A 228,618-nucleotide genomic window follows, 5' to 3' on the forward strand; every position below is an offset into this window, starting at 1 on the left:
TGCTCTTCGGTACGGGTGGCGCGCAGGGTCTGGAAGACCGGCTCGACATTGAGCACCTGCGCATAGTCGTAGCGCACGTTCTCCATGATCACCACGCGATTGCGCTGGTCACCGTCCTGCGCCTGGGCCGCAACGGGACCGGCGGCGAACAGGCTGGCAAACAACAGAAACGGAGCGGATTTCATCAATGAATTCGATCAAGGCCCGGGATGGGGGGCAACAATAGTGTAGGCAGGCGAACTGCCCCGGGCCTGAACATTACCCATCCGCAGGCGTTCTGCCCAGCCCGGCTGTGCCCCGCCCGGCCCGGACCGCTAGAATTGGGCGATTCGTTCCTCCCCCGGAAGACCATGACCCTGCGCCTGCACAACAACCTGACGCGGCAGCTGGAGCCGTTCGCTCCGCTCGATCCCTCCGCCCCGACCATGTATGTGTGCGGCCCCACCGTCTACAACTACGTCCACATCGGGAATGCCCGTGGCCCGGTCGTCTTCGGGGTACTGGCCGACCTGCTGCGCCGCCGCCATGGTGCACTGCGCTACGCCCGCAACATCACCGACGTGGATGACAAGATCAACGCCGCGGCCAAGGAACAGGGCGTACCGATCTCGGCCATCACCGACCGTTTCGCCGCGGCTTACCGCGAGGACATGGCTGCGCTGGGCGTGGTCCCGCCGGACATCGAGCCGGAGGCCACCGCACATATCCCGCACATCATCGCGATGATCCAGGACCTGATCGACAGCGGCCACGCCTACGCGGCCGAGGGCCATGTGCTGTTTTCGGTGGGCAGCTTCAAGGACTACGGCAAGCTCTCGCGGCGTGACCCGGAGGAAATGCTGGCCGGCGCCCGCGTCGAGGTGGCCCCGTACAAGCGTGATGCCGGTGATTTCGTGCTGTGGAAGCCCTCCAGCGACGACCTGCCGGGCTGGGACTCGCCCTGGGGCCGTGGTCGCCCGGGCTGGCACATCGAGTGCTCGGCCATGGCCGCGGCCCACCTGGGCCCGACCATCGACATCCATGCCGGTGGCGTGGACCTGCAGTTCCCGCACCACGAGAACGAGATCGCGCAGAGCGAATGCGCCCATGGCGGGCAGACCTTCGCCCGCTTCTGGCTGCACAACGGCATGCTCAACTTCGGCGGCGCCAAGATGAGCAAGTCGCTGGGCAACATCGAGCGCGTGCACGACCTGGTCCGCCAGCACCCGCCGGAGGCCCTGCGCTATGCGCTGCTGTCGGCGCACTACCGGCAGCCGCTGGACTGGTCGGACAACCTGATCGAGCAGTCGGTCCGCACCCTGGACCGGCTGTACGGCACCCTGCGTGACCTGGCCGATGTCGAGGCGACCGCGCAGATCCCGCCCGCGGTCGAGGCGGCGCTGGACGATGACCTCAACACGCCGCTGGCACTGGCCGAAGTGGCGCGACTGGCGGCCGAGGCCCGCAAGGCCGAAAGCGCCCTGGACAAGGCCCGCCTGAAGCGCGAGCTGCTCGGTGCCGGCCTGGCGCTGGGCCTGCTGCAGCAGGCGCCGGCGGCGTGGTTCAGCCGCGGCGCCGAAGCCGGCGACGATGCCCGCATCCAGGCCTTGATCGACGAGCGCATCGCCGCCAAGAAGACCCGTGACTTTGCCCGTGCCGATGCCATCCGCGACCAGCTGGCGGCGGAGAACATCGTGCTGGAAGACACCCCGCAGGGCGTGCGGTGGAAGCGCGGCTGAGGCCTCTGTTTTCCCTCACCCCAACCCCTCTCCCGCGTGCGGGAGAGGGGTTCAGCCCAGCGCACGCTGAGGCGAAACTGAGCGACTGCAACGCTTGAAGCCCCTCTCCCGCACGCGGGAGAGGGGTTGGGGTGAGGGCAGAACCGCCCGCCCCACCGGCCCGCCCGTCAACTGGAGCGGGCAAGAACAGGAACCCCCATGACCGACACGATTTTCCCGCTCGAACCCACCCCCGCCGACGCCCAGGCCGCCATTGCCGACGAGTTCTCCTTCTTCGGCGACTGGTCCGAGCGCTACCAATACCTGATCGACCTCGGCCGCAAGTTGCCGACCTTCCCGGAAGAATGGAAGACCGAGGAGCACCGCCTGCTCGGCTGCCAGTCGATGGTCTGGATCGTGCCGGAAGGCAACGCCGACAAGCTGGTCTTCCATGCCATCAGTGATTCGGCCATCGTCTCGGGCCTGATCTACCTGGCCCTGCGCGTCTACTCCGGTCGCTCGGCCGCCGACATCCTGGCCACCGAGCCGGACTACGTGGCCGCCATCGGCCTGGCCAAGCACCTCTCGCCGACCCGCAGCAACGGCCTGGCCGCGATGCTGGCCTTCATCCGCGAAACCGCCCAAGCGCAGTCGCGGTGAGCGCCCCCGTCGGCGACACCAGCGCCCTGGCCCTGCTGCGCCAGCCGGGCTTCGCGTCACTGCTGCTGTACCGCATCGCCGCGATGCTGTCCTACCAGATCGTCGCGGTCACGGTCGGCTGGCACATCTACGAGATCACCCGCAATCCATTCTCGCTGGGCCTGATCGGCCTGGCCGAGGTGTTGCCGTTCTTCTGCGTGGCGCCGTTCGCCGGCTACCTGGTCGACCACCTGCCCCGCCGCAGGCTAGGCATGGCGGCCAGCCTCGGCCTGATCGCCACCGCAGTGGTGCTGGCAGCGGTGGCGATGGGCTGGCTGCCGTTCAAGGGCGTCTGGCCGATCTACCTGGCCATCGCGCTGACCGGCATGGTCCGCGCCTTCCTGTCACCGATCTACAACGCGCTGTTCGCGCGGGTGTTGGCACGCGAGCAGTTCGCGCGCGGGGCCGGCTTCGGCAGCGTGGTGTTCCAGACCGGCATGGTGGTCGGCCCGGCACTGGGCGGCGTGCTGGTCGGCTGGGGCGGCAAGGGCCTGTCCTATGGCGTGGCCGCGGTGATGGCGACGCTGGCCCTGTTCGCGTTGGCCTCGCTCAAGGTCAGCGAACCGCCTCCGCCGCAGACGCGCGCACCGATCTTCGCCAGCATCGCCGAAGGCGCGCGCTTCGTGCTGGGCAACCAGATCATGCTCGGCGCGATGGCGCTGGACATGTTCTCGGTACTGCTCGGCGGCGTGGTGGCGATGCTGCCGGCCTTCATCCAGGAGATCCTGCACTACGGCCCCGAGGGCCTGGGCATCCTGCGCGCGGCACCGGCGCTGGGCTCGATCTGCGTGGGCCTGTGGCTGGCCCGCCGGCCGTTGCAACGCAATGCCGGGCGCGTGCTGCTGTTCGCGGTGGCCGGTTTCGGCCTGTGCGTGATCGCCTTCGGGCTGTCCCAGCACTTCTGGCTGTCGGCGGCGATTCTGTTGTTCTATGGCGCCTGCGACGGCGTATCGGTGGTGGTCCGTTCGACCATCCTGCAGTTGGCCACCCCCGATGAAATGCGCGGCCGGGTGTCCTCGATCAATGGCATCTTCATCAGCTCATCCAATGAACTGGGCGCGTTCTACGCCGGCACCATGGCCCGTTGGCTGGGGCTGGTCCCGGCGGTGGTCATCGGCGGCTGCGCGGTGCTTGGCGTGGCCGGGGTCACCGCCTGGAAGGCGCCGCAGCTGCGCCGGTTGAACCTGCGCGACCTGCAGTAAAGGCCGGCCCTCATCCGCCCTGCGGGCACCTTCTCCCGCAGGCGGGAGAAGGGAGGGTGTTCGAGATTGCATGAAACGCCTGGGTCCATCCGACTGCGGGCTGTCGCCGGCGCTCCCTTCTCCCGTGGACGGGAGAAGGTGCCCGCAGGGCGGATGAGGGCGCCGCTTGCCCGCTACGACTTCATTCCCCACTCCGCATACAGCCCCTGCTCGTCCGCCGGCTTCCATTGGCGCAGGCCGGAGGCCGGTGCCGCCGGTCCTTCGGCCAGGCGTGCGTACACCGCGCCGGTCGACAGGCCGAACGGCTCTGCGTCCTCATTCGAATAGGCGAACCAGGCCTGCTGGATCCCGCACAGGTACATCGCAGCCAGGCACATCGGGCACGGATGGCCGCTGGCATACACGCTGCAGCCATCCAACCGCGGGCTCCCGAGCACAGCACTGGCCAGGCGGATGGCGCGCATCTCCGCGTGATCGGTCGGGTCGTGGCTGGCATGGATACCATTGGCCGCTTCGGCCAGCACCTTGCCGTCCTTCACCAGGACCGCACCGAATGGACGCCCACCGGCGGCGATGTTCGTGCGCGCCAGTTCCACCGCGCGGCGCATGAAAACGTCCTGCTCAGACATCTGCTCCCACCTCCAGAAAGACAGAACCCCGCCAAGGCGGGGTTCTGCAGGGTGCATCACGCCGGGACGATCAGTCGCCCTGCTGCTTCTGCAGGTGCTCCCAACGCTCCTGCGCATCAATCGTGCGCTCGGCGGTGAGACGGGCTTCCAGGCGGTCCAGGCCGATCTCTTCGCCGGTGTCCACGCAGTAGCCGTAATCTCCGGCTTCCAGGCGCTTGAGCGTGCTGTCGATCTTGCCGATCAGCTTGCGGTAGCGGTCGCGGGTACGCAGTTCCAGCGAGTTCTCGGTCTCACGGGTGGCGCGCTCGGCTTCATCGCCGATGTCACGCACTTCGTCGCGCAGGTTCTCGATGGTCTGCTTCGACTCCTCGACCAGGTCGGCGCGCCACTGCAGCAAGCGCTGACGGAAGTACTCCTGCTGCAGCGTGCTCATGTACTCCTCGTCGGCGCTGGGCTTGTAGCCGGCCGGCAGGATCGGACGACCGGACGCTTCGTCGGTCTTGTATTCGACAACCTTGTACTTGCTGCGCGGTGCCGGGGCCGCCGAACGGGCGGTTACGGCAACCGCCACCTTGCCGACCGGACGGACGGCTGCAGGCGCTGCGGACTTGACGACGGTGGTTTTGACGGGGGATTTCGAAACAGGCACGGGATTCTTGATTTGCGGGGCCTTGGGCGCGGGCGTCGGCTTGGCGGCCGGCTTGGGGGCCGGTGCTGCAACCTTCTTGGCGACTTCGGCCGGGACAGGCTTGGCCGTCACCGGCTTGGCGGCCGGCTTCGGTACGGACTTGACCACGGGCGGGGTGGCCGGCGTCTTTGCGGGCTTGGCAGCGGGCTTGTCCGCCACCTTCTTTTTTGCCGCGGGCTTGGCCACCGGCTTGGCGGGCACCTTCTTCGCAGGTGCTGCCGGCTTGGCAGCCGTTTTCTTGGCAACGGCGGGCTTGGGCGCCGCCTTCTTGGCCGGAGCCACCGGTTTGGCCACCGCCTTCTTGGCAACAGCCGCCTTCTTGGCGGGCGCTGCAGCCTTCTTGGCGGCCGGCTTGGCAGCCTTGGCGACCGGCTTCTTTTCAACCGGCTTGGACGCCGCCTTCTTGACTACAGGTTTGGCGGTTTTCTTGGCGACCTTGACGGCCTTCTTTGCAGGTTTTTTAGCAGCCACGAAACGCTCTTCCTTGTTTCCCCCGGGGCCCGGGAAAGCGGGCCTTTATAGCCTACCCGACCAGCAGCAGCAACCGCGCCGGGCCCCGTTGCCTGAACGGATGCCCGACCCGTGCAATACAGGTCCGGTGGCGTCACCGGACCGTTTCGCGCAGTTCGGAACGTAACCAGGAGCCATCCGCCCCTGGCTGGCTCGGCAAAACCCGCAGGCATTGCCGCAGCCGTCCGCGCATCGTGCGACAAATCCAATGGCAATGCCAACTGGCATATCATTCGGGGGTGATCGGCCGCCTACTCATCGCCGTACTGCGCTTGTACAAGCGCTTCATCAGCCCCCTGCTCGGGCCGCGCTGCCGTTTTGTCCCCAGTTGCTCTGAATACGGGATGGAAGCCATCCGCGTACACGGGCCATTGCGTGGCTGCTGGCTGACGCTGCTGCGGCTGGGCCGCTGCCAGCCCTTCCATCCCGGCGGTTTCGACCCGGTACCGGGGCGGCCCGATTCCCCCTCTTGCCGCTGTACAGGAAAACACTGACATGTCCTCCACGCTCATCACCAACGCCCGCATGGTCAACGAAGGCCGCACCTTCGATGGCGACCTGCGCATCGAGAACGGCCGCATCGCGCAGATCGGTACCGGACTGTCCCCGCGCGATGGCGAACAGGTGGTGGACGCCGCCGGACGCTGGCTGCTGCCGGGCATGATCGACGACCAGGTGCATTTCCGCGAACCGGGCCTGACCCACAAGGGTGACATCGCCACCGAATCGGCCGCGGCCGTGGCCGGCGGGCTGACCAGCTTCATGGACATGCCCAACACCAACCCGCCGACGCTGGATTCGACCATCCTCGAAGCCAAGTACGAACTGGCCAAGGGCCGCGCCTGGGCCAACTACGGCTTCTACCACGGCGCCAGCAACGACAACCTCGAGGCCATCCGCGTACTCGACCCGAAGAAGGCGCCGGGCGTGAAAGTGTTCATGGGCGCCTCCACCGGCAACATGCTGGTCGACAACCCGGAAACCCTGGACGCGATCTTCCGCGAGTGCCCGACCCCGATCATCACGCATTGCGAAGACACGCCGATGATCGACGCCAACCTGAAGGCGTTCCAGGACAAGTACGGCGACGCACTGACCCCGGAGATGCACCCGGATATCCGTTCGCGCGAGGCCTGCATCAAGTCGACCCGGCTGGCGATGTCGCTGGCACGCAAGCACGGCACCCGCCTGCACGTGCTGCACATCTCCACCGCCGATGAGCTGGCGTTGTTCGAGAAGGGCCCGTTGATCCGCGCCGATGGCAGCCGCAAGCAGATCACCGCCGAAACCTGCGTTCACTTCCTGCACTTCGCCCGCCCGGATTACGCCACCAAGGGCAACCTGATCAAGTGCAACCCGGCGATCAAGGACGTGGCCGACCGCGAGGCGATCACCGCCGCGCTGGCCGACGACGTGCTCGACGTGCTCGCCACCGACCACGCCCCGCACACCTGGGAAGAAAAACAGAAGCCCTACGCGCAAGCGCCGTCCGGCCTGCCGCTGGTGCAGTACGCGCTGGTCGCGGCGCTGGAGCGCGTGCACGAAGGCAAGCTGACCCGCGATCAGGTGGTGCAGAAGTTCGCCCATGCGCCGGCGCAGCTGTTCGACGTGGAGCAGCGCGGTTTCCTGCGCGAGGGCTACTTCGCCGACCTGGTGCTGGTGGAGGACGTGCCGTTCACCGTCAAGCGCGAGGACGTGCTGTCCAAGTGCGGCTGGTCGCCGTTTGAAGGCACCACCTTCCGCTCGCGCATCGCCTCCACCTGGGTCAATGGCCAACTGGTGTGGGACGGCAGCAAGCTGGTCGGCGCGCCGGCCGGCCAGCGCATGACCTACGACCGCTGATGCGTTCGTCCTTCCTGTTCGGGGCGCTGCTGCTGGCCGCGCCCCTGTTCCCCGCCCCGTCCGTGCAGGCACAGGACGGCATCGGCGAGCTGGTCGACAACCGCGTGGTGTTCCCGGCCAGTGCTTCGCAGGGCGCGATGGTGATTGGCAAGGTGCCTGCGGGCAGCAGCGTGCGCTATGCCGGCCGTGACCTACGGGTCAGCAGCTACGGCAGCGTGGTGTTCGGCATCGGTCGCGACGAAAAGGGACCGCTGCAGGTGCAGGTGCGGCGCCCGGATGGCAGCAGCGAAACCGCCAGCATCGTGGTGACCCCACGCGACTGGCCGACCGAACGGGTCAACGGCGTGCCGCCGAAAACAGTGAACCCGCCGCCGGCCATCGCCGAGCGCATTGCCCGCGAGCAGGCACTGGTGACCGAATCACGCCGGCGCGACGACAACCGCACCGACTTCACCCAGACCTTCGCGTGGCCGGTGCAGGGCCGCATCAGTGGCCGCTTCGGCAACGCCCGGGTCTACAACGGGCAACCGGGCAGCGGCCATTCCGGCATGGACATCGCGGTGCCGACCGGCACGCCGGTGAAGGCCCCGGCGGCCGGCATCGTCACCTTCGCCAACCCGGACCTGTACCTGACCGGTGGCACGCTGGTGCTCGACCATGGCTTCGGCATCAGCTCCAACTTCCTGCACCTCTCGCGCATCGACGTGAAGGTCGGCGACCGCATCGAGCAGGGCCAGACCATCGCCGCGGTCGGCGCCACCGGGCGCGCGACCGGGCCGCACCTGCATTGGGGCATGAACTGGTTCGACACGCGGATCGACCCGCTGCTGGTGCTGGAGCGCGCAAGGTAGGCGCCCCTTCAGGCGCGAAGCCGGCAACGTCGGCAACCGGGCTTTGCGACTGGCGGAACATCTTCCAGCTTCGCGGCCAAGGCCGCTCCTACGGTTTGCAGGAGCGCCTTCAGGTGCGAAGCGGACGGTCTTACCCGCGTGCGGCCCACCAGCTGCGCCACAGCAACGCCGCCGGGCTGGGCTGGTACTGCCCGCCCTTCAGCACGGCCTGCAGGCGGGCGCGGGCCAGCGACGCGTACAGACGACGCGGGCGCGGGCCGGCCACCCGCGACGGCCATGCGGCCAGCAACTGCCGCTGCCACTGCGCCTCGTCGCCGGCGGCGAGCGGCACCACCGCTGCACCCAGCTCCTGCACCCGGTGCGCCAGGGTCTGGGTCAGCACGGCCTCTCCGGCCACCTTCGCCGGTGCCTGCTTGAACATCGCCGCCTCCACCGCGGCTACCGCAGCGGCATAGCCCGCCAATCCGGCGCGCGCCTGGGCCCCATCGGCAACGCGCTCGCGCGCGTCGACCAGGCCTGGCAGGGCATCGGCCAGCTGCGCCCATGGCGCACGCACCGGCTCCAGTACGCGACCCAACGGATGCCGCGAGCGCTGGCTGTCCCAACTGCGCAGCTCCTCACCCCACCATGCCAGCTTGGCGTCCGATGGCGTGGGGTCACCACTGACGTTGAGCATGTCATCGAACTCCTGCAGCAGCGCGAACCACGCCACCGCGCGTTCGCGCATGCCCTCCTCGACGAAGCGCTCGACGAAGACCCATTCCGGCCACCGCTCACGCCACTTGTCCAGGAAGCTGTCCAGCGCACTGCTCACGTCATTACCTCGATGTTCGTTGGTTCAGGCCGAAGCCCGTCGGGTCAGCGGCCATGCGTCCGCCTGCCAGAGCTGCTGCGGCAGCTCGCAATACTGGTCGGCCTGCCAGGTGGCCGGATCGTCATGGTCCAGCCGGTAGCCCCACAACGCGGCCACCGACGGCATGCCCGCCGCGCGCGCGGCGACGATGTCGCGTTCGTCGTCGCCGACGTACACGCAGGCCGCCGCTGCCACCTGGATCTGCTGGGCAGCCACCTGCAGCGGCAACGGGTGCGGCTTGCGTTCGGCCAGCGTGTCGCCGCCGATGAGCACCGCGCAGCGCTGCTCCCAACCCAGTTGCGGCAGGATCTGCCGGGCCAGGTACTCCGGCTTGTTGGTGACGATGCCCCACACGCAACCGGCTTGCTCCAGCGTGTGCAGCAGCGATTCGACGCCGTCGAACACCTGCGCGTGCCGGCCGATCAGTGATTCGTACAGGTCAAGGAATTCCGGCACCAGCGCATGCCGCTCGCTCTCGGCCATGTGCGGGAAAGCCACCGCCAGCATCGCCCGCGACCCCTTGGAAACCACCGGCCGCAGCTGTTCCAGCGCGACACCGTCCATGTTGCGCGCCTGGCGCATGGCATTGACGGTGGCGACGAAGTCCGGGGCGCTGTCCAGCAAGGTGCCGTCCAGGTCGAACAGCACCGCCGCCGGGAACCGGAGCGCGGTCATGCCTGGTCCGGCTTGACCGCATAGGCCAGGTAGTTGATGTCGGTGCGGCTGCTCAGGCGCGCGCGGTTGCGCCACGGCTCGTAGGCCATGCCGCTGACGTCCTGCAGCTGCAGGTCGGCCTGGCGCAACCAGGCGCCCAGCTCGGCCGGCTTGATGAATTCCTGGTAGTGGTGCGTGCCCTTGGGCAGCAGACGCGCGATGTACTCCGCGCCCACCACCGCCACCGCGAACGCGGCCGGGGTGCGATTGATCGTGGACAGGAACAGCTTGCCGCCCGGACGCAGCAGGCGCTGGCAGGCGGCGATGATCGCCCCCGGGTCCGGCACGTGCTCCAGCATCTCCATGCAGGTCACCACGTCGAAGCCGCCCGGCTGCTCGGCGGCCAGGTCCTCGGCGGCCTGCACGCGGTAGTCCACCTGCACGCCCGACTCCAGGCCATGCAGGCGCGCCACCTTGACCAGCTCCGGCGCCAGGTCGATCGCGGTCACCTGTGCCCCTTCCTTGGCCAGGGCCTCGCTGAGCAGGCCGCCACCGCAGCCGATGTCCAGCACCTTGGCGCCGTGCAGCGTCGCGCGGTCGGCCACGTACTGCAGGCGCACCGGGTTCAGGGCGTGCAACGGCTTCTGCGGGCCGTCGGCGTCCCACCAGCGGTTGGCCAGCGCGGCGAACTTGTCCAGTTCGGCCTGATCGAAATTGGTGGATGCGGTAGATGCACTCATTGCGGTGTCCTCATGGGGCCGCCTGCGCGGCCCGGTGGCGCCATCAGGCGCGGATGTTACGGATGCGGTCGCGCCACTGGCGGGCGTTGGCGGTGATCGCCTGCACGTCCATGCCGACCAGTTCGCGCTGGACCAGCCTGGGCTTGCCGGCGATCCACACGTCGCTGACCTGATGGCGGCCAACGGCATAGACCAGCTGCGACAGCACGTGGTGCAGCGGCTGGGTTTCCAACGCCGACAGGTCCACGCAGACCAGGTCGGCCTGCTTGCCGACTTCGATCGAGCCGATCTGCTCGCCGAAGCCCAGCGCGCGTGCGCCGCCCAGGGTGGCCGCACGCAGCGTGGTCGCCGCGTCCAGCGCGGTGGCGTCGTTGGCCACGGCCTTGGCCAGGATGGCCGCGGTGCGGTTCTCGCTGAACATGTCCAGGTCGTTGTTGCTGGCGCAGCCGTCGGTACCGATGGCCAGGTTGACCCCGGCCCGCACCAGCGCGCAGGCTGGGCAGAAACCGGAGGCCAGCTTCAGGTTCGATTCCGGGCAATGCACCACGCTCACGCCGCGCTCGGCACACAGGTGGATCTCGGCGTCGGTGAGCTGGGTCATGTGCACCGCGATCAGGCGCTCGTTGACCAGCCCCAGCCGGTCCAGGCGCGCCAGCGGGCGCTGGCCGTGCAGCTGGATCGAATCGGTGATCTCCTGCGCGGTCTCGTGTGTGTGCAGGTGCACGCGCACGTCCAGCTGGTCGGACAGCATCCGCACCCGCTCGAAGTTGGCGTCACTGACCGTGTACGGCGCGTGCGGCGCGAAGGCGGTGCCGATCAGCGGGTCGTCGCGCCACTGGTCGTGCAGCTCGGTGGCACGGGCGAAGTACTCGTCGTCGGTCCTGGCCCAGGCACTGGGGAAGTCGATGATCACCGAGCCCACCAGCGCGCGGAAGCCATGCTTCTTGTAGACCGCGGCCTGCACGTCGGCGAAGAAGTAGTTCTCGTTGGCGCAGGTGGTGCCGCCACGCAGCATCTCGGCGATCGCCAGGGTGGTGCCGTCGGCGACGAATTCCGGGCCGATCACCGCCGCTTCCACCGGCCAGATGTGCTCGCGCAGCCAGGTCATCAGTGGCAGGTCGTCGGCCACGCCTCGCAGCAGCGTCATCGGGTTGTGGGTGTGCGCGTTGACCAGGCCCGGGATCAGCGCCGCGTCCGGACGCGAAACCACCTGCTTCGCGGCAAAACGGGCCCGTGCCTGCGCACGCGGCAGGATCGCCACGATCCGGCCGTCGCTCACCGCGACCGCGTGGTCTTCCAGCACCACCGCGTGCGGCTCGACCGGGACCACATGGCCGGCTTCGATCAGGAGGTCACATTGCTGGGGTTGGGCGTCACTCACGGGGGTCACCATCTGTTGCCATGACAAACCGGCGCAGCGGCCGGATGCGAACAGGCGCCGCATCCCCGCCACCGGCAGCGCGAGGCTGTGCGGCAACGGGTGGCGGCGCCTGCATCGTGTTGCTTACTTGACGCGGGCCGAATATTCGCCGGAGCGGGTATCGACGCGGATCACTTCATCCTGGCTGACGAACAGCGGCACGCGGACCACGGCGCCGGTTTCCAGGGTGGCCGGCTTGCCGCCGCCGCCGGAGGTGTCACCGCGCACGCCCGGGTCGGTCTCGGTGATCCTCAGCTCGACGAAGTTCGGCGGCTGCACGGCGATCGGCTCACCGTTCCACAGGGTGACCACGCAGGACTCCTCGCCCTTGAGCCACTTCTCGGCGCCGCCCATGCCGGCCTTGGTCGCCTGCACCTGCTCGAAGGTTTCCGGGTCCATGAAGTGCCAGAACTCGCCGTCGCTGTACATGTAGTTCATGTCGGTGTCCACGACGTCGGCCGCATCCAGCGAGTCGGTCGACTTCATGGTGATTTCCTGCGTGCGGCCGTCCTTGATCAGGCGGTACTTCACGCGGGTGAATGCCTGGCCCTTGCCCGGCTTGACGTACTCGGTGTCGATGATGACCGCCGGTTGGTTGTTGACCAGGATCTTCATCCCGTTCTTGACGTCATTCATGCCGTAAGCGGCCATGCAAAAACTCCTGAGGTAGCAAAACCGGCGCGTTCATTGGCCGGCCGGATTAGAATGGAAGGCCCGCCAGCAGGCGGGGTATCTGTTTTTCTGACCGCCAATGATAACCGCAGCCCCCGCCCGCACTCCAGAAAAAGCCGTCCTGCCCCTGCCCGCCGACCGGTGGCAGGCCCACTGGCGGCAGGCCATCCGCGACCCGGCGGAGCTGCTGGCCCTGCTCGGCCTGGGGGCCGAGGACCTGGGCGTTTCAGCGCAGGCGCTGGCGCAGTTCCCGTTGCGGGTGCCGCGCGGTTTCGTGGCCCGGATGCGCCCGGCCGACCCGGCCGACCCACTGCTGCGGCAGGTGCTGCCCATCGATGCCGAAATGCAGGTGGTGCCCGGGTTCAGTTTCGACGCGGTGGGCGACGGCGATGCCCGCAAGGCCACCGGGGTGATCCAGAAGTACCGTGGCCGTGCCCTGCTGGTGGCCACCGGCAGTTGCGCGATCCACTGCCGTTACTGCTTCCGCCGCCATTTCGACTACGCCGGCGAGAACGCGGCGAAGGGCGGCTGGCAGGAGGCCATCGACGCCATCGCCGCCGATGCCGGCATCGACGAGGTCATCCTCAGCGGCGGCGACCCGCTGTCACTGGCCACCTCCAAGCTGGCCGAGCTGACCGACGCATTGGCCGCGATCCCGCACCTCAAGCGCCTGCGCATCCACAGCCGCCTGCCGGTGGTGTTGCCCGAGCGCGTGGACGACAGCCTGGTGCAATGGCTGGCGGCCCTGCCCTGGCCGGTGGCCTTCGTCATCCATGCCAACCATGCCAACGAATTCGATGCCAGCGTGGACACCGCGCTGGCGCGCCTGCGCGGCACCGGCGCCCAGTTGCTGAACCAGGCCGTGCTGCTACGCGGGATCAACGACGACCTGGACAGCCTGGCGGCGCTGAGCGAGCGCAGTTTCGCCGCCGGCGTGCTGCCCTATTACCTGCACCAGCTCGACCGCGTGCAGGGCGTGGCCCACTTCGAGGTCAGCGACGAACAGGCCCTGGCCCTGCATGCCGGGCTGATGGCGCGGCTGTCCGGGTACCTGGTACCCAAGCTGGTGCGCGAGATCGCCGGCGACACCAGCAAGCGACCGCTCTGAGCCAGCCGCCTCCGGTCAGTCGGCGGCCAGCGCCTGCGGCCCCGGGCGCAGCATCCGCACCAGCTCGCCGGCTTCCACCGGCCGGCCCAACCAGTACCCCTGGACCAGGTCGCAGCCACGCTGGCTGAGCAGTTCGAACTGCGCCTCCTGCTCCACGCCCTCGGCCACCACGGTGATGCCCAGTGCATGCGCCATGGCGATGATCGCCGTGGTCAGCGCCAGGTCGTCCGGATCGCGTTCCATCTCGGCGACGAAGCTGCGGTCGATCTTGACCCCGTCCACCGGCACCTGGCGCAGGTGGCTCAGGCCCGAGAAGCCGGTGCCGAAGTCGTCCAGCCAGACCTTGACCCCGGCCCGGTGCAGCTTCTCCAGCAGCGACACGGCCAGCATCTCGTCGCCGATCACCGCGGTTTCGGTCAGTTCCAGGTGCAGGCGCGAGGCAGACAGACCCGAGGCATGCAGGCTGTTCTCCACCTCCGACACCAGGTCGCCGTTGCGCAGCTGCCGCGGCGAGACGTTGACCGAGATGAACAGCTCCTCGCCCAGGTGGTTGCGCGGCCACTGCGTGGCCTGCTCGCAGGCCAGGCGCAGCACCTTGGGGCCGAGCGCCTGGATCAGGCCGCTCTGTTCGGCCACATCGATGAACACCGACGGCGCGATCGCGCCCAGCGTCGGGTGGTCCCAACGCAGCAGCACCTCCACGCCCGCCAGTACCCGGTCGCGGGTACGGAAGATCGGCTGGTACACCAGCCGCAGCTCATCGCGGCCCCAGGCGCCGCGCAGTTCCTGCTCCAGGTGCAGGCGTCGCTCGACCGCATGGTCCATCGCCCGGTTGTAGTAGCGGAAGCAGTTCTTGCCGGCCAGCTTGGCCTGGTACATGGCGATGTCGCCGTTCTTCAACAGCGCCGTGGCATCCACCGCATCCTCGGGGAACAGGGTGATGCCGATCGAGCTGCCCAGGAAGATCTCGCGGCGCTGCACCTGCAGCGGACGCCCCAGCTCCAGCACCAGCCGCTCGGCCAGCCGGGTGGCGGTCTCGGCCACGATGCGCTCGCCGCTGTCGATCAGGATGACGAACTCATCGCCACCGAACCGGGCCAAAAGCGCGTCCTCGCCGCCCTCCTGGTCCACCGCCGCGGCGATGCGCTGGGCGAACTGCAGCAGGGCGTCGTCGCCGGCCTCGTGGCCGAGCGTGTCGTTGACCCGCTTGAACTCGTCGATGTCGATGAACAGCAACGCCAGCCCATGGTTGGCCGACTTGGCCTTGGCCAGCCGGTGGTCCAGCGCCTCGCGGAACGCCAGGCGGTTGGTCAGCCCGGTCAACGCGTCGGTATAGGCCATCTGCCGGACTTCGCGATCATGCCGGGCGATGCTCTGGCTCATCCGGTCGAAGGTGCGCAGCAGCTCACCCACCTCGTCACGGCGCGCGGTGGCCTGCACGTTGATCCGGTAGTCACCGCGCTCGATCCGCTGCGCGGCATCGCCCAGCCAGCGGATCGGCTGCACCAGCGTGCGCTGCACGTAGATCATCATCACCACGGCGAAACCGACCAGCAGCGCCATCAGCGCATAGATCCAGCCCATCTGCCGGCTACGCGCGTCCTCCATGCGCGCGGCCAGCGCCTGCATCGCCACCGCCTCCTGCACGCGCACCGGCGCCAGTTCCATGCCGACCCGCACCCCACCCAGCCGCTGGTCGCCGATATGGATCGGCAAATCCACCTCCAGGATCGACGGCGAGCTCTGCACCAGCATCCGATCGGCCCGCACCGCCGCCTCCGCCAACGGGTCGGACATGGCCTGGCCGTAGCCGGCCACGTCGAACGAACCGTCGTGGATCAGCCGCCCCTCGTGGTCGTGCACCAGCACATAGCTGACCGACTTCTGGCCGGCGGTGTTGCGCACCAGCGTGCCGATCGCCGACAGGTCGGAGTAGTACAACGGGTTGACCAGGGCCTCGGCCAGCGCATTGGCCAGCGCGGTGCCGCGCTCGCGCACGCTCTGGTCGAACACCTGGCTGACCACCTCGCCACTGCTGCGCAGCACTTCCTTCTGTACCGCCGCCTGCCGGGTCAGCATCAGCACCACCAGCAGCAGCACGACCAGCAATGCACCGCCGGCAGCCAGCATGAAGCGTGCGCGCAGGCCAAAACGGGGAGTGTTCATTCGACTTCCATCCTGACCCGTGCCAGGCCGTTGCGCAGCCGGTCGAGGGCGCGCTGACTGTCCGCGTCCACCGGATGGAACCCGGTGGTGCCGAAAAACTTGACCAGCGCCGGACCGGCCAACGGGTCGCCACTGGCCTCGAGCAGGACCGCCCGCAGGCGTTCGCGGACCGCCGGTTCCAGGTCGCCCCGCACCATCTCCACCGCGCGCGGGATCGGCTCGCTGCGGTAGATCACCCGCAGGTCCTGGCGGAAGGCCACCGGCATGGCATGGTCGTCGGCCCAGTCAATGCTGCTGAACGCACCGGCATCGACCACCCGCTTGTGTACATAGGTGGAGATGTTCAGCTCCGACCGGGCGAACACGTAGCCCACCGCGTCGGCGGCGGGCGCGTCCTGCGGAGTGAGCAGGATTTCCGGCGGCACGCCGTGCTGCAGCAGCTCCATCGCCGGCACCAGGTAGGCGCTGGTTGAAAGCGTGCTCTGCAGTGCCAGGGTCCGGCCCTTGAGGTCGTCCAGCGTCTGGATGGGGCTGTCGCGGCGCACGAAGAAGACACAGTGGTAGGCGCTCACGCCGTTGCGCTCGGTCAACAGCAGTGGCTGCGCCTGGGCGCGCTGCTGCAGCGCCATGGCCGTCCCCGAGGTCTCGGTGACCCAGTCCACCCGTCCGCGACGCAGGTAGCTGCTCATCTGCTGCGCGTCCCGGGCCATCAGGATGCGTCCTTCGACGATCCCGACCTCGCGCATCCGTGGCACGACGTAGTCCAGCAACGGCTTGAGCTGGTCGTAGTGGGCCTTCGGATCATCGCTGATCCGCCCCAGTACCAGCACCGAACGCTCCACCGCGCTTCCTTCCAGCGGCTGCAGGACAGCAGCCACCAGCACGGCTCCCCAAAGCCATCGAAACACACGCAAAACGGCAACTCCCCTGTTGATCCGTCAAGCGTACCGGAAATATTGCAACGTGATGTACTTCTCAGTTACGCCCTTCGGACGCCAAGCGCGCCATCCGCTGCGCGTCGGCCAGGATCCCCCGCAGCAGGCGTACCTCCTGCTCGGACAGGTCAGCCTTCATGAACAGGCGGCGCAGCTTGCGCAGGGCCGATTCCGGCGCACGGCCCTTGTGGAAATCGATCGCATCCAGGGTTTCGCCGAACTGCCCGAACAACCCTTCGAGCTGGGCATGGCTGGCCGGCGCCTCGCCGTAGCCGGGCTCCCGTTCCGGCTGCGCCTGGCCTTCCAGCACGGCCATGCGCACCTCGTAGGCCAGCACCTGCACCGCGGCGGCCAGGTTCAGCGAGCTGAACTCCGGGTTGGAGGGGATGTGCACGGCCAGGTGGCACAGCTGCAGTTCCTCGTTGGTCAGGCCGGTCCGCTCACGGCCGAACACAAAAGCCACCTCCCCGCCCTCCTCGCTGGCCTTGGCCACGGCGCGCTGCCCGGCCACTTCCGGCAGCAGCTCCTCCAACTGGACCCGGCGCGAGCGCGCCGTGCAGCCCAGCACCAACCGGCAGTCGGCCACTGCCTCGGCCAGGGTCGCGAACACCGGGGCGTCACCGAGCAGGTCCTCGGCACCGGCCGAGCGGCGCAACGCCACCTCGTCCAATGGCTTTTCCGGGGCCACCAGCACCAGCCGGGCCAGCCCCATCGTCTTCATCGCGCGGGCGGCAGCACCGATGTTCCCAGGGTGCTGGGTACCAACAAGGACGAAACGGATACGGGTGGAAGCAGGCATGGTTTATAAAAAATCAGGAACGGGACAGCTGCGAATGGTAAACTGCGCGGCCGGCCAGTGCGCCGGACCTGCTCTTTTCCCCCGCCAATCCGATCTCTGCCTTCACGGGAGCCTTACGCCATGCAGAAACCCGCCGTCACCGTCATGGTCAAGGCCGCCCGCCTCGCCGGCAACGTCCTGCTCCGCAACATCAACAAGCTCGAAGCGCTCAACGTGGTGCAGAAGGGTCGGATGGATTACGCCAGCGAAGTCGATGGCGATGCGGAAAAGGTGATCATCAAGGAACTCAAGCGCGCCTACCCCAGCTACGGCATCCTCGGTGAAGAGGGCGGCGTGCAGGGCAGCGGCCGCCAGATGTGGGTGATCGACCCGCTCGACGGCACCAGCAACTACCTGCACGGCTTCCCGCATTACTGCGTGTCCATCGCGCTGGTGGAGAACGGCGAGCCGACCGACGCGGTCATCTTCGACCCGCTGCGCAACGAGCTGTTCACCGCCTCCAAGGGGGCCGGCGCCGTGCTCAACGACCGCCGCATCCGCGTCAGCGACCGCAAGGACCTGGCCGGCGCGATGGTCCACACCGGCTTTGCCCCGCGCGAACGCGCCCGTGCCAGCGCCCAGCTCAAGACCGTCGACGCCCTGCTGGTGCAGGCCGAAGACGTGCGTCGCGTGGGTTCGGCGGCACTGGACCTGGCCTACGTGGCCTGCGGCCGCGCTGATGCCTACTTCGAGGCCGGCGTGAAAGCCTGGGACATCGCCGCCGGCGTGCTGCTGGTCCGCGAAGCCGGCGGCAAGGTCTGCAACTACCGCGGCGCCACCCTGGCCCGCATGGACGACAAGGGCCCGGAAACCCAGCAGGTGGTCGCCGGCAACATCAAGGTCTGCGAAGCCCTGCAGCAGGTGATCGTCAACACCGGCTATGCCGCCGAGTTCGATCCGAAGTTCTGATCGTTCTGGAGCTGCACACCGCAAACGGCACCCACAAGGGTGCCGTTTCTGTTTGCACGGCCGGTAGGGCGCGCCAGGGCACTGCCGGGAACGTCGCGCCGCGCAGGGCCCCGCGCTCCCCCTTCCTGCCACGCAGCGTCGGGGTACCGGAACACGCGAGGTTCTGGCTACGATACCGACGTGCCGCCGTGAAACAGGCACCGTTCAAGATCAGGGAGGAGCCATGAAACGATCGTTCATCTGCATCATTGCCAGCCTGGCGGCGCTGAACAGCGCATGTGGGCAGGAACCGGTGGACCCGCCGGCGCCCTTTCCCCCGCAGGCCATCCCCATGTGCAAGGAACAGATCGATTCGGCCCGGCGGACCGGCCTGCTCGATCTCCGGCACACCACCGCCCGTGGTGGCACCGTGCTGACCGTGGATACCTGGAACCAGCTCCCGCCCGAGTTCCAGCAACTGCTTGCACACTGCACCGCCTATATCCTGACCGGCAGCACCGACGCGCCCTCCGGCAAGCTCCTGTTCGTCGATGAGGACACTGACGAGGTGCTCGCGGTGCTGGATGCGAACGGCCTGCGCAATGTGAGGCGCTCGCCCGCCGGGCCATGACCGGTGGCAATGCCGGGCCCGGCATCGGCGCAACAAGACAGAACGCCCGGCGTTGGCCGGGCGTTCTGCTTCACGACGGTTGTTCAAGCACTCAGGCGACCGTGGATGCCTTCAGCGCGGCGATGCGCTCTTCCAGCGGCGGGTGGCTCATGAACAGCTTCCTGGCGGTGGCGCCGGCGATGCCGAAGGCCGCGATCTGCGTCGGCAGCGTGCTCTGGCCATGGTTGAGCTTCAGGCGCTCCAGCGCGGCAATCATCTTCTGGCGGCCAGCCAGCGAGGCACCACCATGGTCGGCACGGAACTCGCGGTGGCGCGAGAACCACATCGCGATGACCGTCGCGCCCAGGCCAAACACCATCTCCAGCACGAACACGATGATGTAGTAGGCAAAACCACGCCCACCGCCCTCGCGGTTGCCCGACAGCGCGCTGTCGATCACGCCGCCGACCACGCGGGCCAGCACGATCACGAAGGTGTTCAGCACGCCCTGCAGCAGGGCCATGGTGATCATGTCGCCGTTGGCCACGTGCGCGATCTCGTGGCCCAGCACGGCTTCGGCCTCGTCCTCGCTCATGTTGTGCAGCAGGCCGGTGGACACCGCCACCAGCGCGTTGTTGCGGTTGGCGCCGGTGGCGAAGGCGTTGATCTCCGGGGCGTCGTACACCGCCACTTCCGGCATGCCGATGCCCGCGGCCTTGGCCTGGCGGGCCACGGTGTCCAGCAGCCAGCGCTCGGTGGCGTTGCGCGGCTCGGTGATGACCACCGCGCCGGTACCGCGCTTGGCCATGAACTTGGACAGCAGCAGCGAAATGATGGAACCACCAAAGCCGAAGATCGCGGCCATGACCAGCAGGCCGCTCATCTGCGCCGAGTTCACGCCCAGCAGCGACATCACGATGCTGGCCAGGATCAGCACCGCGAAGTTGGTCATCAGGAACAGCCCGATTCGGGTAAACATGGGAAACAATCCGTGAGGATGAAAAAGTGAGTTAAATCTGCGGGGGCCAACGCTTGAATTCAAGCGTGAATCTGACCGACGATTCAGCTTCGATGTCCTCCATTCCCTACCGCGGGCGCTTCGCCCCTTCCCCGACCGGCCCGCTCCATCTCGGCTCGCTGCTGGCTGCGTTCGGCAGTTGGCTGCTGGCCCGCCATGCGGGGGGTGAATGGCGGGTACGCATCGAGGACGTGGACCCGCCACGCGAGGTTGCCGGCGCCGCCGATGCCCAGCTGGCCACATTGGCCGCATTCGGCCTGCACGCCGATGGCCCCATCCAGTACCAGAGCCGTCGCCACCGGCTGTATCAGGCCGCCCTCGAGCGCCTGCTGGCCGAGGGCAAGGCCTTTGCCTGCCATTGCAGCCGTAGCGACCTGGCCGGCCAGCAGGGCATTCACCGGCATTGCGCGGCCCACCAGCTACGCCCCCACCCGGCCGTCCGGCTGCGGGTAGCCGACGGCAGCCGGGTGATGTTCCAGGATGGCCTGCAGGGGCCATTCACCCAGCAGGTGGACCGGGAGGTCGGTGACTTCGTCCTGCTGCGCGCGGACGGTTGCTGGGCCTACCAGCTGGCGGTGGTGGTGGACGATGCCGAGCAGGGCATCACCGACGTGGTGCGCGGCCTCGACCTGATCGATTCCACCCCGCGCCAGATCCTGCTGCAACGGGCGCTGGGTGTGGCGACCCCGCGCTACCTGCACCTGCCGCTGCTGCTCGATGCCAGTGGCCACAAGCTGTCCAAGTCGCTGGCCGCAAGGCCGGTCGATGCCGCCGACCCACTGCCCACCCTGCGCTGGCTGTGGTCTGCACTGGGCCAGGCCGATGCTGCACTGGATGCTGCAGGCAGCGTCGGCGAGCTGCTGCAGCATGCCGCCGCCGGGTTCGACCCCGCGCTCCTGCAGAAAGCCTCGTTCATCGTCCCGGAATCGCCCCCGGGCTGACCGCAGTTTCATTAGAATCATCGGCTCCCCGCGCTTTCGCCCTGGAGCACTTGCCCATGACATCCCGCGTCGCACTGGTCACCGGTGGTACCGGCGGCATTGGTACCGCCATCTGCCAGCGCCTGGCCGACCAGGGCCATCGAGTCGCCACCAATTTCCGCAACGCCGAGAAGGCGCAACAGTGGCAACGGCAGATGCGCGAGCGGGGCTACGACATCGCCCTGTTCGAGGGCGACGTGGCCGACCCCACCAGTGGCCGGACGCTGGTCGAATCGGTGGAAGCCAGCCTCGGCCCGGTCGAGATCCTGGTCAACAACGCCGGCATCACCCGCGATACCACCTTCCACCGCATGAGTGCCGAGCAGTGGCACGAGGTGATCAACACCAACCTCAACTCGGTGTTCAACATCACCCGCCCGGTGATCGAGGGCATGCGCAAGCGTGGTTGGGGCCGGGTCATCCAGATCAGTTCGATCAATGGCCTGAAGGGCCAGTACGGGCAGGCCAACTACGCCGCGGCCAAGGCCGGCATGCACGGCTTCACCATTTCCCTGGCGCGCGAGAACGCCGGCTTCGGCATCACCGTCAACACCATCTCGCCCGGCTACGTGGCCACCGACATGGTGATGGCCGTGCCGGAGGAGGTGCGCGCCAAGATCGTGGCCGACATCCCTACCGGACGCCTCGGCAAGCCGGAGGAAATCGCCTATGCGGTGGCCTTCCTGGTCGCCGAGGAAGCGGCCTGGATCACCGGTTCCAACCTGGACGTCAACGGCGGCCACCACATGGGCTGGTAAGCGCGACCACCATGTTGCAGGACATGGCGGTTCATGTTGCGCAACAAGAAATCATCCTTCCGCGCCTTGCAACCTGTACTTTTGGCGGTTGCAAGCCCTGTTGCACTGCGCCATGCTGCGCACCTAACCGTGACGAGTGACTGCTTAATGGCTGCGACCCGCATCATCAAGAAGTATCCGAATCGCCGGCTCTACGACACCGAGATCTCCAGCTACATCACCATCGAGGACGTCCGCCAGCTGATCCTCGACGGCGAGGAGTTCGAAGTCCGCGACGCCAAGAGCGGTGAGGACCTGACCCGGTCGGTGCTGTTGCAGATCATTGCCGACAAGGAGCAGGACGGCGAGCCGATGCTGTCCACCCAGCTGCTGAGCCAGCTCATCCGTTTCTACGGCGACTCGCTGCAGGGCTTCATGGGCAACTACCTGGAGCGCAGCATGCAGGTGTTCCTGGACCAGCAGCAGCAGTTCCGCCAGCAGATGGGCAATCTGCTGGGGCAGACGCCGTGGGCGATGATGAACCAGCTCACCGAGCGCAATCTGGAGCTGTGGCAGGAGTTCCAGCGCAACATGGGTGCCGGTTTCGGCCGCCCCTCGGGCACCGGCACCAACAAGCCGGCCGACCCGCCGCCGAGCACCGGCGGCAAGACCCGCACCGGCCGCTGAGCCGTTGCCGGATGTTCAAAAGGCCGACGCAAGCGTCGGCCTTTTTCATGTGCGGCAGACCGCAGGCTGTCATGCCATCCAGGCAGGCGCGGCGCAATCACCACCACTGATGCCGGGATCACATCCCGGCCACCCCATTCCGCTGCCTGCACCTGTCCCGCTTACGGGCGGCTCCTGCAGGCCGAGCAGATGCGCTCGACCGTGTAGCCCTTGGCACGCAGCTTCTCGACCACGCCGTCACTACCGAGCAGGTGCAACGCGCCGACCACCACCAGCGTGGTGCCCTGCCCGTCCTGCAGGCGCTGCTGCAGCGGCGCCAGCCAGGCGTCATTGCGATCGACGTTGATGCGCTGGTACAGGCCCGGGTAGGTGCGCTTCATTTCCGACGCCATGTCCCGCCACAGGGTGACGTCGTCACCACGGCGCCACGCATCGTGCAGGCGACGGCTTTGCTGGTCGCCCTTCTCCACCTGCTCCAGCGCCTCGCGCAGCAGCTGGCGCTGCTCATCGGCATTCATGCCGTCGAGCATGCTGATCTGCGAGCTCGCGCTTTCCAGGCCCGCGGCCGGCTTGCCGGCCTTGGCCGCAAGGTTCATCAAGTGGCGGTCCAGCCCGGCCTGCGGGTCCAGGCCCTGTCGCGCCATCTGGGTCAGGCTGATGGTCAGGCCGATGAACCACGGCTTGAGGCCGACCAGGCGCTCGACCGGCATGCTGTTGCCCGCGCCCCACGCCTGCAGGCGGCGCCAGGTCTCGGCGTCGAGCTCCTCCTTGAGCTGGCCACCATCACGACGGATCGCGGCCTGCATCATCTGCGTGGCCAGCGCCGGTGACGCCATCTCCTCCGGAGCCAGTTCGAACAACAGGCGGCTGGAGGCAGCGAAGGCCTGGTCCACGTCCGGCGACAAGGGGTAGTCATCCGGCTTCAACAGATGGAACGAACCCAACAGGTACAGTTCGGCGCCCTTGCCGCCACTGACCTTCCACAACAACGGCGTCGGCGGCACATAGGCCGGCGCGGCGGCAGGCGTGGCGGCCGGCCGGGCCGCGTAAGCGACACCGCAGAACAGGCTGAAACCCAGCAGCGCGGAGGCCGCGCGCGTCATCCAGTGGCTCATGGTGCGGCCTCCGTCGCCGGCTTGGCGTACGCCTTCTCGCCCGCCTCGACCAGCAGGTCCAGCCGGTTCTCCGGTGGTGGCAGCGGACAGGTGGCGAATGGGGTGAATGCACACGGCGGGTTGTAGGCGCGGTTGAAGTCAACCACCACCTCGCCCTTGGCGTCGGGGGCCCCGGCATCGATGAAGCGGCCGGCCGAGTAACTGCCGCGGCCGTTGGTGCGGTCGGCGAAGATCAGCTGCAACGGACGCCCCGGTTCACCCAGCGCTTCCAGCCGCCAGGTGCGGCCATCGCGCTCGAACTCGACCGCGCCGGCGTTGGGCAGGTCGGTGGTCAGGCCGGTGATGTCGACGATGGGCAACGTCTTGTTGGCGTCATGCGGCACGAAGCGGGCGGTGACACGCCAGGACGGATCCGCCGGCCAGTAGGCCAGCTGGCCGAAATGCCGGCGCGCCGGTGCATCGGCATGCTTCAGCCGCAGCGCGTAGCGCGGCCCGCGATGGATCAGGGTCAGCAAGCCCTTGTCGTCGTCGAAGGTGATCGCGGTGGGCTGCTCGGCATCGTCGCTGAGCAGCGGGATGCGACCGGTGATCGGCGCGCCATTGGCCTTCAGCGAGACGCCCGGCTCGGGGGTGAACGAGAAGGTCTGGCCTTCGCGCTGGACCAGCCCCATGCGTGGCGGCCCCATCGCCATGCGGATGCCGCTGGTGCTGCCGCTGCCGATGTAATGCGCCTTGAGTTCAAGCCAGTGCAGGCCGACCAGGCTGGTCCAGCCATCCGGGGCGAGCAGATCGGTGAGGCGGCTTTCGCGCCACAGCTCGTTGTCATGGGCGAAGTTCGCATCCACCGCCACCGGCGGTTTGGCCGCCTCCTGCTTGCCGCAGGCGGCCAGCACCATCGCGGCCAGCAGCACGGCACAGCCCCGTAAAGTCTTCATCAACGCCCCCGCAGGAACCAGCGATCAATTTCAGCCAGAGAAAAGCGCGCCCAGGTCGGGCGGCCGTGGTTGCATTGCCCCGAGCGCTCGGTGATCTCCATGTCACGCAGCAGGGCATTCATTTCCGGAATCGTGAGCCGCCGGTTGGCGCGCACCGCGCCGTGGCAGGCCATGGTGGACAGCAGCTCGTCGCGCGCGGTGGCGATGCGCCGGCTCTGCCCATGCTCGCGCAGGTCGCCCAGCACATCGCGCAGCAAGGCTTCCGGCTCGGCGTTGGCCAACAGTGCCGGAATGCTGCGCACGTGCAGCGAACCGGGACCGGAACGGGTGATCTCGAAGCCCAGCGCCGCCAGCGTCGCCGCTTCCTGCTCGGCGGTGTCGGCCTCGCGCTCGCCGACCGCCAGGGTGATCGGCACCAGCAGCGGCTGGGCGTGCAGGCCGATGCCATCGTGTGCGTTCTTCAAGCGTTCGTAGCCGATCCGTTCGTGCGCGGCATGCATGTCCACGACGATCAGGCCTTCGGCGTTCTCGGCCAGGATGTAGATGCCATGCAACTGGGCGATGGCATAACCCAACGGTGGCACGCCACTGTCGCTGGAGGTGGGCGGCAACGCGGGACCGGCGTCGACCGGCGCCTGCACCTGCCCAGCCGGCGGCGCCGAGTACAAGGCGGCGTAGGCGGCCGGCGCTTCGGCCACCGGCAGGCCCAGCGGCGACTGCCGCGCCTGCCAGTTGCCACTGCTGCCGACGCTGCCACCGGGGCGCGACAACACGTAGCCGCCGCCGTAACCGCCACCGGTACTGAGCGGTGCCGCTCCGGCCGGCGCTTCCTGCGCGGCGGTTTGTCCCATCGCCGACGGCTCCAGTCCGGCACGGGTTTCAGCCAACGCGTCCTTCAGCGTGCGATAGACGAAGTCGTGGATCAGGCGTGCATCGCGGAAGCGGACTTCATGCTTGGCCGGGTGCACGTTGACGTCCACCCGGGTCGGGTCCAGCTCCAGGAACAACACGTAGGCCGGATGGCGGCCATGGAACAGCACGTCGCCGTACCCCATCTTCACCGCGTGGCTGATGCTGCGGTCGCGCACGGAGCGGCCGTTGACGTACAGGTACTGCTGGTCGGTGCTGGCCCGCGAATACTGCGGCTGCGCGATCCAGCCGTGCAGGCGCAGGCCGGCGGCGCTGTGGTCCACCCGCAGCGCCTGGCGCGCGAAATCCTCGCCCAGCGTTTCGCCCAGGCGTGCATCGGAGTACAGGTCACCGGGCTTGTATCGGCGCGAGGGCTTGCCGTTGTGCGAGACGCGCAACTCGACATCGGGACGGGCCAGCGCCAAGGAGCGCAGCCATTCCTCGATATGCCCCAGCTCGGTGCGCTCGGCCCGCAGGAACTTGCGCCGTGCCGGCACGTTGTAGAACAACTCGCGCACTTCCACCGTGGTGCCCGGCGCATGCGCGCGCGGGGCCACCTCGCCCAGCTTGCCACCTTCGATCTGCAGGGCAGCGCCGTGCTCGTCATCGGGGCGGCGCGAGGCCAGCGTGAAGCGGCTGACCGAGGCGATGGACGGCAAGGCTTCGCCGCGGAACCCCAGCGTGGCCACCGATTCCAGGTCGTCCAGGCTGGCGATCTTGCTGGTGGCATGCCGCGACACGGCCAGCGGCAGCTGTTCGGCGGCGATGCCACCGCCGTTGTCGCGGATGCGGATCAGCCGCACGCCGCCTTCCTCCAGGTCAATGTCCACACGGGTGGCACCGGCGTCCAGCGCGTTCTCCACCAGCTCCTTGACCACCGATGCAGGCCGCTCCACCACCTCGCCCGCGGCGATCTGGTTGATCAGGATCTCGGGCAGCGGACGAATGCTGTTCATGCGGCACCTCCCATCGGTACCGGCAATGACCTACGCAGCGACAGGGGGAAGACGGAGGGAATCAGGAGGACATCATGCATGGGCACGATGATAGCCGAGCCCGGCCGCGTCGCCGTGTCCGGCGACGCCAGCGGCGCGACTTACTTGCTGCCGCCGGCCACGGTACCGGCAGCGGCTTCCATCTCGGCCTGGGCACGGGCCGCGAACAGCGTACCCGGCGGCGGCTGCCGGCTGAAGTAGGTGTGCACGCCGTCGAGCACGGCGCCGGCGATGCGGCGCTGGTAGGCCGGGTCGACCAGCCGGCGCTCTTCGTCCGGGTTGGAGATGAACGCCGTCTCCACCAGCATGGCCGGCATGTCCGAGGTGCGCAGCACCGCGAAGTTGGCCCGTTCCAGGTTCGGCTTGTGGTTGTTGCCGATGCGCTTGAGGCCACCGAGCACGTGGCCGGCGGCATCCTCGGAGGCCTTCATGTTGCCGCTCTGGGCCAGGTCCAGCAGGACGTTGGCCAGGGTCCCTTCGGTGCGGCTCAGGCTGACGCCGCCGATCAGGTCGGCCGCGTTTTCCTTGTCCGCCAGCCAGCGGGCACGCTGCGAGGACGCGCCCTTGGTCGAGAGCACGTACACCGACGAGCCGGTCGCCGAACGGTTCTCGGCGGCATCGGCGTGGATCGAGATGAAGATGTCGGCCTTGGCCGCGCGCGCGCGCTGGGCACGCATCGGCAGCGGGATGAACACGTCGGTGTCGCGGGTCAGGAACGCGCGCAGGCCCGGGGTGTTGTTGACCTGGCGGGCCAGCTCACGCGCCACGGCCAGCGTCACGTCCTTCTCGCGCTTGCCGGTCGGGCCGATCGCGCCCGGGTCCTGGCCGCCGTGGCCCGGATCGATGGCCACCACCAGATTGCGCATCCCCGGCTGCATGCGGATGCGCGCGGCATCGCTGGGCATGGTCGGGCGCGGCGCTTCGGGGACGACGGCAGGCGTCGGTGCCGGCGTGACCGGCGTCGTCGCCTGGGCCACGTTCGGGCCCGTCGCCTGCGGTGCACGCGTCACTGGTGCCTGGGCATTGAGGATGGCTGCCGGTGAGGCCGTCGCCGTGGTCACCGGGGTCGGGGCGCTGGCAACCGGTGCAGGTGCCGGCGGTGGCGTCGCGGCTTGGCGGCTGACCGCTGCGGTCAACGCGGCGGTGGCACGGGCCGCCTCGGCACGCGCTTCGGCACTGGAAGGCGCGGCAGCGGTGGGCGAAGGCGGAGTCGTCGGCGTCGGTGCGGCGGTTGCCGGTGCGCTCGCCGCCGCCGTCACCGGTGCCTCACCCGGCCACTCGATCGACAACTTCGATTCGGCGCCCTGCCCCTGCATCAGCGGCTTGAACGCTGCCACCGATTCGGCCAGGTCGAACACCACGCGGAACGTGCCCGGGGTTGGGCTGCCCGTGCGTACGGCGGTCACCACGCCGGCAGCGGCCGGCAGCCGCAGCCCGCGCACCGCGGAGGAATCAGGGAAATCAATGACCAGCCGGTTCGGGCCAGCCAGGCTCAGGGTCTTGTAGCTGCCACCGCCAGCCAACTGGATCTCGGCGCGGGTGCCGGTGGCACCCGTGTGCAGGCTGACCCCGCGGATTTCACCCGCCCACGCGGAGAAGCTCGCGGCCAGACACAGTCCAGCGGCGACGACAGACGATGTGAACAGGCGGTTTCCCGTAGTCATGGGCGGATTCAATCACCGGAATTCCCCAATTGCAACATGTTTTCCCTTAATAATCCGCAACCTGCCCGACTTTCCTATGGTCAGGGGGTAAAAAGGGGCTGCAAGTCGGGGCTTTCACGCAGTCGCAGAAGCCAGTCAGACCCGACATTACTGCGGGCCTGGAGCACCGCCCGACGGCCATTGCCGTCGATGGCCAGCCCGATCACCAGGTCCACCGGCGGCAACCCACCGGCGCCCCGCTCGGGCCACTCGACCAACCACAGATCGGCCGCCCCTTCGTCCAGACCGAGGAAATCGAGTTCGCCGGCACTGCCGATCCGGTACAGGTCCAGGTGCCAGGCTTCGCCGTTGACCAGCGGGTAGCGTTCGATCAGCGTGTAGGTGGGGCTGCGGATCGCACCCTGCACGCCCAGCGCGCGCAGCAGGGCCCGCGCCAGCGTGGACTTGCCCGCGCCCAGGTCACCCTGCAGATGGACCACCGCCTGCAACGGACGGGTGCGGGCCAGCTCACGGCCGAGCAGGTCGGTGCTGTCGGCTTCGGGAAGAAACAGTTCGTTCATGCCCGCCATTATGGATTGGCCAACGTCCGAAGATGCGGCAGCAGGTCGCGTGGCAACAGCCCCCGCTCACCCTCGGCCACCGCTGCATCGCCGGCCAGCCCATGCAGCAGTGCACCACTGCTGGCGGCATCGAACAGCGCCAGGCCCTGCGCGCACAATGCGGCGATCGCACCGGTCAGCAGGTCGCCCATGCCGCCGACGGCCATGCCGGGGTTTCCGGCGGCAATCACCCGCGGCACCTGCCCGGGTGCCGCCACCACGGTGCCCGCGCCTTTCAGTACGACCACCGCGCCGTAGCGTTCGACCAGGGCCTGTGCGGCGGCAAACCGGTCCCGTTGGATACCGGCCATGTCGCAGCCCAGCAGGTGCGCGGCCTCGCCAGGGTGCGGGGTGAGGATGGCGTGCGGCACGACGCGCGGCGCGGCCGCCAGCAGGTTGAGCGCGTCGGCATCGATCACCAGCGGCTTGCCTGCATCCACTGCGATCGACCACAACGCCTGTGCCCAATCATCCTGGCCCAGCCCCGGCCCCAGGGCGACCACGCTGGCGCGCGCCAGCAGCGGCGCAAGCGCGGGTGCCGACGTCACGGCATGGACCATCGCCTCGGGGCAGCGCGCCAGCAACGGCCCCACGTGCGCCGCCTGCGTGGCCACGCTGACCAGCCCTGCGCCACTGCGCAGTGCAGCCTCGGCACTGAGCATCACCGCGCCCCCGCTGCCAAGGTTGCCGCCCACGCACAGCACGTGCCCGGACTCGCCCTTGTGGGTATTGATGCGCCGGCGCGGCAACTGCGAAGCCAGCACGCCACGCGCCCACCGCAGGGCAGCAGGCGGCACGCCTTCGAATGCCGCCGCCGGCACGTCCAGATCGGCCAGCAGCCGCTGCCCGGCGCATTCCAGCGCCGCGCCGGTATGCAGGCCACGGTGCGGCACGATGAACTGGAGCACGCGCGCCGCGCGCACCGCCGCGCCCGGCACGTCGCCGGACACGGCGTCCACGCCACTGGGGACATCCAGCGCGAACACCGGCACGGGCACTTCGTTGATGGCCTGGATCAAGGCCGCGTCCGCGGCCTGCGGCGCGCGCGACAGGCCGATGCCGAACAATGCGTCGACGATCAGATCCGCCTGCTGCAGGCAATCGATCGACAGCTCCACCTGCCCGCCCACGGCCAGGTAATCGGTGCAGGCCCGCTGCGCCAGGGCCGTACGCGGCGCGGCATCCTCCAGGTGCAGCACGCGGACATCGCGCCCCGACTGGCGGGCAAAGCGCGCCAACACGTAGCCGTCGCCGCCGTTGTTGCCCGGCCCGCACACCACCACGATGCGCCGCGCCTGTGGCCAATGCTGCAGCACGCAGTGCCAACCGGCCTGCCCGGCGCGCTGCATCAGCACGTAGCCATCGCCGCCCAGGGCGGCGGTCGCCTGCGCGTCGATGCGACGGGCGGCGGCGGTATCGAACATCTGCACGGGCTCTGACATGCCACCGATTCTATACTTGCGCCATGTCCGAAGCCGTTTCCGCCGCTACCCCGGCGCAGCTGTCGCTGCGCATCCGCCAACTGGCACGAGAAGCAGGCTTCCAGCGCTGCGGCGTCAGTGGCGTGGAGCTGCGTGACGATGAGGCGCACCTGGCCGACTGGCTGGGCAAGGGCCTGTACGGGACGATGGACTGGATGGCCCGCCACGGCACCCTGCGTGCGCGCCCACAGGAACTGCTGCCCGGCACGGTGCGGGTGATCTCGGTCGGGCTGGACTACGGCCACAAGGACGATGCGCAGGCCTGGGCCACCCTTGATGACGCCGACCGCGCCTACGTGGCGCGCTACGCCCTGGGCCGCGATTACCACAAGCTGATGCGCAACCGCCTGCAGAAGCTTGCCGAACGGGTCGCCGCCGAGATCGGCCCCTTCGGTTACCGCGTGTTCGTCGATTCCGCGCCGGTGCTGGAACGTGCCCTGGCGCGCAACGCCGGGCTGGGCTGGATCGGCAAGCACACCTGCCTGATCGACCGCAACGGCGGCTCGTGGTTCTTCATCGGCGAGATCTACGTCGACCTGCCATTGCCGGTGGATGTGCCGGCCACCGCGCACTGCGGCACCTGCACGCGCTGCATCGACGTCTGCCCGACCGCGGCGATCATTGCCCCGCACCGCTTGGATGCGCGGCGCTGCATTTCCTACCTGACCATCGAGCACGACGGCGCCATTCCACTGGAAATGCGCCCGTTGATGGGCAACCGCATCTACGGCTGCGACGACTGCCAACTGGTCTGCCCCTGGAACAAATTCGCCCGGCGCACCGACGAACCGGACTTCCGCGCGCGCAACAACCTCGACACGGCCACGCTGCCGGAACTGTTCGCCTGGGAAGAGGATGAATTCCTGCGCCGTACCGAGGGCAGCCCGATCCGCCGCAGCGGCCACGAGCGCTGGCTGCGCAACATCGCCGTGGCATTGGGCAATGCCGCGCCCTCGCCCAGTGCGCGTCAGGCATTGGAAACGCGCAGCAACCACGCCTCCGAACTGGTCCGCGAGCACGTGCAGTGGGCGCTGCAGCGCCACCATGACGCCGACCCACCGGCGGCGTGAGCCCGCCGGCATTCCATGCGACCATGGCCGCCCGCTCCACCGCCGCAACCGCTGAACCATGAACCGCAGTGCCGACGTCCTGACCCCCGCCCAGCTCAACACGCTGGCGCGTGACCTGCTGGAGAGCAGCTTCCCGCTGGTCTGGGTGGAAGGCGAACTGGGCAATGTCAGCCGCCCGTCCTCCGGGCACCTGTACTTCACCCTGAAGGACGCCCGCGCGCAGGTCCGCGCGGCGATGTTCAAGCCCAAGAGCCAGTGGCTCAAGTTCGTGCCACGCGAAGGCATGCGCGTGCTGGTGCGCGGCCGGCTCACCCTGTACGAGGCACGCGGCGACTACCAGTTGATCCTCGACCAAATGGAGGAAGCCGGCGAAGGCGCGCTCCGCCGTGCCTACGAGGAGCTGAAGGCACGCCTGGAAGCCGAGGGCCTGTTCGATGCCGGGCGCAAGCGCCCGCTGCCGGCGCACGTGCGCCGCCTGGCGGTGATCACCTCGCCTTCCGGTGCCGCCGTGCGCGACGTACTGAGCGTGCTTGGCCGGCGTTTCCCGCTGCTGGAAGTGGACCTGCTGCCCTCGCTGGTGCAAGGCGAAACCGCCGCCGCGCAGATCACCTCGCTGTTGCGCCAGGCCGATGCCAGCGGCCGCTACGACGTGATCCTGCTGACCCGCGGCGGCGGTTCACTGGAAGACCTGTGGGCCTTCAACGACGAACGGTTGGCCCGCGCCATCGCCGCCAGCACCACCCCGGTGGTCTCTGCGGTGGGCCACGAGACCGACTTCAGCCTGTCCGATTTCGCCGCCGACCTGCGCGCACCCACGCCGTCGGTCGCCGCCGAGCTGCTGGTACCCGACCAGCGCGACCTGGCATTGCGCCTGCGCCGGCTCGCGCAGCGGCTGAGCCAGTTGCAGGTGCACACCCTGAGCCAGGCCATGCAGCGCGCCGATCGCGCCGCGTTGCGCCTGCAGGCCCAGGGCCCGCAGGCACGGCTGGCGTTGCTGCGGCATCGGCAGGAGGCTGCCTTTGCGCGGCTGCAGGCGCATTGGCGACAGAAGCAGGAGCGTCGCCGGGCACAGTTGGCGCATGCGGCCGCCGTGCTGCGCGGCGCCCAGCCGCAGCGTCGGCTGGCGGCATTGAAGGAACGGCTGGCAGCCCTGGCGCCACGCGCACAGACCGCCATCAACCGCCAGTTGCAAGCCGATGCATTGCGCCTGCGTGGCATCGCCCGTTCACTGGAGGCGGTGAGCCCATTGGCGACCGTCGCCCGTGGTTACTCGATCCTGACCCGCGCCGACGACGGCGCCCTGGTGCGTTCCAGCGCGCAGGCACAACCCGGTGATCGCCTGCAGGCCCGCCTGGCCGAAGGCACCCTGCAGGTCCGCGTGGAAACCTCCGAGCCGTAGGAGCGCCTTCAGGCGCGAAGCCGGGAATCCTTCCGCCAACGCCGGCTACTGCAATCCCGGAGGCCATCGGCTTCGCGGCCAAGGCCGCTCCTATCGCTGCGGGGCTGCGTCCCAGGCCTGCAGCACGATATTGGTCAACGCCACCGGGTCACGGTCGAAATGGTGCCCACCCGGCCGCTCCACCGTCTGGATGAAAGGCTTGCCGCGCAGGTCGCGGCACAGGCTGTCCTTCTCATCGGTGCCGTAGATGCACTGCAGCGGCATCGCGTGCAGTTGCTCCAGTGCGGGCAACACGGGCGTCTCGCGCGAACGCCCCCACCCCAACCAGCCACCTACCCGGACCTCGAACGCGGCCCCATGGGACAGGCCCAGCAACGACATGAAACGCACCGACTGCTGCTGATCGGCCGGTAGCTGCGGGTAAGCGAACGGCAATACATCGGCACCGAACGAGTAACCGATCAACGCGACGTCGTCTGCCCCCCAACGCTGCCGGTAGGTCTGCAGGGCCTGGCCCAGATCGGCACCCAGTTGCTGCTGGCTGCGCTCGGCCCAGAAGTACTTCAGGCTGTTCCAACCCAGCACGGAAATGCCTTGCTGGTTGAGCTCGCGGGCAATGCCCTTGTCCAGGTCACGCCAGCCCCCATCGCCGGAGAGCACCACTGCCAGGCGACGGCTGCCGGCGACCGGCATCTCGATCAGGGGAAGCCGCTGCGTGCCGTCCGGGCGCGCCATCATCTCCAGTGCGCGGGAAACCAACGCCTCGGCCGGCACCGGCTCGACCGCGACGGCATCCCCACCACCGGTGCAAGGCAGGGGTTCCGGAGCGCCCGTTGTCACCAGCACCCCGGCGAACTCGCCCGCCGCGGCACCGGCGGCGGTTGCGCGGGCCAACGCGGCCTCCCTGCCCTGCGCGACCAACAACGGCAGGAAGAACTGCCGCGCCCGTGCCTGTTTGAGCAGCTTCTGGGTCAACAACGCCGCATCGTCGGCCATGTTCCTGCAGGTCGATGACCCGCTACCCAGGCGCTGCCGGTACGCCGTCGAATCCACCACCGCCACCCATGCACCCCCCTGCGCCAGCGAGGTGAGCAATGGCCGTTCCCGGGCGGACGATTGCGCGCCCTCGGCGAAATAGATCACCACACCGCGTGGCTCGCCCTGCGGTGCCACCACTTGCACGTCACCGTACCGACCGGCGTTGACCGATGCACGGTGGTTGCTCCGGCTGCATGCACTGGCCATCACCACGCACAGCAGCGCCGTCACGACGCGTACGACAAGGCCCTGCATCGGCCACCGCCATCAACCAAAGGGAAAAACACCCCGCAGGCGCCGGTGGCCCGGTCGCGGGGTGGACCGCCTACCTTGCCGCTTCGGTGCAGAACTGCTGCCGGTACTGCATTGCCTTGGGCATCAGCGCCTGCAGGTTCTGGATGCGGGTGCCGGGGTTGGGATGCGTCGACGAGAACTCCGGCGGCGATTGGCCACCGCTGTTGGCGCTCATGCGCTCCCACAGCGGCACCGCTTCCTCGGGATTGAAGCAGGCTGCGGCGGCCAGCATCAGGCCCACTTCGTCGGCCTGGGTTTCATGCGAGCGCGCATACGGCAGCAGATAGCCGTAGCCCATGGCCGACATCATCATCTGCTGTTGCTGCGCGTCCAGGCCGCCCGCCGCGCCGGCCATCTGCCCGATCTGGGTCAGCTTCTGCTGGGCCATGCGCTGCGCACCATGGCGCAGCAGCGCATGGGCGATTTCGTGACCCATCACGACCGCCACCGCGTCGGCATTCTGCGCCACCGGGATCAGCCCGGTGTACACCGCCATCTTGCCGCCGGGCAGGCAGAACGCATTGGCCTCGTCGGACTGGATGACGTTGACCTCCCAGTCGAAATCACGGGCGAAATGCTGCGGCTCCAGGCCATGCTCGCGGGCCAGCGCGGTCTCGACCACGTCCACCTTGGCGATCAGGCGGCGCGCGATTTCCCGCACCTGCTGGGAGATCTGCGAATCGGGGGCCACCGGCCGCTCCTGGGACAGGATCTCCTGGTAGGCCTGCAGGCCCATGGCCTTCTCTTCCTCGGCGTTGAGCGAGCTGTCGATCAGCACCTTCTCGCCGGTGTAGGGATCAACCGAACGGTTGCCGAAGTAATAACAGCCGCCATAGATGGCGAAACCCAGCAGGATCACCCAGCGCAGGTTGCCGAACAGCCCACCGCCACGACGGCCCTGGCCGCCCGCGCTCTGATTGCCGAAGGGATCTTGTCGCATGGTGGGGTTCCGTCTGGTCCGGGGTGGCCGGAGCCGATGTTAGCGCGCCGGCGTGCATGGGCAAGGTCAAATCCCGCGCACCAGGCGGAAGCCGATCCGCGCCGAGGTCACGTCGGAGTCCTGCGACTGCCGCCACGCCGCCCGGGTCTGCTCCGGCGCGTTGGCCCAGTTGCCGCCGCGGATCACCCGCTGCCGGCAGCCGGGGTTGTACCAGGCCGCGCCGTCGGCCGGGGCCCGCCGATAGCTGGCATGCCAGCAGTCGGCCACCCACTCGCTGAGGTTGCCGGCCATGTCGTGCAGCCCCCAGGCGTTGGCGTTGTACATGCCAACCGGCGCCGTGCCCCAGAAGCCGTCGCCGTACCCGATGAAGGCATTGTTCCAGTGCCGCCCACTGGGCGAGACGTCCAGGCTGCCGGTGAAGTTGCCAGTGTTCGGCGGCGGGATTGCCGCCTTCCCCCACGGATAGCGCCCCTGGTTGCCGGCACGCAGGGCGTACTCGAATTCCGACTCGCTGGGCAGGCGGTAGTAGCGGCCGGTCTGCTCGCTCAGCCATGCCGCGTAGGCCTCGGCATCGCGCACGCTGACATGCATGACCGGGCTGTTCGGCGCGGCCCTGACGCCGTTGTAATCCGATTGCCAATCCACGCCACTGCGGCGGATGAAGTTGCCGCTGCGCTCGTCGTAGACCACCGAATGGCCACGCCGGGTCGCACGCGGGCGCGCATGGGTGGCCTCGACGAAGCGACGGAAATCGGCCACGGTCACTTCGGTGATCGACATGGCGAAGCCCCGCTCGAAGCGCACCTCATGCTGCGGCCGCTCGGCATCACGGCCACCGATCTCCTCCTGGGTCGCGCCCATCAGGAAGGTGCCATGCGGGACCACCACCATCTGCGGCCCGCGCCCGCCATCCTGCAGGGCATCGCTGAACACCTGCCGCGGGCGGAAGCTGCCGTAGTGGGTGACCAGCTCGATGCGCGCGCGCAACAGTTCCACGGTGGCATCGCCGGGCAAGGCGATGCGTTCGGCCTGGGCCAGCTTGTCGCGGGCGTCCTTCAGGCCTTTGGAGGAGGTGAGGTCACGCAGGCCGGCATTGCGCAGGGCATCCAGCTGGGCGGTGCGGATGGCTTCGATGCGGGCCCGCGCATCGATCAGGGTCGGGCCCTCCCCGCGCACGGTGCCAGCCTTGCCCAGCCAGCGCTGGGCGGCGGCGAAATCCGAATCCAGCGCCGCCGCCCGCTCGGCACGGCGGATCAGCCCGCTCTCCACGGCCGCCAGCCCCTGCCGGGCGCGGCTGTTGTCCGGATCGGCGGCCAGCACTTCACGGAACGCCGCCTGCGCGCCCCCACCGTCCTCACCGAACTGCCCCTGGCGCAGCGCCTGTTCCCCGGCCCGGTTCAACGCCAGCAGGCGTCGGGCGGTGGCGATACGTTCCTGCAAGGCCTGCTCGGCCTTGCCTTCCGGTGCCAGGGCCACCGCCACGCTGACCAGCATCGCCGCCTCGGCCAGGGCCAGGCGCTGTCCCTCGGTCTGCGCCATGCGTGCGTTGGCCAGTGCCCGCAGGCGCTGCCGGGCCTTGTCCAGCCCACGCTGCGCGGCACGGTCACCCGGCTTCTGGGCCAGGATGGCCAGGTACAGGGGAATCGCATCGCCGGCCTCACGGAACAGCCGGTCCTCCGCCAGAGCCTTGTCGGCGTCCTTGCGGGCCTGGGCCAATTGTTCCGGCGCCAGCACGACATCGGGCGCCTGCCAGCGCGGCAACACAGTGTCCTCCACCTGCGGCACCGGGTCCGGCGTGGCGGCCTCGGCATCCCGCTGGCGGGCCGCCGCACGGGCCTCCAGGCGTTCGACCACGCGCCCGGCCAGCGACTTGCCCTGCCCGTCGGCGGGCGTCGCCGGTGCAGCCGGGGGTGGATCGCCACAGCCGCTCACTGCCAGCGGCAGCAGCAACACCAGGGTCCAGATGTGGCCAAAACTACGCAAAGCGCCTCCAATAGCCTGCCTGCCCCGTCGGGGCCGGCCCGACGTTAGGCTATTCTCGCCTCCCTGAGCAAACCCTGCAGTTAGACGGAACCCACGTGGCTTATTGGATCAAACACCCATCGGAACTGGACGAGCGCTACCAGCGCCGCCCGACCCGGATTGGACTGGACACCGAGTTCATCCGCGAGCGCACCTATTGGCCGCAACTGGCCCTGGTACAGATGGCGGTCGGTGACGAAGTACTGCTGATCGACCCGCTGGTCCCCGGCATGTGCGAAGCACTCAAACCGTGGCTGACCGATACCTCGATCACCAAGATCATGCACAGCGCCAGCGAAGACCTGGTGGCCTTCAAGTGTGCCTGCGACGCCCTGCCGCGCCCGTTGTTCGACACCCAGATCGGTGCCGCGCTGACGGGCATTGGTGGCGGCATGGGCTACCAGAAGCTGGTGGCCGAGATCACCGGTACCACCCTGCCCAAGGGCGAGACGCGCTCGGACTGGCTCAAGCGCCCGCTCAGCGACGCCCAGCTGGAGTACGCCGCCGACGACGTGGAATACCTGTTCGCCCTGCACGACACCATCAGCGAGCGCCTGCAGGCCAAGGGCCGCATGCAGTGGCTGCTGGATGATGGGGAACGCCTGCTGGCCAGCGTCGAGCGCGACGAAGGCGAGCACTGGCCGCACCTGTCGATGCGCTCCTCGCAGTTCCTAGAGGCCGATGCGCAACGGCGCTTGCTGCGCTTGCTGCGCTGGCGCGACCAGCAGGCACGCCACAGCGACAAGCCGCGCAGCTGGATCCTGGACAACGAGCTGGCCAACCTGCTCGCGCGCACGCCGCCGGCCGACTACGACGCCATGCTCAAGCTGTTCGGCCGCTTTCCCAAGGCACCGCGCAAGCTCGCACAGCCGCTGTGGCAGGCACTGAGCACCCCGCTGGCCGACGAGGCCGAGGCACCGCTCGCCCTGCCCGCCACCGACGGCAACAAGTCCGCGCTGAAGAAGCTGCAGGATGCAGTGAGCAAGCGCACCGCCGAGCTGGAGCTGCCCGAAGGCTTCCTCGCCTCGCGCAAGCATCTGGAAGCCCTGCTGGAGAGCGGCCACTGGCCCAGCGCATTGGCCGGCTGGCGACAGCAGGAACTGGAAGCCCCGCTGCGCGCCCTGTTGCCCGGCAACTGAGCGCGCCGCACGCCACCTGCGATAAGCCCGCCGCAAGGCGGGCTTTTTCTTGCATGCTGCGTGCACGCCGCGCGATGCGCAGGAAGTGATCGGAGAACATGGGCGCCATGTACCCGTGACGCTCCAGGCACGACGCTTGCGGGCGCTCCGTGGGCGCGCAACGCATGCTGGCAACGCCAGCGCTCGCTCACGTTGGAACGTGGTGCAGAAACGGGGCAGATTCCAGGAACAAAAAAAGGGCTCGCATTGCTGCGAGCCCTTGAAATTCTTGGTGGCCGAGGACGGAATCGAACCGCCGACACGGGGATTTTCAATCCCCTGCTCTACCAACTGAGCTACTCGGCCACTTTGTTCTCGTTGGCGTTGCCGCCGGCGAGGACGCGAATATTACGCATGTGTTTCGGATTCGGCAAGCGCTTTTCACAAAAATTTTCACATCCGCTGAAATCGCCGCGAAATGACCGATCCGGCAAGGTCCGCACGCTTCCTGCAGCCGTCCCAAGACACCCGCATCGCCTCCATGCACGGCCCAAACGAAAAGAGCCGCATCTTCCGATGCGGCCCTTCGTCGAATCATTGGTGGAGCGGAGGAGGATCGAACTCCCGACCTTCGCATTGCGAACGCGACGCTCTCCCAGCTGAGCTACCGCCCCACGCGGTGCAACGATTCTAGCGCGCTGAAAGCGGATTCGCCAAGGGGATAGCGTGGCTTGTCAAGTGGACGGGCACCTCCACCGTGCTGGCGGTCAGTGGGTCGGCAGCAACGGACGCAGCAGCGGTTCGAGCTGCTGCTGGCGCCAGCCGGCCAGTGCGCTCGGCCAGGTGCCGCTTTCCAGCAGGGATTCCAGATGCTTGCGCGAGGCAAGCAGGCCATCGGGCAGGCCGAGCTCCGCGGTGAGTTGCTCAGGCGGCGCTTGCCGCCCCTTCGGCTCCAATACGGACGATCCGCATCCAGCCTCCGATCCTGGCCGTGTCCTACCTTGCCGGTAAGCCAACTTACGAAAGCCGGTTCAATGCGTGTCCAGCTGACCAAGCGCCAGGTCGAGACCTATCAGCCCCGGGAGCGCCCCTATGAGATCCGGGACGCCCAGGTGCGGGGCCTGATCCTGCGCGTGCAGCCATCAGGCCACAAAGCGTGGATCGTCTCGTGGGCGCATGGGAAGCGGCGCACCATCGGGCCGACGACTGCGATCCCGCTTGATCTGGCCCGTGCCCAAGCTACCCACGCCATCGCTGAGTACCTGCAATCGGGTCTGCCACGAATCGGACAGAGCAAATCTCACGCCCCTACCCTGCAAGACTTCATCGATCAGCGATATCGGGCTTGGGCGACACTGGAACTCAAACGAGGCCACATGTACGCCAACCGGCTGGAGCAGGTCTTCGCCGAACATCTGGGCGCCCCGCTGATCGGCTTCGACGCGGCTTGGGCCGACCAGTGGCTGCAACAGCGCTTGACGACCCCCACCGGCAAGACCCGGTCTCCGCCCACTCGTTCGACTGCGGCACGCGATCTGGCGTGCTTGCGGGCGGCACTGTCCAAAGCTGTCAGCTGGAGCCTGATCTCCCGCAACCCGCTATTGGGGATGCGCATCAAAGGCGGGAGCAGGCGCGGATCCTGCGGGAGGCGGGTGGTCCGGAGGCCAAGTCGAAGCTGAGAAGAGCCAAGGAGCGCCGGGATGCCAAGAAGGCGGCAAAAGCAGCGAAGGCTTCCGGAGGGGAAACACCGCAACGGCACGCCGAGATATGGGATGCCCCGGCCCTTCGGTTCAAGGTCCCACGTTCTAGAACCCTCGCTACGGACACCCAGAACCACTCAGATAACGGCTGCTGCTTGCGCCTGGGACGCTCGCAGCGCGCTTCTGATGAACTCCTGACAGCATGTGACAAGCACATGCACGCGGAGTATCCCGGCATTTACCGGATCTGCGTGATTGTTCGCCCAAGTATGAAGTTATCCTGCCGGAACACGCGATGCATGCACTTTGCTGCTGCTGACACCATCAAGGCTCCGGCATGTGGCCGCAGTCGCGGTTCACCGATGATCCGCCTTGCACGCAGATCCGACCACCGATGGCGGCGTAACCCTTTCGCTGTATCGGCAACTATTGGGCGCAACGCAGACTTAAGTCGCGAAAGCATCATGCGTGGGCTGCCCGGGCGCTTCCGAGATGTGGCAATCGATGCATACAATCCATGACACGGAACGAATCCGCGACGTAGCCAGCCTTAGAATCAAACCCGGCAGCCGGCAACAAGTCCGCTTTTGCCCATGCAACCCCCAATCCAATCGCATGCTGGGCTGCTGAAACACGCAACATGTGGGCGGCGGCTTGGCCGATGCCTGCGGTGGCATGGATCTGGAGCCAGGTATGAAGTGCTGACATGGGTTTGGGTTTGTACCTGCGGTGAAATCCCCCGCTCCCACAATCCACCGGCACAAGCCCAAAGCCCCTCAACCTGAAATCCAGACAACACGGCGCTCCCGTATCAAGCAGCCCGCACCGCAAATGTCGTCAGCAACGTACCGCATCACACCATGCACCCCACGAAAATTATGGTTACACTCCATTCATGTCCAAGGATGCGGCGTCAAATGGTGGTAGGGACCTCCGTAATCGAAGTTTGGCCGCAGCCATCTCTGTGGCGCTGCATGTTGCCGCTGCTGCATGGATATGGTGCCTTGACGATCAAGCAGGCTGGGGGAAATCAGAGACGCAAGGGCACTCCGGAGGCGATGGTATGTCGGCGAGCTTCATTGCGGCGAATGAGTTTCGTCAGCGCATCGAAACCAAGCTACCCCATGCCAGTTCTGAAGTAGTCGGGACATCCGAAGAAGCACTGGAAAGTGCACCAAGCGTATCTGCCGACCCTATTTTTGATTTACCCGATTGGGCGGAGCCCGTGGATCCCACCGCTTATCCAGCGTCAGATGCAACGGTTGCGGAAGAAAGCGAAACGGCTCCGACCAAACCTATGGAATTAGGCTTGAATCAAGGAGGAGATAATGTTGGCGGCAATAGTGACGACGGGCTACAGGCTGCATACTTGGCCGATCTACGTGCAGCGATTCTCCTGCATTGGAATCACCATGATGCAGAGCTTCCATACCACCCAACCATCAGTCAATCTACGGGCGGCGCGGTAAAAGGTGCGACCACTGGGGCTTGTTCACTTCCCCCCAAGATCGACGCGCACTGGAAACAACCGCATTGATGGTACAACCCCTTCCGTACTTGGGGTTCGAATCCGTATACGCGGACACAATTACCATCGATTTTTGACGCTTCCAGCCACCTGATGTCCCGCTGCGACCTTGAGTGTCGATCTGAATCACTCCGTAAAGCAACCCGGAGTCCAGTCGCGAGAAGTCGCAGCGCCCAAGAAACCAAACTACTGTTTCAAATTGAAATCGAGGATGAACCATGATGGATGGAGTGAAGGGTATACATTCAGCAGCCGACCGTTCATTACTATCACTGACAACGTCTACACTCCTGTATCTAGCCAGCGCAACAATAGCTTTCGGACAAGTCACACCCGAACAGGAGTACAAGCGATATCTGGCCGCCGCACAAACAATCACCCCCCTATCTTCATTTGGCGAACGAATCAGCCTGCGCAACGGGGCACTTTCATTCCGTCAAGTTGATCTCGAACTACCCGGCACCGGGCCGACAATTCGTATTACACGTACCTTTAGCGTCGGCGGTAGCACCTACAACTATGTAGATTCGTCCGGCAACCGAATGGGTGAATGGGAATTATCGCTGCCGCGCCTCAAAACGCTCACAAGTGCCAAAACTTTTTCCGTCGCTGCCAGCAGCCCTCGAGGCTGGCAGGTCGGCAGCGCGAGCAATTCCCGCTGCACTCAGATTGGCAGCCCAGGCCCGGTCATCCCACTCAAAGCCATGCCCATCGAATCGGAAACCTGGTGGGCCGGTTATCAATTTGTTGATGATCAGGGGGAAGAAGAGAACGTCCTTCTCACTGGAAGCAGCACCGAGCCGTCGGCCCCAAAACACGTAGCCCGGACAAAGAGCAACTGGCTAATCAGTTGCCTTCCAGCGACATCCAACGGTGAGCCCGGGGAAGCATTTCAAGCAATTTCACCAGATGGAACACGCTACTGGCTTGATTACCTTGTCTATAAAGACGCACCCGGCATTGGCCCCTCGGGGCCGGGAGGAATGAGCAGACAATATGGAAGCATGCTCGTAACCCGCGTCGAAGATCGCCATGGGAACTGGCTCACTTACAATTACACATCGGGCATCCTCACTTCGATCACCGCCAGCGACGGACGTGTTGTAACACTGAGCAACAACGGAAAAAACATAACCTCTGTAAGAGCAAACCCGGACACGGCTAACCGACTGTGGAACTACAACTACACCAATGCTTCGCTAACCTCAATCTCTCTACCCGATGGCAGCAACTGGCAATTCTCTCTGAATGATTTACCGGACTCTCGCATAGGAGGCACCACCGAAATTGCAGGAAATTGCAGCATAGGGCACACCCTATTAACAGGGCTATCTGGCGATGCGAAATCCGGAAGCATCACTTCGCCCTCTGGAGCAACCGCGACATTTACAGTGAGAGCTCTGCACATCGGCAGGTCCAATATTCCAAAGTTCTGCTGGAGCTATGACCTCGGAAGTGCTGAATATTACGCCGACATCCCCAAAGATAGCTGGGCATATGCCATCGTCGCCAAATCCGTGTCGGGCCCTGGCCTGCCACCAAGCACATGGAGTTACCAGTATTCAAACGGAAATTCCAGCTGGGATACAGAATGCACCAACGGCTGCATTTCCACCGTATGGACAGACCAGACTGATCCCGATGGCCTACGCACTCGGACAACATATAGCAATCGCTATGGTGTGGACGAGAACCTACTTTTGCGCGAAGAAATTTTCGCCCCTAGGACGGGGGCATTAACTCGGACCACCGAGTACACATACGCAATCGCCCCAGTAGTTGAAACGAACAGCCCATACCCGTGGCGCTCCATCGGCTTGGACTCGACGCCCAGAAGCAACAGATACGTCAGCGAGCGATGGACACCTCAACTGTCGTCAACCATGTATCAGGATGGCACCGTCTTCAAAAGGGTCGTCAACCAATATGATGCGCGCGCGCGCGCTTTGTCGGTCACCAATACCAGCACTGTGACACCTTAAAGGGAAACGGCATGGACAAACAGAATCTCCTTTGCCGGGTACTCCCCCTGGCGTTCGCTTCCCTCATAGTTTCGCCACTGGCTGCAAGCGCACAGGTATTTGCCCGCACTGAGGCCGTCACGTACCACGACGACACTACAAAATGGGTTTTAGGCCAGATTTCCAGCACAACCACCAACGGCATCACGACCGAGCAGACCTCCTTTGATCCCATCACCGCCCAACCAACTCAGTCTTGGTCATTCGGCAAGCTCAAGCAGACCCTGACCTACAATGCTGACGGCACAGTGGCTACGGTCAAGGACGGCAACAACAACATCACCACGCTGTCCAACTGGAAGCGCGGCATCCCGCAATCGATCACCTATGCCGATGGCAAGACTCGGTCCGCCGTGGTCAATGACAATGGCTGGATCACCCGGGTCACCGACGAGAACGGCTACGCCACCAACTACACGTATGACGCCATGGGGCGCATGGCGAGCATCGCCTATCCCACTGGAGACACGGTTGCGTGGAACTCCACCACTCAGGCTTTCGTCCAGGTAAACACGGCCGAATACGGGATTCCGGCGGGACACTGGCGCCAGACGGTGACAACCGGCAATGGCGTCAAGATCAGCTATTTCGATGCCCTGTGGCGGCCGTTGTTAGTTCGCGAGTATGACTCGGGCAACGTGACTGCCACGCAGCGCTTTACGGGCTACGAGTACGACCATGAGGGACGGGTCGTGTTCACCTCGTATCCTTCGGCAGCGAGCAACCCGGATAAGGGGATCTGGACAACGTACGATGTTCTAGGGCGCACAAAGTCGGTGTCGCAGGATTCGGAGTTGGGGTTGCTGGCGACAACCACGGGTTACCTGAGCGACGCGACAGGTCCCTACACTTTGGTCACGCAACCGGGCGGACAGCAGACGCGGACCTGGTACCAGATGTTTGACCAGCCCAGCTACGATGCGCCGGTGAAGATCACGCACCCAGAGGGGGCGGTGACCACGATTGCTCGGGATGTATTTGGCAAGCCCACGAGTATCGTGCGCGGAAATAGTGGCGGTACGGTGCAGGCCACGCGCACCTATACGTACAACGCCAATCAAGAATTGTGCCGGGTGGTTGAGCCGGAAACCGGCGCCACCTTGATGGGCTATGACGCCGGAGGCAATCTCACATGGTCAGGTAGCGGATTCGGCGCTACGTCCGCCTGCCACGCCACCGGCCAGACTGCGGCCATTCTGGCGCGAACCGCAGCTCGCACTTATGACGTGCGCAACCGAATCAAGACGCTAATGTTTCCGGATGGTCGGGGAAACCAAACCTGGACCTACACCGCCGATGGTCTGCCCAACACGGTGTCTGCCGACAATGATGGTGCCAACCTAGTTACCACACAGTACACCTACAACCGTCGGCGGATGCTGACGGAGGAGCGCATGTTGTGGAACCAGATCAGTTGGCCCATTAACTACACCTATAACGGCAATGGCCATCTGAGTGTCGAGAAGTATCCCAATGGGCAGAGTGTCGCGTTTGCACCCAATGCACTCGGACAGCCCACCCAGGCGGGCACGTTTGCCACCGGGGTGAGCTACCACCCCAATGGGGCCATCAAACAGTTCACCTATGGCAATGGCATCGTCCACACGATGACGCAGAACGCCCGGCAACTACCGATTCGCAGCATTGACTGTGTAGTGGTTGGCTGCACGGCGGCCGCCGACAAACGGCTGGATCTGGCCTACGGGTTTGACAAGAACGCCAATGTCAGTCAGATCACCGACAACATTGCAGGTCGTCAGAATCGCAGCATGGTGTACGACGGGCTGGACCGAGTGACGTCGACGACCTCGGCGATGTTCGGCACAGCCACCTATGCCTATGACGTTCTGGACAACCTGATACGGGTCAACGTTGCTGGAGGTAGTGCAGCCCGCAATCACTTTTACTGCTACGACACCAAGTGGCAGCTGACCAACGTCAAGACCGGCAGTTGTAGCGGCGCCAGCGTGATTGGCCTGGGCTATGACGTACAGGGCAATCTCAACAACAAGAACGGCAAGGTCTTTGACTTCGACTTCGGCAACCGCCTGCGCGGCGTCAATGGCATCGCCAGCTATGTCTACGATGCAGCGGGGCGTCGGGTTCGAGACTACACCACGGCTAGCAAGTACAGTCTTTATGCCCAAGACGGGCGATTGATGTACAGCACCGACGGCCGGCTGGGTGTCAGCACCCAGTATGTCTATCTGGGTGGCAGTCTGGTCGCATTCCGTGAGGCGGTAGGTACGGTCATCACACCGAAGTACCAGCACACCGATGTGCTGGGCAGCCCGATCACGGTGACCGGCGCGGACAAGGCGGTGCTGGAGCGAAACGAGTACGAGCCCTATGGGCAGGTGGTAAACGCAACGGCGAAGGATGGGCCTGGCTTCACAGGTCACGTACTGGATGCAGCGACCGGCATGAACTACATGCAGCAGCGCTACTACGATCCGCAGATCGGACGATTCCTGTCGGTGGATCCGGTAACGGCTTACAGCAATCCGATTGGGGCATTTAATCGGTACTGGTATGCCAACAATAATCCGTATCGATTTACGGATCCGGATGGACGGGCGGTAGTTTACAAAAATGGGAGAGGAGTCGATGACGAAATGTCTAAGCTACACATTGCATCGGTCGTCATGTCACATCTAGCTCATGCAGAACTACGTCAACTGGAAAACTCTTCACTAGAATACAAAGCAGTGTTAGCTACTGACATTGAGCCATCATACGACCCAAATACAAGGACGCTTTATCTGAACCCACGGAGAGGAATTGAGATACCGTCTACGGGCGAAATCCAATCCCCCGCCGTTAACAGCGCTCACGAAATAGGACATGCCGCTCAACACGATCGCGTAGGAGATAAGGCTTTCAGAAAATCCAAGCTCGACATTCAAAAAAATGGCGTTGATCGCGAGGAGAATCGCGCCAGCAAATTCGAGCGCGATGTTGGCAAGGAACTCGGCGAGCCCACTAGGCAGTATTATCGGGACTATGGCAAAGGAGTATATTGCAGTGGCAATGAAAGCTCGAGCTGCTAAATTCAATCACACCAACAACTCCAGAATAATAAAAAGCCTTTTGCTACTATTGGCAATGAGTACAGGCGCTTGCTCATCGAGAGATAACAATATATCGAATTCCATAATGATTCTGAACTCGCTATCATGTCCGCCACCAACATTTGACCCACCAAGAGTCGAAATTGATGATGTACTGAAACAGCCTGCCAAGTATGACGAAACTTATATAACCGTTTCAGGAAAATATAATTTCGGATTTGAAATTAGCGCAATTTATCCAGCCACAATAGCAACACCAAAACCAGAAGACGGCCTATGGCTTCACGGGGTTTCGCCCTCACCAAAATCGAGTACCGCCAGCCACGACGTTATTGTCACTGGCAAGTACAGAACATTATTGCAGGGGCACCTTGCAAAATGGCCAGGAGGCATTTGTGTCTCCAGCGTTAAGGAAAATAGAAGGTGAGACATCTGCGCTCTTGCAGACCGCCAGGAATTCTCTGCCCATCGGCTCCCGGCGTACCACCGGCTTCCCTTTGTCCGCCAAGTGGCCAACCTACTAATCCGCAAGGGTTCCCAGTCACTCCCCGGACGCACTGGTAGTGGGACGCTCTGAGGTTCAAACGATCAACGAAGCCAGCCGCTGTCAATGAAGCGGGTCCTCGTCCTCATTCGCATTGATCCCGCATTGAAGAAGCCAGCGTAAGTGTCGGCGGCTCGATCGCCCTCCCCGACCGCCTTACGTAAAACGCCCGCTGATGAGCGGGCGTTTGTCTAATCATTGATCGGCGAGGTGATTCCGGCGATTACCAGCCAGCTTGCGAACGCGACGCTCTCCCAGCTGAGCTACAACCCCGTGCGGCGCCCTAGGTTCTACGCGCTGCTTGCGCGCTCCCCAAGGGGCGCATCCATGATCCCAGTCGCCCAGTCCAACCCATGGCGCCAAGCCCACCACGCTTGCCTGACGACGCACGTGTCTCTGCCTCGGGGCGTCGCCCGCACCATCGCTCAATGAACAACCGGGCCGTGCAACTCCACCACCAAGGCACGGCCATCGCGGTTCGATGAAAATCCGGGCGGCGGCCCGATGGAGGGATCGGGCCGCCGCCCATCGGAGTGACGGGCTACCCAGCAACATCACTCCGGCTGCAGCCTGCCAGCCCGGGAGTGAAGCACATGTCGGCGGCAGCTTACGGCGACAAGTCAGTCGCGCGTCGCGCGCCGGTAGTCCAGTGGCGGGGTGTCCCGCTCCAGCAACGGCAGGTACTGGAACCCGCTACCACGTCGCATATCGAATTCCTCGCGGGCCTTGCGCACGGTCTCCGGTGACTGCAGCAGTTGCACGGCCGCCAGCGCCATCACCTTGGCCGCATTCAACGCGCCCTTGTCACCAATGGACATGCCCGACGCGGCCACTGCCTGCCAGCTATGCGCCGGCGTGCCGGGCACCCAGGTCGCGGTGCTCAACCCGGCCGTGGGAACATTCCAGCTCACGTCACCGACGTCGGTGGAGGCACTACCGGCCAGGTCGGCGCGGTAGGGCTGCAACTGCTCCGCGGTTTCCAGTGAAGGTTTCTTCTCCAGCGTCTGCTGCAGTTGCTGGGCGAACCGCTGTTCGGCCGCGTCGTAATGGACGCCACCCACCTGCTGCAGCGCGGCCTGCATCACCTGCCCCAGCGTGTCGTTGGGCAGCAGCGAGAACACGCCGCCGGTCTGCTCGAAACTCACCGTAGTGCCGGTACCCATCGCCGCGCCCTCGGCGGCCTTGCGCAGGCGCGCGATCACATCGCGTACTACCGCCGGATCGGTGTGGCGCACGTAGTAATAGGCTTCGGCCGCGTCCGGCACCACGTTGGGGGCCGCGCCACCGTTGCTGATCACGTAGTGAATGCGCGTGCGGTCCGGCACGTGCTCGCGCATCAGGTTGGCCATGTAGTTGAACGCTTCCACGCCGTCCAGCGCGGAGCGACCGCGCTCCGGCGCGATGGCGGCATGCGCGGCAATGCCACTGAAACGGAACTTGCCGCTGATGTTGGCCAAGGTGGTGCCCTGCGCGGCGGAGTTGTCGGCCGACGGGTGCCAATGCAGCACCACATCGACGTCATCGAACAGGCCGGCCTTGGTCATGTAGACCTTGCCCGACCCGCCCTCCTCCGCCGGCGTGCCATACAGCCGCACTTCGCCGTCGCGCCCGGTGGCATCCAGCCACTGCGCGATGGCGCGTGCCGCGCCCACCGACGCCGCACCGAACAGGTTGTGCCCGCAGGCCTGGCCCGCGTCCTGGCCGGCAATGGCGCTGCGCACTGGCTCGGCGGCCTGGGCCATGCCGGGTAAGGCATCCATTTCAGCCAACAGTGCAATCACCGGACCCTTGCCGCGCGTACCGTAGGACGCCACGAACGCGGTGGGCATGCCGGCGACACCCGCCTTGACCTGGAAACCGGCCTCGCGCAGCTCCTGTTGCAACAATGCCGACGAGGCGGTCTCCAGATACCCCAGCTCCGGCTGCTGCCACAATGCATGCCCCACGTCGGCCTGGCGCTTGGCGTAGGCATCGAGCGTGGCTAGGACATCCGGCGTAACCGCCCAGGCCGCAGGTGCGGGCAGCAGGCTGCACAACAGGGCGACACGCAACAGGGAACGCTTCATCGGCAGGCACCGCCGCATCAGTAGAAAGTCACGTTGTCGATCTCGAACCAGACCTTGCTGCCCGGAGCACCACCGGCGGAGAACACCAGTTGCTGCAGGTCGTCCCCTTTCCACTGCGCGATGGGTGCAGTGGCCCGATAAGGTGGCTGGCCCTGCAGGGCACTGAATGGCACCTCGACCGTGCGCCATTGCGATTGGGCCTGCAACGGCGCGATGAAGCGACGGTTGCCCAGCGCCCGCACCTCCAGGCGAAGTTCCGGTGACGAGCCGCGCAACTCGAAGCGCACGCCGTGATAGGCACGCGCGTCCACCGGCGCCACCGAGCCGCGACTCAGCGGCAGGATCACCGCGGCGAACGCCGTGTCCTTGCTGGACAGCTTGGCCTGCGTGGCCAGCGCATTGCCGCCGGTCTCGCGCGCCACCACTTCGGTGACCTGCACGGTACGGTCGTTGCCGCCATCGGCCTCGTCCACGCGCAGGGTATCCAACGCGGTACGGCCGTCGGCGCGCTCGAAGTCATCGACCAGTGCCGCCACCGGCTGCGCCGGCAATGCCAACGCCCGGTTGCCGGCCGGCAAAACGCTCCCCTTACCGTGCACCTGGCGCCCGGCGACGTAGACCTGCTCGGTATTGCGGATGTCGCTGATGCGTTGCCACGGCTGGCCCTTGACCAGCAACAGGTCTGCGCGTTTGCCGACCTCGAGGGTGCCACGATCGGCCACGCCCAGTGCCCGGGCGCTCCGGGCGGTGCCGGCCAGCAGCGCCTCGGCCGGCGTCAGGCCGGCATCCACCAGCAACTCCAGTTCACGCAGCGTGGAGACACCATGCGGCGTGCCGGTCATGCCGGCATCGGTCCCCACCACCACCGGGATGCCGGCGTCATGCAAAGTCTTGACGTTGTGCAGGGCATTGGCGAAGTTCTGCTCACGCTGGCGCAGCACGTCCGGCTTGGCACCGGTACGGCCGCTGCCATCCACCCGCTCCGGCAGGTACACCGCCAGCGACGGCGCATAGGCGGTGCCATGCGTGCGCATCAGTTCGATCAGTTCCTGGTCGACCGGGCCGTCCTGCACGCTATGCGCGATCACGTCCACGCCGGCGCGTGCGGCGCTCTTACCGCGCTTGACCATCACCGTATGGGTGAACACCTTCAGGCCATTCTTGTGCGCCTCGTCGACCAGCGCAGCGAGGGTTTCCTCGTCCATGCTGCTGTTGTCGGCGGCATTGGAGTAGCGCCAGCCGTCGGTGAAGGCCTTGATGAAATCGGGCTTGTAAGCGGCCACCGCGCGGACACCGGCGCGCGCGGACTCGGGTGAATTGACCCAGCGCGTGGTGTTCTCGTCGCCCCAGTCGGCACCGTGTCCCAGCGGCGTGCTCATGCGCGCGGCGAACTTCACGTCCGGCGCGGCGATCGAGGACAGCCACTGCCGGCGCGGTGCATACGCCTCCGGCGGTTCGTGGAAATCACTGACCGTGGTCACGCCCGCGGCCATGTACAGGTTGGCCACCTGCGGCAGCTCCGACGGCACCGCGTTCGGCGTCCAGTGCGTGTGCAGGTCGAACAGCCCCGGCAACAACGCCTGACCACGCGCATTGACCGTGCGTGCCCCCTTGGGCGCCTGCAGCGCGTCGCCGATGGCGGCAATCCGCCCGTCCTCGACCAGCACGCTGGCCGGATACGCGGCCCGGCCGGTGCCGTCGAACACCATCGCGTCGCGGATCAGCAACGCCTGCGTCTCACTGGCCATGGCCACCACGGTCGCCTGGCCACTGCCCAGCAGCAACGCGGTCGCCAGCGCCAGCAGGCGGGCGCGTCGTTTCTCGTTATGCATGCTCAACCCCATTTCATTGCATTGACCGCGCCATGTGCGGCGCGGCGTCCGGCGAACGCAGGCGGACCTCGTTGCCCTGTTGTTCCACCACCAATCCCAGGCTCAGCGCCACGCTGCGCGCGAAGCCCAGTGGGTCACTGGCCGAGTACAGGCCGACGATGCGGCGGCTGCCCACCAGCGGGTCGTCGATGACGATGCGGGTGTCGCTGTAGCGCAGGAACTGCGCCGCCGCCACCGACAGCGTGTCGCCGTTGAACGACAACATGCCCTCGCGCCAGGCCAGCTGCTGCTGCAGGTCGTCACTGGGCACCGGTTCGATGCGGATGCCATGGCTGCGGTTGGCCAGCGCGCGGTAGTTGGCCACCAGCCGCGTCGGCGCGACCACGCCCTGCACGTCGGTGACATCGACAATGCCTTCGCGCACCAGCACCTCCACCCCGCCGCTGCGGCGTTCGGTAAGGCTGACCGCGAAGCTGGTCCCCACCGCGGTCACGTCGGTCTCCTCGGCACGCACCACGAACGGACGCCCGGGGTTCTTGGCCACGTCGAACAACGCCTCGCCCTGCAGCAGGCGGATGTCGCGGCGGGTATCGCTGTAGCTCACCCGCACCTGTGAATCCGAATCCAGTGTGATCGCCGAGCCGTCCTGCAGCGGCACCCGCAGGATTTCGCCCTTGCGCGTGGAGTAGTACTCGGCACCGTCGTCCTGGCGTTGCACGCCGATGGCCAGCACGCTGACCACCGCGACCAACCCCACCGCCCAGCGCAGCATCCGCCGCGCCGGCCTGGCCGGCACGTTCGCGGTGAAGGCGCGGTCCATCGCACCGGCCGACAATGCCCGCGCACGGTCGGTGCGCGCCAGCACCGCCTGTGCCCGCGCATAGGCGCCGAAATGGCGCGCGTCGGCCTCCAGCCAGGCATCAAGGCTGGCCGTCTCCTCTGCCGTCAGCGGCGCGCGGTCTTCCCGCGCCACCCATGCTGCGGCGATGTCATCAATCCCGTTAACGTCTGCGCGCATGCCATGTTTCTCCTGCGGCGGGCTGGTCCGTGCCCGTCTCCGTCCTGTCGCCGTCGCGCTTCATTGCATCCATCAATAGCCGAATGCCTTTGCAGATGTGTTTCTCCACCGTGTTCTCGCTGATCTGCATCCGCTGCGCGATCTCGCGCTGCGAATAGCCTTCCACCCGGCGCAGTACGAACGCCTCGCGGCATTTGGCCGGCAGGCTGTCGATCAACGCGCCGATCCGCGCCAGCTCCTGCCGCGAGGAGGCGGTGCGCTCGGGGCTGGCTTCCTCGGGCAATACCGCCACCCGGTCGATCTCGGCCACCGCTTCGATCGACACCACCTGCGCACGCCGCAGCTGCTGCAACACCACCGATTGCGCCACCGTGTAGACGTACGCGCGCGGCTGGCGCACGTGCGTCACATCGGCCATCGCCGCCAGGATCGCGTATGTCTCCTGGATCACGTCGTCCACGTCCTGGCGCACCGACAACCGTCGCTGCAGCCAGTCACGCAGGCCGGGCTCGTGCGGCAACACGTGCTCGGCCAACCACAAGGCACGCTGTCTTGCCTGCGCTGCGCTCATTGCTTCTCCAGCGGGACGCCCGGCCACTGCCGGACGCCCGCACCTGCCACGACGGCCTTCATCAGAACGCCTTGCTGACGTTGACGTACCAGTAGCGCGGATACGCCTGGTACACCGCCGAGGAATAGCCGTAGGTGTCATCGGACACCGGCGGGCGCTTGTTGGCCAGGTTGTTGGCACCGACCTTCACCGCCAATCCGTTGAGCCAGCCTTCGCGCTCGAACTCGTACTTGACGAAGGCATTGGCCAACGTCTGCGACTTCACCGTCCACGGGGTGCCGTCGGCCAGGGTCAGGCCATTCTCCACGTAGGAGCTGGAGTAACGCGCGGTGGCACCCACCGACAGCTGCTGGTAACGCCAGGTCAGCGTGCCGGCCCACTTCCATTCCGGGTTGCCGCCGTTGCCGATCAGGTCGCCACCGCCGGTGATGCGGATCGACGGGTCGACCAGGCCGGTGGCCTTGGCGTCTTCCAGCGCCTGCAGCGCCGGCGAACGCTGGCGGTAGAACTCGATCAGGTGGGTGCCGGTGACCGACAGGTCGAAACGACCGATGCGGGTTTCCGGTGAGTTCCAGCTGAAGTTGTAGTCCACGCCACGCAGGGTCTGCGGTTCCAGGTTGACGTATTGGTCGGTGACGTACAGCACCTTGCCCGCGGCAGCCAGGCCGGTACCGGCGAAGCGCGCGATGTCGTCGGCGGTCGGGTCGGCACGCACCACGGCGGCGTTGCTGCCGCCCTGCTGGCGCAGGATGTAGTCCAGGATCAGTGCGTTGCCTTCGCCGAACAGGCCGATGATGCCTTCCTGCTCGTACTTGTAGTAGTCCACCGCGAAGGTGAAGCGGCCGTAGTCCTCCGGGATGAAGCGCGGCTGGAACACGATGCCCGCACTGGTGTTGGTGGAGGTTTCCGGCTTGAGGTCCGGGTTGCCCGAGCGGCGTGCGGTGGTGGAATAGGTGTAGCCGCCGCAGCCGTTGATCGATGCCTGCGCGCCGGTGCGCACGTCGGCCTCGCACTGGATGTAGTCGGTGCGGTTGTTCGAACGGCTCACCACCGTGGCATTGATCTGCTCCAGGTTCGGGGCGCGGAAGCCCTTGGCCCAGGAGCCGCGCAGGGTCAGCCCGTCGAACATCTGCCAGCCCAGCGCCAGCTTGGGCTTGGCGACGTTGCCGAAGTCGTTGTAACGCTCGGCGCGGCCGGCAACCTGCAGGTCCAGCGAACGCACCAGCGGCACGTTCATCTCCGGCGACACCAGCGGCACCGACAGCTCGGCGAACAGGCCGGCCACGGTACGCGAGCCGTAGGTGTCCGGGGTCGGGCTGACACCGTACATGTCGCTCGGGTAGGCAACGCCGGTGATCATGTCGGTGAAGGTCACCGAGCCATCGACGCGCGCGTCGCGGTCATCGCGCTGGGTTTCGTGACGGATCTCGAAACCGGCAGCCATGCCGACATCCCCGGCCCAGGTCTTGAACAGGTCCGGGCGCGAGACCTTGAAGTCCCACAGGAACAGCTCGGTCTGGCTCTGCCGCTTGGCCTTGTAGAAGAACTGGTCCAGCTTGTCCCAGTCGTTGCAGCCACCACAGAACGGGTTGTAGGCCGAGGCGGTCGGGTTGGCCAGCGCCTGCTGGAACAGCGACATGCTCACCGCGTCCTGGGTGTCCTTGACCTTGGCCTTGGAGTACAGCGCCGCGCTTTCCCAGTCAAAGCCGTAATGGAAGCCACGCAGGCCGGCCAGCGCGCGCACCTGGGTGTTGTTGACCTCGATGCGGGTCGGCCGCTCGAAGCGGTAGCTGGTGATCGTCACCGGCACGCCATCCGGGCCGATGTTCAACCCCTGCAGGCGGTTCGGGTTGAGCGAGCCATCGGGCAGGTACATCGCCCCGAACGGGTTCCAGTAGTTGCTGGCGGCCACGGTCATCGGCAAGGCGGTGATGGTGTTCACGCCGCTCTGCAGGCTGTAGGCACGCGAGTCGTACAGGCCGGCTTCGCTGAAGAACGAAATGCCGTTCTCGAAATCATGCTTGCCGGTGACGAACAGATTCAGCCGGCGCACGTCCGGGGTGATCGACAGCGGGTACTGCGACTGCTGGTTGTCGCGCAGGTTGGCATCGGCGCCGGAGGTCGCCTTGCTGCCGGACTGCACGCAAAGCCCGTCGCCGATGGTCGCCGCACAGCCGCTGTTGGCGGTCGGCTGCACGTGGAAGGCACCGGCCGCCGTGGTCAACCAGGTGCCATTGCGCGAGATGCGCGGGCCGCTGGCGGTGAAGTTGCCCCACGGACTGTTGGTATTGCGGTTGTCCACCCCGGCCAGGCCTTCGAACGGCGTGCCAGCGAAGTCATCGGCCCGGTTGCCGTTCCTGGTCCAGCCCTGGTCCAGTGAGTTCAGGCCGGTGGTGTTGTAGTAGTTGAAGGCGATGGTGATGTTGGAGCGCAGGTCCTCGGAGTTCTTGCCCCACATGCCGTTGACGCCGACATCACTCAGGTTCGTGCCTTCGCCGAAGCCCTTCTGCACGCTGATGGTGCCGCCGTCCATGTCGTCGCGCAGCACGTTGTTGACCACACCGGCCACCGCGTCGGTGCCGTAGATGGCGGCCGCGCCGTCCAGCAGCACTTCCACCCGGCGCAGGTTGGACACCGGCACCGCGTTGGCGTTGTAGGTCAGCACCGGTACCAGGTTGCCGTCGGCCTGGCTCATCGGGTGCACCACGGTGCGGCGGCCGTTGATCAGCAGCAGCGTGTTGCCCACGCCCAGGCCGCGCAGGTTGACCGAGGCGATGTCACCACGCGCGTAGTTGGAACTGTTGCCGCCATTGGTACCGCTGAAGGAGACATCACCCATCTGCGGGATCGAGCGGTACAGGTCGTCACCGGAGACCGCGCCGGTGGCCTCGATCTGTTCGGTCTGCAGCGTGGCCACCGGCAGGATGGCGGCCGACTTGCTGCCCTTGATCTGGCTGCCGACCACGGTGATCTGGTCCAGCGTGTTCACGTTCGCATTGGATTGCGCCGGCTCGGCTTCGGCGGCGACCGGCTCGACCTGGCTCGACTGCGCCATCGACATCGCGCCCAAGCCCCCCAGCGACGCCAGCATCGGCGTGGCCGCGCGCAGGGTGATCGTGCGGCCATCATCGGAGGCCACGGTCAATCCCGTACCGTCGAGCAGGCGGTTCAAGGCCTGCCGGGTATCCATCTGCCCCTTCAGTTCCCCCACCGCGATGCGCCCCTGTTTGCCTGAATGGGCCGGGGCGATGATCTGGATGCCGGCCTGGCGGGCGAATTCGGGCAGTACGTCCTCGATGTTGCCGGCATCGATATCGAATTGCGGTGGCGCGGCGAACGCCGGGGAAGCGGCACACAGCACCGCCAGAGTCAGACCGCCGCGAATTGCGCTGGCCAGCGGCAACAACTTGAATGAACGCATGGATGAACCCCCAGAAAGTGACGCGGAAGACGGCAGCCGTCAGGCCCCTGCATGTGTTGATGCACCAGGAGCCGGGTTCCGCCATCCCCCGCCGCGATTGTCGCCCGTGTTTGCCACCCCATGCCCTGCGCACGCTGCCATACGCCGTAGTATCCTTCGGGACATCTTTAGGACTGGAGGACCGCGCGGCATGCGTTTTCGCCCTACATACGCCCTGATCACCGTGGCCGCGCTGGCGCTTGCCGCCTGCAGCGGCGGCCCGGTCAAGCGCGTTTCCGAACCTGCCGCCAGCATCCAGCAGCTTACCGTCGGCAACGACGGCAACTGGGACGTCGAGCTGCGCCTGCGCAACTACAGCTCCATGCCGATGCGCTTTGACGCGGTGTCGCTGGCGATGAAGGTCGGCGATGAAGCCGCCGGCACGCTCAGCACGCAACCGGGCGTATCGATCGGCCCGGAGTCGGCCGATGTGGTCAAGGTCCGCCTGCAACCGTCTTCGGCGGCACGCATCGTCGTGGCCGATTCGCTGGCCGGCGGCCGCTCCCTGTTCTATGAACTGGAAGGCACCATCAGCGCCACCCCGGAAGAAAAGAAACAGCGCAGCTTCGACATCAAATCGCGCAACAGCCTCAACCAGGCACCGGGTCTGCCCGGCGTCCTGCGTTGACCCCCACCCGCTTCCTGCATCGTTCGAGACCGTTCTGATGAGCAACTACAAAGCCCCTGTTACCGATCTTCGCTTCGCCCTGCACGACGTGCTCAAGGCCGAATCCCTGTTCGCCGCGATGGGCCTGGAAGACGCCAGCGCCGACGTCATCGACGCCGTGCTGGAGGAAGCCGGCCGCTTCAGCGCCAGCGTGCTGGCCCCGCTCAACGCGGTCGGCGACCAGACCGGCTGCAAGCTGGACAAGGCCACCGGCGAGGTCACCACCGCCCCCGGCTTCAAGGAGGCCTACGCACAGTTCGTCGAGGGTGGCTGGACCGGCCTGACCGCGGCAGCGGAGTTCGGCGGCCAGGGCATGCCGGAGACCCTGGGCATGGCATTGAGCGAAATGGTGTCCTCGGCCAACCTGGCGTGGAGCCTGTTCCCGATGCTGTCGCACGGCGCGGTCGAAGCCCTCAAGCATTACGGCGAGGACTGGCAGAAGGAAGCCTTCCTCAAGCCGCTGGTGGCCGGCCACTGGACCGGCACCATGTGCCTGACCGAACCGCACGCCGGCACCGACCTGGGCCTGCTCAAGACCCGCGCCGAGCCCAATGCCGACGGCAGCTACTCGATCACCGGCACCAAGATCTTCATCACCGCCGGCGAGCACGACCTGAGCGAGAACATCGTTCACCTGGTGCTGGCCAAGCTGCCCGACGCCCCTCCGGGCCCGAAGGGTATCTCGCTGTTCGTCACCCCCAAGTACAAGGTCGACCGCGACGGCAACAAGGGCGAGCGCAACGCCCTGCGCTGCGGCGCGCTGGAGCACAAGATGGGCATCCACGGCTCGTCCACCTGCGTGATGAACTTCGACGGCGCCCAGGGCTACCTGGTCGGCCAGCCGCACAAGGGCCTGCAGGCGATGTTCGTGATGATGAACTCCGCCCGCCTCGGCGTCGGCGTGCAGGGCCTGGCGCAGTCCGAGCGCGCCTACCAGGGCGCGCTGGCCTATGCCCGTGAGCGCCTGCAGTCGCGTGCGCCCAAGGGCCCGCTGCTGGCCGACAAGCCGGCCGACCCCATCATCGCCCAGCCCGACGTGCGCCGCATGCTGCTCACCACCAAGGCGCTGACCGAAGGTGGCCGCCTGCTCGCCGCCCACGCCTACACCCAGCTCGACGCCGCCCAGAACGGCAGCGACGACAAGGCACGTGCCGACGCCGACACGCTGGTCAGCTTCCTCACCCCGATCGTCAAGGCCTGCCTGACCGAGTGGAGCATCGAAGCCACCTACAACGGCCAGCAGGTGTTCGGTGGCCACGGCTACATCGCCGAGCACGGCATGGAGCAGTACGCCCGCGACGCCCGCATCACCACGCTGTATGAAGGCACCACCGGCATCCAGGCGCTGGACCTGATCGGCCGCAAGACCGCCGTTTCGCAGGGCGCCGGCCTGAAGCTGTTCCTGGCCGAGGTCGAGCAGTTCATCGCCGACAACGCCAACAACCCGGCCGTGGCCGAGTTCCTGCCGGTACTGGGCGCCAAGGCCAAGGAATGGGGCAAGCTGACCGCCAGCGTGCTGCAGCGCGCCGCCACCAACCCGGAAGAACTGGGCGCGGCCAGCTGGGACTACCTGTTCTACAGCGGCTACGTCGCCCTGGCCTACTGGTGGGCCCGTGCCGTCGCCGCCGCCCAGGTTTCGGGCCACACCGACAGCTTCAAGCAGGCCAAGCTGGAAACCGCGCGTTTCTATTACGCCCGCGTCCTGCCGCGCACCCTGACCCATGCCGCCAGCATGGAAGCCGGCGCCGACCCGTTGATGGCGATGGATTCGGCACGCTTCGGCGACTAAACCCAACGCCCCGACAAACCAAAGCCACTCTCCCGCAAGCGGGAGGGGTTGGGGAGAGGGCCACTTCTATCGCAGCAAGCCCAAAGCCCCTCTCCCGTACGCGGGAGAGGGGTTGGGGTAAGGGCCGCTACTATCGCAGCAAGCCCAAAGCCCCGACAAACCAAAGCCCCTCTCCCGCATGCGGGAGAGGGGTTGGGGTGAGGGCCGCTTCTATCGCAGTTTGAAGAAGCACACGCCCCGGAACCGCCCCGTCTTTACACAAACTGTCACGCTTCGTGTATAAGCTGTTTTCCCGATGGAGACAGACACTACACCGCGTAGTCTGATCGATACCGGAGCCGACCTTTCCGCTCCGACAGCCGGGTTTTCACTTCCCCCCTCCTTCCACCGCCTCGGTACCGTGCGATTGCTGTCGCTCGATGCACACGGACGCGTGCTGGACTGGATCACCTGGCAGGACGCCGCCTGCCTCTACGCCCGCGACGCGGTGGCCTGGACGCTCGGCGACCCCTGCCTGCACGTGCACGGGGCGACCAACCGCGACAGTGGCCAGCGCAGCGGCCTGGACCTGCACCCGATCATCGCCTCGCGCGGCCATGCCCGCTCGCGCGCCATCGACCCGACGCCGAACCTGACCAACCCGGCGCTGTTCGCGCGCGATGCGCACCTGTGCCTGTACTGCGGCCAGCAGTTCAGCCGCCCGCAACTCACCCGCGACCACGTGCTGCCAGTCTCCAAGGGGGGGCTGGACACCTGGGAGAACGTCGTCACCGCCTGCTTCCACTGCAATTCGCGCAAGAGCAACCGCACCCCGCAGCAGGCGAACATGCCGTTGCTGGCCGTGCCCTACCGGCCCAGCTGGATCGAACACCTGATCCTGTCCAACCGCAACATCCTGGCCGACCAGATGGCCTTCCTGAAGGCGCAGCTGCCCAAGAAGGCCCTGCAGCGCAGCGCCTGAACCACTCCGGACACCGCATTCGGTATCGACAGTCTGAACAGGTACTTCAGATTGCTGGCAAACCTCGTCATTTCACGCTCACAATTGTTGCGGTTTGCTTGCCCCACCCCCTTTTGGCGGCGAAAATACCGTTTCGATTGAAACGCCACGAAAATGATCGACTCTGCCTCCTATCCGCGCCTGTCGCGCATCCAGACTCCCGATGACCTGCGCAGGTTCGACGAAAGCGAACTGGTCGCGGTCGCCGAAGAACTGCGTGCCTACCTGATCGAGTCGGTAGGCAAGAGCGGGGGGCATTTCGCGGCCGGCCTGGGCGTGATCGAACTGACCGTCGCCCTGCATTACCTGTTCAACACGCCGGTGGACCAGCTGGTGTGGGACGTGGGCCACCAGACCTACCCGCACAAGATCCTCACCGGCCGCCGCGACACCATCCACACGGTCAAGCAGAAGGACGGCGTGGCGCCGTTCCCCAAGCGCGAGGAAAGCGAGTACGACACCTTCGGCGTCGGCCACTCCTCCACCTCCATCTCCGCCGCGCTGGGCATGGCCATCGCGCGCCAGCGCCAGGGCGACACCCGCAAGGCCGTGGCCGTGATCGGCGATGGCGCGATGACCGCCGGCATGGCCTTCGAGGCGCTGGCGCACGCCGGCGGCATGGATGACGAGCCGAACGTGCTGGTCATCCTCAACGACAACAACATGTCCATCTCCGAAGCGGTGGGGGGGCTGACCAAGATGCTCGGCCGCGCCACCGCCAGCCGCACGCTCAACGCACTGCGCGAAGGGGGCAAGAAGATCCTCGGCGACAAGCGCAACAGCCCGCCGGCGCGCTTCGTCAAGCGCTGGGAGGAACAGTGGAAGGGCATGTTCGTGCCGTCCACCGCCTTCGAGCAGATGGGCTTCCACTACACCGGCCCGATCGACGGCCACGACCTGCCGTTGCTGCTGTCCACCCTGGCCCGCCTGAAGGACGCCAAGGGACCGCAGCTGCTGCACATCATGACCACCAAGGGCAAGGGCTACGAGCCGGCCGAGGACGACCAGATCGGCTACCACGCCGTCGGCCCGTTCGACCCCAGCAAGGGCCTGCCCGCCAAGGGCGCGCCGAAGAAGCCGACCTACACCGACATCTTCAGCGACTGGCTGTGTGATGCCGCCGCCGCCGAACCGCTGTTGATGGGCATCACCCCGGCGATGCGCGAAGGCTCTGGCTTGGTGCGCTTCAGCAAGGAGTACCCGGAGCGCTACTTCGACGTGGCCATCGCCGAGCAGCACGCGGTCACGCTGGCCGCCGGCATGGCGACCCAGGGCGCCAAGCCGGTCGTTGCCATCTACTCCACCTTCCTGCAGCGCGCCTACGACCAGCTGGTCCATGACGTCGCCATCCAGGACCTGGACGTGCTGTTCGCCATCGACCGTGCCGGCGTGGTCGGCCCCGACGGTGCCACGCATGCCGGCAACCTCGACCTGAGCTTCATGCGCTGCGTGCCGAACATGCTGATCATGGCCCCGGGCGACGAAGCCGAATGCCGGCAGATGCTCAGCACCGGCCTGCAGTACAAGGGCCCGGCTGCGGTGCGCTACCCGCGCGGCACCGGCCCCGGCGCCGCCATCGGCAACGACCTGTCGACGCTGGAGATCGGCAAGGCGCAGTTGCGCCACGCCGGCAGCCGCATCGCCCTGCTCGCCTTCGGCGCTACCGTGCCGGCCGCCGAACAGGTCGGCCGCGAGCTGGGCCTGTCCGTGGTCAACATGCGCTTCATCAAGCCGCTGGACAAGGCGATGCTGCTGGAACTGGCCCGCACCCACGACGGCTTCGTCACCATCGAGGACAACGTGGTCGCCGGCGGCGCCGGCTCGGGTGTCTCCGAGCTGCTCAATGCCGAAGCAGTGACGATGCCGATGCTGCACCTGGGCCTGCCCGACGGCTACCAGCACCACGCCAGCCGCGAAGACCTGCTGGCCGAAGCCGGCATTGATGCCAGCGGCATCCGTGCCGCCCTGCTCAAGCGCTGGCCCAAGCTGAATGACACTGCCGCGCCACTCAGCGCGGCGAGCTGAAAAAAATGCCCCGCATCGCGGGGCTTTTCTTTTGAGCGGCTTGCGCACGGGCAAACGCCCTTCACCCGGAATCAGGTCAGCCGCGCCCTGCATTCCCACACCGGGATTTCATCCACGCCAACGAACCGGTTGCAGTGCAGAAAAAAACCAGCCGCTCCATGCAGGCCCGGATGAATTCCCAGCACCCGGCACCGCGGCGCGCCGCCGTCCCGCTCAGTCCTTGCCCGCCGGATTGTCCCGCCGGAACAGTTCCCACTCTTCGACCTGGGTGCCGTCCGGCAAATGGCAGATCCCGTACTCGCCGCCTTCGCTGTTCTTCCTGATCTCGACCTTGCCCCCCTTGTCGACGCAATGCACCGAGGCCGGATTGGCCATGCCCACGCGTGGCACCTCCGCCGTACCGCGTGTGCCCTCGCCTGCCGCGCAGGCCGACAGCGCCCCGGCGATGACCAGGATGGCAATGCAATGGATCCCTCGTTTCATGTCAGCTCCCCAGAAGGCTGCAGGCCGGACTGCCCGCTCGGCGCAGGCTAGCAAAGCTGGTGTGCACAACGAAAAAAGGCCCGCACCACGTGCGAGCCCTTGATCTTGATTGCAGTAATTGGTCCGGACGGCCGGATTCGAACCGACGACCCTCTGCCCCCCAGGCATCGGCGCTGATCCGCCTAAGCTACTCATATATATAAGGAACTGGCCCTCTGCACACAGGCACGAAAGCCCGATTTCCTACCTATACGAATCAATAGGTTATAGGTCGATAGGGTGCATGCCCTCATCGTCAAGTCCGCGGGTCCGCGCGGCCATCGCTCCCCGGTACCCCTCACTCAGGTGGCCTGCTTGTAGCTTTTCAGTCACCAAATTGCCTGAGCGGCACTAATCCGAGTCCCCCCAGCTGGGCCGGTGCTACGATCCGGTCGAAAGGGGGGTCTGGACCGATCGGAGGTGATCATGAGTTCGCTGATCGCATCGATGACATTGGGAGACTGGGCGCTTGCAGCGGCGGGGGCTTGGCTGGGGGTATGCGTCGTCATCATGCTCCTGGCCAGAACCCCGCGCCTGGCCTTCGTGGCGCTCCTGAAGGCCCTCCCCTACAGCCTGTTGCCCAAGAGCTAGGCAGAGCTCGTACCGCACACCCTCCCACTTGGCCACGAGCGGGGTGACCATGACCGCCGCCACGGCGACCGACAAGGCCGCGACCACGCCCAGCAAGGGCCTGGATACCGAGCCGCGCTAGCGGCTCTGGTAGTCAGCCATCCGCACTTCATGCTCGGCCGTCTCGCGCTTGTCCTTGCGGCGGTTGAAGTACCACTGCATGGCCAGGCCGGCGATCACGCCAATGATGCCAAGCCAAGAAGCAATGTCGTTGGCCGACACGCCGCCGAGGAATGCGCCCGCGCCGCTGGTGTAGGTGATCCCCTTGGCAACGCCGGCCATGGTGATTTCGGTCTGCTCGTTCATGCCCTGTCCCGGTTGGTTTGGGACATGCTGAGCGGGCAGGGAGGGGGTTCAACGGGGCATAATGAAGTCCCTGCGCTTGCGCCATCCTGCGGATGGGCCTCCGACAGTGTGCTCCGTGCGGGTTTCCCATAACCCAAGGACTGACATTATGGAAGAACTTGTACTCGAGCTACCCCAGGAGCTATCAGGGCCAAATGAAGCCCTTGAGGATGATCTAAAGAAGTACCTCGAAAATACCGACGGTATTCTTAGAAAAGTTCTAGATCTTGACGTCTCGATGATCAACGACCGAGCTGTCGCCGACGATTACGAAATTGATGATATCGATATCGACGGGGATGAAATTCAAATCGACTATCGCATCAACTACTCGATTTACAATGGATGCAAGGATTGGAACGTCGTCGACGACGACGACCGATCAGTGAATGGCGTATGGCGAGCCAACACCCTACGATTCGTACCGGTGAAACATCCGGAGCGCCTCGCTCCAAACGAAGAGTTGTAGTTGACAGCAAGAAGAAGCCCCGCATTGCGGGGTTTTTCGTTTCAGGCTGCTGCCGGCAACTGCATCGGCGCTTCGGGCGGATCGACATCGAACCAGTCCGCCACGAACTGGCCGAACTCCGGTGAACAGCGGGCTGCGTGATTGACCATCGCACGCCTGCACGCCAGTTCCCGCACCTCCGGCTCGGCCTCTTCCAGCTCAATCGCACATTCCAGGCACATGTCGTACCGGAAGCCGGCCGCCCGCGTGTCGCGCATGCTCCGGCTGATCTGCAGCATGTCCTCAATGCCCTTCCCGCAGCAGTCGCAGGTCAGGGGTAGAATCTTCCTTGCCATGGTCGTTCCTCGCTTGAACGTCTGTGGAAGGCCGGCGGGGTGTTGCTGCACCCCGTTCGGCCGCTACTGATCAGTCTTCTTCGCTGTCGTCATCCAGTGGCAGCTTGATCTGCGGGTTGAGCTCTTCGAGCCGGGCCAGATGACGCGGTTTCACCGACTTCCAGTTAGACAGGTCTTTCCCGCAACGGGACACGTGTTCTTGGTCGCTCTGGTAGTCCAACCGCGCAGCCTCCCAATTCTCGAACTTGGCGAGCGCCTGTGTCTGGATGAATTCGGCCATTCGGTTGAAGGCATCGATAAAGGACTCCTTCATCGCGGCTGCCCTTTCACCCGTGAATCCCATTACGAGGAACAGGAACCCGTCCTTTGTCATCTGGACAACTGGCTCCGGCTTCCCGTTAGCCAACTCATTGATTTTCAAGCACTGCTGAAAATTGAGCGCCCTGAATCGCTCCGAGCAACCGAGGTTCCTGATTGCTTGCAGCACGTTGCGATGCCGCTTTCCGAACTGGAGCGCAACGATCTGACTGTCAGTGATCGCCTGTCCACCTGCCAGCATCACCAAGTCGCTCATGCCGCCTTCTCCTGCTCCTGCTTCATGCGGGACTCCAGCTCGGCGTTGAGCTGCCCATTGATGGATCGGTGGTCACGCTTCGCCCGCTCCTTCAGCCACGCGTACACGGATTCCGAGATTCGGAACTGACTCCTGACCTGTTCATCTGCCATAACGCCACCTCTGTTCATTGAAATGCCTCCACGATAGAGGCATGCCTCTACTTTAGAGGCAGACTTTTGGCATTGTCAACTCCACAATGGAGGCAATTCAGTACTAGGCACGTGCATGCGCCCCAAAAGCCAAATCGACTTCGTGAAGACCGCTTTGCGGCTGCCGCCGGAACTGCATGCACAGTTGCATGCATCGGCCAAAGAGGAAGGCAGGACGTACAACGCGGAGATATTGGCCAGGCTCGAAAGGTCATTCGAGCCCGTCTTCCGTTACGACGAGCCGCTCCGCTGGCGCATGGCGCTGGCCGGGCACCGGGAAGTGTCCATGTCGACCGCGGAAATCCTCGTGCGTTCCAAGGAACGCCTGCTGGACCTGATGGAACACCAGGTGGAAATCGACCCATTGACCGAACGAAGGGGCAAGCCGGAGACGGTCAAAGCGAGGCTGGAAAAGGTCAATGGGCTGCTGCGCACGTACCACGAGCAGCTGGAGCTGACCACTGAATTGCTCGGCGAGATCGCAATGGCGGAGATAGATGGAAAGCCACTGGACGAAAAAGAGATCATGCGACGTGTAATCGACCGTCAAATCAACGTTGCCGTGGCTGACTGACCCCAAGCCCAAGAAGCCCACCAAGTAACCAGGAGCAGCAAGGATGCAGCCGAACATCCCCGTACCAACCGACAACCTATACAAGTTCCAGGCTCTTTTTGGCCTCGTCATCATTATTTCAGCGATTGCTGGCCTGTACCTGACGTACGCCACGACGAACGCTGAGCTGGTCACGATTGCCGATCGCTTCTACGAGCTTGAGAAGGAGCAATTAGCTGCTCAGCAGGAGACAGTTGCAGTCGGGGCAGTTGCCGTCTCGGACTCTCGGTCAGCGAACGCTGCGAAGGGGGTGAAAGCGGTTCTCGAGAAGCGGATCGAAGTTGCTGTCTCAAACCGCCGAACCTACGTCGCGGTGCTGTTCTTGGGGATGTTTCTAGGCGGGGTCTTGGCATACTTTGGGTTCACAAAGTGGGCCAAAATTCAGCCTATGCACGACAGGCTCCTTGAGCTGCAGGTCCAAAAGGCCGAAAAGGAGCTCAACCAGCCTTGAGGCAGGCCGCCGCAATAGCCTCCCCACAGGCCCCCCTCCAAAGCCCTGCTATCCTCCCGGCGCCATTTCGAAGGAGAAGTGAGAGTGATTTCAAGGAAGTTGGCTGTCTTGATGCTTCTTGCGCTATCTCTTGCGGTAACTGCACCAGCCGTGGCGAAAGGTGGTGCCACTGCAGGGCAGTTGGCTGAGGGATGTAGCGTGCTTCCTGCGATGCAGGATGGGCAGGACGAGCCCCCGAACCTGTCAGAGGGAGAGACCATGATCAGGATGGCGCGCGCAGGTCTCTGTAGCGGCTATACCCAAGGATTAATAACTGGTTATGTCCTCGCAGGATCAACAGCTGGTGGAGAGAGCTCCACGAACTTCTGCATGCCAGATCGCGTGACACCTAGTCAGCTTTCGCGAATTATTGTCAAGCACAGTCAAGATCATCCCGAGACCGAGCACGAGGACGCGACCCAATTCGTGGTGACCTTGCTTATGGGCACCTTCCCTTGCAGGTGATAGGTTCTCCCACAGCCCCCCCCCGAAAAGCCTTGTTATCCTCCGCTCAACAGCGAGGAAACGGGGCTTTTTTGTGGGTGGCAGGATGCAATCCAACCGGGAAGGTGTGTGATCGCAATTCAGTCCTTCGCGTCGTCGATATGCAGACGCTGCTGAGGTAACCACACCTCCAACACGCTGGCCGTGAGGGCCAATCTGCCCTCAACTGGGGCTTGCCTTGGCGAATTCCAGGGCTAGAATTTCGCCCGCCACGACGCTCCCAAGATCCGGCCGTGGCCCGCCGCCCACCGGTGAAAGGGACTTCAACCGGGGCGGCAACTCTCCAGCCTGGCCAGGTCGCGCCAAAGGGCCCACCGAAACGGCCCATCCCAATATCTGCCCAATTCCGCTTGGTCGCGGCTATGCTGACCGACCAAAAGCGATCAAACGACAGTTCAGTTCTATAGGGGTGAAATGGAAAATCGGTACGGAAAGCTCGCGTCGTGGGTCTACAACCTGGACAAGCCAGTCGGTCGGTCATTCGGTGATGTGGAGTACTACCAGCAGATTCTGAGCGAGTGCGAAGGACCCATCTTGGAACCTGCGGTTGGCAATGGCCGGGTTCTCGTGCCACTGCTCAAAGAAGGGCTTCCCATCGAAGGGTTCGATGCTTCCGAGGAAATGCTTGGCTACTGCCGAGACGCTTGTCGAGAGCACAACGTACTTGGGACCTTGATGCGATTCAGCTTTGGGGACTTCTCATACGACAAGAAGTTCGCTGCAATAATCATTCCGGCGGGATCGCTGCAACTGATCACGGACGCAGCATCGGCAACGGCCGCTCTGAAGCGGTTCTACGAACATTTGTTGCCGAACGGCAAGCTAATTCTCGATCTCGACTCAATCGACGGCTTTCTGGGCGCTTCTGGTGCAATTCGCAGCTGGACGACAGAGCAAGGTGAACTGTTGACGCTGACAGATCATCGAGTAGAAACCGACTACGTGGCTCAAACGACTCTTTCCCATCTTCGCTATGAGCGCTGGAAAGGCGGCAACTTAGTGGAGACAGAGCTCGATCTATTCAAGCTGCGCTGGTGGGGGGTCGAGGAATTCGGCCTCGCATTGCAGGCTACTGGCTTCAGCGACGTTGTTGCGTCGGGCAACTACCAACGCGGTCGCGCACCCCGAAAGGGTGACCAAGTTATCAGCTTTGAAGCACGGCGCCCCTAGAAGCGCGACGCCGTAATCCTAGGCTCCAGCGGCCCTGCTCATGCCGGAGTACCCTCGAGATTGCCGCCCAACGAATTGACATAACCGCAGGCGCCTATTCGTCTAACTAAATGCGCCCAAGCCGTTCCGCTTGACGCAGATTTCATTCGCGACAGCAAAGAATCCTGCCCGATCTCCGATCACATCGGAGGGGACCTCACTTCAATTTTCGTGGAGTTGGCACCATGGGATCTGTTGCAATGTTTTTGGAAGGACCAGGTCAAGAACGTCGCCCGGTGAAGGTTCTGTCGAGCGAGCATGTACGCCTCCGATCTGGCGCCACCGACGGCATCCGCATCGTGCATCCACTGGCTTCAGAGATCGAGATGAAGACGCTGATTGACGCGAATGGAGAGATCGCAAGCCAAGTGGATTTCGACGGGTTCCGGTTCAAGTACAAGGACTCGGATATACCCTGGACCTTGGTGGTGGGTTGATCAAAAAAAGCCCGGCACTTCGCCGGGCTTTCCCTTTGAAGGCCCCCACCCACCTAGCCTTGCCTATCTCCGTCACATCAATCAATCCAAAAGCGACTATGCTGCTTGTAAATCAGCAAAGAAGCCAACAAGAAGGCCACATAGAACAAGCCTTCAGGCCGGTCGAATCCTCACTGATCGTAGATGACACCTTTCGCGCAAGGATCACCTTCAGCATAGCCACCGTGCGAGATGGCTGCATGAGGATCAAGAAGATGAGCGCCAGAAGAGATAAAGATTATGTGGACGTGGTGAGTGAGCTCTCTTACTGGCAGGAGCGCTTCAACCACGGATCGTTCATTTCTGACTCCTTCGAAAAGAAGTGCGTCCCGGTGATCAAGCTCGCCTGTGAAATCTATTTGCGAGACCCACATGGAACAGAAGCCTCATGGGCAGCCGCCCTGCACCACCGCATTCCACCATTGACATCCAGGTTGAACGCGGAAATCACCAAGCACGTGGCACAGCTCTGCTGGAATCGGCTGAACGAATCAGATCAAACGGAGCCCTATTCATCCCCAAGGCTTCAATAGCACCCTCCCCTAACACGGCGAGGCGCAACCTTCATCTGCGGTGACCTCACCGCGATGGAGTAGAAAATGACCAACGTAAACGACACAACCAACACCCAAGGCCAGCAGGAGCGCGATACCAAGCGCGCACCTGGTGCGCCTCAACAGAACGACAACGACCGCAAGGACGCGGAAACCAAGGAAGGTAAGCCTCAGGATGGCGGCAAATCCCAGCAGAAATAAGCCATCCTGCTGGTGACTGAAGGAGAGCTGCGTCTGAACGCGCAGCTGCTCCGAAGGAATGGACAGCAGTGAGTAACGTAACGAAAGCGAAGGCGCTGATGGCGAAGATTACCTATCAGCTTCGCCCACCAGAAACGACAACGATGGCGCCATGCAAGAACTGCGGCAGAAGCAGTCCAGGCGGCCAGTCCTGCGCCGACTGCCTTTGCACAGAGCTTGAGACTTTGATCAAGAACAAGGGAGCAGTAATTCGATGGTCCAAGTCAGCAAAAGCGGCAGCAGAGGACGAAGCGCTTATCCTCACCTACGCGCGGCGAAGCTGAAGCACCGAAGAATTCCAGCCACCTCGTTCGCGGAGGCACGCCGACAGCCGCAATCACAAAGAAAATGGGCTTCGAGCGTCAGGAGGCCATATGGCTTACAGCGCGCAATACCTCACTCAGGAAGAATGGATGAACTTGCACACGGCCTACCTTTCCCACCAGGCAGATTCATTCTTCTGGGATATCTATCAAGCCCTTATGGATGAGGCGACACGGCGAACTGGGCAAGGGATACATGTCGCCAATGAACTAGCTGGGGCGGCGGTGCAGTTCGGCGCCACCCGAGTAGCTCTTTTCGTAAAGTAGAGAGGCCCCGCTTCTGCGGGGCCTTCCATTTAAGGACACATTAGACTGGTCGAACTAGCGCCCTCATCAAGGGTAACAACGAGAAGAGAGATAAGGCACGCATAGCTCGTATTTGCATCATGCACTTTACGCCCTGAAGGCCCAGCAACTACCGACAGCATCAGCGAATCACACAAATCCTCGCGAAAGCGCCTATGGTAGGGCCACGAGCCCAACCCCCGCTCCAGGCCAGACTGATGAACTATGACGACGCGAGAGCCGATCTCGATGATCTTGCTCTTGAGATGACCACGCTCAATCACTCATGGAACTACACAACGCGCCTCGATAAGCTGAGGGCTTTGGCAATTCTAACGAGACGCGCACTAAAAGAGTCCGCAGGAACCACAAACGAGCAGGAGCGCCGGAACGGGATTGAGGCAGTACTGGACCGCATCACTAGCATGATGGGGGCTACCGCTCAGCTTGAGCATCTGAAAGAAAGCTATCGCCGATAGCGACTGCGCATCAGCGAAATGCCGGGCCGCCAACGATTGGCTGGCGACCCGGCAATGGAACCGCTGAAAGTGACGCGGCACCATGACGTCATGAACCGTTCCAAAAGAGGAATCGGTTTCCCTTAAAGAACCATCCATGACGAACCAATACTCTGGGAACCTTGGTTAACTTGACGTGCAGCCCGAGGCGTCGCTTCACGGCAAGGTCTGACCGGTTCCCTCGGGCACGGGGTCAGGAAGCGGCTCCGGCTCCGCGCCGATCCCGAAGTGCTGCGCCGCCCGCTGGACGTAGGCGGCCTTGATCCCGGCAACGATCACCGCGGCGGCCAGCGGATCGGAAAGGCCCACGTCGTAGCTGTTCCCCAGCACCTCATCGATGCTGTTCTCCAGCTGCGGACCCAATGCCTCGCCGCGCTTGAACGAGCCAATGTAGCTCCACCACTGGGTATGCCAGATCACCTTTCCTGCCGTGCTCGGCGACCCATCCTCGTTGGGCGTGAAGAAGATTTCCGCCCGCCGGCACACCAGCACATCGCGGTTCGCTTCGTCGTAGACACGTTCAACGTCGCCAGCTTCCGTCACCCGCATTACCTGCTCGCTCATGCTCAATACCCCGAAACGTCAACAGTGATGATCTGCATCTGGTTGCTGGATGCCACTGGAGCCGGCGCGGCCCAGGGCGCGTAGGAGCCCTCCCCCGTGTTCTGGGATGCGACCGTGCAGCCCGTGGCCGAGGAAGTGATCAGGCTCGCGGAGCACGCCCACATCCAGTTGGACGACGGGGTGGCTTGGTTGCCCATCCAGCGATAGGCCGGGATGGGAACGATCTGGGCGTACTGCCCGGCCGGCAGCACGACCGACCCCGCCGCCGACGTGCCTGTCAGCACGGTGGAGTTGACGACCCGCATGTACCGCTGCCGCGAATCAAACACCGGCCTTCCCTGGGCGTCGAACAGTCGAATGCCCGCACCGCCCCCGCCAAGCACCTTCGGTCGGTCGAACACGAACACCTCGATCTCGTCCGTTGGCGCTGCCCCTGCGCCATGTGCAGAGATCCAACCGAACTCCCAGCCGCCCGCGACTGGCCGGGCTCGCATCACCGTCCACGGCTTGCTGCTGCGCGCGGCGACGATGGGGCGGTCCAGTCCCGGCAGCGACAGCAACGCTTGGTTGCCATAGCCGCCGGTCACCGGCCCGGTGTTCCCTGCGTTGAACTTCACCGTGTGCTTGGACACGAGCGCATAGTTGAAGAAGCGCTCATCGATGATCAACTTCAGGTCATCGTTCCTGATTTGAAAGCCCGCGCGCATCAGAACGTTCCGTAGTAGAAGCGGCCAGGCCCTGACCAGCTCAAAGTTGTGCCACTGACCGTGGGCAGCATGAAGTTGCTGGGGTACATGATCCCGTTCTGATCCAGCACAGGGAAAACGAATGGCGTGCCCTCGGCCAGCTCTGGAACGACAACCGAGCCGGCCGAAGCCGGCTCCATGTATCCAAGCAAGCGCGTTGCCCGGCTCGTCAGTGTCAGCTCAACGACGTTCGCAGCGCTCCGCGTCCTAAGTCCCGCTGGCATCTACGCCTCCTATCAATCAACAAGAAGACCAAACTCAACCCGCTTGACGTTGTTGTTGTCCCGGATAGTGACCAGGGTGTTGATGATCTCCATCGAGCCCTGTGCGTTAGAACCACGGATGATCGCCACGCCGGCAGTGGTCTTGCACTCAATGCAGTTCGCAGTGGTGCAGTTGGCTGCGCCGATGTTCGGGCCGAACCACTCCATCAGCGCGCCGCCGACACCGAACCCAACGCCGATGATCTTCTGATAGTTCGCGTTGAAGACACGCAAGTAGTTCCCGGTGATCTCCATGCTTGCCGATGCACCGTCCGCAGCCAGAAGCCGAAAGTAGTCCATGACGAAGGTCGTTCCACCCCTCAACCCGTCGTTCTCGGTAATGGTTCCTACCCATCGACCGTTCACATCAACGCCAACCGTGTTCCTCGCACGGATAACATTCTGCTCCTCGCTCAGCAATTCGATTTGCACGTCATCCACCAGGACATACGTGTTCGGATTGCCGATGTTGCTGCATCGGACGCAGAACTGCAGGAAAGACACGCCAGCCGGGACTTCCCACACACCGGTCACCTTTCGATAGTTGTAGTCCAGCCCCGGAAGCGCAACATAGGCATCGGTGTCGTAGTGCGTGGTGTACTGCCGGCTGTTGTTCCATGCGCTCGCCGAGATACGAACATAGCCAGCCGTCGCCACGCTACCTTGCGCGCGGACCCAGAACGTACACCGGAACTTCTGGCCTTGGCTTACGCGGATATGCCGCTGGTTATAGACAAGGTTGCTGAACCCAACAAGCATGCGCAGGCACCGACCGGAACGGGCATTGGCGGTGCTGAGGTCGGAATACAGCGGCATGCCATAGCTGTAGGTGTCCACGACACCGGTGCTAAAGCCCCAAGCCTTATCAGTTTCGAACCCGCCATCGAGCGTGACGATCGCGTTTGATGCAATGCTCACCTCCGAAAGGTTCGTGATGGCCGCACTTGCACCGTCAGCCGTCACCTTCACTTGGCCAATCTGCTGTGCCTGAGTCGTCACCCGCCCATCAATGCTGCTAACGTCGGTGGTCAGGCCCGAGATTGCAGCGGCCGTAATAACGCCCTGTGCCGATTCGACCTCGCACACGGCGTTATCGACCAAGATGCCACTTCCGACGGCAGTGTGATTCCCGATGTAGATCATCACCTTGCCGGTTGCAGCTCCAGCCGGCACATCCACCCAGCCCGACATGATGCGACTACCCCACACCCAGCCGCCGGTCGTTGTCGTGATCCACGGCAGCCACTGGTTCGGCAGGGCCGTTCCCGTGGTGTCATAGAAGCGGACACCAACACGGATCTGCGTACCAGCCGCTGGAGCGGTGCCGGCGGTCTGCGAGTCGAGCGAGAGATACACGCGCTTCGAGTTGCGGATCTCGAAAACTTGCGCGTTGAACAACGTTCGATTCGGGTTCGCCGCGTCACCATTGAACCGCATCGAGTAGCGGCCATTTGCTGCGGAGCCGTCAAAGAACGTGGACGACGGCGGCAGCTGGTTGTTGCTTGGGCTCGTCTCGACAGTACCCCAGCCGATGTTCCCCGTGATGGCTTCAAAGGACGGGTTCTGGATCGTCGCGATGTCGCCGATGGCACTGCGAACGGACGTAAGGCTGTCCGCCATCGCGTTATCGCGCGTGACACTGGCCTGCTCAACAGCCGTGACACTTGCCTTCGTCGCAAGATCCGGGATTGTGGCTTCAACGTTGCCCACCCGCAAGCCGAGCGCGCCATCGCGGTCAACGCTGGCTTGATCCACCTGGTCAACACGCGCCTTGGTTTCAAGCATGCCCGTCCCTGCCGGCATGCGTGCCTGCAGCGAGTCGACGCGCAGCGCTTCGGCTTCCAGTTCCAATGCGGTGGTGGTGGCAAGCTGCAACGCAGCCGCAGCGGCCTCTGCCACTGACGCGAACTGGCCGATGTACTCCCACGTGGCCGGGTTCGTGCTCGGCCTGACGTTCGTGTTCGCAACGTTCGCGCGATAGAGATTCCCACCCTCTCGCACGAGCCAGCCGGCAATGTAGTCCTCCGTTTCGGACCACTCGGGGGCATTAACGATTTCCCCGATCTCGCCGGCCAGTGCGTCCACCCGTGCGATAGCCTCATCGCGGGCTGCGTTGGCCTTTGCCGTTGCATCTGCCGCCGCCTGCTGGGCGTACTGCAGGTCTTCCAGCGCACGGTCCCGGATCTCGGCATCGAGCCGGGCCTGTTCCTCGGCCTGCTTGCGCGTGATCTCCTCCAGGCTATCCCCGATGCCCCCGATCTGCTCGCCCAGATTATGGGTGAGCGTCCGCGTGATCACCCGCATTCCCACGGACAGCTCGCCGCTGGTATTGCGGCTCCGGCAGGCGAAGGTCCACTCGCCGGCTACCGGCTCCACGGCTTCGAATGCGGCCGTGTGGTATCCGTCCTTGCCGACCGGCTTCATCAAGTCCCAATCCGGGCTGGCCAGCAACCCAGCGACGTAGCGGATCTCGACGCCGGCAAAGTCTGGCGACTGCAGCGTTCCTTCCAGCCAACCCCAGGTGTACTGCCTCACGCCACCGCTGCCGGACTGCACGTCGAACAGGTCGACCAGGACGGGCGGAACGTCGGCCCCCGCGGTGGTATAGGACACCGAGGCCGCAACGCCGGCCTCTCCGTCAGGGGAGTACGGGCGCACGACGATGGCGTAGGTTCCCGCCTCGGGGATGCGCCAGGTGGCAGTTCGGGTCTGGGTCTGGGCGACGTCTCGAAGCTCCTGGCCTTCACCTGCGGCCCGCACGACGATGTTGCTTACCGGGCCGCTGATGTCGAATGTGGCCGTCAGTTCGGTGAAGCTGGTGTTGCCCTGGACCACCAGCTGCTCGGTGATGGCCACATTGGAGGCAACCGGCCGCGTCTGCAGCAGCGAGCCGTCGGGGGAAGGCACGTAGTGGCCGGTGAGGACGTAGTTCCAGAACTCCGGCCCCTCAGCCACCACGCGCACGCTCGCGCCCTTCAGATCGCTCTCCGGCTCCACGGAAACGACGCGCACACGCAGGCCCGGGGTCTGCTTGAAGTCGTAGATCCACAGCGTGTCGTCCGGGGGGTTGTCCGGAGTGCCACCCGGCAACGCCGCATCGGCCGGCCAGGCATCTTGCAGCTCGACGGTGTCGCTCTGGCCAGTGAAAGGCTTCACCCGCAGCACTCGGTAGACGCGCTCCCCGGGGATGCGCAGGCCGATGTAGGCCCCGCCGCTGGCCGGCGCCGGTACAGGCTCGTCCAGGTGCAGGGTGACCACCCCGCCGCTACTGGTGGCGGCGACGATGCGCCCGCCAACCCCCCATTGCGTCATATCGTGCTGCATAGCCAGCAGCGACAGGCGCTGATAGCTCAGGTGCTCGATGTCGGTGCTGTAGCTGATGTCCTTGTACTGATAGAGCGACTGGGCCAGGTGCCAGCGGGCCAGGCGCGCGGCGTGTTCCTCGGTGGTGACACCCTCGCCCGTGACCTGCGCCGGGTTAAGCATGGTCGTCACGCCCGGCGCCGGCACCCGGATCGTCTTGGTTTCCCAGGTTGTGCCGTCGGCGTAGGTGTACTCGATGCCGTCGGCGGCATTGCTGAGCGTGTAGTCGACCTGAAACTGGCCCTTCTTGATCGTGGCCATGTTGACCACACCGGACAGCGGCTGCTCCTGCGCTGCCCACACCACGCCCAGGCGGCCGCCGGCCCAGGTGATCTGCCCGAAGCCGGCCAGCGCGATCGCGGCCAGCACCTGATCGTGGTTGCGTGCGTCCTTGATCAGGAAATCGTAACGGTAGCCGTTGGCCGCGCAGTGCAGCGAGAAGGCCTTCAGGGACTCGATGTCGATCTGCGCGTCCGACAGAGCCATGCCGCCCAGCAGCCTGCCTTCGCGGACGATGCCCCGGGCATAGGCGAGGATCTGCGCGCCCGGGTTGCTGGTCTCCTGCGTCGCCCACTCGGTACCGGTCCAGACCGGGATCGGGTCAGCATGGCCGATCGCGCGCAGCTCGTCCGGGGAGCCATTGAGCTGGCCGGTGGCCTTCAGCTTCACGCCGGTGCGGGAAATGCCGGTGTAGTCGGCCTCATCGACCTGCACGCTCGTGAGGGTCGTCCAGGCAAAGACCGCTTGGGCCCCGCTGCCGTTGGTGTTCAGGCCTGCAGTGCGCACACGCACGTCGTACTGGCCGCGCGCCACGTCCTTGGCGTAGCCGACCCGGTGCAGCTTGGTCTTGTTGCTGTTGAGCGTGTAGCTCCCGAAGCTCAGCCAGCTGGTGGTACCGGTCGGCCGGTACTGGATCTCGACGCGCTCGGTGTTGTTCTTGTCCTTGCCCTTGCTGGTCTTGTCGTACAGCTGGTACTCAATGGCCACGACCAGCCGCACGGTGTCGGCCGAGCCCGTGCGCTCCACCCACGCCGAGGGCTGGTGCTTCGGGTCGCTGCCGGTGTCGATCAGCTGGCCACCGTCGATCACGTCGGCGTTGCTGTACAGGGGGATGGCCTGCTCCGGCATCTGGCTGTAGCCGGCGTGGAAGACCTGCGCCCCCTCGTACGTGCTCAGCAGCGTGTCGCCGTTGTAGAACTCCTCCACGCGGCCGACGTTGATGCCAGCGCACAGCAGCATGCCCAGGTACTGGTCGTTGCCCTCGTACCAGGTGTACGGCTTGCTCAGCAGGTCAGGCGTCAGGCGCACGCGCCCGAACAGCAGAGGCAGCGGATCGTAGGGGCGCAGCTGGTTGCGCGCGCCGGTGATCGAATACACCGAGTCCTGCTGCTGGCCAACGGCCTTGGGCGGCTTGGGTGCCAGCACCTTGTTGATCAGCATCGACCCGGCAATGTAGACCGCCGACTGCACGGCCAGCGTTCCCAGCGCGGTCGACGTGCCCAGGGTGAAGCCAGCGATCGCACCACCGCCGAAGGTGAAGTAGGTCAGCGCGATCATGGCCACGACGGCCAGCGCGGAGCGTCCGACGCCACCGCGCACCTCGATCACCTGCCCCGCCTTCGGGTAGACGTGATGCCACAGGTGGCGCTCGACCTCCCGGCCACCGACCGACACCTCCCACGGCTGCCCGTCCAACTCGGGCACGTTGCGCACCAGCAGGGCATACAGGCTCTCGCCCGGCCGCGCCTCCCACACCGTGTTCCGCTGGCCGTCCAGCAGCGCCGGGTGTGGGGTGACAATCAGCTGGCCCGGCTCGGTGCGCGGCAGTTCCATCAGACCCATGAATATGTTCCTTCGATTCGCAGCCCGTAGTCGGGCAATTCGCGGGCGCGATGCAGGATCGAGCAGCCCGTCTTTTCGTTCGCGTGCAGCACGTAGGCCTCGTGTGACAGCCAGAAGTACACGCCTGCATGCCCGGGGCGTTTCTGTCCGTGCTCGATCATCAGGACCAGGTCACCGTCCTGCGGCGCTTCCGTTCGTCGCGCGTACGGCCTCGACAACTCGCCGATGGCGGCCTGTCCCTCGGCACCGCGCGGGCGGCGGCCAGGCATCTGGATCTGCCGCCCGAACAGCTCTCGCTGCACCAGCGCCACCAGGTCGGCACAGTCGAAGGTCTGCTCGTCGTAGGGCAGCAGGGTGAAGCGCTCGACGTCGGCCAGGCGCATCAGAAAGCCCCCGGCGCGGTGAACGGGTTGTAGCGCAGGCGCACGGCCTGCTGCCGCATCAGTGCGTCGTAGCCGCAGCTGGCCGTGGCAGTGCGCGTGTTCACCGACACCTGGGTGATCGGCAGGATGTAGGTCCGCTCGATCACGTTGGGGTTTGCCCGGTCGCTGATCATCAGCTTGGCCTGCACGACGTCGTAGGGCTGCAGGCGCTCCAGATCCTGGGTGATGCCCCGCCCGATGTTGTCCAGCGTCAGCACCGCCCGGGGCGTCTGCCCGGACACGTCGTCCGGCAGCTTGAAGCCGAACGGCACGCCGATGTACTCCACGCCGTTGCTTACCCAGTTCCGGGTGTCGTTGACGATGCGCATGGTGTCGGTGAAGGACGGCGCCGATACCTCCAGGAACAGCAGCACGCCGGCAAGATCGGTGACGCGCTGCCGGCGCTCCAGAAATGTGCTCATCGCAGGTACTCCACAACGACGTCCATCCGATAGTCACCCGCTTCTTTCTCATCGGGTGCAAGCTGGCCGAGCGCCCCACCTTCGAGCCGGGCAGTAATGGTCTGCCCGGTGAACGGGTGGACCATGGTGAACCAGCCGATTCGGCCGATCTCGTAGAAGTACCAGTCCTCGAAGATCAGGACAGCGTCCATACCAGTGAAGTAGAGCGTCATGCTCTGTTTCATCAGTACCTGGCTGTTCTCCAGCCGTTGCTTTGGCACGCCCCGCTCCATTTCCGTGCGAAGAACCGACGGATCGAACGAGCGCCCCTGGCCATCGAAGACCACTCGGGCCACAGAAGGCATCGACGCCATTACACGCCCTCCGACAGGTTGAACCTGCCCTTCATTCCGGCATACAACTGCCCTTGTCCACCTCCAACCTGCGCGCCCAGGTACTTGTCCACCTCGCCGAGCATGACCTCGATGTCAAAGCCACCCGACGCGTTCCTCGACGCGGATGCAGTCGTGCCCTGTGGCGCATTCCGAACGTTGACGTTGATGCCTCCCAGCACCCCCACGGCAGGCGCGCCACCTCCGACCACACCGCCGTCGGCGAACGCACGCACGCCGCGGCGCATGGCTTCCACGATTCCTACACCACCTGCACGCGCAATGTCGGCCTGCGACCACACCACCTCCCCCTTGTGCACGATGCCCGCTGGTTCGAACTTGCCACCGGGTCCGGTGTAGCCCCCCTCCGCCTTGCCGTTGCGCAGCAGCTTCTGCATCACGCTGGCGAACACTCCACCGGTTCCGGTTGCCCCCGAGGCACCCGCCGCGCCACCGGAGAGCAATCCATCGAACAGCGTCTCGCCAATTCCGGAGATGGCCTTCTTGATCTGGATGCGTGCTAGGTCCGCCAGGATGGACTTGGTCATGTCCGAGAAGCTGACCTTCCCGGTCTCGGTGAACCCCACCCACACGTCCTCCAGACCGCTGAACACCGAGCCCACGACACCGCCCATCTGCTTGGCGGCGTTGCCGGCCTCCTCCTGGTAGTTCGCCCATGCCCCCTTGGCCCCGAGCAGCCAGTTGCCCTCGGCCTCTTGCAGTTCGGCGTAGCTGTCGCGGATGGCCAGCACCCGGTCCAACGTCTTGGCATGGAGAGCTGCCTGCTCTTCCTCAAAGGTCCGTTGGTCGATCTGATCCGCATTTCGCTGCAACGTCAGCTGCCGCAGCTTGTCCGCGCTATCGGCGTATGCGTCGTTGATCTGCTGTTGGATCTCGTACTCGCGGTCGCCCATGCCTACTTGGGCGACCCGGGTCTCCATGTGGCGGCGCAGCGCCGCATTGCTGGCCTCCAACGCCGCGGTGTAAGCAGCTACAACGTTGGTCCGGGTCTTCTCGGACGCCTGCTCCTCCTGCTTCAGGACATCGAGCTTCGCGGCTCCCTCGATGCGGACTTTGGCCAGCCGGGCTTCCAGTTCGGCCCGCTGGCGCTGAACAGCAATGCCCTCGCGTCCGGCTGCGGCGTGGCGACCGAGGAACGCGATTTGCCCCTCCAGGGAACGTGCCTCTGCATCGGCACCCTGCTGGATCAACTCGCGCATGTGCCGGTAGTAGTCATCCGCACTGATCTGCCTTGCGGCGAACTGAGCGCGCAGAGACTGGGTTCCGGCCGCGATCCTGGCTTGCTCTACGGCGAGTTCGTCTTTGTAGCCCTGCAGGCCCGCAGCGCGGTTTGCCGAGGCCATGCCTGCTCCGGATGGGGACCGTTCACGGTACTTTCGCTCGATCGCGGCCACCGCCTGGGCGCGCTGCGCTTCGAGCCTTTCAGCGAGCTGCAGCTCGCCGGCGAGCTTGGCATCCGCCACGCCTTTGTCGATCCTGGTGTTGATGGCCTTGATCGCGTCAGCGCGCTGTTGCGCCTTGGACTCCTGGGACGAGATCAGCCGGTCATTCTCGATCGCCAGCTCATTGGCGGCCTGCCTTGCCGATCGCTTCTCGGCGTCGGCAACTTCCCGGCCCATCTCCAAGTTGATCGCCTTGATGCGGTCATACCGCCGCATCACAGCGTCTTCCAGCACCTTCTGCTGGGCGGCATTGAGCACGAATCCCGAGGTGGGATCGCGCGACCGATTCAGAGCATTGAGGTCACGCTGATTCTCCAGCATCAGCTCCTGCAGCTGCGTGACATTCTGGACCGGCCTGCCGATGCCCATCATGGCGTCCCACGCCTCGGACGCTCCGATTTTCACGTACTTCCACGCATTCTCCAGCGAGCCCAGGTTCTCCTCGACCTTTCGCGCCACTTCGATGGTAGCTTCGGCATAGGTCCGTGTCGCAAGCGCCTGAGCTTCCTGCTCCCGTCCCTGCTCCTGAAGCGCCTTGATCTGCTCGTAGACGGTAAAGGTCAGGAAGTGCTGCGATTCGTTAAGTTCCGCGATCGCCTTCACAGGGTCCTTCGCCAGATCAACGAAGCTGGCAACCGTTTCCTCGATCGACTGCCCCGTTGCGCGCTGCATCGCATCGGCGGCTTCAGCAACGATGGCAAAGTTCTCAGAGGAAATACGCCCAGTCGAAGCAACAGCAGCCAATGCCCGGGATGCGCTGGCCTGAGTTGACGCCGAATTGGCATCGATCTGCTGTGCCATCGTCGCAAGCTGGGATGCCGTCACGCCCGCACTGTCGCCCGCCTTCGCCAAGGCCTTCTCGAACTGGTTGGACTCCTGGGCCCCCTTGTAGGCGGCGAGGCCCAGCGTGGCCAGGGAGACAGCCAGGACGGATGCCGGGTTGATCATTCCGATCACGGCGGACGATACCCCCTTCAACGCCGGTGCCACCCCGCCAAAGCTGTCTTTGATCTGGCCACCCTGCTGCACCATAACCGTGAAGAACGGCATCCCGCCCTGCAGGCTGGTGAAGATGTCGGTGAACTGCGCCGGGAGCTGGCGCATCGCCTGCGCGGTCTGGCCAGCGGACACGCCAAGGTCACCGATGGGGTTCTTGGCCGGCAGTGGACGGCCGGCTTCGCTGCGCACTTCGCGCAGCTGGCGGGTGAGCATGCCCAGACCCTGCCGAATGTCGGCAAGGTCGGCGCTGATGCGCACGCGCAGGTTTGCAGATGGTTCTGCCATGGGCGGGTAGCTCCTAAGGGCGCGCCGGGGCGGGCCCGGTCATCAGGTTCTGGTACTGCTGCCAGCCGGCAGCATCGGCACCGAAGGCAATGCGAACAGCCAGAGCCAGGTCCGCCAGCCGCTGGCGCTCGTCCCGGGCCGCAGCTGCGGTGAAACCCCGCAGCTGAGCCAAGGTGAAGCGCATGACATCGGTACGCGTGTGGCCGCGCGAGATCAGGTACTGGACGAGTTCGGCGGTGTCGGGAATGCGACCGCCTCCCTCACCGCCACCACCATCGTCCGCAGCCGGCGGGCGAAAAAATCCTTGTTGAGGCCCGCCACCGCCTCGAGCAACTGTGCCACTTCGTCCAGAGTGCCTCCGGAAACCCATTTGGGCTCCCGGTCCACGGCGACGCCCAGCGCCGCGGCGATCTCGTTGCCGTCCTGCTCGAGCAGGTCGAGGACGATCGCGCCCGCTTCAACGCCCTTTGCACTGTCGAGCACGCCTGCCAGAAGGGCAATGCGTGCAATGGCAGTTCGGCTTGCCCCGATGAAGGGGCCCAACTGCTCCAGGCGCAGCGGCTGCACCTGGAGCAGTTCATTGCGGAACCGCACCGACCGGGTGGGCGGGTTCAGCACCTCGTCCACGGTCGGTGCGGTGCCATCGTCACGTCCGGCCATCGTCACTTCTCCTGCTGCCAGTTGAAGTAGGCCGACTTGTCGGTACCGGTGGCCTTGCTCGGGTCCTTGTTGACCTTGCCCGACACCGAGCCGGCGCCGTGTTCGTTGCCGATCAGGCCCATGCTCTCGATGACGCCGCCCGAGACCTTGTGGAAGACCGCGCGCACGACCTTGCCACCACGCGCCTCGTTCGCACCGTAGAACTGCACCTCATAGAACTTCTGGGCCGTAACGGCGGCCTCGACGTGCCCCAGGGCGGCGTTCTTGTAGCTGACCTTGATGTTGGCCGCGCCATTGACCGGCGCCGGGATCGTGGAGCCGGCGGGAATGAACAGCATGCCGCGCTCGAAACGGTAGTCGGTACCGGCGGCATACGTGGTCGATCCGGTCGCAGCCTTCACCGCGGTGATTTCCGAAGCAATGAGCGACAGCGGCGTGTAGGCGCCGACGGTGGCCACCGCGTCCTCGTCCACGACCGTGCTGGCGGCGATGTCGCTGGCCTTGCCGCGGGTGGCGCGCGCGAAGTTGGCCGGGTTGAAGTCGTGGAAGGTGTAGCTCAGCGTGTAGCCGGTGACGCGATCGACGCTGTTGGCCACGCCGCCGCCGGGGTTCTGGCTGTCGGCCAACTCGATGGTGTTGGTCTGGGCGGCGGTGGTGAAGGCGGAGACGTTTCCGACTTCCTCGAACGGCAGTTTGGTCCCCCACTCACGAATGAGGACGATGCCGCTACCCAGGTAGCTGTAATCTTCGGCCATGTTGGCTCTCCAGTTGGGTTGCCGCTGCGCGGCGGGTTACTTCTTGGGGATGTGGGATTGGTAGGTCATCAGCACGCCCACCCAGCCCGCGCCGGCCTTCTCCGGCAGCAACGGCTCCATGCCGACGTACACGGGGACCTGGTGGCTTGGCGGGTAGTTGCGCGCGGTCGCGCTGTTATCGAGCGCGGCCTCGATGTCGCTGATCAGGTCGTCGAGGGCTTCCTGATACTTCTCGGTGTCGGCCGGCACCTTGGCCATCACGCTGACGGTGGTCAGGCGGTGGGTGTTCACCTTGGCCTGGTCGGTGGCGCGCTGCTGCTTCTCGATCACCGCGGTGAGCACCGCCTCGGTGTCCTGATCGCCGGGACCAGGCTCCAGCGTCCAACCGACGCCGGCATCGGTAAGGAAGCCGGCCTGCTTGGTGATGCCTTGGAGCGTCTTGCCCATGGCATCGAGCAGCGCCTTACGGGGACTTGGCATCAGCCACCTCCCACTGCTGGGTCGACGCATCGCCCCGCAGCTGCTTGATGAGCTTGAGCTCCCGGCCACTCCCAACGATGCGAACCACCGCCCCCTTACGCGGTGACACCTCGCTCAGCTGCAGCGTGATGCGGTCGAACAGGACCGGAATCGGTGCCAGATCGTCGTCGGTGAACTGCTGCACGTCCTCGTCCAGGAACACGGTGCAGGGGGTTTCCGCCCCTTCGAAGATGTAGCGCGCCGAATCGGCAACGCCGACGCCGTGGAACGACTTGAATGCGAGCGCGTCCATGCGCTGCAGAAACGCCTTCTGGTTCAAGGCAGTGGCCTCGCGGTTTCCATCGCCTTCTCCAGCTCGCGCTTCAGGTAGAAGGGCATGAGCTTCTTCCACGTGTCCTCGGCCATTCCGAAGATGTCGTAGCGCGGTTGGTAGTTGGCGGTGCTGGTGAAGATGAAGACCGAGCGCACGGCCGAACCCCAGCCGGTGCCGATCCGCTCGTAGATGCCTGGCCGGAGCTTTCCGCGCCGCTTGGTGATCACGAAATACTCGCCCCCCTTGGGTGCACGCGATCGCCGGCGCTTGGCACTGGTCGGCGTCTGGTTCTGGTACCGGTCCCGCTGGGCGCCCAGCTGCGATAGCAGCTTGGTCACCTGACCGGCCGGCACGTTGCCGTACTGGTTTGGGCGCGCTCCCCGGCCCATCACCGCGAACTGGCTGGGCGACATCAGCCCCTTGCCCTGCAGCAAGCGCTCGAAGCCCTTGCGCCGGCGGGTGCCTCCCTCCACCTCGGTGAACAGGTACTTGGACGGCGGCGTGCCCTTGAACGCCTCGTCGCGGATGAAGATCTCCGCGTACGGGCGTGCCTTGGTGGCCTTGCGGTAGAGCGCGGCGTTCTTGGTGAGGGGCGTCGGCCGGTCGAACACCTGCGGGGCGCGCTGCTTCCAGCGCTCGCGGATCTCGAAGGCAACCTTGTTTGCTGCCTGCGACGTCGCAAACGGAAGTTGGCTGCGCTCCAGGTCGGTGAGCTGCCGGCCGAGGGCGTTGTCGGGGTCTACCCCGATGCGGATCTGAGCCATATGACCTCCAGCCCGGCCCGCACATGCGGGCCGGGCCTTGGGCTTACTTCGCGCCCGGCTTCAGGCGGATGACGGCATCCGGGCGGGTGTTGATGTTCAGCGGGTTGGACTGGCTTTCCAACTGAATGCCCTTGTTCATGCGCATGGGGGCGGTCTTGCTGTAGTACGGCAGGCCGATTCCGCGCACGGTCTCCAGGTAGTCCGCCGGTGCGAAGCGGGTCAGGAACATGTCCGGCACGCCCAGCGGGAGCGCGATCGCCTCGTTGTCGGGGATGGCGACCTTGCTGCCCGCGCTACCCGGCAGTTCCTCGAAGGTCACATCCCCGAACGTGAAGCCCTTGCGCAGGTCCGAGCGCAGCGCAGCGCCGTCCTGCCAGCGCTTGTAGGCCTCCTGCACTTCCGGGTGATCGACCAGCGCATCGAAGAAGCCCGCGCTGCAGAACACGTGGATGCCGGTATAGGGCACCCCACCCAGCTTGGCCTCGATCGCGCGCTTGATCGAGACAACCTTGGAGCGGACCTTCGTGTCCGGCTTGGTCAGCTCCATGCCGATCACCGACTGCTCCACGCCGAACTCCTCGTAGAAGTCCAGGATGACGGAGCCGTCGGCATTCAGCAGCTTGCCCTGCAGGGCGCCCATGCGGTGGTACTCGATCGTGTAGTCCAGGTCACGCTTGTGTACAACCTGCAGTCCGTTGACCACCGCCGCCACGTTCGAGCCATTCGGGTCGGCCGGGTCCCACACGCCCAGCAGCTGGTCGGCAATCACAGTCGAGTTCTGCGGCAGGTGGGTGGTTTCCAGCAGCTTGACCTTGCCGCGGTCCAGGCCCTTGGGCTGGCCCGGCGAGCCGCGCGGGACGTTCGGCACCAGCACCAGCTTGTTGTCCTTGATGCCGATCCTGACGATGGTGGTTCCGACCAATCCTTCTTCCTGGAAGAGATTCATGTCGGCGATGCGGGTGGGGATGCGCGGCAGGTTGTTGATGTGGGCGTTCAGTGCATCGAAGCCCAGCGCACCCAGCGCCAGAAGGGTCTGCAGATCCATGGTGTTGGTCTCTCTCGAAAAGGGGGGATACGAAAAAGCCCCGCCGAAGCGGGGCCGTGTGTCACGGGCGGGAGCGGGTTGGCCCGACTCAGGCGGCGTCGATGGTGATGGTGTCGCTGGTGGCTTCGGCCAGATCGGTCGCGGTCACCTTCAGCGTGTACTCGCCGGCCGCGCTCAGCGAGGCCGCATCCCAGGTGACCACGCCACCCACGGCCGCCTTCGCGCCGCCGCCGGTGAGGTTGCCGGCGCCGCTGGCCTTGGCCAGGGTCACGCTGATGGTGCTGCCGGTCACCAGCGCGCCGAACACATCCTTCACGTGCGCCACGATCGGCTCGAGGACTTCGCCCGCCGTGCCGACCAGCGGGGTATCGGCAAACACCAGGTGATGGGCGGTGTTGGACGCGATGGGCGTTTCGGTCCAGCGGGTGATGATGCCGGACTCGGCCAGGCTGATGGCCGCCAGCAGCTTCTGGTCGGCGGTCACACCAGCGGCCCATGCCAGCTTCTCGCCGAACACTTCGGCATTGCGGGCCACCGCTGCGCCCTCCACGGCCAGCGCGCCCGCATCGGTACCGGTTTCGACCGGGCCATAGAGCACCTTGACCGCATCGGCACCGTTCACGGCGACGGTGTTGTCCGCCTTCAGGAGCGTGCCGGCGGACAGCATGCCCTGCCCGGCCGGGATTCGGATCGTCTCGCGGCTGCGCTCGCCGTTTGCATCGGACAGCAGGAATTCGCCGGTGCGGGTGCCGGCCAGGGAAATCTCCATATCAGTTACCTCGATTCTTGTAGATGTGGGTGGGGTCCAGCTTCGCCTTCACTTCGGCGGCGCGTGTTTCGGCCGTGGTGGCCGGGTGTGCGGTGATGACCTGCGAACTGCGGCCCTCCTCCGCCTTCATCGACAACAACTGGGTGCGTACCGTGTCGAGGTCGGTGTTCGTCTCGATGAAGCTGGCCGCCAACGCTTCGCCACCGGCCACGGTGGCCGCACAGGCGTCCAGCACATCGTTTGCGTACTCCAGCGCGGCAGCGCTGGCTTCGCCGGGCTGCTCACCACGACGGATCAGGGCCATGCCGATCGTCGCCGGCAGGTCGCTGGCTGCCACCGTCGCGGCCAGGCTCGGCTGCTCGGCAGGCGCGGCCGGCGACGCGCTCGCCGCAGCCGGCTGCTGGGCCCCGGTCTTCGCCGCCAGCGCCTTGTCCATCTCGGCCATGAGCGAAGGACCGGCAGACGCCTCGCTGGCCTCCGGGGTGCCTTCGTCCGCATCGTCGCCGGCCGCCGCTGGCGCGGGCGTGCCCCCGGCACCCAGATGGGCGATGAGGTCATGCCAGGTGCCCAGGCGCGTGGCAAAGCCGATGTCTACCGCCGCCTGTCCACGATAGGTGGCCGCCTCTGTGGCGCGCACCGCTTCCGGTTCCATGCCCAGATTGCGGGCCACGGTATCGACAAACAGCGTGCGCATGTCCTCCAGATCGGCCAACGCCTGAGCGTGGGCTTCCTCGCTGAGCGGGAAGTTCGGGTTGAAATCGACCTTGCGCGCACCGGCGTACAGCGGCGTGACCTTCAGGCCGATCTGAGCGTTGTTCCCGCTCCAGTCGTAGTGGTAGGCCACCACACCGACGGAGCCCACGGTACCGGTGCGACTCACCCAGATTTCGTCGCAGGGCGATGCCAGCGCGAAGCCGGCGGAGGCCGCATAGTCGTCCACGAGCGCGTAGAGCGGTTTGCGCCCACGCGCCTGGTAGATGTGATCGACCAGATCAAAGCAGCCGGAGGCCATGCCGCCAGGCGTGTCCAGGCGCAGGATGATGGCCGTCACCGCGTCATCCTCCAGCAGGTCATCGAAGGCGGTGCGGATTGCCGCATAGCTGACTGGACCGGGTCCACTGGCCCCGGGCATCGGCCGGTTGACCATCGCACCGGACAGGTTGATCACACCGATCACCGACTGGGTGACACCCACCGCCTCACCGGTGGAACCGGCCACCTCGAACCGGTCGGCGCGCAGCTCGCTGTCGGCGCTGGTGATCTTTCCCTCCAGGTAGCCGCCCACCAGCGCCTCGCCGATGGCCGGCTGGACCAGCAGCGGCTGGTTGAGGACCGCGGCGGCCAGTGTGGTCACCACCGGGGCCTTGTTACCACGGTTGAGGAGTCGGGCCAGCAGGCCGGGCTTACTCGTCATCGTTGATTCCTTCATCGTCGGCGGCGCTATCAGCGCCGGTTTTCGTTCCCTGCCGCGCGCCAGAGGCGTTGGTGCGGCGGGGGTCGCTGTCGTAGGTCAGGCCCGCCTTGTCGGCCCGCTCGTTGTCGTCCTTCTGCTCGCGGTCGACCTGCTCGGGGTCTTCGCCCGAGCCCAACACCACTGCAGAGCGCGATTTGAAGCCGGCCCGCACGGCCTTCACTTCGGAATTGACGTCCTGCACCGGGTGGCTCCAGGGCCAACCCTCCGGCACCCACAGCGTTTCGGTGACGTCATCGCGCAGCGACGCGTAGCGCGGCACCTTCAGCAGGCCCGCCAGCACTGCCTGGTCGAAGAACGCATCGCGTACGCGCTGGCAGAACATCGGGATCATGAACAGCCACTGGTCCTGCTCGATGACGCGGCGGAACTCGTTGAGGATCAAGCGCAGCGCGCGGTCGGAGATGTTGCGCAGGTCGCCGGTCAGCACCTCGTAGGGCACGTCCTGGCTGGCCGCGATCGCCAGCAAGTGCCCCCGCAGGAAGTCGCCGTAATCCGCACCGGCACCGGGCGGCTCGCTGAACGTCACTTCGGTGTCCGGCGGCAGCTCCTGCACCGTGCCGGGTTCAAGGCCCCCGATTGCCGTGCCGTCATCGTCCTCACCGGAGATCAGGTCACCGATGGCCTCCACGTCCTCGCCCTCCGCGTTGGACTTCTTCGTGATGAACGCGGTGAACAGGTTGGCCAGGTTCTGCCGTTCGAGCACCGCATCGTCGAGGCGGTCCAGATTGAACATCCGCAGCAACGCGGGGGCTGAACCCGGCACGCCTCGGATGGCACCTGCGCGGTTTGGGCGATACAGGTGCAGGACCTGTTCGACGGGCACGCGCACCAGTTCATTGCCGTTGACCATCAGGTGCTGGTCGCCGGGGTGCTCGCGGTACATCCAGTAGGCGACGCGCCGGCCAATGAGGTCGAACTCGATGCCCTGACGGATTGCGTTCCCGTTGCTGGCCACGCCGTTGTAGTGCTGCGGGCACTGCTCCGACTCGATCAGCTGGACCTGCAGCGGGACCGGCAGCCCATCCTCGCGCCGGCGGTACCGCAGCCGGGCGAACACTTCGCCAGCCTCCTTCCACTCGCGCCAGGCCAACGCCTGCATCCCATTCCAATCGAGCACGCCGTCCGCGTCGGCGTACTTGCCCCAGCGGCGCCAGAGCTGGGTGACCTGCTTCTTGTGGGCCTTGCTTCCCCAGATCGCCTTCGCCTGGATGCCCGTGGCGATGCCGTTGGAAACGCTCTTGTTGAGCGCGCTGACCATCCAAGGGTCGTTGCGCGCCAGATGCCGTGCCCGGGCCAGAATCGTGGGCAGGCCCAGCAAGGCTCCGTTTGGGCCCAGCGACATGGGCCGGAACGTGCGCAGGCGGCGCCCGTTCCCGGCCGCGCGGTAGCTGCCTTCCATTGCCTCAGACATTGCCGGTCCCCGATTGGTAAAGGCGCACGACACGGTGCCGGCGGCGCGGCGGCGAGGAACCCTCGCCGACCTCCTCGCGCATCTGCTTCAGCAGCCTGCGCATCGCGTCCAGGCTCTGGTAGGTCACGGTGCGGTCGGCGTATCGGACGCTCAGCACACCGGCCGCGATCGCTTCTTCAAGCGCCACGGTCTGTTCTTTCGTAAATGCCATTTCAGCGTCCCATGTACTTACTGCGTATGACGCGCCGCTGTCGCGCGCGCGGCGGAGGGGCCGGTGCGGCGTCATCCGCCCTCACGTCGGGGTTGTCGTCCCATTCCGCTGCCCAAGGCGGCGGAGCGGCCAAGTTGATCGCCGGCACATTCATCCAAAGCGCCAGGCCCTCTGCATAACCGCACAGGTCGAATGCCTCGTTACGGCGATTGGCCAGGTTCTCCCAGCCCTTCGCAGTCCGGGATTCGGCTGTCAGCTCCGCGTAGAACGCCTCCGGCAGCCAGTCGGGGAAGTGGTAGTAGCCCGGTCCCGGCTCGGCCCGCTTCACGTTGGCGCTTACGGTGTCCTTCAACCGATCGACGTTGAGCAACAACTGGGGAACATCACCCTTCGATCCGGACTTGCGGTCCTTTCGCTTGCTGCTGTCGGGGAACGTCTCGCGGAACAGCGGGCCTTCACGGCGCGTGTCGCCCTTGATGAGGCGCACCCGCGTGTGCAGCTTGCGCACCTTCAACGAACGCCAGAATTCCAGCGCGCGCACCGAGGTGCCGGACTTCCCGCCCCAGTCAATGCCCGTGGCGCGGATAGGCATGGTGCGGCCGGTGCCATCGGCCAGCGGGTACCGCCGCGTGATGACCTTCTCGACCAGGCGCTCCCAGTCCTCCAGGTACTTCGGCGGGTCCAGCGGCAGGAAGCCACCGGAACCGTCCGGGCGCGCGGAGGTGCGCATCGTGAATGAGTCCACGACCCACCGCTCCAGCTGCCCGGACTCGCCGATGCCAAACCCGAGCACCAGCACCACGAAACGATTGCCCTGCACGTCCACTGTCGCGGTGAGGAACCGCACGCCCGGAGGCACCGCGCCCCTGCCCCAGTCCTCCGCCCGCTTCCGCATCTCGTTGGGGTCGCTGACCGAGCGCGCCGCCATCGGCACGTAGTTGATGGCGCCGTCGACGTTGTGCGTCGTTTTCAGCGGGCGCTCTTCACCGGTGGTGGCGAAGGTGCGCAACGCCTGGAAGTAGCGCTCCACCAGCGATTCCCACGACTGATACGCCGCCGCGACGCCGCCCAGCCAGAAACTGGCGATGCGCGCCTCCGGGCGTTCGCCGGTAACCGTGCCGTCGGGGTGGACCACCTGCCCCTCTGCCGCCCAAACGCCAGAGCGGTTCATGCCCTCCTTCCACCGGTGCTGCAGGCCGACACCGCAGTGCGGGCAGTGCAGCAACGAGTAGTGACGTGCCAGCTTCTGCACATCGTCCAGCACCACCCGCTCGAGCAGTTCCTCCAGCGGCGGCAGCGCGAAGCCGTCATACCCTGGCGCCGCTTGGAAGCGCTCGCCGCATTCGGGGCATGGCCAGTACCAACGGCGCCGGTCGCCTCGGGCGTATAGCGCCGCGATGCCGGCCGCCGGCGGGCCTTGATGGGTGTCGATCGGCTTCCAGGCACCGTCGGTGTAGTCCGTCGCGGGGCTGGACTCAGCCACCACCATGCCGGCGGACATGTAGGTCTGCGTGCGCTTCAGCGCCAGGCCGAAGCACTCATCGATGGCCAGGTCGCCGGTGTAGTTATCCACGTCCGTCATCAGGACGTCGTGGATGTCCTTGCCCGACAGCACCGAGACCGACGGCCAACCCATGCGCAGCGACATGCCCGAGCGGAAGAACTTCAGCAGGATGTTGTCATCGTGCGCCCGGGGGCTGAGCCGCGATCGCAGCTCGGGGCTGGCAGCGATGCTGCGCGAAATGCGCGTTTTGCTGTAGTCCTCCGCTGCGTCCTTGGACATCTGCACAACCATGGCGTCGGCCGGGTTGCACGTAATGAGGTAGGCCAGCCGTGCGTCGATCAGCGAAATGGTCTTGCCCGAACGGGCCGGACCCACGAAAACCACGGACTCGTAATGTCGGCTTCCAGTGGTATCCAGCGGCTCGACCATATACGGGGTCGTGTGCGGGTCCCAGGCGCCGGCCGCGCCGGCGGCATTGGCCACCTGCAGCGCCTTGGCCCCTTCACTCACCCGGATACGCCGGGGCGGTCGGATCATCTCGGCCACGCCGAGGCGAACGCTACGCGCTGTCGCGTACGTCGTCATCGGTGATGCCCTCGTACATGGATTGTCGGACGCGGTCGCACTCGTCCTGGACCTTCACGACCTGGTCCGGTGTCAGGCCCGCTTTGCGCTCCAGCACGTCCGGCAACGTGTCGAAGAACTGCACCACCTTTTTCACCAGTTCCGCGTAGTCCGCCTCAACCTCTGCGGCCGGTACCAGCTGGCCGATGGTGGATTCCACCTTCAGCCGCTCGTTCTCGGACTGGTAGTAGGCCCGGCGCTCCATCGGCGGCAGGTCGCGCGGGTCGACGACCCCGTCAACCCCGGCGCCTGGGCCAACCGGATCAACCAAGGCGGCGGCGGCATCGGCAAGGCGGTACACGTCGTGGCCAGCGCGCTTGGCCAGCGGCGGGATGCCGGCCTCCTTCAGGCGCTTGGAGGCCGTGCGCCGGTCCATGCGGAACTCTTCCGCCAGCCGGCCAATCGACCAGCCTTGGGAGAATTCGTGGATGTCGGCCATGTCCTACCTAATGCACAACGTGTACAGGGGTGAAAACGCGGTTTCTCCCGGGAAAAACGCAAAAAATGCCCTCTAGTGGTGGAGCATCCTAGGGGCCGAAAAACTGGAAATTACCGGGGTCCGAATTCCCCCCGGTCGGCCCGGGCCGCCCCCGGGGCCCCGCCCGTTCAGGTTTCTGTGGATAATTTCGATGCAGCGTGGAACGCATGCACACAACGGCAAATGTTCCACGGAGTGAAACGCAGGCCACCATCAGAACTCCTCCACATCCCGGCCACCGCCGTCCCGCTTGGCCCTCACCTTCACGGGAGGAACCGGAACGGGTATATCGCTGCGACGGATGGCCTTTAATCTGGCATTACTAGGCCGGAGCTTGAACTGCGCTCCGCATCGCTGTCGCACAGTCAAACCTCCGCTGCGGCGCACAGACGCTCAGCAACTCCAGCCATGCAATGGCCACGAGCGTCTCGCCGGAGCATTGAGAAGTGGTGTCGTCGTCCGACGACGCGGTTCCCAATCTTGTAGGAGTGGCTGACGTTATGAGCCTGATCACACCATTCCAAGTTGTCAGAGCACGAATTCATCGTGTCCGCATCGATGTGGTTGACCTGCGGAAGATTCGAAGGATTAGGGATGAATGCCTCAGCCACCATTCGATGAACCATCAGACGATGCCTTTCGCCTCCCGCGTCTAAAAGGACAATGCCTGGGTACTTCGCGCCCCAGGTATGAAGTCGCAACACACGCTGTCGGTGAAGCTTCGTACCCATAACGCCATTCCGATAGACCATCGGAACCCGCCGCTCTATGGACCTGACCCGACCGTGGTCACTGACCTCATACCGTCCTTCGAAACCAGCAACCTCCCTCCAGCACTCCTGTTTCATACTTCCTCCACAGTCCAGCCACCGCCATCTCGCTTGCTTCGGGGATATGCGACGCGGAACACGAAGGGATACATGTCTGCAGCGACTTTCATCTTCACCCTTGCGTCATCGGTGTAGATCGCCTTCGATCCCTTGCAGTCGTGAAGTTCGAGTTGCCCATTCGCCAACATCACAGCGAAGTCCACCGTCAGGAACGTTTTGTCCGCCAGCCGCAGCTTGATGCCCTCGAACTTGTGCCAGAGGATTTGCCCCGCATGCTCCAGCGCGCGCAGCCTGTCGGCATAGGCCTGCTCGGTCTTGTTCATCTCGCCGGCCTTCAGCCGACCCAACGCGAGATGCCCGCCGCCCTTGCCCCGCCTCATGCCCTGCCACCGCTTGGGCTCACCCGGCACCAGTGCAGCGCGCGGCGCACCCAGAACTCGACGCGATCCCAATTGGGTTCGAGGCCGGTCATGCCGCAGAACAGGACGACAGAGCGGATGTACCACTTCAGCCACCAGCGGACGCGCAGTTGCACCACTACCCTGCCCGCGCTCACGGCTCGGCCTCGACCGCGCAGCCCGCCGCGATCACTGCCCGCCGGTCTGCCTGCCACCCATCCCACAGCCATTCGATTACGGCTGCGTCTGCGTCGGCTGCGCCAACAATTCGCGCCGCGCTGTTGAAGCGCCCTGCGGCACTGGCTTGGACGGCATCGGGGGCAGTACCACCGGCGATGGGTCCGGGCGCAACACAGGACCACTGTGGCTGCAGCTGCACATCGCCGCGGCGCAGAGCAGCAGCAAGATCGGTTTGAGCGCGTTTCGCATCGTTCAGGGCCTTCTCGTAACGGGTGTCAGCAGCGGTCCGGATCTCGGCCACCGCCTTGGATGCTGCCTTCGCCTTCTCGGCGACCCGGGCAGCGGAGTCAGCCAGGCGGTCCAGCGTCGCGGCGTGGCCGGCGTTGTCGGCAGCGCGCGCCGCAACCTCGGCCGCGTACTCACCGCGCCATTGGTCGGCACCCCAGCGGAAGCCCAGCACCACCAGCAAGGCGGCCAGCAGCGCGATCAGCAGCCAGCGGAGCAAGCCGGCATACGGCCGCAGCGGATCGAGCGCGGAAATGAAGTCGGTCCGGTTCATCTGAAACCCTCAATGGTTGCCCGGTCGGGGTGCCGGTAGCTGATCCAGTCCGGCATCGGCACAAACCGGCCGTTCTGCTTGAGCTGGATCTGGACGTCGTAGCGAGGCAGGTTCTTGAACGCCGCATCGAACTCCTGCAGCAACACGGCCATGCGTGCCTGCCAGTCGTCCGGCATCTCGTGCATCAGCACACGTGGCAGCGGAAGCCAGGATGCATAGCTCAGCCCGAACCAGCCCCACAGGGCGTCATACCCGACGCGCATGCCATTACTCACTTGAGCCTCCACGCCCTTCAGGGCTATTGCTTTACTTGTGCCAACACAGGGCGAACAATCGTTCTCCCCTCCTCCGGGAATACGAACATGGCCGACCGCCTGCTCTTCGAGTACCAGGAAGGCTGCTACGTCAATCCAGACCAGGTTGTCGCGGTGACCAGGCTTGATGGTGGACAACATGGTCCGTGGGAGTACCAGATCTACGTGACCGGCTCCGAGATGCCATTCCGCGCAGCCAATTCAGACAAGACGGTCGTCGAGGCGTCCCGGAACGGCCTACTGACGTTCTTCGAGATTCGCTCACCAAAGCGGTAGCACACCCTTCACGGGTCCATTCCGAGGTCGCCGTGCCAGTGGGCAAGCGCGGCGACGGCAAGGCCAACCAGCAGGCCAACGCCCAGGTACATCACGTCGGCTCAGGCGGGATCACCGCCCCCACCGACCGCATTGCCGACTCCAGCGTCATCACGCGGAGGCGCAACCGATGGGCCTCCTCCTGTGCCGCCATTCGGAGCTTGATCTCCTCGGCCAGCTGGGTGCCCATACGCTGTTGCGCAGCCTCCAACGCCTCGATACGGGCCGTGAGGCCGCTCACCAAGGCGACGTTGGCATCCGTCTCGGTGCGTTCTTTCTTCCGGCTGTTGATGACGCCCCAGATTTCCCGGACCAGCCACAGGGCGAAGGCACCACCGGCTGCCCACCAGGGCGCGGTGCTCGGATCACCGTCCATCAGGCGAGGGCCTGGCGCACGCCAGCCTCGATCACAGCCTCATCCCAGAACAGGCCGCCGTTCTCATGGCGGGCAATCGCCGTCACCATGCGCTGCAGCGGCACCTGCTTGTTTAGGTTCACCAATTCACGGCTGCCCACACCGACCTCCCGGGCCACCTGGGTGATGTACGCCTCGGTCGGGTTCTCCACCGGTGGCGCCCAGCGGCTGATCATCTCCCGCACGGTCCGCAAGCCGTGCTGGTTCTGGTACGTGAGCAGGGTCTTTGCCAGCGCGCGGAAGCCAGCCTGCGGCGTCTCGAACACGCAGAAGCGCTTCTCCCTCGCCAGAGCCTCGGGGCTCCGATCCTCACCGCGCCACACGGTCACAGTGCGGTCCAGGTTTCCCGGGTTGTTGTTGCGGACGCCGCGCGGCTCCTGCTTCGTGCTCATGGGTGAATCCCCTGTGTGGCAAACGTGCCCGTCACCGCAGCCCGGCTGGGCTCAGTCGTTAATCCGGTGAGGGTGGACGGGCGTGAAAGGTCCGATCACCACCGCTGCCTGGTACCAAACCAGTCATGGCGGAACTGGCGCGCTTCCGCGCGGCACCGGCCCCAAACGCTTCACAGCGTGCGACGGGCTTTGCGGTGCAGTGATGATCGGGTTGAAAAGAAAAAGCCCGGCTTGTGCCGGGCTTTCGTCGCGTGATGCTAGAACTGTAGTCCAGAAAGTGCGCGGGGGTCACCCGCGCGGCAGCCCCTCCCCCCCCATTTCCTCGCTGGGCACAAGCTGACCCACCATCGCTCCAAACTGGGGCCAAGGAGAGGCGCATGCCAGGGTTGCGGATGTACTCATACGCTTCCTTCGTGCACGCTAAACTAGGGGCAGCATGACAAGTAGTTCGACCTAAAACCGTAGCCTCGGATCTCCGCCATGCAAATGCAGAGAAGGGAACTGCCGGCGTTGCCGGCATCGACGCACACATCTGGTGTATCACCTTTGGCTGTACGTAAGCGCTTCATGTTGCTTCTTCTGGCTTCCGCTTTTGTACCTGCCACGCTCTTGTCGGCAATTCAAGCCATTTATGACTATCGTCAGGTCGTGAGCCGACAAGAGGATCGAATCCGCCTCGCCGCCAAGCTAACAGCGAGATCGATTGACCAGTTCATGGAATCGCATGCCGCCGCCGTAGCGCTCGCGGCAGTGAGTAAGTCTCGCGATGCACCCATTGATCTGAGCGCGTTGCGCAATCAGTTCCCAGCCCTCGTTACGACGATCGAAACCGATCAGCTCGGTCGAGTAGTTGCTGCTGCGCCGGAGAATCTGAGATCACGGGCGATGGGCCAGTCAGTCGCAGACAGAGACTATTTCAGAGCTCCTGCGTCCGGCTCAAAGAGGTATGTCTCCGGGGCCTTTCGCGGAAGACGCCTAGGAAACGAACCCCTAGTAGCAGTATCCGCACCGTACTACAGGGAAGGAACATTTGCGGGAATCGTACAGGGTGCGATCGATGTAACCTCTTTCACGTCGCTCCGATCGAAGGCGCTAAGACAGCGCGGACAGGAGCTCCTGATAGTCGACCAATCAGGCCAAGTCATCCATGCTAGCGCTGGCCTTCCCTACGCATTCCTCCAGCCGATAGGGAGGTCACTCCAGTTGCCGACATCAGAAGGCCTTGACCCTGATAATGGCGTCGTGGTGGCTTCCAGAGAGCTTCCGAGCGGAGAGGCCTGGATTGCCGTAACCACTCTTCCTTCCGGATGGCGGGTCGCACTGATCGAGAGCAAGGAGCCCGCGTTGTCAGCTGTTTATCAACACGGCTTCCAGACCCTGCTGCTTTTGCTTGTTACCGGATTTTCCGCGTTCCTTGTGTTCAATTGGCGATTCGGCCAACTGGCTGATGCGGTGGGTGCTGCTCTGCGAAGCCTCCGCGCCATTGCTGCTGGTGAAAGCCAGCCCACACTCCTCCGCTCCCAGTTCCCCGTAGAGCTCCTTGGAATTGCCGATGACACCGTAAAGCTCGTCGCTCAACTTCACGAATCCAACAGACATCTGCAAGTGAGCTTGAGAAGGGAAGAGGAACTCAGCGGAGCGCTCAGGAAAGCAAATGCAGGACTCGAAGAGGCAGTCAGAGCTCGTACCACGGAACTCGAACGGGCGAACAGGGAGCTTGACCGGGCCAGTCAGACCGACCCTCTGACCGGGGCATTGAATCTTCGTGGAATGCGCGCTGCGTTATCAACGAGAACTGACCAATCGGGCTTCCTGACGAAGCCCATGGGCGTACTGATGCTCGACGTCGACTTCTTCAAGAAATACAACGATCACTATGGCCATCCGTCTGGCGATGCTGTCCTTCGACTCCTGTCCGAAGCTACCGCTGGGGAACTGCGCGCCGAGATTGACCAATTGGCGCGCGTCGGTGGAGAGGAGTTCCTGGTGCTCGCCCCAAGTGCCAACGCAGAGGTATGTCAAAGGCTGGCTGAGCGTATTCGAAGCAAGATCTATAACCTTTGCATCGCGCACCACGACGGGATCGACTCACGAGTCACCGTGAGTATCGGTGTCGCGACTGGTGAAGTCGGCCAGCACGTTGACACAGTTCTGCGCACGGCTGACGACGCCCTTTACACAGCGAAACGAAATGGAAGAAATGCGTGGCACCTTGCGACCTCGTGAGTTGGGTTACAGAACGCGCCCAAGATGCGAAGGGATCAGGTTCATTGTCTGCGCAAGGTTCTCGCAAGTTCCTTGGCCGCCGCTCGCTCACAGTCAACCGCTCTCGTCTGCAACCAGTCCACAACCTTGGCCCAGCACTCGCGATAGGTCGATTCACTGACGTTAAGAACATGGGCTCTCTCGCGATTGCTGAGTCGCTCCCCTCTCATGTAGCCAATGACAACGAGGACAATCTTGACCATCCGCTCCTCGAGCTTCTCGGGGAATAGCTGGTCACGAGCAACAGCAGCGCGCGCCTTCAACATACTCAGGTTGCGGCGGGTCTGCTCGCCTTGGTCCCGCTCGAACTTCGCTATGCAGTCGGCGATTCCCCAAAGGGTCCGGGCGTCGATGAAACGGCGCGACCGGCGATTACGTTCCTCGAGCGCCAACCGGGTTATCCCATGAAATACTCGAACGATGTCCGCGCGGCTCGGATCGGGCCCATACAGCAGTTCCAACAAGTCCCGGCCAAGGCCAGCCGGCACCATCCCGAGCGCGCCAGCGATGTCGATGTTGGTCAGAACATCCACCCCGCCACCGGTAGCCGTCTCCATGCGGATAGTCGTGGGGTTCAGCCGGGCCAGTAGTTCGCGCACGTCGCTCATGCCGCTCTCCTTTGTTCAATCACGTAGGTCTGTTGCTCGATCAGGTCGTCGTCGGTGCCGTAGGTTTCGTGGAACGCCCGTGAGCCGTCCATGAGGCTCGGGCCGTAAACCTCCCGGGTCTGCGCCGGGGTCTTGCCCTCCTGCGGATGCCGGCGGTGGTGCCAGACGCACAGCGCATAGCCGAACATGTGCCCGCGCCGGCGGTTGCCGCTCTTTGCGTGGTTGTAGTCGCAGCCGTAGACGACCAGCCCAGCGTCCAGCAGCCCGGCCAGCAGCAGCGACAGGCAGGCCATGCACGGGCCGACCTTCGCCGCTTCGATGCGCGCGGCCTCCGCCGTGGTCGGGGTGCCCGTGGAGTGCTGCATAGCCATCAGTCCTGGTCCCCGAAGCCGCCGCGGCGTCCACCGCAGAAGAACTTGTTCTTCCCGCCAGCGCGCGGCGCCGGGCGGTCGGGCTCGGGGGCCTCCGGCAGGTCGCCCTCTCGATCTCGCAGGGCCATGTGGGCGTAGTCGTTGCGCAGGAAAATGGACTTGCCGGCCTCAACGTCGCGGCCCTTCGCCAGGATCAACTCCACGATGCCCCGCATGTGGGTGGTCTTGTCGTAGTAGTCATCCCGATGGATGAAGATGATCGTGTCCGCCTTCTGCTCGATCTCGCCGGACTCGCGCAGGTCGGACATGTTCGGGCGCTTGTCCTGGCGGTTGGACAGCGCGCGGTTCAGCTGGCCCAATGCCAGCACCGGGCAGTTGAACTCCTTGGCGAGGGTCTTAAGCCCTTGCGCGATCTCGCCGTACTCAAAGCGGGCAAGCTTGGCGTCGATCTTGAAGTCATGGATGTGGTCCACCACCAGCAGCTCAATCGGCCGGCGGGCATGTAGCGCGCGGGCGCGGGCCATCAACTGGCTGATCCGCAGCGCCGGGGTGTCGTCAACGCTCAGATTCAGCGCACGGCGATACCGGACAGCGGCGGTGACCTTGGCCCAGTACTCATCCGAGCCGCCCGGGGCCAGCAGCCATTCATGGGGAACCTTGGCCGCGGCGGAGATCCCGCGCCGGTTGAGCTGGTTCTTGCTCATCTCCAGCGAGAACAGGGCCACGTGCCGGTCCACCGCGGCGAAGTCGGCGATGTTCAGTCCCGCGATGGATTTACCCATGCTCGGGCGACCGGCGAGGATGATCAGCTCGCCAGGCTGCAGGCCGTGCGTTGCATCGTTCAGGTCCTTCCACGGGGTCGGCACGCCGGTGATCGAGGTGCCCAGCTCGAAGCGGTGTCGCAGGTCATCGAACCAAGCCGGCAGGGTGTCGGTGACGGCTACCAGGCCGCCCGTGTGGCTGGGGGCCAATCCCTGCATCAGCACTTGGGCCGCGGCGATGCCTTCCTCAGGCTCGAAACGCGGGTCATAGGCTGCGTCCGCGATCTCGGTGCCGATGCTGACCATCCGGCGCGCAAGCGCCTTGTCGCTCACGACCTTGGCATAGCCGGCGATGTTCGCGGCCGATGGCGTGGTGCTGGCAAGCGTCGTCAGGTAGTGGTCGGGAACCTGCTCGCCCATGCCCTGCGCCTGAAACCACTCGCCCAGCGTCACCGCGTCGAACGGGCGGTCACGCTCAACCATGTCCCGGATCGCAGTGAAGATCAGCTGGTGGTCGCGGCGGTAGAAGTCCCCAGGCTCCAGGGTGCCTTCAATCTTCCGCCAGGCCTCCGGGTACAGCAGCAGCCCGCCGATCACCGCCTGCTCGGCGGCGACGCTCTGCGGCGGAACCCGCATCTGGGCGACGGTGGCGTCCGCGTCGAACATCAGGCGGCCTCCTCGCGCTCAAACAGCTTCAGCATCGTCTTGGGCTGGGTCATGAACTCGAAATCGGGCATCCAGTTCTCGTGCCCTCGCCCCCCGCCCTGCCGCCCGGAGTGGAAATCGTCCCTGGCGGCGACGGCGAAGTACTCGGCCCAGAACTCAGGCGGGATGCGGCTGTGGCCCTTGGCCAGGCAGATGTCCCGGGCGATGGAGACGCAGCGCTTGACCTGCTGCTGGCGCTTGTCGCGCCCCACTGCCGGGTTCACCGCCGCCAGCAGCCCGCCGTTGCCCTTCACCAGGGCCGAGGCGTTCCAGGCTGCAATCGCCTCGTCGGTCACCGCCGCCAGCCGCAGCACCTCCTTCGGCGAAGCACCGCCACCGGAGGCGTCATCCGGCGCAGCCGATGACGAGTCCGAGCGAAGCGAGGACTTAGGCTCTTCTGGAGACGGAGACGGAGACGGAGACGGAGACGGGGCACTGCCAGAATCTGCCACTGGCACTTTCTGGCACTCCGCGTGGCAGTCATTGGCACTGCCAGATTCTGCCAGTGGCATGCCACTGGCACTTTCTGGCGGTGCGGCTGGCACCGGCTGGCAGTCGATCCCAATGCGCTTGGCATACTCGGGCATCATCCGGGCAGCCTCAGGACGCCCGTACTGCTTGCACAACGCAGCCCACTTCGATTTCTCGCTGCGTGCTTCCGCCCCGGCTGCCCACGGGTTGTGGTCTGCCCAGTCGTGCAGCGCGTAGTCGTCGCCGTCCTGGTCAAGGAAGCGCACCCGCACCAGCTCGCGCACGAACGCGCCATCTTCGCCCAGCCAGTCGGCGGCGAGCTCGATGTCTTCCACAGTCATGCCGGACAGGTCGCCGTCGCTACGGTTTGCCGCGGCCCAGGTAATCAGGCAGATCAGGTTCCATGCCCCACCCTGCCCCAGCGCGCGAATCAGCTTCTTGGTCTTCGGGTGGCTGGATAGCCCGGTCGCAATGCGTGCGTCCTGCATGTCAGCCTCCCGCCCGTGTTGTGTTCTTCATGCCACTACTCCCACGTCCTCCCGCAAGACCCGCATCCCTCAACCGCGCAGGAGTTCGGCTGTCCCACCAGGAGCTACCTGGCGGTTAGAGGGGCGGGATTCGGTCAGGGGCGCTTGCGCGCCTCCGGTACTTCTGCCGGCCCCGCCGCGTCAGCCTCGGCCAGAGCGAGGTACTTGCGGTTCCTGGCAAGGATCTTGGTCAGCGAGGCAATGCGCGCCTGCTTGATGGCGACGGCCGGGCCAGGGGGGAGCCGGGTCTCACGCAGGGCTTCCAGCGTCTCCTCGTGCTCCTTCACTCGCTCCCGCAGCCACTCCACGCGGGTCTGCGGCTTGCGCTCCGGCATCACGAACGGCGCGTGCGGCTGCGCCATGTACCGGCGCTTCAGCTCGCTTTGCAGGTCTTCGTCGCTGAAGCGCTTCAGTGCACCTTCCAGCCACTCAGCGGATCGGCCCTTCCTCGGCTTCTTGGCGGGCTTGTCGGCCATCACGCGCCACCGCCGAGCAGCGCAACGAAACGGCGCTGAATGGTCAGCGCGGCAATGACGACATCGTTGCAGCGGTCAATGATCGTCTTGGCGTGCGGGCGGTCCCGCTCATCGATCACACCATCGGCGGTGGCGGGCGTCAGAGCGCTGACCAGCGACCCGAACTCCGTCATCAGCACGCCGATGCCGGCCGTGTCCGCATCCGCGGCGATCAGGCTCAACCGTATGGGCAGCAGGCCGCGCCGTGCCGCGAGATCCCGTTCGCAGTCGCTGCGGTAGGGCTCGGGCAAGCTCAGCACCCATGCGTCCTCAAGATCGGCCGGCAGCGTCTTCACCTTGCCGTCCATGTAGCGCCGCAGCGCCTGGCCGTTCGACTTGAGCGCATCCGCCAGGTCGTCGCCATGCCCCAGCCGGAGCGGGACGGCCTTCTTGTCGTGCCGGTGCGGCGCGGTCATCGCGAAGTACTGCTCCGCCACGTGCATGGCGAAGCTGTTGGCGTTCATCGCCGTTTCGTTGAGCATCTTGTCGGTGTAGCCGTAGATGACCTGCTGGCGCGAAGGCAGAAACTGCCTCCCCAGCTTCATGACGTCGCCGGCACCGGTCGCCAGACTGCTGCCCATGGACGGAATCGAACTCATCTCAATGGACCCTCAGGGCCGGAAGGCGGGCACCGCCCACCCTGCGGTAGGCTGCTGTTTCCACACGAACAGTCCGCAAGGAGGGCGACATGGACAACCAACTGCTAAGGGACATTCGTGCGCTACTGGTTTCGAAGCGAGCCAGGCAGCTCCAACAGTTCACAGAACTTGCCAAGACGCCGGGCGACGTGGAGCTATCCGTAGATGCTTCAGGCCGCGAGGTGCGAAGGCTTACGTTCGACGCTGCGCTTCGCCTTGCCGTGATCGAAATGGAAAATGCTCGGGAGGTCATCGACGAGTACTCAACGACCTGATGTCCGGCCGGATGCCCGCTTCCTGGCGAGAATCCATGCGTTCCAGACAGTCGGAAATCCGAGTCAGCATTCGCAGTTCCATGCTGGGATCGCAGACTGATGCTTCGGGCTCGCACGAGCCGCTGATGACGCCAAGCAGCCTTGCCATGGCTTCTGCCGGCGCCACGCCCGAGGTAAGGAATGCCAATCGCGCCTTGGCTACCAGCTCGCGGCGTTTCATCGGGCAATCTGTGCTCAGGGCGGCGTCGGCTAGCTGCAGGCTGCGCAGCAAGTTCTGCTGGTTGCGCACCAACTGCATGGTTCCAGTTTCGCGGCGCTTGCTCATTTCAGGCCACCTCCACGGGAACGATCCTGTCGTCGTCCGGATCTACCGGCGGCGGCTCGGCTTGGACCTGCGGCTGGACGCCCAACAGGCGCAGCACCTCGGGCACCGCCGGCAGCGCGCGCTCCTCCTCCCAGCTTTCGACCTGATCGACAGGGAGACGCAAGACAGCGGCCAGCTGCTTATCCGTGGTGAACCCCAGACGAGCGCGCAGCGCGCGCTTGCTCATGCGGGTGTCTACCTGGGCGGCCAGCTCCTGCCGTGGATTGACGCCCATTTCCTCGGCTGCCGCACCTGCGAAATCTGCGGGGGTCAACTTCGCCAGCTCAAACGCTGCCGCCGCTCGTGGTGCTTTCGTGCGGCCAGCACGAATCTCCCGGATGGCGTTCGGGGTGACGCCAATGCGCTGGGCGATAAGCGCCGGCGTAGCGCCAGCGCCGATGAGCAACTCGATGTGGTTGTTCCAGTCCATGCCGACGAATCTACAGAATCCTGTAATTCATTTCAACAGCATTCTGTTACAGAACTCTGTGAGCATTGCTGAATGGATAGTATTGGCACCCGAGTTCGCCTGGAGCGCGAAGCGCAGGGCATAGACCGCAAGGAACTGGCACGTCTCACCGGCGTCGGCTACAGCACCCTGTCCGAACTAGAGCGCGGGGGAATGCAAACCTCCACAAAACTCCGCGTGATCGCGGATGCGCTCGGTGTATCGCTCCGCTGGCTCGAAACCGGCAAGGGCCCCAAGGCCCCTAAAGTCGAAGTTGCCGAGGACGACTACACGGACATCGTCGGGTACTCCCAAGCTGCAGGCCTCGGAAGTGGCACGGAGGCGGTTGAGTACGCGGAGACCCACAGCCTCAAGTTCAAGAAGACCAGCCTCCGCCGCCGCGGCATCCTTGGCCGCCCACTCGCCGTCTACTACGGCAAGGGCGACAGCATGGAGCCGTCCATCAAGGATGGCGACGCCATTCTGTTCGACTCCAGCGACACCCGCATTGTCGATGGGGTCATGTACGTCATCCAGGTGGATGGCTATGCCTACCCTGAGTTCTATGTGAAGCGCGCCATGGTTCTGGACGCCGGCGTCTACTTCGCCAGCGACAACCCCGCTGGCGACCATGCCTGGAAGAAGCCGAAGGCGATGGATTCAAAGAAGCACCCGATCACGGTCATTGGCCGGGTCCACTGGATAGGTGGTTGGGCAGATTAATCAGCACAAAGGGGGAAGAATGGAATCTGACGAGTACACATCGGGTCATCTGGCCGTGGTGCCGATCCGATACGACGGCGGTGATGCGGAGCGTCACGAGATTGAACTGAACGTCCTTGGGGAGTCCCTCCAAGGGATGGCTCGCGTCCTTGCCGTTACAGGTAACTTCGTCGCAACCGGTGAGTACACCAAACAGTATCAAGCTATGGATGTCAGGGTCCTTGTTAAGGAGCCCAAAGCCAACTGTTATACACTTGAAGCCCTTATCAGTTTTGCTCAGCAACAGCAGCTTTTCAGTGGCGTTGCCGGCCCCGTTGTTGGTGCCCTAGTTGCTTGGATCTTCAGTCGCGCAAGCGGGAAGAAAGAAGAAATGAAGATGCTCAAAGACGCGCTAGACAAAGTGCTAGCGATGCAGAGCGACAACCAAGACAAACTTCACGCCACCTTGGAGAAGATGGCGGACTCGTTGCGTCCGGCAGTTCGACAGGCGGTAGCACCAGTGGGGAAATCCTGCACAACCATGACTGTCGCGGGATCGTATGTGATCGATGAACCAACGGCGCAAGCTATTCGCGGCACTGGAGAAATGGAAGTTGGCGCCGAGCGAGTGTGGGAGCTGATCATCTCTGAACTCGATAGTGAGACCAGCACTGCAAAAGTTCGGTTGGCCGACGATGACTCAAAGCGCATCAAGGCAAGGATCACAGATCCCTTGGCGGCCACCATCCCTAATCCCTATGCAACGGCCTTGGCTACCGCGGCCATGATCAAGGTCAAAGGCAAGGCAGTCATGAAGGATGGAGAAGTCGAAGCTATCTTCATCAGCGACTTGATCGGCTGACCCCTCTACATGCCCTGAGCAACACGGGTCTGCGGGGTTCTTCGCAGCAAAGCACTCCCAAACGCATCTATCCATAGGGGGAAGGGATGTTCTTGAGGAAAGACAGAGATCGTGCACCAGCAAGCGGAATCACGGAGTCACGCCGCCAAGATCGCAGCACGAACGAACTTGTCGGGCTTTGCCGGGGGCTTCTCGCAGACGGTCACGTCAGCCAGATGGAGGCCGAGTTTCTAAAGGACTGGATCGAGCGGAACTCGGCCTTTGTTGGCGAGTATCCATTCGCGCCGATCTACCGCCTGTTGTCCGACATCCTCAGCGACGGCGTGATTGACGACGAGGAGTCTGCGGACCTACACGACACCCTGATCCGCTTCGTGGGCGGCGAAGCCTTTGACGCCAAGGGACAGACAGCTTCGCTCGCAACCAGCCTCCCCGTGACGGAGCCGCAGCCAACGATCTCCCACACCGGGGCCGTCTTCGTCGTGACGGGCACCTTTGCCTTCGGAACTCGCTCGGCAGTTCACGAGGCCATTGAACAGCGCGGGGGTCTCATCGGAGGCAGCCCAAGCCGCAAGACCGACTACCTGGTCATCGGCGAGCTGGGCTCCCGAGACTGGATCAACAGCAACGCCGGGACAAAGATCCTCAAGGCGGTAAGCCTACGAGACGCCGGACATCCCATCGCTATCATTTCCGAGCCGCACTGGGTCAGCCACGTGCGATAAGTAATGCGCCTACTTGGGGGAACTCAAAACCCCGCATATGCGGGGTTCTTGTTGTTGGAAAGTTGGTTGCCGAAAGGAAAGAGCGGCATTGCGGGGAAAACGCTACTGGAATGTGCGCCGATAGATGACTGCGCCTGTACGCCCAGAAAAACAAAGCATCTCGCGCAACTCGACAGGCAACAAAAGCTCGGTTGTTCTAGTTTCCAGCGGCGAACTTATAGTCGCTCGCTCATAATCGAAGCCCGTCCATATCTCCGCCTTCCGGACACGTACGGAATAGGCAACTCGAACACTGTCTCCTTCGAACTTCCTCGCCTCTTCTAAAGCCATCGGGCAGATCGACGGGATGCCATATGCGCCCCCAACCTCTTTGATCTTGTTTCCCTTAAACTGTTCTGGTCGGATCACGAGGTAGTAGGAGTCCTTGATCACCTCGTTGACTTCTGCTCGCGCACCGAAAGAGTTTTGACCGCTGTACTGCGACGCCCCCACCTCTGCACTCCCCAGTAGACAGTTCGCCCCATCAGTCCGCTCGGGGATTGTCGTGTAGCAAGATAGCCTGTATCCCTCAAACGCTTCTAAGTCGGCGTTGTAACGTGCGTCATGGTACTGAGGCATTAATAGGTAAGTCCGATCACCTCGGATCACGGAAAGAAATCCATTGATGTCGGACCTACGCCTCTCAAAATCGGCGGTGGTCTCGAACTCTCCTTTCCGCTTGTCTAAGACATCCTTCCTGATACTAGCGAAGAACTGGCGAAGGTCAGTTGTTTGCCTTACCTCTGACTGCCCCTCCGAATAGAGAACGGGCTCCCACTGAGCGGGCAGCGGCTGGGCCTTCTCGCCTTCCGCCAATGGGATATCGGCCTGAGTCCCCCTATCTTGAGAACACGAGCTAAGCAACACCATGCATATCAGGCCAATTGTCAGTCTAGCCATCGCCCCTCCTTCTTTCGTCCATGTCTCGCCCATGGCCAATATTCCCATGATTCGGGAATAGGCGGGACGCTCGGCCATCTGTGCGGGCGAGATGAGCTCTCAGCCTCGCTCCGGCGGGTTTTCCGCTACCTATCGTGGGTAGCTGAATAAGTTCACCTTGCGAGACGCCGCGTTACAGGATTCTGTTGACTCCTAATTACAGAATTCTGTAGATTGTGCTCCATGCCCCGCGACACACCCATCCGGGAAGGGGCTGGAGATCGGCATGGCTACCCTCACCACCACAGCGCGCGGCAGCGTCCGGGCTGACCACCGGCACATTGCTGAACTGCGAGCTGAGTTGTCGAGCGCTATCGGCGGTGCTGCATGAGCCCCAACAAGCCTTTGGCGGACCGGCCCGCCCTTGTGTTGGAGCTGCTGGATGCCCTGGTGCTGGCACTTCCCTACGTCACCGACGCCGAGGGCTTCCCCGAGCAGTTCAAGCCAGGCGTTGTGAGGAAGCACGTAGCGCAGATACGTGCCGCCATCGCCGCAGCCGAGGGGGCTATCGCATGATCCGCGCCTTCTTCGCCTCCATGCTGCTCGCCCTGGGCGGCTGCGCCGCTTCCACGATCCCCGCGCCGGCCCCCGAAACCCGGACCGCCGGCGACGTGACCGTCCCCGCTGACCTGGTGATCTCCAGCCCGCGCATCTGCGCCGCGCTCGCGGTCTACGAGCTAGCGGACCATGACGATTGGGGCCTGCGCGCCACTATCGCGGGAACGGCGCTCAACGGCTTCCGCGGCGCTGGCCGCGTGCCCGATTGCTCGGCGGGCGTCGCCGTCGCGCTGACCGATCGCTTCTCTGCGCGCAGGTGGCAAGAAGCGCTCGACGCCGTGGATGCAGTCACCAGCGGCTCCTACTCCGTTCCCCTCGCATGCGCCCGGGCAGATGCCGTGGTCCCCCTCTCCAAGGCGGACGCCCGGGCGCACTGCGTCATCTATGACCTCGCTTTCGTCAGCCGCGCGCCCTGACGCGTCCCGGCTATCCAAGGAGATCGACATGCAATGCATGATTTCGCACGAATCCCCTCTGCCGCGCTGCGCCCTGGGGCATCAGGCCAACCACATCCACGACAAGCGCCGCGCGATCTCGGGCGGCGGGCACAACATCGAATGCAAGTGCAGCCACACCGGTCGGCATGAGCAGTTCGAAGATGCGTTGCGCGAGTGGTGCCGCATGCAGGGCGTGGCCCTGCCGGCCGCTGAGACGGCCAGGGCTCCCGTCGTCCCGCTGCCGGAGGCTCGCCAGGCCCGGAAAGTCCCCGTAGACCGCGGGACCATTACCAGCCTCAACGCCATGCAGCGCGAAGCGATGCGCAGGGCGCTGGCTGGTGACTTCGAACTGGCTGATGCCATGGAGTTGCTGAGCAAGGGAAGGATGCGCGGCGGCGCCATGGTCAATGGCCGCTGGCATGAGTACGACCTGCAGTTCGGGATCTGGATCGGCGGCCGGCTCCAGGCCTTCGCTTACGGCAGCGAATTCGATCAGGACGATGACGACTCGTACACCGACACCCGCCTTGTTCTGGACTTGAACGGAGACACCCTGTTCGCCGCCGCGCCGGACGACGACTACCCCGACGTGCCGAGCCAGTACTTGAACGGCCGAACCCCCGTATGGGCACAGACCGTCGTTGACTCCTACAACGAACGGCTGGCTGCGCCCCAACAGCAGACGTTCTTCAGCTCTGAGGAAGCCGCGTAATGCACGCAACCATTGATTCCACCGCCCTGGCCGCCGCGCTGAAGACCAGCGTAGCGCCCACCAACACCCCGCACCCCACCCTGACCCACGCCCTCGTGCGCGCCGAGGGTGAATCGCTGGTTCTGGAAACCACCGACTCGGCGACCTACATGCGGCACACGCTGCCCTGCAAGGTCCACACGCCCGGCGAGGCCCTGCTGCGCGTTGCCCTACTGCGCCCCATTGCCGCAGCTCCTGGCGATGTGGTGCTGCGCGACGACGGCCGCGTGTCGCGCGGGCGCAGCAACTTCAGGGTTCCCGCCTCCGACGTGAGCGCATGGCCGGCAGAGCGCGAGGAAGCATGGCAGCGCGTTGATATCGATCCGGCCGTTCTCGCCGCCGCGATCAAGTCCGCCGGCTATGCCGCCGACGACGACACGATGTACACGAACGTCCGCGGCCTCCACATCCACGGCGGCCTTGTGTGGGGCAGCGACGGCATCTCCCTGTCCTACGCCGACATCGGGTACACCGGCCCGTCGATCACGATCCCGGACGGCCAGGTGCCGCGCGTCGTGCCCATGCTGCAGGAGGGCGCGGTGATCGAGATCGGTAACGTGAATCATGATGTTGCCGGGGTACTGCGGGTCACTGCGGGCGAACAGCAGCTCAGCGTCCGGCTGCTGGGAGCCAAGGCCACGGACATCCGAGCCATCGCCAAGGGAGCGTCCTATTGCGCCGAGCACAGCGCCATCAAGCGCGATGTGCTGCTGGCCGCGGTCAAACGCTTCCTGCCCTTCGCCTCGATCCTGGGCGAGTCCAAGGCTAAGGGCCTGCCCGTGATGATCCTGGCGATGGTCGGCGGTGAGCTGTACTTGGCGGACCGGGCCGAGGAGAACCGCGAGGTCATCAGCGAAGCCGTACTCACCGCCGGCCCCGACTTCCGGGCAGCACTGGACCCCCGCCGGCTGGTCTCGGCCCTGATGGCGGTGGACAGCAACGTGATCGCGCTGCATGCGCCCCAGAAAGGCAAGGGTATGGCGAGTTGGATGCTCTACGAAGACCAGGGCGACGCCGAGTCCACGGCCCACCTGATCAGCCAGATGAACATCTGAGGCGACCATGACCGACGCAGCCCAGAACGATGCGCTCCTGCAGGCGCTCTACCGGAAGCCGATGACCGCGATGGAGATCCTGTCCGAGCTTGGCATTGCCAGGGCCAGCGCGCGCGTGCATGACCTCCGCAGCGCCGGCCACGTCATCCACTCCACAGAGATCGTAGTGCGCAACCGGCAGGGGAAGCCCTGCCGCGTGGCCCGCTACAGCGCACCGAGCGCCCAGAAGCTGCTCATCCCCCAGATGCCGGGCCGTGCCCGGTACAGCCACCGCCCAAGCCGCAAGGAGCCCAGCGCGTGAAGGACAAGACCTCAGATGACCGCGCTCAGCGCGCGATCCCGCCCATGACCGGTGCCGTCAATCTGCTCAACAAGCTGCTGGGCAGCGACGACATCAAGACGGGCCACAAGGCTCGCTTGCGCACCGTCCTGGCGGAGATCACCGCCACGCAGCAGCGCGCGAGTGAGTCCGCCGCAGCGCAGGATGCGGTGGTTTGGCAGTGGCGATGCCCGCGCGCCGACACGGACTGGAGCGACTGCGACAAAAGCCTCTATGACGAGCTTCGCAGAGCTATGGGCGGCGAAGCTGGCGAAGTGAACAAGATGCGCTATGAAGTGCGCGCGCTCTACGCAGCCCCCGTCGCCGCAGCGCCGGTTGATCTGGACGCGCATGGATTGCGCGCGTTGGATAACTGCATCGCCGACCTGCGCCGCTTGCTTGAGCTGGCGAAAGACTACGATCTGGATGTGATGCAGATGCAGTCCCTGGAAACTGCCATCGAATCGATGGAGCTGCGCAAGGTAGCAAGCACCCCCGCAGCGCCGGGGATCGACCCAGCCGACCCGTGGCGCGGCCTGTACGCCCCGGAGTTGATGCCCAAGCTGGATGGCGTGGACGTCTACCACGTCGCTCACCCTGACCTGCCGTCCTGGCCGAAGGACGAAGATGAGGAGCGCGGCATCGCGCCACTGGTGAAGGCCCAGGGTTTCGAGCTGGAAGCAGTCTTCGGCGAGTACCCCGAGGATGACGACGAAGACCCGGACTACTGCGCCTGGCTGGCCCAGTGGCAGCCCACGCCGCCAACCGGCGAGCACTGGCGGCTGGTCTGCATCCAAGACACCGAGGACGGCCCTGCTGCGTTCTACGTTCGCCCGTTCGCCCTGATCGACGCCAGCCCCAAGGGCGGCAGCATTCCAGCATCGCGATTTGAGCTGACCAACGGCCAGATCGCGCAGCTCGCGGATTTCGCTGGCACGCCCGTCGCTGGGGAGCCGCTGAATGAGCAGGACGTGCTCGTGATTCAACACGCCGAAGGAGGTCACTCGGGTCCGGGGCTCTATGCCCATCACGACGAGCTGCCGGAAGAAGGCGCGATCTACCTAGACGGCCAGTTGCCGGACAGCCCCCAGGACGACAGCGGTGCGCACCAGTCCATCGCCTCCGCGATAGCTGAGTTGGAGAGCCCGCATGTGCAGAACAACAAGTTCCGCATGGGCTGCCTTGGCGCTGACAACATCGATACCGCTGTGCGATTGCTTACCGCGTTGCAGGCCACCAGCGCCGAGGTGGGGTCGTGATTGCACTTCGACCCTTTATGAGCGATACGGCATACATCCACTTCCGGAAGAACAACCCGCAGAGTCCACAGTACATACCCGCCAAACTCACCAAGCGGCAAAGAGGCTCTTCAAATCTTGACACCATGCCGCTCCATGTCCTCCCGAATACGGACGATCGAAGCTACAGCTGCGTCAGAGAGCGCAATGTCCACATCATAGATGTCCTGCGCTCTACCAATGAAGTAGGGCTGGAGCCTTTCGATAGCCTGATCAATAAGGGCGTGGAGCCGCAACCCAAACTCGCACCGCTTCCTTGCCATTTTCTCCCTGGTTTCTTCGCCAACGTATACCAGTTGCTCCGCGGGAATCCCAGGGGACGCGCTGTAAAAATTCCACGCCGCCAGCACCGACAGCAGAAGGAAAGCATCCTCGTCAGCGAAGCCATCCAGCCGACCCGAGAAGGTATCGATTATCTTCAACTTCGGAAAGTGGTCCACCTTGGCAAACGATTCCAGGATTTCCATCGATGCGTTCCTAAATGGAACCGGTTCCCAGTCCGCGATCTTGCTAAGCAGGGTCCGCCCCGCGTAACGCAGTTCGCGCGAGAAAGCATGAGCGAGTCTGGCCGCGGTTTGCACGTTCGCAGCGGCCTGCGCATTCCATTCGCGCTCTTGAATCTCAAGAGCCTTGGCACGCTCGGCCTCAACAGCCCGATTAGCAACCTCGATTTGCTTACTGGCAGTTCGCAACGCAACAAGGATAGCCAGAAGGGTCGTCAATGCGGCAAACCATCCCCCAATAGCAGCAATTGCGACCCAGTCCAGTTGGCATGTACTTCCGGCGAGGCACGGAACCATTACTTGTGGCGTGGCCATTCCCTGATCCCCCTGTGGATTGGGCGGCATTTTGCCATGGGCGGGAGTTGCCCGCAGGAGGCGAGCGATGCGTGAGCTAGAACCTCAGGGAGCCATCGCAACCAACTCCAGTGACCGCGGCGAGCTGCCCTTCGATGAAGCTGGTGGCCTCCGTCATGGTGGGGAACTCGGCGGGGCCGAAGCTGTGCACCCGGAGCGCATCCTGCGCCAAGTGGCGGGCGGAGATGATCATCTCCTCGGGGCCGTCGGGCCCACGTTCGACATACGCATGCAGCTGCCAACCATCGACGTATCTGATCATCCGTTCCTCGGCGATGCGTCCTCACGTACCAGCGTCCAGAACGCGCGCGGCGCTGTCAATAGGAGTGATTTATGAGCGCTGCGGAAGTGACCGACCACGTGGCTCTAGGCCACGAGCTGGCGCGCAAGGTCGGCATCAATCTGGACAAGGCCCGGCCGCGGACCCGCCGCATGTGGGAGGCGCGCGGTCTGGCCGTGATCGCCCTTGCCCGCGGCGACCTGGCTGAGGCCCAGAAGATCATGCGGCCATTCAATCGCAACAAGAGCGCCCGTGTGGCACTGGTAGGAGAGACAGCATGAAGCTGATGCTGGCCCACAAATGGGCTGAAAAGTATTTCGATGAAGACAGCCGGCCCGACCAAAAGCTGATTGGCCGCTGGTGCAGGGAAGGCCGCCTCCCATGCCACAAGGTGGTCGGTCAGTGGTACGTGGACGAGCATGCTTGGCTTGCTGGCGGCGACGACCTGGTCGCCAGCGTATTGGCGGCGGCGTAACTTGCCATGATGGGACGTGCACGCAAACCGAGCCGCCGCGACTGGCCGGCCAACCTTTATGCCCACCGCGACGGGTTCAAGTATCGGCACCCGATCACCCGGAAAGAGCACTCCATGGGCAAGGACAAGGCCAAGGCCTTCGCCGCCGCCAAGAAGCTCAACGCCCTGCTGATGCCCGGGAATGACCTGGTGGGCAAGGTGCTGACCCCTGGCGAGACGGTGGCTGATGCCATCAAGGTGTTCAGAACCGACGACATCCCCGGCCGGAAGTGGGCGCCCAAGACCGCCGAGGTCTACGAAAGCGTGATTCGCCGGATCGAAGCCGGGCTGGGCGGTACCGCCGTGGCCGACGTGACAGTGAAGGCCTGCGCCACCTTCATTCGGGAGGTCACTGAATCCGAGCGCGCGCGCCAGCAGTTCCGGCTGGTGCTGGGCTGGATTCTGGCCTGTGCGGTCGAGGAAGGCTGGATCGACACCAACCCCGCACTGTCCACCCGCAAGTTCTCCCACAGCCGGAAGCGTGAGCGGCTGACGGTCGACGTCTACCGCGCCATCTGGGACCAGGCGCCCCAATGGGTGCGCAACGCCATGGACCTTTCACTGCTGACGCTGCTGCGCCGGGAGGACGTGGTATCGGCCAGGTTCGCTGACGTGCGCGATGGCGCGCTCTGGGTGGTGCCGTCGAAGACCGAGGGCTCCACCAACGTCCGCCTGCAGATCGCTGCTACAGGCCCGCTGGGTGAGCTGCTTGGCCGCTGCCGTGACGCCGTCGTGTCGCCCTACCTCATCCATCGGCTGCCGGAGAAGGCACGCCCCAGCAACATGCGGGCCAAGGGCCGGGATCACCACACCCAGGTGCTGCCTGAGCAGCTGTCGCGCGCGTTCGCTACAGCCCGAGACGCCGCCGGCATCGAAGCGGACAACCCGCCGACCTTCCATGAGATCCGAAGCCTGGGCGGTGCCTTGTTGAAGGAAGCCGGCTGGACGAATGAGCAGATCCAGGCGCTGATGGGCCACAGCAACGTGGCCATGACCGAGCACTATCTGGGCGGTCACGAAGCCCCATGGCAAGCCGTCAGCACCGGCATTTCGTTGCCCAAGTAGTGGACGCATAGTGGACACTTAGTGGCCACAACGAAAAAGGGCTCGCGACGAAAGCCGCAAGCCCTTGATCTTGATGCAGTAATTGGTCGGGACGGCCGGATTCGAACCGACGACCCTCTGCCCCCCAGGCAGATGCGCTACCAGGCTGCGCTACGCCCCGAACATCTACTGCTTCGCCGCGAGGCGAGCCGGTGATTATACCGGCTTTCACATCGAAAAGTTCAGCGCCGCAGCAATTGCAGCACTTCTTCCAGCTCCATCCGCACCTGCTTGATGATCTGGTTGCTCAGTGCCGATTCTTCCTTGGCACCCTCGCCTTCCAGACGCAGTCGCGCGCCGCCGATGGTGTAGCCCTGTTCGTACAGCAGGCCACGGATCTGCCGCACCATCAGCACGTCATGGCGCTGGTAGTAACGACGGTTGCCACGGCGCTTGGCCGGCTCAAGGCTGGGGAACTCGGTCTCCCAGTAGCGCAGCACGTGCGGCTTGACGTCGCACAGCTCGCTGACCTCACCAATAGTGAAGTAGCGCTTGGCCGGAATCGGCGGAAGTTCGCGGTTACTGCCCGGATCCAGCATATGCCTCCACCCGCTCCTTGAGCTTCTGGCCCGGACGGAAGGTGACCACCGTACGGGCGGAAATCGGAATTTCCTCGCCGGTCTTGGGGTTGCGGCCCGGGCGCTGGTTCTTGCGCCGCAGGTCGAAGTTACCGAAACCGGACAGCTTTACCTGACGTCCCTGTTCCAACGCATCACGCAACACATCGAAGAACGCGTCGACAAATTCTTTGGCCTCACGCTTGTTCAGACCGACCTCGTCGAACAACCGGTCCGCCATCTCCGCCTTGGTCAATGCCATGCCTGCTCCCTGTATCCCGCCTCAGCCACGGATCTTTGCGCCGTGCCCGTGATCGATCGCCGCCACCACATCGGTGACCACGGCCTCCACGTCACGGTCCGTCAGGGTGCGCGATTTGTCTTGCAGAATCAAGCCCATAGCCAAGCTCTTGAAACCCGGTTCGACGCCCTGCCCGACATACCGGTCAAACAGCACGACATCCCGCAGCAGTTCGCCGCCGGCCTGGCGGATCGTCGCCGCCAGGCCAGTCCAGCTGACCTGTTCAGCCACCAGCACCGCCAGGTCGCGGCGCACCGCCGGGAAGCGCGACAACTCGCCCGAACGCGGCAGGTTGCGCGCGGCCAACGGCGCCAGGTCCAGCTCGAAGCCGATCACGTCGACGTCGATGTCCATGGCCTTGACCAGGCGCGGATGCAGCTGGCCGATCCAGCCGATGCACTGGCCGTCGCGCCAGACGTCGGCCGAACGCGCCGGATGGGCGTACGGACGCTGCGAGGCGCGGAACTCCAGCACCGCCCCGGAGGCATGTGCCAGCGACTCCAGGTCGCCCTTCAGGTCATGGAAATCGACCTTGCGCGCCCTCTCGCCCCACTGCAGGGCGGCGGCATCGCCGCACACCGCAGCGGCCACGCGCACGGTTTCCAGCGGTGCGGGCTGGCCGTCGCCCGCCTGCCGGGCGAACACGCGGCCGATCTCGAACAGTCGTACACGCGCCACCTGCCGGGCCACATTGCGGCCCAGCGTGGCCACCAGGCCCGGCAGCAGCAGCGGGCGCATCACCGCCAGCTCGGCCGACAGCGGGTTGGCCAGCGGCACCAGCCCTTCGTCCTGCCGCCACTGCGACAGCAGCTGCGCATCGACGAAGGCGAAGTTGATGGTTTCCAGCATCTCGCGCGCCACCAGCTGGCGACGCACGCTCAGCTCGTCCAGGCGGGTTTCGCTGGGCATGGCGATGCGCGCGGCGCCACCGGGCAAGGTGGTCGGGATCGTCTCGTAGCCGTGGATGCGGGCCAGCTCCTCGATCAGGTCCTCCTCGATGGCGATATCGAAGCGGCTGCTCGGGCCGGTCACGCGCCAGCCGTCCGCCGCGGCTTCGACCTGCATGCCCAGCGCACGCAGGATGCGCTCGACTTCGGCATCGGCGATCTGGATGCCCAGCACGCGCTGGATGCGCGCACGGCGCAGGCCGATCACGGCCGCCACCGGCAGGTCGGCTTCATGCACGGCCTCGGTGACCGGCGCCGGCGTGCCGCCGGCCAGGTCCAGCACCAGCCGGGTGGCGTATTCGATGGCGGTACGCGGCAACTGCGGGTCCACGCCACGCTCGAAGCGATGGCCGGCATCGGTATGCAGGCCCAGCTTGCGGCCACGGCCCATGATGGCGGCCGGCGCGAAGTGCGCGGCCTCCAGGAACACGTTGGTGGTGTCGTCGGTGACGCGGGTATCGAAGCCGCCCATCAGGCCGGCCAGGCCGACCGGACGGTCGGCGTCGGTCACCACCAGGAAGCTGTCATCCAGCGCCGCGTCGCGGCCGTCCAGCAGCTTGATCGACTCACCGGCGCGCGAGCGGCGCACGCCGATGCTGCCCTTGAGGGTGTCCAGGTCATAGGCGTGCATCGGCTGGCCCAGCTCCAGCATCACATACTGGGTGATGTCCACCAGCAGCGATACCGGGCGCACGCCACTGCGGCGCAGGCGCTCGGCCATCCACAACGGCGTGGTGGCGCGGGCGTTGACGCCCTCGATCACGCGGCCGAGATAGCGCGGCGCTTCGGCACCGGCGTCGAGCTGGATCGTCAGCTCGCGCGAACCCTGCACGGCAACGGCATCGGCCGCGAACGGCTTCACTTCGCTGCGGGTGGCCGCGGCCACGTCGAAGGCGATGCCGCGCACGCTGAAGCAGTCGGCGCGGTTCGGGGTGAGCTTGATCTCGATGCTGGCGTCCGGCAGGCCGAGGTAATCGACCAGCGGCGTACCGACCGGCGCGTCGTCCGGCAACTCCAGCAGACCGGAGGCGTCGTTATCCAGGCCCAGCTCCTTGGCCGAGCACAGCATGCCATTGGACTCCACGCCACGCAGCTTGGCCGGCTTGATCTTCAGCTCGCCGATCTGTGCGCCCACCATTGCCAGCGGCGCGACCAGACCCGGGCGCGCGTTCGGCGCACCGCAGACGATCTGCAGCAGCTCGCCCTGCCCCGCATCGACCTTGCACACCTGCAGGCGGTCAGCCTCCGGGTGGCGCACGGCCTCGACGATGCGCGCGACGACCACGTTGTCCAAGCCATCACCCAGCGCCGTGACCTCCTCGACCTCCAGGCCGATGGCGGTCAACACCGCGCTCAGTTCGTCGCGCGAAGCGGTGGTCGGTACGTGGCTGCGCAGCCAGCTTTCGGAGAATTTCATGTTGTCACCCTGATGGGAGGCCGGGCCTCCCGTTGCGGTTTCTTTTGTGCCGGCGCCCAGCGCAGTGCGCCCGGGGCGGACCGACGTTCAAGCGTTGCCGGGCATGGCCCGGCACGACGGCCCGTCGCTTACGCGAACTGCTTGAGGAAGCGCACGTCGTTCTCGAAGAACGCGCGCAGATCGTTCACCCCGTAACGCAGCATCGCGAAGCGCTCCACGCCCAGCCCGAAGGCGAAGCCGGTGTAACGCTCCGGATCGATGCCCACGCTGCGCAGCACGTTCGGGTGGACCATGCCGCAGCCCAGCACTTCCAGCCAGCGGGTGCTGCCATCGGGCTGCTGCCAGGCGATGTCCACTTCCGCGCCCGGCTCCACGAACGGGAAATAGCTCGGGCGGAAACGCATCTCGAAGTCGCGATCGAAGAACGCACGCACGAACTCGGACAGCGTGCCCTTGAGGTCGGCGAAGGTGGAATGCTCGTCCACCAGCAACCCCTCGACCTGGTGGAACATCGGCGAGTGGGTCTGGTCGCTGTCGCTGCGGTACACCTTGCCGGCGGCGATCATGCGCAACGGCGGCGCGTGGTCGCCCATGTAGCGCACCTGCACACCGGAGGTATGCGTGCGCAGCAGGCGGCCGTCGCCGAAATAGAAGGTGTCGTGCATGGCACGCGCCGGATGGTGCGGCGGGAAGTTCAGCGCCTCGAAGTTGTGCCAGTCGTCCTCGATTTCCGGCCCTTCGGACAGCTCGTAGCCCAGGCGACCGAAGATCTCGGTGATGCGCTCCAGCGTGCGCGTCACCGGATGCAGGCCACCACGCTCGCCATGGCGACCCGGCAGGGTGACGTCGATGTGCTCCGACGCCAGGCGCGCATCCAGGGCGGCATCTTCGAGCAGCACCTTGCGCTCGGCCAGCGCGGTGGACACCGCGTCGCGGGCGACATTGATCGCCTCGCCGGCGGCCTTGCGCGCGTCCGGCGGCAGGGTGCCCAGCTGCTTGAGCTGCGCGGTGATGCTGCCACTCTTGCCCAGCAACGAAACGCGCAGGTTTTCCAGCGTTTCCGGGTTCTGCGCGGCGGCCACGTCGGCCAGCGCCTGGGCGGTCAAGGATTGGATGTCACTCATGGAATCGACGGACCTCGGATCGGTTTGCCTTCAGCGGCCTCGCGCCGGGCCGACCCCGTCGCACCGCAGACCCTCCACCACCCCAACAGCACTGGAAGGCCACAAAAAAGAATGGGGAAGGACTCGCGCCCTTCCCCATGCATTGTCTCACTCAGGCCGCCGTGCGTGAATGCACGATGGCCATGGGAAGAACTTATGCCGCCAGTGCGCCCTTGGCCTTTTCTGCCAGAGCGGCAAAACCGGCTGCGTCGTGCACGGCGATATCAGCCAGGACCTTACGGTCCAGGGTGATGCCAGCCTTCAGCAGGCCGTTCATGAAACGGCTGTAGCTCAGGCCGTTGATGCGGGCAGCCGCATTGATGCGGGTGATCCACAGCGAACGGAAATTGCGCTTCTTCTGCTTACGGCCGATGTAGGCGTACTGCTGTGCCTTGATGACCGCCTGCTTGGCGACGCGGAAAACCTTGCGACGGGCGTTGTAATAGCCCTTGGCGAGATCCAATACTTTCTTGTGGCGGCGGCGCGCCTGCACACCACGCTTAACTCGTGCCATGGTTCAGTTCCTCAGAGGTAGGGCAGCATGCGGTCCAGACGGCCTGCGTCTTCTGCGCGGACGTGGTTCGTCTGACGCAGGTTACGCTTCCGCTTGGTCGCCTTCTTGGTGAGGATGTGGCTACGGTTGGCGTGGCCAGCCTTGTACTTGCCGGAAGCGGTCTTGCGGAAACGCTTGGCCGCCGCCCGGTTGGTCTTGATCTTGGGCATTGCTATGTCCTTGATGGTCTCTTTTCACTGGCTGGGCGGTGGCCGTGGCCACGCTTTCCGTCCTTGCCCTTGCCTGTCTAAAGCCCGCGCTCCCCGAAGGAGGCAGGCAGGTCCTGTTTTGACGCAAACAACAAACCCGGCGAACCGGGCCGCCCATTATGCCTTTCTTTCCAGTCGCTTGCAAACGCGAGTCGCCAAGGACGGGATTCTGGCTGAACGGGCAAGCAAACGGGGAGGCGGCGCCAGCCCCTCCCTGTTCAGCAAAGCGAAGGCCCGAAGGCCGCCGGCTTACTTCTTCTTCGGCGCGATCATCATCACCATCTGCCGGCCTTCCAGGCGCGGACGCGATTCGATGACGATGTCCTCGCCCAGATCGGTCTCGATGCGGGTCGCCATCTCGCGGCCGAGCTCCTGGTGGCTCATTTCACGGCCACGGAAGCGGATGTTGACCTTGACCTTGTCGCCCTCTTCGAGGAAGCGGCGCATGTTGCGCAGCTTGATCTGGTAGTCGCCCTCGTCCGTGACCGGACGGAACTTCACTTCCTTGATCTCGACCTGCTTGGTCTTCTTCTTGGCCTCATTGGCCTTCTTCTGCATCTCGAACTTGAACTTGCCGAAGTCCATGATCTTGCAGACAGGCGGGTCGGCCTGCGGCTGGATTTCGACCAGGTCCAGGCCCTCTTCCTCGGCCATCGACAGCGCTTCGTCGCGCGACAACACGCCAATCATCTCACCGTCACTGCCGATCACGCGGACGCGCGGCACACGGATTTCGTGATTACGACGGTTCTGTTTGTTGTCAGGGGTACTGATATTGCAATCTCCGAATGGAATCGAACCGGCCCCGGCGGACGTATCCGCGGGGCCGGGGCTCTTGCTTACTTCAATTCAGCCTGCAGCCGCTCGACGAAGGCTTCCACCGACATCGAACCGAGGTCCTCACCCGAGCGGGTGCGGACAGCCACGGCGCCGTTTTCCTTTTCGCGGTCACCCACGACCAACAGATAGGGCACCCGCTGCAGGGTATGCTCGCGAATCTTATAGCCGATCTTTTCGTTGCGCAAATCGGCGTCAACCCGGAAGCCTTGATTTGCAAGGGTTTTGCGAACCTGCTCGACGTATTCGGCCTGAGCGTCGGTGATATTGGCCACCACCACCTGTACCGGGGCCAGCCAGGTCGGGAATGCGCCAGCGTGGTGCTCGATCAGGATGCCCAGGAAGCGCTCCATCGAACCAACGATGGCGCGGTGCAACATGACCGGGTGCTTCTTCTGGCTGTTCTCGTCCACGTACTCGGCGCCGAGGCGGCCGGGCATCATGAAATCGACCTGCATCGTGCCCAGCTGCCAGGTACGGCCGATGGCGTCCTTCAGGTGGTACTCGATCTTCGGGCCATAGAAGGCACCCTCGCCCGGCAGCTCCTGCCACTCCACGCCGCAGTGGGTCAGCGCCGAACGCAGCGCGCCTTCGGCCTTGTCCCAGGTCGCGTCATCGCCCAGACGCGATTCCGGGCGCAGCGCGATCTTGATCTGGATGTCATCGAAGCCGAAGTGCTGGTACACCGCCAGCGCCTGCTGGTGGAACGCGGTCACCTCCGCCTCGATCTGGTTCTCGGTGCAGAAGATATGGCCATCGTCCTGGGTGAAACCGCGCACGCGCAGGATGCCGTGCAGCGCGCCGGACGGCTCGTTACGATGGCACGAACCGAACTCGCCATAGCGGATCGGCAGGTCGCGGTAGCTGTGCAGGCCCTGGTTGAACACCTGCACGTGGCCCGGGCAGTTCATCGGCTTGACCGCGTAGGTGCGCTTCTCCGATTCGGTGAAGAACATGTTGTCCTGGTAGTTGTCCCAGTGGCCGGACTTCTTCCACAGGCTCACGTCCAGGATCTGCGGGCAACGCACTTCACCGTAACCGCTGTCACGGTAGACCTTGCGCATGTACTGCTCGACCACCTGCCAGATCGACCAGCCCTTCGGGTGCCAGAACACCAGGCCCGGGGCCTCTTCCTGCAGGTGGAACAGGTCCTGCTGCTTGCCGATGCGGCGGTGGTCGCGCATCTCGGCTTCCTCGATGCGCTTGATGTACGCCTCGAGCTGCTTCTTGTCGGCCCAGGCCGTGCCGTAGATGCGCTGCAACTGCTCGTTCTTGGCATCGCCGCGCCAGTACGCGCCGGAGATGCGCATCAGCTTGAAGGACTTCAGGAAGCGCGTGTTCGGCACGTGCGGGCCGCGGCACATGTCCACGTATTCCTGGTGGTAGTACATGCCCATCGCGGTGATGTCCTCGGACATATCCTCGATCAGGCGCAACTTGTACTCCTCGCCACGGGCCTTGAAGATCTCCACCACTTCCGCGCGCGGCGTCATCTTCTTGATGACGTCGTAGTCCTGCGCGATCAGCTCGGCCATGCGCTTCTCGATCGCCGCCATGTCGTCCGGCGTGAACGGGCGCTCGTTGTAGATGTCGTAGTAGAAGCCCTCGGCGATGACCGGGCCGATCACCATCTTGGCGTCCGGGTAGAGCTGCTTGACCGCATGACCGACCAGGTGGGCGCAGGAGTGGCGGATGATCTCCACACCCTCCTCGTCCTTGGCAGTGATGATGCGCAGCGAGGCATCGTGGTCGATCACGTCGCTGGCATCGACTTGCACGCCATCCACGGCACCGGCAATGGTGGCCTTGGCCAGGCCGGCACCAATGGATTGGGCCACGTCCATGACGCTGACCGGGTTTTCGAACTGACGGACGCTGCCGTCGGGGAGAGTGATGTTGATCATGGGATTCACCTGGAGTCACGACCCGGCGGACGGGCCTGGAAACAGCCCGACGGGCGGCTTCGATGGGGATTTGCGGGCAATAAAAAAGCGCCACGACGGCGCCTGGGATCAGGGCGGTGGCGGAAGATCAGCGATGGGCAGTGGTAGTGCTCATGTCACACTCTCGGCCGGCGCGTTGGCGCGGGCCACCTGTCAGCCGGGGAACTGGCCCGATTCTAGCGCAAAACACGCCCGCTGGCCGCCCCTCCCAGCCTCGACAATCCCGAAGACCGGGAAACAAAAAGCCCCGCGCAGCGGGGCTTTTCTTCTACTGGAGCGGGAAACGAGACTCGAACTCGCGACCTCAACCTTGGCAAGGTTGCGCTCTACCAACTGAGCTATTCCCGCATGTTTTTTTTCTACAACTCGTCACGATTGCTCGGGACGTTGAATGGAGGCCTGGGTCGGAATCGAACCGGCGTACGCGGATTTGCAATCCGCTGCATAACCACTCTGCTACCAGGCCAAACTCTTTACAGGCTGACCAGAAGAACCTTCTGACCATTAAAAAACCCCTTCAGGGGTTTTTCGGAATTTTGGAGCGGGAAACGAGACTCGAACTCGCGACCTCAACCTTGGCAAGGTTGCGCTCTACCAACTGAGCTATTCCCGCTTGGGATGCCGTGCATTCTACAGACTTCGTAACAATTGCACCAGCTTTTTAACAAATTTCTTCACAGCGACCGGAGGGCTATCGCACTCCGCAAGGCCCCTCGGACGGGCTTGCCAGCACCTCCGGAAAACCCCTCACGCATCCTGTCGAAAACAACATTCTTCTCGACATTGGAGCGGGAAACGAGACTCGAACTCGCGACCTCAACCTTGGCAAGGTTGCGCTCTACCAACTGAGCTATTCCCGCTTGGGAGGCGAAATTCTACATGCATTCGCCTACCTGTCAACCACCTTTTTCCGGGTCTGTTCGCGTGCCACCCGCTCGTCTTCGCGCAGGCTGGGCCAGGCGGCATGCAGGTACTGCACGCCGGAAACCAGCGTCAGCAACGCGGCGATCGCCAGCATCCAATCCCCGATATGGAAAATGGGCGCCCCCATCCAGATCGCGGTGAATGGCGTGTTTGGCGACACCGAATACAGCAGGCACAACAAGGCGACCATCTGCGCGGTGGTCTTGACCTTACCGATCATCGCCACCCGCACTTTGGCACGCTGGCCAATCTCGGCCATCCACTCGCGCAACGCCGACACCGCGATCTCCCGGCCGACGATCACCGCCGCCCAGAACGCCATCCACGGCGTGGGATGCCCCTGCACGATCAGGAACAGCGCCACGGCCACCATCAGCTTGTCAGCCACCGGATCCAGGAAGGCGCCGAACGCGGAATGCTGTTCGTAGCGCCGGGCCCACCAGCCATCCAGCCAGTCGGTGATGGCCGCCAGGCCGAAGATCGCCGCCGAGGCAAAATTGGTCCAAGCGTACGGGAGATAGAACACCAGGACCAACACCGGGATCATCAGGATCCGCAGCAGCGTCAGCCAGGTGGGGATGGTCAATTTCATTGAAACGTTACTCCGCTGCCGAATCGGATACCGACAGACCATGAAGGTTAGCGTAGATACGCGCGGCCAGGGCGTCGTTGATGCCTTCCACCCGTGCGATCTCGGCCTCACCGGCGGCCTTGAGCCCGGCCATGCCGCCGAAATGCTTGAGCAGGTTGGCGCGACGGCGCGGACCGATGCCGGGGATATCCTCCAGCTTGCTGGTCATGCGCGCCTTTTGCCGCCGTCCGCGGTGGCCGGTGATGGCGAAGCGGTGCGCTTCATCGCGCACCTGCTGAATGAACTGCAACGCCGGTGAAGCCGCACCCGGGCGGATCTCGCGCCCGTCCGGCAGCACCAATGCCTCGTGGCCGGCCCGGCGTTCCACGCCCTTGGCCACGCCCACCAGCATCACCCCTTCCACGCCGAGGTCAGCCAAGGCGGCCTGCGCCTGCGTCAACTGGCCGGCACCACCATCGATCAGCAGCACGTCGGGCAGCACGCCGCCCTCCTCCACCGCGCGCCGGAAACGGCGATCGATGGCCTGGTGCATGGCGGCGTAGTCGTCACCGGGTTCGATGCCAGTGATGTTGTAGCGCCGGTACTGCGCACGCACGGGGCCGGCCGCGTCGAACACCACGCACGAGGCCACCGTCGCTTCGCCCATCGTATGGCTGATGTCGAAACACTCCACGCGCTTGACCGGCTCGGGCAGCCCCAGCATGTCCCGCACCGCCTCGCTGCGTGCGTGCTGGGCACCACGGCTGTCCATCTCCGCGATCAGGGTGATCTGCGCATTGCGGCTGGCCAGCTCGACATAGCCGGCGCGTTCACCGCGCACGTTCCACTTCAGCGCCACCTTGCGCTCGGCCGAGGCACTAAGGGCAGCCTCGATCATCTGCGCATCGGGGATCTCACGATCCAGCAGCACTTCCGGCGGCGGGCCGTGCTCGATGTAGTACTGCGAGACGAATGCCGCCAGCACTTCCTCGGCACTGTCCTCGCCATTGGTGCGCGGAAAGAACGCGCGTGTCCCCAGGTTGCGGCCATCGCGGAAGGCCAGCAGCATCACGCAGGCACTGGCGCCCTGGGTCGCACAGGCCAGCACGTCCAGGTCCGCCGCACGCCCGTCCACGTACTGGCGGTTCTGCATGCTACGCAGCGACGCCACCAGGTCACGCAGGCGCGCGGCACGCTCGAACTGCAAGGCATCACTGGCCTGCTGCATGGACTGCACCAGCTCGTCGGCCAGCTGGTCGCTCTTGCCCTCCAGGAACATCGCGGCCTGGCGCACCGACTCGTCGTAGTCCTGTTGTGGCACCAGTTCCACGCAGGGCGCGCTGCAGCGGCCGATCTGGTACTGCAGGCACGGCCGCGAACGGTTGCGGAACACGCTGTCCTCGCAACTGCGCAGCTTGAACAGCTTGTGCATGAGGTTCAGCGTCTCGCGGACCGCACCCACGCCCGGATAGGGGCCGTAGTAGCGCCCGGGGATCGCCCGGGGGCCACGGTGCAGGGCGATGCGTGGCCACTGCTCGCGCGTCAGCAGCACCTGCGGGTAGGTCTTGTCGTCGCGCAGGGACACGTTGTAGCGCGGCGTCAGCGACTTGATCAGCTGGTTTTCCAGCAGCAGCGCCTCGGCCTCGGTGCGGGTGACGGTGACGTCCATCCGCGCGACCTGCGAGAGCATCATCATGATGCGCGTGCTCTTGGGCGAGCCGTTGAAGTAGCTGCCCACGCGCTTGCGCAGCGCGCCGGCCTTGCCGACGTACAGCAGGGTGTCGTCGGCGGCGTACATCCGATACACGCCGGGCGCGGTACTCAGCGCCGCCGCAAAGGCCTTGCCATCGAACGCGGGGAGGCTTTCCTGCTTCATCCTTCGATCGGCACGTCGCTCAGCTCGCCGCTGAGCGGGTCGAAACGCAGCACCGAATGCGCATCGGTCTCGGCGATCCAGATCGCGCCGGCCGCCAGGCCCAGCGCGCATGGCCCGTGCAGGCGCCGTGGCAGGTTGACCGTGGCCAAGTCGCCGCCGCCCAGGCGCAGGGTACGCAAGGTACCGTTGCCGGAATCGGCGATCCACAGCATTGGCGAGTCCGGTCCCTTGGCGATCGCCATCGGGAACTGCAGGCGGGCGTTCAGGCGCGGGCCGTCGACGTTGCCCGATTCCCAGGGGCCCTGCCCGACCAGGGTCTGCACCAGGTCGTTGCGCAGTTGCACCGAGCGGATCGCCGAGCCCAGCGAATCACACACGTACAGGGTCTGCTGCACCGCCACCACGCTGGTCGGCTGCGCGAACGCGGCCAGGTGACCGCTGCCATCACGTACTTCGACCGAGCCTGCGCCCGAGCGCCAGCGCAGCTCGCGGGTGCCCAGGTCATAACTCCAGATATGGTTGTCGCCGGCCATGGCGATGTGGACCTGGTTGTCGGCAACGGCGACGTCGGCCGGGTGGTTGAGCGGGCTGTCCCATGGCTGCGCCAGCACCCCGGCGCGCGGGTCGCCCACGCGTCCGGTGCCGCACAGGGTGTCGACCTGGCCACTGCTCAGGTTGATCCGACGCAGGGCGTGGTTGCCGGTGTCGGCCACGTACAGCACGTCACGCACCAGCGCCAGTCCCTGCGGCCGGTTGAAGGCCGCCTCACCCACGCCGCCGTTGATCAGATCGGCGCTGCCAAGGCCGAACTGGCGCAGCACGCGACCGGCGTGGTTGCACTCCAGGATGCGATGGTTGCCGGTATCAGCCACATACAGGCGCTCTTCGGCGACCGCCAGGCCGGCCGGGAAGCGCAGCGGCAGGCGTGGCTCCGGGTTGATCTCGCGGGCGCCGTAGGCCTCGTCGTCCAACGGTTGCGCCACGCCATCACAGAGCGCGTTCAACACGCGTTCCGTGTCGCCGCCGGCACCACCGCCCACCAGACGCTCACGTTCCTCGCCGTATGCATCGAGCAGCACCAGCGTCGGCCATGACTGCACGTCGAACGCACGCCAGGCATCCCATTGCGCATCCAGCACGATCGGGGCCGAGATGCCCTGGCGGCGCAGCAGCTTCAACGCCTGCTGTGGCTCACGTTCAAACTCGAAACGCGGCACCTGCACCACCACCAGCTGCAGTCGACCCGGATTGCGCGCCTGCCAGCCGGTCACCTCGGCCAGGCGTTGCATCGACCATATCGACGCGCCGTTGACGAAGGCGAGCGCCACAGGACAACCCCGCAGTTCCTGCAGGGTAGCGGGGGCGGCGTTGAGCCAGATGCCGGTCTTGGGCAGTTCCAGTAGGCGTTTTTCGTTCATGTCGGGATTATGCCGGAGTCGTCTCGCCGCAACAGGCGCTGGACAGTTGCCCGTGCGGCGGCATCGACCAGCGCCCAGCTCTGTTCAAAATCCTCCTGCCCACCGTAATACGGATCGGGCACCACCGTGGCCCCGGCAATACCGGCCCAGGGCAGCCACAGCACCGCGCGTTCACGCGCATGCTCGGGGGCCAGCGCCCGGGCCTCGGCCAGATTGTCATGATCGGCGCAGAGGATGTAGTCGAAATCGAAGAAATCCTCGCGGCGCAGCTGGCGACCACGCAAGCTCGAAATGTCCACGCCGTGACGCCGCGCACAGGCTACCGCGCGTCGATCCGGCGGCTCGCCGGCGTGCCAGCCGGAGGTTCCCGCCGAGTCCACGCTGATCCAGTCCAGTCGCGCCTGCGCGATGCGGGCGCGCAGGGCCCCTTCGCCCATCGGCGAACGGCAGATGTTGCCCAGGCAGACCACCAACAGCTTCAAGGCGCTCCTCGCATCAGGGCATCGGCACGGGCCAGGTCCTCGGCAGTATCGATGCCGGGCGGGAACGGTGCAGGTGACAACGCCACCGCGATCCGGAACCCGGCCTCCAACACCCGCAACTGCTCCAGCGATTCGACCTGTTCCAGCATGCCCGGCGGCATCGCCGCGAACTGCTGCAGGAAGCCGGCACGATAGCCATAGATGCCGATATGGCGCAGCCAGCTGCCGGCCGGCAGCTCGTCCCGCGAGCGCGCGAACGCATCCCGATGCCACGGGATCGGCGCCCGGCTGAAATACAACGCGTCGCCGCCGGCAGTCCGCACCAGCTTGACCACGTTCGGATCGAACAGGGTCGGCGCGTCCTCGACCGGGGTGGCCAGCGTCGACATCGGCGCGCCACTGTCGGCCAGCACGCTGGCGACGGCCTGGATACCCACCGCCGGGGCGAACGGCTCGTCGCCCTGCAGGTTGACCACGATCACGTCGTCCGCCCACCCGGCCTGCCGCGCACATTCGGCCAGACGATCAGTGCCGGAGGCGTGGCCGGGATCGGTCATCGCGACATGGATGCCGTCCAGTCCGGCGACGGCATCGGCGATGCGCGCATCGTCGGTTGCCACCCAGACCTCGCGAGCACCGGCATCCAGTGCCCGTCGCGCGACATGCAGCACCATCGGCTCGCCGTGGATCAGCGCCAGCGGCTTGCCGGGCAGTCGGGTGGAGGCATAACGGGCCGGGATGGCCACGACGAACTCGGGAACCTGCTTCATTTGAACTCCTTGCATGCGGCGACCAACGCGCCAGCGCGTACACCGTCGGTGCCCTCGGGCACCTGCCCTTCACCCGCGTGCCAGCTTGCCCAGGCGGTCCAGCAACGCCACCCAGAACGCGGCCGGCAGCTCGGCCTGCAGCGGTACCGCATAGTGCCAGCGATTGGCGAAGCGCTGGCACTTCACCGCATCCTTCTCGGTCATCAGCACCGGCAACTCGCTGCCGAAGGACAGGTCACCGGCCTGGTAACGATGGTGGTCGGCGAAGGCATGCGGCACCACACCGATGCCACGCGCACGCAGCATCTGGAAGAACCGCTGCGGATTGGCAATACCGGCCACGGCATGCACGCGCTGGCCGGCGAAGGCCTGCAACGGCTGGTCCCGTCCACCATTGAGCGGATGGGCGGTATCGATGCGCAGGCGCATGGCCCATTCACCGAAGCCGGAGGCCACCGCCTGCTCCGGCGCATCGCTGGCCTGGCCCAGGTTGACCACGCGGAAGTCGCAATCGCGCGCGCGCGCGGCCGATTCGCGCAGGGGCCCGGCCGGCATCATGCGGCCGTTGCCGTAGCGGCGCGCCGCGTCCACCACTTCGATCTCGATATCGCGCGCCAACCGGTAGTGCTGCAGGCCGTCATCACAGACAACCACGTCACAACCGGTCTCCAGCAAAGCCTTGGCCGCCGCGACCCGATCACGGTCCACGCGCACCGGCACGCCGGTCTTCCAGGCAATCAGCACCGGCTCATCGCCACCCAATGCCGGCTCCATGTCCGGGGTGATCCAGCGTGCCGTGCCGGCGTCATCGCGGCCATAGCCGCGGCTGGCCACGCCAGGTTTCCAGCCGGCTTCACGCAGGCGCGTGACCAGTTCAATGGTCAACGGCGTCTTGCCCGTACCGCCAGCAGTGATGTTGCCGACCACGATCACCGGCACCGGCACCTGCCGGCGCCGCAACCAGCCGCGCTGGTACAACCACCGACGCAGGCCGGAGACCGCGCCATACAAGGGAGCAACCACACGGGCCACCAGCGGTACCGGAGCGTCGTCGTACCACCAGCCCGGGGTCTGCGGGCCTCGCTTCTCCATCAGTCCTGGCTCTCCCGGAACTGCATGCGGTACAGGTGCTCATACAGCCCACCCAGCGCCAGCAACTGCTGGTGGGTGCCACGCTCCACGATGCGCCCCTGGTCCATCACCAGCACCTGGTCGGCATGCTCGATGGTGGACAGCCGGTGCGCGATCACCAGCGTGGTGCGGTCAGGCATCAGCTTCTGCAAGGCGTCCTGGACCAGTCGCTCGGACTCGTTGTCCAGCGCCGCGGTGGCTTCGTCCAGGATCAGGATCGGGGCATCCTTGAGCATGGCGCGGGCAATGGCCAGGCGTTGGCGCTGGCCGCCGGAGAGCTTGCCGCCCTTGGCGCCCACCTGCGCCTGCAGGCCCTCGGGCAACTGCTCGACGAACTCCATTGCATTGGCACCGGCAACCGCTTCATCCACCTGTTCGGCGCTGCGCTTGTGCAGTTCGCCGTAGGCCACGTTCTGCGCGATGCTGCCGTTGAACAGGGTGACCTGCTGGCCGACCAGGGCGATCTGCCGGCGCAGGTCGGCCAGCCTGTAGTCCTGCAACGGATGACCATCCAACAGGATCTGACCGGCCTCGATCTCGTAGAAGCGCGGGATCAGCTTGATCAGCGTGGACTTGCCGCTGCCGGACCGGCCGACGATGGCGGTCACGGTGCCGGGCTTGGCGATGAAGCTGATGTCTTCCAGTGCGGGTCGCGGCTGGCCCGGATACCGGGCGGTGACATCACGGAACTCCAACAGCCCCTGCGCGCGTTGCAACGGCACGGTTCCGCTGTCGGGCTCGTCCTGCGCATCCAGCACGGTGAACAGCCGCTGCGCCGAGGCGATGCCACGCTGGGTCATGTTCTGCACGTTGGTCAGCTGCTTGAGCGCGGGGATGATGGCCATCATCGCCATCATCAGGCCTACGAAGTCACCCACGGTCAGGCGTCCGGCCGCCGCTTCATGGCTGGCGATCAGCAGCAATGCCGCCAATCCGACCGAGCCCATCAGCTGCACCATCGCCGAGGAGATGCTGCGCGTGGCCTCCACCTTCATTGCCAGGCGCAGGTTGGTGTTGGCCAGGTTCTCGTAGCGTTCCAACTCGTTCTGCTGGGCACCGTAGATCTTCACTTCCTGGTTGGCCGACAGCGTCTGGTCCGCGGCCTGCAGCAGCTCGGCACCGCTTTCCTGGATACGGTGGCTGATGCGCCGGTAGCGCTTGGCGACCTTGTTCATCACCCATGCCAAGGGCGGGGCAAGCACGAAGATGGCCAGCGTCACCTGCCAGCTCAGCCATAGCATCACGATCAACGAGCCCAGGGCCTGCAGCGACTGCTGCAGTACGACCTTCATCGCGTCCACCGCAGCCTGGGCGACCTGGTCGCTGTCCGAGCCCAGCCGCACCAGCATCGAAGGCACCGGTTCGTTGTCAAAGCGCTGGCCCGGCAGCCGCAGGTACTTGCCCAGGACCTTCACCCGCAGGTCGCGGGCGATGCTGCGCGCTGCCTTGCCCATGCCGATATCGGTCAGGTAGCCAGCGATGCCGCGCACCATGAACAGGCCCACGATCGCCAGCGGCATCCAGATATTGATCTCGGTCGGGTTCACCAGGCTGTTGGTGACCGGCTTCATCATCAGGACGAAGTAGCTGCCCGCGCCTGCCTCCACAAGCATGCCCAGGCCGGCCAGCAACAGCAGCCCACGATACGGCTTGGCGAAGCCCAGCAGACGCCGATAGGTATGCCAGGCGGAGTCTTCGACGCTCACTGCTTCACTTCCGGCGCGGTGGCGATGGCGATGCGGCGGAAGCCCAGCTGGCCCAGTGCGTCCTGCGCGGTCACCACGGCCTGGTACGGCGTGCGCGCGTCGGCGCGCAGCAGCACGGTCTGCTCGCGGTCATCGCCGCCGGCCTGGGCCAACACCTGCTTGAGCGACTCCACGTCGGTGCGCAGCACTTCCTGGTCGTTGACGAAGTAACGGCCGTCGGCATTGACCAGCACGCTCAGCGAGCGCGGCGGCGCGCTGTTCTTCTGGTCGCTGGCCGTCGGCAGCTGCACCTGCAGCGTCGAACGCGCATCGAACGTGGTGGTGACCACGAAGAAGATGATCAACACCAGGATCACGTCGATCAGGGGAACCAGATCGATATGCGGCTCATCCGAGTGGCGGTTTTCGCGGATGCGCATCGGGGCTCAGGCCTTTGCAGTCGCGGCAGGCTTCTGTGCGGCCACGCCCTTGGCCGCCGCCATCACCGCCGGTCGGCCATCAAGCGAATCCAGCAAGGCGCTGGCTTCCTGCTCCATCTCGATCACGTAGCCGTCGATGCGGCCACGGAAGTAACGGTGGAACATCAATGCCGGGATCGCCACGATCATGCCGGTCGCGGTGCACACCAGCGCCTTGCCGATGCCGCCGGCGAGCTGGTTCACGTCACCCACGCCATGGTCGAGGATGCCCAGGAACATCTGGATCATGCCGACCACCGTGCCGAGCAGGCCCAGCAGCGGACCGGCCGAGGCAATGGTGCCCAGGGCATTGAGGAAGCGGCCCATCCGATGCACCAGGTGACGGCCGGTGTCCTCGATGCGCTCACGGATCTGCTCACGCGGCCGGTTGCGCGCTTCCAGCGCGGCCGCCAACAGGGCACCCAGCGGGGAATTGGCGCGCAGCGAGGCGATGTGCGAGGCGTCGAGCTTGCCGCGCGCTGCCCAGTTGCGGACCTCCTCGCCCAGGCCGGGCGGCAGCACTTCGTTACGCCGCAGGCTCCAGAAACGCTCCAGGACTATCGCCAAAGCCAGCACACCCAACAGCAGCAGCGGCAGCATCGGCCAGCCGCCAGCCTTGACCAGTTCCCACACGTTTCAACCCTCCGGCTCGATGGCCGCCTGTTTGCTGGTCGATAGGATAGCAGCCGCCCGCGCCCGCTCCGCGGCATCCCAGCCACGTGAGCGCCAGATCCGCCTTTCACGAAGCTGGATACCCCCTTTCCCCAGCCACACCCGCACCGCGCCACTGCCTGCGGTTTCCAGCAGTTCAGCCCCGCTGCGTTGCCAGCGCTCGCGCACGTCCGCACGTGGATGACCGAACCGGTTGGCGTGCCCGGCCGATACCACGGCCAAGCGCGCGCCGGTGGCGGCAATGAACGCTCGCGTCGACGACCCGCCACTGCCGTGGTGTGGCACCAGCACCACATCGGCCCGCACCGCGCGCGGCGAGCGCCTGACCAGCCCCTGTTCGATCACCGCACCGATGTCGCCGGTCAGCAGGGCCACGCCGTAGGGACCGCCAACCCGCAACACGCAGCTGGACTCGTTGCGCAGGTAGGGGAAGCCGGCGGCAGGATGCAGGAACTCGAACTGCACCCCGTCCCACCGCCACTGCCGCCCTGCCTCGCAAGCTGCTGCTTCCGCCCCGGGCATGCCCGGCGGCCCCAGCAACGGCACTCCTGGCATCTCCGCCTGCACCGCCGCCGCCCCGCCGGCATGGTCATGATCACCATGGCTGAGCACCAACCGGTCCAGCCGACGCACACCCAATGCACGCAATGCTGGTACCGCCACCCGTTCGCCGGCGTCGAAGCCATCGCGCACGGCCGGCCCGGCGTCGTACAGCAGGGCATGCGCACGGCTGCGCACCAGCACCGACAGCCCTTGGCCGACATCCAGCACCACGATCTCGAACTCACCGTCGCCGGGCAGCTCACGCCACGGCAGCAACAGGGGCAACCACAGCAGCAGTGCCAGTCCACGCCCCGGCACACCGCGCGGCAACAGCATCCAGAGTGCCCCCAACAACGCCAGCGGTAGTGCGAACCACGCCGGCTCCGGCAGCCACCACAGCGACAGGCGGCTATCGGCCAGGGTTTCGAACAGCGGCCACGACAGATCAAAACACCACGCTGATGCCTGCCACGGCAGCGCACCGGCCCCGGTCCAGAGCGCCTCGGCGGCTGTTCCCAGCAATGCCAACGGCACCACGACCAGGCTCCACCACGGGATGGCGACCAGATTGGCCAATGGCCCCACGGCCGAGGCCTGTCCGAACAGCAGGACGGTCAGCGGCAACAGCCCCAGCGTCGCCACCCATTGCGCCGACAGGAATCCCCGCAGCCAGTGCAGCCGCTCCGGCAGGCATGCGGCCAACAGCGCAACGCCGGCGAAGCTCAGCCAGAATCCGGCCACCAGTACCGACAAGGGATCCACCGACAGCACGGCCAACGCGGCCAGCCCCAGGCTTCCGGTCACACTGACCGGACGACGCCACAGCCGGGCCAGCACGATCACCCCGATCATCAGCACCGTACGTACCGTCGGCAACGCGAAGCCCGCTGCCGCTGCATAGACCAGTGCCACGAGGAAGGCCCCGATGGCCGCCGCCTGCAGCCGCGGCAACCAACGTCCCAGGCCAGGCAGCAACCACCACATCCCGGCGACCAGCCATGCGCCGCAGACCGCGACCATGCCGACGTGGAATCCGGAGATCGCGATCAGGTGGGTCAGGCCGGTCGCGCGCAGGCGCTGCCAATCCAGCTCGCCCAGGCCGCGTGTATCACCCAACGCCAGTGCCTGCACATAGCGCGCGGACCCGGCCCCTACGCTGCCGGCGATACGGTCACTGACCGCCTCACGCCATGCCTGCAACCCCGTGCCCGTGGCCAACCGCCGCGGTGCAGGCAGCACGCGCACCACACCGTTGGCCACCAGCCGCAAGGCCAGCGCATGCCGTTCGGCGTCGAACCCGCCAGGGTTGCTCAAGCCCCGCGGCGCACGCAGCCGGACCTGCAACTGCCACCTCTCCCCCGCCCGCAGCTCCAGCCGCCTCCCCGGCGAGGAAGTACCGAACGGGTCGTACCATGCCAGCTGGAGGCGCTGCCCACGCAGCACGGCCGGCTGGGCAACGTCGTCGTCCACGCGGAAATGGAACCGGGTGCGGCGCACCTCATGCTCGGGCAGGCTGACTACCTCGCCGCGCACCAGGAACTCCCGCCCCTCCATTGTGGCGGGCAACTGTGCCTGCAGACCGCTGCCCATCTGCACCCCCATCCAGCCCACGCCGGCCAGCAATGCCCCCGGCCAACGGCGGCCCCGCAGGCGCCACCAGCCCAGCAGCCCGACCAGCAGCGCCAGCCAGCCCAGGGGCGATGGCAACAGTGCCGGCGCCCAGGCCACCGCGCAGACCCCCAGCAGGAAGCCCGCCGCCACGGCCTTGCCCAGGACCGGCACGCCCTCGCGCCCGGACGCCTCTTCGGCCACGTTGTCCATGCCTTCGCCCAGCCACCATCCCAGAGCGCATGCTGTTCCGCGGCCCGATGCATCCCCATCGGTCAAACCGGGCCATCACGGTCGGGCGAACCCGGGGACCGCCCTACAGACCCGTCCACTTTCCTGCAGGCAAAAGAAAAGCGGGCACAAGGCCCGCTTTCCTTCAGCGCAACACCGCGACCTTACTCGGCCGGGGTGCCCTCGCCTTCTTCCACGGCCTTCATCGACAGGCGGATACGGCCCTGCTTGTCGACTTCCAGCACCTTGACCTTGACCACATCGCCTTCCTTCAGCTTGTCGCCGACCTTCTCGACGCGCTCGCTGGAGATCTGCGACACGTGGACCAAGCCGTCCTTGCCCGGCAGGATCGTGACGAACGCACCGAAGTCCATGATCTTGGCGACCTTGCCTTCGTAGATGCGGCCCGGCTCGACGTCCGAGGTGATCTGCTCGATGCGGGCCTTGGCGGCCTGGGCAGCGGCATTGTTCACCGAGGCGATGGTGATGGTGCCGTCGTCCTGGATGTCGATCTGGGTGCCGGTTTCCTTGGTGATGGCCTGGATGGTCGAGCCACCCTTGCCGATCACTTCGCGGATCTTGTCCGGGTGGATCTTGATGGTCAGCAGGCGCGGCGCGTAGTCCGACAGCTCGGCACGCGGGGCGGTCAGCGCATGGGCCATTTCGCCCAGGATGTGCAGGCGGCCGGCCTTGGCCTGTTCCAGCGCCTTCTTCATGATCTCTTCGGTGATGCCTTCGATCTTGATGTCCATCTGCAGCGCAGAGACACCTTCCGAAGTACCGGCCACCTTGAAGTCCATGTCGCCCAGGTGATCTTCGTCACCCAGGATGTCCGACAGCACGACGAAGTTGTCGCCTTCCTTCACCAGGCCCATGGCGATACCCGCCACCGGTGCCTTCACCGGCACGCCGGCGTCCATCAGGGCCAGCGACGAACCGCAGACCGAGGCCATCGACGAGGAACCGTTGGATTCGGTGATTTCCGACACCACGCGAATGGTGTACGGGAACTCTTCCAGGGTCGGCATCACGGCCAGCACGCCGCGCTTGGCCAGGCGGCCGTGGCCGATCTCGCGGCGCTTCGGCGCGCCGAAACGGCCGCACTCACCCACCGAGTAGGGCGGGAAGTTGTAATGGAACAGGAAGTTTTCCTTGTACTCACCGGCGACGGCGTCGATGACCTGGCCGTCACGGGCGGTGCCCAGCGTGGTGACCACGATGGCCTGGGTCTCGCCGCGGGTGAACAGCGCCGAGCCATGGGTGCGCGGCATCACGCCGGCCTTCACAGCGATCGGGCGCACGGTGTCCAGTGCACGGCCGTCGATGCGGACCTTGGTGGCCAGCACCGAGTCACGCATGGTGTGGTATTCCAGCTCCCCGAATTCCTTCGACAGCTCGGCCTGGTTCCAGCCTTCGGCGGCAACGCGGCCTGCCAGCGACTCGAGCACGTCCTTCTTGATCGCGGCGATGGCGTCGCGGCGCTGCAGTTTGTCGCGCACCTGGAAGGCTTCGCCCAGCTTGCCACCAACGGCTTCCTGCAGCGCGCTGATCAGCGCGGTGTTCTTGGCCGGGGCAACCCAGTCGCTCGGCTTGGTGCCGGCTTCGACGGTCAGCTCGTTGATCGCGTTGATGACCTTCTGCATTTCGCGGTGACCGAAGGTCACGGCGCCCAGCATCACTTCCTCGGACAGCAGCGCGGCTTCGGATTCGACCATCAGCACGGCATTGGCGGTACCCGCGACCACCAGCTCCAGCTGCGATTCCTTCAGCTCCGACACGGTCGGGTTGAGGATGTACTGGCCGTCCTTGTAACCGACCTTGGCGGCGCCGATCGGCCCCTTGAACGGGGTGCCGGCCAGCGACAGCGCGGCCGAGGCGCCGATCAGGGCGGCGATGTCACCATCCACCTCCGGGTTCAGCGACATCACCGTGGCGATGATCTGGACTTCGTTCTTGTAGTCTTCCGGGAACAGCGGGCGGATCGGGCGGTCGATCAGGCGCGAGATCAGCGTTTCCTTCTCGGTCGCACGGCCTTCGCGCTTGAAGAAGCCACCCGGGATACGGCCACCGGCGTAGAACTTTTCCTGGTAGTCGACGGTCAGCGGGAAGAAGTCCTGGCCTTCGCGCGCGCTCTTGGCGGCGACGGCAGTGACCAGCAACACGGTGTCGTCCATCTTGACGATGACGGCGCCGCTTGCCTGACGGGCGATTTCGCCGGTCTCAAGCGTGACGGTGTGTTTGCCGTACTGGAAGGTTTTGGTGATTTTTGCCACGGGGAATCCTTGAAATGCTTCATCAGATGGACCGCTGACGACCCTTGCCGTCATCGGGTGGCCGGGCGGGTCCGGCCGATCTACTGCGATTTTGAAACTGCAAAAACAAAACCGCGGCGCATCGCTGCGCCGCGGCGGGAAGTCTATTAGCGGCGCAGGCCGAGCTTTTCAATCAGCGCCTTGTAGCGCTCGACGTCCTTCTTCTTCAGGTAGTCGAGCAGGCTGCGGCGGCGGTTGACCATCTGCAGCAGACCACGGCGGCTGTGGTGGTCCTTCTTGTGTTCCTTGAAGTGGCCGGTCAGCAGTTCGATGCGGGCGGTCAGCAGGGCCACCTGGACTTCCGGCGAACCGGTGTCGTTGGTGCCGCGGGCGTTGGCTTCAATAACCTTCTGGGTGTCGATCGACATTTCGTGTTTTCTCTTGGATGCGTGGCCGGCAGGAACGTACTGGACGCACCGCGCAGCTCGCCGATTGATAGAACCCCGGCCGACGGCCGGAGGGTGCCCCTACAAGGGCCGCAAAATTGTAACGACCTCAACCATTTGCCACAAGGCGCGTCAGGGTTCGGCGCCTGTCCCATTCAGAGATTGAACCGGCGCTGCGGTGCCAGACGGCCGTCGGACTCCACCTGCGCCAGTCCCAGCGGAGCACCTTCCGCCCCGAAAACCGCCACCAGCCCGACCGGCCAGGCCGGATTGCGCAGACGCTGCCCCATGCAGAACCGGGCCGCCTGCCCCTCATCCAGATCAACCCGGCCGAAGTGGACCAGCCCGTCCTGGATCGGCAGCAGCCATTGCAGCAGCGCCGCCTCGTCGCCGCTCTCAGCCACTTCCCGCAGCGCATCCAGCCCGATCATCCGCGGCGACAGGAACGGCTCCACCCACAGGCGGCGCAGCGCGGTGATGTGCGCCCCGCAGCCCAGCAGTTCGCCCAGATCCCTGGCAATGCTGCGGATATAGGTGCCCGAACCACAGGTCACGCGCAGCGACAGCTGCTCGCTCTCCTGCGCCAGCACCTCGATGGCCTGTACGTGGACCTCCCGCTCCGGGGCCTCGATGGCATCCCCGCGCCGGGCCTTCACATACAACGGCTCCCCGCCCTGCTTGAGTGCGGAATAGATCGGGGCGCGCTGGCGGATATGCCCGGTCAGGGTCGCCAGCGCCGCGTCCAGTGCCTGTCGGGGGATGGCCGGCACCGGGCGCTCACGCAGCACGACGCCGTCGGCATCGTCGGTATCGGTGGTACGCCCCAGCGCGATCTGAGCGTCGTAGGCCTTGGCCGAGCCCAGCAGCAGCCCGGCAATCTTGGTCGCCTCGCCGAAGCACAACGGCAGCAGGCCAGTGGCCAGCGGGTCCAGGCTGCCGGTATGCCCCCCCTTCTCGGCACGGAACAGGCGACGAGCCACCTGCAGCGCGGTGTTGGAGCTCATGCCGGCGGGCTTGTCGAGCAGGACGATGCCATCCAGGCGACGGAATGAAATACGGGGACGCATGCAACACCCTACTCGGGCCGGCACGGTAATGCCGGACGGGAATCAGGAAATCATCGGCGCCGTGCGTGGCGCCGGCCAGATATGACAACAGCCCTTGCGGGCTGCTGCTTCACTCTTCGTCGGAGCTCGACGGCGGATGTTTGTCCGACAGGTCGCGCAGCAGGTTGTCGATGCGCTCGCCGCGGTCCACCGAGTCGTCGTAGTGGAAATGCAGCTCCGGCACGTGCCGCAGCTTCATTGCCCGGGCCAGCGCCATGCGCAGCTCCACCGACAGCTCACGCAGGCCCTTCACCGCCTCGGCCGAGCGTTCCGGCATCAGTGCGGTGACGAACACCTTGGCATGGGCCATGTCGCGGGTGACCTCCACGTCCGAGACGCTGACCGATGGCAGCCCGTGCTCACGCACGGCGGCATGCACCAGCGTGCCCAGATCACGGCGGATCTGCGCGGAAACTCGGTCGGTACGGTGGAAAGTCTTTGGCACGTTTTCTGGCTCGTTTGAATATTGCGTTGATGAAGCAGGACCGGCCCGCCATGGGGCGGACCGGTCCGTGGTGCGATTACAGCGTACGCGGCACTTCGATGCGCTCGAAGCATTCGATCTGGTCGCCGGCCTTCACGTCGTTGTAGGCCTTCACGCCGATACCGCATTCGGTACCGTTGCGAACCTCCTCGACGTTCTCCTTGAAGCGGCGCAGCGATTCCAGCTCGCCCTCGAACACCACCACGCTGTCGCGCAGCACGCGGATCGGCTTGTTCCGCTTGACCACGCCTTCGACCACCATGCAGCCGGCGATCGCGCCCAGCTTCGAGCTGCGGAACACGTCGCGGACCTCGGCGATACCGATGATCTCTTCGCGGATTTCCACGCCGAGCAGACCGGAGGCCACCTGCTTCACCTGGTCGATCACGTCATAGATGATCGAGAAGTAACGCAGGTCCACGCCATTGGATTCAATGATGCGACGGGCCGAAGCATCCGCACGCACGTTGAAGCCGATCACGGTGGCCTTGGAAGCGGCGGCCGAATTGGCGTCCGATTCGGTGATGCCGCCCACGCCGGAGTGGATCACGTTGATGCGGATGTCGTCGTTGGACAGGCCCACCAGCGACTGGCTCAGTGCCTGCACCGAACCCTGGACATCGGCCTTGATCAGCAGGTTCAGCACCTGCTGGCCTTCGCCCTTGCCCAGCTGCGCCATGATGTCTTCCATGCGGCTGCCCGCGGTGGCGACCAGACGCGATTCACGGCGCTTGGTCTCACGCTGCTGGGCGACATCCTTGGCCAGACGCTCGTCTTCAACGACGACAAAATCATCGCCCGCTTCCGGCACGCCGGACAGACCCAGCACCTGCACCGGGATCGACGGGCCGGCTTCGGCCACCTGGCGACCGGTCTCGTCGAACAGCGCACGCACGCGGCCGTACTGGATGCCGCACACCAGGTAGTCGCCCTTCTTGAGCTGACCCTGCTGCACCAGCACCGTCGCGACCGGGCCACGGCCCTTGTCCAGCGAGGACTCGATGACCACGCCCGCCGCGCGGCCTTCGGCCACGGCCTTCAGCTCAAGCAGTTCGGCCTGGATCGAAATCGCGTCCAGCAGGTCGTCAATGCCCTGGCCGGTCTTGGCGGAGATTTCCACCATCTGCGTATCGCCACCGAAGTCTTCGGCAACGACCTGCTCGGCGAGCAGTTCGTTCTTGACCCGCATCGGGTCGGCCGAGGACTTGTCCATCTTGTTGATCGCCACCACGATCGGCGCGTTGGCGGCGCGGGCGTGCTGGATGGCTTCCTTGGTCTGCGGCATGACGCCGTCGTCGGCGGCCACGACCACCACCACCACGTCGGTCAGCTGCGCGCCACGGGCACGCATCGAGGTGAACGCGGCATGGCCCGGGGTATCCAGGAAGCTGATCACGCCCTTCGGCGTATCCACATGGTAGGCACCGATGTGCTGGGTGATGCCACCGGCTTCGCCATTGGCGACCTTGGTGCGGCGGATGTAATCCAGCAGCGAGGTCTTGCCGTGGTCGACGTGGCCCATGATGGTGACCACCGGCGGACGCGGCACGGCGTCGCCCTGGTCGGCATCGGTGATGGCCAGCAGTGCGTCTTCGGCATCGTTGGTGTCCGCGCGCACGGCCTTGTGGCCGAGCTCTTCGGTCACCAGCACGGCGGTGTCGTGGTCGATGGACTGGGTGATGGTGGCCATCACGCCCATCTTGAACAACGCCTTGACCACTTCGCCGCCCTTCAGGGCCAGCTTCTGCGCCAGATCGGCAACGGTCACGGTCTCGCCGATGGCGATCTCGCGCACGACCGGTGCGGTCGGACGCTCGAAGCCATGGCTGCCACCGCCGCCACGCGACTGTTCATTGCCACGACGGCCCTGCGGCGCACGGCTGCCCGGGCGACCACGCGAATTATTGTTGTTGCTGTTGCCGCGACGCGCACGGTCCGATGCCGACAGGTGCAGCTGGCCACCGAAACGGTTGCCGCCATCGTTGTCCGCACCCTGCGTGCCACGTGCCTTGCCCGGCTTGGCATGCGACGACGGCGCGCGATCCTCGCGGATCGGCGCACGCGGCGCAGCCGGTGCCGCGGCATGACGCGGCGCCTTGGCCACCGGCTCGCTTGCCGCTCCGGTCGCCGCCGGCTTTGCAAGCTTGGCCTTGGCCGCTTCTTCGGCGGCGATGCGCTCGGCTTCGATACGCTGGCGCTCGGCGTCCTCGGCCGCCTTCTGGCGGGCGATTTCCTCGTCGCGGGCGCGGTCCTTCTCGGCCAGCATGCGCTGCTCGTCGAGATTGCGCTGACGCGATTCCTCGAGCTTGCGCAGGATTTCGGCGCGCTCCTCGTCCGGCGTCATCGCAGGCTTGCCACCTTCCGGCTTGACGTAGGTACGCTTCTGGCGCACCTCGACGTTGACCGTGGTCTTGCTGCGACCGGCATTGACCGTCACTTCCTGGTGCTTGCGACGGGCCAGGGTGATCTTCTTCGGGGCGCCTTCGACACCCTCGTCGGCGGGCGACTCATCCTTGCCGTGCGAACGGCGGAGGAATCCCAGAAGCTTCACTTTCTCGGTGCTGGTCACGACCTGGTCGGGACCGCTGAACTTCATGCCGGCCTGGGCCAGCTGCTCCAGCAGTTTCTCGACCGGCGTGTTGACCAGTTCGGCGAGCTTGCGGATGGTGGTTTGCTGCGACATTCGGATCCTATGATCTTGTTGGCGCCCCCTCGACACGAACGAAGGCAGCGCGGAGTCTACGCCCTGAGCGGCTCAGGGCACTGTTCATCGCTGGCTCATTCGCCGCGCTCCAGGCGGGCGATCTCCTCGGCGCGGGCGGCGAGGACCAGCGCTGCGGCGCGCTCAAGATCCATACCCTCGATACCGAACTCCAGGATCTCGTCGGCAGCCAGGTCCGACAGATCCTCACTCGTACGCACGCCATGACCGGCCAGCGCGTACGCGGTTGCTTCATCCATGCCCTTCAATGCCAGCAGGTCATCCGCCGGCACGCCGCCTTCGGCGCCCTCTTCCACGGCCAGCGCCTCGTTGAGCAGCGCGTCGCGGGCGCGGGCACGCAGTTCCTCGACGATGTCCTCGTCGAAGCCTTCCACGGCCAGCAGCTCGCCGACCGGCACGTACGCGATTTCTTCCACGGTGCCGAAACCTTCGGACACCAGGATGCCGGCGATTTCCTCGTCCACTTCCAGCTTGTCCATGAACAGCTGGCGGGCGACGGCCTGCTCGGCCTCGGACTTGGCGGTCACCTGGTCCTGGGTCATCACATTCAGCTGCCAACCGGTCAGACGGCTGGCAAGACGCACGTTCTGGCCGCCCTTGCCGATCGCCTGGGCCAGGCGGTCTTCGGCCACGGCCAGGTCCATCGAATGCTTCTCTTCATCGACGATGATCGACTGCACTTCGGCAGGCGCCATCGCATTGATGACGAAGTTGGCCGGGTTCTCGTTCCACAGCACGATGTCCACGCGCTCACCATTGAGCTCATTGGACACGGCCTGGACGCGCGAACCGCGCATGCCGATGCAGGCGCCGATCGGATCGGTGCGGCTGTCATGGGCCAGCACGGCAATCTTGGCGCGGTCGCCCGGGTCGCGGGCACAGGCCTTGATTTCCACCAGGCCCTGGCCGACTTCCGGCACCTCGAGCTTGAACAGCTCGATCATGAATTCCGGGGCAGCGCGGCTGATGAACAGCTGCGGACCACGCGGCTCCGAGCGCACTTCGGCCAGGTAGCCGCGCACGCGGTCACCGGCGCGCAGCACGTCGCGCGGGATGCCCTTGTCCTTCGGGATGAAGGCCTCGGCGTTGCCGCCCAGGTCCACGTAGATGTTGCCACGCTCGGCACGCTTGACCACGCCGGTGACCAGCTCGCCGACGCGATCCTTCCATGCATCGACCACCTGCTGGCGCTCGGCCTCGCGCACGCGCTGCACGATGACCTGCTTGGCGGCCTGGGCGGCGATGCGGCCGAAATCCGGGTTCTCGATCTGCTCTTCGATGTAGTCTCCGATCTCGACGCCGTCGGCTTCGTCGATCGCGTCCATCATGCGGATCTGGCGATCCGGCGATTCCATCACCACGTCGTCGGCGACCACTTCCCAGCGACGGAAGGTCTCGTAGCTACCGTCCTTCTGGTTGATCGACACGCGCGCCAGCACGTCCTGGTCGATGTAACGCTTCTTCGCCGCGGAGGCGAGCGCTGCTTCGATCGCGTCGAAAATCACTTCGCGCGGCACGCCCTTCTCGTTGGCGACTGCGTCAACTACCAGCAAAAGTTCCTTGCTCATCGGCTCACTCCGCGCGCGGCTTTTTGGCCGCCGTTTCGTTATTGGATTTGTTCTTGGCCTTGTCGCCCTTCTTCGGGGCCGGGCCGGTGGGTTTGGTCGGCGCCAGGCCCAGTGCGGCCCAGTCCGGAATGATGCGTGCCTTGTCGATGTTGTCGAACGCGGCCACGAACGGCTTGCCGTCGACGATGAACGTCACGGTGCCCTGCGCGTGGTCCACCGCGGCGATCTCGCCCTGCAGGCGGCGGCGGCTCTCCTGCGGCAGCTTCAGGCCGACCTTGGCGGACTGGCCAAGCTGCTGCTCGAACTGTTCCAGCGTGAACAACGGACGGTCCACGCCCGGCGAAGAGACTTCCAGCGTGTAGTTGCCGCTGATCGGGTCCTCCACGTCCAGTTGCGCCGACACTTCGCGGCTGACCCGCTCGCAGTCGTCGACATTGACCATGCGCTCGGGCTGTTCGGCCAGCGGCACGTCGATGTACAGGCGCAGGGTTGCGCCGCCGGGGGCCGGCAGATACTCGGCGCCCAACAAATCGAGCCCCAGCGCTTGCACGGTGGGGCCCAGCAGATTCGCGATTTCAGTAGCCTTGTCGCTCACAGCCTGCCTTGGTTCGGTAAATGGGGGCTGGTACCACCCAGCCGGGATTTTCCGTTGTCCGGAAACAACAAAGGACCCTATTGGGCCCTTTGTCCGGTTGAAATCCGGTGACTGGATTCCGGTTGCAAGAACGGAAGCAAACGTTCTTGCGAGCCCAGACTTTGGCTTCAATCGACATTGTCGCAGAAACCGAAGCTGGTAGCGGGGGCAGGATTTGAACCTGCGACCTTCGGGTTATGAGCCCGACGAGCTGCCAGACTGCTCCACCCCGCAGCAGAAGCGGAATTATGAAGTAACTTGGATCAGACTGCAACCCTTATTTACTCCACTTGTTTCTCCGATCTTCCGGAGAAACCCGAGGAATTGACTCCCCGGCGAACCACCTTCCGGTGATTCCGGCAGCGCCGCGTCGCGTTGCTGCCGTCAAATCAGGATGTGAATATTACACGATTCACATCTTTGTGTAACTGTTTTTGAAAATTATTACGACAAATGTGCAAATGCCGTGCGCATCCACTGCAGGATCGGGCCCAGGCCCAGCGGCAGGAACAGCAGCAGGACCGAATTCACGCCCAGCACGATGCCCAGGATGCGGTCGTTGTTGCGCGGCAGCGCCTCGCCCACCGGCTCATCGAAGTACATGACCTTGATGACACGCAGGTAGTAGAAGCAACCGATCACCGCGCAGATCACGCCGACCATGGCCAGCCACAGCAGGTCACCGTTGATTGCAGCACCCAGCACCGCCAGCTTGGTCCAGAATCCCAGGAACGGCGGGATACCGGCTAGCGACGCCATGATGCACAGGACCAGACCGGCCATCCACGGACTGCGGGCATTCAGGCCCTTGAAGTCCTCGATGTTCTCGGCCTCGAAGCCGGCACGCGACAGCGCGATGATCGCGCCGAACGAAGCCGTCGACATGATGGCGTAAGCCACCGCGTAGAACATCGCGGCCGAATAGCCCTGCTCGCCACCACCGGCCACGCCCATCAGCAGGAAGCCGATGTGGGAGACCGTGGAGTAGGCCAGCATGCGCTTGAGGTTGGTCTGTGCGATAGCCATCAGGTTGCCGACGATCAGCGACAGCGCGGCCAGGCCGGCCAGCACATACTGCAGTTCGGTCGACAACGGGCCCACGCCCATTTCCAGCAGGCGGTAAGCCATGCCGAACGCGGCCAGCTTCGGTGCCGAGCTGATGAACAGCGCGATCGGCGCCGGGGCGCCCTGGTACACGTCCGGCAGCCACATGTGGAACGGCGCGGCGCCCAGCTTGAAGGCAACGCCGGCGACCATGAACACCGCGCCGGTCAGCAACAGCAGGCGCTCGTCGGAATGGGCGATGGCGCCGTGGATGACGTCCAGGTGCAGCGAGCCGGTGGCGCCATAGATCAGCGACATGCCGTACAGCAGCAGGCCCGAGGCCAGCGAACCCAGCACGATGTACTTCATGCCGGCTTCGGCGGCGAGCTTGTTCTCGCGGTTGCTGGCAACCAGCGCGTACGAACACAGCGCCAGCAGCTCCAGGCCCAGGTAGACCATCAGCAGGCTACCGGCCGACACCAGGATCATCATGCCGGCGGTGGCGAACAGGATCAGCACCGGGATCTCGCCCTGGTACAGGTTGCGTTCGCGCAGGTAGCTCCAGCCGTAGATCAGGCTCAGGCCACTGACCAGCACCACCACCGTCTTCATGATGTCGGCGGCGTTGTCGCGGATGAACATGCCATGGAACACCTCACCCTGCCCGCCCACGCCACCCAGCAGCAGGCCGAAGGCGACGGCCAGCACGGCCACCGAGATGAAGTGGGTCCAGACCTTGTGCCGGTTGCTGATGAACAGATCGAGGATCAGCAGGGCGAAGGCGCCACCAATCACCACCAGTTCTGGCAGCAACGGCGGGAGGTCGGCGGTGGTCAACGGCAGAAGCGTCGGCGTTGTCATCATCAAATCCTGGAATCAATACTCTCGACGGGCCGCTTACAGCAGCTTGCTCGATGCGATCTGCATCGCCAGCTTGGCGATGGACGGCTCCATCAGGTCGGTCAGCGGCTTGGGATAGAAGCCCAGCACCAGCGTGCCGACGGCGAACACACCCAACACCAGCCATTCACGACCGTTGATGTCCTTCAGTTCGGCCACATGGGCATTGCCCACCTCGCCGAAGAACACGCGCTTGTACAGCCACAGCGAGTACGCGGCGCTGATGATCAGCGTGGTCGCCGCACCCAGTGCCACCAGCGGGTTCCACTGGAAGGACGCCAGCACGATCATGAATTCACCCACGAAGCCGCTGGTACCTGGCAGGCCCGAGTTGGCCATGAAGAACAGCAACGCGAAGGTGGCGAACCACGGCATCACGTTGACCACGCCGCCGTAATCGGCGATGCGGCGGCTGTGCATGCGGTCGTACAGCACGCCCACGCAGGAGAACATCGCACCGGACACGAAGCCGTGCGAGATCATCTGCACCATGGCGCCCTGCAGGCCCAGGCGGGCGGCGTCGGCGTTGCCGGCCTCACGCACCAGCCACAGCGCGGTGAACGTGCCGAGGGTGACGAAGCCCATGTGTGCGACCGACGAATAGGCGATCAGCTTCTTCATGTCGTCCTGCACCATCGCGACCAGGCCGACGTAGATCACCGCCACCAGCGACAGCGCGATCACCAGCCAGGCCCACTCGGCACTGGCGTCCGGCACGATCGGCAGGTTGAAGCGCAGGAAGCCGTAGCCACCGATCTTCAGCGCGATGGCCGCCAGGATCACCGAACCGGCGGTCGGCGCTTCCACGTGCGCATCCGGCAGCCAGGTGTGCACCGGGAACATCGGCACCTTGACCGCGAAGGCGATCAGGAAGGCGAAGAAGATCCACGTCTGTTCCTTGGCCGACAACTGCAGCTGGTACAGGTCGGCCAGCTGGAAACTGCCGCCCTTCAGGTACAGGTAGATCAGCGCCACCAGCATCAGCACCGAGCCGAGGAAGGTGTACAGGAAGAACTTCATGGCCGCGTAGATGCGACGCGGGCCGCCCCAGACGCCGATGATCAGGAACATCGGGATCAGCATGGCTTCGAAGAACACGTAGAACAGCATCGCGTCGGTGGCGGCGAAGATGCCGACCGTGACGCCTTCCAGGATCAGGAAGGCGGCGACGTACTGGTTCACGCGCTTGTCGACCACGCCCCAGGCGCCGATCAGGGCCAGCACGCCGACCAGGGTGGTCAGCAGCACCAGCGCGATGGCGATGCCATCGACGGCGAGGTTGTAGCCGATACCGAAGGCCGGGATCCACGGATGCTGCTCGACGAACTGCATCACGTCGGCAGCGCCGCGGTCATAGCCGCTGAGCAGGCCGAGGCTCAACAGGAAGGTGAGCAATGCCACCGCCAGCGACGCCCAACGGGCGGCCTGGGCGTTGCGCACGGCGAGGATCAACGCACCGCCGATGATCGGCAGCCAGATGAGAACACTAAGTAGAGGCCAGTTCGACACGTCTTCTATTCCGTACAGGTCAACGCCAGAAATGCATCAGCAGGCCCAGCAGGGCAATCAGGCCGATGATCATCGCGAAGGCGTAGTGGTAGAGGAAACCGGATTGGGTGCGGCGCAGCAGGTTGGCAGCCAGGTCGACCAGACGGGCCGAACCATTCACCACCACACCGTCGACGACCGTGCTGTCCACGGCACGGGCGGCCTTGCCGAGCTGCACACCACCGCCGGCAAAGCCGTCGATCCAGAGCTTGTCGAAGCCGTACTTGTTTTCCAGCACCGAAACCAGCGGTGCCAGGTTCTTGCGCGCCTGACCGGCCAGTTCCGGCTTCCAGACGTAGAACACCCACGCCAGGATGAAGCCCGCAACCGTCAGCCAGAACGCCGGCATCATCATGCCGTGCAGCGCGTAGGCCACTGAGCCGTGCCAGAACTCCTTGCCCACGGCGGCGATGGTGTCGCGTGCCGGGTCGTAGAAATCAACGATGCCGGTGAAGAACGACATGGCCTGGCCCGGCACGCCACCCTCGGCGGCATGACCGTCCCAGCCGGTGCCGAACAGCATCGGGCCAATGGTGAAGAAGCCGATCAGGATGGACGGGATGGCCAGCAGGATCAGCGGCACCGTCACCACCAGCGGCGACTCGTGCGGCTCGTGGGCGCCGTGACCGTGGTGGTCATCGTGGCCATGGCCGTGATGGCCGTGGTCATCGTGCGCGTCACGGAAGCGCTCCTTGCCGAAGAAGGTCAGGAACAGCAGGCGGAAGCTGTAGAAGCTGGTGACGATCACGCCGCCAAGCACCGCCCAGTAGCCATACGTGGCCACCCAGCTGGACGAATGCTGCGCGTGGTGCGCGGCGGCTTCGATGATGGTGTCCTTGGAGTAGAAGCCCGCGAAGAACGGGGTGCCGACCAGGGCCAGCGTACCGATCCACATAGTGATGTGGGTGATCGGCATGTACTTGCGCAGGCCGCCCATCTTCAGCATGTTCTGCTCGTGGTGCATGCCGATGATCACCGAACCGGCACCCAGGAACAGCAGCGCCTTGAAGAAGGCGTGGGTCATCAGGTGGAACACGGCGCCCGAGTAGGCGGACACGCCCAGGGCAACGGTCATGTAGCCCAGCTGCGACAGCGTCGAGTAGGCAACCACGCGCTTGATGTCGCTCTGCACGATGCCGATCAGGCCGGTGAAGAAGGCCGTGGTCGCACCGATGAACAGGATGAAGTCCAGCGCGGTCTGCGACAGCTCGAACAGCGGCGACATGCGGGTGACCATGAAGATGCCCGCGGTCACCATCGTCGCGGCATGGATCAGCGCCGAGATCGGGGTCGGGCCTTCCATCGAGTCCGGCAGCCACACGTGCAGCGGCACCTGGGCCGACTTGCCCATCGCGCCGATGAACAGGCAGATGCAGATCACGGTGGCGATCGACCACTGGTGGTCACCGATCAGCTGCACCATGGCATGGCCGGTGGCATCGGTACCCAGCACGGTGCCGGCATTGGCGAACACGGTGGCGTAGTCCAGCGTGCCGAACGCCCACAGGATGCCGCCGATGCCAAGCAGGAAGCCGAAGTCGCCGACGCGGTTGACCAGGAAGGCCTTCATGTTGGCGAAGATGGCGCTGGGCTTCTTGAAGTAGAAGCCGATCAGCAGGTACGACACCAGACCCACCGCTTCCCAGCCGAAGAACAGCTGCAGGAAGTTGTTGCTCATCACCAGCGTGAACATCGAGAAGGTGAACAGCGAGATGTAGCTGAAGAAGCGCTGGTAGCCGTCGTCCTCGGACATGTAGCCGATGGAGTAGATGTGCACCAGCAGCGACACGAAGCTCACCACCACCATCATCATAGCGGTCATGCGATCGATCATGAAGCCGACGTGGGCCGCGTACTGGCCGACCTCGAAGAAGGTGTAGATGTTCTGGTTGAACGGCTGCGCCCCACCCCACAGCAGCTGGTACAGCGTGTGTGCGGACAGCACGAAGCTGATCGCCACGCCGAGGATGGTTATGTATTGGGCGCCCTTGCGCCCGACCTGGCGTCCGAAGAGGCCGGCGATGATGCTGCCGAACAGTGGTGCGAGCACCACTGCGATCAACAGACTCTTGGAGAGAGTGATTTCCATCTCGGATCAGCCCTTCAGCGAATCAACTTCGCCCACGTTGATGGTGTGGCGAGTACGGAACAAGGTCACCAGGATCGCGAGGCCGATTGCAGCTTCGGCTGCGGCCACGGTCAGGATGAAGAACACGAACAGCTGGCCGGCGGTATCGCCCAGCTCACGCGAGAAGGCGATGAAGTTGATGTTGACCGACAGCAGCATCAGTTCGATCGACATCAGCAGCACGATGATGTTCTTCCGGTTCAGGAAGATGCCGGCGACGGAGATGCAGAACATCACCGCGCCCAGCGCGAGCATATGGCCCAGGGAAATCATGGCTTGGCCTCCTCGCCACCTTCGTTGTTCGCTTGCACCTGCACCACCGGCTTCTCGGCGGCCATCTTGACGATGCGCAGGCGGTCTTTTGCCTTGACCATGGTCTGCTCGGTCGGGTTCTGCGTCTTCAGGCCCTGACGGCGACGCAGGGTCAGCATCACGGCTGCCACCACGGCGACGGTCAGGATCACTGCGGCGAACTCGAACGGCAGCAGGTATTCGGTGAACAGGCTGCGCGCCAGCCAGGTGATGTTGGAGGTGTCCGCGGCGACCGCGGCGGCGTTGTCCACGGGGAACGGCGCCATGCGGGCCTTGATGCCGATCAGGGTCAGCATCTGCACCAGCATCACCACCGCGACCACCAGGCCCACCGGCAGGTAGCGCACCCAGCCTTCACGCAGGTTGGTGGTATCGATGTCCAGCATCATCACCACGAACAGGAACAACACCATCACCGCACCGACGTACACCAGCACCAGCGTGACGCCCAGGAACTCGGCCCCCACCAGCAGCCACACGCAGGCCACCGAGAAGAAGGTCAGGATCAGGCACAGCACGGCATACACCGGGTTGCGCACGCTGATCACCGACGCGGCCGAAATGCCCGCGATGATCGAGAAGAACCAGAAAGCGATATTTACCCAATCCATCTCGAGACCTCAGCGGAAAGCAGCGTCGGCGGCGCGGCGCTCGGCGATTTCGGTTTCAAGCCGATCGCCGATGGCCAGCAGCTGCGGCTTGGTGATGATGTTTTCGCCACGCTTCTCGAAGTGGTACTCGAGAATGTGGGTCTCGACGATCGAGTCCACCGGGCAGCTTTCCTCGCAGAAGCCGCAGAAGATGCACTTGAACAGATCGATCTCGTAACGCGTGGTGCGGCGGGTGCCGTCCTCGCGCTTGGCCGAGTCGATGGTGATGGCCAGCGCCGGGCACACCGCTTCGCACAGCTTGCAGGCGATGCAGCGCTCTTCACCGTTGGGATAACGGCGCAGGGCGTGCAGGCCGCGGAAGCGCGGCGACTGCGGGAACTTCTCCATCGGGTACAGCACGGTGTACTTGGGCTTGAACGTGTACTTCAACGTCAGCCACAGGCCTCCGAGCAGCTCCAGGAGCAGCAGGCTCTTGAAATAGTGGGTGATCTTATTCATGAATCAAACGCCCTTCTGGATCACGCCGTAGAACACCATCAGTGCCGTCACCGCGATCCAGAAAATGGTCAGCGGGATGAACACCTTCCAACCCAGACGCATGATCTGGTCGTAACGGAAACGCGGGAAGCTGGCACGGAACCAGATGTAGGCGCTGGCGAAGAACAGCACCTTGAGCAGCAGCCACGGCCAACCACCGTCCCAGATCCAGTTGATCCACGGCGACACATCGCCGCTGACCCAACCCTGCAGCGGGCTCAGCCAGCCACCCAGGAAGAAGATCGAGATCAGGAAGCTGACCAGGATCATGTTGGCGTATTCGGCCAGGAAGAACAGCGCGAACGCACCGCCGGAGTACTCGACCATGTGGCCGGCGACGATTTCCGACTCGCCTTCCACCACGTCGAACGGCGCGCGGTTGGTCTCGGCGACGCCGGACACCCAGTACACGACGAACAGCGGCAGCAGCGGCAGCAGGAACCAGTCGAACAGGCCCGAATCACCCTTCTGCGCCAGCACGATGTCGGTCAGGTTCAGGCTGCCGGCGGCGATCATCACGCCGACCAGTGCGAAGCCCATCGCGATTTCGTAGCTGACCACCTGGGCGGCCGAACGCATCGCGCCGAGGAAGGCGTACTTCGAGTTGGACGCCCAACCGGCCAGGATCACGCCGTACACGCCCAGCGAGGTCATCGCCAGCAGGTACAGCAGGCCGACGTTGGCGTTGGACAGCACCAGCTTGTAGTCGAAGGGCACCACCGCCCACGCCGCGAACGACGGCGCCAGCACGATCAGCGGCGCGATGACGTACATCGCCTTGTGCGCGCTGGCCGGAGCGATGATTTCCTTGAACAGCAGCTTGGTGACGTCGGCGAACGCCTGCAGCAGGCCGCCGAGGCCCACGTACATGGGCCCGTGGCGGACGTGCATCCAGCCGATCAGCTTGCGCTCCCACAACACGTAGAACGCCACCGAGATGATCACCGGCATCGCGATGAGCAGGATCTTCAGCACCGTCCACAGGACGATGCCGATGTCGCCCAGGGCGAGGAACCACTGGTGCAGCGGGTCGACCGCGTTCAACAGCAACTCGTTCATGCAGCCACCACCGTTACACGTGCGGCACCCAGCGGCGCGGTCGCGCCGTGGCCCGATTCAATCCAAACCGTACCGGCGGCGACGCGCGCGTCGACCACCACCGGCAGCGTGGCACGACCGGCATCGTTGCCGACCTTTGCCATCTGGCCCTCGCCCAGCGACAGGCGCGCGGCATCGTCGGTACTGAGCACGATGCGCGGGTCGGTGTTGAGCGGATGCGCCTGCAGTGCCTGGGCACGGCGGACGACGGCATCGGTGCGGTAGATGGCTGGGGTCGAAGCGACCTCCAGGCCCTCGCCCGCCACCTGCGGCTGCGCCGAAGCGGCCACCTTGACCGACACCGGCGCGATGCTCGCGCGCAGGCCGGCCAGATCGGTGAAGCCAAAACCGGCCAACTGCATGTCACCACCCAGCGCACGCAGTACGCGCCAGCCCTCGCGGGCCTCGCCCTGCAGCTTGCCACCGGCACGGGCGACCTGCTCGCGGCCGTCGAGGTTGGTCAGCGTGCCGTCGACTTCCGGCAGCGCGCCGATCGGCAGGATCAGGTCGGCGACGTCGCGGGTCGAGGCACAAGCGTACTGGCTGAAGGACACCACCTTGGCACCGGCCAGCGCCTTGCGGGCGGCGTTGGTGTCGGCGAAGTCCAGGCCCGGCTCGATGCCGTACAGCACGTAGGCCTTGCGCGGCTGCGCCAGCATCGCGTTGACGTCCTTGCCGGCCGGCAGCACGCCGACGCGCGACAGGCCAACGGCATTGGCGCCCTGCGGGATGCGGCACAGCTTGGCGCCGGTGGCGGCGGCGAATGCACTGGCGGCCGAACGGATCGCGGCGGCCTGCGGGTGATTCTCGGCAATCGCACCGACGATGACGACGGTGTTGGCACCGCCCTTCACCGCATCGACCAGCTGTGCGTTGCCCAGCGCCTCGACGAAGCGCGACGGGGCGACGATCTGCTTGCCGGCCAGCTTGAAGGCGAAGTCGAACTCCACCGGGTTGACCGCGAAGATCTGCGCGCCACGCTGGGTCTGCGCCTTGCGCAGGCGGGCATGCAGCAGCGGCAGTTCGTGGCGGATGTTGCTACCCAGCACGACGATGCGGTCGGCGTTCTCGATGTCAGCCAGCGAGGCGCCGAACACTTCGGCTACCGGCGCATCGGAGAAGTCGCGGTTGTTGATGCGGTGGTCGATGTTGTTCGAACCCAGGCCGGCGGCCAGACGAGCCAGCAGCGCGCCTTCCTCGTTGGAGGTCGACGGATGCACCAGCACGCCGAGGTCCTCGCCACGGTTGGCGTCAAGGATCTCGCGGGCGGCGGCCAGGCCTTCGGCCCAGCTCACTTCCTTCCACTCGCCGTTGACCTTCTGCAGCGGCTTGACCGCTCGGTCAGCGGCATACAGGCCCTGGTGCGAGTAACGATCGCGGTCGGACAGCCAGCACTCGTTGACCAGCTCGTTGTCACGCGGCACCGCGCGCAGCACTTCGCCGCGGCGCACGTGCAGGAACAGGTTCGAGCCCATCGCGTCGTGGTAACCCAGCGACTCGCGCGCGGTCAGCTCCCACGGGCGTGCCTTGAACTGGAACACCTTGTTGGTCAGCGCGCCAACCGGGCACACGTCGATGACGTTGCCGGACAGCTCGGTGGTCAGCGGCTTGCCGTCGTAGGTGCCGATCTGCAGGTTCTCGCCGCGCGACATGCCACCCAGCTCGTAGGTGCCCGCCACTTCGGCGGTGAAGCGCACGCAGCGGGTGCACTGGATGCAGCGGGTCATCTCGGTGGCGACCAGCGGACCCATGTCCTCGTCGGCCACCACGCGCTTGCGCTCGTTGAAGCGGCTGACCGAACGGCCGTAGCCCAGCGAGACGTCCTGCAGCTCGCACTCACCGCCCTGGTCGCAGATCGGGCAGTCCAGCGGGTGATTGATGAGCAGGAACTCCATCACCGAACGCTGGTACTTGAGCGCCTTCTCGTTGCGGGTCTGGATCTTCATGCCATCCATGACCGGGGTCGCGCACGCCGGCGACGGCTTGGGCGACTTTTCAACGTCGACCAGGCACATGCGGCAGTTGGCGGCGATCGGCAGCTTCTCGTGGTAGCAGAAGCGCGGGATCGGGATGCCGGCCTTGTCGGCGGCCTGGATGATCATCGAACCCTTGGGCACGACCAGTGCCTGGCCATCGATCTCGATCGAGACGTGGTCCGGCGGCACGTTTGGATTTACCGGTTGCGCGCTCATGCGGCAGCAGCCTCCACCTTCTTGCCGTCAACCATCGAATGACCGTTGACGATGTAGTACTCGAATTCGTCCCAGAACTGGCGCAGGAAACCCTGGATCGGCCATGCCGCCGCTTCACCGAACGCGCAGATGGTGTGGCCTTCGATCTGGCCGGCCACCGTCTTGAGCTGGTGCAGGTCGTCCATCGTGGCCTGGCCGGCGACGATGCGCTCCAGCACGCGGTGCATCCAGCCGGTGCCTTCACGGCACGGGGTGCACTGGCCGCAGGATTCCTTGTGGAAGAACTGGCTGATGCGGCAGGCGAACTTGACGCAGCACACGCTGTCATCCAGCACCACGATCGCACCCGAACCCAGGCCGGAGCCCAGCGCACGGATGGTGTCGTAGTCCATCGGCAGGTCCTTGAGCTGCTCGGCCGTCAGCACCGGCATCGAGACGCCGCCCGGGATCGCCGCCTTCAGCTTGCGGCCCGGGCGCAGGCCACCGGCCATTTCCAGCAGCGCGTCGAAGGTGGTGCCCAGCGGCACTTCGAAGTTGCCGCCCTTGGTGACGCAACCGGAGACCGAGAAGCACTTCGGGCCGCCGTTGTTGGTCAGGCTCAGGCCCTTGAACCACTCCGGACCGTTGCGGATGATCGCCGGCACCGAGCCGTAGGTCTCGGTGTTGTTGATCGTCGACGGCTTGCCGTACAGGCCGAAGTTGGCCGGGAACGGCGGCTTGTAGCGCGGCTGGCCCTTCTTGCCTTCCAGCGATTCCATCAGCGCGGTTTCTTCGCCGCAGATGTAGGCGCCGGCGCCCAGCGCACCGTAGATGTCGATGTCCACGCCGCTGCCCAGCACGTTCTTGCCCAGCCAGCCATGCTTGTAGGCATCGGCCAAGGCCTGCTCGAAGTGCTCGAACGGCTCGTGGTGGAACTCACCACGCAGGTAGTTGTAGCCCACGGTGGAACCGGTGGCGTAGCAGGCGATGGCCATGCCCTCCACCACCGAGTGCGGGTTGTAGCGCAGGATGTCGCGGTCCTTGCAGGTGCCCGGCTCGGATTCGTCCGAGTTGCAGAGGATGTACTTCTGCACGTCGCCCTTGGGCATGAAGGACCACTTCAGGCCGGTCGGGAAGCCCGCGCCGCCGCGGCCACGCAGGCCGGACTGCTTGACCATCTCGATCACGTCGGCCGGCGGGATCTTCTCTTCGAGGATCTTGCGCAGCGCGGCGTAACCGCCGGTCTTGAGGTAGCTCTCGTACGACCACGGGGTGTCGTAGTGCAGCGTGGTGTAAACCACGTTGTGCGGAAGCGGCGCCGGTCCGACCGGGCCCTTGGATTCGTGGTGTGCCATGCCTTACTCCAGCCCGTCCAGCAGCGCGTCGACCTGATCCAGCGTCAGGCGCTCATGGTAGTGACCGTTGATGACCATCATCGGCGCGCCCGCGCAGCCGGCCAGGCACTCTTCCTCGCGCTTGAGGTAGACGCGGCCGTCCGGGGTCGATTCGCCGTGCTTGATGCCCAGCTTCTTCTCGCAATGGCGGACGATGTCGTCGGCGCCATTGAGCCAGCAGCTGATGTTGGTGCAGATGGCGACGTTGTTGCGGCCCACCTTCTCGGTCTCGAACATCGAGTAGAAGGTGGCGACTTCGTAGGCCCACACGAACGGCAGGTCCAGGTACTTGGCCACGCCGGCGATCAGCTCGTCGGTCAGCCAGCCCTGGTTCTGCTCCTGGGCGGCGTGCAGGCCCTGCAGCACCGCCGAACGCTTGCGCTCCGGCGGGAACTTGGTCAACCAGTGGTCAATGTGGGCACGCGTCTTGTCACTCAACACGACCATCGGGTCGACGTCGCGTGCTGCCTCGTAATTACCTGTCGCCTTCATCGGCCGACCTCAACGAATACCAAATCCTGAAAAACCGATACCTGCAGCAGGCAAGCCGCGCAGGCACCGGGCGCTGTGTTGTTGCCCGGCATTACCGGTCGACCTCACCAAACACGAGGTCGTAGGTACCAATCATCGCCACCACGTCGGCCAGCATGTGGCCGCGCACGATCGAATCGATCGAGGACAAGTGGGCGAAGCCCGGCGCACGCAGGTGCACGCGGAACGGCTTGTTGGCACCGTCGGACATCAGGTAGCAGCCAAACTCACCCTTCGGCGCCTCGACCGCGGCGTAGGTCTCGCCGGCCGGTACGCAGTAGCCTTCGCTGAACAGCTTGAAGTGGTGGATCAGCGCTTCCATGTCGTCCTTCATCTCGGCGCGGGCCGGCGGGGCGATCTTGAAGTTCTTGACCATGACCGGGCCCGGGTTGGCCTTCAGCCACTGCACGCACTGCTTGATGATGCGGTTGGATTCGCGCATCTCGGCCACGCGGACCAGGTAACGGTCGTAGCAGTCGCCATTGGTGCCCAGCGGGATGTCGAAATCAACCGCGTCGTACTTGGCGTACGGCTGCTTCTTGCGCAGGTCCCAGGCAATGCCCGAACCGCGCAGCATCACGCCGGTCATGCCCCATGCCAGCGCATGCTCCGGGCTGATCACGCCGATGCCGACCGTACGCTGCTTCCAGATGCGGTTGTCGGTGAGCAGGGTTTCGTACTCGTCGACGCGCGAAGGGAACTCGTTGGTGAAGTTCTCCAGGAAGTCCAGCAGCGAGCCTTCGCGCGAGGCATTCAAACGCTTCAGCGCGTTGCCCTTGTGCCAACGGGACTCCTTGTACTTCGGCATCGTGTCCGGCAGGTCACGGTACACACCGCCCGGACGGTAGTAGGCCGCGTGCATGCGCGCACCGGAGACCGCCTCGTAGCAGTCCATCAGCTCTTCGCGCTCACGGAAGGCGTACAACATCACCGCCATCGCGCCCAGGTCGAGCGCGTTGGAACCCAGCCACATCAGGTGGTTCAGGATGCGGGTGACTTCATCGAACAGGGTGCGGATGTACTGCGCACGCTCCGGCGCCTCGATCCCCACCAGGGTCTCGATCGCGCGCACGTAGGCGTGCTCGTTGCACATCATCGAGCAGTAGTCCAGGCGGTCCATGTAGCCGACCGACTGATTGAACGGCTTGGACTCGGCCAGCTTCTCGGTCGCGCGGTGCAGCAGGCCGATGTGCGGGTCGGCACGGACGATGGTTTCACCGTCCATTTCCAGAATCAGGCGCAGCACGCCATGCGCGGCCGGGTGCTGCGGGCCGAAGTTCATGGTGTAGTTGCGGATCTCCTGCCGGGCTTCGGCGGGATTGCTGGCGAAGGCCTGCGAGGCCTGATGGAACTCACTCACTTGCTTGCCTCCGTCAGCGCGCGCTCGCCTTCCGCGGTCTGGAAGCGGGCGTCATCGCGGATCACGCGCGGCACGCCGACGCGCGGCTCGACCGAAGTCACCGGCTCGTACACCACACGCTTCTTTTCTTCGTCGTAACGCACTTCGACGTTGCCGATCAGCGGGAAATCCTTGCGGAACGGATGGCCCACGAAACCGTAGTCGGTCAGGATGCGGCGCAGGTCCGGGTGACCTTCGAAGATCACGCCGTACAGGTCGAACGCCTCGCGCTCGAACCAGTTCAGGCCCGGCCAGATGTCGGTCAGCGAGGCCACCACCGGCAGTTCTTCACTGGGAGCGAAGCAGCGCAGGCGCAGCAGCTGGTTGTGCTGGTAGGAACGCAGCTGGACGACCACTGCGAAGCGCTGCTTCGGCAGTGCATCCGGGCGGGCGCCTTCGGCGGTTTCGTGGCTGGGGAACTCGCCCCACGCGAAACGGCCGGCGCCCTTGCCTTCCACGCCACGGCTGAAACCGTGCGAGGAGACGTCCGAGGTATCCCACTCGTCGCTGCCGTAGCCGAGGTAATCGACGCCGCACAGGTCGGTGGCATGCTCGAAGCCGAGCTCGTCACGCAGCACCTGGGCCGTTGCATGCCAGTCCGCGGCGGGCACCTCCAGCGTCACTTCGCCACGCGGTTCGACCACGCTGACCTGCGCACCGGCGAAACGTGCGGCAAGTCGGTCGATGATTGAAGGTGCTTGCTGGGCCATGGGGGCTGGCGTGCTCTTGATTTGAAAGGGGGATCGTCAGCGGGAGATGGTCTGGGTGCGCCAGATCTTCTTCTGCAGCTGCAAGATGCCGTAGACCAGCGCCTCGGCGGTCGGCGGGCAACCCGGGACGTACACGTCCACCGGCACCACGCGGTCACAGCCACGCACCACGGCATACGAATAGTGGTAATAGCCGCCGCCATTGGCGCAGCTACCCATCGAGATGACCCACTTCGGGTCGGGCATCTGGTCGTAGACCTTGCGCAGCGCCGGGGCCATCTTGTTGACCAGGGTGCCAGCCACGATCATCACGTCGGACTGGCGCGGCGACGGGCGGAACACCACGCCGTAACGGTCAAGGTCCAGGCGGGCGGCGCCGGCGTGCATCATCTCCACCGCGCAGCAGGCCAGACCGAAGGTCATCGGCCACATCGAGCCGGTACGCGCCCAGTTCAACAGCGCGTCGACGCTGGTGGTCACGTAGCCCTTCTCGAGCAGGGGGTTCTCGCCTTCAGGCCGCAGAATGTCATCAACCCGCCCTTCCGGGACGGGGTTGTTCATCAGGCCGTCGAGAGTCTGAATCACTCCCATTCCAGCGCTCCCTTCTTCCAAACGTAGATAAAGCCGAGGAACAACATGCCCACGAACAGGCCCATGGTCACGAGCGAGCGGGCGCCCAGCTCCATGAAGACCTGGGTCCAAGGCACGATGAAGATGATTTCCAGGTCAAAGACGATGAACTGGATGGCGATCAGGTAGTAACGCACGTCGAACTTCATGCGCGCGTTTTCGAACGCCTCGAAGCCACACTCGTAGGCCGAGAGTTTCTCGTTGTCCGGCGAACGGGGAGCGAGGAACCGACCGATCAACATCAGCGTGACGCCGATGCCGGTGGCGACGATCAGAAACAGCAGAGACGGCAAATATTCGGCCAGCACAGCGATTCTCTCTTGCCTCTGCCCGGGACACCCGAAGGGCGCCAAGGCATGGGGGATTGACGGGACTTGCCACGACGGGAGGCTGCTGCATCCCGCGTACCCGCTTACAAACTATGGTGCCCAAGAGGGGACTCGAACCCCTACGACTCTCGTCGCTACCACCTCAAGGTAGTGCGTCTACCAATTCCGCCACCTGGGCTTACGTCGGCCCTGCTGGTTCAGCAGAGCGCCGCGTATTGTAACCGTCTTCAGTCTTTCTGTGCGCCTTCGGCAGGCTTTTCTTCACTACTGGACGGAATATTTTCTGCCGGGGCTGCTGCCTGCGGCACTTCGCCGGCCGCCGGGGCCTGCGGGATGGACTGCAACTCACCGGCCGGCGCGGCCGGGGTAGCCGCCGGGGCCTCGATCTGGGTCGACATCAGGCCCAGGCCTTCACCGGAGGAGCGGGCGCCATGGCTGGCGTACCAGGCCATGAACAGGCTGATGCCGAAGAACACCACGGCCAGCCACTTGGTCGACTTGGACAGGAAGTTGGACGCGCCACGCGCACCGAACACCGTGCCCGAGGCGCCGGCACCAAAACCCGAGCCCGCCGCCGCGCCAGAACCGCGCTGCATCAGGATCAGCGCGATCATCGCGATCGCCACCAGCACATAGACCACATTGAGGATCAACATCAGCATTTGAAATCCGTCCCGGACAATTCACCCGTTAGCGACCGGCTGCTGCCCTCGCGATGGCCAGGAAATCCGCCGCCACCAGCGATGCGCCGCCTACCAGCCCGCCATCAACGTCAGGCTGCGAAAACAGCTCTGCGGCATTGTCGGGCTTGACGCTGCCACCATAGAGCAGCGGCAGCGAATCAGCGATTCTAGCATCGCGCTTGGCCACTTCGCCACGGATGAACGCATGCACGGCCTGCGCCTGCTCCGGCGTGGCGGTCCGGCCGGTGCCGATCGCCCAGACCGGCTCATAGGCCACCACCGCCCTGGCGAAGGCCTCGACCCCGGCCAACTCCAACACCGGCGCCAGCTGTGCGGCGATGACCTGCTCGGTCTGGCCGGCTTCACGCTGCTCCAGCGTCTCACCGACACACAAGACTGGGACCAGGCCAGCATGGATGGCTGCCACGAACTTGCGTGCCACCAACTCGCTGCTCTCATGGTGGTACTGGCGGCGCTCCGAATGCCCCACCAAGCCATGGCTGGCGCCGACATCAATCAGCATGCTGGCCGAAACTTCACCGGTATAGGCACCCTTTTCATTACAGCTGACGTCCTGCGCACCAAATTCCAGCGCCGTACCCTCGAAGTCCTCGACCAGGTCGCCCAGGTACGGCAACGGCGGCAGGATCACCACCTTCACTCCCTCCAGCGGCAGCCCGGCAGCCACCTGCCCCACCAACTCGGTGGCGAATTGACGGCTGCCATGCAGCTTCCAGTTACCGGCAACGATCTTCTGGCGCATTCAGGAGTGACTCCCAGTTCTAAAAAGGTGGGCGAAGGATAGCCGAAATGCAGACATCGGCAGGACAACTGCGGACAAAGCGGGACAACATGCACAAACGCCGCCGGGCCAGGGGCCGCGACGGCGCTTGCGGACGAACCGGAACCGGCAGAGCCGGCACCGGGCGTTACTTCAGCTTGATCTCGCGCAGACGCTCTTCCAGGAAGCCATGGGCGGTGATCGCCTCCGGGTACCGGCTCGGGTTCTCCGGGGTGATGCACGAGGGCAGCACATCGATCAGGAAGTCCGGGTTCGGGTGCAGGAAGAACGGCACCGAGTAGCGCGGCTGGCGAGCCAGGTCGCCCGGGGGGTTGACCACCCGGTGGATGGTCGACGGGTACACGTGGTTGGTCAGGCGCTGCAGCATGTCGCCGATGTTGACCACGATGGTGTCCGCGTCCGAGGTGAACGGCACCCACTCGCCCTCGTGCGACTGCACTTCCAGGCCGGCGGCGCTGGCGCCCACCAGCAGGGTGATGAAGTTGATGTCGCCATGTGCACCGGCGCGGACATTGGGGATGTCGTCGGTGGTGATCGGCGGGTAATGGATCGGGCGCAGGATCGAGTTGCCGTTGTTGGTCTTGTCGGCGAAGTAGTCCTGCGGCAGGCCGATGTGCAACGCCAGCGCCGACAGCACGCGCGAACCCAGGTTGTCGAGCTTCTGGTACAGGCCATAGCCGTACTCACGGAAACCCGGCACCTCGCTCGGCCACAGGTTCGGCGGCATCACGTCGCGGTACCTGGAATCGTCCGGGATCTCGCGACCGACGTGCCAGAACTCCTTCAGGTCGAAGTGCTTGGAGCCCTTGGCCGTTTCCACGCCGAACGGGGTATAGCCGCGGGCACCGCCACCGCCGGCGATGTGGTACTGCTTCTTCACCGCTTCGGGCAGGGCGAAGAAGGCCTTGAACACGTCGTAGGCAGCATCGATCTCGGCCTGCGGGATGCCGTGGTTGCGGATACCCGCGAAGCCCCACTCGCGGTACGCCGCGCCCAGCTCGGCCACGAAGGCCTCACGGTCGGTGTCAAAGCGGGTGATGTCGAGGGTGGGAATACGGGAACTCATTTGAAACTCCAGAAAGGGAAACGGGGCGGCGGCCATTGGAACCGAGCGCCCCGGGACAACACCATGATCCAGCTCAAACCTGTGCGGCAGCCGAACGCACCGCATCGGCCAGGGCTTCCAGCGTGGCGCTCATCAGCCCGGCCTCGTCGGCCTCGACCGTGACACGCACCACCGGCTCGGTACCGGAGGGACGCAGGAACGCCCTGCCCCGCCCGGCCACGGCCTGCTGCGCGGCGGCCAGCGCCTCTTGTACCGGGGCACTGTTCACCACCTCCCGCGCCCCGGACTCCAGGCGCACGTTGATGGTCTTCTGCGGCACCTGGGCCAGCCCCTGCAGCGCCTGGCGCAGGCTGGCGCCATCGCGTCCCAGCACTTCCAGCACCTGCAGCGCACTGACGATGGCATCGCCGGTGGTGGCGCGGTCCAGGCACAGGATGTGGCCGGACGCCTCGCCACCGAGCACGCCATTGCCTTCGACCAGCGCCTGGTGCACGTACCGGTCACCGACATTGGCACGCACGAAGGCAATGCCCAGCTGCTCCAGCGCCTGTTCCAACCCGTAATTGGTCATCAGCGTACCGACCACCGGGCCGCGCAGACGACCACTGGCCTGCCAGGCCTTGGCCAGCAGGTACAACAGGCCGTCGCCATCGACCGCCGCGCCAGTGTCATCAACCATCAGCACGCGATCGCCGTCACCGTCGAAGGCGATGCCCAGGTCAGCACCGACCTCGACCACCTTGCGCGACAGGTTGTCGATGTGGGTGGAGCCGACACCGTCATTGATGTTCACGCCGTTGGGCTCGGCACCGATCGCAACCACGTCGGCGCCCAGCTCGCGGAACAGCAGCGGGGCGACGTGGTAGGTGGCGCCGTGGGCGCAATCCAGCACGATCTTCAGGCCACGCAGGTAGAAGTCGCGCGGCACGCTGGCCTTGCAGAATTCGATGTAGCGGCCCACCGCGTCACGGGCACGCATCGCCTTGCCCAACTGCTCGGACTCGACTGTACTGAAGGGCTGGTCCATCGCAGCTTCCAGCGCCAGTTCAGTGGCATCGTCGAGCTTCTCCCCTTCTCCAGAGAAGAACTTGATGCCGTTGTCGTAGTGCGGGTTGTGCGAGGCACTGATGACGATGCCGGCATCAGCGCCCAGCGTGTGCGCCAGGAAGGCCACCGCCGGGGTCGGCATCGGGCCGATCAACTGCACGTTGACGCCGGCCGCGACCAACCCGGCCTCCAGCGCCGATTCGAACATGTAGCCGGAGATGCGGGTGTCCTTGCCGATCACCACGGTGGGCTGGCCGCCGTTGCGCTCGACCAGCACCCGGCCCAACGCATTGCCCACGCGCAGCACGAAATCGGCGGAAATGACCCCCTTGCCGACGCGGCCACGGATGCCGTCGGTACCGAAATACTTGCGTGCGCTCATCAGGCCGCTTCGTCCTGGTTCTGGGGCTGGCGCATCATCATGGCCAACAGGTCGGACAGGCGGTCGCGCATCTCACGACGGTCGCAGATCTGGTCGATGGCGCCGTGTTCGAGCAGGAACTCGGAACGCTGGAAGCCTTCCGGAAGCTTTTCACGCACGGTCTGCTCGATCACGCGCGGGCCGGCAAAGCCGATCAGCGCCTGCGGCTCGGCGATGTTGATGTCGCCCAGCATCGCGAACGAGGCCGACACGCCACCGGTGGTGGGATGGGTCAGCACCGAGATGTACGGAAGGCCAGCCTCGCGCAGCTTGCCCAGCGCGGCCGAGGTCTTGGCCATCTGCATCAGCGAGAACAGGCCTTCCTGCATGCGCGCGCCGCCGCTGGCGGAGAAGCACACGTACGGCGCGCCCATCTCCAGCGCGGTTTCAGCCGCCAGCGAGAAGCGCTCGCCGACCACCGAGCCCATCGAACCGCCCATGAAGGCGAAATCGAAGGACGAGGCCACCAGCGGCCGCCCCTTGAGCAGGCCACGCATGGCCACCAGCGCGTCGTACTCGCCGGTGTTCTTCTGGGTGGACTTGATGCGGTCGCTGTACTTCTTCTGGTCCTTGAACTTCAGCACGTCGGTCGGCCCGAGGCGGGCGGCGATCTCGGTGGTGCTGTCGGCGTCGAACAGCGCGGCCAGGCGCGCGCGCGCGCGGATGGCCATGTGATGCCCGCACTTGGGGCAGACCTCGAGGTTCTCCTCCAGCTCGGGGCGGTACAGGGCCGCGCCGCAGCTGCTGCACTTTTCCCACAGGCCTTCGGGGACGCTGCGCTTCTTGGAGGGCGTGTTGTCGGTGCGGATGCCGGACGGCATCAACTTGCTGAGCCAACTCATGCGGAATGATGGTTCCATTCAGGGCGGCCCGCAGGCCGCGACAGGGGCGACAGTCTAGCTCACCCCTGCGACCACGGCGTAGCCCGAAACCCTACTGCTGCGTACGTTTACAGCGCCGGCAAACCCGGCAGGAGCAGCCTCGGCCGCGGAGCCGATATCACCGACCGCCTCCCAGCGGGCCGGCGATTGCCTGTGTTTTGGCGGTATCGGTTTCGCGGCTGAAGCCGCTTCTACGGGCCGCTCAGTGACCCAGCGCGTCGCGCAGCGGGACCAGGAAACGGGTGGCGGCTTCGGCAGCAGCCTCCGGGGTCGACGTCTCAGCCAGCGCGGAGACAAGCGCACTACCGACCACCACGCCATCAGCGTCCACCGCCATCGCCGCAGCGCTGGCCGCATCCTTGATGCCGAAGCCGGCGACCACCGGGGCCTTGCTGCGTTGGCGCAACAGGCGCAGGCGTTCACTGGCCGCCTGGCTGTCCAGCCGCTCGGAGGCACCGGTGACACCGGCAAAGCTCACGTAGTACAGATAGCCCTGCGCGGCTTCGCACAGTGTGGTGAGACGCTCCTCGCTACTGGTCGGCGAGGCCAGCAGGATCAGCGCCAGGCCGGCGGCCATGAAGGCCGCCCGGGTTTCCTCGGCCTCCTCGGGCGGCAGGTCGACCAGCAGCACGCCGTCCACGCCGGCGCTCACCGCTTCCTCGGCAAACCGGGCCGGGCCGCGGATCTCGACCGGGTTGAGGTAGCCCATCAACACCACCGGGGTCTTGCTGTCCTGCTGGCGGAAGGCGGCGACGCTGTCGAACACGTAGCGCAGGGTGGCACCCCGCGCCAACGCGTGCTCGGAGCTGCGCTGGATGGTCGGGCCGTCGGCCATCGGGTCGGAAAACGGCACGCCCAGTTCGATCACATCGGCACCGGCGGCCACCAGGGCATGCATCACCGGCACGGTCGCCTCCAGCGACGGATCGCCGGCGGTCACGAACGGGATCAGCGCCTTGCGCCCGGAAGCGCGCAGGCGTGCGAAACATTCATCAATTCGGGTCACGGACATCTCAGGCACATCCTTCAATCAGTTCAACCGCGTCCGGCTGGCCCCAATAGATCGCAGTGACCACGCCATTGAGGGTTTCCAGCCGAATGGCCAGCTTGCTGGCCTTGTCGGTCCAGGTCAGGTAATCGCCATCCGGGGAGTTGTAGGCATGCGGCGATGTCACCACGCCGGCGGGCAGGCGCTTGTTGGCCTCGGCCACGCGCATGCCCGTCCACAGCCCGAACGGAAGAGCAGGCGCACCGGCCGGCGGCGCATCGAGCGCGACGCCGGGGTCCTGCTCCAGGTCCACCTCGAACCGGGCGATGCGGTCACCCAGCACCATCATCGACATGCTTTCCGGCAGGCCGCCCTGGTCGTAGTACTCGCAATCGCCTTCCATCAGCTCGCGCATGCCAGCCGAAACGAAGGCACTGTCACCCGGCGCCTTGCCGAACGGCGCGCCGATGCGCAGCTCACCAAACCGGGAGAGATCGGCGGGCGAGGCAGCTGCCGGGGTCGGGGTCGGGGTCGGGGCCTGCACTGTAGATGCAGGTGCCGCCGGGGCGGGAGGCACGACCTCCGGTTCGGCCGGCGTGCAGGCGGCCAGCCCGGCCACCACGCACATCAACGCTGCACGCAGCACCGGCACGCTCACAGCACCAGCCCTTCGCGGGCGGCGATGGTATGCACGTCCTTGTCGCCACGTCCGGACAGGTTGCACAGCACCAGCGCGTCCTTGGGCAGCTCGCGCGCCAGCTTGATCGCCTGCGCGACCGCATGGCTGGATTCCAGCGCCGGCAGGATGCCTTCGGTACGGGTCAGGCGATGGAAGGCGGCCAGCGCCTCCTCGTCGGTGATGCCCAGGTACTGTGCACGTCCGGTGTCGGCCAGGAAAGAATGCTCCGGCCCGACGCCCGGGTAATCCAGGCCGGCCGAGATGGAGTGGGTTTCGGTGATCTGGCCATCGTCATCGCACAGCACATAGGTGCGGTTGCCGTGCAGCACGCCGGGGCGGCCGGCCGAGATCGAGGCGGCATGGCGGCCGGTGGAAATGCCGTCACCGGCGGCCTCGGCACCGTAGATCTTCACCTGCGGGTCATTGAGGAAGGCATGGAACAGGCCGATGGCGTTGGAACCGCCGCCGACGCAGGCGGTGATTGCATCCGGCAGCCGGCCGTAGTCCTCCAGCATCTGCGCGCGCGCCTCGCGGCCGACGATGGCGTTGAAGTCGCGCACCATGCGTGGGTACGGGTCCGGGCCGGCGACGGTGCCGATGATGTAGAAGGTGTCGCGCACATTGGTCACCCAGTCGCGCATGGCTTCGTTGAGCGCATCCTTGAGCGTGGCCGAGCCGCTGCTGACCGGCACCACCGTCGCGCCGAGCAGCTTCATGCGGTAGACGTTGATCTTCTGACGCTCGATGTCGGTGGCGCCCATGTAGACCACGCACTCCAGGCCCAGCCGCGCGGCCACCGTGGCCGAGGCCACGCCGTGCTGGCCGGCGCCGGTCTCGGCGATGATGCGGGTCTTGCCCATGCGTGCGGCCAACAGGGCCTGGCCGATGGTGTTGTTGATCTTGTGCGCGCCGGTGTGGTTCAGGTCCTCGCGCTTGAGCAGGATCTGCGCCCCGCCCACGTCCTTGCTCAACCGCTCGGCGTGGTAGATCGGGCTGGGCCGGCCGACGTAATGCTTCAGGTCCTTGTCATAGGCGGCGATGAAGGACGGATCGACCCGCGCCTGGTCGTAGGCCTGCGCCAGCTCCTGCAACGGGCCGACCAGGGTTTCGGCGACAAAGCTGCCGCCATAGCGGCCGAAATGGCCCCGGGCATCGGGAAAAGCGTGAAAATCGTCGATCGGGGCAGCGGTCATGGCAATCAGGCAACGAGGAACAGGCCTGCACTCTAACGCAGCCCTTGTTACATAAAAATCGATTCTTTCTGGGTCATGTGTTAGAAAAACTCACATGAAAGATCCTGCCATCCTGCCCTCGCTCAACGCCCTGCGTGCCTTCGAGGCCGCCGCCCGCCTGCGTAGCGTCAGCCATGCCGCCTCCGAGCTGCACGTCACCCATGGCGCGGTCAGCCGCCAGCTGCGGGCCCTGGAGGAGGAGCTGGGCGTGACCCTGTTCGAGCGTGACGGCCGCGGCATCCGTCCAACCGCCGCCGGTCATCGCCTGCTCGAAGCAACCTCCGGCGCGTTCGCCCAACTGCGCGATTGCGTGGCGGCCCTGCGCCGGCCGGCGCGCAACGCCGCGTTCGTGCTGGGCTGCCCGGGCAGCCTGCTGGCGCGCTGGGTGATCCCACGCCTGCAGGCATTGCAACGCGACCTGCCCGGGCTGACTCTGCACCTGGCCGCACAGGACGGCGATTTCCCTCCCCGCCTGGAAGGCATGGATGCAGCCCTGCTGCTGGGACAGGCACCGTGGCCGGCCGGCTGGCAGGTGCATCACCTGGCCACCGAACGGATCGGCCCGGTATTCAGCCCTTCACTGATCGGCGCACATGCGCTGGCACGGCAACCGCTGGAGACGCTGCTGTCGCACGAGCTGCTGCATACCCGTTCGCGCCCACAGGCCTGGCCGACCTGGGCGGCGCTGAATGACCTTGACCCCGGGCAACTGCGCTACGGCACCGGATTCGAACACCTGTACTACCAGCTGGAAGCGGCGGTGGCCGGGATCGGCATTGCCATCGCACCCGAGCCGTTGGTGGCCGAGGATCTGGTCAATGGCCGGCTGATCGCCCCGTGGGGCTTCGTCGATACCGAAGGCAGCTGGGCACTGTGCACGGCTGGCAACGGGGACGATCCGCGGGTGGATGCACTCTCGGCATGGCTGCAACGCCAACTGGCCTGACACCCGTCGCAGGCGTGGCCTCGGCCGCGAAACCGACACCCATCGACCGCTCGCCGGAGCCGCATCCCTAGCCTCCCGGCTGGCACTGGTTCTGCCGACACCCGGATCCGCATTTGCGTCGCGGCCGAGGCCGCTACCAGTGGGTCAGCCTTGGGTGGGTTGGGCCAGGCGCTGCTGCACGTCCTCGCGCAAACGTGCCAGCTCCACTTCGGCCTGCTGGCGCTGCTGCATGCCTTCGCGATGGATGTTGCGCACCTCCTCCACCGTAGCGATCAGCTGCTCGTGCACATGCCGCAGGGTGGCCACGTCGATCACGGCGCGCTGGTTGGCCTTGGCGGTGTCCACCGAGGTCTGCCGCATCAGGTCGGCATTGCGGCGCATCAGTTCGTTGGTGGCGTCGTCGATGGCATTGGACAACTCCACCGCGTTCTTCTGTTCCCCCAGCGACAACTGGATCGCGAACTGGCGCTTCCACGACGGGATGGTGATGTCGCGCACGGTGTTGAATTTCTCGATCAGCTGGATCGCATTGGCCTGGATCAGCCGGATCATCGGCAGCGACTGGTCGGCCGCGTGCTGCATCACGGTCAGGTCGCCGACACGCTTGTCGAGCAGGCGCACCGCGTTGTCGATCTCGCCGCGGCGGATCCGCGACTGCGGGTCTTCCAGCCCGACCAGCGACTGCAGCTCCTGCTGCAGCCCGGACAGCCGCTGCTTGCCGGCGGCGATATGGATGCCCAGGCTCTGCCGCTCGTCGCGGACGATGGCATGCATGCGGTCGAACTCGCCGACGCGCTGGCCCATCTGTGCCTGCTGGGTACCGACGTCGCGCATCAACTGCTCGATCTGTTGGTTGGTGTCACTGAACTTCTGCACCAGCTCGCCCTTGGAGGCGCGCATGCGGTCGATCAACCCGCCAATGACCGGCACCTTCGAGCGTTCCTGAAGGCTGTCCAGCTTCAGCGAACGGGCGATGCGCACCACTTCGCCCAGCTTGTCGCCGGAGGCGTCCAGGTCGCGGTTGCGCACGTGGTCCAGCAGTTGGGTTGAGAACGCGGCGCTCTTGCCCGCCGCCTCGCGGCCGAACACGTGCAGGTTGCCCGGGCTGATGTCATCCAGGGTCCGCACGACCTGCGCGATCTGCGGGCGGTCGGCGTCGCTCAGGCCCAGCGCGACCAGCATGCCGGCATCCACTTCGGTGGAGGGGCCGCTCGGCACCGGGATATTGTCCTGCGTCATCAGCAACTCTCCTTGGGTGTAGATGCGCGGGCCATGCCGCGCCAACCAACATCAGAAACCGGGATTCACTCAGCGCAGTCTAGCCTGCATGGCCGCCACCTCGTCGAGGATGCGCGCCTGGCTGTCGGCCGCCTGCTGCAGCCGCGCCGGCATCTGCGCGGCCCTGACCGCCAGCGCCTGCTGCCGCCATACCGGCAGCAGCACGTCGCGGATCCGCTGGTAGCGCTCGCTCAGCTCCAGGCCCTGTGCGTGCAGCAGGTGCAACTGGTCGGCCTCGATCTGGCGCAACCGAGCCACACCGCGCAGGTGTTGCAGGCGCCGTTGCAGGGTCAATTGCACGGCTTCCTGCGTCGGCGCCGGCATGGCCTCGCCGGCGTCGGCCCACTGCTCGATGGCGGTCACCGCCACGTCCACCCGCGCCGCCTGCCGCTGCTGGGCGACCATGTCCCGCTGCAGGCCGCGCAGCTCGGCATCGGCGCGCAGCAGGCAGATGTCCAACTGCTCGGCCAACTGCTCGGCGCGCTCCTGTGCCTCGACATCGCGCCCCAGCAAACGGCCGATCAGGCCTGCCGAACGCCGCAATGCGGCCACGTCCGTGGCCTGCAATGCCAGTTGGATGTTGGCCATCTCATCGACCAGCCGCTGCGCGGCCGTTGCCCGTTGCGGCGGGCCGATCAGCCGCTCCGCCGCTGCCAGCACCTCGTTGCCAAAGCCGGCCGCCTCCAGCGGATCGTCCACCTGGCGTGACCGGTCCGGGGGCGGCGGCAGGGCGACGAGCGCGGACTCAGGCATCGTCGGGCGACGGCTTGGCCTGGCTGCCCTGCTGGCCCGGCACCACCACGCTGCCACCGTAGAAGTGCCGCATCAGTGCTTCGTCCAGCGCTTTTTCCTCGGGCGTGCGTGCGCGGCGCACGCGCGGGGTCGCCGCCTTGCCGGTACCCTCCTTCGCCAACCACTCCTGCAACTGCGTGGCCAGGCCGGCGAGCGCATCGCCCACCTGTCCCTGCCGCGCCTGCGTGGCGGCCAGCGCCTGCAGCAGCGGGGTCAGGTCCGGTGGCTGCGCCGGCGTGACCGCAGGTGCCTCCACCACCGCCGGCGGACGCGCGGCCAGCGCCTGCAGCAGGTCGACGATCCGCGCCCATGGGGCTTCCTCGGCGGCCGCAACCGGGGCAACCACCTGCGGTTCCTCGACCCGCAGCCCCTGCAGGCCGGTGGCGATGTCGGCCAACTGCGCGACCACGCGGGCGCCGGTGTCGGCGTCGTCACCGCCCATCGCCTTGTCGCGCATGAAGTCGCGCTTGATCTGCTCCCAGCGCGCCTGCTGCGCGGCATCGAGCACGCCGCGCAGTTCGGCCAGCTTGAGCAGGTTTTCTTCAGAACCACTGGTCAGCAGCTGCGACTCGCCCAGGTAGTGGTCGGACACCAGCTGCTGCAGCTCGGCGGCATTCATCACTGGCGAGATCTTTTCGGTCAGCTTGTTCATGTTGCGGTAGCTGCCCTGCAGCTTGAACGGCGGCTCGACGCGGTACTTGTCCGCCTGCGCCGCGCTGGCGATGTATTGCTGGTTGACCCGGTAGACCACCTCGCGCACCTGCATCAGCCGCTCCAGCGTGGCGACGATCTCGTTGATCTCCGCACCGCTGTAGGCATGGCTCAATGCATTGGTGGACACCTCCTTGCCGCTGGCCTTGTCCACCAGCACGTACAGGTCGGCCAGGTCACGCGTGGCCATCGGTGCCAGCACCTGGCTGGAGGTCAGGCTATTCTCGATGTAGCTGAGCTTGAAGGCGTCTTCCATGCCACCCAGCACATCACCGAGGTTGTAGATGTCGGCGCGGTTGGCCAGCATGTCCGGCACCTTGAACACCTCGCCGGACTCGGTGTACGGGTTGCCGGCCATCACCACGCAGAACTTCTTGCCGCGCAGGTCGTAGGTCTTGGTGCGGCCCTTCCACACGCCCTCGATGCGACGGGTGCCGTCGCACAGCGAGATGAACTTCTGCAGGAACTCCGGGTGGGTGTGCTGGATGTCGTCGACATACAGCATCGTGTTGTTGCCCATCTCCAGCGCCAGGTTGAGCTTGAGCAGCTCCTGCCGGGAGGTCGCATCCGGGGCCTGCTCCGGGTCCAGCGAACGCACCTCGTGGCCCAGCGCCGGGCCATTGATCTTCATGAAGACCAGCCCCAGCCGGTTGGCCACGTATTCCATCAACGTGGTTTTGCCGTAACCCGGCGGGCTGATCATCATCAGCAGGCCCATCAGGTCGCTGCGCTTGTTCTCGCCGACCGTGCCCATCTGCTTGGCCAGGTTGTCGCCGATGATGGGCAGGTAGACATCGTTGATCAGCTTGTTGCGGACGAACGAACTCAACGGCCGCGCCTGGAACTCGCTCAAGCGCAATGCATCGCGTTCACGCGCACTGATGCGCTGGCGCAGCGCCTGGTAGCGCTCGAAGCCAGGCTGGAACTGGCGCCGGTGGGCCTGCCAACGCTGCAGGAAATCGTCCACCGACAGCTGCAGGTGCCCCTCGCGCACGCGTGGATGCTCGCCGAGTAGACCGGTGACATCGGCGATCAGGGTCACCTCGCGGACCTGGCTGCGCAGCGCCCGCTCGCCCAGCAACATCGCCGCCGCTTCGGGCACATAGCCCGCCAGCGCCGCGAACTTCGGCTGGCTGCACATGGCGTTCAACCACTGCACCACCTGCGCCCACTGCAGCGAGAGGCGCTTGGAAAGCCGCTGCAGGCTGCGGTCGAAGGCATCGGCCTGCCCGGCCGCCTGCAATTGCTCGCGCAAGCCGGCCTGCAACTGCCGTGCATAGCCACTGAAGCCGAAGGTCGGCTCGCCGCTGGCCAGTTCGGCCAGCAGGTAGTCGCCGGCCAAACCGGCGATGGCGGCATCGAACGGCAACTGGTGTTCGGCCTGGAAAGCGTCCAGCGCACTGCTGATTTCCTGGCGCAGCGCATCCAGTCCTTCGCGCGCGTTGAACAAGCGGGCGATGGCGAACACGCCGGCGGCACGCTCGGCCCATTGGCTGACATCCTCGCGCTTGCCCTCGCGCGCCCAGAACAACACCGCCAGCGCACGCGGCGCGGCGGCATGCACCAGCGTGCCGGCGTTCTGGTACAGCGGCAGCAGTGCCTGCAGGATCAGGGTGGCGTCGTGGTCGTGGATGCCCTTCTCGTAGCCTTCGCGGTACCGCGGCGCGGCGAAGTCGCGCACACGCTTGCCCAGCGCCTCCGGCTGCGCGGTATCGCGCTGCAGCAGCTCCAGGCTCAGGCCATCGCTGCCGCGCAGGGCCGCATCCAGCACCAGCCCGGCCAGGTACTCGCCGCGGTACAACGCGGGCGACTCCGAATCCAGCGCCACCGGCCAGTAGTCGCGCAGCTCCTCCAGCTCCGGATCAACGATGGACTCGTAGTAATCGGTGCCGGTGAGGTGCACGGCCAGGCCGTCACCACGCGGCAGGATGGTCAGGTCCAGCGGCTGGGTATTGACGCTGAAACGGTGGCGGCCGAGCCGGATCACGTTGCCGCCGCCCTCGAACAGGTCGCTGCGGTCGCGCAATGCCCGCACTGCCTGGTCGCGCACGCCCTTCAGGCGGGCCTCGACGTCATCGGCCTTGACGCTGTCCTTGTACTCGCGCAGCCGGTCGGCCAGCTCGCGCAGCTTCAGGATCAGCGGATCACCGGCAAAGAACGCATTGAGCTCATCGACGCTGGCAAAGCGTTCGGTACGCTTGGCCAACCCATCGAGGATGCGGTTGGCCGCGTCCAGCACCGACTGCGCCTTGCGCTGGCGTGCGTCCAGCAGGGTCTGCTTGTGCGACTCGAAGGTGTCGAGCAATTCCTCGCGCTTGCTCAGGATGTCGCCCAGGAACTGCTCGTGCTCGCCGAACTGGCTCTCCAGCTCCTCCAGCTGCACCATCAGGCGCGAGAGCTGCTCGTCGGCCCGTTCCGGGTCGGTGGCCAGGCCCAGCGCGCTGGTGATGGCCTGGCTGAACAGCGAGAACTGCGCGCCGAACTGCGCCACGGCTTCGGCCGAGCCCAGCGAACGGCGACGCTGGTCGGCACGCGCACGCGCCTGGTTGAGCTTGGCGTAGATGCCGGAAATCGCCTCGACCACCTGGGTGCGCTGCGCGGCATCATCCACCTTCAGGCTGGCCATCAGCTCGGACAGCATGTCCAGCTCGCCGGACATCCCCTGCATCTGCTCGATCTGGTCGGCAAGCTGGCGCGCGGTCTGCGCCTGCTGCGCGGTGCCATCCAGCGCCTGCAGGCGTTCGACGAACGGCTGCAATGCCTTGTCGCTGCCCAGGAACTGGCCGGTCGCAGCGCCCACGCGGTCATGCGCTTCCTGCAACGAGGCATTCATCGCATCGATGGCTGGCACGTCCACGTAGCGGAAGTCGCGCACGGTCAACAACCGTCCGCGCAGCTTGCCGATTTCACCCAGCGCCTCGACGAACTCGCCGATCTTCGACCAGTTCTGCGGCTGCAGCCGGCCAAGCAGCGCCTTGTGCTGCCCGGTGACCTCGGCCATTGCCTGCGCCGATTGCTTGCGGATGCTCTCGACCTTCTCGTACTCGTCGAGCATCGACTCGCCGGTCGCGCTGATCTCGCGCAGCAAGGTAGCCGCGCCCTCGCAGTTGGCGTCATCCAGCCAGTGGTGTGCGTCGAACAGGCGCCGCGCGTTGTGGGTCAGCAGTTCATAGCGCGTCAGCGACACCTCGCGGCTGTCGATCTCGCGGCCGAGATCGAGCAGGTTGGAGATGCCACGCACCAGCTCGGCGTTGCCGATGCGGGCCATGAAGCTGGTGCCGGCCGGGCGGTGCGCGGCGAACTCGTCGCTGCTGAACGGCGTCTGCCAGACCTGCATCGGATGGATGCGGGTCGGCTCCTGGTTCTCGGCGTTGAACAGCACCATGCGGCCATCGCGCAGGAACGCGTAGCCCAGGCCGAACACGGGGTTCTGCAATGCGCGCTGGATGCTGTTGTAGACGAACAGCGCCGACTTGCCGGCCTCGCGTTCGTAGAAGATGTACAGCATGTCCTCGCCGTTGGGCGAGCGGATCGAGCGCTTGTAGCGCATGCCCTGCATCGAGGCATCGAAGGCCTTGTGCTCGCCGTTCTGCAGGTAATAGCCGCCCGGGAAGATGATGCCGTGGTCATCGGGCAGCTGTACGCAGGCCTGCACGATGGCGTCGTTGCGCACCACCTTGCCGGTCAACGTGTTGTAGATCAGGCCACGCCAGGTGTCCTCGCGGTAGGGCTGCACCTTGAGCAGGATCAGCGAGCCGACCTGGGCGAAATCGATGGTGGCATCGTCCACCGATTGCGTGCTGTCCTCGACCGGCTCGCTGTACACGCCCTGCCCGGTCTCGGTGTTGTTCTCCACCTTGATGGTCAGGTCGCCACCGGTGGTCTCCACGAAGATGGTGTCCAGGATGTTCAGGTGCGGGAAGCGCCCGGTCACCAGCATGTCGCGACTGGCACGGGTCCACTCGAAGTCGAACGGCGGCGGCAGCGCGATGTCACGTTCGCCGCGCGCATCGATGTAGGTCAGCTCCCCCCCGGGCGCGACCGCCCAGCGGAACACGCGCACGTCGGTACTGCGCTCGCCGATCTGGAACGCCGCCAGCAGCTTGCCGTCGCGCACGATCAGCTGCAGCAGCCGGGCGTGCTTGTAATAGGCATAGAGCTCGTTGAAATCGTGGACGAAGCCCGGCTGGGCCAGGAAGCTGCTCTTCAGGTCGACCGGGGTGACGTCATAGCCCTCGGCGCCTTCCACCAGCCGGTACAGGCCAAACACGTCCTCGACCCGGGTCTGCGTCTTCAAGCCGATGAACACGTTGTAGCCGAACAGCAGCAGGTCATCACCGACCTGCACGATGTCGCGGCCGACGCAGTTGTTCTCGGTGCGGATGCGGAAGCGCCCGATCACCTCCATGCGGCTGTCGCCGAACTCCTGCAGGCGCCGCTGGTTCAGCACGTCCACGACCTGGCGCAAACGCGCGCCCTGGTCACTCAGGCGCTTGCGCAGCACCTCGTAGGCACCGCCCTGGGCGACTGCCTGATCGGCGATGGAGCCGGCGTCGCTGACGGCGGCCTCCTGGTTTGTATCGGCCATCGATTGTTCCCTGCCATGGCAACCGCCCGGCCACCGCGTCGGCGGACCGTGCGCGCCATCATCCACGCAGGCCGCCCGCTGTTGGCGGACGGCCCCGGTTGCGCCCCCGCGCGGCCGCGCCGCGCAGGGACGTACTCACTCAGCCGGCGTCCGCTTCCGCGGCACCTTCATTGGCGATGCGCCGGGCCGGCTTGCCGCGTGCGCTCATGTCCACGCCAAGGTAACGCTGCATCAGGTCCTGCACGATCGGGCTCTTGTCGGTCAGCCCTTCGATCGACTTGCCCAGCGAGACCGCCTTGACCAGGTTCTCGAACATGCCGCCGTCGCCGCCGACCATGTCGATGTCGGCATTGCGCAGCGCGCTGGCGATGACCTCGGCGTTTTCCTTGGAGATTTCCTTGCCGGCGTCCAGCGTGGCCAGGGCCTGCTTCAAACTGGTGTCCAGGGTCATGCGGAACTCTTCGTGGCCGCGCGCGGTTTCGCCCAGCGAATCGATCGCCTGGAACTTGCGGGTCAGGCCCTCGGCCTCGGCGGTCAGCTTCTTCTCGATGACCGAGGCTTCGGCCAGGCCCAGCGTCTCGGCGGCGGTCGCCTTGGCACGGCCCATCTGCTCTTCGCCGCTCGCACGCGCGGCCAGCTGTTCGGCCAGCACCTTGGCCTCGGCGCTGCCCTGCTTGAAGTTGGCATCGGCCATCGCATCGACCACGCGGGCCTCGGCGATGCCGACCTTCTCGATCGCCAGCGCACCGGCTTCCTTGACCTGCGCATCGGCCAGGCCCGGCGCCGCACGTTCGGCACGGATGCCTTCGGCCAGGGCCTTCTTGGCCTCGGCCTGCTTGCCGGCCGCGTCGAACTCGGCCTGCGCCAGCGTGGTGATCTCCACCGCGCGGTGCTTGGCCGCCGCTTCGGCGGCCTCGGCTTCCTTGACCTGCTTGAGCAGGGCTTCCTGCGCCTCAGCCTCGGCCTCGAGGATGGCGACCTGCTTCAGGCGGTCGGCCTCGGACACCTGGCGCACTTCCTTGATGCGTTCTTCTTCCTGCGCCACGGTCTTGTCGATGGAGATGCGTTCGCGGGTGATGTTGGCCACGTCCATCTTGCCCTGCTCGACCACCTTGTCACGCTCCACGCCCTGCAGCTGCACCTCGCGGTCGGTGGTGACCTGCTCCAGCTGGCGTGCACGGGCCACGCGCTCGACCTCGATGGCCACCGCGCGCTGGCGGTTCTGCTCGGCCACTTCCACCTCGCGCAGGCGGTTCTGCTCGCGGATGTCGATCAGCTGCTGCGCCTCGATGCGGGCATTCTCGGACAGCTGGCGCTGCTCTTCCTGCACCTTGAGGGTTTCGGCCTCTTCGCGGGCACGGATGGTGTCCACCTCGCGCTTCTGGCGCGCCTCGGCCTCGGCCTGCTGGCGCTCCAGCGCCAAGGTCGCTTCCTTGGCCTCGACGTTCTTCTTGGTGATGGCCAAGCGCTCGTTCTGCGCCAGCTCGTTGGTGATCACGTTCTGCGCGGCGGTCAGCTCGGTGATCTTGCGGATGCCTTCGGCGTCGAGGATGTTGCTCGGGTCCAGCAGCGACTTCGGGGTCTGCTCCAGGTAGTCGATGGCCACGTCTTCCAGCGCATAGCCGTTGAGGTCATTGCCGATCACCGCGATGATCTCGTCGCGGAACTCCTGGCGCTTCTCGAACAGCTGGGTGAAGTCGAACTTCTTGCCCACCGTCTTCAGCGCTTCGGAGAACTTGGCGTTGAACAGCTCGTCCACCGCATGCTTGTCCGAGGCGCGGTCGGCACCGATGGCCTTGGCCACGCGCAGCACGTCGGCCTGGGTCTCGTTGACGCGCAGGTAGAACGCCACGGTGATGTCGGCGCGCATGTTGTCGCGGCAGATCAGGCCTTCCTTGCCGCGGCGGTCCACCTGCAGCGTGATCAGGCTGATGCGCATCAGCTCGGCGCGGTACAGCACCGGGATGATCAGCGCGCCGGTGAAATGCACCTTCGGCGTGGAACTCATGTCATTGACGATCAGGGCGGTACCCTGGTCGACCTTCTTGTAGAACGCCTTGAACAACCCGGCCAGGCCAAGGAGGAATACCAGCAATATGCCCACGCCGATAATGAACGGGGCCAGCGCAGCTAAACTCATCAGTGCTTCTCCTTGTCGCCTGATACTTGGGGAATGAAAACGTCCAACGCTGGCAGGTCGGCTTCGCCAACCACCAGATAATGATTGTGTTGCGGGAAATACTGGACCAGGCGCACGCGGTCACCGCGCACGAAACGACTGCCCGGCTGCGCACGCACCTGCAGGATCAGGCCGGCACCGCCATCGTCGACGCTGGCGTAGCCCTGCTCGGCGGTGACTTCCGGCGAGGAGACCCGCCCGGCCTTGCCGAGGATGGATTCCTGCGGCACCGCGCGCAGCTTCATCAGGAAACGACGGATCGGGCGCAGCACCCATGCCGACACCGCGGCGCCCGGGACCAAGGCAGCGATTGCCACTGCCGTGCCCACGCCCCAGCGCAGCAACGCCGGCAACGGCTGCAGGAAGAACAACTGCACCAGGTAGGTGATTGACCAGCCAAAGAATGCCAGCAGCAGGACCACCAGCATGGTCGGCGCCCCGCCAAGGCCCATGCGCGCGAACATGCCCGCAAGCCCGGTCGCGCCGGCGTCACCGGAGTGGAAATCCGCGCCATCGCCACTACCGATGCCCCCGTCGTCGACGATGCCGGTCGCAGCCAGCAGCCAATAGATGACGGCAAAACACAGTACGACGCTGTAAGGCAGCGTCGGATAGGACAGCGCTACTTCCAAGAATTCCGCCATGCACCCTTTCCTTGTGGCACCCGGCCGCCGTGCGGACCGCCCTGCACTCCTTGCCTGAAGTGATACGCGTGGTTCCCCATCCGCCGGCATCCGTGCTTTCGCCGATTTCCCGATGATAAGGGAATTGCCGTGACGACAACGACCAGGTCCACGGTTTTCATCGGGAATGTGCGTGCCGTCGCCGGCATCTGCGGCCATTCAGCCAATTGCAATGACTCAGTCCTGCGCCGGCTGCGCGTCCGCGCGCCGCACTTCCTCGACGAACTGGCGCATCCGGTAGCCGTCCTTCAGGCCGGGCGCCGATTCGATGCCACTGGATACGTCCACGCCCCACGGCTGGGTCGCGAGCACCGCGTCATGGACGTTGTCAGGGGTGATCCCGCCGGCTAACAGGTAGGGACGATGCACGCCGGGCGGGATCCGCGACCAGTCGAAGGCCACCCCGCTGCCGCCGCTGCCGCCCTTGACGTGGCTGTCGAACAGGAAGCCGGCCGCATGCGGGTACAGCTGCTGCAACCCGCGCGCGGTGACCTCGGCATCGCCGCCCATGGCGATCGCCTTCAGGTAGGGCATGTTGAAGCTGCGGCAGAACGTGTCGTCTTCCTCGCCATGGAACTGCAGCAGGGTGGGCCGCACCGCGCGCAGCACCTCACGCACTTCCTCGCGGTTGTTGTTCTGGAACAAGGCGACCACGTCCACCATCGGCGCGATGGCCTGGCGCATCGCCCGCGCCTCGGAAGGTGCCACGCGGCGCGCGCTGGACCGGGCAAAGATGAAGCCGATCGCGTCCACGCCCAATTCGCTGGCCAGGCGGATGTCGCCGGCCCGGGTCATGCCGCAGAACTTGATGCGGGTACGGAACAAGGTACGACTCACAGCGTCACCTCTGCCGGCAGATGCCAGTGTTCAGGATACAACGGCCCGACGAACACCAAGCCCTGCGCAGGCGCTGTCGGCCCGGCCTGGTTGCGGTCACGCAGCGCCAGCACCTCGCCGATCCAGCCCTCCGGCTTCTCGCCGGCCCCCACCATCAGCAGCGAGCCGACGATGTTGCGCACCATGTGGTGCAGGAACGCATTGGCCTGCACTTCCACCTCGACCACCTCGCCCAGGCGCCGCACCGAGATGGCCTGCAGTTCGCGCCGCGCATGCAGGGCCTCGCACTGGGCGCTGCGGAACGCGCTGAAGTCGTTCTCGCCCAGCAACGCCTGGCCGGCGCGGTGCATGGCATCGGCATCCAGCGCGCGGCGCTCCCAGCTCAGGGTTTGGCGGTACAGCGCCGGCCGCACCTGGCGGTTGAGGATGCGGTAGCGGTAGCGACGCGCCCTGGCCGAGAAGCGGGCATGGAACGCATCCACCACCGGCACGCACCAGCGCACGCAGACCGAGGGCGGCAGCCGCGTGGTCGTGCCCAGCACCCAGCCGCGCGGGGCACGGCTGACCTCGGTGTCGAAGTGCACCACCTGGCATTCACCGTGCACGCCGGCATCGGTACGGCCAGCGCAGACCACGCTGATCGGCGCATCGGCCACCGAGGACAACGCGTCCTGCAAGGTGGCCTGCACGCTGGCGCAGCCGCTCTCGCCGAGCTGCTGCCAGCCCTTGAACTCGCTGCCGTCGTATTCCACGCCCAGCGCGTATCGCATGTTTGAACCTCTTGATTGCAGTCGCCGCGGCCGGGCGCGATGGATCAGTCGCTGTCGCGCTCGGACCAGATGGCCAGCTCGTTGCCGCCCGGCTCGATGAACTGGAAACGGCGCCCGCCCGGGAAGGTAAACACCGGCTTGACCACCTTGCCGCCGTGCGCTTCCACCGTGGCCTGCAGCGGCGCCAAGCGCTCGGCATACAGCACCACCAGGGCCGACCCCGCCTCGCTGGTCGACGGCGTGCCGCGGAAGAAGCCGCCCTGCAAGCCGCCGTCATCGAAGGCGGTGTAGTCCGGGCCGTAGTCCTCGAACGTCCAGCCGAACACCTGTTCGAAGAAACGGCGGCTGGCGGCCGGGTCGCGCGAGGCGAACTCGACGTAGTCGATGCGTTGCTCACGTTTCATGGCGGTGTCCTCAGCCCAGTCGGTTCAGCAGTTCAAGCGCTTCGGCGCGCGCCTTGGGGTCGGTGCCGACCGCCACCTCGTTGAGCAGGGTGCGCGCGGTCTCGGCATCGCCCAGGTCCAGGTACGCGATCGCCAGTTCCAGCCGCTCGCGGCCGGCCGGCGCGGGATTGAGCGGCGCCACCGCGGCCATGTCGCCGGCCAGCCAGCCAGCCTCGTCACGGGCGCTGGGCTCGGGGGACGCCGGCGTCTCGAGCGCCGGCCGGTCGAACTGGCGCGACGCCTCGAACAGCAGCACCGGCTTGGGCTCGTTGCGCGGCTCCGGCACGACCTCCGCAGGCGCGACCACCGGCGCGGTCGGCTTCAACCAGGCCGGCATCGGCTCGTCATACGGCGAGGGCTCGACGACCTGGGGGGCTTGGACAACGGCCAGGGCCTCGGCAACGTCGTCCCGCCCCGCTTCCTCGAAGGACACCTCGGCCACATCCTCATCATCCAACGGGTCCGCCTCGGCTGGCTCGCCGGCCGCGATTGCGGCGCCCGCCACCGGCAGCGTGGCCGCCAATGCATCGACGTCGAACCCGCCGCGCGGGGCCGCCGGTAGCGGCGAGGGTTTGCGGCGACGGGCCAACCACCAACCAAGGCCGGCGACCACCACCAGCGCCAGGCCCAACCACAGCCACATCGGCGAGCTGCCGCCCTCACGCTTGGAGGCCTCGGCCAGGCGCTGCTGGGCAGCGGCCAGGTCCGAGTCCTTCATCGCGATCAGCGACTGCTGCTGTGCCTTGAGCTTTTCCAGCTCACCGACGCGCTCACGCAGTTCCTGCAACTCCGCATCACGGGTGGCAAGGTCTTCCTTGGCCTGACGCAACTGTTCATTTGCCAACATGTCACCCTCACCACCGGCATCGAGCCCGGTCGTCATTCCTGCTGTCTGTTGCCCACCGGCCACGGCCGGCGCGATTTCCAAGCGTGCGCCATTGCTGGCCGCGGCGGCGGACGGATTGGCGGACGGCGATGCCGCCGGGGCCGCCGCATCGGCGATGGCCGGCTGCGGGATCGCCGCACGCGCCTGCCGCCATTGCGCGGTCTGTTCCTGGACGATGGCCCGCGCCTGGGCGGCATCGACCCGCGCCAGTTCCTCCTGCGCCGGGGTACGCAGCACCGCGCCCTGCTTGAGCAGGTTGATGTTGCCGCGGATGAAGGCCTCCGGGTTGGCACGCAGCAGCGCCACCATGGTCTGGTTCATCGACACGCCGTTCTGCCGCGACAGCTCGCCGGCGATCTGCGACAGGGTCTGGCCACGGCGCACCGGTGCCAGCCCGCCCTGCGCCGGCATCGCCGGAGCGGGCACCGCTGGACGCGCCGCGACCGCCGCGGGTGCAGGCACGGGAGCGGGTGTCGGGGCCGGCGACGCGACAGGCGCCGGCACGGGGGCCGGGGCTTCCGGCAGCGGTTCGGGCTCACGCGCAATCAGGTTGGACGGCGCGGCGGCCGGGGCCTCGATCACCGGCTCGGCGAGCGCGGTGGCTGTTTCCGGCGCGGCGACCAGGGCCGAATACTCACGGACCAGGCGGCCCTGCCCCCAATCCACTTCGATCAGGAAGCCCACCGACGGCGCGTCCACCGGTGTGGCGCTGGTCACACGAATGACCGAACGGCCTTCACGGTCCTGCGCGAAGGTGAACTGCAGCTCGTTGACCAGCCCCTGTGGCGGCGGCAAGCCCACGCGCTCGAACGTGGCCGGCGACGCCAGCCCGACATGCGCGTTCTCGATCTCGCCCGGATCACTGGAAATGATCGGGATCTCGGCCACCAACGGCTGGCCCGGCTTGGAAAGCACGCGGATGTTGCCCAGTCCCAAGGCCATCGCGGCACTGCTGAACAGCGCCAGGATGAGAACCAGCACGCCTTGTAATGAGCGCATCACGCCCCTGCCCCAAAGTTTCATGGCGGCAAATATAACGGCTGCCCCGCCTTTCGAATACCGCAGCCGTGCACAGGAGTGGAAACGCCGGCCCTTGGGCCGGCGCTTTGGGAGGGGCTCAGCCGCCGTTGGCAACCAGCTCGGCCACCTGCACCGCGTTGAGCGCGGCGCCCTTGCGGATGTTGTCGGCCACCACCCACATGTTCAGGCCACGCGGGTGCGAGAGATCTTCGCGGATACGCCCGACGTAGACCGGGTCGGTGCCGGAGGCATGGGTGACCGGGGTCGGGTAGCCGCCGGCCTTGCGCTCGTCGACGACCTTCACGCCCGGGGCGCTGGCCAGCAGCGCGCGGGCCTGCTCGGTGCTGATCTTCTTCTTGGTCTCGATGTTGACCGCCTCGGAGTGGCCATAGAACACCGGCACGCGGACGGCGGTCGGGTTCACCTGGATGCTGTCGTCGCCGAGGATCTTGCGGGTCTCCCATACCAGCTTCATTTCCTCCTTGGTGAAGCCGTTGTCCAGGAACTCGTCGATGTGCGGGATCAGGTTGAAGGCGATCTGCACCGGGAACTTGGTCGGCTCGATCTCCTGGAAGCCCAGCAGCTGCGCGGTCTGCTTGCCCAGTTCCTCCATGCCGGTCTGGCCGGCACCGGAGACGGACTGGTAGGTGGCCACGTTGATGCGCTCGATGCCGTATTCGCGATGGATCGGCGCCAGCACCGGCATCAGCTGCATGGTCGAGCAGTTCGGGTTGGCGATGATGCCGCGCGGGCGGTTCTTCGCCGCTTCCGGGTTCACCTCGGAGACCACCAGCGGCACGTCGTCGTCGTAGCGGAACGAGGACGAGTTGTCGATGACGACCGCGCCGGCGGCGGCGAATTTCGGCGCATATTCCTTTGAAATGCCGCCACCTGCCGAGAACAGCGCGATCTCCACGCCGGTCGGGTCAAACGTGGCCAGGTCCTGGATGGTGATCTTCTGGCCTTCGAAATCGACCTGCTGGCCGGCCGAACGCTCGGAGGCGAGCAGGCTCAGCGTGCTGATCGGAAAATTGCGCTCGGCCAGGATCGACAACATGGTCTGGCCGACGGCGCCGGTGGCGCCAACAACGGCTACGTGGAAACGACGGGCTTCATTGCTCATGGGGTGCACTCGAAAAAAGGATGGGGGGACACACGTCGAGCCAGGTTCGGGGAACCTCCGGCAGACAGCCTCGGAGGCTCCCTATCGTTTTTTGGTGTCGATGATGCGGGCGTTGCCGCCGGCCAGCAGCTCACCATTGATGGCATTGGCCGGCTGCCCGGCCGCCGGGCCAAGACCCAGCCCGGCCAGCAGGTTGTCCACGGCCACCTGCACCATCGCCCGGCGCGTGGCCAGCGAGGCACTGCCGATATGCGGCGTCAGCACGATGTTGCGCAGCGCCAGCAACTCCGGGCGCACGTTGGGTTCGTTCTCATAGACGTCCAGACCGGCCGAGGCCAGCCGGCCATCGGCCAGCGCGTCGGCCAGCGCCAGCTCATCGACGATGCCACCACGGGCGATGTTCACCAGCGTGGCACTGGGCTTCATCTTCGCCAGTGCGACAGCATCGATCAGGTGGTGGTTCTGCGCGGTGTACGGCAGCACCAGCACCAGGTGATCGGCCTGCGCCAGCAGCTCGTCGAAACCGACGTAGCTCGCCCCGACCGCCTGCTCCACGTCCTGCGGCAGCCGCGAACGGTTGTGGTACAGCACCTTCATGCCGAAGCCGTGATGGCCGCGGCGGGCGATGGCCTGGCCGATGCGGCCCATGCCCAGGATGCCCAGCGTGCTGCCATGCAGGTCGGCGCCGAGCATGGTGGTGAACGACCATTGCCCCCAATTGCCCTCGCGCAGCCAGCGGTCCGATTCGACGATGCGCCGGGCCGCCGCCATCAGCAGCGAGAAGCCCAGGTCGGCGGTGGTTTCGGTGAGCACGTCCGGCGTGTTGGTGGCGATGATGCCCGCCGCACTCAACGCCGCGATGTCCAGGTTGTTGTAGCCGACACCGACGTTGGCGACGATCTTCAGGTCCGGCGCATTGGCGATCTCGGCCGCACCGATGCGCTCGTTGAGCGTGATCAGCGCGCCGTCCATGCCGGCCAGGCGGGCACGGATCGACGCACTGTCATGCGCGGTGACCTCCGGCGTGGCGACCACCTCGCAGTACGCGGCCAACTGCGCGACGGTGTCGTCGAACAGCGGCTGCGATACCCAGACGCGGGGCCGTGGTTCAGCCATCGATGCTGCCCGGGATGCGCGGGCTCATCTGGCCGACATCACCGCATTGCGCGCGGTGGCGCAATGCCTGGTCAACCAGCACCAGCGCCAGCATCGCCTCGGCGATGGGGGTGGCGCGGATGCCGACGCAGGGGTCGTGGCGGCCGGTGGTGATCACATCGACCGCATTGCCGGCCGTGTCCACCGTGGCGCCGGGCAGACGCAGGCTGGAGGTGGGCTTGAGCACCATCGAGGCGACGACCTGCTGCCCGGTGGAAATGCCCCCGAGGATGCCGCCGGCATGGTTGGACTGGAAGCCCTCCGGGCTGATCAGGTCACGGTGTTCGGTGCCCTTCTGCGCGGCACTGGCAAAGCCGTCGCCGATCTCCACGCCCTTGACCGCGTTGATGCTCATCAACGCGGCGGCGATGTCACCGTCGAGCTTGCCGTAGATCGGTTCGCCCCAGCCCGGCGGCACGCCGTCGGCGACCACGTTCACGCGCGCACCGACCGAATCACCGGACTTGCGCAGCGCATCCATGTACGCCTCCAGCGCCGGCACCTGGGCGGCGTCGGGCCAGAAGAAGGGGTTTTCCTCGACCACGCTCCAGTCGAAACCGACCGGGGTGATCTCGCCCAGCTGCGACAGGTAGCCACGCACGGTCACCCCGTGGCGCTGCTGCAACCATTTCTTGGCGATCACGCCGGCGGCCACGCGCATGGTGGTCTCGCGCGCGGAGGAACGGCCGCCACCGCGCGGGTCGCGGATGCCGTACTTCTGCCAGTAGCTGTAATCGGCATGGCCCGGGCGGAACTGCTGGGCGATGTTGCTGTAGTCCTTGCTGCGCTGGTCGGTGTTGCGGATCAGCAGTGCGATCGGCGTGCCGGTGGTGCGGCCTTCGTAGACGCCGGACAGGATCTCGACCTCGTCGGCCTCGCGGCGCGCGGAGGTATGGCGGCTCTTGCCGGTGGCGCGGCGCTGCAGGTCGTGGGTGAACTCCTCCGGCGCGATCTCCAGCCCCGGGGGACAACCGTCGATCACGCAGCCAATGGCCGGCCCATGCGATTCGCCGAAGGTGGTGACACGAAAGAGTTGTCCGAAGGTATTCACGTTGCCGATTCTGTCCTGCGCTTGTGCCGTCAATCCCGCACCGGGGAAACCACGGCGAAGGCCCGGGCCCTCGCCGCCTGCGCCCTTACGGGCGCTGTGCCGCCAGTTCGGCGATCCGCGCATGGTGGGCGCGCAGCTCGGCCGCCTCCACCGCGAAGATGCCCATCTGGCCGACCTTGAACTCGATCCAGGAGAAATACACTTCCGGCAGCAGCTTGATCAGGTGCTGCTCGGAGTCGCCCACCTCGCAGATCAGCAGGCCTTCCTCGGTGAGATGGTCCGGCGCATCGCGCAGGATCTTCAGCACCAGGTCCAGGCCATCGTCGCCGGCGCGCAGGGCCAGGTCCGGCTCGTGCGAATACTCCTGCGGCAGCGCATCGGTCTCGTCGTTGGTGACGTACGGCGGGTTGGTGACGATCAGCTCGTACACCCGGCCCTGCAGGCCGTTGAACAGGTCGCTCTTGACCAGTTCGACGTTGTGCGCGAGCAGGCGCTCCTTGTTCTCGAACGCCAGCGACAGCGCGGCGTCGTTGACGTCGCTGCCGTCCACCTGCCAGTTCGGGTAGTAGTGGCCCATGGCGATGGCGATGCAGCCCGAGCCGGTGCACAGGTCCAGCGCGCGGGTGACATCACGGCCGGCCAGCCACGGCTCGAAGCCGTTGAGGATCAGCTCGGCGATCGGCGAGCGCGGCACCAGCGCACGCGCGTCGCTCTTGAAGCTCAGGCCCGCGAACCAGGCCTCGCCGGTCAGGTAGGCCGCCGGCTGGCGCTCGTTGATGCGGCGCTCGAACAGCGCCAGCACGCGCTCGCGCTCGTCCGGCAGCAGCCGCGCCGCGCCGTAGGCCGGGCCGAGGTCCGGCGGCAGGTGCAGGCTGTGCAGCACCAGCTGGGTCGCCTCGTCCAGGGCGTTGTCATAGCTGTGGCCGAAGGTCAGGCCTGCGGCATTGAAACGGCTGGCGCCGTAGCGGATCAGATCGATGATCGTGTGGAGTTCGGCAGCCGCCTGGGCAGTCATGGCAATACGGAAATACTTGAAAGGTCTGCGATTATAGGCGCGTGCCCGGTATATTGAGTGCCCAGTTGCAGCCGAAACTTCGGCAATGGCCGCCAGCACCCGCCCGGCGGGGCCTTCCCGGCCCATGGGAACAGGCCTGCAATCCCCTACACTCCCGTGTCCCGCCCGTGGCCCACTCCCGCAGTGGCCACCTCCGAACGGAAGCAACGGCCCATGTTCAACCGCAATATCGGCATCATCCTCGCCATCGCCCTGGCGGCCGGCCTCGGCCTGGTACTGGCGCAGAAGGTGTTTGGCCCGAGCAACAAGGGCACCAACGGCACCAGTTCAATCATTTTCTATGGCACCCCGCGCACCCTGCCGGAATTCGACCTGGCCCAGTCCGACGGCACCCGGCTGATCCCCGGCGAACTGCATGGGCACTGGAGCCTGGTGTTCCTGGGCTTCACCGCCTGCCCGGACGTCTGTCCCACCACCCTGGCCGAGCTGGCCCAGGCCCAGAAGCAGTGGCAGGCCATTCCCGACAGCCTGCGCCCGCGCGTGGTGCTGGTGTCGGTGGACCCGGAACGCGACACCCCGTCCAAGCTGGGCGAATACGCCCATGCCTTCCACAAAGACACCCTGGCCGCGACCGCGGACATCCCGTCGCTGGAGCGTTTCGCCACCGCGCTGGGCATGGTGTTCCAGAAGGTGCCGGGCAAGCATTTCGAGCAGAACCCCAGCGACTACAGCATGGACCACTCCTCCAGCATCGCGGTGCTGGACCCGAAGGGCCGCCTGGCCGGCCTGATCCGCCCCCCGTTCAACCCGCAGGCCATTGCCAGCGACCTGACTAAGCTCACCGAGAACACCGCCCCATGAGTCTGGTAACAACGCTCACCTACGTCCTGCCCCATCGCCTGCTGTCCTCGATGGCGCGCTCGCTGGCCTATTCGCAGAACCCGCGGATCTCGCGCTGGCTGATCGACACGGTGACCGAAAAATTCAACGTCAACCTGGCCGAGGCGGCCAACCCGGACCCACGCAGCTACCCCAGCTTCAATGCGTTCTTCACCCGCGCCCTGAAGCCGGGCGCACGTGCGGCCGCCACCGACCCGCGCACCCTGACCATGCCGGCCGATGGCCGCATCAGCCAGCTGGGCCCGATCCAGGACGGCCGCATCTTCCAGGCCAAGGGCCAGTCGTTCACCGCCGCCGAGCTGCTCGGCGATGCCGCCGACGCCGTCCCGTTCAACAACGGCCTGTTCGCCACCGTGTACCTGTCCCCGCGTGATTACCACCGCGTGCACATGCCCTGGACCGGCACCCTGCGCGAAACCGTGCACGTGCCGGGCCGTCTGTTCAGCGTCGGCACCGACGCGGTGGCCAACGTGCCGCGCCTGTTCGCCCGCAATGAGCGCCTGGTCTGCCATTTCGACACTGATTTCGGCCCGATGGTGCAGGTGATGGTCGGTGCGCTGCTGGTCAGCGGCGTGGAGACGGTATGGAGCGGTGAGGAGATCCCCGCCTACGGCGACCGCATCACCCGCAAGGACTGGCGCGGCAAGGGCATCACCCTGGAACGCTTCGCCGAGATGGCGCGTTTCAACTATGGCTCCACGGTGATCGTGCTGCTGCCGCCGGGCGTGGCCGACTTCGAGCCGTCGTTGAGGGCTGAAAGCCCGGTGCAGCTGGGCCAGGCGCTGGCGACGTTGAAGTAGGCCAGACGGAGCCTCCCCCTCCCCGACCCCAAAAAAGGGCGCCCTGCGGCGCCCTTGTTCATTGCAGGAACCGCCTCAGCGGTCGCAGCCTTCCAGCTTCAGCCGCTGCCCCGGCTTGATCGCATAGGCCGGCGCGCGCAGCCCATTGGCGCGTGCCAGGGCCGGCACCTCGCACTGGAAGCGGCTGGCGATGCGGCCCAGCGTGTCCCCCCGCGCCACCGTGTAGCTGCGTGCCTGGCGGCGTGCCGGAGTGGCCGGACGCGGCGCCGGGGCGGGCGTGGCGACTGGCGGCGGCACCTGCCCGCCCTGCATGGCCTGCACATCGCCCACCGCCACGCTGCCGGTGAAACTGGTCGCGGTCGGGCGCTTGATCGCCGCATTGACGTCGGCGGTGATCAGGGTGCGCGCCAGATCCGCGCGCGGGCCGCTCACGCAGTAGCGGTTGTACAGGCCGGCAATGCGGGTGGTCGCGTTGATCGTGGTGCCGGCCGGGATCCAGCCATCAGCCTCGTAGCGCGGGTTGAGGTTGCGCAGCGCACGCATGTAGCCATCGCGCGTGCCGGTGCTGCCCAGGCAGATGGTCAGCTCATAGATGGTGGTCGAACGGGCCAGCCGGATCGTCGCCGGCTGGCCGTTGATCTTCGGGAACTCCACCCCGTACTGCTGCGGGTGCAGGAAGATCCAGGCCGCAGCGATCACCATCGGCACGTAGTCCTTGGTTTCGCCCGGGAACTGGTTGTACGCCGAGTCCGTCCAGAAGCTCTGCCCGCCCATGTCGCGGTAGATGCGGGCCGCCCGGCCCTCGCCGCCGTTGTAGGCGGCCAACGCGTATTCGATGTTCCGGTTGAGTCCGCGCATGCGCTCGTTCATGTAGGCCGCGCTGGCCTCGGCGGCGCTGCGCGGGTCAAAGCGCGTGTCAAAGCCGGTGCCATCCGGGCCCAACCCGAAGCGGCGGCCGGTGGCCGGCATGAACTGCATCAGGCCGGCGGCGCCCACCCGCGAGGACGCATGCACACGGCCATTGGACTCCTTGGCCATGATGCCGAACAGCAACGCCTCCGGCAGACCGCCCTTCTCCCACTCCGGCCACATCACGCCGCGCAGGTTCATGTAGTTCTCGTAGCTGGTCAGCAGCGCCGGGCGCATGTCGGTCAACCAGCGGCGGATACCGGCCTGGATCGCCGGGTTGTACTCGACCATGTCGTCGAAGGCATGGCGGTGGTCGTTGAGCAGGGCCGCGGCACGGGCCGCTTCCGGGACATCGGCCCGCAGCGGCGCGACATGGTCCGGATCCGCCTCGACCGGCATGCCGGCGTCGTCCTCCTCGTCGGCCGCCGCACCGTCCACCTTCTGCTTGAGCAGGCGCTTGTAGGTGGTCAGCAGGCCACTGACCGTACAGCCCTTCTGCGCGATGCAGGCGGTGATCACGTCCTCCATGTCCTCCAGCGCGGCATCCGACTCGGCGGTGCCCTTGGGATCGGCGTTGTTCACCAGCACCAGCGCGTCGCTGTAGCGCTTCTCCGCCGCCGCCATGCGGGCCTCGATGGCCTCCACCCTGGCCTTGTCGCGGGCCGACAGCGCATGCGCCGCCGGCACCACCGTCAACAACGAAACCGCGACCAGCAGCGACCAGGGACGAAGAGAGAACAGGGATACGGACATCAGCAACACTGCGCGCGAAAGGTCAGGCAGGGTAGCCGCCGGACTTGCCCGGGGGCAACAATGACACCGTCCCGATACAGTCGGCCGTTAGAATCCCCCTTCATTCATCTATGAGTGCTTCCATGGACCCGATCCTGCTCGGCAAAGGCGTCACCGACGACATCGCCGTCACCCTGCTCCCGCGTTTTGGCAACCGCCATGGCCTGATCGCAGGGGCGACCGGCACCGGCAAGACGGTGACCCTGATGACCCTGGCCGAAGGCTTCTCGCGCCTGGGCGTGCCGGTGTTCATGGCCGATGTGAAGGGCGACGTGGCCGGCCTGGCCGTCCCCGGGGAGGGCGGCGAGAAGCTGGCCCAGCGCGCCGCCGAGATCGGCGTGGACGGCTACGCCCCGGCGGCCAGCCCGGTGGTGTTCTGGGACCTGTACGGCCAGCAGGGCCACCCGGTCCGCACCACCGTCAGCGAGATGGGCCCCACCCTGCTGGCGCGCATCCTGGAGCTCAACGACACCCAGTCCGGGGTGCTGGACATCGTATTCAAGCTGGCCGACGACCGCGGCCTGCTGCTGCTCGACCTGGACGACCTGCGCGCCCTGCTCAACCTGGTGGCCGAGGAACGCAAGGACATCTCCACCGAGTACGGGCTGGTCAGCGCGCAGTCGGTGGCCGCCATCCAGCGCTCGCTGCTGCGGCTGTCGCAGGACGGCGGTGAAGCCTTCTTCGGCGAGCCGGCGCTGGAACTGGCCGACATCATGCGCGTGAACCATGACGGCCGCGGGGTGGTCGGCATCCTCGCCGCCGCCCAGCTCATCCTCAAGCCGCGCCTGTACTCGACCTTCCTGCTGTGGCTGCTGTCCGAGCTGTTCGAGCAGCTGCCGGAGGTGGGCGACCTGGACAAGCCCAAACTGGTGTTCATCTTCGACGAGGCGCACCTGCTGTTCGACGACGCGCCGCCGGCGCTGGTGCAGCGCATCGAGCAGGTGGTGCGACTGATCCGCTCCAAGGGCGTGGGCGTGTACTTCTGCTCGCAGTTCCCGGATGACGTGCCGGCCAACATCCTCGGCCAGCTCGGCAACCGCGTGCAGCACGCCCTGCGCGCCTTCACCCCGCGCGACCAGAAAGCGGTCAAGACCGCGGCCGAGACCTTCGTCCCCAACCCCAAGCTCGACGTGGTCGCCACGCTGTCGCAGCTGGGCACCGGCGAAGCCCTGGTCTCCACGCTGCAGGACAAGGGCGTGCCCTCGCCGGTGCAGAAGACCCTGATCGCCCCGCCCCGCTGCCGGATGGGCGCGATCACCGAGCCTGAGCGCGCCCAGGTGCGCGCCGGCAGCCCGGTCGGCACCCGCTACGACACGGCGGTCAACCGCGAGTCGGCGGCCGAGCTGCTGGCCAAACGTGCCGAGAAGGCGACCGAGCAGGCGCAGGCACCGAAGGCCCGCACGCGCCAGCAGGACGAGGAACAGGAAGGCGGTTTCGGCCAGAGCATCAAGGACGCCATCTTCGGCACCAAGCGCCGCCAGGGCATGATCGAGACGATGGCCAAGCAGACCACCCGCACCGTCGGCACCAAGCTCGGCAATCAGATCGTGCGCGGCATCCTCGGCAGCATCTTCGGCGGCAAGCGTTGAGTAGCGCCGGGTGCCGGCCGTTGCCGGCACCCGGCCCTGCCCCCCAGAATGTGCGCAGCACCACGGGGGATTCATGGAAGATCGTTCGCATCGCAACTCGTCACGCAGCACGCCCGAGCCGTTCTGGCAGCGGCTGCCGTCCATCACGTTCTACCCGGTGCGCGGCGCGGCGCTGTATGCACTGATCGCGCTGACCCTGTGCACCCTGCTCGGCCTGCTGCCGGGCATCGGCTGGATCCTGGCCATCGTGGTCTGGGTCGGCGTCTACCGTTACGCCTTCGAGATCCTGCGCGAGACCGCCAACGGGCGCCTGGCCGCGCCGGAGAACACGCTGTACTCCAGCGACGGCACCGTGATCCGCCTGCTGGCGATGATGATCCTGATGGGCATCTTCGTGGTCGTGGTGGCAGCCTTCCTGGGCCCCATCATCGGGTTGGCCGCACTGGCCGCGGTGGTGTTCCTGCAGCCAGGCTGCGTGATCTCGCTGGCCATGGACGGCAGCCTGCGCGCCGCCCTGAACCCGGCCACGCCGATCACCCTGGCCGTGCGTATCGGCTGGCCCTACCTGGCGGTGTTCCTGCTGCTGTTCGTGATCCAGGCCAGCGCACTGACCGCCGGCAAGTGGCTGCATGCCGTCATGCCCCCGATCATCGGCGACCTGGTGCTGACCTTCTTCAGCATCTGGGGGTTGTTCGCCACCTTCCACCTGCTGGGCTACATGGTCTACCAGTACCACGATGTGCTCGGTTTCGAGCCGGAAGGCGCGCCGCAGCCCCTCTCCCGCAATGCCCCTGACCAGGTGCTGCTGGACGAGGCCGAGCACTTCGTCCGCGACGGCCACCCCGAAGCCGCCATGGATGCACTGCGCGTGGCCGTCCGCAGCCGCGCGGTCGGCTTGCCGGTCCATGAGCTCTACCATCGCCTGCTGCGCCGCAAGGGAGTCTCCGACGCCCTGCGCGAGCACGGCCGCCAGTACATCACCCGCCTGCTGGCCGAAAAGGAGGAGCGCCAGGCGATGCAGGTGCTGCGCGAGCTGCTCGAAACCGATCCGGACTTCGCCCCGGCCGATCCGGAGCAGGCCAGCACCCTGGCCGAGCGCGCCCGCCTGAGCGGCCAACTGCAGCTGCAGCTCGATGCCCAACTGGCCATGCTCAAGGCGTGGCCGCGCGCGCCGCTGGCACCGCAATGGGCGGTGCAGGCCGCACTGCTGCTGGCCGAACGCTACAGCCGCGATGATGAAGCGCGCGCCCTGCTGGAAGACGCCCTGGGCCGCTGCGAAGACCCCGAACAGCGCCGCAAGCTCGAAGCCGCGCAACGGGCACTGAGCCCGCACCTGGCGTGAACCGGTTCGGCTCCTGACAGTGGCGGGGAGTTCATCCCCGCCTGCGGCGTGGCGACCGGGGTACGACAGTCCTCAGTTGTTCTCGAGCAGGAACCGCGCCTTCCCCGCCTGCTCCGAACCGGGGTAACGCCGCGCGATGCCATCGAGCAGGCGGCGCTGCTCCTCCGGCGCGTGCAGCTCACCGTGGCGCAGGGCCAGGCGCAACCACAGCTGGGCCTGTTCGCCCTCCGGCAGCCCGGAGGCCTTCAGCAGCAGGGCCTCGGCCTCCGCCAACCAGGCCTGCTTGAAGCAACGCGCCAGCACTGCCCGCAACGTCGGTGCGGGCGGCATCCCCGGCGAGGCCTGCAGCTTTTTGACCAGGTTATGCTGCGCGGCGCGCTCGGCGGGGTCCGTCGCCTCCAGCATCATCGCCTCGCCCAGCCGCGCCTGTGCGGCCGCACCGCGGCCATCGTTGTCGGCGACACGCAAGCGCGCCAACGCCACGTCCAGCCGGTGCGGCTGCTCGGCGGCCAGCGCGGCGAGCAGCCGTTCGGCGGTGGCATTCTCCATCCGCCCCATGTGCAGCAGCGCCTGCTCCCAGCGCGTGTCGGGGACTGCCGGGGTTTCGTCCTCACGCATGAAGGATTCGCGGGTCTGGTGGGTGAGCACCAGCACGCCGCCCAGTAACGCGCCACAGACCAGGCCACCGGCATGCGCGTCGAAACCGATGCCCGCCCCCTGGTTGGTGAAAAGGTTGAACACCTCCCAGCCCAGCCAGACCGGCAGCAGCCAGATCGCCGGCGCGCGCACGTAGTTGAAGAGGATCCCGAACCAGTAGAAGAACCGCACCGGGCGCAGCCCCCACACCACGCAGAATGCCCCCATCACCGCGGCGATCGCGCCCGAGGCCCCCAGCCCGCCGCCGGCCTCGCCCCAACGCCACAGCACGCTCACCGCACTGGAACCCAGCGCGCCCAGCAGGTAGACGGCCAGGAAGCGCCAGCTGCCGATCGCCCCTTCCAGCAGCAGGCCCAAGGCCACCAGCAACACCATGTTGCCGAACAGGTGCAGCGCGTCACCATGCAGGAAGGCCGAGGAGAACATCCGCGGCAGCGACCATTCCGAACTGCGCAGCAGATGGCGCAGGGTGAACACCTGGTCCAGCCGGGACTGGTACTGCTGGTGCAACGGTGCCCATTCGTTGCGCTCTTCTTCCGTCTCGAACAGTTCGCCGTGCTGCAGGGCCTGCTGGAATGCGACGTCAGTTTGCGTCGAGGCGGCCAGATAAACCGACTTGTCACGCGCGGGCAGCGCCTCGAACGCCTGCAACGCTTCGACCTGCCCGGTTTCGATCAGGTGCTTGCGGTAGGCCGGCACCTCGCGGGCGTCGAGGCCAGAGGCCAGGTACCAGGCCTGTGCAGCCTGGACCTTGTCCTCGTCCGGCACCTGCCAACCGAAGTAGATCAACACATTGACCAGCACCAGCAAGGCCGTCACGCAGGGAAACGTGGCCAGGCTCAGGGGCTTGTGCAACGGCAGGATCAACATCGACGGACATTCCCTTGTCTGGACGGCGCAGCTTCAGCGATCCGATAGCCGCGCGCAAGCGCCCGCGGCTACCATGGCGTCCTCCCGCAAAGCATGCATTCCCGCAATGAGCCGTTGGCGCCCACCTGCAGAAAAAAGCACCGCGCTGATCACGCCCCAAGGCCACGCGCGCCTGAAGGCCGAGCTGGACGAACTGTGGCGCCAGCGCCGCCCGGAGGTGGTCAAGGCGCTGGCTGCGGCGGCGGCCGAAGGGGACCGCTCGGAGAACGCCGAATACACCTACCGCAAGAAGCAGCTGGGTGAAATCGACCGGCGCGTGCGTTACCTGAGCAAGCGCCTGGAAGCCCTGCGCGTGGTGGACACCCGCCCCAGCGACCCGGAAGCGGTGTTCTTCGGCGCCACGGTCGAGTTGGAGAACATCGAATCGGGCGACAGCCATGTCTACCGCATCGTCGGCCCCGACGAGACCGATGCGGCCACCGGCTGGATCAGCATCGATTCACCGCTGGCCCGTGCCCTGCTGAAGAAGCGCATCGACGATGAGTTCAGTGTCGAGCTGCCCGGCGGCATCACCCGCTTCGTGCTGGTCGATGTCAGCTACGAGGGCTGACCCAGGCAAGACCCCCATCGAAGAAAGAAGCAGCCAACACGCAACAACGTAGCGACCGCTGCAGGGATTGCATCCCCGCCTATGCAGGCTCCACCAACGGGGGCCGATAGCGACGCCCCTCACGCAGCGGGCGGAAGTAGTCCGCCTGCGCCAGGAATGCCGCATCCTGGTGCGGATGCCACCCGGGGATACCGGCCAACGGCAACGGGCGCAATTCGGATGCAGCGGCCAAGACCTGCCCGGCGGTGATCGCCGCGGCGACCCGCGCCACGGCAGCGGCGCCCGCTGCACCGTGCACCACCACGCACTTGCCGACCAGCAATCGTCCCGGCACCAGCATCTGCTCCATCAGCGCGTGGCCGATCACGGCGGCCACGGCGATGTCACCCCGTCGCCAGCCCGCCGGCGCGAACAGTGCCGCCCAATCATGCCGATCCCACGCCACCAGCAGCGCCGGATCGCGCACGTGCACGATTACGCCGGATTCGTCGAACTGGGTCAGGGCCTGCTGCGCAGGGTTGCGTTCGCTCGCCCCCAACCGCGCGATATGCAGGCACTGCCGCGCATTGAGCGCACGCTTGATCGCCGGATGGCGCATCCACACCAGCGCGTTGAACAGGTCATGCCAGTTCTCTTCGCGCGTGGCGATGCGCCCCTGCGCAATGCGGGTTTCGTAGTGCAGGCCGTCGGCCAGCAGTGCGGCGTCCTGTGCCACGAAACGGTGATCCGGCGACGCCAGCCGCGCATTGAGCGCTTCGATGGCGGGCCAATCCGCGCCGGTCAGCAGGTCCCGTTGATCGGCATAACCGTCGAACACGGGATGCCGGAAACACACGGCATCCACCTGCCCGCGCAACGGGGCAATGAACCGACGCCGGCCCTGGCCGGCGCCCACTTGATTCATCGTTACGGTCACAGCACCTTGAGATCGAACGGCTTGGCCGCCTGCTCGACCAGTGCATCACCGAACAGGTCGTGCTCGTCGCTGTCGGTGATCTCCACGTTGACGAAGTCACCCACGCGCAGGCGTGCTTCCTCGCCGTTCTGGATATGCACCAGGCCATCGATCTCCGGCGCATCGGCCTTGGAGCGCGCCACCGCGATGCCGTCCTCGATCACATCGACCAGGCACTGCTGCACGCTGCCGATCTTGGCTTCCAGCTTGGCCGCGGAAATGGCCGCCTGCTTCTCCATGAAGCGAGCCAGGCGCTCCTGCTTTACTTCTTCCGGCACCGGGTCCGGCAGGTCGTTGGCAGTGGCGCCGTCCACCGGCGAGTACGCAAACGCACCCACGCGGTCGAGCTGGGCCACGTCCAGGAAGTCGAGCAGCTGTTCGAACTCGGCATCGGTCTCGCCCGGGAAGCCGACGATGAAGGTCGAGCGCACGGTGATGTCCGGGCTGATCTGACGCCAACGCAGCACCCGCTCCAGGGTCTTGTCGACCGCGCCCGGGCGCTTCATCAGCTTGAGGATGCGCGGGCTGGCGTGCTGGAACGGGATGTCCAGGTACGGCAGGATCTTGCCCTGCGCCATCAGCGGCACCACGTCGTCCACGTGCGGGTATGGGTAGACGTAATGCAGGCGGGTCCAGGCATCGAGTTCGGACAGGCCTTCGCACAGCGCCTTCATGCGGGTGGCGTATTCCTTGCCGCGCCAGGTGCCCGGCGCGTACTTGCGGTCCACGCCGTAGGCAGAGGTGTCCTGCGACACCACCAGCAGCTCGCGCACGCCGCCCTTCACCAGCCTCTCAGCCTCGCGCAGCACTTCATCGACCGGGCGCGACACCAGGTCGCCACGCATCGACGGGATGATGCAGAAGCTGCAACGGTGGTTGCAGCCTTCGGAAATCTTCAGGTAGGCGTAATGACGCGGGGTCAGCTTGATGCCGTAGTCCGGCACCAGGTCCACGAACGGGTTGTGCTTGGGCGGCAGGGCCGCATGCACGGCGTCCATGACGCTGGTGTAGTCCTGCGGGCCGGACACCGACAGCACGTCCGGGTAATGCTCGCGGATCATCTCCGACTTCTTGCCCAGGCAGCCGGTGACGATGACCTTGCCGTTCTCGTTCATCGCCTCGCCGATGGCATCCAGCGATTCGGCCACGGCCGAATCGATGAAGCCGCAGGTGTTGACCACCACCACGTCGGCCGAATCGTAGGACGGCACGATGTCGTAGCCCTCCACCCGCAACTGGGTGAGGATGCGCTCGGAGTCGACGAGGGCCTTCGGGCAGCCAAGGCTGACGAAGCCGACTTTGGGGTTCAGCTGGGACATGTTCACGGAATTCTGGGGGCCGGGGCCGGAATGACCACAGGGCCGGAAAGCCGGCGATTATACCGGTCACCCACCGCCCTGCCCTGCAACTGGCTTAATGCGCCCCGCACACACCAATGAGCGACGCCAAAGCCCCTCTCCCGCACGCAGGAGAGGGATTGGGGTGAGGGCAGGCGTCCCGCACCCTGCGTCGGAATCAAAAGCGCCCTCATCCGCCCCTTCGGGGCACCTTCTCCCGCTGGCGGGAGAAGGGAGCGCCGCCGCCTGTGCCGTGCATGCATGGCCCCGCTGTGCCGCGCAGCCACCGTCCCGTGCCGCAGAGAGCGAAAGCCCCTCTCCCGCACGCGGGAGAGGGGTTGGGGTGAGGGCCGCTCTCCAGCACCCGTCCCAGAATCCAAAGCCCCCCATCATCCGTCCCTCTGGGGCACCTTCTCCCGCCGGCGGGAGAAGGGAGCACCATCCCCGACTTCCCCCTCAATTGGAGCTTCCCCCATGTCCCAATGGATCACCCTTCCCACTGCCCTCGGACCGGTCCGCGCCTGGCAGGCGCTACCCGCGGGCACTCCGCGCGCCGGCCTGGTCGTCATCCAGGAGATCTTTGGCGCCAACGCGCACATTCGCCACGTCGCCGAACAGTACGCGGCCGAGGGCTACGCGGTGCTTGCCCCGGCCTTCTTCGACCTGCTGGAACCGGGCCTGGAGCTGGCCTATGACGCCGAGGGCGTGAACCGCGGCAAGGAACTGGTCACCGCGCTGGGCGTGGACCGCGCGGTCAGCGTGGTCCAGGCCGCCGCCCAGCAGCTGGAGCGCCACGGCAAGGTCGGCACGGTCGGTTACTGCTGGGGCGGCACCATTGCCATGCTGGCCGCGCAACGGCTGGGCCTGCCCTCGGCCAGCTACTACGGCGCGCGCAACGTGCCATTCCTGGACAGCCCGTTCAAAGCCCCGGCAATCTTCCACTTCGGCGCGCAGGATGCCTCGATCCCGTCGGCCGCCGTTGCAGCGCATCGTGAAAAGCAACCCACATTGCCGGTATATGTGTACCCGGCCGACCACGCCTTCAACCGTGAGGTCGGCGTGCACTACCACGCCCCCAGCGCCGAACTGGCGCGCGAACGCACCTTGGCCTTCTTCAGTGAGAACCTGCGATGACCGAAGCTGTGACGTCCGATTTCGAACTTGATTCCCGCCTTGCCACCGACAGCGTGCTGATCGCCGATGGCCCCCTGTCCCAGATCCGGCTGATGAACGACGACCGCTTTCCCTGGGTCGTGCTGGTGCCCCGCGTTGCCGGGGCCAGCGAATGGATCGACCTGGACGGCGCCCAACAGCGCCTGCTGCTGGCCGAGATCAACCAGATCTCCCAGCACCTGAAGCAGAAGCCCAACGTCAGCAAGATCAACATCGGGGCGCTGGGCAACATCGTGCGCCAGCTGCACGTGCACCTGGTGGGCCGCAACGAGAACGACCCGGCCTGGCCGGGCCCGGTCTGGGGCAGCGGCAAGGCCCAGCGTTTCGATCCGGACGTGCTGGCCGAGCGTGTCGAAATCTGGCGCCAGCGGCTACGATAGGCGCCTCACCACCAACGGACACTGCACGCCGATGCGCTCCAACCTGATCGCCGCCCTGATCCTGATCATCGTCGGCCTGTTCTTCCTGGCCAAGAACCTGGGCTGGATCAACGGCAACATCGGCTCCATGCTCGCCACCTGGTGGCCGGCCATCCTGGTCGCAGTGGGCATCGGCATGCTGTTCGGGCGGGGCAAGTAAGGCCGCCGCACCTGCCGCGGAACCGGCGGACAACAAAAAGGGCGCGGAATCCGCGCCCTTTTTCGTTGCCGCATGCCGGGCTCAGGTGCGCGGCAAGGTCACGCCGGTCTGGCCCTGGTACTTGCCGCCGCGGTCCTTGTACGAGGTCTCGCAGACATCATCCTTGTCGGCCTGGAAGAACAGCATCTGTGCCACGCCTTCGTTGGCATAGATACGCGCCGGCAGCGGCGTGGTGTTGGAGAACTCCAGCGTCACGTGGCCTTCCCATTCCGGCTCCAGCGGCGTGACGTTGACGATGATGCCGCAGCGCGCGTAGGTACTCTTGCCCAGGCAGACCACCAGGGTGTCGCGCGGGATGCGGAAGTACTCCACCGTGCGTGCCAGCGCGAACGAATTCGGCGGGATGATGCACTCGTCGGCCTCGATGTCGACGAAGCTCTTCGGGTCGAAATGCTTGGGGTCGACGATGGTGGAGTTGATGTTGGTGAACACCTTGAACTCGCGCGAGCAACGCACGTCGTAGCCATAGCTGGAGGTGCCGTAGCTGACGATGCGGCTGCCATTGACCTGCTTGATCTGCCCGGCTTCATACGGCTCGATCATGCCGTGCTGCTCGGACATGCGGCGGATCCAGCGGTCGCTCTTGATGCTCATTCAATGGTCCTGATTTCGTGGGATCGCGCAGCCTGGTGCGCCGGTCGGGGCACGATTCTAGCGCAGGGGCCTTGTATCGCCGAGCCCGAGCCGGGGCTGCCACGGCTCGGCGGGCAGCGGCCGGACGACGCCGGCAGCCAGTCAGATCAACGAAGACACGATCGGGATGCTGGCGCGTGGGCGCTTGGCCAGTTCCTCGGCCATGCGCCGAGCCGCGGCCAGGTAGGCCTGGGCCGGTGCGGAATCCGGTGCAGCGGCCACCACCGGGGTACCGACGTCCCCTTGCTCGCGGATGCTGATGTCCAGCGGCAACGCGCCCAGCAACGGCACGCCGTACTGCTCGGCCATGCGCTGGCCGCCGCCCTCGCCGAACAGATGTTCGGTGTGGCCGCAGTTGCTGCAGGTGTGCACGGCCATGTTCTCGACGATGCCGAGCACCGGAACCTCGACCTTCTCGAACATTTTCAATGCCTTGCGCGCATCCAGCGTGGCGATGTCCTGCGGCGTGGTGACGATCACCGCACCGGCCACCGGGATCTTCTGCGACAACGTCAGCTGGATGTCACCGGTACCCGGCGGCAGGTCGATCAGCAGGAAGTCCAGGTCGCCCCACAGCGTGTCGTTGAACAACTGGGTCAGCGCCGAGGTGGCCATCGGGCCACGCCAGATCATCGGCGAGTCGGGCTCGATCAGGAAACCGATGGACATCGCTTCCACGCCAAACGCCCGCAACGGCTCGATGCTCTTGTTGTCCGGACTTTCCGGGCGGCCACTCAAGCCGAGCATGGCCGGCACGCTCGGTCCATAGATGTCGGCATCCAGCACCCCGACCCGCGCACCCAGCTTGTGCAGCGCCAAGGCCAGGTTCACCGCGGTCGTGGACTTGCCCACCCCGCCCTTGCCGGACCCGACCGCAATGACGTTGCGGATACGTGAATGGGGAGAGAGCCCCTTTTGAACCTTGTGGGATGAACCCAATGCGATCGAACCGCCCACCACAACCTCAGCCTTTCAGACAGGGCGCAACTATAGCGCCTCGCCCGCATGACATCCCCCACCCGCTTCCGATCGGCACCTGCCTTTCCGCACTACGCGCTGGGTGGCGGTTCTGCTACCTTTTCCGTGTTGTCGTTCCATTCAGCAAGCTTGTGACCCAAGCAATCAACGTGTCCAAAGGATGAGATATGCACGTGGTTTTCGGCCGTACCTTGCTCCTCACTGCTGTTTCACTCGCTGCAGCCAACAGCTACGCAGAGTCTTCCGGGCCGATTGCCATCGAGGACCTGGCGCGGCTGCCCGCACTGCAATCGGTGTCGATGAGTCCTGACGGGAAGCACCTCATCGCCCTGGTGCCTTCACCGAAGAATGCGGAAGAAACCGCATTGGCCACCTGGGACACCAGCGCGCTTTCGTCCGGCCCCAAGGTGGTGACGCCGTCGGGTGATCGCATGAAGTTCATTGCCGCCGGTGCCCTGAAGTCGGACAAGATTCTGGTGATCGGCCGCCAGGAGTGGACCGGGCAGCTGGGCGGTTGCGGTGAAGGCAACGCGTCCGGCGCGACCAAGACCTTTGTCGTGAAGACCTACCTTACCGGTGACGATCAGAAGGAGTTCAACGAGGCCTTCACCGACAACACCCGCAGGCTCGGCGTGAGCGAGCAGACCCAGCGCTGCCTGGAGCTCGCTGGCACGGCATCGCTGGTGAACATGCTGCCGCTGGACCCGGATCGGGTCGTCATCCAGCAGCTCAGCGAGCTGAGCCTGACCTCGAACTATTACCTTTACAACCTCAAGACCAAGGAAACCGAACTGCTCTTCCGCGGCGGTACGCGCGCCTCGCCGGCCCTGTTCGACTCGCGCACCGGCAAGGTGCTGGCGAAGTCCCAGATCGAAGCGGCAGGCAGCGACTATGAGCAGCAGGTATTGATCCTGGATCCGACCTCGGGCCAGTTCGTCTTGCAGCGACCGCTGACCACCAAGCTGTCCGACCGGCATACGGTTGAACTGGCGGGTGTGGATGACGCCACCGGCAAGTACTACGTCTTGACCGACCTGTTCTCGGACAAGGTGCAGGCGCACCTGTATGACCCGAAGCAGCAGAAGTTCGATGCCGAGCCCGTGGTGGCCAACCCGGAGTTCTCCATTGCCCGGTTGATCTTCAGTACCCAAGCCAGCAACTTCAACCAGGTGCTGGGCTTCGTGATCGACGGCCCGTCACCGCAGACCGTCTATGTCGACCCGACCCTGAAGGCGATCCAGGACAACCTCAAGCAGGCCTTCCCCAACAAGCAGATCGATATCGCGCGCTACACGGACGACTTCTCGCGCATCCTGTTCAAGACCAGCAGCAACGATGCCCCGTCCAGCCACCATATCCTGCTCGACAGGAAGAACGTGGTGAACCTGGGGAGCGAGCGCCCGTGGGTCGGCGAAGGCCGGACCGGCGAGGAGCGCTGGGTCACCTACACCGCGCGTGACGGCCGCCAGATCCCGGCCATCCTTGATCTTCCCGCAGGCTGGAAGCAGGGGGATCCGGCCGCACCGGCCATCGTCCACCCCCATGGCGGCCCGTGGGCACGGGATTACATGGGCTGGGACGTGTCTGGCTGGGTGCCGCTGCTGACCTCGCGCGGCTATGCCGTGCTGCGCCCGCAGTACCGTGGCTCGGCCGGCCTTGGCCGCGACCTGTGGATCGCGGGCGACCGCGAGTGGGGGCAGAAGATGTCCGATGACAACGATGATGCCGCGGCCTACCTGGTTTCACAGGGCATCGCTGGCAAGGACCGCATCGCCATCTTCGGCTACTCCTACGGTGGTTTTGCCGCCGCAGCCGCAACGGTCCGGCCGAACTCGCCGTTCCAGTGCGCGATCGCGGGCGCGCCGGTCACCGACCTGGGCCGCCTGGGTACGTCCTGGAGCGACAACCGCCTGCAGCGCATCCTGCAGGGCCAGACCGTGAAGGGCATGGACCCGCTGAAGAACGCCGCCAATGCCAACATCCCGGTCATGCTGTTTGTCGGTGACCGCGACGTGCGCACCCCGGCGTTCCACGCCCAGGGCTTCTACGATGCGGTGAAGAACAAGGTGCCGGCCCAGTTCCACCTGATCGCCGATCAGCAGCACAGCATGCCGTGGTACCCGCGGCAGCAGCGGGAAACCCTTGGGCTCATCGAGAATTACCTGAAGAGCGATTGCGGCCCCGGCGGGCTCTGATCCCCGGCTGTATCGAAGTACCCAACCGGGGAGCGAAGGCTCCCCGGTTTTTTTTTGACTGCCAGGGACGGGGGATCCCTCGTGGCTGGCCATCGGGGCTGTTGTGGGTACCGCAGAGGAAACCGGGGGACAGCACCGCCGACCACGCCGGTCCTGTAAAGCCGCGACCACCGGGCACCTCATTGCTTCGAATTCATACACGTGAATGAGAGGAAGTGAGATCAGAAAACCGTTGCAAGCGCAACCCCTCCAACCTACATTCGCTTAACCAGCCCATAACGCTGGCGAAACATTTTGCTGAACATTTTTCATCAGGAGAGAGCCGCATGAAGATGTCCGTCCAACGCGGACTGCAACAGTTGCCTTTGGTAATTGCTGTCGTCGCAGCACTGCAAGTCGTTCCGGCCTTTGCCCAGGAGCAATCCGAAAAGACCGAAACCACCAGCCAAAGCGCAACCTCAAGCGAAAAGGCCAAGGATCTCGATACGGTCACCGTCACGGGCTCGCTGATCAAGCGCCCGGAGTATGAAACCACCTCGCCAGTGCAGGTGATCTCGATCGAGAAGGGCTTGGCCGCAGGCCAATTTGATACCGCCAGCTTCCTGCAGACCTCGGCTGCCGCCGCCGGCTCCACCCAGATCAACAACCAGTTCGGCGGCTTCGTCGTCGAAGGTGGTACCGGCGTGCAGACCGTCTCGCTGCGTGGCCTGGGCTCGAACCGTACGCTGGTGCTGCTCGACGGCCAGCGCCCCGGCCCCGCCGGTACGCGCGGCCAGGTCGGCTCGTTCGACCTCAACGTCATCCCGCAGGCCATCCTGCAGCGCATCGAGCTGGTGAAGGATGGTTCGTCCTCCATCTACGGCTCCGACGCGCTGGCCGGCGTGGTGAACCTGGTCACGCGCAAGACCATGGACCGTCCGGAAATGACGTACATGATGAGCGTGCCGCAGCATGGCGGCGGCGAGCAGTTCTCCGCCTCGATCGCCAACGGCTGGAACTTCGACAACGGCAGCATCGTCGCCGGCGTCCAGTGGGACAAGCTCAACGCGCTGACCAACGGCGACCGTGACTACTTCTCCTGCGCACAGGACCGTGTCTGGGGCACCGATGGCAAGCGCATTGACCGCGTGGACCACTCGATCCTGGAAGGCACCCCCCTGGCCGGCTGCAGCGCGGGCAACCTGTACGCCAACACCATCATCAAGCTGTTCGACTCGCGCGTGCGCTACGTGCCGACCAAGGACGGCAGCACCATTGGCCCGTTCCCGGGCTACAAGCCGCGCCCGTTCCCGTCCAAGAGCTATGCCAACTCGCCTGAAGCTTCCTATGAGGACGTGCTGAACTACGACTTCCTCAAGAACGGCGAAGTCATCAACGAACGCGAGCGTGCCAGCTTCTACGCGGCAACCGACTTCAGCTTCGACAGCTTCAGCTGGAAGACGCAGTGGTTGTACAACCGCCGTGAGACCAACGCCCACAGCTACCGGCAGTTCTTCCCGATCGTCTACAACGAAAGCGACGACGACTACTACCAGCCGATCATGCCGTTCGTCGATGACCAGAAGGTCAAGGTCGACTACTTCTACGGTGCCACCAAGTTCGACGGCATGTTCAAGGGCACCGACAGCTGGGCCTGGGAAATCAACGGCACCTACAGCCGCTCCAAGGGCAAGTACGGCAACCTTGCGATCGACACCGCGCGTACCGGCGACCTGGGTGACCCGATGGGCGGCGATACCACCCCGGTGAACTACTTCGACCCCGGCTTCCTCAGCGGCGAGCGGATGGGCGAACTGGTCAATGCCATCGGCGTCTGGGCCAACGGCAGCACGATCTACGAACAGTCCACCGTCAACGCGGTGGTCACCGGTGATCTGTTCGGCCTGCCTGCCGGCAATGTCGCCGGTGCATTCGGTGCGGAGTTCCGCCACACCAAGATCGACGACCAGCCGTCCGACCTCTCCAAGCAGGGCCGGATGTGGGGCTACAGCTCGGCCAATGAAACCAAGGGCACCGACAACGTCAAGGAAGCCTTCGCCGAGTTCGACATCCCGCTGCTGAAGGGGCTGCCGGCCGTCGAATCGCTGTCGGTCAACCTGTCCGGCCGCGTGTTCAAGTACGACTCGGTTGCCGATTCGGACAACGTGTGGAAGGCCGGCCTGAACTGGCAGATCATCCCCTCGCTGCGTGTGCGCGGCACCATCGGCACCTCCTACCGTGCCCCGGGCCTGTACGAGCTGTACCTGGGCGACCAGACCGGCTACCAGACGCAGGCACTGATCGACCCCTGCATCCTGTGGGGTGACAGCAACAACCAGTACATCCGTGCCAACTGCGCGGCGGCGGGCATTCCGGACGACTATGCCGGTGGCTCCTCGAGCGCGACCGTGTACGAGAGCGGCGGCAAGGGCAAGCTGAAGCCGGAGACCTCCAAGGCCAAGACGCTGGGCCTGGTGTGGACCCCGACCTTCGCCGACCTGAACGTCGCACTGGATTACTTCGACTACGACGTCCGTGGCGAGATCACCCAGCTCGGCGCTCGCAACATCGTGTACAGCTGCTACGCCTCGCCGGTCTATCCGAACTCGTTCTGCGACCAGATGGAGCGTAATGCGCCGGATGACGCATCCGCCCCGAACTCGATCGTCAACATCTACAGCACCTACGTGAACATCAACCGCGAGCGCACCCGCGGTTACGACCTGCAGGTGAACTACGATCGCGACTTCTCGTTCGGCAAGCTGTCCGTTGACGCGCAGGTCACCTACACCATCGAGGACTCGTTCCGTCTGTTCGACTCCGCCGCCAACAGCGGCATCTCGACCGACGAGCAGATCGGCTACATCGGTCGTCCGAAGACCGTGGGTATCGGCAACGTCAGCCTGAAGCGTGGTGACTGGACGTTCAGCTACCAGGGCCAGTACGTGAGCAGCACGTCCAGCAAGGACTACGACCGCACGTTCACCTACTCCGGCTACCAGAACGCGACCCGCGACATCAAGGCCGGCTGGCAGTTCCTGCACCACGCCTCCGTGGCGTATGAACAGGGCGACTGGGGCATCCTGTTCGGTGTCCGCAACCTGTTCGACAAGGCGCCGGACCTGGTCTCCTCGGGCCTGGGTTCCGATGCCGCGGTGTACGGCAACGTGCCGGTCTACGCCTCGCAGTACGACTGGTACGGCCGCACCTTCTTCGCGCGCGTGCAGTACAAGTTCTGATCCCTGCGTTGAAGTGGCAATACGAGGGAGGCGACGTCATGTCGCCTCCCTTTTTCGTTGGCGTGCGGTGCTTCTGCCCGGTCCGGCGGCCGCAGACGGGGCGCCTTCAGATCTCCGCCGCGATCACCTGCGCCGCATTGTGCCCCGGCGCCCCGGTCACGCCGCCGCCCGGGTGCGTGCCCGACCCGCACAGGTACAGGCCGGGGATCGCGCCCCGGTAGTTGGCCTGGCCCAGCATCGGGCGGGCGCTGAACAGCTGGTTGAGGCTCAGCGCGCCGTGGAAGATGTCGCCCCCGACCAGGCCGAAGGTCCGCTCCAGGTCGAGCGGGCTCATGATCTGCCGGCCCAGCACCGCGTCGGCGAAGCCCGGCGCCTGCCGGTCGACCGTGGCGATCATCAGGTCGGCCACTTCGTCGCGGTGATCGTCCCAGCTGCGCCCGTCCGGCAGCTGCGGTGCCACATGCTGGCAGAACAGGCTGGCCACATGCTGCCCCGGCGGTGCCAACGAGTCGTCCAACGTGCTGGGAATCAGCATTTCCACCACCGGTTCACGCGACCATCCATGCTGGCGTGCATCCAGGTAAGCACGGTCCATGTAGTCCAGGCTCGGGGCGATGATGATGCCCGCGGTGAGGTGATCGCCCTGCCCCGGCAACACCGTGAAATCGGGCAGCCGCGACAGCGCCACGTTCATCCGGAACGTGCCCGAGCCACAACGCCAGCCGCGCATGCGTTCGCGCGTGGCGGCCGGCACGTCGGCCGGTTCAAGCAACTGTTCGTACAGCAGCTTCGGGTTGACGTTGGCCACCACCGCCCTGCCGCGCAGCACGTGCCCAGCACTGGTCACCACGCCGCAGGCACGGCCCTGCTCGACCAGTACCTTCCGCACCCCGCAGTCGGTCCGGATCTGCACGCCGGCTTCCTGCGCCGCGCGCGCCATTGCCTGGGTGATTGCGCCCATGCCGCCGATCGCGTGCCCCCAGGCACCCTTGACGCCATTGCTCTGGCCGAACACGTGGTGCAGCAGCACGTAGGCGCTGCCCGGCGAGTAGGGGCTGGCGTAGTTGCCGACAATGCCGTCGAAGCCGAACAGCGCCTTGATCGGCGCGCTCTCGAACCAGCGGTCCAGGTACTCCGCCGCCGAGATCGTGAACAGGTCCAGCAACTCCTGTTTCAACCCCGCGTCCAGCCGCTGCAGCTGGCGGCCGAGCTTGCCGGCCTTCCACAGCGCCGGCAGCGCCTGCAGCCAGCCGCCCTCGCCCACGTTTGGCGGCGCCTGCAGCGCCTGTGCCCGCAGCACGTCGGCAAACACTTCCAGCCGACGCTCGTAGTCGGGCAGCCGCTCGGCGTCGCGGGCCGAGAACTTCGCCACTTCGGCCTGGGTGCGACCACCGCCGGCCAGCAGGTACTGGCCATCGGGCAGTGGCAGGAAGTTGTTGATGCGCCGGGGCACCACGCGCAGGCCGTGACGCTCCAGCGCCAGGTCGGCGATCACCTGCGGCTGCAGCAGCGACACCGTATAGGAGGCCACCGAGTTGCGGAACCCGGGATGGAACTCCTCGGTCACCGCCGCCCCGCCGACGACTGCCCGCCGTTCCAGCACCAGCACCCGTTTGCCGGCCTTGGCGAGATAGGCCGCGCACACCAGCCCGTTGTGGCCGCCGCCGATCAGGATCGCATCCCACTGCTTGCTTGATGTCTGGCTCATCGCGCCTGTATAGCACCCACCAGCGTCCTGCGGCGCACCGGTGGCTGCGCCCGGCGGGCATGACCTTCGACACCCTTTCGGTGACAGTTTCAGGCGTATCTTCTGGTGTCGGCTCCGCCCCGGAGCCCATTTCGTGCTCTGAAATCGGCCTGGAGGCCTATCCCGTGATCGTTCGCAAACCCCAGATCCTGCTGCTGTCCCTGGCCGTCTCGGCCGCGCTGATCGGCTGCAAGAAAGAAGAGACCCCGGCCGCTCCGGCCGCCGCACCGGCCGCGGCCGCCGCCACCGAACTGAAGCTGGACGAATCCAAGCTACCGGCCTACAACGCCTTCACCGCCGCCGACCTGGACACCAGCAAGGACGCCTGCACCGACTTCGGTGGCTACGTGAATGACAAGTGGCTCACCGCCAATGCCATTCCGGGCGACCGCACCAGCTGGGGCGCCTTCACCATCCTGGACGAGCGCTCGGTCGCCGTGCAGCACCAGCTGGCCGAACAGGCCGCCGCGATCAAGGACGCCACCGGCATCGAGAAGATCGTCGGCGACTTCTGGGCCTCGGGCATGGACGAAGCCAAGATCAACGCGCTGGGCATCACCCCGCTGCAGGGTGACCTGACCGCAATCGACGGCCTGCAGGACGGCGCCGCCATCGCCAACTACCTGCGCGGCACCGCCGCCAAGGGCGAGAACTTCCTGTTCGGCTTCGGTCCGGAAGCGGACTTCAAGAACTCGACCATGAACATGGCCTACGCCAGCCAGGGTGGCCTGGGCCTGCCGGACACCACCTACTACACCGACGCCAGCAAGGCCGACAAGCTCAACGCCTACAAGGCCCACGTGGCCAAGGTGCTGGAGCTCAGCGGCGTTGCCGCCGCCGACGCCGCCAAGCAGGCCGAGGAAGTGATCAAGTTCGAGACCCGCCTGGCCCGGGCTTCCAAGTCCAGCGCAGAGCTCTCGCGCAACGTCGAGCTGTACTACAACCCGGTCACCGTGGCCGACGCCGACAAGCTGACCCCGAACTTCAGCTGGACCGAGTTCTTCAAGGCCCAGGGCATCACCGCGCCGGAGAAGTTCTCGCTGGCCATGCCGGCCTTCCACGAGGAAGTGAGCAAGATGCTGGGCGACACCGACCCGGCCGTGTGGCGCGCCTACCTGCGCTTCCACACCGTTGACGGTGCCTCCCCGTACCTGAGCGATGCCTTCGTGCAGGAAAACTACGCCTTCTACGGCCGCGACCTGAACGGCCAGAAGGAGATCAAGCCGCGCTGGAAGCGCGTGCTGGGCACCATCGAGAGCGATGCCGGCGAAGCCTTCGGCCAGATGTACGTCAAGGTCGCCTTCTCCCCGGAAGCCAAGGCCAAGATGGAAGACCTGGTCAAGAACCTGGCCGCGGCCCTGAAGGACCGCATCCAGAACCTGACCTGGATGAGCGACGAAACCAAGGCCAAGGCCATCGCCAAGTGGGAAACCTTCACCCCGAAGATCGGCTACCCGGACAAGTGGCGTGACTGGTCGGGCCTGAGCACCACCCACGACGACTACCTGGGCAACGTGCGCGCCGCCAATGCCTTCAACTACAAGTTCGCGCTGTCCAAGATCGGCCAGCCGGTGGACAAGACCGAGTGGGGCATGACCCCGCAGACCGTCAACGCCTACTACAACCCGCTGCAGAACGAGATCGTGTTCCCGGCCGCCATCCTGCAGCCGCCGTTCTTCGACCCGAACGCCGACGACGCACTGAACTACGGCGGCATCGGCGCGGTGATCGGCCACGAGATGACCCATGGCTACGACGACCAGGGCGCCAAGTTCGGCCCGACCGGCAACTTCGAGGACTGGTGGACCGAGGCCGACTCCAAGGCCTTCGGTGGGCTGACCAGCAAGCTGATCAACCAGTTCAACGAGTACAAGGTGGGCGACCAGAACGTCAACGGCTCGCTGACCCTGGGCGAGAACATCGCCGACCTCGGCGGCCTGGCCACCGCCTACGATGCGCTGCAGAAGGCGTCGGCCGGCAAGGAAGACCCGAAGGTCGATGGCTTCACCCGCGACCAGCGCTTCTTCTTCAACTGGGCCACCGTGTGGCGCACCAAGTACACCCCGGAGAACGCCAAGGTCCGCCTGGCCACCGACCCGCACGCACCGGCGCAGTTCCGCGCGATGGGCGCGCCGTCGAACCTGCCGACCTTCGCCGCCGCATTCCAGTGCAAGGCGGGTTCGCCGATGGTCCGCGCCGGCGACAAGCAGGTGGTGATCTGGTAATCACCGCCCTGCGGTGAGGCAACACCTGAAGGCCCGGCATCGCCGGGCCTTCTTCTTGCCAACGCGCAGGGGCGGCCTTGGCCGCTCCTGCCTCGCCACTCCCGCCTGGCTGCCAACGTGACCGGCTTCGCGGCCAGGGCTGCTGCTCCGCCCGGATGCGCAACATTGCCCCGGCGGCTTGTTAAACTCCGCGCACTTTGTCCTTGCGTGGATATGCCCCAGATGCCAACCGTTCGCCCGCTTTCCCTCGCCCTGGCCCTGGGCCTGGTGACCGTCCTGTCCTCGACCGATGCCGAGGCCGCACGCAAGAGGTCTTCGGCCCGGGCACCGGCAGTCAGCGCAGCCTGTACCGACTTCTACGAAACCAGCAACGCCGATTGGCTCAAGGCCAACCCGGTGCCGCAGGTTGGCGCCACCACCACGCTGGGGCAGCTGGCCAACAACACCCGCAACCAGCAGCTGCAGCTGCTGGACCGCGCCATGAATGCCCCGCAGGGCAACGTGCAGAAGCTGCTGGGCGACTTCTGGGCCAGCGGCCTGGATGAAGCAGCGGTGGAAGCCGATGGCTCCAAGCCGATCGCGCCGCTGCTGACCCGCATCAACGCGATCCGCAAGGCCAAGGACATCCCGGCCTCGATCGCCGCCCTGCACCAGGTCGGCATCCCGGTGGCCTTCAACTTCGCCCCGGACGTGGACCTGAAGGCACTGGACCGCCACATCGGCTACTTCATGCAGGGCGGCATGGGCCTGCCCGACCCCGCCTTCTACACCCGCACCGACGCCGACACCGTGGCGCTGATGGGCCGCTACCGCGGCTACGTGAAGCAGGTACTGGCCCTGACCGGCACCCCGGCCAACAAGCTCGACGCCGAGTCGGCGCTGGTCATCCAGCTGGAAACCGAGCTGGCGCGCAGCGCGCAGTCGGTGGCCGACATCAACAACCCGTTCAACAACTATGCGCCGGTGGCCACCCGCGACCTCAACAGCCGCTACCGCAACCTGCAGCTGGACGCCTTCCTTAAGGCCCAGGGCGTCAACGACGACCTGGTCTCGCTGGCCGATGCGGCGCTGTTCCAGCAGCTCAACGGCATGATCACCCGGCTGCCGGCCGAGCAGTGGAAGGCCTACCTGCGCTGGCGCGTGGGTGATGCGATGGCCCCGTATCTGTCCAAGGCCTACCGCGATGCCGAATTCGAGTTCCGTGGCCGCGTGCTGCGCGGCCTGACCATCGCCCCGGCCCGCAACGAAGCCGTGCTCGATGCCATCAACGTCGCCGCTGGCCCGATGCTCGGCCACGAGTACGCCAGCACCTACATCAGCCGCGACGTCCGCCGCCAGGCCGGCGTGATGGTCGACCAGGTCCGCGAGGCGCAGATCGCCGCGGTCAAGCGCAGCACCTGGCTCAGCGCCGAAGCCAAGACCGAGGCCGAAGCCAAGCTGGCCGCGATGAAGATCGAGATCGGCACGCCGCTGCGCGACCTGGACTACACCGTGCAGCCGATGGGCCGTGGCAGCTTCGGCGGCAACATGCTGATCGCCTCGACCTGGCGCCACGCGCAGGAAATGAAGCGCATCGGCAAGGGCAACGCCGACCGTCGCTGGGACGTGCTGCCGCAGCAGCCGGCCATCGCCTATGACATCGCGCAGAACCGCCTGATCGTCACCGCCGCCGCGTTGCAGGGCCCGATCTTCGCCGAGGCTGCCACCCCCGCCGAGAAGTTCGGCGCCTTCGGTGGCCTGGTCGCGCATGAGGTCAGCCGTGCCATCGACGCCAAGGGCGCGATGATCGACGCCAGGGGCGAACTGCGCAGCTGGTGGACGCCGGCCGACAAGAGCGCCTGGACCCTGCTGGGCAACCGCGTCGCCGCCCAGTACGGCGGCTACGCCTTCCCGGGCGTGAAGGACGCCAAGGTCAACGGCGAGCTCACCCGTGACGAGAACCTGGCCGACATCTCCGGCGTGGAAATCGCCTGGGAAGCGTTCAGCACCTCGCCGCAGGGTACGGCGGCATCGGCTGCCGACAAGCAGGCATTCTTCAAGGGCTGGGCCGGCCTGTGGGCGCAGCAGCTGTCGCCGAACGAAGCCGTGCAGCGCCTGGCTTCGGACGTGCGTGCTCCGGGCCGCTGGCGTACCAACGCCCCGCTGTCCAACCTGCCGGCCTTTGGCGCAAGCTTCAGCTGCAAGCCGGGCCAGCCGATGCAGCGCACCGACGCCGAGCAGATCCGCATCTGGCGTTGATGCGGGGGTGAGGGACACGAAAAAGGCGCGGATTCCGCGCCTTTTTCTTTGTCTGTACAACGGCAGCCGTGTTCCGCTCGGGCCTTGTCGGCAAAACCATGCCACGCATGGCCCGCACTACCGAGTACGGTTGCTGCCCTGCGCGGCTACTTCACGCTGCGCAGGTGCCGCCCGCGGTTGTTGTTGGACGGCGGTGGCTTGCGCCAGTGCCGGATCAGCAACCAACCAAACAGCATGCCGCCCAGGTGCGCGAAATGGGCCACGCCCGGCTGCCAGCCGGTATAGCCGAGCACCAGCTCGGACACGCCCATCAGGATCACCAAGGTCCGCGCCGTCATCGTCACTGGGGGGAACAGCAGCCGCATCTGCCGGTTGCCGAAGATCATGCCGTAACCCATCAGCAGGCCGAATACGCCGCCGGACGCACCGAGCACCGGGTAGTACTCACCCACCAGTGCGGTCACCAGCAACTGGCACAACCCGGCACCTGCGACACAGACCAGGTAGAAGGTAAGGAAGCGCTTCTCGCCCCAGGTCATTTCCAGCGGTGCGCCCACGAACCAGAGCATCAGCATGTTGAAGAACACATGCCCGAAGCTGCCGTGCAGGAACCCATAGGTCAGCAACTGCCACGGCTCGAAGCCCGGCGAGCCACTGACCACGTTCTGCGAGCCCAGCGGCCACAGCATGAACTGATCGAGGAAACCTGCGAGCTGCGGCAGCTGCTGCAGCAGGAACAGGGCGACGTTGGCGATCAGCAGCGTCCGGGTGATCTTGGGCAAGCGCGGGAACATGGGGACATCCTGGGAAACTGCCGCCATGATAGCCGCAGCATCAGCCCGGTCCCCAGATCGCCTCGTCCATCGTGCGCGCGGGTTTGCTGCGCTTCACCCGGCCATTCTCGACCACCACGCCCTCGGCGCGCAGGCGCTGGCTCTGCTCGCGCCAGCCGCGTGACCCCTCGGGCATGGCGATGCGCCCGTCCGAGCGCAGCACGCGGTGCCAGGGCAGGTCCGGGTCGTCATTGCCGCCCAACAGGCGTGCCACCAACCGGGCCCGGCCCGGCAGGCCGGCCTTGGCCGCGACCTCGCCATAGCCCAGCACCTGGCCGCGCGGGATGTCGCGGATGACCTGCAGGATGCGGCTGTGCCCCGCCGCCGGATCCGGCGGCGTGCTCAGCGCCTCTTCGCCGCGCCGCTGCCCACCAGCAACACGCCCAGCAGCACCAGCACGGTGCCGGCGCTCTGCCACAGGCCCATCGGTTCGTCGAGCAGCCATACACTCAGCACAATGGTGGAAACCGGGCCCAGCATACTCACCTGCGCCGCCAGCGACGAGCCGATCCGCTTGACCCCGATCATGATCGCCAGCACCGGCAACACCGTGCACACGGTGCCGTTGATCAACGACAGGCCGTACACCAGCCGGGCCTGGCTCCACAGGCCGCTCCAGGGCTGCAACAACAGGTACTGGCCGATGCACAGCACGCACGCCACCATGCTGGCGTAGGCGGTCAGGCGCACCGCGCCGATCCGCGCCACCGCCTGGCCGCTGCCGAACAGATACACCGCGTAGCTCAAGGCACTGGCAAACACCAGCGCCGAGCCGATCAGGGTGCGTTGGCCCTCCAACTGGATGTCATGCCCGAAGGCCAGCAGCACGCCGAGGTAACTGACCAGCAATGCCGCCACCTGGGTGCGGGTGGGCTTGTGCTTGAGTACCACCAGCGCGATCAACACCACCAGGGTGGGGCTGAGGTACAGGATCAGCCGTTCCAGCGTCGCGCTGATGTACTGCAGGCCAAGGAAGTCCAGGTAGCTGGACAGGTAATAGCCGCTGAAGCCCAACAGCACCACCCGCCCCCTGTCGCCCCAGGACAAGGGTTGCGCGCGCCGGGCCGCCCAGAGGCCCATGGCGATGAAGAACGGGAAGGCGATCAGCATGCGCAGCGCCAGCAGCGTGGTGGCATCGGCACCGTGGCGGTAGGCCAGCTTGACGATCACCGCCTTGCCCGAGGCGGCGATGGCACCCATGCCCGCAAGCAACAGGCCGCTGATCAGCAGGCGGCGGGAACGGGTGGGCAGCGCCGAGGCGCCGGTTGAAGCATTCATGGAGGAAGCGGGAACTGCAGGGGACGCCCATTATGCGGAGCCGGTGATGCAATGCGGGAAAGCTCCCCTCCCCACCCCTCCCCTTCGCTACGCGAAAGGGAGGGGGCAGAAGCAGAATCAACAGCTACGGCAGGCTGCCGCCCGGCACTGTCCGTTCAACGCATCAACACCACTTCCTCGGCCGAGGTCGGGTGGATCGCCACCGTGTCTTCCATCTGCCGGCGGGTCACGCCGGCCTTCAATGCCACCGCGAAGCCCTGCAGGATCTCGTCGGCGCCTTCGCCGAGCAGGTGGATGCCGACCACCTTCTCGTCCTCGCCGGCGCAGACCATCTTGAACACCGTGCGCACTTCCCCGTCGCCCAGCGACTGCAGCATCGGGCGGAAGCGGCTGTGGTAGGTGGTCACCTTGTCGAAGCGACGGCGCGCCTCCTCCTCGCTCAGGCCCACGGTGCCGAACGGCGGATGCGCGAACACCACGCTGGGCACGTTCTCATAGTCCAGTCGTGCCTGCGGCTGCCCGCCGTACAGGCGGTCCATCAACCGTCGTGCGGCGGCGATGGCCACCGGCGTCAGGGTCACCTTGCCGGTCACGTCGCCCACCGCCAGCACGCTGGGTACCGAGGTGTTCTGGAAGGCATCCACCACGATGGCGCCCTTGTCATCCAGCACCACGCCTGCCTGCTCCAGGCCCAGCCCCTGCGTATTCGGTGCACGCCCGGTGGCGAACAGCACGGTGTCGAACAATGCGTGCTCCGGGCCGTTCTTCAGTGTCGCGTGAATGCGCCCCTGCTGGCGCTGCAGGGCCTCGATCTGGCAACCGAAATGCAGGCCCACGCCCTGCAGGCGCAGGTTCTCGGCCAATTGGTCGGACAGCTCGGCGTCGAAGTGGCCCAGCAGACGCTGACCACGCACCAGCAGCGCGACCTCGCTGCCCAGCGCGCGCAGCACGCCGGCCAGTTCCACCGCGATGTAGCCACCGCCGATGATCGCCACCCGGTCCGGTCGCGCATGCAAGGCGAAGAAATCATCCGACACGCCTCCCAGCTCGGCACCCGGCATCGATGGCTTGACCGGATGCGCGCCGGTGGCGATGACGATGTGCCGGGCATGCAGCAGGCTGCCGTCCTCGCATTCCACCGTGTGCGCATCGACCAGACGACCCCGCTGGCCGACACGCACCACGCCGGTCTCGTCCAGGCGTCGCTGGTAGCTGGCGTGGATGTTGGCGATGTAGCGCTGCCGCCGCGCGACCAGCGTTTCCCAGTCCAGCGCCGGCGTGGCCGGCACGTCGAAGCCCAGTTGCGCGGCCAGGGCGAAGCGGTCGGCCAGGTCCGCCGCCAGCCACATCGCCTTCTTGGGCACGCAGCCCACGTTCACGCAGGTGCCGCCCAGCGGCGCGGGTTCAAGCATCGCCACCCTGGCCCCATGGCCGGCGGCGCGGAACGACGCTGCCAGTCCCCCGGAACCACCGCCCAGTACCACCACATCGTATGACGCTGCACTCATTGGAAACGCTCCGTGCGACAAGGCGTGGGATCAATGGAGGGCGTTTGCCCGGTAATCAAGTCGGCCATCAATTGTCCACTTCGGCTGCTCATGCTGATGCCGAGCATGCCATGACCGGCGGCGCACCGATGGCCAGGACACCACCATGGCAGGCGCCCACCCGCCCATCCCCGCGTCAGCCCCGTGCATCACGGCGCATGGGCGGCACTTGCAGGTACGTGGCCGCGCGCCACAGCCATTCCACCGGACCGAAGCGGAAGCGCTGCAACCACCAGCGACTGACCACCACCTGCACCAGGAACAACACCAGCGCGAACAGCAACTGCCATGCCCGCCCCATCTGCTCGAACCTGCCCAACCCATACCCGTAGAACACCAGCGTGCAGACCAGCGACTGCACGAGGTAGTTGCTCAAGGCCATCCGGCCCGCCGGTGCCAGCCACTGCAGGTGGGCACTCCAGCGCACGCCCCAGGCCAGGTAGCCCAGGCACATCAGCAGGCCGGCCAGCGCGGTCAACGCGTAGGCGGTGGCGGTCTGCATGTCGAAGCGTCCCGGCGCGATGTTGGCCAGCAGCCGCACGCTGAGCAGCATCACCAGCAGACCGGCCGGCCATGCCACCCAACGCAGTCGCGCGAACAGGCGCCGGTACTGCTGCGGCTGCGCGATCGCCCCGCTGCGTGCGAACCAGGCGCCGATCAGGAACATGCCCAGCACCTGCGGGCCGACGATCAGCAGCGCACCCAGCGAACTGCGCAGATCCGCCAGCCGCTGCGCCACTGCCTGCAGGTAGGTGCCGTGCCCGTAGGCCTGCCGCTGCGCGGCGATGTCCACCAGCGCGGACGCCGCCTGCTCGGCCTGCGCATCGGCCGGCATCATCGCTATCAGCATGCCCAGCAACAGCATCAACGCTGCCGCGCCCAGGTAGGCCGCCGCACCCAGTGCCGGCAGCCAGTTGCGGGGAGCCTCGCGGAAGGCCAGCAGCACGAAGGACAGCAGCGCGTAGGTGGTCAGGATGTCGCCGGACCACAGCAGCACGGCGTGCAACAGGCCGATGCCCAGCAGGGCCAGGCTGCGGCGCAGGTAGAAGCGGGTGAAGTCGCGCCCGGCCACTTCGGCGCGCTGCGCCATCACCGCGAAGCCGGCACCGAACAGCAACGAGAACAGGGTGAAGAACTTGCCCTGCACGAAGATATAGACGAAGCCATCGGCCCAGCGGTCGATCCCCCGCCAGTGCGGGTCGATGCCGGTGAAGGACAGGTCCAGCGGCCCACTGAAAGCCTCCATGTTCATCAGCAGGATGCCCAGCAGCGCCAGGCCGCGCAGGACGTCCAGGGTGGCGATGCGTTCGCTGGCGGCGATGGGCTGGAAAACAGTGCTGGACAAGGCCCGGGTTCCTCTCGGCAAGGCGCGATTAGAACATGCGCCACGACCGGCGCGGACGCCGGTTCCGGCAGCCCCGCGAACGAAAACGGCCCGCGCGGGGCGGGCCGTTGTCTGCAACATCGCCGGTGCGGCGGATCAGTGCTGGTGACCGCCGTCGCCGTGCACGTGACCGTGCTGCACTTCTTCCTCGCTGGCCTCGCGGACTTCAACGATTTCCACGTCGAAGTGCAGGTCCTTGCCGGCCATCGGGTGGTTCAGGTCGACGTCGACCACGGTCATGCCGACCTTCTCGACGGTGACGGCGCGCGGGCCGAAGTTGGTCTGCAGGATCACCTGCGTGCCCGGCACCAGGCGGGTGTTGCCGAAATGCTTCTTCGGCACGCGCTGGGTCAGGCCCTCGCGGCGCTCGCCGTAGGCATCGGCCGACTTCACGTCCACGCCGAAGCTCTCGCCGGCTTCCTTGTCCATCATCGCCGCTTCCAGGCCCGGGATGATGTTGCCGTGGCCGATCAGGATGGCCAGCGGATCACGGTCCTTGGAGCTTTCGATCGGCTCCTGGCCGACTTCGGAGACGGTGTAATGGAAACGGACGACGCGGTCTTTTTCGATCTTCATGCCTAACTCTGTCTATATGGCTGCCGGTGGCAGACGGTAGGACGGCTTGTCGGCCGCCGGGTGCGCCGCCATGATGACGGCTGTCCAAGGTGGCGCATTATCCGGGCTCCATGCATATCACGCCAGTTTTCCGCTCCCGTACGTGGCAATTGACCGCCGCGATCCTGGCCACGGCCCTACTCGCTGCCTGCGGGCACAGCCCGAAGAAGCCGGCCCCGCCGCCGGCCAGCAGCCACCACTACCCGCCGGTGGCCCCTTCCGACCCGGTCGCGGCCGCCTCGGTGATGATGCGGGCCTTGGGGCTGGTCGGCACGCCCTACCGCTACGGCGGCAACACCCCCGAATCGGGTTTTGACTGCAGCGGGCTGGTCACCTATGTCTACCGGGACATGCTCGCCCTGAACCTGCCGCGCACCTCGCGGGAGCTGGCCGCCATCCAGGGGCCGAAGATCGCCCCGGACCGTCTGGCCTCCGGCGACCTGGTCTTTTTCGGCAACAAGGGCAATGTCTGGCACGTCGGCATCTATGTCGGCGAAGGCCGCTTCGTGCATGCGCCGAGCACCGGCGGCACCGTCCGTCTGGACCAGCTGGACGGCCCCTACTGGCGTGACCATTACACTGGCGCCAAGCGGGTATTGCGGTAAAGCGTGACATCCATCGGTATAAATAACGAATATTTAACGAAATTTGTACCTATCCTCACGCTTGGCAGGGCACTATCGCCCATCGAATTTTTCTGTGACTGCCGCGTGACGACTGAAAACACGTCCCAACCGGAACAGCCCAAGAGCATTCCCGCCTCCTTCCGTCGCCTGCTTTGCGGTGCCGCACTGGCCTTGGCTAGCCTGCCGGCCTTCGCACAGAACGCCCCGGCCGACGCCGCCAAACCGGCACCGGCCCGCGCCGAAGCCCAGCGCAGCAAGGCCGACGCCGCCGCTACCGCCACCCTGGCCGCCCTGCTGCCACACCTGGCCGCCAGCGACACGATTCCGCTGATGGACCGCTCGGCGATGTTCGCCGGTGATCTGAGCCGCCTGATTTCCGCCTATGACGCCTCCAAGGGTGTCGCCGCCGCCACTGACGCGGCGCTGGCCAATGATTCCGATGGCAAGGTGCAGTCGCTGCTGCGCCGTGCGATGACCCTGCTCGGCACCCCGTACCGTTGGGGCGGCACCTCGCCCGACGCCGGCTTCGACTGCAGCGGCCTGGTCGGCTACGTGTTCCGCACCGCGCTGGGCATCGAGCTGCCGCGCGTCTCCCGCGAGATGGCCAGCCAGGCCAACGCCGAACTGATCAACGACCGCGCTGCCCTGGTGGCCGGCGACCTGGTGTTCTTCGGCCGCCGCGGCCGCGTCGACCACGTCGGCATCTACGTCGGTGATGGCCGTTTCCTGCATGCACCGAGCACCGGCAAGGATGTCCGCACCGACACCCTGCTGAGCGGTTACTGGGGCGACAAGTTCATGCAGGCACGTCGCGTGGCGCTGTAAGCGCCGCCGGCCTTGTCCTGCGAAAGCCGCGGCCTCCGGGTCGCGGCTTTTTTCATGCCAGGCGCAGCCGATACCCGCCTGCCGGAACATGAATGGGGAAACGCGCCAAGCGTGACCCAATTCACGATTGCACCCGTCTGAATCCCGGGTATAAGGTGGCGCCGAATGGAGAGGTGACCAGGCATGGCTGCAGCACCTGACACGGGCAAGCGTTGTGTTATCTGGTTCGGCAATCCGGGGGCGAGAGAAAAGGTGATGCTGGCTGCGGATGGCTGGCAGGTGCGCGCGGTACTCCCTCAACAGCCTGCCGAGATCGGCATGCGTGATGGCGACGTGGTGGTCGGCCTGATCGATTTCCGCACCAGTTCGGACAGCGAGCTGGAGCGCATCGGCAGGCTCACCGCCGAGCATCGTCACATGCCGCTGTTCGCCCTCACCCCGGCCGACGACGGCCACGTGCTGCACCCGCTGCTTTCCAGCTGCCAGCGCCAGTTCCCGCACCCCCCCGACCTGAAGGACCTGCTGCGCCAGCTGCAGCTGGTGGGCCAGGACTCACCTGCCCCGGTGGTCGATGACGTGATGGCCACGCTGCTCGGCGAGAGCGACGTGATGCTGGCCATGCGCGCCACCCTGCGCAAACTCGCACCGGTCGACCTGCCGGTGCTGATCACCGGTGAAACCGGCACCGGCAAGGAAGTCGCGGCGCACGCGCTGCATCGTCTTTCACCGCGCGGCAGCCGGCCCTTCCAGGCGGTCAACTGCGGCGCGATCCCCTCCACGCTGCTCCAGTCGGAACTGTTCGGCCATGAACGCGGCGCCTTCACCGGCGCCACCAGCCGCCGCCAGGGCCTGTTCGAGACCGCGCATACCGGCACGGTGTTCCTCGATGAAATCGGCGACCTGCCGCTGGATGCGCAGACCAGCCTGCTGCGCGTGCTGCAGGAAGGCACCATCGAACGGGTCGGCAGCAACCAGCCCATCACCGTGGACGTGCGTATCCTGGCCGCCACCCACGTTGACCTGGAACGGGCGGTGGAAGAAGGCCGCTTCCGCCGCGACCTGTATTACCGCCTCAACGTGCTGCGGCTGTCGATGCCTCCGCTGCGCCACCGGCAGGGCGACATCGACCTGCTTTCGCGCCATTTCCTCAACAGCTTCCGCACCCGCCATCGGATCCGGGCGCGCGGTTACACCACCCAGGCGCGGCAGGCGATGGAGCGTTTCGATTGGCCGGGCAATGTGCGCGAGCTGCTCAACCGGGTGCAGCGCGCCGCGATCACCGCCGACGGCGAACTGATCACCAGCGCCGACCTGGAGCTGGCAGGTGACGGAACCCCCGATGCCGCGCGGCTTGGCAACGCACGCAGCCACGCCGAGCGCGAGACCCTGCTGTCATGCCTGCAGCAGAGCCGGTTCAACGTCAGCGCCTGCGCACGCTTGATGAAGGTCTCGCGGGTGACGGTGTACCGCCTGTGCCGCAAGCACCAGTTGACGCTGGAAACCCTGCGTTGAGCCCGCGCAGGGCGCAGCCATGCCCCGCTGTCGCCCTGCCGCTGAAGCCCGTGCCGAGCGTGGCTCGGCACTATCGCAGGCCATGATCCCGCTCACAGCATGTACGGCAACTTGAACGACAGGCTGAAGTCCGGTGCGTCCGGCGTCAGGCCCACGCCGAGCATGCTGACGAAGGTCGCCTTGTTGGTCAGCGCGTAGGTCACGCCCAGATTCAAGGTGCCGGCGTTGGCATCGCTGCCGATCACCTTCACCCATTGGCCGTTCTTGTAACGGGTGGAAGCGCGCGCACTGAGCTTGTCGCTGAAGGAAATGCTCAGGCTGGTGCGCTCGTTGAAGGCGAACGCCACGCCGGCACCGAAGTAATACGAATCACCCAGCCGGACCTCGCCGGGATTGATCGTGTCCGGGTTGGAGTCCAGGTCGTCGAAGCTGCGCTTGAACGAACGGATGTAGCCGATGTTCGCGAACAGGATCGCCGGATCGGCCGTCTTCACCGCCGACAGACCGATGTTGGCCTGCCACACGCCATTGCCGGTGGGCTGCCGGCTGGGCACCGCGAAGCGGATGAAATCATCGTCATCGCGCTCGATGACCTTCCAGTCCAACCCATAGGGCTCGCGTCCGGTCGGGGCGGTCACGCCACCGGTCAGCACCGTCTCCGGCCGCCAGCCACGCTCGCCGAACAGCTTGTAGTTTGCGGTGAAGCTGACATCGCCGATGCCGTTGCCGTTGGTTTCCTCCTGCGCGATGCCGGCCGCCGAACCACCCGCGCCGCCCTTCTGGTAGACGGTCTTGCGCGCCAGGTAGGGCACGTCCAGGTTGAGGGTCAGGCGCGGATTGACGCCCCAGCGCGCAGCGAAGTTGTAGGTCGCCGTATCCGATTCCACGTTCTCGATGGCGATGTTGCCCAGGAAGATCGCATCCAGCGCCAGGAACCCATTGAGGGTGAGCTGCTTGCGGTCATAGCGCGCGTAGCTGATGCTGTTTTCCAACGTCAGCCTGCGGTTGAACAACGCCGATTGCTGCTGCTTGACGTCATCCACGCTGCGCCGCGCGGCCTCCTTGGCCTGCTGGGCCTCGGCGGCGGTGCTGGCATAGCCCTCGCCGGTGGGCGCTGTTGCCGCCGCCGGGGGGGCCGGTTCGTCCTGGGCGGCCTGTGCCACGGCAGGCGGCGGTGTCGGCAGGGCCTGGGCGGTCTTGCCGCTCACCCGCGCCTGGATCGCCTGCACCTGCATGTCCAGTTCCCGCAACCTGCGTACTTCCTGCGCGTAGCTGGCCTTGAGTGATTCCAGCTGCGCCGCCAGGGCCCTCACGTCTTCTTCGTCATTGCCGGTACCTGTCTGCTGTGCCGCCACCTTGGGCGAAACCACGGCAAGACTCACCAGCGCCGCCATCGCCAGTCGATTCATTGTCCTGATCCTCGTTGTTGCCTGGAAGGATGCCCGTGCCATGCACGGACCTATTGGCCACCGATCCCGCCCACTCCCCGGTTGAGCGTGATGGCCTGTGCCACGTTCTGGGCCAGCGGCAGGTTGCCTGCCACCGATTGCCGGACCAGATCGATCTGCAGGCGATTGGCCGCCTGCTGCCCGTCGGCCATCAGCTGGATGCTCTGCCCGACACCTCCATTGCGCAGCCACTGCTGCACTGCCCCCTGCCCGTCGATGCTCAACCGCAACGTGGCCGCATTGCCGTCGAAGCTGGCCACGGCGCTGGCATCGCCCGAGCGCACGGTCGACGCCCCGCTCGCTGCGCCACCATCGCCGCCCGGCACCACGCCGTCGTTGCGTACGTTCAGGTGGATCGCGTTGCTGGCACGGTTGCCGTCGCCGGCCACCTGCACGCTCTGCACCAGCCCGCCGACATTGGCCAGGCCGCTGCCGTCGATGCTGCGACCGGCCGAGGCTGGCAGCGGCGCATTGGCCGCGGTGATGTTCACGCTGGGCGTGAAGCTGACCTTCGGCGTGCGGCCCTTGCTGAAATCCATGCCCAGCGTCAGCGCGCCCTGCAGCGACTGTCCCCCGGCCGTCTGCCAGGTGGAGATCATGGTCACGCCGAACCAGGCCACCTCGTTGCCGCCGACGGTGTACCGGCCGCGCATCAGGTTCAGCTCCGGATCGGGGATCTCGTGCAATCCCTTGCCGGTGGTGCCCCTGCCCTCTTCGGCCAGCGCCGGCAGCGCGAAACCCAGCGCCAGTGCCAGCAGACCGCATGCATGCATCTTCATCTGGATACTCCTTCAGAACAGGTCGGCATGGGTGAAGCCGAAGTCGACCAGCTCCGCATCGGTAATGGGGCCCCGTCCCTGTCGCGCGGCAAGCGCGCGGGCACTGGGCCGTTCACTGGGTTGCAGCAGCACCGTGTTGCGATCGAAGTCACTCCCGATCACCACGAATACGGCACGGGAGGGCCAGGCACGGACGAACTCGTCCAGCGGAATGGCCCGGTTGCCGAGGATCGGGTCGCCGATCTCGGCCACGTCATCGCGGACCTGCTTGAGCACGACGAAGTGGCGGAAGCCGCGCACGTCCATCAGTACCAGGCCAGGAACCCGCAGGCTCTTGAGCCGCTCCTCGTCGACGCGATAGCCACGTCCACGCATGCCAAGCGACTCGACGTAACGCTTGATGTCCAGCAGCGAAAACCCACGCTGACGGACAAGTTCAGGATCAGCCACGCCCATCATCCCTTCGATCACCGTCGCCTCGTCCGTGTTGAGGTGGTAGGCATGCTTGAGGATCGTGGCCAGCGCGGCCGCGCCGCAGCTGTAGTCGGTGTGCTGGCGCACCAGGTTGCGGAAGCGCCGTTCGCGCATGCTCTCGACCTGCCCGGTGTACATCGCACCGTTGGGCAACACGCTGCTGAAGGCGACATCGCCTGCCCGCGCCACTCCCGGCACGGTCAGCAGCACACACAGCAACACGAGCATCTTGCCGAACATGGGTGCGTGATCTCCTTGCACGTCCGCCAGGTGGGAGCCCCGGTTCCCCGGGGGAGAGAAACAGGGGCTCCCTGGAACACCCGGCCATTGGCGGATGGCCGGGCTTGTTGCTCAGGACAGGGCAATCACCTTTGCAGGTGACCTGTTCGATTACGGGCCTTCGCCACCACCGCCACCGCCGCCGGTGGAGGGCTGGGCAACGGCCAGTGCCAGGCTGTTGGCCTGCAGGTTGCCGGTGCCGGAAGACACGTTCACGCCGATGTTGCCGGAGGCATTGGAGAACGCGCCGCCGGACAGCGAGGCGGTGTTGGTTGCATCCACCGCGATCCAGTCGATGTCGATCACGTGGCCACTGAGGCTGGCGGTCAGGTCAGCCGTGCCCATCTCGGAGAACGACAGGTTGCCCTTCTCGTCGGTATCCCACGCCATGCCCCCCACGCCCGGGCGGTTCGGATTGGCGACGGCACCCTGGGTCTGGTTGTCCCAGTCGGTGTGGCCGGTCTGGTTGCCACCGGTGTGCGTGTTGCCACTCCAGTTGTCCGGGTAGAAGTTGGTCTTCTGGTAGGAGTTGCCGGTGCCACTGTAGGTACCCGATCCGGTGCCCTTGGTGGTGCCGGTGACCTTGCCGGACATGTTGATGGCGTAGCTGTTCACGACGTAGTCGTAGTAGCCATCGTTGGTCACGTCGTTGCCCGAGGACACCTGGTTGGAGCTGATGCTCGAGGTGGCATAGGCACTGGTGGCGACCGAGGCGGCCAACGCGTTCTTCTGCTCGTTGTTGTTGCCCGAGGTGACGTTCACGCCGATGTTGCCGGCCGCACCGGAGAAGGCATTGCCACCGATGCCGGCGTTGTTGGTCACGCCGTAGTTCATCGTGGAGTTGTTCATGCCGCTCTGGTTGACGAAGACTTCGGCGTCGGCCATGCCGAAGCTGAAGGACGCGTCGGCCGCGGACAGCGCTGCGGCGTTGTCCTGGGCGTTGTTGTCGCCGGCGGCGACGTTGAAGCCCAGGTTGCCCGAGGCGTTGGAACCGACGTCATCGCCAATGGCGGCATCGTTGGTCAACAGCCCGTTCTCGGCGGTGTTGCCCGAGATCGACTGGCGGTTGTCGATGATCGCGATCGCCGCCGAGTCCAGGTCGATGTTGCCGGTGATGGTCGGGTCGCCGGAGAAGTTCACGTCCGAACTCAGGCGCATGTCCTTCTCGAGGTTCACGTCGACGCCGTGGTTGTTCTTTTCCTTGCGCTCGTCGGCGGTGATGTTCGAGGTCTTCTGCACCGTCTCGGTGACTTCTTTGTTGCTCACCGAGTTGCTGCGGGAGTCGCGGTAACGCAGCACGGCGGCGGCGTCGAGCTTCAGGTCCACGTCGGTGTCGACGTTGGTATTGATGTTGGTGTTGGTATTGGTGCGCGTCTCGTTCACGTTGTGCTGGTGATCGATGTTGGCGCTCTTGTTCTGGTTATCCGCCGCATTGGCAGCCGCACTCATCGTGAATGCGGTTACCGCCATGGCGAGTACGGTCCATTTATTCGCTTTCATGGTGCCCCTCTTCAGGTTCTCTGATGCATCGGGTGGATGGAACGATTGCTCACGGGATGGCCTGCACGGAGATGCTCAGGCTGTTCGCCGTTGCATTGCCGGATCCCGCGATCTGATTGAGTTGCAGCACGCCGTCGAATCCGCGCATGGCGGATGCCTCCACGCCCACCCTGCGGGTGGCACGTGGATCGCTGGCGACAGGCTGCTCCCCCGCCGACGCGAGCGCTGCCGAGGACGCCATCGCGTCATCGCTTGCCTCGCGTATGCCCTGTGCGGCCAGCGTCGCGCTCACGGCGTTCAACGCCGTGTTGCCACCACCGCTGGCCTGGTTGATCGATGCGATGCCGCTGGCCCCGGCCAGCGCATTGCCACCGATGGAGGCCGAGGCCTGCAGCGGTGTATTGAAGACGTTGCCGTGCTGTTGCTGGCCGACGCGCACGCCGGCATCGGCGTGGCGGCCACTGGCCATGCTGTGCAGGTTGGCCTGCAGGTTGAGGTCGCCGGCGGCCTGGTTCACCTTGATCGAGCCGTTGCTGCCGGCCAGCGCGTTGCCGTCGATGCGGCTGTCGGCCGACAGGTACGACAACATGCCGTTGTAGCTGTCCGCCTGCGATTGCGCACCGGCCAGCGCTGGCGCTGCCACGCAGGCCAGGCCAAGCAATGCCACGACGGTCGGGTGCAGGCGCTTCATTTGCCACCTGCCGGCTGGCCGAGCGGGAACTGTGCCAACGCGCCGCGCACCTGGTCGCCGATGCCACGGGTTGCACCGCCCACCGCGCCCATCGGGCCGCCGATCGCACGGGACAACTGGCCACCGGAGAGCGGGCCACCGTCACCGGTCACGCGGCCCAACGTGCCGCCGACCACGCCGCCGGTCACGCGCTCCACCGTGGTGTGGCCATGGCCCGCCATCCCGGCATCGGCCAGGCCGGACTGCATGTCCGCGTAGTCGGCATCGCTGAGTTCGTCCATGCCCCCGGCGCCCAGCGCCGAGCCAAGCTCCTTGCGCGGTGACGGGTCGGCGATCAACGCCATGCCCGGCGGCTGCATGCGATACGCCGGCCGCGCCGAGACATCGCGCAGCAACACCATCTCGCCGGGTTGTGCCTTCACGCCCTGGCGTGCGCCCGATGCCTGTGCGACACCACTGGCCGCCAGCAGCAAGGCCATCGCGCCCATCAGGGCGATACGTCGATTGGTGGTCGTGCTGTCCATTGCTTCCTCCCTGCCGGGTTTCACGGGAGGAGTGAGCAGCAACCATGCCAACAGGATTTTTACTTCAAATACATGCAGTTACGATGAAAGCGTAACAACGCCTGCTGTATCGCTGTCACACCGGCAGGCCGGGAGCCCGGCCGTAAGAGCCCTCCATTCAGTGGGGCTCGGGCCAGCCAATACGTGCCTTCCGAGGGGTGTATCGGCGGTGTTACAGCCCGCTGTTACAGCCTGCTACACCCCGGACGCGCAAGGCCGGGTTGCCCCGGCCTTGGATGCGGACGAAAGCGATGTCGCGCCCTCAGCTGCGGGGGTCGCCCCCCGCCGTGATGGCGGTCCTCGACCCGTCGTAGACCTGCTGGTCGAGCAGCCCGGTTTCCTTGGCCACGATCACCGGCACCACCATCTGCCCGGTGACGTTGGTCATCGTGCGCATCATGTCCAGGATGCGGTCGATGGCATACAGGTAACCGATGGCCTCCAGCGGCAGGTTGGCCGCGCTCAGCACCACCGTGGCCATGATCACCGCCGTGCCCGGCACGCCGGCGGTGCCGAAGCTGCCCAGCACCGAGGCGATCAGCACGATCAGGTACTGCTCCGGGGTCATCGGCACGCCGGTGTACTGGGTGATGAACACCGCGCACAGCGCCGGATAGATCGCGCCGCAGCCGTCCATCTTGATGCTGGCGCCCAGCGGCACCGCGAACGAGGCGTAGTCCTTGTTGACGCCCAGGTTGTCGGTGATCGAACGCATCGCCACCGGCATCGCCGCGAAGCTCGAGGAGGCCACGAACGCCACCTGCATGCCCGGCGCGGCGCCACGGAAGAACTTCCACGGGTTCAGGCCATGGACCAGCAGCAGGCTGCTGTACACCACCACGATCTGCAGCGCGCAGGCCACGTACAGCGCCAGCACGAAGTTGCCCAGCGGCAGCAACTTGTCGAACCCGTAGCTGCCGACCAGGCCGGCGATCAGGCCGAAGGTACCCAGCGGGGTCATCTCCAGCACGAAGCGGGTGACCTGGATCATGATCTCGCTCATCTGGCCGACCAGCTTGCGCGCCTCGCTGACCTTCTCGCCCAGCTTGACCATCGCAAAGCCGAGCAGCCCGGCGAAGAAGATCACCGGCAGGATCGAGCCGCGCCCGGCCGCCAGCACGGTCTCACCGGCGGCATTGACCTTGGTGCCGATGCCGGCCAGTGCGTAGAACACGTTGGACGGCACCACGTCCATCAGCACCTTGGTCACCGACGGCACGTCGCGCGGCGTGTAGGTGCCGTCCATGGCCAGCTTCAGGCCGCCGATGCCCGGTTGCATCACCGTACCCACCAGCAAGCCGATGCCCACCGCCAGCGCGGCGGTGATCACGAACCACAGGAAGGTCCGCCCGCTGAGCGCGGCCAGCGATTTCTGCCCGTGCAGCGAGCCGATCGCATTGACCACCGCGAAGAACACCAGCGGCACCGCGATCATCTTGATCAGGGTGACGTACAGCTCGCCCAGCGGACCGAAGAAGGTCTCGGCCGCCGGCCCCATCGCCCACCCCGCCAGCGCGCCGAGCACGAAGCCGCCGACCACGCGTAGCCAGAAGGGGATCCGCAGCCAGGCAGACACCACGTTCATAGAAGGAATCCATCAGAAAATCCAAGCTGGGCACGATAGCGCAAGCCTTGCCACAGCACGATCCCGGCAGGGAAAAGCTGCGTGTCATATGCATGCCTTCCGTGCTTGACCATAATGAACGCCTGACAACATGCCAGCGACACCTTTCCCGATGCACAAAGCCACATTCCTTTCCGCCGCCCTGACCTCCCTGCTGCTGGGCGCCTGCGCCAGCACCGCCCCGCAATCCAGCACCGCCGCCGCGGTCAGCGTGGACGTGCCGACGGTGGCCCATCCGGCCGGTGAAACCCCGCAATGGTGGTACCGCGACGGCGCCGCCCGCGCCGCCGGCAATGGCGCCATGGCGGGCAAGGCCAAGAATGTGATCCTGTTCCTGGGCGACGGCATGAGCCTGACCACCGTGGCCGCCGCGCGCATCCTGGAAGGCCAGCGCCACGGCAGCTCGGGCGAGGAGAACCTGCTGTCCTGGGAGCGCTTCCCGGCCACGGCGTTCAGCAAGACCTACAACACCGACTCGCAGACGCCCGACTCGGCCGGCACCATGACCGCCATCACCACCGGCGTGAAGACCCACATGGGCGCCATCGGCGTCAGCGCCGGCACCCGCAGCGATTGCAGCGACAGCCTGTCCAAGGGCCTGTTGACCTGGCTGCAGCTGGCCGACAGCGCCGGCCTGGCCACCGGCATCGTCTCCACCGCCCGCCTCACCCATGCCACCCCGGCCGCCACCTACGCGCATTCGCCGGAACGCAACTGGGAGAACGACACCGACCTGCCGGAAGCGGCCAAGGCCGCCGGCTGCGTGGACATCGCCCAGCAGTTGCTGTCGACCTCGCGCTACGGCAAGGGCCCGCTGGTCGCGCTGGGCGGCGGCCGCGGCCAGTTCACCACCGTCAACGAGGAAGACCCGGAGTACGCGGACAAGGTCGGCCTGCGCCTGGACGGCCGCAACCTGGTCGCCGAATGGCAGGCCGCCCACCCGCAGGGCGCCTACGTCTGGAATGCCGACCAGCTCAAGGCCGCGGCCAACGCCCCGGCACTGCTGGGCCTGTTCGAGCCAGACCACATGCAGTACGAGCAGGACCGCCCGAAGGACCGCGGCGGTGAGCCCTCGCTGGCCGAGCTGACCCGCGCCGCCATCGCCAACCTGTCCAAGCACCAGGACGGTTATGTGCTGATGGTCGAGGGCGCCCGCATCGACCACGCCAACCACAGTGGCAATGCCGCCCGTGCACTGGGCGACACCATCGCCATGTCCGACGCGGTCAAGGCCGCCGTGGAAGCCACCTCGGCCGACGACACGCTCATCATCGTCACCGCCGACCACTCGCACACGCTGAACTTCGTCGGCTACCCGGCACGCGGCAACCCGATCCTGGGCAAGGTCAAGGACAAGGGCGGCGAAGACGGCGCCGGCAAGCTGGACCTGGCCCGCGACGGCCTGGGCCTGCCCTACACCACGCTCAGCTACGCCAATGGACCGGGCTACACCGGCGCCAGCAACCAGCAGCCGGCCGGCCCGAAGAAGTTCCCGCACGGCCCGAGCAGCTTCGAGCCCGCCGTGGGCCGCCCGGACCTGACCCATGTCGACACCGAGCACCCGGACTACATGCAGGAAGCCCTGGTCCCGGCCAAGGCCGAATCGCACGGTGGCGAGGACGTGGGCATCTGGGCACGTGGCCCGGGCAGCAAGGCGGTGCGCGGCACGATGGAACAGAACACCATCTACCACCTGATCGTGCAGGCCACCCCGCGCCTGCGTGCGCGCCTGTGCGAGCTGGGCACCTGCGATGCGCAGGGCGTGCCGGTGGAACTGCCGCAGCCCAGGCAGTTCGAACGCAAGGCGCCGTGAGCCGCGCGCGACGGTATCGGTTCGGCGCGGTGGCAGCCCTGCTGCCACTGCTCGCGCTGTCCTGTCTGGCGCATGCCGGGGAGGCCTGTTACCGCCGCGACACCGGACGTCCCGACGTGCTGCCCGGCTGCAAACAGACCGCACCGGGCACGCTCGTCATCAGCAAGGCCGCACTGGCCGCGCTGCAGTTCGACGAGAACGGGCTGGCCGCCCTGCAGGCCGGCCACCAGTACTACTACGTGCGCCGCGATGGCCGGCACCTGCCGGTCATCACCTACGAC

The 228,618-nt window shown here is 65.8% G+C and carries 209 protein-coding genes, 9 tRNA genes and 4 pseudogenes (2 of these 222 cut by a window edge); 65 read left to right on the forward strand and 157 right to left on the reverse strand.

The window, feature by feature from the left end; genetic code table 11:
• A protein-coding gene (locus IB227_RS01765) for a hypothetical protein (RefSeq protein ID WP_192286073.1) crosses the window boundary here: on the reverse strand, positions 1-185 show its start. The gene continues 367 nt to the left of window position 1, outside the view; the window shows 185 of its 552 coding nt (coding positions 1-185); its start codon is at positions 183-185; its stop codon lies beyond the left edge, outside the window.
• A gap of 165 nt (positions 186-350) precedes the next feature.
• Between IB227_RS01765 and cysS the strand changes: the two genes are divergently transcribed.
• From cysS to IB227_RS01780, 3 genes are all read left to right on the forward strand, one after another.
• A complete protein-coding gene (cysS, locus tag IB227_RS01770) occupies positions 351-1,718 on the forward strand; it encodes a cysteine--tRNA ligase (RefSeq protein WP_192286074.1) in 1,368 nt (455 codons plus the stop codon).
• A gap of 198 nt (positions 1,719-1,916) precedes the next feature.
• Positions 1,917-2,357 (forward strand): SufE family protein, encoded by a 441-nt coding sequence (locus tag IB227_RS01775; RefSeq protein WP_192286075.1) that lies wholly within the window; start codon positions 1,917-1,919, stop codon positions 2,355-2,357.
• Positions 2,354-3,598, forward strand: coding sequence for an MFS transporter (locus tag IB227_RS01780; RefSeq protein WP_192286076.1), 1,245 nt, complete (start codon positions 2,354-2,356; stop codon positions 3,596-3,598). Before IB227_RS01775 ends, IB227_RS01780 begins: the two co-directional genes overlap by 4 nt.
• Positions 3,599-3,771: 173 nt before the next feature.
• On the opposite strand, the gene IB227_RS01785 is transcribed toward IB227_RS01780, so the two are convergent.
• Positions 3,772-4,227, reverse strand: coding sequence for a nucleoside deaminase (locus IB227_RS01785; protein ID WP_192286077.1), 456 nt, complete (start codon positions 4,225-4,227; stop codon positions 3,772-3,774).
• 70 nt (positions 4,228-4,297) lie between these two features.
• Positions 4,298-5,386 carry an RNA polymerase-binding protein DksA gene (dksA, locus tag IB227_RS01790; RefSeq protein WP_192286078.1) on the reverse strand — a complete coding sequence of 363 codons (1,089 nt, stop codon included), beginning with the start codon at positions 5,384-5,386 and terminating at the stop codon, positions 4,298-4,300.
• Positions 5,387-5,646: 260 nt separating this feature from the next.
• Between dksA and yidD the strand changes: the two genes are divergently transcribed.
• From yidD to IB227_RS01805, 3 genes are read left to right on the forward strand one after another with little or no spacing between them, the layout of a single operon-like run.
• Positions 5,647-5,919, forward strand: a complete 273-nt coding sequence (gene yidD / locus IB227_RS01795; RefSeq protein ID WP_132866063.1) for a membrane protein insertion efficiency factor YidD — start codon at positions 5,647-5,649, stop codon at positions 5,917-5,919.
• Position 5,920: 1 nt separating this feature from the next.
• Positions 5,921-7,267, forward strand: a complete 1,347-nt coding sequence (locus IB227_RS01800) for a dihydroorotase (RefSeq protein WP_192286079.1) — start codon at positions 5,921-5,923, stop codon at positions 7,265-7,267.
• Positions 7,267-8,118, forward strand: coding sequence for a M23 family metallopeptidase (locus IB227_RS01805; RefSeq protein WP_192286080.1), 852 nt, complete (start codon positions 7,267-7,269; stop codon positions 8,116-8,118). Before IB227_RS01800 ends, IB227_RS01805 begins: the two co-directional genes overlap by 1 nt.
• A gap of 130 nt (positions 8,119-8,248) precedes the next feature.
• Here IB227_RS01805 and IB227_RS01810 read toward each other — a convergent pair whose 3' ends face one another.
• From IB227_RS01810 to efp, 5 genes are all read right to left on the reverse strand, one after another.
• The gene (locus tag IB227_RS01810; protein ID WP_192286081.1) at positions 8,249-8,932 is read right to left on the reverse strand and encodes a squalene/phytoene synthase family protein; all 684 of its coding nucleotides are present in this window, start codon (positions 8,930-8,932) and stop codon (positions 8,249-8,251) included.
• Between the two features lie 24 nt (positions 8,933-8,956).
• Positions 8,957-9,646, reverse strand: coding sequence for a phosphoglycolate phosphatase (locus IB227_RS01815; protein WP_192286082.1), 690 nt, complete (start codon positions 9,644-9,646; stop codon positions 8,957-8,959).
• Entirely contained in the window at positions 9,643-10,365 is a 723-nt protein-coding gene (gene ubiG, locus IB227_RS01820; protein ID WP_192286083.1) for a bifunctional 2-polyprenyl-6-hydroxyphenol methylase/3-demethylubiquinol 3-O-methyltransferase UbiG, read from the reverse strand. Before ubiG ends, IB227_RS01815 begins: the two co-directional genes overlap by 4 nt.
• Before the next feature lie 43 nt (positions 10,366-10,408).
• Positions 10,409-11,758: a TRZ/ATZ family hydrolase gene (locus tag IB227_RS01825; RefSeq protein WP_192286084.1), complete on the reverse strand. Its 1,350-nt coding sequence runs from the start codon at positions 11,756-11,758 to the stop codon at positions 10,409-10,411.
• A gap of 111 nt (positions 11,759-11,869) precedes the next feature.
• Entirely contained in the window at positions 11,870-12,436 is a 567-nt protein-coding gene (efp, locus tag IB227_RS01830) for an elongation factor P (RefSeq protein ID WP_192286085.1), read from the reverse strand.
• A 100-nt stretch (positions 12,437-12,536) separates the two neighbouring features.
• Between efp and epmB the strand changes: the two genes are divergently transcribed.
• Entirely contained in the window at positions 12,537-13,565 is a 1,029-nt protein-coding gene (epmB, locus tag IB227_RS01835) for an EF-P beta-lysylation protein EpmB (protein ID WP_192286086.1), read from the forward strand.
• 15 nt (positions 13,566-13,580) lie between these two features.
• Here epmB and IB227_RS01840 read toward each other — a convergent pair whose 3' ends face one another.
• From IB227_RS01840 to IB227_RS01850, 3 genes are all read right to left on the reverse strand, one after another.
• Positions 13,581-15,731 (reverse strand): EAL domain-containing protein, encoded by a 2,151-nt coding sequence (locus IB227_RS01840; protein WP_192286087.1) that lies wholly within the window; start codon positions 15,729-15,731, stop codon positions 13,581-13,583.
• Positions 15,728-16,615: a phosphate/phosphite/phosphonate ABC transporter substrate-binding protein gene (locus tag IB227_RS01845; RefSeq protein ID WP_313254777.1), complete on the reverse strand. Its 888-nt coding sequence runs from the start codon at positions 16,613-16,615 to the stop codon at positions 15,728-15,730. Before IB227_RS01845 ends, IB227_RS01840 begins: the two co-directional genes overlap by 4 nt.
• 91 nt (positions 16,616-16,706) lie before the next feature.
• Positions 16,707-17,465, reverse strand: a complete 759-nt coding sequence (locus tag IB227_RS01850; RefSeq protein ID WP_132862982.1) for an RNA methyltransferase — start codon at positions 17,463-17,465, stop codon at positions 16,707-16,709.
• 120 nt (positions 17,466-17,585) lie between these two features.
• Here IB227_RS01850 and IB227_RS01855 point away from each other — a divergent pair, with 120 nt between their 5' ends.
• On the forward strand, positions 17,586-18,413 hold the full coding sequence (locus tag IB227_RS01855; protein ID WP_132862981.1) for an inositol monophosphatase family protein: 828 nt from the start codon (positions 17,586-17,588) through the stop codon (positions 18,411-18,413).
• A 223-nt stretch (positions 18,414-18,636) separates the two neighbouring features.
• A complete protein-coding gene (locus IB227_RS01860; RefSeq protein WP_192286089.1) occupies positions 18,637-19,023 on the forward strand; it encodes a hypothetical protein in 387 nt (128 codons plus the stop codon).
• Positions 19,024-19,114: 91 nt separating this feature from the next.
• On the opposite strand, the gene htpX is transcribed toward IB227_RS01860, so the two are convergent.
• Positions 19,115-19,981 carry a protease HtpX gene (gene htpX / locus IB227_RS01865; protein ID WP_132862979.1) on the reverse strand — a complete coding sequence of 289 codons (867 nt, stop codon included), beginning with the start codon at positions 19,979-19,981 and terminating at the stop codon, positions 19,115-19,117.
• Between the two features lie 92 nt (positions 19,982-20,073).
• Between htpX and gluQRS the strand changes: the two genes are divergently transcribed.
• From gluQRS to phaR, 3 genes are all read left to right on the forward strand, one after another.
• Entirely contained in the window at positions 20,074-20,961 is an 888-nt protein-coding gene (gene gluQRS, locus IB227_RS01870) for a tRNA glutamyl-Q(34) synthetase GluQRS (RefSeq protein WP_192287242.1), read from the forward strand.
• Positions 20,962-21,017: 56 nt separating this feature from the next.
• A complete protein-coding gene (locus tag IB227_RS01875; protein ID WP_192286090.1) occupies positions 21,018-21,758 on the forward strand; it encodes a beta-ketoacyl-ACP reductase in 741 nt (246 codons plus the stop codon).
• An 81-nt stretch (positions 21,759-21,839) separates the two neighbouring features.
• On the forward strand, positions 21,840-22,424 hold the full coding sequence (gene phaR / locus IB227_RS01880) for a polyhydroxyalkanoate synthesis repressor PhaR (protein ID WP_165931117.1): 585 nt from the start codon (positions 21,840-21,842) through the stop codon (positions 22,422-22,424).
• Positions 22,425-22,585: 161 nt separating this feature from the next.
• Here the strand turns inward: phaR and IB227_RS01885 are convergent, their stop codons facing one another.
• From IB227_RS01885 to IB227_RS01910, 6 genes are all read right to left on the reverse strand, one after another.
• The gene (locus IB227_RS01885; protein WP_192287243.1) at positions 22,586-23,527 is read right to left on the reverse strand and encodes a TraB/GumN family protein; all 942 of its coding nucleotides are present in this window, start codon (positions 23,525-23,527) and stop codon (positions 22,586-22,588) included.
• Positions 23,528-23,535: 8 nt separating this feature from the next.
• Positions 23,536-24,474 (reverse strand): DUF1684 domain-containing protein, encoded by a 939-nt coding sequence (locus IB227_RS01890; RefSeq protein ID WP_192286091.1) that lies wholly within the window; start codon positions 24,472-24,474, stop codon positions 23,536-23,538.
• A complete protein-coding gene (gene mutL, locus IB227_RS01895; protein ID WP_192286092.1) occupies positions 24,474-26,339 on the reverse strand; it encodes a DNA mismatch repair endonuclease MutL in 1,866 nt (621 codons plus the stop codon). The genes IB227_RS01890 and mutL overlap by 1 nt, the downstream gene beginning before the upstream one ends.
• Positions 26,340-26,479: 140 nt before the next feature.
• Positions 26,480-28,042, reverse strand: a complete 1,563-nt coding sequence (locus tag IB227_RS01900; protein WP_192286093.1) for an N-acetylmuramoyl-L-alanine amidase — start codon at positions 28,040-28,042, stop codon at positions 26,480-26,482.
• 80 nt (positions 28,043-28,122) lie between these two features.
• On the reverse strand, positions 28,123-28,602 hold the full coding sequence (gene tsaE, locus IB227_RS01905) for a tRNA (adenosine(37)-N6)-threonylcarbamoyltransferase complex ATPase subunit type 1 TsaE (protein ID WP_192286094.1): 480 nt from the start codon (positions 28,600-28,602) through the stop codon (positions 28,123-28,125).
• Positions 28,603-28,610: 8 nt separating this feature from the next.
• Positions 28,611-30,083 (reverse strand): NAD(P)H-hydrate dehydratase, encoded by a 1,473-nt coding sequence (locus tag IB227_RS01910; protein ID WP_192286095.1) that lies wholly within the window; start codon positions 30,081-30,083, stop codon positions 28,611-28,613.
• Between the two features lie 23 nt (positions 30,084-30,106).
• Here IB227_RS01910 and queG point away from each other — a divergent pair, with 23 nt between their 5' ends.
• Positions 30,107-31,192, forward strand: a complete 1,086-nt coding sequence (gene queG, locus IB227_RS01915) for a tRNA epoxyqueuosine(34) reductase QueG (RefSeq protein ID WP_132862971.1) — start codon at positions 30,107-30,109, stop codon at positions 31,190-31,192.
• 58 nt (positions 31,193-31,250) lie between these two features.
• Positions 31,251-32,591 (forward strand): exodeoxyribonuclease VII large subunit, encoded by a 1,341-nt coding sequence (xseA, locus tag IB227_RS01920; protein ID WP_192286096.1) that lies wholly within the window; start codon positions 31,251-31,253, stop codon positions 32,589-32,591.
• A 90-nt stretch (positions 32,592-32,681) separates the two neighbouring features.
• On the opposite strand, the gene IB227_RS01925 is transcribed toward xseA, so the two are convergent.
• The 3 genes from IB227_RS01925 to IB227_RS01935 all read right to left on the reverse strand — a co-directional run bounded on the left by IB227_RS01925 (position 32,682) and on the right by IB227_RS01935 (position 36,639).
• Positions 32,682-33,884, reverse strand: a complete 1,203-nt coding sequence (locus tag IB227_RS01925; protein ID WP_192286097.1) for an AcvB/VirJ family lysyl-phosphatidylglycerol hydrolase — start codon at positions 33,882-33,884, stop codon at positions 32,682-32,684.
• A 70-nt stretch (positions 33,885-33,954) separates the two neighbouring features.
• Positions 33,955-34,863: a M48 family metallopeptidase gene (locus tag IB227_RS01930; protein WP_192286098.1), complete on the reverse strand. Its 909-nt coding sequence runs from the start codon at positions 34,861-34,863 to the stop codon at positions 33,955-33,957.
• A gap of 66 nt (positions 34,864-34,929) precedes the next feature.
• Entirely contained in the window at positions 34,930-36,639 is a 1,710-nt protein-coding gene (locus tag IB227_RS01935) for an SUMF1/EgtB/PvdO family nonheme iron enzyme (RefSeq protein WP_318639535.1), read from the reverse strand.
• A gap of 302 nt (positions 36,640-36,941) precedes the next feature.
• Here IB227_RS01935 and rnd point away from each other — a divergent pair, with 302 nt between their 5' ends.
• Entirely contained in the window at positions 36,942-38,024 is a 1,083-nt protein-coding gene (gene rnd / locus IB227_RS01940; protein ID WP_192286100.1) for a ribonuclease D, read from the forward strand.
• Between the two features lie 269 nt (positions 38,025-38,293).
• On the opposite strand, the gene IB227_RS01945 is transcribed toward rnd, so the two are convergent.
• The 3 genes and pseudogenes from IB227_RS01945 to IB227_RS01955 form a co-directional block, all read right to left on the reverse strand.
• Positions 38,294-38,369 (reverse strand) — tRNA-Phe (locus IB227_RS01945).
• Positions 38,370-38,601: 232 nt separating this feature from the next.
• Positions 38,602-38,677: transfer RNA gene (locus IB227_RS01950), tRNA-Ala, on the reverse strand.
• A 93-nt stretch (positions 38,678-38,770) separates the two neighbouring features.
• A pseudogene (locus IB227_RS01955) lies at positions 38,771-38,926 on the reverse strand (ribonuclease D); the annotation flags it as partial.
• A 111-nt stretch (positions 38,927-39,037) separates the two neighbouring features.
• Here IB227_RS01955 and IB227_RS01960 point away from each other — a divergent pair.
• The 5 genes from IB227_RS01960 to IB227_RS01980 all read left to right on the forward strand — a co-directional run bounded on the left by IB227_RS01960 (position 39,038) and on the right by IB227_RS01980 (position 46,750).
• Positions 39,038-39,682, forward strand: a complete 645-nt coding sequence (locus tag IB227_RS01960; protein WP_192286101.1) for an Arm DNA-binding domain-containing protein — start codon at positions 39,038-39,040, stop codon at positions 39,680-39,682.
• Between the two features lie 916 nt (positions 39,683-40,598).
• Positions 40,599-41,240, forward strand: coding sequence for a hypothetical protein (locus IB227_RS01965; RefSeq protein ID WP_192286102.1), 642 nt, complete (start codon positions 40,599-40,601; stop codon positions 41,238-41,240).
• A gap of 209 nt (positions 41,241-41,449) precedes the next feature.
• Complete coding sequence (locus tag IB227_RS01970) at positions 41,450-43,213, forward strand: hypothetical protein (protein ID WP_192286103.1); 1,764 nt, start codon at positions 41,450-41,452, stop codon at positions 43,211-43,213.
• Positions 43,214-43,224: 11 nt separating this feature from the next.
• Entirely contained in the window at positions 43,225-46,302 is a 3,078-nt protein-coding gene (locus IB227_RS01975; protein WP_192286104.1) for an RHS repeat-associated core domain-containing protein, read from the forward strand.
• Positions 46,277-46,750: a hypothetical protein gene (locus IB227_RS01980; protein ID WP_192286105.1), complete on the forward strand. Its 474-nt coding sequence runs from the start codon at positions 46,277-46,279 to the stop codon at positions 46,748-46,750. The genes IB227_RS01975 and IB227_RS01980 overlap by 26 nt, the downstream gene beginning before the upstream one ends.
• Before the next feature lie 737 nt (positions 46,751-47,487).
• On the opposite strand, the gene IB227_RS01985 is transcribed toward IB227_RS01980, so the two are convergent.
• From IB227_RS01985 to IB227_RS02005, 5 genes are all read right to left on the reverse strand, one after another.
• A complete protein-coding gene (locus tag IB227_RS01985; protein ID WP_192286106.1) occupies positions 47,488-48,933 on the reverse strand; it encodes an amidohydrolase in 1,446 nt (481 codons plus the stop codon).
• Between the two features lie 17 nt (positions 48,934-48,950).
• Complete coding sequence (locus IB227_RS01990) at positions 48,951-50,765, reverse strand: amidohydrolase family protein (RefSeq protein WP_192286107.1); 1,815 nt, start codon at positions 50,763-50,765, stop codon at positions 48,951-48,953.
• Positions 50,766-50,778: 13 nt separating this feature from the next.
• Positions 50,779-51,783 carry a FecR domain-containing protein gene (locus tag IB227_RS01995; protein ID WP_192286108.1) on the reverse strand — a complete coding sequence of 335 codons (1,005 nt, stop codon included), beginning with the start codon at positions 51,781-51,783 and terminating at the stop codon, positions 50,779-50,781.
• On the reverse strand, positions 51,767-52,354 hold the full coding sequence (locus IB227_RS02000) for an RNA polymerase sigma factor (protein ID WP_192286109.1): 588 nt from the start codon (positions 52,352-52,354) through the stop codon (positions 51,767-51,769). The genes IB227_RS01995 and IB227_RS02000 overlap by 17 nt, the downstream gene beginning before the upstream one ends.
• Positions 52,355-52,415: 61 nt before the next feature.
• Positions 52,416-55,775 carry a TonB-dependent receptor gene (locus IB227_RS02005; protein ID WP_192286110.1) on the reverse strand — a complete coding sequence of 1,120 codons (3,360 nt, stop codon included), beginning with the start codon at positions 55,773-55,775 and terminating at the stop codon, positions 52,416-52,418.
• Positions 55,776-55,965: 190 nt separating this feature from the next.
• Between IB227_RS02005 and IB227_RS02010 the strand changes: the two genes are divergently transcribed.
• The 4 genes from IB227_RS02010 to dxs all read left to right on the forward strand — a co-directional run bounded on the left by IB227_RS02010 (position 55,966) and on the right by dxs (position 61,295).
• Positions 55,966-56,442, forward strand: coding sequence for an LEA type 2 family protein (locus IB227_RS02010; protein ID WP_192286111.1), 477 nt, complete (start codon positions 55,966-55,968; stop codon positions 56,440-56,442).
• A 37-nt stretch (positions 56,443-56,479) separates the two neighbouring features.
• Positions 56,480-58,270 (forward strand): acyl-CoA dehydrogenase C-terminal domain-containing protein, encoded by a 1,791-nt coding sequence (locus tag IB227_RS02015; protein WP_192286112.1) that lies wholly within the window; start codon positions 56,480-56,482, stop codon positions 58,268-58,270.
• 295 nt (positions 58,271-58,565) lie between these two features.
• Entirely contained in the window at positions 58,566-59,231 is a 666-nt protein-coding gene (locus tag IB227_RS02020; protein ID WP_132862956.1) for an HNH endonuclease, read from the forward strand.
• Between the two features lie 153 nt (positions 59,232-59,384).
• Positions 59,385-61,295, forward strand: coding sequence for a 1-deoxy-D-xylulose-5-phosphate synthase (dxs, locus tag IB227_RS02025; protein WP_192286113.1), 1,911 nt, complete (start codon positions 59,385-59,387; stop codon positions 61,293-61,295).
• A 213-nt stretch (positions 61,296-61,508) separates the two neighbouring features.
• On the opposite strand, the gene IB227_RS02030 is transcribed toward dxs, so the two are convergent.
• Positions 61,509-61,778 (reverse strand): DUF333 domain-containing protein, encoded by a 270-nt coding sequence (locus IB227_RS02030; RefSeq protein WP_132862954.1) that lies wholly within the window; start codon positions 61,776-61,778, stop codon positions 61,509-61,511.
• A 465-nt stretch (positions 61,779-62,243) separates the two neighbouring features.
• On the opposite strand from IB227_RS02030, the gene IB227_RS02035 reads away from it, so the two are divergent.
• A complete protein-coding gene (locus IB227_RS02035) occupies positions 62,244-62,408 on the forward strand; it encodes a hypothetical protein (RefSeq protein ID WP_192286114.1) in 165 nt (54 codons plus the stop codon).
• Positions 62,409-62,525: 117 nt separating this feature from the next.
• Here IB227_RS02035 and IB227_RS02040 read toward each other — a convergent pair whose 3' ends face one another.
• Positions 62,526-62,753, reverse strand: coding sequence for a holin (locus IB227_RS02040; protein ID WP_192286115.1), 228 nt, complete (start codon positions 62,751-62,753; stop codon positions 62,526-62,528).
• A 148-nt stretch (positions 62,754-62,901) separates the two neighbouring features.
• On the opposite strand from IB227_RS02040, the gene IB227_RS02045 reads away from it, so the two are divergent.
• On the forward strand, positions 62,902-63,261 hold the full coding sequence (locus IB227_RS02045) for a hypothetical protein (protein ID WP_192286116.1): 360 nt from the start codon (positions 62,902-62,904) through the stop codon (positions 63,259-63,261).
• A gap of 41 nt (positions 63,262-63,302) precedes the next feature.
• Here the strand turns inward: IB227_RS02045 and IB227_RS02050 are convergent, their stop codons facing one another.
• From IB227_RS02050 to IB227_RS02060, 3 genes are all read right to left on the reverse strand, one after another.
• Complete coding sequence (locus tag IB227_RS02050) at positions 63,303-63,596, reverse strand: hypothetical protein (RefSeq protein ID WP_192286117.1); 294 nt, start codon at positions 63,594-63,596, stop codon at positions 63,303-63,305.
• Between the two features lie 70 nt (positions 63,597-63,666).
• Positions 63,667-64,170: a Rha family transcriptional regulator gene (locus tag IB227_RS02055; protein ID WP_192286118.1), complete on the reverse strand. Its 504-nt coding sequence runs from the start codon at positions 64,168-64,170 to the stop codon at positions 63,667-63,669.
• Complete coding sequence (locus IB227_RS02060; protein WP_192286119.1) at positions 64,167-64,322, reverse strand: Arc family DNA-binding protein; 156 nt, start codon at positions 64,320-64,322, stop codon at positions 64,167-64,169. The genes IB227_RS02055 and IB227_RS02060 overlap by 4 nt, the downstream gene beginning before the upstream one ends.
• A 115-nt stretch (positions 64,323-64,437) precedes the next feature.
• Between IB227_RS02060 and IB227_RS02065 the strand changes: the two genes are divergently transcribed.
• From IB227_RS02065 to IB227_RS02100, 7 genes are all read left to right on the forward strand, one after another.
• On the forward strand, positions 64,438-64,935 hold the full coding sequence (locus IB227_RS02065; protein ID WP_192286120.1) for an Arc family DNA-binding protein: 498 nt from the start codon (positions 64,438-64,440) through the stop codon (positions 64,933-64,935).
• A gap of 43 nt (positions 64,936-64,978) precedes the next feature.
• Entirely contained in the window at positions 64,979-65,425 is a 447-nt protein-coding gene (locus IB227_RS02070) for a hypothetical protein (RefSeq protein ID WP_192286121.1), read from the forward strand.
• Between the two features lie 957 nt (positions 65,426-66,382).
• Positions 66,383-67,138, forward strand: coding sequence for a class I SAM-dependent methyltransferase (locus IB227_RS02080; protein WP_192286123.1), 756 nt, complete (start codon positions 66,383-66,385; stop codon positions 67,136-67,138).
• 224 nt (positions 67,139-67,362) lie between these two features.
• On the forward strand, positions 67,363-67,614 hold the full coding sequence (locus IB227_RS02085; protein WP_192286124.1) for a hypothetical protein: 252 nt from the start codon (positions 67,363-67,365) through the stop codon (positions 67,612-67,614).
• Positions 67,611-68,186 (forward strand): hypothetical protein, encoded by a 576-nt coding sequence (locus IB227_RS02090; RefSeq protein ID WP_192286125.1) that lies wholly within the window; start codon positions 67,611-67,613, stop codon positions 68,184-68,186. Before IB227_RS02085 ends, IB227_RS02090 begins: the two co-directional genes overlap by 4 nt.
• A gap of 66 nt (positions 68,187-68,252) precedes the next feature.
• The gene (locus IB227_RS02095) at positions 68,253-68,408 is read left to right on the forward strand and encodes a hypothetical protein (protein WP_192286126.1); all 156 of its coding nucleotides are present in this window, start codon (positions 68,253-68,255) and stop codon (positions 68,406-68,408) included.
• Between the two features lie 865 nt (positions 68,409-69,273).
• The gene (locus IB227_RS02100) at positions 69,274-69,534 is read left to right on the forward strand and encodes a hypothetical protein (protein WP_192286127.1); all 261 of its coding nucleotides are present in this window, start codon (positions 69,274-69,276) and stop codon (positions 69,532-69,534) included.
• A 195-nt stretch (positions 69,535-69,729) separates the two neighbouring features.
• Here the strand turns inward: IB227_RS02100 and IB227_RS02105 are convergent, their stop codons facing one another.
• The 24 genes from IB227_RS02105 to IB227_RS02225 all read right to left on the reverse strand — a co-directional run bounded on the left by IB227_RS02105 (position 69,730) and on the right by IB227_RS02225 (position 94,204).
• On the reverse strand, positions 69,730-70,137 hold the full coding sequence (locus IB227_RS02105; RefSeq protein WP_192286128.1) for a hypothetical protein: 408 nt from the start codon (positions 70,135-70,137) through the stop codon (positions 69,730-69,732).
• A gap of 2 nt (positions 70,138-70,139) precedes the next feature.
• Positions 70,140-70,844, reverse strand: coding sequence for a hypothetical protein (locus tag IB227_RS02110; protein ID WP_192286129.1), 705 nt, complete (start codon positions 70,842-70,844; stop codon positions 70,140-70,142).
• Between the two features lie 275 nt (positions 70,845-71,119).
• Entirely contained in the window at positions 71,120-76,351 is a 5,232-nt protein-coding gene (locus IB227_RS02115) for a host specificity factor TipJ family phage tail protein (protein ID WP_192286130.1), read from the reverse strand.
• Positions 76,342-76,734, reverse strand: coding sequence for a peptidoglycan endopeptidase (locus tag IB227_RS02120; protein ID WP_192286131.1), 393 nt, complete (start codon positions 76,732-76,734; stop codon positions 76,342-76,344). Before IB227_RS02120 ends, IB227_RS02115 begins: the two co-directional genes overlap by 10 nt.
• Complete coding sequence (locus IB227_RS02125) at positions 76,734-77,195, reverse strand: DUF1833 family protein (RefSeq protein WP_192286132.1); 462 nt, start codon at positions 77,193-77,195, stop codon at positions 76,734-76,736. Before IB227_RS02125 ends, IB227_RS02120 begins: the two co-directional genes overlap by 1 nt.
• A complete protein-coding gene (locus tag IB227_RS02130) occupies positions 77,192-77,548 on the reverse strand; it encodes a hypothetical protein (protein WP_192286133.1) in 357 nt (118 codons plus the stop codon). Before IB227_RS02130 ends, IB227_RS02125 begins: the two co-directional genes overlap by 4 nt.
• Entirely contained in the window at positions 77,548-80,313 is a 2,766-nt protein-coding gene (locus IB227_RS02135) for a phage tail tape measure protein (RefSeq protein WP_192286134.1), read from the reverse strand. The genes IB227_RS02130 and IB227_RS02135 overlap by 1 nt, the downstream gene beginning before the upstream one ends.
• Before the next feature lie 213 nt (positions 80,314-80,526).
• Entirely contained in the window at positions 80,527-80,973 is a 447-nt protein-coding gene (locus IB227_RS02140) for a hypothetical protein (RefSeq protein WP_225591562.1), read from the reverse strand.
• A gap of 2 nt (positions 80,974-80,975) precedes the next feature.
• Complete coding sequence (locus IB227_RS02145; RefSeq protein WP_192286135.1) at positions 80,976-81,728, reverse strand: hypothetical protein; 753 nt, start codon at positions 81,726-81,728, stop codon at positions 80,976-80,978.
• A 36-nt stretch (positions 81,729-81,764) separates the two neighbouring features.
• Positions 81,765-82,208 carry a hypothetical protein gene (locus tag IB227_RS02150; protein WP_192286136.1) on the reverse strand — a complete coding sequence of 148 codons (444 nt, stop codon included), beginning with the start codon at positions 82,206-82,208 and terminating at the stop codon, positions 81,765-81,767.
• Complete coding sequence (locus IB227_RS02155; RefSeq protein ID WP_192286137.1) at positions 82,192-82,500, reverse strand: hypothetical protein; 309 nt, start codon at positions 82,498-82,500, stop codon at positions 82,192-82,194. The genes IB227_RS02150 and IB227_RS02155 overlap by 17 nt, the downstream gene beginning before the upstream one ends.
• A gap of 23 nt (positions 82,501-82,523) precedes the next feature.
• Complete coding sequence (locus IB227_RS02160) at positions 82,524-83,285, reverse strand: hypothetical protein (RefSeq protein WP_192286138.1); 762 nt, start codon at positions 83,283-83,285, stop codon at positions 82,524-82,526.
• 43 nt (positions 83,286-83,328) lie between these two features.
• Entirely contained in the window at positions 83,329-84,330 is a 1,002-nt protein-coding gene (locus IB227_RS02165) for a major capsid protein (protein WP_192286139.1), read from the reverse strand.
• Positions 84,331-84,418: 88 nt separating this feature from the next.
• A complete protein-coding gene (locus IB227_RS02170) occupies positions 84,419-85,099 on the reverse strand; it encodes a head decoration protein (protein ID WP_192286140.1) in 681 nt (226 codons plus the stop codon).
• A gap of 1 nt (position 85,100) precedes the next feature.
• Positions 85,101-86,513: a S49 family peptidase gene (locus IB227_RS02175; RefSeq protein WP_225591563.1), complete on the reverse strand. Its 1,413-nt coding sequence runs from the start codon at positions 86,511-86,513 to the stop codon at positions 85,101-85,103.
• Positions 86,503-87,984 (reverse strand): phage portal protein, encoded by a 1,482-nt coding sequence (locus IB227_RS02180; protein WP_192286141.1) that lies wholly within the window; start codon positions 87,982-87,984, stop codon positions 86,503-86,505. The genes IB227_RS02175 and IB227_RS02180 overlap by 11 nt, the downstream gene beginning before the upstream one ends.
• Entirely contained in the window at positions 87,977-88,195 is a 219-nt protein-coding gene (locus tag IB227_RS02185; RefSeq protein WP_132864847.1) for a hypothetical protein, read from the reverse strand. Before IB227_RS02185 ends, IB227_RS02180 begins: the two co-directional genes overlap by 8 nt.
• A gap of 1 nt (position 88,196) precedes the next feature.
• Positions 88,197-90,284, reverse strand: a complete 2,088-nt coding sequence (locus IB227_RS02190; protein ID WP_192286142.1) for a terminase gpA endonuclease subunit — start codon at positions 90,282-90,284, stop codon at positions 88,197-88,199.
• Positions 90,259-90,762: a DUF1441 family protein gene (locus IB227_RS02195; RefSeq protein WP_192286143.1), complete on the reverse strand. Its 504-nt coding sequence runs from the start codon at positions 90,760-90,762 to the stop codon at positions 90,259-90,261. The genes IB227_RS02190 and IB227_RS02195 overlap by 26 nt, the downstream gene beginning before the upstream one ends.
• 883 nt (positions 90,763-91,645) lie before the next feature.
• Complete coding sequence (locus IB227_RS02205; protein WP_192286145.1) at positions 91,646-92,011, reverse strand: DUF1064 domain-containing protein; 366 nt, start codon at positions 92,009-92,011, stop codon at positions 91,646-91,648.
• 172 nt (positions 92,012-92,183) lie between these two features.
• Entirely contained in the window at positions 92,184-92,768 is a 585-nt protein-coding gene (locus IB227_RS02210; RefSeq protein WP_192286146.1) for a hypothetical protein, read from the reverse strand.
• Complete coding sequence (locus IB227_RS18400) at positions 92,765-93,223, reverse strand: hypothetical protein (protein ID WP_225591564.1); 459 nt, start codon at positions 93,221-93,223, stop codon at positions 92,765-92,767. Before IB227_RS18400 ends, IB227_RS02210 begins: the two co-directional genes overlap by 4 nt.
• Before the next feature lie 226 nt (positions 93,224-93,449).
• Positions 93,450-93,773: a hypothetical protein gene (locus IB227_RS02220; RefSeq protein WP_192286147.1), complete on the reverse strand. Its 324-nt coding sequence runs from the start codon at positions 93,771-93,773 to the stop codon at positions 93,450-93,452.
• A complete protein-coding gene (locus tag IB227_RS02225) occupies positions 93,773-94,204 on the reverse strand; it encodes a structural protein P5 (protein ID WP_192286148.1) in 432 nt (143 codons plus the stop codon). The genes IB227_RS02220 and IB227_RS02225 overlap by 1 nt, the downstream gene beginning before the upstream one ends.
• A 480-nt stretch (positions 94,205-94,684) precedes the next feature.
• Here IB227_RS02225 and IB227_RS02230 point away from each other — a divergent pair, with 480 nt between their 5' ends.
• Positions 94,685-96,430, forward strand: coding sequence for a diguanylate cyclase (locus tag IB227_RS02230; RefSeq protein WP_192286149.1), 1,746 nt, complete (start codon positions 94,685-94,687; stop codon positions 96,428-96,430).
• 41 nt (positions 96,431-96,471) lie between these two features.
• On the opposite strand, the gene IB227_RS02235 is transcribed toward IB227_RS02230, so the two are convergent.
• From IB227_RS02235 to IB227_RS02260, 6 genes are all read right to left on the reverse strand, one after another.
• Positions 96,472-97,077, reverse strand: a complete 606-nt coding sequence (locus tag IB227_RS02235; protein ID WP_192286150.1) for a hypothetical protein — start codon at positions 97,075-97,077, stop codon at positions 96,472-96,474.
• Positions 97,074-97,442, reverse strand: coding sequence for a Ref family recombination enhancement nuclease (locus tag IB227_RS02240; RefSeq protein ID WP_132864856.1), 369 nt, complete (start codon positions 97,440-97,442; stop codon positions 97,074-97,076). The genes IB227_RS02235 and IB227_RS02240 overlap by 4 nt, the downstream gene beginning before the upstream one ends.
• Positions 97,443-97,447: 5 nt before the next feature.
• Entirely contained in the window at positions 97,448-98,875 is a 1,428-nt protein-coding gene (locus IB227_RS02245; protein ID WP_192286151.1) for a replicative DNA helicase, read from the reverse strand.
• On the reverse strand, positions 98,875-99,873 hold the full coding sequence (locus IB227_RS02250; RefSeq protein WP_192286152.1) for a hypothetical protein: 999 nt from the start codon (positions 99,871-99,873) through the stop codon (positions 98,875-98,877). Before IB227_RS02250 ends, IB227_RS02245 begins: the two co-directional genes overlap by 1 nt.
• Positions 99,874-100,007: 134 nt before the next feature.
• Complete coding sequence (locus IB227_RS02255) at positions 100,008-100,388, reverse strand: hypothetical protein (RefSeq protein ID WP_192286153.1); 381 nt, start codon at positions 100,386-100,388, stop codon at positions 100,008-100,010.
• A complete protein-coding gene (locus IB227_RS02260) occupies positions 100,388-101,008 on the reverse strand; it encodes a hypothetical protein (RefSeq protein ID WP_225591565.1) in 621 nt (206 codons plus the stop codon). Before IB227_RS02260 ends, IB227_RS02255 begins: the two co-directional genes overlap by 1 nt.
• Positions 101,009-101,115: 107 nt before the next feature.
• Here IB227_RS02260 and IB227_RS02265 point away from each other — a divergent pair, with 107 nt between their 5' ends.
• Complete coding sequence (locus tag IB227_RS02265; protein ID WP_192286154.1) at positions 101,116-101,340, forward strand: hypothetical protein; 225 nt, start codon at positions 101,116-101,118, stop codon at positions 101,338-101,340.
• Here IB227_RS02265 and IB227_RS02270 read toward each other — a convergent pair.
• Together IB227_RS02270 and IB227_RS02275 are read right to left on the reverse strand one after the other, a co-directional pair.
• Positions 101,315-101,665 carry a hypothetical protein gene (locus tag IB227_RS02270; RefSeq protein WP_192286155.1) on the reverse strand — a complete coding sequence of 117 codons (351 nt, stop codon included), beginning with the start codon at positions 101,663-101,665 and terminating at the stop codon, positions 101,315-101,317. The genes IB227_RS02265 and IB227_RS02270 overlap by 26 nt on opposite strands.
• 1 nt (position 101,666) lies before the next feature.
• Positions 101,667-102,134 carry a hypothetical protein gene (locus IB227_RS02275; RefSeq protein ID WP_192286156.1) on the reverse strand — a complete coding sequence of 156 codons (468 nt, stop codon included), beginning with the start codon at positions 102,132-102,134 and terminating at the stop codon, positions 101,667-101,669.
• Positions 102,135-102,206: 72 nt separating this feature from the next.
• On the opposite strand from IB227_RS02275, the gene IB227_RS02280 reads away from it, so the two are divergent.
• The 3 genes from IB227_RS02280 to IB227_RS02290 all read left to right on the forward strand — a co-directional run bounded on the left by IB227_RS02280 (position 102,207) and on the right by IB227_RS02290 (position 104,441).
• The gene (locus IB227_RS02280; RefSeq protein ID WP_192286157.1) at positions 102,207-102,875 is read left to right on the forward strand and encodes a S24 family peptidase; all 669 of its coding nucleotides are present in this window, start codon (positions 102,207-102,209) and stop codon (positions 102,873-102,875) included.
• A 19-nt stretch (positions 102,876-102,894) separates the two neighbouring features.
• Positions 102,895-103,716: a hypothetical protein gene (locus IB227_RS02285; RefSeq protein WP_192286158.1), complete on the forward strand. Its 822-nt coding sequence runs from the start codon at positions 102,895-102,897 to the stop codon at positions 103,714-103,716.
• Positions 103,717-103,931: 215 nt separating this feature from the next.
• The gene (locus IB227_RS02290) at positions 103,932-104,441 is read left to right on the forward strand and encodes a BRCT domain-containing protein (RefSeq protein ID WP_192286159.1); all 510 of its coding nucleotides are present in this window, start codon (positions 103,932-103,934) and stop codon (positions 104,439-104,441) included.
• A 102-nt stretch (positions 104,442-104,543) separates the two neighbouring features.
• On the opposite strand, the gene IB227_RS02295 is transcribed toward IB227_RS02290, so the two are convergent.
• Positions 104,544-105,413 carry a hypothetical protein gene (locus IB227_RS02295; RefSeq protein WP_192286160.1) on the reverse strand — a complete coding sequence of 290 codons (870 nt, stop codon included), beginning with the start codon at positions 105,411-105,413 and terminating at the stop codon, positions 104,544-104,546.
• Between the two features lie 333 nt (positions 105,414-105,746).
• On the opposite strand from IB227_RS02295, the gene IB227_RS02300 reads away from it, so the two are divergent.
• The 6 genes from IB227_RS02300 to IB227_RS02325 are packed head-to-tail and all read left to right on the forward strand — an operon-like array spanning position 105,747 to position 109,798.
• Positions 105,747-105,935: a hypothetical protein gene (locus tag IB227_RS02300; protein WP_192286161.1), complete on the forward strand. Its 189-nt coding sequence runs from the start codon at positions 105,747-105,749 to the stop codon at positions 105,933-105,935.
• Positions 105,932-106,393: a hypothetical protein gene (locus IB227_RS02305; protein WP_225591566.1), complete on the forward strand. Its 462-nt coding sequence runs from the start codon at positions 105,932-105,934 to the stop codon at positions 106,391-106,393. Before IB227_RS02300 ends, IB227_RS02305 begins: the two co-directional genes overlap by 4 nt.
• Before the next feature lie 28 nt (positions 106,394-106,421).
• Positions 106,422-107,126: a hypothetical protein gene (locus IB227_RS02310; protein ID WP_192286162.1), complete on the forward strand. Its 705-nt coding sequence runs from the start codon at positions 106,422-106,424 to the stop codon at positions 107,124-107,126.
• Positions 107,126-108,220: a hypothetical protein gene (locus tag IB227_RS02315; protein ID WP_192286163.1), complete on the forward strand. Its 1,095-nt coding sequence runs from the start codon at positions 107,126-107,128 to the stop codon at positions 108,218-108,220. Before IB227_RS02310 ends, IB227_RS02315 begins: the two co-directional genes overlap by 1 nt.
• Positions 108,221-108,227: 7 nt before the next feature.
• A complete protein-coding gene (locus IB227_RS02320) occupies positions 108,228-108,521 on the forward strand; it encodes a helix-turn-helix domain-containing protein (RefSeq protein ID WP_132864865.1) in 294 nt (97 codons plus the stop codon).
• Positions 108,518-109,798 carry a hypothetical protein gene (locus IB227_RS02325; protein ID WP_192286164.1) on the forward strand — a complete coding sequence of 427 codons (1,281 nt, stop codon included), beginning with the start codon at positions 108,518-108,520 and terminating at the stop codon, positions 109,796-109,798. Before IB227_RS02320 ends, IB227_RS02325 begins: the two co-directional genes overlap by 4 nt.
• Positions 109,799-109,908: 110 nt before the next feature.
• Here IB227_RS02325 and IB227_RS02330 read toward each other — a convergent pair whose 3' ends face one another.
• Together IB227_RS02330 and IB227_RS02335 are read right to left on the reverse strand one after the other, a co-directional pair.
• Positions 109,909-110,655: a hypothetical protein gene (locus IB227_RS02330; RefSeq protein WP_192286165.1), complete on the reverse strand. Its 747-nt coding sequence runs from the start codon at positions 110,653-110,655 to the stop codon at positions 109,909-109,911.
• A 76-nt stretch (positions 110,656-110,731) separates the two neighbouring features.
• Positions 110,732-110,956 carry a hypothetical protein gene (locus IB227_RS02335; protein WP_192286166.1) on the reverse strand — a complete coding sequence of 75 codons (225 nt, stop codon included), beginning with the start codon at positions 110,954-110,956 and terminating at the stop codon, positions 110,732-110,734.
• 71 nt (positions 110,957-111,027) lie between these two features.
• Here IB227_RS02335 and IB227_RS02340 point away from each other — a divergent pair, with 71 nt between their 5' ends.
• From IB227_RS02340 to IB227_RS02350, 3 genes are read left to right on the forward strand one after another with little or no spacing between them, the layout of a single operon-like run.
• Positions 111,028-111,255 carry a hypothetical protein gene (locus IB227_RS02340; protein WP_192286167.1) on the forward strand — a complete coding sequence of 76 codons (228 nt, stop codon included), beginning with the start codon at positions 111,028-111,030 and terminating at the stop codon, positions 111,253-111,255.
• A complete protein-coding gene (locus IB227_RS02345) occupies positions 111,252-111,449 on the forward strand; it encodes a hypothetical protein (protein WP_192286168.1) in 198 nt (65 codons plus the stop codon). The genes IB227_RS02340 and IB227_RS02345 overlap by 4 nt, the downstream gene beginning before the upstream one ends.
• 9 nt (positions 111,450-111,458) lie before the next feature.
• The gene (locus IB227_RS02350; RefSeq protein WP_225591567.1) at positions 111,459-112,553 is read left to right on the forward strand and encodes a tyrosine-type recombinase/integrase; all 1,095 of its coding nucleotides are present in this window, start codon (positions 111,459-111,461) and stop codon (positions 112,551-112,553) included.
• 83 nt (positions 112,554-112,636) lie between these two features.
• Here IB227_RS02350 and IB227_RS02355 read toward each other — a convergent pair.
• From IB227_RS02355 to trpB, 54 genes and pseudogenes are all read right to left on the reverse strand, one after another.
• Positions 112,637-112,713, reverse strand: a tRNA-Pro gene (locus IB227_RS02355).
• Between the two features lie 61 nt (positions 112,714-112,774).
• Positions 112,775-113,131: a MerR family transcriptional regulator gene (locus IB227_RS02360; RefSeq protein ID WP_132862880.1), complete on the reverse strand. Its 357-nt coding sequence runs from the start codon at positions 113,129-113,131 to the stop codon at positions 112,775-112,777.
• The gene (locus IB227_RS02365; protein ID WP_054657702.1) at positions 113,112-113,411 is read right to left on the reverse strand and encodes an integration host factor subunit alpha; all 300 of its coding nucleotides are present in this window, start codon (positions 113,409-113,411) and stop codon (positions 113,112-113,114) included. The genes IB227_RS02360 and IB227_RS02365 overlap by 20 nt, the downstream gene beginning before the upstream one ends.
• Before the next feature lie 21 nt (positions 113,412-113,432).
• Positions 113,433-115,814, reverse strand: coding sequence for a phenylalanine--tRNA ligase subunit beta (gene pheT / locus IB227_RS02370; protein ID WP_192286170.1), 2,382 nt, complete (start codon positions 115,812-115,814; stop codon positions 113,433-113,435).
• 128 nt (positions 115,815-115,942) lie between these two features.
• A complete protein-coding gene (pheS, locus tag IB227_RS02375; RefSeq protein WP_192286171.1) occupies positions 115,943-116,938 on the reverse strand; it encodes a phenylalanine--tRNA ligase subunit alpha in 996 nt (331 codons plus the stop codon).
• Between the two features lie 193 nt (positions 116,939-117,131).
• Entirely contained in the window at positions 117,132-117,491 is a 360-nt protein-coding gene (rplT, locus tag IB227_RS02380; protein ID WP_054657697.1) for a 50S ribosomal protein L20, read from the reverse strand.
• 11 nt (positions 117,492-117,502) lie between these two features.
• Positions 117,503-117,700, reverse strand: coding sequence for a 50S ribosomal protein L35 (gene rpmI / locus IB227_RS02385; protein ID WP_010342861.1), 198 nt, complete (start codon positions 117,698-117,700; stop codon positions 117,503-117,505).
• Positions 117,701-117,988: 288 nt separating this feature from the next.
• A complete protein-coding gene (infC, locus tag IB227_RS02390; RefSeq protein WP_243694071.1) occupies positions 117,989-118,513 on the reverse strand; it encodes a translation initiation factor IF-3 in 525 nt (174 codons plus the stop codon).
• Between the two features lie 65 nt (positions 118,514-118,578).
• Positions 118,579-120,480: a threonine--tRNA ligase gene (thrS, locus tag IB227_RS02395; protein ID WP_192286172.1), complete on the reverse strand. Its 1,902-nt coding sequence runs from the start codon at positions 120,478-120,480 to the stop codon at positions 118,579-118,581.
• A 311-nt stretch (positions 120,481-120,791) separates the two neighbouring features.
• Positions 120,792-120,867 (reverse strand) — tRNA-Gly (locus tag IB227_RS02400).
• Between the two features lie 44 nt (positions 120,868-120,911).
• Positions 120,912-120,985, reverse strand: a tRNA-Cys gene (locus tag IB227_RS02405).
• A 71-nt stretch (positions 120,986-121,056) separates the two neighbouring features.
• Positions 121,057-121,132: transfer RNA gene (locus IB227_RS02410), tRNA-Gly, on the reverse strand.
• A gap of 171 nt (positions 121,133-121,303) precedes the next feature.
• Positions 121,304-121,379 (reverse strand) — tRNA-Gly (locus IB227_RS02415).
• A gap of 29 nt (positions 121,380-121,408) precedes the next feature.
• On the reverse strand, positions 121,409-122,035 hold the full coding sequence (gene pgsA, locus IB227_RS02420; protein ID WP_192286173.1) for a CDP-diacylglycerol--glycerol-3-phosphate 3-phosphatidyltransferase: 627 nt from the start codon (positions 122,033-122,035) through the stop codon (positions 121,409-121,411).
• A gap of 7 nt (positions 122,036-122,042) precedes the next feature.
• Entirely contained in the window at positions 122,043-123,890 is a 1,848-nt protein-coding gene (gene uvrC / locus IB227_RS02425) for an excinuclease ABC subunit UvrC (RefSeq protein ID WP_192286174.1), read from the reverse strand.
• The gene (locus tag IB227_RS02430) at positions 123,887-125,308 is read right to left on the reverse strand and encodes a hypothetical protein (protein ID WP_192286175.1); all 1,422 of its coding nucleotides are present in this window, start codon (positions 125,306-125,308) and stop codon (positions 123,887-123,889) included. The genes uvrC and IB227_RS02430 overlap by 4 nt, the downstream gene beginning before the upstream one ends.
• The gene (locus IB227_RS02435) at positions 125,305-125,790 is read right to left on the reverse strand and encodes a low molecular weight protein-tyrosine-phosphatase (RefSeq protein ID WP_192286176.1); all 486 of its coding nucleotides are present in this window, start codon (positions 125,788-125,790) and stop codon (positions 125,305-125,307) included. Before IB227_RS02435 ends, IB227_RS02430 begins: the two co-directional genes overlap by 4 nt.
• Positions 125,787-126,560, reverse strand: coding sequence for a 3-deoxy-manno-octulosonate cytidylyltransferase (gene kdsB / locus IB227_RS02440; protein ID WP_192286177.1), 774 nt, complete (start codon positions 126,558-126,560; stop codon positions 125,787-125,789). Before kdsB ends, IB227_RS02435 begins: the two co-directional genes overlap by 4 nt.
• Before the next feature lie 69 nt (positions 126,561-126,629).
• Positions 126,630-127,652, reverse strand: coding sequence for a tetraacyldisaccharide 4'-kinase (lpxK, locus tag IB227_RS02445; RefSeq protein ID WP_192286178.1), 1,023 nt, complete (start codon positions 127,650-127,652; stop codon positions 126,630-126,632).
• Positions 127,652-129,397 carry a lipid A export permease/ATP-binding protein MsbA gene (gene msbA, locus IB227_RS02450; protein WP_318639519.1) on the reverse strand — a complete coding sequence of 582 codons (1,746 nt, stop codon included), beginning with the start codon at positions 129,395-129,397 and terminating at the stop codon, positions 127,652-127,654. The genes lpxK and msbA overlap by 1 nt, the downstream gene beginning before the upstream one ends.
• On the reverse strand, positions 129,394-129,816 hold the full coding sequence (locus tag IB227_RS02455; protein WP_132864328.1) for a biopolymer transporter ExbD: 423 nt from the start codon (positions 129,814-129,816) through the stop codon (positions 129,394-129,396). The genes msbA and IB227_RS02455 overlap by 4 nt, the downstream gene beginning before the upstream one ends.
• A gap of 6 nt (positions 129,817-129,822) precedes the next feature.
• Complete coding sequence (locus tag IB227_RS02460; RefSeq protein WP_192286179.1) at positions 129,823-130,488, reverse strand: MotA/TolQ/ExbB proton channel family protein; 666 nt, start codon at positions 130,486-130,488, stop codon at positions 129,823-129,825.
• Positions 130,382-132,891, reverse strand: a pseudogene (locus IB227_RS02465) (DNA internalization-related competence protein ComEC/Rec2). The gene IB227_RS02460 and the pseudogene IB227_RS02465 overlap by 107 nt, the downstream one beginning before the upstream one ends.
• Positions 132,892-133,073: 182 nt before the next feature.
• On the reverse strand, positions 133,074-135,182 hold the full coding sequence (pnp, locus tag IB227_RS02470) for a polyribonucleotide nucleotidyltransferase (RefSeq protein WP_192286181.1): 2,109 nt from the start codon (positions 135,180-135,182) through the stop codon (positions 133,074-133,076).
• Positions 135,183-135,328: 146 nt separating this feature from the next.
• The gene (gene rpsO, locus IB227_RS02475; protein ID WP_132864332.1) at positions 135,329-135,589 is read right to left on the reverse strand and encodes a 30S ribosomal protein S15; all 261 of its coding nucleotides are present in this window, start codon (positions 135,587-135,589) and stop codon (positions 135,329-135,331) included.
• A 173-nt stretch (positions 135,590-135,762) separates the two neighbouring features.
• A complete protein-coding gene (gene truB / locus IB227_RS02480) occupies positions 135,763-136,674 on the reverse strand; it encodes a tRNA pseudouridine(55) synthase TruB (protein WP_192286182.1) in 912 nt (303 codons plus the stop codon).
• A gap of 109 nt (positions 136,675-136,783) precedes the next feature.
• Complete coding sequence (gene rbfA / locus IB227_RS02485) at positions 136,784-137,158, reverse strand: 30S ribosome-binding factor RbfA (RefSeq protein WP_132864334.1); 375 nt, start codon at positions 137,156-137,158, stop codon at positions 136,784-136,786.
• Positions 137,159-137,234: 76 nt separating this feature from the next.
• Complete coding sequence (infB, locus tag IB227_RS02490; RefSeq protein ID WP_192286183.1) at positions 137,235-139,880, reverse strand: translation initiation factor IF-2; 2,646 nt, start codon at positions 139,878-139,880, stop codon at positions 137,235-137,237.
• Between the two features lie 95 nt (positions 139,881-139,975).
• Positions 139,976-141,487 (reverse strand): transcription termination factor NusA, encoded by a 1,512-nt coding sequence (gene nusA / locus IB227_RS02495; protein ID WP_132864336.1) that lies wholly within the window; start codon positions 141,485-141,487, stop codon positions 139,976-139,978.
• Positions 141,488-141,491: 4 nt separating this feature from the next.
• On the reverse strand, positions 141,492-142,082 hold the full coding sequence (gene rimP / locus IB227_RS02500) for a ribosome maturation factor RimP (RefSeq protein WP_192286184.1): 591 nt from the start codon (positions 142,080-142,082) through the stop codon (positions 141,492-141,494).
• Positions 142,083-142,278: 196 nt separating this feature from the next.
• Positions 142,279-142,355: transfer RNA gene (locus IB227_RS02505), tRNA-Met, on the reverse strand.
• Positions 142,356-142,565: 210 nt separating this feature from the next.
• Entirely contained in the window at positions 142,566-144,026 is a 1,461-nt protein-coding gene (gene nuoN / locus IB227_RS02510; RefSeq protein WP_132864338.1) for an NADH-quinone oxidoreductase subunit NuoN, read from the reverse strand.
• Positions 144,027-144,062: 36 nt separating this feature from the next.
• Complete coding sequence (locus tag IB227_RS02515; protein ID WP_192286185.1) at positions 144,063-145,574, reverse strand: NADH-quinone oxidoreductase subunit M; 1,512 nt, start codon at positions 145,572-145,574, stop codon at positions 144,063-144,065.
• 19 nt (positions 145,575-145,593) lie between these two features.
• Positions 145,594-147,702, reverse strand: a complete 2,109-nt coding sequence (nuoL, locus tag IB227_RS02520; RefSeq protein ID WP_192286186.1) for an NADH-quinone oxidoreductase subunit L — start codon at positions 147,700-147,702, stop codon at positions 145,594-145,596.
• A gap of 6 nt (positions 147,703-147,708) precedes the next feature.
• A complete protein-coding gene (nuoK, locus tag IB227_RS02525) occupies positions 147,709-148,014 on the reverse strand; it encodes an NADH-quinone oxidoreductase subunit NuoK (protein ID WP_054656949.1) in 306 nt (101 codons plus the stop codon).
• On the reverse strand, positions 148,011-148,664 hold the full coding sequence (locus tag IB227_RS02530; protein ID WP_192286187.1) for an NADH-quinone oxidoreductase subunit J: 654 nt from the start codon (positions 148,662-148,664) through the stop codon (positions 148,011-148,013). The genes nuoK and IB227_RS02530 overlap by 4 nt, the downstream gene beginning before the upstream one ends.
• A 9-nt stretch (positions 148,665-148,673) precedes the next feature.
• Positions 148,674-149,162, reverse strand: a complete 489-nt coding sequence (gene nuoI / locus IB227_RS02535; RefSeq protein ID WP_132864343.1) for an NADH-quinone oxidoreductase subunit NuoI — start codon at positions 149,160-149,162, stop codon at positions 148,674-148,676.
• Positions 149,163-149,165: 3 nt separating this feature from the next.
• Entirely contained in the window at positions 149,166-150,260 is a 1,095-nt protein-coding gene (nuoH, locus tag IB227_RS02540) for an NADH-quinone oxidoreductase subunit NuoH (protein WP_132864344.1), read from the reverse strand.
• Complete coding sequence (gene nuoG, locus IB227_RS02545) at positions 150,257-152,491, reverse strand: NADH-quinone oxidoreductase subunit NuoG (RefSeq protein ID WP_192286188.1); 2,235 nt, start codon at positions 152,489-152,491, stop codon at positions 150,257-150,259. Before nuoG ends, nuoH begins: the two co-directional genes overlap by 4 nt.
• The gene (gene nuoF / locus IB227_RS02550) at positions 152,488-153,825 is read right to left on the reverse strand and encodes an NADH-quinone oxidoreductase subunit NuoF (protein ID WP_192286189.1); all 1,338 of its coding nucleotides are present in this window, start codon (positions 153,823-153,825) and stop codon (positions 152,488-152,490) included. The genes nuoG and nuoF overlap by 4 nt, the downstream gene beginning before the upstream one ends.
• A 3-nt stretch (positions 153,826-153,828) precedes the next feature.
• The gene (gene nuoE, locus IB227_RS02555; protein ID WP_192286190.1) at positions 153,829-154,356 is read right to left on the reverse strand and encodes an NADH-quinone oxidoreductase subunit NuoE; all 528 of its coding nucleotides are present in this window, start codon (positions 154,354-154,356) and stop codon (positions 153,829-153,831) included.
• A gap of 91 nt (positions 154,357-154,447) precedes the next feature.
• Positions 154,448-155,755: an NADH-quinone oxidoreductase subunit D gene (locus IB227_RS02560; RefSeq protein WP_192286191.1), complete on the reverse strand. Its 1,308-nt coding sequence runs from the start codon at positions 155,753-155,755 to the stop codon at positions 154,448-154,450.
• Positions 155,752-156,504: an NADH-quinone oxidoreductase subunit C gene (locus tag IB227_RS02565; protein WP_132864349.1), complete on the reverse strand. Its 753-nt coding sequence runs from the start codon at positions 156,502-156,504 to the stop codon at positions 155,752-155,754. Before IB227_RS02565 ends, IB227_RS02560 begins: the two co-directional genes overlap by 4 nt.
• A 36-nt stretch (positions 156,505-156,540) precedes the next feature.
• Positions 156,541-157,095 (reverse strand): NADH-quinone oxidoreductase subunit B, encoded by a 555-nt coding sequence (locus IB227_RS02570; protein WP_132864350.1) that lies wholly within the window; start codon positions 157,093-157,095, stop codon positions 156,541-156,543.
• The gene (locus tag IB227_RS02575; RefSeq protein WP_057633772.1) at positions 157,086-157,442 is read right to left on the reverse strand and encodes an NADH-quinone oxidoreductase subunit A; all 357 of its coding nucleotides are present in this window, start codon (positions 157,440-157,442) and stop codon (positions 157,086-157,088) included. Before IB227_RS02575 ends, IB227_RS02570 begins: the two co-directional genes overlap by 10 nt.
• Before the next feature lie 114 nt (positions 157,443-157,556).
• Positions 157,557-157,641, reverse strand: a tRNA-Leu gene (locus IB227_RS02580).
• Between the two features lie 49 nt (positions 157,642-157,690).
• Positions 157,691-158,125, reverse strand: a complete 435-nt coding sequence (secG, locus tag IB227_RS02585) for a preprotein translocase subunit SecG (protein WP_192286192.1) — start codon at positions 158,123-158,125, stop codon at positions 157,691-157,693.
• Positions 158,126-158,153: 28 nt separating this feature from the next.
• The gene (tpiA, locus tag IB227_RS02590; RefSeq protein WP_192286193.1) at positions 158,154-158,909 is read right to left on the reverse strand and encodes a triose-phosphate isomerase; all 756 of its coding nucleotides are present in this window, start codon (positions 158,907-158,909) and stop codon (positions 158,154-158,156) included.
• Between the two features lie 166 nt (positions 158,910-159,075).
• Positions 159,076-160,014 carry an isopenicillin N synthase family oxygenase gene (locus tag IB227_RS02595; protein WP_192286194.1) on the reverse strand — a complete coding sequence of 313 codons (939 nt, stop codon included), beginning with the start codon at positions 160,012-160,014 and terminating at the stop codon, positions 159,076-159,078.
• A 73-nt stretch (positions 160,015-160,087) separates the two neighbouring features.
• Positions 160,088-161,443, reverse strand: coding sequence for a phosphoglucosamine mutase (glmM, locus tag IB227_RS02600; RefSeq protein WP_192286195.1), 1,356 nt, complete (start codon positions 161,441-161,443; stop codon positions 160,088-160,090).
• Entirely contained in the window at positions 161,443-162,324 is an 882-nt protein-coding gene (gene accD, locus IB227_RS02605; protein WP_192286196.1) for an acetyl-CoA carboxylase, carboxyltransferase subunit beta, read from the reverse strand. The genes glmM and accD overlap by 1 nt, the downstream gene beginning before the upstream one ends.
• Positions 162,325-162,565: 241 nt before the next feature.
• Positions 162,566-163,369, reverse strand: a complete 804-nt coding sequence (gene trpA / locus IB227_RS02610; protein ID WP_192287249.1) for a tryptophan synthase subunit alpha — start codon at positions 163,367-163,369, stop codon at positions 162,566-162,568.
• 7 nt (positions 163,370-163,376) lie between these two features.
• Complete coding sequence (locus tag IB227_RS02615; RefSeq protein WP_192286197.1) at positions 163,377-164,009, reverse strand: hypothetical protein; 633 nt, start codon at positions 164,007-164,009, stop codon at positions 163,377-163,379.
• Complete coding sequence (trpB, locus tag IB227_RS02620) at positions 164,006-165,223, reverse strand: tryptophan synthase subunit beta (protein WP_132864357.1); 1,218 nt, start codon at positions 165,221-165,223, stop codon at positions 164,006-164,008. The genes IB227_RS02615 and trpB overlap by 4 nt, the downstream gene beginning before the upstream one ends.
• Positions 165,224-165,317: 94 nt before the next feature.
• Between trpB and IB227_RS02625 the strand changes: the two genes are divergently transcribed.
• Positions 165,318-166,208: a LysR family transcriptional regulator gene (locus IB227_RS02625; protein ID WP_192286198.1), complete on the forward strand. Its 891-nt coding sequence runs from the start codon at positions 165,318-165,320 to the stop codon at positions 166,206-166,208.
• A 144-nt stretch (positions 166,209-166,352) separates the two neighbouring features.
• Here IB227_RS02625 and IB227_RS02630 read toward each other — a convergent pair whose 3' ends face one another.
• The 13 genes from IB227_RS02630 to prmB all read right to left on the reverse strand — a co-directional run bounded on the left by IB227_RS02630 (position 166,353) and on the right by prmB (position 184,739).
• Positions 166,353-167,447, reverse strand: coding sequence for a toxic anion resistance protein (locus IB227_RS02630; protein ID WP_192286199.1), 1,095 nt, complete (start codon positions 167,445-167,447; stop codon positions 166,353-166,355).
• Between the two features lie 69 nt (positions 167,448-167,516).
• Positions 167,517-168,239 (reverse strand): hypothetical protein, encoded by a 723-nt coding sequence (locus tag IB227_RS02635; protein WP_192286200.1) that lies wholly within the window; start codon positions 168,237-168,239, stop codon positions 167,517-167,519.
• A complete protein-coding gene (locus IB227_RS02640; protein WP_192286201.1) occupies positions 168,232-173,577 on the reverse strand; it encodes a DNA repair ATPase in 5,346 nt (1,781 codons plus the stop codon). Before IB227_RS02640 ends, IB227_RS02635 begins: the two co-directional genes overlap by 8 nt.
• A 139-nt stretch (positions 173,578-173,716) precedes the next feature.
• Positions 173,717-175,717, reverse strand: coding sequence for a hypothetical protein (locus IB227_RS02645; RefSeq protein ID WP_192286202.1), 2,001 nt, complete (start codon positions 175,715-175,717; stop codon positions 173,717-173,719).
• On the reverse strand, positions 175,717-176,400 hold the full coding sequence (locus IB227_RS02650) for a hypothetical protein (RefSeq protein WP_192286203.1): 684 nt from the start codon (positions 176,398-176,400) through the stop codon (positions 175,717-175,719). Before IB227_RS02650 ends, IB227_RS02645 begins: the two co-directional genes overlap by 1 nt.
• Before the next feature lie 216 nt (positions 176,401-176,616).
• Complete coding sequence (locus IB227_RS02655; RefSeq protein ID WP_132864364.1) at positions 176,617-177,276, reverse strand: phosphoribosylanthranilate isomerase; 660 nt, start codon at positions 177,274-177,276, stop codon at positions 176,617-176,619.
• Positions 177,273-178,046 (reverse strand): tRNA pseudouridine(38-40) synthase TruA, encoded by a 774-nt coding sequence (gene truA, locus IB227_RS02660; protein WP_192286204.1) that lies wholly within the window; start codon positions 178,044-178,046, stop codon positions 177,273-177,275. Before truA ends, IB227_RS02655 begins: the two co-directional genes overlap by 4 nt.
• Before the next feature lie 44 nt (positions 178,047-178,090).
• On the reverse strand, positions 178,091-178,450 hold the full coding sequence (locus IB227_RS02665) for a VOC family protein (RefSeq protein ID WP_132864366.1): 360 nt from the start codon (positions 178,448-178,450) through the stop codon (positions 178,091-178,093).
• A gap of 10 nt (positions 178,451-178,460) precedes the next feature.
• Entirely contained in the window at positions 178,461-180,374 is a 1,914-nt protein-coding gene (locus tag IB227_RS02670; RefSeq protein WP_192286205.1) for a FimV/HubP family polar landmark protein, read from the reverse strand.
• 118 nt (positions 180,375-180,492) lie between these two features.
• Positions 180,493-181,518, reverse strand: coding sequence for an aspartate-semialdehyde dehydrogenase (locus IB227_RS02675; RefSeq protein ID WP_192286206.1), 1,026 nt, complete (start codon positions 181,516-181,518; stop codon positions 180,493-180,495).
• A gap of 81 nt (positions 181,519-181,599) precedes the next feature.
• Positions 181,600-182,634 carry a D-glycerate dehydrogenase gene (locus IB227_RS02680; RefSeq protein ID WP_192286207.1) on the reverse strand — a complete coding sequence of 345 codons (1,035 nt, stop codon included), beginning with the start codon at positions 182,632-182,634 and terminating at the stop codon, positions 181,600-181,602.
• A complete protein-coding gene (gene aroC / locus IB227_RS02685; RefSeq protein ID WP_192287250.1) occupies positions 182,627-183,733 on the reverse strand; it encodes a chorismate synthase in 1,107 nt (368 codons plus the stop codon). Before aroC ends, IB227_RS02680 begins: the two co-directional genes overlap by 8 nt.
• A gap of 76 nt (positions 183,734-183,809) precedes the next feature.
• Positions 183,810-184,739, reverse strand: coding sequence for a 50S ribosomal protein L3 N(5)-glutamine methyltransferase (prmB, locus tag IB227_RS02690; RefSeq protein WP_132864370.1), 930 nt, complete (start codon positions 184,737-184,739; stop codon positions 183,810-183,812).
• 213 nt (positions 184,740-184,952) lie between these two features.
• Between prmB and IB227_RS02695 the strand changes: the two genes are divergently transcribed.
• Entirely contained in the window at positions 184,953-185,600 is a 648-nt protein-coding gene (locus tag IB227_RS02695) for an SCO family protein (protein ID WP_192286208.1), read from the forward strand.
• Entirely contained in the window at positions 185,597-186,439 is an 843-nt protein-coding gene (gene asd / locus IB227_RS02700; protein WP_192286209.1) for an archaetidylserine decarboxylase, read from the forward strand. Before IB227_RS02695 ends, asd begins: the two co-directional genes overlap by 4 nt.
• 75 nt (positions 186,440-186,514) lie before the next feature.
• Here the strand turns inward: asd and IB227_RS02705 are convergent, their stop codons facing one another.
• A complete protein-coding gene (locus IB227_RS02705; protein ID WP_192286210.1) occupies positions 186,515-188,101 on the reverse strand; it encodes a transglycosylase SLT domain-containing protein in 1,587 nt (528 codons plus the stop codon).
• Positions 188,102-188,223: 122 nt separating this feature from the next.
• On the opposite strand from IB227_RS02705, the gene IB227_RS02710 reads away from it, so the two are divergent.
• Together IB227_RS02710 and IB227_RS02715 are read left to right on the forward strand one after the other, a co-directional pair.
• On the forward strand, positions 188,224-189,729 hold the full coding sequence (locus IB227_RS02710) for a helicase HerA-like domain-containing protein (RefSeq protein WP_192287251.1): 1,506 nt from the start codon (positions 188,224-188,226) through the stop codon (positions 189,727-189,729).
• A 73-nt stretch (positions 189,730-189,802) separates the two neighbouring features.
• The gene (locus tag IB227_RS02715; protein ID WP_192286211.1) at positions 189,803-191,071 is read left to right on the forward strand and encodes a DUF4013 domain-containing protein; all 1,269 of its coding nucleotides are present in this window, start codon (positions 189,803-189,805) and stop codon (positions 191,069-191,071) included.
• Between the two features lie 72 nt (positions 191,072-191,143).
• Here IB227_RS02715 and IB227_RS02720 read toward each other — a convergent pair whose 3' ends face one another.
• Entirely contained in the window at positions 191,144-192,598 is a 1,455-nt protein-coding gene (locus IB227_RS02720) for a rhomboid family intramembrane serine protease (protein WP_192286212.1), read from the reverse strand.
• A 106-nt stretch (positions 192,599-192,704) separates the two neighbouring features.
• Between IB227_RS02720 and greB the strand changes: the two genes are divergently transcribed.
• The gene (gene greB, locus IB227_RS02725) at positions 192,705-193,208 is read left to right on the forward strand and encodes a transcription elongation factor GreB (protein WP_192286213.1); all 504 of its coding nucleotides are present in this window, start codon (positions 192,705-192,707) and stop codon (positions 193,206-193,208) included.
• Between the two features lie 79 nt (positions 193,209-193,287).
• Here the strand turns inward: greB and IB227_RS02730 are convergent, their stop codons facing one another.
• Positions 193,288-194,112 carry a DUF3025 domain-containing protein gene (locus tag IB227_RS02730; protein WP_192286214.1) on the reverse strand — a complete coding sequence of 275 codons (825 nt, stop codon included), beginning with the start codon at positions 194,110-194,112 and terminating at the stop codon, positions 193,288-193,290.
• An 8-nt stretch (positions 194,113-194,120) separates the two neighbouring features.
• Complete coding sequence (gene rimO / locus IB227_RS02735; protein ID WP_192286215.1) at positions 194,121-195,482, reverse strand: 30S ribosomal protein S12 methylthiotransferase RimO; 1,362 nt, start codon at positions 195,480-195,482, stop codon at positions 194,121-194,123.
• A 492-nt stretch (positions 195,483-195,974) separates the two neighbouring features.
• On the opposite strand from rimO, the gene IB227_RS02740 reads away from it, so the two are divergent.
• The 3 genes from IB227_RS02740 to IB227_RS02750 are packed head-to-tail and all read left to right on the forward strand — an operon-like array spanning position 195,975 to position 197,252.
• Entirely contained in the window at positions 195,975-196,634 is a 660-nt protein-coding gene (locus IB227_RS02740) for a dienelactone hydrolase family protein (protein WP_192286216.1), read from the forward strand.
• Complete coding sequence (locus tag IB227_RS02745) at positions 196,631-197,053, forward strand: HIT family protein (protein ID WP_192286217.1); 423 nt, start codon at positions 196,631-196,633, stop codon at positions 197,051-197,053. Before IB227_RS02740 ends, IB227_RS02745 begins: the two co-directional genes overlap by 4 nt.
• Positions 197,054-197,084: 31 nt before the next feature.
• Positions 197,085-197,252 carry a DUF5668 domain-containing protein gene (locus tag IB227_RS02750; RefSeq protein ID WP_089153126.1) on the forward strand — a complete coding sequence of 56 codons (168 nt, stop codon included), beginning with the start codon at positions 197,085-197,087 and terminating at the stop codon, positions 197,250-197,252.
• An 81-nt stretch (positions 197,253-197,333) separates the two neighbouring features.
• On the opposite strand, the gene dcd is transcribed toward IB227_RS02750, so the two are convergent.
• The gene (gene dcd, locus IB227_RS02755; RefSeq protein WP_192286218.1) at positions 197,334-197,906 is read right to left on the reverse strand and encodes a dCTP deaminase; all 573 of its coding nucleotides are present in this window, start codon (positions 197,904-197,906) and stop codon (positions 197,334-197,336) included.
• A 141-nt stretch (positions 197,907-198,047) separates the two neighbouring features.
• Positions 198,048-198,902, reverse strand: coding sequence for an iron-sulfur cluster carrier protein ApbC (gene apbC / locus IB227_RS02760; RefSeq protein ID WP_192286219.1), 855 nt, complete (start codon positions 198,900-198,902; stop codon positions 198,048-198,050).
• A 188-nt stretch (positions 198,903-199,090) separates the two neighbouring features.
• Between apbC and IB227_RS02765 the strand changes: the two genes are divergently transcribed.
• Together IB227_RS02765 and IB227_RS02770 are read left to right on the forward strand one after the other, a co-directional pair.
• Positions 199,091-201,118: an alpha/beta fold hydrolase gene (locus IB227_RS02765; RefSeq protein WP_192286220.1), complete on the forward strand. Its 2,028-nt coding sequence runs from the start codon at positions 199,091-199,093 to the stop codon at positions 201,116-201,118.
• Between the two features lie 326 nt (positions 201,119-201,444).
• Positions 201,445-204,336, forward strand: coding sequence for a TonB-dependent receptor (locus IB227_RS02770; RefSeq protein ID WP_192286221.1), 2,892 nt, complete (start codon positions 201,445-201,447; stop codon positions 204,334-204,336).
• Between the two features lie 106 nt (positions 204,337-204,442).
• Here IB227_RS02770 and IB227_RS02775 read toward each other — a convergent pair whose 3' ends face one another.
• Positions 204,443-206,044 (reverse strand): NAD(P)/FAD-dependent oxidoreductase, encoded by a 1,602-nt coding sequence (locus IB227_RS02775; protein ID WP_192286222.1) that lies wholly within the window; start codon positions 206,042-206,044, stop codon positions 204,443-204,445.
• Between the two features lie 167 nt (positions 206,045-206,211).
• Here IB227_RS02775 and IB227_RS02780 point away from each other — a divergent pair, with 167 nt between their 5' ends.
• Together IB227_RS02780 and IB227_RS02785 are read left to right on the forward strand one after the other, a co-directional pair.
• Positions 206,212-208,308 carry a M13-type metalloendopeptidase gene (locus IB227_RS02780; protein WP_243694088.1) on the forward strand — a complete coding sequence of 699 codons (2,097 nt, stop codon included), beginning with the start codon at positions 206,212-206,214 and terminating at the stop codon, positions 208,306-208,308.
• A 222-nt stretch (positions 208,309-208,530) separates the two neighbouring features.
• Positions 208,531-210,546: a M13 family metallopeptidase gene (locus IB227_RS02785; RefSeq protein WP_192286223.1), complete on the forward strand. Its 2,016-nt coding sequence runs from the start codon at positions 208,531-208,533 to the stop codon at positions 210,544-210,546.
• Positions 210,547-210,692: 146 nt separating this feature from the next.
• Here the strand turns inward: IB227_RS02785 and IB227_RS02790 are convergent, their stop codons facing one another.
• The 7 genes and pseudogenes from IB227_RS02790 to IB227_RS02815 all read right to left on the reverse strand — a co-directional run bounded on the left by IB227_RS02790 (position 210,693) and on the right by IB227_RS02815 (position 216,164).
• The gene (locus IB227_RS02790) at positions 210,693-211,340 is read right to left on the reverse strand and encodes a rhomboid family intramembrane serine protease (RefSeq protein ID WP_192286224.1); all 648 of its coding nucleotides are present in this window, start codon (positions 211,338-211,340) and stop codon (positions 210,693-210,695) included.
• A gap of 40 nt (positions 211,341-211,380) precedes the next feature.
• Entirely contained in the window at positions 211,381-211,725 is a 345-nt protein-coding gene (locus IB227_RS02795; RefSeq protein WP_225591679.1) for an MGMT family protein, read from the reverse strand.
• Positions 211,722-212,657, reverse strand: coding sequence for a DMT family transporter (locus IB227_RS02800; RefSeq protein WP_192286226.1), 936 nt, complete (start codon positions 212,655-212,657; stop codon positions 211,722-211,724). Before IB227_RS02800 ends, IB227_RS02795 begins: the two co-directional genes overlap by 4 nt.
• Before the next feature lie 155 nt (positions 212,658-212,812).
• Complete coding sequence (gorA, locus tag IB227_RS02805; RefSeq protein ID WP_192286227.1) at positions 212,813-214,165, reverse strand: glutathione-disulfide reductase; 1,353 nt, start codon at positions 214,163-214,165, stop codon at positions 212,813-212,815.
• Positions 214,162-214,287, reverse strand: a pseudogene (locus tag IB227_RS18405) (FAD-dependent oxidoreductase); the annotation flags it as partial. The gene gorA and the pseudogene IB227_RS18405, both read right to left, overlap by 4 nt.
• Before the next feature lie 53 nt (positions 214,288-214,340).
• Positions 214,341-215,549, reverse strand: coding sequence for a DUF418 domain-containing protein (locus IB227_RS02810; protein WP_225591572.1), 1,209 nt, complete (start codon positions 215,547-215,549; stop codon positions 214,341-214,343).
• Between the two features lie 135 nt (positions 215,550-215,684).
• Positions 215,685-216,164 (reverse strand): peptidylprolyl isomerase, encoded by a 480-nt coding sequence (locus IB227_RS02815; protein ID WP_132864393.1) that lies wholly within the window; start codon positions 216,162-216,164, stop codon positions 215,685-215,687.
• Between the two features lie 46 nt (positions 216,165-216,210).
• On the opposite strand from IB227_RS02815, the pseudogene IB227_RS02820 reads away from it, so the two are divergent.
• The 3 genes and pseudogenes from IB227_RS02820 (at position 216,211) to IB227_RS02830 (ending at position 219,166) form a co-directional block, all read left to right on the forward strand.
• A pseudogene (locus tag IB227_RS02820) lies at positions 216,211-216,808 on the forward strand (C40 family peptidase).
• Between the two features lie 105 nt (positions 216,809-216,913).
• Positions 216,914-217,654: a C40 family peptidase gene (locus tag IB227_RS02825; protein WP_192286230.1), complete on the forward strand. Its 741-nt coding sequence runs from the start codon at positions 216,914-216,916 to the stop codon at positions 217,652-217,654.
• A gap of 183 nt (positions 217,655-217,837) precedes the next feature.
• Positions 217,838-219,166: a sigma-54 dependent transcriptional regulator gene (locus IB227_RS02830; protein WP_192286231.1), complete on the forward strand. Its 1,329-nt coding sequence runs from the start codon at positions 217,838-217,840 to the stop codon at positions 219,164-219,166.
• A 92-nt stretch (positions 219,167-219,258) separates the two neighbouring features.
• On the opposite strand, the gene IB227_RS02835 is transcribed toward IB227_RS02830, so the two are convergent.
• The 7 genes from IB227_RS02835 to IB227_RS02865 all read right to left on the reverse strand — a co-directional run bounded on the left by IB227_RS02835 (position 219,259) and on the right by IB227_RS02865 (position 226,485).
• Positions 219,259-220,575, reverse strand: a complete 1,317-nt coding sequence (locus tag IB227_RS02835) for a hypothetical protein (RefSeq protein ID WP_192286232.1) — start codon at positions 220,573-220,575, stop codon at positions 219,259-219,261.
• 50 nt (positions 220,576-220,625) lie between these two features.
• Positions 220,626-221,393, reverse strand: coding sequence for a hypothetical protein (locus IB227_RS02840; RefSeq protein WP_192286233.1), 768 nt, complete (start codon positions 221,391-221,393; stop codon positions 220,626-220,628).
• Between the two features lie 12 nt (positions 221,394-221,405).
• Positions 221,406-222,107 carry a C39 family peptidase gene (locus tag IB227_RS02845; protein ID WP_192286234.1) on the reverse strand — a complete coding sequence of 234 codons (702 nt, stop codon included), beginning with the start codon at positions 222,105-222,107 and terminating at the stop codon, positions 221,406-221,408.
• Positions 222,108-222,257: 150 nt separating this feature from the next.
• Complete coding sequence (locus tag IB227_RS02850; RefSeq protein WP_192286235.1) at positions 222,258-223,646, reverse strand: adhesin; 1,389 nt, start codon at positions 223,644-223,646, stop codon at positions 222,258-222,260.
• Between the two features lie 49 nt (positions 223,647-223,695).
• Positions 223,696-224,337, reverse strand: coding sequence for a hypothetical protein (locus IB227_RS02855; RefSeq protein ID WP_192286236.1), 642 nt, complete (start codon positions 224,335-224,337; stop codon positions 223,696-223,698).
• Positions 224,334-224,861: a hypothetical protein gene (locus IB227_RS02860; protein ID WP_132864404.1), complete on the reverse strand. Its 528-nt coding sequence runs from the start codon at positions 224,859-224,861 to the stop codon at positions 224,334-224,336. Before IB227_RS02860 ends, IB227_RS02855 begins: the two co-directional genes overlap by 4 nt.
• Before the next feature lie 301 nt (positions 224,862-225,162).
• Complete coding sequence (locus IB227_RS02865; protein WP_192286237.1) at positions 225,163-226,485, reverse strand: dicarboxylate/amino acid:cation symporter; 1,323 nt, start codon at positions 226,483-226,485, stop codon at positions 225,163-225,165.
• Between the two features lie 151 nt (positions 226,486-226,636).
• Between IB227_RS02865 and IB227_RS02870 the strand changes: the two genes are divergently transcribed.
• On the forward strand, positions 226,637-228,337 hold the full coding sequence (locus IB227_RS02870) for an alkaline phosphatase (RefSeq protein WP_192286238.1): 1,701 nt from the start codon (positions 226,637-226,639) through the stop codon (positions 228,335-228,337).
• Positions 228,334-228,618 carry the 5' portion of a WG repeat-containing protein gene (locus tag IB227_RS02875; protein WP_318639520.1) on the forward strand. The gene runs 252 nt beyond the window's last position, so the window shows 285 of its 537 coding nt (coding positions 1-285); its start codon is at positions 228,334-228,336; the stop codon falls past the right edge of the window. The genes IB227_RS02870 and IB227_RS02875 overlap by 4 nt, the downstream gene beginning before the upstream one ends.

This window comes from Stenotrophomonas sp. STM01, assembly GCF_014852135.1.
GTDB classification, from domain to species: Bacteria; Pseudomonadota; Gammaproteobacteria; order Xanthomonadales; family Xanthomonadaceae; genus Stenotrophomonas; species Stenotrophomonas capsici.

What these genes read in the sequence shown, in the direction of transcription:
- cysS (WP_192286074.1), top strand. Translation starts at nt 351, where the DNA reads ATGACCCTGCGCCTGCACAACAACCTGACGCGGCAGCTGGAGCCGTTC.
- IB227_RS01775 (WP_192286075.1), top strand. Translation starts at nt 1,917, where the DNA reads ATGACCGACACGATTTTCCCGCTCGAACCCACCCCCGCCGACGCCCAG.
- IB227_RS01785 (WP_192286077.1), bottom strand. Translation starts at nt 4,227, where the DNA reads ATGTCTGAGCAGGACGTTTTCATGCGCCGCGCGGTGGAACTGGCGCGC.
- IB227_RS01800 (WP_192286079.1), top strand. Translation starts at nt 5,921, where the DNA reads ATGTCCTCCACGCTCATCACCAACGCCCGCATGGTCAACGAAGGCCGC.
- IB227_RS01805 (WP_192286080.1), top strand. Translation starts at nt 7,267, where the DNA reads ATGCGTTCGTCCTTCCTGTTCGGGGCGCTGCTGCTGGCCGCGCCCCTG.
- IB227_RS01815 (WP_192286082.1), bottom strand. Translation starts at nt 9,646, where the DNA reads ATGACCGCGCTCCGGTTCCCGGCGGCGGTGCTGTTCGACCTGGACGGC.
- ubiG (WP_192286083.1), bottom strand. Translation starts at nt 10,365, where the DNA reads ATGAGTGCATCTACCGCATCCACCAATTTCGATCAGGCCGAACTGGAC.
- IB227_RS01825 (WP_192286084.1), bottom strand. Translation starts at nt 11,758, where the DNA reads ATGGTGACCCCCGTGAGTGACGCCCAACCCCAGCAATGTGACCTCCTG.
- efp (WP_192286085.1), bottom strand. Translation starts at nt 12,436, where the DNA reads ATGGCCGCTTACGGCATGAATGACGTCAAGAACGGGATGAAGATCCTG.
- epmB (WP_192286086.1), top strand. Translation starts at nt 12,537, where the DNA reads ATGATAACCGCAGCCCCCGCCCGCACTCCAGAAAAAGCCGTCCTGCCC.
- IB227_RS01840 (WP_192286087.1), bottom strand. Translation starts at nt 15,731, where the DNA reads ATGAACACTCCCCGTTTTGGCCTGCGCGCACGCTTCATGCTGGCTGCC.
- IB227_RS01850 (WP_132862982.1), bottom strand. Translation starts at nt 17,465, where the DNA reads ATGCCTGCTTCCACCCGTATCCGTTTCGTCCTTGTTGGTACCCAGCAC.
- IB227_RS01855 (WP_132862981.1), top strand. Translation starts at nt 17,586, where the DNA reads ATGCAGAAACCCGCCGTCACCGTCATGGTCAAGGCCGCCCGCCTCGCC.
- IB227_RS01860 (WP_192286089.1), top strand. Translation starts at nt 18,637, where the DNA reads ATGAAACGATCGTTCATCTGCATCATTGCCAGCCTGGCGGCGCTGAAC.
- htpX (WP_132862979.1), bottom strand. Translation starts at nt 19,981, where the DNA reads ATGTTTACCCGAATCGGGCTGTTCCTGATGACCAACTTCGCGGTGCTG.
- gluQRS (WP_192287242.1), top strand. Translation starts at nt 20,074, where the DNA reads ATGTCCTCCATTCCCTACCGCGGGCGCTTCGCCCCTTCCCCGACCGGC.
- IB227_RS01875 (WP_192286090.1), top strand. Translation starts at nt 21,018, where the DNA reads ATGACATCCCGCGTCGCACTGGTCACCGGTGGTACCGGCGGCATTGGT.
- IB227_RS01885 (WP_192287243.1), bottom strand. Translation starts at nt 23,527, where the DNA reads ATGACGCGCGCGGCCTCCGCGCTGCTGGGTTTCAGCCTGTTCTGCGGT.
- IB227_RS01890 (WP_192286091.1), bottom strand. Translation starts at nt 24,474, where the DNA reads ATGAAGACTTTACGGGGCTGTGCCGTGCTGCTGGCCGCGATGGTGCTG.
- mutL (WP_192286092.1), bottom strand. Translation starts at nt 26,339, where the DNA reads ATGAACAGCATTCGTCCGCTGCCCGAGATCCTGATCAACCAGATCGCC.
- IB227_RS01900 (WP_192286093.1), bottom strand. Translation starts at nt 28,042, where the DNA reads ATGACTACGGGAAACCGCCTGTTCACATCGTCTGTCGTCGCCGCTGGA.
- tsaE (WP_192286094.1), bottom strand. Translation starts at nt 28,602, where the DNA reads ATGAACGAACTGTTTCTTCCCGAAGCCGACAGCACCGACCTGCTCGGC.
- IB227_RS01910 (WP_192286095.1), bottom strand. Translation starts at nt 30,083, where the DNA reads ATGTCAGAGCCCGTGCAGATGTTCGATACCGCCGCCGCCCGTCGCATC.
- queG (WP_132862971.1), top strand. Translation starts at nt 30,107, where the DNA reads ATGTCCGAAGCCGTTTCCGCCGCTACCCCGGCGCAGCTGTCGCTGCGC.
- xseA (WP_192286096.1), top strand. Translation starts at nt 31,251, where the DNA reads ATGAACCGCAGTGCCGACGTCCTGACCCCCGCCCAGCTCAACACGCTG.
- IB227_RS01925 (WP_192286097.1), bottom strand. Translation starts at nt 33,884, where the DNA reads ATGCAGGGCCTTGTCGTACGCGTCGTGACGGCGCTGCTGTGCGTGGTG.
- IB227_RS01930 (WP_192286098.1), bottom strand. Translation starts at nt 34,863, where the DNA reads ATGCGACAAGATCCCTTCGGCAATCAGAGCGCGGGCGGCCAGGGCCGT.
- IB227_RS01960 (WP_192286101.1), top strand. Translation starts at nt 39,038, where the DNA reads ATGCGTGTCCAGCTGACCAAGCGCCAGGTCGAGACCTATCAGCCCCGG.
- IB227_RS01965 (WP_192286102.1), top strand. Translation starts at nt 40,599, where the DNA reads ATGTCCAAGGATGCGGCGTCAAATGGTGGTAGGGACCTCCGTAATCGA.
- IB227_RS01970 (WP_192286103.1), top strand. Translation starts at nt 41,450, where the DNA reads ATGATGGATGGAGTGAAGGGTATACATTCAGCAGCCGACCGTTCATTA.
- IB227_RS01975 (WP_192286104.1), top strand. Translation starts at nt 43,225, where the DNA reads ATGGACAAACAGAATCTCCTTTGCCGGGTACTCCCCCTGGCGTTCGCT.
- IB227_RS01985 (WP_192286106.1), bottom strand. Translation starts at nt 48,933, where the DNA reads ATGAAGCGTTCCCTGTTGCGTGTCGCCCTGTTGTGCAGCCTGCTGCCC.
- IB227_RS01990 (WP_192286107.1), bottom strand. Translation starts at nt 50,765, where the DNA reads ATGCATAACGAGAAACGACGCGCCCGCCTGCTGGCGCTGGCGACCGCG.
- IB227_RS01995 (WP_192286108.1), bottom strand. Translation starts at nt 51,783, where the DNA reads ATGCGCGCAGACGTTAACGGGATTGATGACATCGCCGCAGCATGGGTG.
- IB227_RS02000 (WP_192286109.1), bottom strand. Translation starts at nt 52,354, where the DNA reads ATGAGCGCAGCGCAGGCAAGACAGCGTGCCTTGTGGTTGGCCGAGCAC.
- IB227_RS02005 (WP_192286110.1), bottom strand. Translation starts at nt 55,775, where the DNA reads ATGCGTTCATTCAAGTTGTTGCCGCTGGCCAGCGCAATTCGCGGCGGT.
- IB227_RS02010 (WP_192286111.1), top strand. Translation starts at nt 55,966, where the DNA reads ATGCGTTTTCGCCCTACATACGCCCTGATCACCGTGGCCGCGCTGGCG.
- IB227_RS02015 (WP_192286112.1), top strand. Translation starts at nt 56,480, where the DNA reads ATGAGCAACTACAAAGCCCCTGTTACCGATCTTCGCTTCGCCCTGCAC.
- IB227_RS02020 (WP_132862956.1), top strand. Translation starts at nt 58,566, where the DNA reads ATGGAGACAGACACTACACCGCGTAGTCTGATCGATACCGGAGCCGAC.
- dxs (WP_192286113.1), top strand. Translation starts at nt 59,385, where the DNA reads ATGATCGACTCTGCCTCCTATCCGCGCCTGTCGCGCATCCAGACTCCC.
- IB227_RS02030 (WP_132862954.1), bottom strand. Translation starts at nt 61,778, where the DNA reads ATGAAACGAGGGATCCATTGCATTGCCATCCTGGTCATCGCCGGGGCG.
- IB227_RS02035 (WP_192286114.1), top strand. Translation starts at nt 62,244, where the DNA reads ATGAGTTCGCTGATCGCATCGATGACATTGGGAGACTGGGCGCTTGCA.
- IB227_RS02040 (WP_192286115.1), bottom strand. Translation starts at nt 62,753, where the DNA reads ATGAACGAGCAGACCGAAATCACCATGGCCGGCGTTGCCAAGGGGATC.
- IB227_RS02045 (WP_192286116.1), top strand. Translation starts at nt 62,902, where the DNA reads ATGGAAGAACTTGTACTCGAGCTACCCCAGGAGCTATCAGGGCCAAAT.
- IB227_RS02050 (WP_192286117.1), bottom strand. Translation starts at nt 63,596, where the DNA reads ATGGCAAGGAAGATTCTACCCCTGACCTGCGACTGCTGCGGGAAGGGC.
- IB227_RS02055 (WP_192286118.1), bottom strand. Translation starts at nt 64,170, where the DNA reads ATGAGCGACTTGGTGATGCTGGCAGGTGGACAGGCGATCACTGACAGT.
- IB227_RS02060 (WP_192286119.1), bottom strand. Translation starts at nt 64,322, where the DNA reads ATGGCAGATGAACAGGTCAGGAGTCAGTTCCGAATCTCGGAATCCGTG.
- IB227_RS02065 (WP_192286120.1), top strand. Translation starts at nt 64,438, where the DNA reads ATGCGCCCCAAAAGCCAAATCGACTTCGTGAAGACCGCTTTGCGGCTG.
- IB227_RS02070 (WP_192286121.1), top strand. Translation starts at nt 64,979, where the DNA reads ATGCAGCCGAACATCCCCGTACCAACCGACAACCTATACAAGTTCCAG.
- IB227_RS02080 (WP_192286123.1), top strand. Translation starts at nt 66,383, where the DNA reads ATGGAAAATCGGTACGGAAAGCTCGCGTCGTGGGTCTACAACCTGGAC.
- IB227_RS02085 (WP_192286124.1), top strand. Translation starts at nt 67,363, where the DNA reads ATGGGATCTGTTGCAATGTTTTTGGAAGGACCAGGTCAAGAACGTCGC.
- IB227_RS02095 (WP_192286126.1), top strand. Translation starts at nt 68,253, where the DNA reads ATGACCAACGTAAACGACACAACCAACACCCAAGGCCAGCAGGAGCGC.
- IB227_RS02100 (WP_192286127.1), top strand. Translation starts at nt 69,274, where the DNA reads ATGAACTATGACGACGCGAGAGCCGATCTCGATGATCTTGCTCTTGAG.
- IB227_RS02105 (WP_192286128.1), bottom strand. Translation starts at nt 70,137, where the DNA reads ATGAGCGAGCAGGTAATGCGGGTGACGGAAGCTGGCGACGTTGAACGT.
- IB227_RS02110 (WP_192286129.1), bottom strand. Translation starts at nt 70,844, where the DNA reads ATGCGCGCGGGCTTTCAAATCAGGAACGATGACCTGAAGTTGATCATC.
- IB227_RS02115 (WP_192286130.1), bottom strand. Translation starts at nt 76,351, where the DNA reads ATGGGTCTGATGGAACTGCCGCGCACCGAGCCGGGCCAGCTGATTGTC.
- IB227_RS02120 (WP_192286131.1), bottom strand. Translation starts at nt 76,734, where the DNA reads ATGCGCCTGGCCGACGTCGAGCGCTTCACCCTGCTGCCCTACGACGAG.
- IB227_RS02125 (WP_192286132.1), bottom strand. Translation starts at nt 77,195, where the DNA reads ATGAGCACATTTCTGGAGCGCCGGCAGCGCGTCACCGATCTTGCCGGC.
- IB227_RS02130 (WP_192286133.1), bottom strand. Translation starts at nt 77,548, where the DNA reads ATGGCGTCGATGCCTTCTGTGGCCCGAGTGGTCTTCGATGGCCAGGGG.
- IB227_RS02135 (WP_192286134.1), bottom strand. Translation starts at nt 80,313, where the DNA reads ATGGCAGAACCATCTGCAAACCTGCGCGTGCGCATCAGCGCCGACCTT.
- IB227_RS02140 (WP_225591562.1), bottom strand. Translation starts at nt 80,973, where the DNA reads ATGGCCGGACGTGACGATGGCACCGCACCGACCGTGGACGAGGTGCTG.
- IB227_RS02145 (WP_192286135.1), bottom strand. Translation starts at nt 81,728, where the DNA reads ATGGCCGAAGATTACAGCTACCTGGGTAGCGGCATCGTCCTCATTCGT.
- IB227_RS02150 (WP_192286136.1), bottom strand. Translation starts at nt 82,208, where the DNA reads ATGCCAAGTCCCCGTAAGGCGCTGCTCGATGCCATGGGCAAGACGCTC.
- IB227_RS02155 (WP_192286137.1), bottom strand. Translation starts at nt 82,500, where the DNA reads ATGGACGCGCTCGCATTCAAGTCGTTCCACGGCGTCGGCGTTGCCGAT.
- IB227_RS02160 (WP_192286138.1), bottom strand. Translation starts at nt 83,285, where the DNA reads ATGGCTCAGATCCGCATCGGGGTAGACCCCGACAACGCCCTCGGCCGG.
- IB227_RS02165 (WP_192286139.1), bottom strand. Translation starts at nt 84,330, where the DNA reads ATGGATCTGCAGACCCTTCTGGCGCTGGGTGCGCTGGGCTTCGATGCA.
- IB227_RS02170 (WP_192286140.1), bottom strand. Translation starts at nt 85,099, where the DNA reads ATGGAGATTTCCCTGGCCGGCACCCGCACCGGCGAATTCCTGCTGTCC.
- IB227_RS02175 (WP_225591563.1), bottom strand. Translation starts at nt 86,513, where the DNA reads ATGACGAGTAAGCCCGGCCTGCTGGCCCGACTCCTCAACCGTGGTAAC.
- IB227_RS02180 (WP_192286141.1), bottom strand. Translation starts at nt 87,984, where the DNA reads ATGTCTGAGGCAATGGAAGGCAGCTACCGCGCGGCCGGGAACGGGCGC.
- IB227_RS02185 (WP_132864847.1), bottom strand. Translation starts at nt 88,195, where the DNA reads ATGGCATTTACGAAAGAACAGACCGTGGCGCTTGAAGAAGCGATCGCG.
- IB227_RS02190 (WP_192286142.1), bottom strand. Translation starts at nt 90,284, where the DNA reads ATGACGACGTACGCGACAGCGCGTAGCGTTCGCCTCGGCGTGGCCGAG.
- IB227_RS02195 (WP_192286143.1), bottom strand. Translation starts at nt 90,762, where the DNA reads ATGGCCGACATCCACGAATTCTCCCAAGGCTGGTCGATTGGCCGGCTG.
- IB227_RS02205 (WP_192286145.1), bottom strand. Translation starts at nt 92,011, where the DNA reads ATGAGGCGGGGCAAGGGCGGCGGGCATCTCGCGTTGGGTCGGCTGAAG.
- IB227_RS02210 (WP_192286146.1), bottom strand. Translation starts at nt 92,768, where the DNA reads ATGAACCGGACCGACTTCATTTCCGCGCTCGATCCGCTGCGGCCGTAT.
- IB227_RS18400 (WP_225591564.1), bottom strand. Translation starts at nt 93,223, where the DNA reads ATGTTGTCCACCATCAAGCCTGGTCACCGCGACAACCTGGTCTGGATT.
- IB227_RS02220 (WP_192286147.1), bottom strand. Translation starts at nt 93,773, where the DNA reads ATGGACGGTGATCCGAGCACCGCGCCCTGGTGGGCAGCCGGTGGTGCC.
- IB227_RS02225 (WP_192286148.1), bottom strand. Translation starts at nt 94,204, where the DNA reads ATGAGCACGAAGCAGGAGCCGCGCGGCGTCCGCAACAACAACCCGGGA.
- IB227_RS02230 (WP_192286149.1), top strand. Translation starts at nt 94,685, where the DNA reads ATGCAAATGCAGAGAAGGGAACTGCCGGCGTTGCCGGCATCGACGCAC.
- IB227_RS02235 (WP_192286150.1), bottom strand. Translation starts at nt 97,077, where the DNA reads ATGAGCGACGTGCGCGAACTACTGGCCCGGCTGAACCCCACGACTATC.
- IB227_RS02240 (WP_132864856.1), bottom strand. Translation starts at nt 97,442, where the DNA reads ATGCAGCACTCCACGGGCACCCCGACCACGGCGGAGGCCGCGCGCATC.
- IB227_RS02245 (WP_192286151.1), bottom strand. Translation starts at nt 98,875, where the DNA reads ATGTTCGACGCGGACGCCACCGTCGCCCAGATGCGGGTTCCGCCGCAG.
- IB227_RS02250 (WP_192286152.1), bottom strand. Translation starts at nt 99,873, where the DNA reads ATGCAGGACGCACGCATTGCGACCGGGCTATCCAGCCACCCGAAGACC.
- IB227_RS02255 (WP_192286153.1), bottom strand. Translation starts at nt 100,388, where the DNA reads ATGGCCGACAAGCCCGCCAAGAAGCCGAGGAAGGGCCGATCCGCTGAG.
- IB227_RS02260 (WP_225591565.1), bottom strand. Translation starts at nt 101,008, where the DNA reads ATGGGCAGCAGTCTGGCGACCGGTGCCGGCGACGTCATGAAGCTGGGG.
- IB227_RS02265 (WP_192286154.1), top strand. Translation starts at nt 101,116, where the DNA reads ATGGACAACCAACTGCTAAGGGACATTCGTGCGCTACTGGTTTCGAAG.
- IB227_RS02270 (WP_192286155.1), bottom strand. Translation starts at nt 101,665, where the DNA reads ATGAGCAAGCGCCGCGAAACTGGAACCATGCAGTTGGTGCGCAACCAG.
- IB227_RS02275 (WP_192286156.1), bottom strand. Translation starts at nt 102,134, where the DNA reads ATGGACTGGAACAACCACATCGAGTTGCTCATCGGCGCTGGCGCTACG.
- IB227_RS02280 (WP_192286157.1), top strand. Translation starts at nt 102,207, where the DNA reads ATGGATAGTATTGGCACCCGAGTTCGCCTGGAGCGCGAAGCGCAGGGC.
- IB227_RS02285 (WP_192286158.1), top strand. Translation starts at nt 102,895, where the DNA reads ATGGAATCTGACGAGTACACATCGGGTCATCTGGCCGTGGTGCCGATC.
- IB227_RS02290 (WP_192286159.1), top strand. Translation starts at nt 103,932, where the DNA reads ATGGAGGCCGAGTTTCTAAAGGACTGGATCGAGCGGAACTCGGCCTTT.
- IB227_RS02295 (WP_192286160.1), bottom strand. Translation starts at nt 105,413, where the DNA reads ATGGGCGAGACATGGACGAAAGAAGGAGGGGCGATGGCTAGACTGACA.
- IB227_RS02300 (WP_192286161.1), top strand. Translation starts at nt 105,747, where the DNA reads ATGAGCCCCAACAAGCCTTTGGCGGACCGGCCCGCCCTTGTGTTGGAG.
- IB227_RS02305 (WP_225591566.1), top strand. Translation starts at nt 105,932, where the DNA reads ATGATCCGCGCCTTCTTCGCCTCCATGCTGCTCGCCCTGGGCGGCTGC.
- IB227_RS02310 (WP_192286162.1), top strand. Translation starts at nt 106,422, where the DNA reads ATGCAATGCATGATTTCGCACGAATCCCCTCTGCCGCGCTGCGCCCTG.
- IB227_RS02315 (WP_192286163.1), top strand. Translation starts at nt 107,126, where the DNA reads ATGCACGCAACCATTGATTCCACCGCCCTGGCCGCCGCGCTGAAGACC.
- IB227_RS02320 (WP_132864865.1), top strand. Translation starts at nt 108,228, where the DNA reads ATGACCGACGCAGCCCAGAACGATGCGCTCCTGCAGGCGCTCTACCGG.
- IB227_RS02330 (WP_192286165.1), bottom strand. Translation starts at nt 110,655, where the DNA reads ATGGCCACGCCACAAGTAATGGTTCCGTGCCTCGCCGGAAGTACATGC.
- IB227_RS02335 (WP_192286166.1), bottom strand. Translation starts at nt 110,956, where the DNA reads ATGATCAGATACGTCGATGGTTGGCAGCTGCATGCGTATGTCGAACGT.
- IB227_RS02340 (WP_192286167.1), top strand. Translation starts at nt 111,028, where the DNA reads ATGAGCGCTGCGGAAGTGACCGACCACGTGGCTCTAGGCCACGAGCTG.
- IB227_RS02345 (WP_192286168.1), top strand. Translation starts at nt 111,252, where the DNA reads ATGAAGCTGATGCTGGCCCACAAATGGGCTGAAAAGTATTTCGATGAA.
- IB227_RS02350 (WP_225591567.1), top strand. Translation starts at nt 111,459, where the DNA reads ATGGGACGTGCACGCAAACCGAGCCGCCGCGACTGGCCGGCCAACCTT.
- IB227_RS02360 (WP_132862880.1), bottom strand. Translation starts at nt 113,131, where the DNA reads ATGCTGGATCCGGGCAGTAACCGCGAACTTCCGCCGATTCCGGCCAAG.
- IB227_RS02365 (WP_054657702.1), bottom strand. Translation starts at nt 113,411, where the DNA reads ATGGCATTGACCAAGGCGGAGATGGCGGACCGGTTGTTCGACGAGGTC.
- pheT (WP_192286170.1), bottom strand. Translation starts at nt 115,814, where the DNA reads ATGAAATTCTCCGAAAGCTGGCTGCGCAGCCACGTACCGACCACCGCT.
- pheS (WP_192286171.1), bottom strand. Translation starts at nt 116,938, where the DNA reads ATGAGTGACATCCAATCCTTGACCGCCCAGGCGCTGGCCGACGTGGCC.
- rplT (WP_054657697.1), bottom strand. Translation starts at nt 117,491, where the DNA reads ATGGCACGAGTTAAGCGTGGTGTGCAGGCGCGCCGCCGCCACAAGAAA.
- rpmI (WP_010342861.1), bottom strand. Translation starts at nt 117,700, where the DNA reads ATGCCCAAGATCAAGACCAACCGGGCGGCGGCCAAGCGTTTCCGCAAG.
- thrS (WP_192286172.1), bottom strand. Translation starts at nt 120,480, where the DNA reads ATGATCAACATCACTCTCCCCGACGGCAGCGTCCGTCAGTTCGAAAAC.
- pgsA (WP_192286173.1), bottom strand. Translation starts at nt 122,035, where the DNA reads ATGAAATTGACCATCCCCACCTGGCTGACGCTGCTGCGGATCCTGATG.
- uvrC (WP_192286174.1), bottom strand. Translation starts at nt 123,890, where the DNA reads ATGAAGCAGGAAAGCCTCCCCGCGTTCGATGGCAAGGCCTTTGCGGCG.
- IB227_RS02430 (WP_192286175.1), bottom strand. Translation starts at nt 125,308, where the DNA reads ATGAACGAAAAACGCCTACTGGAACTGCCCAAGACCGGCATCTGGCTC.
- kdsB (WP_192286177.1), bottom strand. Translation starts at nt 126,560, where the DNA reads ATGAAGCAGGTTCCCGAGTTCGTCGTGGCCATCCCGGCCCGTTATGCC.
- lpxK (WP_192286178.1), bottom strand. Translation starts at nt 127,652, where the DNA reads ATGGAGAAGCGAGGCCCGCAGACCCCGGGCTGGTGGTACGACGACGCT.
- IB227_RS02455 (WP_132864328.1), bottom strand. Translation starts at nt 129,816, where the DNA reads ATGCGCATCCGCGAAAACCGCCACTCGGATGAGCCGCATATCGATCTG.
- rpsO (WP_132864332.1), bottom strand. Translation starts at nt 135,589, where the DNA reads ATGTCGATCGACACCCAGAAGGTTATTGAAGCCAACGCCCGCGGCACC.
- truB (WP_192286182.1), bottom strand. Translation starts at nt 136,674, where the DNA reads ATGCGTCCCCGTATTTCATTCCGTCGCCTGGATGGCATCGTCCTGCTC.
- infB (WP_192286183.1), bottom strand. Translation starts at nt 139,880, where the DNA reads ATGTCGCAGCAAACCACCATCCGCAAGCTCGCCGAACTGGTCAACACG.
- nusA (WP_132864336.1), bottom strand. Translation starts at nt 141,487, where the DNA reads ATGAGCAAGGAACTTTTGCTGGTAGTTGACGCAGTCGCCAACGAGAAG.
- nuoN (WP_132864338.1), bottom strand. Translation starts at nt 144,026, where the DNA reads ATGACAACGCCGACGCTTCTGCCGTTGACCACCGCCGACCTCCCGCCG.
- nuoL (WP_192286186.1), bottom strand. Translation starts at nt 147,702, where the DNA reads ATGGAAATCACTCTCTCCAAGAGTCTGTTGATCGCAGTGGTGCTCGCA.
- nuoK (WP_054656949.1), bottom strand. Translation starts at nt 148,014, where the DNA reads ATGATTTCCCTGGGCCATATGCTCGCGCTGGGCGCGGTGATGTTCTGC.
- IB227_RS02530 (WP_192286187.1), bottom strand. Translation starts at nt 148,664, where the DNA reads ATGGATTGGGTAAATATCGCTTTCTGGTTCTTCTCGATCATCGCGGGC.
- nuoI (WP_132864343.1), bottom strand. Translation starts at nt 149,162, where the DNA reads ATGAATAAGATCACCCACTATTTCAAGAGCCTGCTGCTCCTGGAGCTG.
- nuoH (WP_132864344.1), bottom strand. Translation starts at nt 150,260, where the DNA reads ATGAACGAGTTGCTGTTGAACGCGGTCGACCCGCTGCACCAGTGGTTC.
- nuoG (WP_192286188.1), bottom strand. Translation starts at nt 152,491, where the DNA reads ATGAGCGCGCAACCGGTAAATCCAAACGTGCCGCCGGACCACGTCTCG.
- nuoF (WP_192286189.1), bottom strand. Translation starts at nt 153,825, where the DNA reads ATGGCACACCACGAATCCAAGGGCCCGGTCGGACCGGCGCCGCTTCCG.
- nuoE (WP_192286190.1), bottom strand. Translation starts at nt 154,356, where the DNA reads ATGAAGGCGACAGGTAATTACGAGGCAGCACGCGACGTCGACCCGATG.
- IB227_RS02565 (WP_132864349.1), bottom strand. Translation starts at nt 156,504, where the DNA reads ATGGCCCAGCAAGCACCTTCAATCATCGACCGACTTGCCGCACGTTTC.
- IB227_RS02570 (WP_132864350.1), bottom strand. Translation starts at nt 157,095, where the DNA reads ATGGGAGTGATTCAGACTCTCGACGGCCTGATGAACAACCCCGTCCCG.
- secG (WP_192286192.1), bottom strand. Translation starts at nt 158,125, where the DNA reads ATGCTGATGTTGATCCTCAATGTGGTCTATGTGCTGGTGGCGATCGCG.
- tpiA (WP_192286193.1), bottom strand. Translation starts at nt 158,909, where the DNA reads ATGCGCCAGAAGATCGTTGCCGGTAACTGGAAGCTGCATGGCAGCCGT.
- IB227_RS02595 (WP_192286194.1), bottom strand. Translation starts at nt 160,014, where the DNA reads ATGAGTTCCCGTATTCCCACCCTCGACATCACCCGCTTTGACACCGAC.
- glmM (WP_192286195.1), bottom strand. Translation starts at nt 161,443, where the DNA reads ATGAGCGCACGCAAGTATTTCGGTACCGACGGCATCCGTGGCCGCGTC.
- accD (WP_192286196.1), bottom strand. Translation starts at nt 162,324, where the DNA reads ATGAGTTGGCTCAGCAAGTTGATGCCGTCCGGCATCCGCACCGACAAC.
- trpB (WP_132864357.1), bottom strand. Translation starts at nt 165,223, where the DNA reads ATGACCGCTGCCCCGATCGACGATTTTCACGCTTTTCCCGATGCCCGG.
- IB227_RS02625 (WP_192286198.1), top strand. Translation starts at nt 165,318, where the DNA reads ATGAAAGATCCTGCCATCCTGCCCTCGCTCAACGCCCTGCGTGCCTTC.
- IB227_RS02630 (WP_192286199.1), bottom strand. Translation starts at nt 167,447, where the DNA reads ATGACGCAGGACAATATCCCGGTGCCGAGCGGCCCCTCCACCGAAGTG.
- IB227_RS02635 (WP_192286200.1), bottom strand. Translation starts at nt 168,239, where the DNA reads ATGCCTGAGTCCGCGCTCGTCGCCCTGCCGCCGCCCCCGGACCGGTCA.
- IB227_RS02640 (WP_192286201.1), bottom strand. Translation starts at nt 173,577, where the DNA reads ATGGCCGATACAAACCAGGAGGCCGCCGTCAGCGACGCCGGCTCCATC.
- IB227_RS02645 (WP_192286202.1), bottom strand. Translation starts at nt 175,717, where the DNA reads ATGAGTTTAGCTGCGCTGGCCCCGTTCATTATCGGCGTGGGCATATTG.
- IB227_RS02650 (WP_192286203.1), bottom strand. Translation starts at nt 176,400, where the DNA reads ATGGCGGAATTCTTGGAAGTAGCGCTGTCCTATCCGACGCTGCCTTAC.
- truA (WP_192286204.1), bottom strand. Translation starts at nt 178,046, where the DNA reads ATGCGATACGCGCTGGGCGTGGAATACGACGGCAGCGAGTTCAAGGGC.
- IB227_RS02665 (WP_132864366.1), bottom strand. Translation starts at nt 178,450, where the DNA reads ATGAAACGTGAGCAACGCATCGACTACGTCGAGTTCGCCTCGCGCGAC.
- IB227_RS02670 (WP_192286205.1), bottom strand. Translation starts at nt 180,374, where the DNA reads ATGCGCTCATTACAAGGCGTGCTGGTTCTCATCCTGGCGCTGTTCAGC.
- IB227_RS02675 (WP_192286206.1), bottom strand. Translation starts at nt 181,518, where the DNA reads ATGAGCAATGAAGCCCGTCGTTTCCACGTAGCCGTTGTTGGCGCCACC.
- IB227_RS02680 (WP_192286207.1), bottom strand. Translation starts at nt 182,634, where the DNA reads ATGGCTGAACCACGGCCCCGCGTCTGGGTATCGCAGCCGCTGTTCGAC.
- prmB (WP_132864370.1), bottom strand. Translation starts at nt 184,739, where the DNA reads ATGACTGCCCAGGCGGCTGCCGAACTCCACACGATCATCGATCTGATC.
- IB227_RS02695 (WP_192286208.1), top strand. Translation starts at nt 184,953, where the DNA reads ATGTTCAACCGCAATATCGGCATCATCCTCGCCATCGCCCTGGCGGCC.
- asd (WP_192286209.1), top strand. Translation starts at nt 185,597, where the DNA reads ATGAGTCTGGTAACAACGCTCACCTACGTCCTGCCCCATCGCCTGCTG.
- IB227_RS02705 (WP_192286210.1), bottom strand. Translation starts at nt 188,101, where the DNA reads ATGTCCGTATCCCTGTTCTCTCTTCGTCCCTGGTCGCTGCTGGTCGCG.
- IB227_RS02710 (WP_192287251.1), top strand. Translation starts at nt 188,224, where the DNA reads ATGGACCCGATCCTGCTCGGCAAAGGCGTCACCGACGACATCGCCGTC.
- IB227_RS02715 (WP_192286211.1), top strand. Translation starts at nt 189,803, where the DNA reads ATGGAAGATCGTTCGCATCGCAACTCGTCACGCAGCACGCCCGAGCCG.
- IB227_RS02720 (WP_192286212.1), bottom strand. Translation starts at nt 192,598, where the DNA reads ATGTTGATCCTGCCGTTGCACAAGCCCCTGAGCCTGGCCACGTTTCCC.
- greB (WP_192286213.1), top strand. Translation starts at nt 192,705, where the DNA reads ATGAGCCGTTGGCGCCCACCTGCAGAAAAAAGCACCGCGCTGATCACG.
- IB227_RS02730 (WP_192286214.1), bottom strand. Translation starts at nt 194,112, where the DNA reads ATGAATCAAGTGGGCGCCGGCCAGGGCCGGCGTCGGTTCATTGCCCCG.
- rimO (WP_192286215.1), bottom strand. Translation starts at nt 195,482, where the DNA reads ATGTCCCAGCTGAACCCCAAAGTCGGCTTCGTCAGCCTTGGCTGCCCG.
- IB227_RS02740 (WP_192286216.1), top strand. Translation starts at nt 195,975, where the DNA reads ATGTCCCAATGGATCACCCTTCCCACTGCCCTCGGACCGGTCCGCGCC.
- IB227_RS02745 (WP_192286217.1), top strand. Translation starts at nt 196,631, where the DNA reads ATGACCGAAGCTGTGACGTCCGATTTCGAACTTGATTCCCGCCTTGCC.
- IB227_RS02750 (WP_089153126.1), top strand. Translation starts at nt 197,085, where the DNA reads ATGCGCTCCAACCTGATCGCCGCCCTGATCCTGATCATCGTCGGCCTG.
- dcd (WP_192286218.1), bottom strand. Translation starts at nt 197,906, where the DNA reads ATGAGCATCAAGAGCGACCGCTGGATCCGCCGCATGTCCGAGCAGCAC.
- IB227_RS02765 (WP_192286220.1), top strand. Translation starts at nt 199,091, where the DNA reads ATGCACGTGGTTTTCGGCCGTACCTTGCTCCTCACTGCTGTTTCACTC.
- IB227_RS02770 (WP_192286221.1), top strand. Translation starts at nt 201,445, where the DNA reads ATGAAGATGTCCGTCCAACGCGGACTGCAACAGTTGCCTTTGGTAATT.
- IB227_RS02775 (WP_192286222.1), bottom strand. Translation starts at nt 206,044, where the DNA reads ATGAGCCAGACATCAAGCAAGCAGTGGGATGCGATCCTGATCGGCGGC.
- IB227_RS02785 (WP_192286223.1), top strand. Translation starts at nt 208,531, where the DNA reads ATGCCAACCGTTCGCCCGCTTTCCCTCGCCCTGGCCCTGGGCCTGGTG.
- IB227_RS02790 (WP_192286224.1), bottom strand. Translation starts at nt 211,340, where the DNA reads ATGTTCCCGCGCTTGCCCAAGATCACCCGGACGCTGCTGATCGCCAAC.
- IB227_RS02800 (WP_192286226.1), bottom strand. Translation starts at nt 212,657, where the DNA reads ATGAATGCTTCAACCGGCGCCTCGGCGCTGCCCACCCGTTCCCGCCGC.
- gorA (WP_192286227.1), bottom strand. Translation starts at nt 214,165, where the DNA reads ATGAGTGCAGCGTCATACGATGTGGTGGTACTGGGCGGTGGTTCCGGG.
- IB227_RS02815 (WP_132864393.1), bottom strand. Translation starts at nt 216,164, where the DNA reads ATGAAGATCGAAAAAGACCGCGTCGTCCGTTTCCATTACACCGTCTCC.
- IB227_RS02830 (WP_192286231.1), top strand. Translation starts at nt 217,838, where the DNA reads ATGGCTGCAGCACCTGACACGGGCAAGCGTTGTGTTATCTGGTTCGGC.
- IB227_RS02835 (WP_192286232.1), bottom strand. Translation starts at nt 220,575, where the DNA reads ATGAATCGACTGGCGATGGCGGCGCTGGTGAGTCTTGCCGTGGTTTCG.
- IB227_RS02840 (WP_192286233.1), bottom strand. Translation starts at nt 221,393, where the DNA reads ATGAAGATGCATGCATGCGGTCTGCTGGCACTGGCGCTGGGTTTCGCG.
- IB227_RS02845 (WP_192286234.1), bottom strand. Translation starts at nt 222,107, where the DNA reads ATGTTCGGCAAGATGCTCGTGTTGCTGTGTGTGCTGCTGACCGTGCCG.
- IB227_RS02850 (WP_192286235.1), bottom strand. Translation starts at nt 223,646, where the DNA reads ATGAAAGCGAATAAATGGACCGTACTCGCCATGGCGGTAACCGCATTC.
- IB227_RS02855 (WP_192286236.1), bottom strand. Translation starts at nt 224,337, where the DNA reads ATGAAGCGCCTGCACCCGACCGTCGTGGCATTGCTTGGCCTGGCCTGC.
- IB227_RS02860 (WP_132864404.1), bottom strand. Translation starts at nt 224,861, where the DNA reads ATGGACAGCACGACCACCAATCGACGTATCGCCCTGATGGGCGCGATG.
- IB227_RS02865 (WP_192286237.1), bottom strand. Translation starts at nt 226,485, where the DNA reads ATGAACGTGGTGTCTGCCTGGCTGCGGATCCCCTTCTGGCTACGCGTG.
- IB227_RS02870 (WP_192286238.1), top strand. Translation starts at nt 226,637, where the DNA reads ATGCACAAAGCCACATTCCTTTCCGCCGCCCTGACCTCCCTGCTGCTG.